We start from the raw sequence: 162,648 nt of genomic DNA, 5'->3' as shown, positions 1-162,648 counted from the left end.
CGACTCCAGAATGGCTGCTTTCTGATACAGAAGCAGCCATTGCTTAGATGGGGGGAATGACAGCTCTGGCCGAACTACTGACTCGACACCCTGCCTTCACGCAGGGTGTTTTCATTTTCGGGTAGTGGTAGAGCACGGAGAACTAGGACTTGACCACCCTCCTCCATCACAGGAAAAGGTAGCAGTAAGGAAGCGTTAGATTTTTGCGACCCGGTGACAAAAGAAGCGCAAATAGTGACAAAAACCCTGCAAATTAGCGGTGACAATAAAAGTGCAAACGAGTGCCAAAACTGCCGCAAAGTTACAGTGGCAAATAACTGCGCGAAAATGTGCAAATAAGGTCGCGACGCTACAAACTCGTGCTGAATTTATATTAGAAGTTCTTTTAATATCGCACGCTAGAAAACAAAAAAGCCATCCGTGTGTGGATGGCTTAAATGATTTATACCGCTAGTGTTCTTGTGGTCGGGGTGAGAAGATTCGAACTTCCGACCCCCTGCACCCCATGCAGGTGCGCTACCAGGCTGCGCTACACCCCGACTCAAGAGAAACGCATTGTAACCGTTTATTTACTATTTGCCAATACCTGAATCAAGCCAGTTCAAAATTGCTTCCAGCTCGGTCCGCACTTCCTGGGCGGTAATCGGGCGTTCCATTTCACCGCCGGCACCCAGCCGCTGGCGCGCGCCTTGAATGGTGAAACCATCGTCGTACAACAAGCCACGAATGCGGCGTACCAGCAGCACTTCGTGGTGCTGGTAATAGCGACGGTTGCCACGGCGCTTGACTAGACGCAGCTGGGAGAATTCCTGCTCCCAGTAGCGCAGCACATGCGGCTTAACTCCGGTCAGCTCGCTGACTTCGCTGATGGTGAAGTAGCGCTTGGACGGGATTGCCGGCAAATCAGCCTTGCTTGTTAGCATGGTATTGCTCAACCATTCCTTTGAGTTTCTGACTGGCGTGGAAGGTCACCACGCGGCGTGCCGTGATGGGAATTTCTTCCCCGGTCTTGGGATTACGGCCCGGACGTTGCGGCTTGTCACGCAGCTGGAAATTGCCAAATCCGGACAGTTTTACCGAATCGCCCGCTTCCAGTGCAATACGGATTTCCTCGAAAAACGTTTCTACCATGTCCTTGGCTTCACGCTTGTTCAGACCTACCTGGTCAAACAACAGGTCGGCCAACTCAGCCTTGGTCAAAGTCATGACTACCCCTTAACTTCTTGAATATACAGATGGAAGGCGGACATTATGCCACGCCTTCCGGCAATATTGGCTTACAGTCGCAGCTGGGCCGCGTGGCTGGCAGCAACGGCATCCAGCAGCTTCTGGATGGCTGGCTCGACATCTTCGTCAGTCAGGGTACGGGCATCATCCTGCAACACCACACGGAAAGCCAGGCTCTTCTTGCCCTCTTCCACACCCTTGCCACGATAGACATCAAACAAGGCCACTTCCTTCACCAGCGCGGATGCGTTCTGACGGAAAGTGTCCAGCATAGCAGCAACCGTTACCTGCTCGTCAACCACCAGCGCCAGATCGCGACGTACCGGCTGCAGCTTGCTGACCGGTTGAGCCTTGACGGCGGCACGTTGTTCGACAGCAGCCAAATCCAGTTCAAACAGCACCGGCGGCGTCGGCAGGCCATATTGCTGCGCCCACTTGGGATGCAGCTCACCCATTACGCCAATCATCTTGCCGTTCATGCTGATCTCGGCGCAACGGCCAGGATGGAAAGCCGGATGGCTGGCTTTGATAAAGCTGGCTTGCGCTGGCAGCAGCAGGGCTTCCACATCGGCTTTTACATCGTAAAAATCGATGCGTTCCGCCTTGGCACCCCATTGCTCGGCAACGCGCGGGCCCCATGCCAAACCAGCCACTTTTTCCGGCTGGGTGGTTTCGTCGGCCTTGCCCGCAGCATTCTTGCCAAACACGCGGGCTACTTCGAATACGCGCACGCGTGGCTGTTTGCGGTTGAGGTTGCCTTGCAGCACATTGACCAGGCCGCCAATCAGCGACGAGCGCATCACGCTCATTTGCGAGGCAATCGGGTTGATCAGGCGTACCGGGTCGGTATTACCGGCGAAGTCGCGCTCCCAGGCTTCTTCGACAAAGGCGTAGCTGACCACTTCCTGATAATCACGACCTGCCAGGAAATGGCGGATGTCTTCACGTGGGCGACGCTCTTCCGGCAGCGCCAGCATGCGCAGGCGGGCAGCCGGTGCTTCGTAGGGGATGGCATCGTAACCGTGTACGCGGGCCACTTCCTCGATCAGGTCTTCTTCGATCTCGATGTCGTAGCGGAAGGACGGTGCATGCACCAGGAAGCCATCTTCCAGCGTATCGAAAGCCAGGCCCAGACGCGCAAGAATGGTGGAAATCTGCTCGGCCGACAGGGTAATACCCAGCAGGCGGGCCACACGCGCGGTGCGAACTTTTACGCCATTGCGGGTTGGCAGCTCACCAAGCTGCTCATTCAGCGGACCGGCCTCGCCACCACAGATGGACAGCACCAGCTCGGTGGCGCGCTCCATGGCGGCACGTTGCAGTTCGAAATCCACGCCACGTTCGTAGCGGAAGGAAGAGTCGGAACCGAAGCCCCAGGCGCGGGCTTTACCGGCAATGGCTGCCGGAGCAAAGAAGGCACTTTCCAGCATGATGTCGGCGCTGGTGCTGGTGACACCGCTTTCTTCACCACCCATGATGCCGGCAATGGCCAACACCTTGGCGTCATCGGCAATCACCAGATTGTCTTCGGCCAGGGTGACGGTTTTCTCGTTCAGGCACAGCAGCTGATCGCCAGCCTTGGCCATGCGCACGGTGATACCACCGTTCAGCTTGGCCAGATCGAAGGCGTGCATCGGCTGACCTTGTTCCAGCAGCACATAATTGGTGACATCAACGATGGCAGAAATGGAACGCAGGCCGGAGCGCTCCAGACGGCGCTTCATCCAGTCCGGGGTCGGTGCGGCTGCATTCACACTGCGGATGACGCGGCCAATATAGCGACCACAGGCTTGCGGCGCAGTAATAGCCACCGGCACCACGTCGTCGATTTGCGGCGCGATAGCGGTGATGGCTTGCGGCTGCAGTGCAGCGCCAGTCAGCGCAGCGACTTCGCGGGCAATGCCCTTGATGGACAGACAGTCAGCACGGTTAGGAGTGATTTTCAGCGTAAACAGCTGATCGTCCAGACCCAGATAGTCGCGGATGTTCTGGCCCACCGGCGCATCAGCCGGCAGCAACATCAGGCCGTCCACATCTTCCGGTACGCCCAGCTCCTTGCCGGAACACAGCATGCCGCCGGACTCCACGCCGCGCATCTTGGTGGGCTTGATCTTGAAATCACCCGGCAATACCGCACCCGGCAGTGCAACCGGCACGCGCACACCGACGGCCACATTCGGTGCGCCACACACGATCTGCACCAGTTCGCCAGTACCAACGTCTACCTTGGTCACACGCAGGCGGTCAGCGTTTTCGTGCTTGACGCATTCCTTGACTTCGCCAATCACCACACCGCTAAACGCCGGTGCGGCGGCGGTGGTTTCTTCCACTTCCAGACCGGCCATGGTCAGCAGGTAGGACAGTTCCTCGCTGGAAAGGGAAGGATTAACCCAGTTTCTCAGCCATTGTTCGGAGAATTGCATTGTTTATCCCTGCCTGCGATTAATTGAACTGTTTGAGGAAGTTGAGATCGTTCTCAAAGAACAGTCGCAGGTCATTCACGCCATAACGCAGCATGGCGAAACGGTCCAGACCGATGCCGAAGGCAAAGCCGCTGTACTTTTCCGGATCGATATTCACATTGCGCAGCACATTGGGGTGCACCATGCCGCAGCCACCCACTTCCAGCCAGCCACGTTCGCCCAGCACGTCGATTTCGGCGGACGGCTCGGTGAAGGGGAAGAAGGACGGACGGAAGCGCACTTGCAGGTCGTCACGCTCGAAGAAGCGACGCAGGAAGTCGGTCACCACGGCCTTGAGGTCGGCAAAGGACACGCCCTCTTCCACCCACAGGCCTTCCATCTGGTGGAACATCGGCGAATGGGTGGCATCAGAGTCCACACGGTATACACGCCCCGGAGCCACAATCTTGATCGGCGGCTCGTTATTGAGCATGTAGCGCACCTGGATCGGGCTGGTATGGGTACGCAGCACATCACCACCTTCTACATAGAAGGTATCGGCCATGGCGCGGGCCGGGTGGTTTTCCGGAATGTTCAGTGCCTGGAAATTGTGGAAGTCGGTTTCGATTTCCGGGCCATCGGCCACCTGGAAACCCATGGAGCGGAACAGGGTGGCAATACGCTCCAGCGTCAGTGCCACCGGGTGCAGGCCACCGGTGGACAAGCCACGGCCCGGCAGGGTCACATCCAGCGACTCGGCCGCCAGCTGAGCTTCCAGCTTCTGGGCATTGATCAGGTCGCGGCGGGCATTGTGGGCGGTTTCGAAAGCCTGCTTGGCCACATTGATGGTGGCACCGGCGGCCTTGCGCTCCTCGGGAGGAAGCTTGCCCAATTGTTTGAGGAGTTCGGTCAGCTCGCCGCTCTTGCCGAGATAGCGCGCCTTGACCTGCTCCAGTTCGATGAGGTCGGACACTGCCTCGACGGCAGCCAGACCGGCTTGGAGAATCGCGTCAACGTTAGTCATTGGGTCTCACACCGTATGCGTCTTTCCGGCCTTTCGGCTAGCGATGTGGCACCCACTACACGACATCAGAGGTACCTTGCATCAACCGACAGACCGGAACAAAAAGGCTGACCACACTCATGGCAGTCTGGTCAACGCTCTTGCAACATCTTTACCACAGGCAAATGAAAAAAAAGGGAGGCATTAGCCTCCCCTTTTACAGTCTTGCTATCAAGCGAGGCTAGCTTTCGCCTTTTCAACGAGCTGAGCGAAAACCGGCTTGTCGAACACGGCCAGGTCGGCCAGGACCTTACGGTCGATTTCGATAGCAGCCTTCTTCAGACCGTTCATGAATTTGCTGTACGGCAGGCCGTTTTCACGCGCAGCGGCGTTGATACGGGCAATCCACAGCTGACGGAACTGACGCTTTTTCTGACGACGGTCGCGGTAGGCATATTGACCCGCCTTCATCACCGCCTGTTTGGCGATGCGATAGACGTTCTTGCGACGGCCGCGATAGCCTTTCGCCAGGGCAAGGATTTTCTTGTGACGAGCACGTGCGGTTACACCGCGTTTAACGCGTGGCATTATTCAGTCTCCTTATGCGTAGGGCAGCATGGCGCGAACAGAAGCCATGTTGGTAGCGTGTACCAGCGTGGTACCGCGCAACTGGCGCTTGTTCTTGGTGGTTTTCTTGGTCAGGATGTGACGCTTGAACGCATAAGAGCGTTTTACACCGCCATTGCCCAGCACGTTGAGACGCTTTTTCGCGCTCGACTTGGTCTTCATTTTCGGCATGGAAAACTCCTGCAGAATTTCTGAGTTAGATTAGACACAGGGTGACCCGAAGGTACTTGAAACCACTGCGTCACGCTTTTACGCAGGGCGTTACCGCCCCACAAAATCAACACGGCAGGGTAGACCCTGCCGTATCGAGGAAACGATTATACCCGATTATTTCTTTTTCGGGGCAATCATCATCACCATTTGACGACCTTCCAGCTTGGGAAACTGCTCCACTGTCGCAATTTCAGCCAAATCAGCCTCAACACGCTTGAGCAGTGCCAGACCGATGTCCTGGTGAGCCATTTCACGACCACGGAAACGCAGGGTGATTTTGGCTTTGTCGCCTTCATTGAGGAAACGGATCAGGTTACGCAGCTTGACGTTGTAGTCGCCATCATCAGTGCCCGGACGGAACTTGATTTCCTTGATCTGGACCTGTTTCTGCTTCTGCTTGGCTTCGTGACGCTTCTTCGACTGTTCGTACTTGAACTTGCCGTAGTCCATCAGCTTGCAGACCGGGGGCTGAGCGGTCGGGGAAATTTCCACCAGATCCACATCATTTTCCTCGGCCAGTGCCATTGCCTCACGCAGACTGACAACGCCAATCTGCTCACCTTCCATACCTACCAGACGAATCTCGCGAGCGGTAATCTCGCCGTTAATCCGTGCTTCGCGTTCCTGAGCTATAGCCAAATCTCCTATTAATCTATCAAATGCCTGCCGTTGCCGGATCAGGCCTCGGGCATCTCAGCCTTGAGGCGGGCAATGAATGCATCCAGCGTGAGCTGACCCAGGTCTTCACCACGGGCGCGCACGGCAACCAGTTCGCCTGCTTTTTCCTTGTCGCCCACGATGATCTGGTACGGCAGCTTTTGCAGACTGTGCTCGCGGATTTTATAGCCGATCTTCTCGTTTCTCAAGTCAAGATCAACGCGGAAGCCTTGTTTCTTCAATGTTTCCGCGATTTGTGCAGCATAATCCGCCTGCGCTTCGGTGATATTCATCACCACCATCTGTACCGGAGCCAGCCACAAGGGGAAAGCACCGGCGTGGTTTTCAATCAGAATACCCAGGAAGCGTTCCAGCGAACCGAGTGCTGCGCGGTGCAGCATGACCGGGCGCTTGCGGCTGTTGTCATCAGCCACATATTCGGCATCCAGACTTTCCGGCAGCATGAAGTCCAGCTGCAAAGTACCACACTGCCAGGAGCGACCCAGCGCATCCTTAACGTGATATTCAATCTTGGGGCCATAGAACGCGCCCTCGCCCGGCAACTCCTCCCAGGCAACACCGCAGGCTTGCAGCGCTTCACGCATGCCTTGCTCGGCCTTGTCCCAGGTTTCTTCAGCACCCAGACGTTTTTCCGGACGCAGCGCCAGCTTGATCGACACCTTGTCAAAACCAAAGCGCTCGTACACTTCCATCACCAGACGATGAAAGTCCTTGGCTTCCTGGTTGATCTGATCTTCAGTGCAGAAGATATGGCCATCATCCTGTACAAAACCGCGTACGCGCATGATGCCGTGCAGCGCACCACCCGGCTCGTTACGGTGACAGGAGCCAAACTCGGCATAACGCAGCGGCAGGTCACGGTAGGAACGCAGGCCGCTGTTGAAAATCTGGATATGACCCGGGCAGTTCATCGGCTTGACAGCGTAGTCGCGCTTTTCCGACTCGGTGATGAACATGTTTTCCTTGTAGTTTTGCCAGTGACCTGACTTCTTCCACAATTCCACATCCATCATCATCGGCGTACGAACTTCCTGATAGCCCTCTTTCACCAGCTTGCCGCGCATGTATTGCTCGACGTTCTGCCACAGCTGCCAGCCCTTAGGGTGCCAGAACACCATGCCCGGTGCTTCGTCCTGCAGGTGGAACAGGTCCAGCTGCACACCCAGCTTGCGGTGGTCGCGCTTTTCCGCCTCTTCCAGCATATAGAGGTAGGCTTCCAGGTCTTCTTTCTTGGCCCAGGCCGTACCGTAGATACGCTGCAGCATTTCGTTCTTGCTGTCGCCGCGCCAGTAAGCACCGGCCACCTTCATCAGCTTGAACACCTTGAGCTTGCCGGTGGACGGCACGTGCGGGCCACGACACAGGTCGGTGAATTCACCCTCGCGATACAGGCTCAGCACCTGATCCGCAGGAATGGACTCGATGATCTCGGCCTTGTAAGCCTCGCCAATGCTCTTGAAGTAAGCCACCGCCTCATCACGCGACAACTCGTAGCGCTCGACCGGAATGTCCTTCTTGGCCAGTTCGCTCATCTTCTTTTCGATGGCCGTCAGGTCTTCCGGGGTAAACGGGCGCTTGTAGGCAAAGTCGTAATAGAAACCGTTTTCGATTTCCGGCCCGATGGTGACCTGCGCCTCCGGGAACAACTCTTTCACGGCATAAGCCAGCAAGTGAGCGGTGGAGTGGCGAATGATGCCAAGGCCATCAGCATCCTTGTCGGTCACGATGGCCAGGTCGGCATTGCGGTCGATGCTGTACGAGGTATCCACCAGCACGCCATCAACGCGGCCTGCCAGCGCAGCGCGCGCCAGACCGGTACCGATGGACGCAGCCACTTCATGAACCGTTACCGGTTTGTCGAAGGATCGAACCGAGCCGTCAGGCAGGCGAATGTCAGGCATGTCAACTCCAAACAGGGCGTAATATCGTTGCGAAGAGTAAAAAAAAAAGAGCGGCCTGAGCCGCTCTTTTTTGCATGGTACAACCCGCAAGGCTCAGCTAACGTGAGAATGTCGGGTTGTGGTAGTTCGCCAGTGTTTCATCTGGGATAACTCCATGCTGTGTATTTGGTAGGCACGATTGGACTCGAACCAACGACCCCCACCATGTCAAGGTGGTGCTCTAACCAGCTGAGCTACGTGCCTGTCGTCGAGTTGGCAATACTAAATGCCCGACGACGAAAAAGCAAGCCCGGGCAAAGACAATCGGCAAAATGCGGCGCCACTGCGCATCGTCATCCCCAATGCAAGCCGACGCCATCAAATACGGCGCAGTAAACGGTTTTTCCCTGTCACCGTAGCAACAGCACGCCCTCCCACTGCTTGCTGTATACTAGCGCGCTGATTTTGCATAACAAATACACCCCATGCTGAAGTTTACCGTACACAAAACATCCGGCGGCGCGCGTCGCGGGACGCTGGAACTCAACCACGGCACCGTGGAAACCCCGGTTTTTCAGCCGGTAGGCACCTATGGCTCAGTCAAGGCCATGAGTCCGGTAGAGCTGAATGACATCGGCGCCCAGATCATTCTGGGCAACACCTTTCACCTGTGGCTGCGCCCAGGCCTGGAGGTGATCGAGCAGTTTGGCGGCCTGCACGAATTCATCGGCTGGGACAAACCCATTCTGACTGACTCGGGCGGCTTTCAGGTGTTCAGCCTGGCCGACATGCGCAAGCTGACCGAGGAAGGCTGCACCTTCCAAAGCCCGATCAACGGCAACAAGCTGTTCTTGAGCCCGGAAATCTCGATGAAAATCCAGACCGTGCTCAATTCAGACATCGTGATGCAGCTGGACGAATGCACGCCGGGCCAGGTGGATCATGCTACTGCGCAAAAATCACTGCAGATGAGCCTGCGCTGGGCGGAGCGCTCGCGCCGTGCCTTTGACGACCTGAAAAATCCCAATGCTCTGTTTGGCATCGTGCAAGGCAATCTGTATACCGACTTGCGCCAGGAATCGCTGGAGGGCTTGATGCAGGTGGGCTTTGATGGCTACGCCATCGGAGGCCTGTCGGTGGGCGAGCCAAAGCCGGAAATGTACCGCATGCTGAACGAGCTGAACGGCATGCTGCCGGCTGACAAGCCGCACTACCTGATGGGCGTGGGCACACCGGAAGACCTGGTGCACGGCGTGGCCAACGGTATCGACATGTTCGACTGCGTCATGCCCACCCGTAATGCCCGTAATGGCTGGATCTTTACCCAGTACGGCGACGTGAAGATCAAGAACGCGCGCTACAAGGATGACAAAAAACCGCTGGACGAAGAATGTGGCTGCTATGCCTGCCGCAACTTCAGCCGCGCCTATCTGCACCACCTGCACCGCGTGGGCGAAATCCTGGGCGCACGCCTGAACACCATTCATAACCTGTACTACTACCAGGAACTGATGCGCGAAATGCGCAAGGCAATCGAGGAAGACCGCTTTGCCGACTTCCGCCTGGAGTTTGCCGCCAAGCGCGCACGCGGCGTGGCATAAGTGCGGGAACCGCCTGCTTTGGCGGCGAGTCAGAGCCTGCGGGCATACCCAACGGTTGGAAAAGAAACGCAGCGTGGCTACAATGGCCCGTTTGTATTAACAACACTTAAATAACAAAGGGAGCAAACAATGCCCTTCATCGATAAAGCTTTCGCCGCTGGTGCTGCACCGGGTGGTTTTGACATCATGTCTTTTCTGCCCATGATCGTCATTTTCGTACTGTTCTGGTTTCTGATGGTTCGTCCGCAGCAGAAGAAAATGAAAGAACACCAGAAGATGCTGTCAGAAATCCAGAAGGGTGACGAAGTTATTACCCAGGGCGGCATACTGGGCCGCGTAGTAAAGTCCGGTGAGCAGTTTCTGACCCTGGAAATCGCCAATGGCGTGGAAATCAATGTGCAGCGCCCGGCCGTTACCGGCAAGGTGGAAAAGGGCACGCTGAAGTCCCTGTAATTCCCCAGCATGGCCGTCAGCCCGGAACCTCCGGATGACGGCCAGTTTCGTTTCCTAGCTCCGATATCACTCATGAACCGCTATCCTCTCTGGAAATACCTCGTCATTGCGGTAGCCCTGATCATTGCCACGATCTACACGCTACCCAACTTTTACGGCGAGACTCCCGCGGTACAGGTCTCCAGCACCCGCCAGTCCATTCCGGTGGACACCGCCCTGATGGGCCGCGTGGAAGAGGCTCTGAAAGCCCAGAACATCAGCCCGGACGGTCTTTACCTGGACGGCAGCAGCCTGAAGATCCGCTTCAAGGATGCCGACACCCAGATCAAGGCGCGCGATGCCATCCAGCACGCCCTGGGTGACAGCTACATCATCGCGCTTAACCTGCTGCCAGCATCCCCGCAGTGGCTGGCCGACCTGAAGGCCTACCCCATGTTCCTGGGTCTGGACTTGCGCGGTGGCGTGCATTTCCTGCTGCAGGTGGACATGCAGGCGGCCATCGATAAAACCATGGAACGCTACGCTGGCGACATCCGCCGCGAGCTGAAGAACAAGCAAGTGCGCTACGGCACCATCAAGCGCAATGGCAATGTGCTGGAAGTGCAGCTGCGTGACGCCGACACCCTGAAGGCTGCGCAGGCAGTGGTCAGCCGCACCCTGCCCACCCTGGTACTGAACAGTGACGATGCCGCTTACAAGCTGACTGCCACGCTGAAGCCTGAAGAGGTCATCAAGATTCAGGGCGATGCCGTCAAGCAGAACATCTCCACCCTGCACAACCGGGTAAACGAGCTGGGTACTTCTGAACCCATCATCCAGCAGGCTGGCCCCAACCGCATCGTGGTTGAGCTGCCGGGTATTCAGGATACCGCCCGCGCCAAGGACATCATCGGCCGTACCGCCACACTGGAAGTACGCATGGTGGAAGACGACCAGGGCAAGGTCAATGATGCACTGGCTGGCAACATTCCGGCGGGTTACGACCTGCTGGATGAAGCCACCTCGCATGGCGACAGCAAGATCCTGGTGAAGAAGGACGTGGAACTGACCGGCGACAACATCAACGACGCGCAAGCGGGCTTTGATGAAAACGGCGCCCCGGCGGTACACATCAATCTGGATTCCACCGGCGCTTCCATTTTCCGTCAGGTGACTGCCGAAAACATCGGCAAGCGCATGGCGATGATTCTGGTAGAAAAAGGCCGTGCCGAAGTGGTGACTGCCCCGGTGATCCGTTCGGAAATCGGTGGTGGCCGCGTGCAGATCTCCGGCAGCATGAACCCGGCTGAAGCCAATGACACCGCCCTCTTGCTGCGTGCCGGTTCGCTGGCCGCACCGATGAACATCATCGAAGAGCGCACCGTTGGCCCGAGCCTGGGCAAGGAAAACATTGATAAGGGCTTCCACTCCACCCTGTGGGGCTTTGCTGCCATCGCAGTGTTCATGGTGATCTACTACGGCGTGTTTGGCGTGTTCTCGGCCATCTCGCTGGCGGTCAACGTGTTCCTGCTGCTGGCCATCCTGTCTATCCTGCAGGCCACGCTCACCCTGCCCGGCATTGCCGCCATCGCGCTGGCGCTGGGTATGGCGATTGATGCCAACGTGCTGATCAACGAGCGTATCCGTGAAGAGCTGCGCAATGGCGTACCGCCGCACTCGGCCATCCAGGCCGGTTACGGTCACGCCTGGGCAACGATTCTGGACTCCAACGTCACCACCCTGATTGCCGGTCTGGCCTTGCTGATTTTCGGCACCGGCCCGGTGCGCGGTTTTGCCGTGGTGCACTGCATCGGTATTCTGACCTCCATGTTCTCCGCCGTGCTGGTTTCGCGCGGTCTGGTGAACCTGTGGTACGGCCGCCGTCGCAAACTGACCTCGCTGGCCATTGGCCAGGTGTGGAAACCTGAGAAATAAGGACAGGACAGACAATGGAGCTTTTCCGCATCAAACGGGACATCCCGTTCATGAGCTACGGCAAGCTGACCACGGCAATCTCGCTGGTCACCTTCATTCTTGCCGTGTTCTTCCTGGCCACACGCGGTCTTAACTACAGTGTCGAATTCACTGGCGGCACGGTACTGGAAGTGCAGTACCAGCAGTCGGCCGACCTTAATTTGATCCGCGATTCGGTCGACAGCCTGAAGCTGGGCGAAGCCACGGTGCAAAGCCTGGGCAGCAGCAGTGATGTGATGATCCGCCTGCCCAACAAGCCGGGCACCACCTCCGCCCAGCTATCGGACAAGGTGATGAGCCTGCTCAAGGCCAAGGACAGCACCGTGCAGCTGCGCAAGGTGGACTTTGTCGGCCCCAGCGTGGGTGAGGAGCTGGTGACCCACGGCCTGACTGCCGCCATTCTGGTGTGTCTGGGCATCATGGCCTACCTGGCGCTGCGCTTTGAATGGCGCTTTGCCGTGTCGGCCATCATCGCCAACATGCACGACGTGGTGATTATTCTTGGCTGCTTTGCCTTCTTCCGCTGGGAATTCTCGCTGACCGTACTGGCCGGTGTGCTGGCGGTACTGGGTTACTCGGTGAACGAATCGGTGGTGGTGTTTGACCGTATCCGGGAAAACTTCCGCAAACCCGGCCTGCGTGGCAAAACCACGGCCAGCATCATCGACAACGCCATTACCGCCACCATGAGCCGTACCATCATCACCCACTTTTCTACTGAGATGATGGTCGTGTCGATGCTGGTTTTCGGCGGCCCGGCGCTGCACGGTTTTGCCATGGCGCTGACCATCGGCATCATCTTCGGCATTTACTCCTCGGTGCTGGTGGCCAGCCCGATCGCACTGTGGCTGGGTGTCAGCCGCGAGCACATGATCAAGCCGACCAAACCGAAAGAAGAAGCAGTGGTCTGAGCCTGACCCTGCACTTGCTGTCACGACTGGCCGGCTTGTCCGGCCAGTTTTTCATCCCACCCAGATCAATACGGACCCCCATGGAAGCCATCACTTTTCTGCTCGACTTCATCCTGCATATCGATGTCCACCTTGCCCAATTGGTGGCCCAGTACGGGGTATGGATTTATGCCATCCTATTCCTGATCATTTTTTGCGAAACCGGCCTGGTGGTCACGCCCTTCCTGCCGGGCGACTCGCTGCTGTTCGTTGCCGGCGCACTCGCCGCCATGGGCAAGATGGATATACACATGCTGGTGCTGCTGCTAACCGTGGCCGGCATCCTGGGCAATACCACCAACTACACCATCGGCAAACTGCTGGGCGCACGGCTGTTACAACGTTTTCCACGGTTGATCAAACCGGAATACCTGGCCAAAACCCACGCCTTTTACGACCGTCACGGCGGCAAAACCATCATCTTCACCCGCTTTGTGCCCATCATCCGTACCTTTGCGCCCTTCGTGGCGGGCATTGGCAGCATGGGCTATCGCCAGTTCACCGTGTACAACGTCGCCGGGGCGGTATTGTGGGTGGCCGGTTTCTGCTACGCCGGTTACTTCTTTGGCAACCTGCCTTTCGTACGCAAAAACCTGGAACTGCTGATCTTCGGCATCATCATTGTGTCCTTCCTGCCCGCCATTATTGAATTCTGGCGGCACAAGCGCGCGGCACAGCGCCAGTAAGCCCTACCCGCTCCCGCCTGCAGCGGCGGGAGCATTGCCCTACCCTTCCTGCCCGTCCGGCATTATCATCCTTGGCCTATGAAACGCATTCACAAGCTCCCAGATCACCTGATCAACCAGATTGCCGCTGGCGAGGTGGTGGAACGCCCGGCTTCTGCGCTGAAGGAAATGCTGGAAAACAGCCTGGATGCCGGTGCCAGCAAGATCACCGTCGACTTGGCCCAGGGTGGCATCAAGCTAATCCGCGTCACTGATAACGGCGGCGGCATTGCGGCGGATGACTTGCCGCTGGCACTGGACCGCCACGCCACCAGCAAGATTGCCTCGCTGGATGAGCTGGAACAGGTAGGCACGCTGGGCTTTCGCGGTGAAGGGCTGGCCAGCGTCGCCTCCGTGTCGCGCCTCACCCTCACCAGTCGCCCGCACGCTGCCGAGCACGCCTACCAGATCATCGCCATCGACGGCGCACTGCACCCGGTAGAGCCCGCAGCGCACGCCCCCGGCACCAGCGTGGAAGTGGTGGACCTGTACTTCAACACCCCGGCGCGGCGCAAATTCCTAAAAAGTGAAAACACCGAATACGCCCACTGCGAGGCCACGTTCGAGCGCATTGCGCTGGCGCATCCGCAGGTGGAATTCATGCTGCGCCACAATGGCAAGGTAATCTGGCGCTTGCCTGCGCAGGACATGCAGGCACGGGCGGCAGTGCTGCTGGGCAAGGATTTCATTGCCGAAGCCATCACGGTGGAAACCGCCGCAGGCAGCATGACGCTGAGTGGCTTTGTCGGCTCGCCCACCTATTCCAAGGCCAGCCGCGACGCACAGTATTTTTATGTGAATGGCCGCTTTGTGCGTGATAAAACCGCCCAGCACGCGCTGCGTCAGGCTTACCGCGATGTACTGCATCACGACCGCCACCCGGTGTATGCGCTATTCCTGTCGATGGACCCGGCCGGGGTGGACGTCAATGTCCACCCCACCAAGATCGAGGTGCGCTTTCGCGAAAGCCAGGCCATTCACCAGTTTCTGTTTCACAGCATCAACAAGGCACTGGCAGCCACCACAGCGGGCAGCAGCAGCCCGGTACCGGCGCAGGGCGACATCAACACCAGCGCCAGTAGCACCGAGCCGCAAGCCGCCCTGTTTCCGCCGCGCAACCCGGCACCGGTATCTACTGGCAGCAGCCACACCCCGGCGCGGCCCTTCAGCTATCAGCAACAAAGCATCCCCTTGCATGTCGCCCGTGAAGCCATCGGCACTTACGACAAGATGTTTTCCGGCCTGCGCGAAGAAGAAAGCCGTCTTGCCGACAGCACCCCGCAGCAGCAGCCGGGCTTGCCCGCCATGCTGTCACCAACGCAGTTGCAGGCACTGCCGCAAGCCAGCGAGGGCATTCCGCCACTGGGCTTTGCGCTGGCCCAGTTGCACGGCGTGTATATCCTCAGCCAATGCGAGGACGGGCTGATTGTGGTGGACATGCACGCCGCCCACGAACGCATTGTCTACGAACGGCTGAAAACCGCACTGGAAGCCGACACCATCCCGATGCAGCCCTTGCTGCTGCCGGTATCGTTTGCCGCCGACCGCATGGAAGTGGCCACCGTGCACGAGCATGGCGAGCAGATGAAACAACTGGGGGTGGAGCTGGCACCCCTATCCCCCACCCAGATTGCGGTGCGCGGCGTACCAGTGTGGCTGCAGGACGGCAACCCGGTGGATCTGGCCCGCGCCGTACTGAAGGATGTGCGCGAGTTCGGCCTCAGCCAGGTGCTGACCGAGCGCCGCAATGAGCTGCTGGCCACCATGGCCTGCCACGGCGCAGTACGCGCCAACCGCCAGTTGACGCTGACCGAAATGAACGCGCTGCTGCGCGATATGGAAAACACCGAACGCTCCAACCAGTGCAATCATGGCCGCCCCACCTGGTCGCGGCTGAGCATGAAAGACCTGGACAATCTGTTCATGCGCGGGCGCTGAACCACACCAGACAACAAGACAGAACACGTATGGCCAAATTGTTTTTCCGCTATGCCGCCATTATTCATCCCTATTGAAGATACATAGTTCTATGGAGTATTGCCGTTCAGGCACAGATTGTAAGCGCTAGCCTCTGGCACACGAGCTGAAGCAATGCATTGTAAAATTCATTGCCATACCCTAATCTTACAAACAATGACACTTGAACTATTCGCTCAAGTGCGACAGTTTTGAGTTAAAGGAATGCCATGGCCCGTATGTTCTATAGGTACTCGGCGATGAACGCCGGTAAGAGCACATATCTTCTCCAAGTTGCACACAATTACAACGAGAACGGGAATGATGTTTTTCTGCTGACGTCTGCTTTGGATGGGCGGGATGGTTTTGGAGTAATAGCATCTCGAATCGGATTGCGCCGGGAAGCAGTGGCATACACCCCAGACACCAACTTCAATGAATTACTCAAGGATGTAACTGTTGCGTGCGTTCTGATTGATGAAGCTCAATTCCTCACTTTTGAGCAAGTTCGTCAGTTACACCAGTGGGTTCATACCCGGGGGATACCAGTGATGTGCTTCGGCATTCGCTCAGACTTTCAGGGAAATCCCTTTCCAGGTTCAGCTGCACTTCTGACACTTGCCGATGACCTCGAGGAAATTCGAACGGTGTGTGCATGCGGTAAGCGCGCTACTATGAACATTCGCACGACAGAAACCGGTGTGAGGATACGAGAAGGGGTGCAGGTACTGATTGGCGGGAACAATCGCTATCGCCAAGTATGTGCCAAGTGTTTCTATAATTGACTACCCTCATCCCAACGGGCTTCTAGCCGGTTGGGATTTCTAATGCCATGTTCGTATCAACTAAAGTTAAAGTCATCACTGACGAAACGGGAGCATATGTTGAGGTCCCGGGCTTGCTAACTCCCGTAGGAATCTTGACCCCATTGCTCGACTACATCCTTGCTCGACAGCATGCACGGAGCATTGCCTGGATGAGCAAGGTCGTACGGTCCGTCCAGATGTTCCTGGAATACCTACAGGCCAACCCTCAGCAACACGATACACCGCTGCTATTCAACAATTTTGCTCAACGCCTGTACAGCGGTACATTCGACCGGATAACAGGCCTAGACGGGAGTGGCCTCTGCTGGAGCCCCCGTTCAAATGCAGATGCGCGCAATATCATCTCAGACCTGACATTATTCTTTGATTGGATGGTAGAGAATAACCTGACAGCCACTGCTTTAAATCCGAAAGTGAAGGCAAATATTTATGACATGTATTGGCGTAGACTTGCTCAGCAATATAGAAGAGACAACGCCCTTCTAGGCCATCTGTGGTCAAACAATGACAGTATTCCACAAGCTCGTAAGGTTCCCTCACGCCACGCCCCATTGGTGTCCCGAGCGGAGCCACCCGCATTCCCTGATGACCGATTCTGGGACCTTGTTACAAAAGGCTTCAAGGTTGGCAATCGGATTGACTATCGCGCAATTTTGATTACGCTCCTGCTCCATGCTGCAGGTTTTCGGGAGTCGGAGCCTTTCCATCTGTTCATCGAAGACGTTATTCCAGACCCACGTAATCCGAAGACAGCTCTAGTTCGTATTCACCATCCATCAGAGGGGTTTGCACCTGACAGTTGGCGAGATGCATTAGGACGCTCTCGGCGCGGTAATCGTGCCACTTACCTGGCTGAGAAATTTGGCCTGACACCGCGCGATGCAATGCTGGATACGCGCCAAGCCGGCTGGAAAGGCGGGCTACACGATGGTAAATATTACAAGCAAGCTCACTGGTTTGAGCCGGAATATGGCGAGCTATTTCTTGCGGTCTGGCAAAAATATCTACATCAAGTTGCTAGCGTTGCCCGCACCCATCCGTTTGCACTCGTCAACCTCACGCGCGAACCGCTCGGTGGAATGTGCACCATCGCTCAGTATCGGAAGGCTCATGCCTTAGCCTGTAGGCGCATTGGCTTGAAAGTTGCCAAACACCTCGGAACAACACCTCATGGCCACCGCCACGCATATGGTCGTCGGCTAGCCAAGGCCGGGGTGGATAAAACTATGATTCGTCGCTTCATGCACCATTCTTCGATGGAAAGCCAGGAAGTGTACACACAGCCCTCGTCAACAGAAATCCAGCTCGCCCTTGAAAGTGCTGCAGACAAACTTGCACATATCGTAAATACACCTCCGGTGATATCTATGACTCAACTTCTTGGACTGGAGGTAGCAGGTGATTAAGGTACGACATCCAGATGCAGTTCTTGCAGCACTACTAGCTAGTAAGCCTGCTGTAGATATGCGTGTTAAATTGGAAGCCATTCATACTTTATGTAAATTGCGATTTGAGTCTAACGAGCGGGACTTCTCGCTCCCGGTTATCGGCCGACTGGTAACGGAAAAGGGTCTAATGAATGGCAGAACTCTAGAGAATAAAACCGCAGTACGCTATCGAGACCTAATTGGTGCATGGCAACAATATTCTGACCACCAATGGCTGGGTGATAAAACTACGCTACCTGACTCACATCCAGATGCTCTACTGATGGCGATTTTAGCCAAAAATGAATTTAAGTCTAATAGAAAAAAAACACTGCGCGCATTTCACGAAATGTGCAACCGTCACCATGCAACAGGCACTCTTGATTGGTCAATCAAGACCATCAGCCAACTATGTGAAGCGCAAGGCATCATGAGTCGGTCCTCCTTGGTTAACTCCGAATTCCAAGAATTTCGAAGTTTACTATCGGCATGGAATGATTACTCCCGGCCGTGGCTGCACAACCAACCGACACCCGAAGCGCCCACCCGAAGATTACAGAAAAGTCATGACCTAACTCTAGAATGGGTAAAACGAGACCTCCCAGAATTCGTTGAGTGGCGTGCATTGGCTGCAGAGTGGCTATCGAGTGCTGGAGCTGGCCTTAACCAACGTATCTCTGCTATCACTGCTTTTTTCAAACGCTACCTAGCTCATCCGGATGTACCTAAAACTCCTGCCACTTTACTTGCGAGAGGAGCCACATTTCCCGATTTTGTTACAACAGTAGGCATCAGCTCAAATTCTAGCATTGGCTACAACAATCAAATATTTTCATTCTTACAGTGGGTACTGGTTAGGGACTTCAGCGATACCACTGACGATGGCGAAAAGGTAATTTCACCTGCATTCAGAAACCCAGTGAAGTTCTTATCTAAAACTGGAAGTCCCACACCAGACGAAAGCGTTAGAGCGCCCTTACCTTACGGTTTTGTACATGAATTACGACATATTTTGGCTGAAGGACCCTCCTTCAAAGATTGGAAATTTGCTCAAACAGCACTTGGTGTGGCACCTGGCGAAAAGGGTGCACCGGGAAGGGATTGGTTCGAAGTTCCGCAAAGTACTATAGACCAGAATGACCCTGACTGCGTATGGCGCATACGCAAGAACAAAGAAGGTAAAACAGTCTACCAAATCTGGAGCCCTGTCCGATGGACCGCTGTTCTTATCAAATTGCTCTTGCCACTTCGTACCCTACAGGTTCGTATGCTGGACTCTGGCGAGTCAGATACTTGGATATGTAGTAATGGTATCTGGTCAGAAAATCACCATCCCTTGGCAGTAGCCAATCAAGGCAAGCTTTGGCAGCAGGGAGTTCTACATAGAAGCATTAATTCTAACGGAAACAACCTAGAATCTATCCTGTTGTACATCAATACAAACAAAACAGCAGACCAAGCCAAATCAGGGCCAAATAAGGGCTATATAATTCCATGGTTTGTAGCAAAGGATGATATCGAAAACGTCTTTTACTGGCTTGAGAAATTACGAAATTGGCAAGAAAAATATAATCCGATTACACAGAGAACAGCGTGGTCAGAATTGGATGGGAGGCATATCAACGCCAAGAGCGCTTCACAGTTAGCAAGCTACCCTGACGCGTGTTTTCTGTTTCGGATGGCTGAACTAGATGGGGATGACCGTCGGCTCCCGATATCCGATGGGGTTATAAGTTCTGCATGGGAGAATCTGCTCGAGGAATTAGATGCACGGCTGGCTGCGCGTAATGAAACTCATGCAGATGGAAGTCGTATTCGACTGGTGGAACGTGATGAACTTGGCAGATTGGTACCAGAATTCCCCTTACATAGCCTTCGTGTTTCATTGGTGACTGCGCTGGCCCTGGAAGGTGAAGTTCCATTTCCCATCCTGCAAAAGCTCGTTGGGCATAGCCGTCTTGTGATGACGCTCTACTACACCAAACCAGGTCACGAAAAGATTGAAGCCGTGCTCTCAGAGGCTGCGAAGCGCTTAGAAGCAGTCAAGGAACGCAGTATCCAAGAATTCTTGCTCAATACTGAGCACGAAAAACTCATCGAGCTAGCAATTTGCAACAGTACCAATAGCTTGACTGCCACCGTCCCGATGCACACATCCGCTAGAAATGCAGCAGGCTGGATGCTGATGCATCATGGACTGTGTCTGGTAGGAGGAAATACCAGCGAGCTGGAAGACAACCGTAAAATTGGTGGCTGCTATAACGGAGGCCCTGACATCGGCACTCCCGGCAGAACAATCCACGGCCCTGTACCTGGCGGCAGTCGAAACTGTACGAGGTGTCGATGGTTCGTCACAGAACCCCATTACCTTCCCGCACTAACTGCCCATTTCAATACATTGGCATACCATTTCGACGAGGCTCGTAACAGAGCGATGGATTCGGAACAAAAGCTGCAGGACTTGAAACGATTGAAAGCAAAAATAGAAGACGATACTGATACATCTCCTTTCCTTCAGCTCAAAGAATTGCGCCAAGCTGAACGTCTCTGGGAGTCTGCGATGAAGCACTTCAGTGACTTAGCCGAAGACCTTGTCTCTTGCTGGCGGCTCATAGAACGTTGTAAAACCGTGCTGGCCAAGGGGCCAGACGATGGGATGCAGCTTATTCTGCAAGGCTCTGCCGCGGACATACAGGTAGTATTCGAAGAAACTGAATCGGAGCTGTTGCAGCTCGCTGGCGTTTGCGAGTATCTCGAACTCTACCCAGATTTAGACTCGAGCAAAGCGGTAATTCGTCGCAGCCAATTATTAGACTCGGCCCTTTATAACGAGGGGCTACCTCCTGTATTTATGCGTCTTTCAGAGGAGCAGCAACTGCAAGTTGGTAATGCATTCATGGCTAAGCTAGCACAGGTTGCCAACCCTGGAAATCTGCACCTCGGAAAGCGTGCAGTAATCTCTGCTATCGATGCTGGTGAAAAGCTAAGCGTGCACCTTGGCATCGAGCCATCTGAGATTTTGTCTTTTTCTCCGCTGACTTCACCAACTAAAACCATCATTTTGAGCATATCTGAAAATGACAAAATCTGAGCACCCGGATACTATTCTGCGCCAGTTTCTTGAGAAAAATCCTCGCCCGCAAAAGGTGAGAAATCTCCAAGCTATTCACGAGATTTGCCGTACTAACTATGAAGCCGGCAACCATGACTTCTCTGTATCTGCGATAGGGAAGCAATGCGAAGAACACCGTCTATTGAAAGCTCGTGGGCTATACAACGCACCACTTGCTGATTATCGTGCACTGATTGAAGCCTGGTCAGCTTATGCAGGACCAGCCACTCCCAAGCCAAAACAACAGCTGGCTACAGAAGACTACGTTACTCGCATTGAGGACCCTGCCATCCGAATGTTAGTACAAGGTGTCATTGCAGAGCGAAATAAACTGAAAGCACAACTCAATACTCTGAAATCAGCAACCACCATTGTGGTAGACAGAAGACCCATGGAGACTGACAACAGTCGCACAAAGCCTAACTACGCCAAGGGGCTAACAGACTCAGAGCGCCAAGCGCTCATTAAAGCCGTATCTGCTGATTTTCTAACAGAGCAAGGCTGGCAAGAAACGGACCTCGGCGAGGTTATCAACACTAAAGGCCGAACTGTGTTTGACCCTGGTTTTACAACCGGATTAAGAAAGCTGTTGGGGCAATAAGGAACCGTAGTCCGGGCTGACCTAGCCATAGGTTAGCCCGGACTACGGTTCCGCCAATTGGCTATCCCCGATAGCGTTTACGAAACAATACGTTCAACGGTTCAAGAGTGGCCTGAGGAGCAAGGTCTATTCGTCCATCCTGTCATCCATGCCAAATGGCATGCACAGCGCCTTCGAGATGTTCGGAGATGGAGCAGCGGGTGGTGCCATTTCCTGAGATACAGCGCTTTCATACGTAATATGTTTGGCTGAGAAAGTAGATAGGGGAAGTCGTGGTCGGATTCGAAATGGTGCGCCCGCTCGACGGAATGTGGGCTCCGCTGCAAGTGCGCATTGAGCTGAGGCAGATGTTCGAGCGCTGGCTGTCACGCTCACAGCACTCGCGTCCCAACTTTGGGCAAAACGAAATAGTCGATGAGCTCACTCTTCTCGACCTTTGCCAATACTACCGATTGGAGTATCCGGGCGGTGACGATGATATTGCTAAGAATTGGGATGAGTCAGAGCAGCGCATTGCGGAGGGAGGCCCGACGTTTGACGAACTCGTGCATTTGGGCTGGCTATTCTTTGACGGCAGTCGCTGGAGTATGCAGCACCCACCTATTGGCACATTTTCACATATTACCTACCCAACCCCGAGCACAAAGACCTTTCTAACTAGCCTTGGCAAGGTCCAACTTGTTGCAAAGACTGATACGCCACCACCTAATGCAAAAACGCTTGCAGTCCGAATAGTGAGCGAGAACTGGCTTGAGCGGCATATTCCTACCAAAGACCCGGATTGGCTTGTAGGCCGGCTATGGGAACGACTCTGTCCAAAGCCCCAACTTAATATTACGGGCAATAGCAACAGTGTATTGCAGGTAGCAATTCCTGTCGAAAATGAGGTTAGTGGTTCTTCGGTATTGCCAGAAGTTGATGCCAAGACCGTTGATAGAGCTTTCTTGGAGTGGTCCGCATGGTGTGCCGCTCTAGGCGGGGCTTGCGGATGGGATATTAACTGGGACGCCACTGAGATGCGGTACTGCCGTGAGGCAGCTCAACGGGTATTGGAGCGCCAAACTATTTGGGGCGCCTGGGACAATGATGCCGCGCGCTACGTAGACGTTCTTGAAAAGACGTTTGGGATTCCGCAGGACCAGCTTCGGTATTGCCGGACGCAGAGGGTGGTGCCACCTCGGACACTGGTATCTCAGGTCGACTGGCTGAAATGGCCTGAGGTCGAACATCTTATGATGGGGCGCCTCAGCTTGAGTACGGTCAGCTTTGCATTTGGCCTGCTCTGTTCCGAGCTTGAGAACACCGACATTGGGCCGAACATCACGCCTACCATGACAACGGTCCTATCGTTTTCAGCCGACTATCCGATGGCATTGCAACAACTATTGTTCCGAGTTGATATCGTGCCAGCGCTGTTGGTAGATATGCTGATGCATCAGCGTACCGCATGCTTGGCTACCAAGTTGGTCATTGAATGGCGTTCGAGATTAGGACGGAATAACGACCGCAATGCCAGCCGAGAAGCACAGACTAAAGCGTTTGCAGTTCAAGATGCGCTGTCGCTCTTGGCTTACCATTTACACGAAAGCAGACTTGACCTCGAGGAATACGCATCTTTGATTACTTGGTGCTATGCGAGCAGTTCTGGTAGTGGAATGGTAGTTGCAGATTCGAGGAAACCCACTGGGCATCAGCTTCTTGGGATGGTCGCAAGAGAAAAGGAAGAATTTCAATCTGTAGTGCTGCAGTACCTCATATCCCAGATGGCCTATGAGAATAACGTACCCCGGGCATGCTTTACAGGAGTGCTCAACGGGCTGAACTGTCTCCTTGACGTGCCAGTTAAGTACTCGCATACAATTGTCGCTTTGTATTCAAAGTTTGCGCGGGACCTGAACTTGGATTGGACCGACGCTCCTCACTTGTCAGCAGAACTGGCTGCGCGCCTAGTCGCCACGGCATTCGCACAGGACTCCTCCGCCCGAGATGCGCTGTTGGTTCCATTCGATAGTACAACGTGGCTGCGAGAGACTTCAGACGATGACAGACCAACTCTAAGCTTTTCCATTGCCCGAACCTTAAGAGAACACGTACGGTTGCTCGCACGCGCCGTGGCAGGTTGGCCTGACGAAGCCGTACCAACGGAGCTTTGCGATGCATTGCAAACACTTATTTCGCGCAGCGCCGTTGAGCACGCGGAGAAAGGACGTATCGGCGCTCTCACGGACAGGTACGGCCCAAGCCGCCTTCTTGGGCGTGAGGACGGTACGCCAGCACAAGACCTTGCTGCTGCGTGGCGTCGACTAGATGGATGTCATCAGGACGCCATGCTGCAGTCGCTGGCTCAGTCTGACGACCCGGTACTACTTGCCGAACTCAGCCAGTACTTACCGGCCGCAGCGAAGCCCATCATTCAAGCGAGGTTACGGCAGTTGAAGCCAGGGGAGGCTTCAACACCTTGGACTTGGCCCGAGTTACAGCACCGCATCGAGTCCTTGTTGGCTGCTGGAGAATACGGGCTAGCCCGTGAGCACCTGGATAATATTAAGCAGCACTTAGCGCGTGCTCCACAGGAGTTCCGGCTTGGCTTTTTTGGCCTGAAGCTTAGGCTATTTCTGCAGGAAAAGAACTGGGTCGCACTTGATAGCACGGTCGTTCCGTCGACACTCGATGTGTTCACTACACGACAAGCACAAGAACAACTCAACTTTTACAGGGCGACCTCCCAATTGCTTCGTCCGAACGGCAATCTAGTAGAAGCACGAGCCATGCTGGAACATCTCGCAGCGTCCCCAGGTGCGGCCTCTGCATATAAAGAAAATGTCTTTGCGGTTGCCATTCAGCAGCTCCTAGGACCAAACATTCATCCGTTGACGGGCCCCAACAAAATTACCGGCGAGGGCCTACTCGCAGAAGTCAATGCTATGGTTGCAGTGAACGAACAACAAGCTAGCAGCAGCTTGCTTGCGAACCGTGCACTACTCTTGCTGGCATTAAAAAGACCAGAGGATGCACTTGAGAGTGTGGTTGCGTGTCGCAGGGAGACTTCAAGCCCAAGCCTCGAACTCATCGCAGTACTCGCAACTGCTGAAATGGGGCGCCGAGCGGAGGCGATGGCAATATTAGATGCGGCCATTATTGAGTTTGGTGATGACGACCGACTGATTACGCTTAAGAACGACCTTGAAGCTGGTATTACTGCTGCAAGTGTTACATCGCTATCGACTACCCTAGATACGATTTCATCTATACGGTCAGCTTTGCAGCAGTTGACCATGCTTCAGCCTTCTCAGGTTGGGAACCTTCTCGGCCCCCCGGATGGTGGACTACGAGGCTATCTCGTGCGAGAAGTCTCTCGTGCCGTTGCCGCGCTTCAACACATGGCGTCGATGCTGCGAGACCGGAAAAACTCACAGGATGAAGCAAGGTTCGAGGACGACCTGAATACTGCTGTGCGAGAAGTGCTGGGAGCAAGGCTCGCCGTAGTCAAGTGGGATGTGGCTGACCAGTCACTCGGAGGAGCAACTTTAAATGACAATCCTGGTAAGCGGGATGCCGTTATTCGGGTATCTGGTCAGGAAATCTCCATCTATGAGGCGTTAGTCTGCACCAGTATTGACCGAACTAAGCTCAGGGAGCATTTTGACAAGCTATTGTCGTACGGTGTCTGCGATATCTATTTCCACGTTACTTACTCGTACGTGAAGAAGCTCAAACCTCTATTCGACCATGTCAGAAGTATGCTCGAAAAGGAGGTTCCTTCTGGTCTCACACTCCTCTACTGCGAGCGTCTGGCACCTCCCGATTACGAGACAAGCGGATATCTAGCTACCTACCAAGCTGACTACAGGGAGGTCACTGTGGTGTTCTTGATTGTTGACCTTAAGGCCTAGAAGTCACACTGCCATTAAAAATCTTCAAGACACTCTTGCAAGTGAAGAAAGTTTTAAAAAATTCACAATGATAGTAAAATCACAGTCGGTATATTTTTTTAATCAATAGGTACACTATGCACCTACCTACATATCTTATTTTGATGGCCTCCGCAGTTATCTACGGGCTGTATAAAACAATAATTCTATGGCAAACCAATTGGCTGCTATTTGCTGCATCTATCGTCATTACCATAGCCACCGTGGCAGGCACCATATTGCAAGCATCCAATGTAGATAGTTTTGAATTTAAGTGGATGCTTTGGTACGTAGCCCCTCTGGGATTACTAACTCTAAGTAGCATTTTGCAAAACACTGAAATTTCAGACACAGCAATGAAGATGGCCGACTTAAACCCGCCAAATCATATAATCCCAGGCACAAGTCAAGACTACAGACATGCTGTCACAGGCCATTTCATCTCAATGATTTTTCCTAGCTTTGCATTGTTATTTTCCAAATCCGTCCAATTCATCATCGACAAATTTTGTAGAAGATAGGATACCCAACACATATAAAGCAGCACCTGCGAAGGCGCGTTCCTAACATTAGGTGCCAGACTTAACTCACCCCCCTAGCCTTGCCAATTTATAATTTCCTTCATTAATTAATGGAAACACCTACCTTACAAAAGGAACAAAGATGAATTCGTATGAGAAAACATTGAAATCCCTAAAAGAAGTGAAATCTATGTCATCTCATCTGACAGCGCTTGGAAAAATTAAGGCAGCATCAGAGGATGCTTCACTAAATCATGCTATTGACTCACTTGTTCGGGTACTGCAACATGCACATGCAACTAGCAGGACCAAATCTACTCCTGTTTCGCTAGAGAGCTCAACAGTCCACGAAGCCAAAGCACTACTTCGATATTGCACCATAGCCATTGGTAGCAAAAAACCGGAATGGCAGATTCTCGCTGAACGACATGGTTGGACCCCTCCCCAAAGCTAACCAGACAGTCTGCAGGTGCCGTGCGCAGCTATATCTACCAGGCCCACAACCTCTACATTACTAAATGCCCACTTTTCTAACTTATCAATTTCCGCCAGGATTGACTCTTTTCTTTATCAAATAAAAGCATTGAGTACTCTTCTGAAGCCCAGCTTTCCTGCCTAAATTTTACATTAGTGGGATTGCGTTAATAACGATTGTCACTTAAACATTATTGGAATGTAACATCAAAATGAGATTTCGGGTCATCGAAACAACCCTTTCTATTGCTGCACGCACGCTTCTTAAAGAGCTGCAAGGCAGAATGTTTCATGTCACTTCTCCCGAGGCTTTTGTTAAGATTTGTGCATCAGGTGGAATATTCAGCAACAAGGATAGCCAATTTAGATACAACTGGACTGATAAATATTATTTCAAAAAAAAGGGTTGCCTATCAGTTGTTGACTTGGTCAATAACACTCGCCCTCGAGTAACAAGACGAAAGTTATTGAGCGATTACAAAATATTCGAACAAGCTTTTCCAGTAGTTGTCTTTATGTTTTTATCCCCCAGCGTGCACGCGAGGGCGATTACTTGGCTCCAGTACAAAAAAGAGAAAGCATATGGACTGCAAATTGTTCCAGAGCTGGAGTCTGGTATTCCAGAAAAAGTTTCACTGAGCGAGATAGATGATGTGTGGTTTATCACCCTTAAAGATAGAGTTACACTGCATGAAAAAATGAATCACCCCAGCTCCTCTAGATACTCTTGAGCCCTTGGAAATATTGCTTCTCAAGCTCTACCTGCGATAGGCCGTTTGCGGAACCATGCCGGCGTTTCGGATTGTAGAACATCTCAATGTAATCGAAGATGTCCCGCCGGGCTTCTTCCCTGTCGGGATAGGTTTTTCGCTTGACTCGCTCCCGCTTCAATAACTGGAAGAAACTCTCAGCCACAGCATTGTCATAGCAATTGCCGCGCCGGCTCATGCTCGGTACCAAGCGATGGGCTTTCAAGAAGTCCTGCCAATCGTAGCTACTGAACTGACTTCCCTGGTCGGAATGCACCAGTACCTCCTGCTTGGGCTGACGTCGCCATACCGCCATCAACAGGGCATTCAGCACCAGCTCTCTATCAATACGTGACTGCATCGACCAGCCAATGACCTGCCGCGAGAACAGGTCGAGCACCACCACCAGGTACAACCACCCCTCATGCGTGCGGATGTACGTGATATCCGTCACCCAGGCCTTATTCGGCGCATCCACAGTAAACTGGCGCTGCAGGTGGTTCGGCGCCACCACCTCCGAACGGCCACGGTAATGCCCAGGGCGTCGGTGGTAGCCCGTCTGCGAACGCAGGCCCTCCTGCTTCATCAGCCGTGCCACACGATGTTTGCCGCAGCGCTCTCCCTGTGCCTGCAAGTCGTCATATACCTTGCGGTAGCCATAGACACCGCAACCCCCGAGCTAGGCCTGCTTGGTTTGCCCCAGCAAGTGCTGGTCTTCGCGCACACGAGGTGAATGCGGGGAGGCTCTCAAGGCGTAGTAGCCACTGGGGTGCACTACCATGACCCAACACAGTTGTCGAACTGGAAATTGCTGCGCGTGGGCCCGGATGAAGGCATACCTTACCCGGACTCCTTGGCAAAGTATGCGGCGGCCTTTTTTAGGATGTCGCGCTCCTCGGTGACCCGTTTGAGCTCTGCCTTGAGGCGTCGAATTTCGGCTTGCTGGTCTGCAGGTTCGGCCGGTTAGGCGCGCTTGGGGTCGTAGCGTTTCAGCCATTGATACAGGCTGTGGGCAGATACGCCGAGGCGGCTGGCGACTTCGGCCACAGGGTAACCACGCTCGGTTACCTGTTTGACTGCTTCAATCTTGAACTCTTCGGGGAAACGCGGTTTGCTCATGACACCTCCTTGTGGGGCCCGGTGTGAGGCTCGCGAGGTGTCTAGGAAAGAAGGCGCGATTCAAACTTCCCGGGCTCATTTTCAAAGTACGGCTTGCTCACCACCAGGCCCCAAGACCACCGTTGATGAGATTTCTATAGTTTGCTTAAATGAGCCACCAAAGCCCCGGTCGGTTTCATAGCAGACATAGGTAGCTTGGTTTCGTGCTTGCATCTTCTGCCCAATCCGGAAACAGGCAGATGCCGGGGCACCTACAAAGATGTGAATGCGCTCGACTTTCCATTGGTCCTGGAGTGTCCGGATAGCCTCATCAAGTTTGACACCGAAAAGCTCCAAGTCTTTCGGATGCCCGATGGCATCCGAGCCAAGCCGGTCTGCGGTGACCTTGAGGGTGGGCAACTGCAACTGACCACTATCAAAGCATTGTATAGCCAGTCTATCGAGAGCAATGTCGAAAGTCAGGGATACTAGCAGGCATGCTTCACTCCCTCCGGAGAAGTCCTTGAGGACCTCCAAGTGATACTTGTCGAGGTTTGGTTCTGCAACATTAGATGGCCAGGCCCACTGACCACCCTGGTTGCCCGCTACTTGGTCTCGGTGGAACTGAAAGACTGAAACACCTGCAGTATCACCTATAAGCCGACCACCCAACATCAAAACTGAGGTGCCATGTACCGGGAAGACAGCAAGGTGAGGTCGTGCATGACCTCGCGCAGAACCATTCAAAAGGGCTTTCAGCCGGGGGATGTCGGTGGAAAGCGATTCAAAGAGACAGCCCCAGTATGCCACCGAATGTGGGTTGTGCTGAATGTAGCTGTTGTAACAGAAATATTCTGGCAAATCTCTACTAGGGCGTAGGCCAGCATTAAGCATTGCATCTTCGACGTTCCGCTTCGAGTAGTGATGAGGTTGCCCTGTAACGTTACCTATGAGCATGATTGGCTCGGCCGGCGGATACTGAAGGCCGGAAAGTAGGCGCTTTACATCAGAGGTGTTTCGGGCACGCATTGCACGAAGCTTTTCCGTTGTATAAAAGGCCGGAGCCACTCGGTCAATCAGTCGATGGCACTTATCGCAGAGCAACATGATGTTCTCGGCATCATCAGCTAACAGTGGTGACTGGACTGCGTCGCCTCGTGGGCCATCTACGGAGGAAGCAACGATATGTGCGAGATAGCTGTAATTAGCGTGCTCCTCTGTCGCGAAGTGTGATGACAGGTCTTCACCACACCCATCGAACTGGCAGCGCCATGCTGATGCCATGAACACCTTCTGAGCAGTTTTTGACTTCACCTCACCAGTACGCCCCTTGTAGGTGGTGGCACCGAGCATAGCTGCCTGCCAAGTCTTAACCACGCTTTTTTTTGCGGTTGTGACCACTAAGGTCGAGAGGTCTGCATCCTTTGGGTCGGCTGCAGTAGTCACTGCCCATTTGACAACCCCACGCCTGAAGTACGTAACCATGGCATTCAAAGAGTCAACACCGAGGTCACCAATTCCCTCAAAGACCCACACATCGGCTGAAGCTACCCTTGAACGCACACAGCAGGTGAACTGATTGACAACCACAAGAGCTTCTTTCCCGGTCGCCAAGAGGTCCCGGAGCAAATACGCTAATTCATCATCAGTGAGTCCGATAGAGTGCAGGGAAGATGCTGAACTGCCCCCAGAAACTGACATGCAAGAACTCCTAAAAAAGCCAGACGGACCATATTGAGGCGACTCTAAGATTTGAGCAAATAGTATATCCACTTGGTATTAAATATAGTATCGTCATTGATGGGAACGCAACGAAACCATGACTGAATTATCTCTATCAATTGCGCCCACCTTCTCATAGGCCGACAGGCGCCATGTGTTCGATACCGACTGTCCCGCAAGAGAATAACCATCTGGGGTCATGCCAATGGCTACAGCGTCCTTCCCACTACTGGGCGACGCCCCCAATCTCAATTCGCTGAAGGAGCTCTTGGATGACCATGTCTAAAAACGCAGCACTCGTTGAGAGCGCTATTGAACGCCGTCGCCGTGCCACTTCCGTTCTATCAAAGTCGTTGACACCCTCAATGGAAGGACTAGACGCTGTTCTACTCGACAGCATCGAAGGTTTCGGAAAACGGGTACATAGGGGGAAGAAGCGTGAGCCCTATGCGCACGCCTTGAGCCTAGTCAACGACCACATTACCGTGAAGCAAGATGTAATTGATGAGGCATCTGCTGCCTACAAGGACATTGCCAATCTATTGGCCTCAAAGCTGAACTGGCCTCTTAGTGCTATCAAAATCTTTCCTCAAGGTTCCGCAAGCACCAAGACGCTGATTCGTACTATTGGGAATCGTAAATTTGACATTGACGCTGTCTGCGAGGTTGATATTTCGAAGATTGAGGCTCAAAACCCAATGACATTCTTTGATTCTTTCGGCACCGCCCTAGATGGTTTGGATGTGGAGCAGAAAAAGCGTTGCTGGAAAATAAATCTTTCCAATAGGGCGTTCTATCTCGAATTTACTCCCTCAGTTCCTTTGCGGAATGTTCCATTGACTAGTCGACAGGTCCACGGGTTAAAAAATCCCGAACTTGAGTTTGTATCTACTGCATTGGCTGTGGTCGACACCCCGACAGAGAAATGGAAGACTTCAAATCCGGCAGGTATCCGGAACTGGGTCAATCGCGTTTCGGAAAAAAGCATTGTCCTAGTTACTGCAATGGAAGCATATGATAGCTTGCGTGCAAGCATTGAGCCGGTTCCCAAGCAAAGTGTTGAGGTTGAAGAAACACTGCGCGTGGCAATTCGCCTCTTCAAACGACATCGCGACATTAGCGTTCATCGTCACTATCTCACGGAGGAAACACAGCCAATCTCCATTATCTTGGTGACGCTTCTGACCGCATGCTATGAAGGTCTCGCTGACTTGATTGAGAATGGTATGCGAACGCCTTTCACTCACGTCGTGGATGCTCTTATTGCCCTAGCCGAACTGTTGCCAGAAATGATTCCCTATTATCCAGGATTGGGCTACTACTTGGCCAACCCAACGGTGGTTGATGAAAACTTTGCAGAGCGCTGGAACACAGACGAAGGTGAACGTGCAATGGCATTCAAGACTTGGTGTAGGCTCTTGCAAGCAGACCTTGCCTCCATTGCGGCATTAGACGACCCCAAAGAAATGACGACAAAGACCCTTGAGGTCTTCGGTTGTGCTGCTGCAGGTAGCCCTAAGGGCAGCGACGATAACTCATGGCCACGCCTGACAACTCCGGCACCTCCGTCACCGGCTCCACGCACTTCGGGCCTCGCATGACAAAGAATCATGAGTGTAGAAATTAAGGCTCTTACCAATGCGCTCGTGGGGGTGCTGGCTGAGCCGGTCACCCACAGGCGTGATGGTTCAATCGCGTGCCACCTTAAGCTCCCGAAGCTTTCTGCCGGTTACTCAATTGCGTTCGCAGAACTCATCCTGCCGAAAGGATTCCCTGAGCAGGCCATCGCGCGCATCCACCTCCCTTCAGATGCAGTGCTCCGAGTGCCACATGTCGAACATAATGGACTTCTCTGCATAGATGGCGACCCTGGACCAGGCCGCGGACTGGATGGGATTCAGCGCGTGCAGACACTCGTCCAGCGATTTTACACGGAGTTCCTCGCCCCCTGGAGTAACGGCGAACTAGACGGGGACTTTGCCAAAGAACCTCAAAACTATTGGGCTGTCAACGTTGCTCGACTTCGAACAAATGACGACACTGCGCGCGTTGTTTGGACTGTAGATAATGTTCCGCAGAAGCCACAGGTTCGCGAAGGCCTCCTGCTGCTTCCAACACGGCTCATCTTGGTAGGTAGTGGTGATAATCAATTTGTTCAGCGTATAGTTGCATCGCTTGGACAGCACGCAAAACAGCGTATGCGAGTCATCATCGCCGACATTCCAATATCGTACTCGTTTGTGCCAGAAACATGGCCCCGAAATGTAGATGCTTTGCTGCGGATACTAAGAGCGCGACTCAGCCCTGCAGACTATCACCGTTTCCTTGAACAGGGTCTTCGGCAACGGCGATTGCGTGAACATCGGGTAGCCCTGTTCCGAAATTGCGAGGGAGGGTTCGCATTTGTTCTGCCCGGCGGCCCACCCGTTATTCATCAAGAAGTTGGCCACTACCGCGCGAGGTGTTCACGCCCGGCCATGCAGCCGCTATTGGTTGAACGCGTTGACCCAGATTGGGCAGTCGGTCGGGACCAGATTTCGCAGGTACCCGCTAGACAAAGGAAGCATGTAGTCGTATTCGGTGCAGGAGCCCTCGGTAGCCCGGTCGTTGAACAACTGGCAAAGGCGGGTATTGGTCATATCACGCTTGTTGATTCAGACACAATGGAGACCGCGAATTTAGGACGCCACCTACTCGGTATTCAGTATATCGGCTATGCAAAAGCCAAAGCTGTCGCTGATGACGTCAAACGGAACTACCCGTATTGTCTCATTAAACCCTTCATCGACAAGGCCGAGCGATGGCTACAGTCCAACTCACTGAAAGACATTGATGTAGTTTTGGATTTAACAGGGGAGCCTGAGGTGCGATGGCATCTAAATGAGGCGCGGCGAAAACAGCCATGTCCACTAATTATTGGTTGGATGGAGCCGTTCGTCGCGGCAGCGCATGTTTGCATGCTGACACCTGAAACGCTTTGGTACTCGGAACAGGCCTGCATGGAAGACAGGCTCAACTCGCTCGAAGCAGTCGATTGGCCAGAGGACGTTATTCGACAAGTTCCTGGGTGCAGCAGTCGCTTCCAGGCCTACACTTCAGCTAACGCAGCATATGCAGTGGCATTGGTCTCAGAAAATGCGCTTCGGGTGGTCGACGGTGAAGTGGATAACTCCAAAGTTCTGAGTTGGGTAAGGGGCCGACAATTTCTGGATAAGCATTGGCCTATGTTGACGTATAGGGACTGGGCTGCTGACGCTGCGCAACATGTCGGTGTAACGAAAGAGCGGCCGTTCATATGAGTTGTCGCACGTTCTTTTCACCCGACAGGGCACGCTATGTTTTATTTACCGAGAGTGTGCTTCAGCATATGTACGACTATGCGCAACGTACATGGAACCAAACTGAAGCAGGAGGCGAAATCTACTCACCGACGCCGTACTCCTCAAGTCTGCTAGTCGATGCCGTCACAGGACCCCATCCGGAAGACCATCGCCGCTGGCATTCGTACAATCCGGATGTTGAAGCCGCGACGCGAGCACGCAATACTGAATATGAACATGGTCGACACGCAATCGGCCTGTGGCACACGCATCCGGAGTCCCGGCCCAGCCCATCTAGGCAAGACAGGATGACAACGGAAGACTATCTTCGAGCCTTTGGCAAGGACCGCGAATTGTATCTTAATGTCATAATTGGTAATCGCGGCCAAACACCAGCGATTGCAGTCTGGTCTGCAGATAAATGTGGAAACTGGCAGTGTTGGGCTGAGTTCCATGGCCAGCCGGTCGAGTTGCCGATGAAATACTGTTGATTCGATAACCAGTCAGCTAGCTCGAAGAGGTGTTACCCCCATAATTGACACCTCTTTAGGATGCGGAAATTCTCCTTAGTCAAGCTAGCGAAGAAGCTACTTCACCAGATGCTCAGCATCTGAAAGCAATGTGGCCGCAGAAACTTCAAGTGCATCAGCAATTTGCCAAAGTGTATCGACGGACATCACAACATTACTTCGCTCAATACGTCCCATAGCATTCCTATGAAGCTTTGCAGCTTCTGCAAGCTTTTCTTGTGACATGTTACGTTGTAAACGGGTTCGTCTTATTACAGCTGCCAGTGCTTCTATTCGATTCATACCTGAGTCCCAGTTTTTGCCGAGTGTCAGGTGTTTTCATGCTAGAATCTACACACCATAGTGTTCCACACTATAGTGTTCATCCATCTTCTGACATACCATAATCAGTTACTGCGCTTAGGGGGCTGAATGGTAAGCAACAGTGAAGGCATGCTGTATGAGATTTCGCCCAAATAGGTTTCGCAAACATCTCAATGATGACTGGCATTCGCAGTTGCTTAACGCATTGCAATTAGCAAGAGAATCGACCGACTCTCAAGACCTTCTACAAAACATTTCCATTCTAGAACATAAGCTTACCGAAGAAGATGTGTGTAACCATACAGTCACCGCTTCCCTAGCTGCTTCTGAGCGCTACAGTGGAAAGTTTTTACTACCATTCGTTCAAAAGTGCTGTGATGTAGAACCTTCCACCGTCTGCCTACGGCAGGATGGCAGCATTGAAATTACAATTACAGCACGTGGTTCTCGGTATCACGTACAAAAAATGGCAGAAGCCATATTAGCTGCAGGCATTGCAGCTGCTCGCCGCCAGTTTCTGCTTGAAGATTTACTTAGAAATACTGAATCCACACTGACTCGAGGCGTCGAGAAGACTCAGATGAGTGACCGGTTGTAGCTGTGCCAATTGGTGGTTTGGTACTAGGAAGGGAGGGGCTTGCTCATGCCGTCATTCTACCTAACGGGCACAAGCTCTGATTTTATGCAACAAAGCCCCTGTCCACAACAACGTGGGCAGACAAGAGAGTGCAGATAGAACCATTGTCTCACTTCGAACTGCAAAAACGCGAAAGCTGCTGAGTAAAGCTGCTCGAACCGCCCGAGCCCCCTGCCCTTCCATCGGTGATAACCACTGAGGCCGACATCCAGCAGCTCACCCAGAGCTTGGCCCGGGCAATAGAGTTGGTTCCGCTAGATATACACACTTGAATAATGTAATGGCATACCAATATATGAAAAATATATCAACCTCATGGCGGCATGTGGATTCGCCAGCAACGAAAAAGCTCAACTTACTTACGCAGGGGAAATGGCGACTATTCGCACACGGCTGTATCCTGCTGCGGTAGCCATGGCGTTTCCCAGCTCACCCCTAACTGCAGACCACTTCCATCAGGCCGCTCAAGAACTACAGCCTTCGCCAGTAATGGCTAACTGATTCAATAACCGTTGACCGGAGTAGAACAATGAGCAAAAAACGAGAAGCCTTTATTTCGGTAGATATTGAGACGGCAGGCCCCATTGTTGGTGAGCACAGCATGCTCACCTTGGGTGCCTGCTTGGCATACAACCCCGAAATTGACTTCTCGGTCATGCTCAAACCGATTAACGACAAGGCGGTTGAAGCGGCCTTACAAGTGTCAGGTTTGACGCTAGAACAGGCTCAACGGGATGGCCTTGAGCCGGTAGCAGCTATGACGCAATTTAGTACATGGGTTGCTGAAAATGTCCCGTCTGGGTCAACTCCAGTTTTCGTCGGACTCAATGCTCCGTTTGACTGGTCATTCGTCAACTACTACTTCCTAAAGTATCTCAACGAGAATCCATTTGGCTTCACCGCACTGGATATCAAAGCATTATTCATGGGGGCGACAGGATGTAGTTGGTACGAAACAAAATCAAGTTCCATTGATAAGCATGTACATTCGTCACTCCAAGGTGACCATGATGCCTTACACGATGCCAAATATCAGGCCGAACTATTCCGACTTGTGTATGGACTGAGTCAGCAACGCTAATCACCCCATGAATCGCTCCGGCTTCTCTAGACACTCTTGAGCCGTTGGAAATATTGCTTCTCAAACTCTACCGGCGATAGCCCGTTTGCGGAACCATGCCGGCGTTTCGGGTTGTAGAACATCTCGATGTAATCGAAGATGTCCCGCCGGGCTTCCTCCCGGTCGTGATAGGTTTTTCGCTTGATACGCTCACGCTTCAGCAACTGGAAGAAACTCTCCGCCACAGCATTGTCGTGGCAGTTCCCGCGCCGACTCATGCTGGGTACCAAGCGATGTGCCTTCAAAAAATCTTGCCAGTCGTAACTGCTGAACTGACTTCCCTGTTCCGAATGCACCAGCACCTCCTGCTTGGGCTGACGACGCAATACCGCCATCAACAAGGCATTGCTGCACAGTAACCAGACAAGATGCAGTCAAGCAGCACCTGAATTATTGGGTCATATCTAGCCCAGTATCCCGGTTTGCGAGTCAAATATGGCACATTACTTGACGCCCCCCATTTGGGCCTAATATGACACACTAACAGCCATAGCGAGCCATATATGACCCAACATGCCAAGAGATTTTCTGAGCCAGTACCGAGCGAGGTTCGCACCCTCCTCGCAGGTCTCGGCCAGCGGGTGCGAACCGCACGTGTGCGACGCGGCTTGAGCACCGAGACTTTTGCGCAGGAGTGCGGCATTGGGCGGCGCTCGCTTTACCGCATTGAGACGGGGGACCCTGGTGTGGCACTTGGAACGTTCCTGGCTGTACTGTGGAAGCTCGGATTATTGGAGTCGGTACAGGGCGTAGCCAACCCGGATGATGATGAGCACGGCAAAATTCTCGAGGCGGCCCGCCGGCCGGAGCGCGTGCGAATTCCAGTAGCGCAATACAATGATTTCTGAGATGGAGTAAGCGATGCCACCAAAAGAACAGCTTTGTTATGCCTACGTACAGCTGCCGGGCACCTTCGAATGGGTACCATGCGCATCCTTGAGGATAAAGAAAGTCGCCACCCATCATCTTGATGCCGGTGCTATCCACCAATAGATGCAGACAACCTTGCTTCTTCTGCACCGGGATGCGCACCTGCAGGTCTTTCCGCCGGTGGGAAAGCGTGCTGAAGTCGGGAACGGCCCAGTCAAGTCCAGCCAGGTGCAACATGCTTTCGCCCATGCCTGTAGCTTGCCATCGCGCCAGACCAAAGAGGCATTTGATGGTGAGGCAGAACTGAATGGCGGCGGCGGAGAAAGTTGGCTGACGCCCCCGCTTGCCAGTAGCGGGGCCAGCCAATTCATGTCTTTGTCGAGCCAGAGGAGTAACTGCCCTTATTGCTTGAGGGCCTGGTTGTAGGCTTGCCAGTTGATGGTTTGGTACTTGGGAGGGAGGGGCTTGCTCATGCGGTCATTCTACCGGACGGGCTCAAGCCCTGATTTGTGCAACAAAGCCTATCGAAGAAGAAACTCCATATGCTCTGCTCGGACAAGGGGTATACATGGGGGTGTTCGATAATGTGGCCAAAAACCTAAATGGGAGCCGTGGCTTAAAACGCGCCCACAAACTAATCCAACATCGCCCAGCACCTGCATTCCTTACAGTTTTAAATCCCCAGATAAAAACCAAACGCCAGTACAGCTACTAACACACGACACGGCTTACATCTTCGATATGTATGGCGAATATGGTCGAAATAGGTTCTACTTCTGCATCAAGAAAGATACTCGGGGGAAAGGTTACCTATCCAAGCGAAGTCCACGAGGGAAGTGCTCATCAGAGCCTCTGTAAGGGATGAGTCGACATCTAGGTGCAAAACTAAAACCAGACTTTTACTCCTTGTCGCTCAATTAGTAGGCACATAACCTAGGTAATTTCACAGGTATGACAGACTATTCTGGGTTTTGAACTTATATTTCCCTATTAACAGCAACCACTTTCCAGTTAACAGACTATTACCGGTTTAAGCTGCGAAGGAAAAACAGCTCCAGATGAAAGCCCACAATTTAGTCTTTCGTGACACAATAAAGTCTGTTGAAGGGCTCTGATAGCTAGGTCACCAAGCTGGCTTGGCTATCTTGTGGCCCATACAAAAACTACACAGCACGGGGCAACGGATTCTCCTCCAACCACTGAGTCAGAGTACCGCAGGCTACTGCATCCCATTCCCAGCAAGTAAACGGGTATTCCTCACTGGCGTAGATAAATCGCTTTTCCTGCTTACGTTTCAGATAATCGGGAGTCACCATTCCATATACTTCAACGACTATGGGTTCAGGAGTATCGAGAAGCACAAAATCCGGATGCACCTGCATATCTCGGTCAGCCTGATACCTAAGCGGCTTCTTGAACCACCGGCTACGATGGACAAGCTCATGGGCGAAATCCCGCTCATACCTGGAGTCAAACGGCACATGCTCCGCTACGACCGGCATGAGTACAATTGAGCTGATTCTGGCGTAGCTCTTTGTGCCGTATGGTTGAGCGATACCAAGTGCGATAACATCGTGACCGTCAGCTTGTGAGTAAGCGAGCTCTTCGCTAAAGCTTAGCCTTATCGAGTCGAGTACAGGTTTGGCGCAGTTAGTAAAGAGCGACAAGTTAACCCCAAACATCGCCCTCATCGAATAGTCATTAGCTTCCGCTGCCATTAGAGCCGTTACATCCGCCGATTTAAGCCGAGTGATAAACAACACAAACCTGCTCTTCTTCCGAGCTTCGCTGAACTTTGCGAAATTTCGTGCATTCTGGTTTGGCGTTTCAGCGTGTAACGGCAGTAGTAGAAGGTCAGACAGGCCATACTCCAGGTTATTGAGCCCAGTCGGGCGGATACCATAGGCGGCTTGGCGGAGTTTCGTCCATAACGAATCCACTGGGAGGTCTGGATTGAAGATATGCAACCCAGCTCGCTCCCACAACAGGTGGAGTAATCCCAATTCCGTCATACGGTTTACAACCCTACGCGATGGCCCCCTTTTGAAGTGGAATGTTGACGCAGTAGGTACCACAGACTCGGCTGATTTCTTCAATGGTTTAGCCAACCTTACCAGTAATTCTTCATCGGCACTCTTGACCGCTTCCAAGGTGTAGCCCCAAGACGCTACATCAGTGGAAGTTAAGTCGTGGTGGCGACATAGCTTGTCATGGAGGCTGCCTGTACTCTTGTCTTTGGCTGGAAAGTAATTACTTCCACGCCGAGAAATATACATGGACGGTCGGCATGGATGGCAGAGACAGACCACTTCACCCGCTCTGCCTACCAAGGGGCTAAGTAAGTCATTAATAGCTTTATTCGATAAGGCGGAGAGGTCTACTACTTTTTTGGAAATTTCGTACTGAGCCATAGCTTGCCTGGTGAGAGTTATGAAAATTCAGTATAGGACCCTTAGCACGACGGACGATTTTAAGCCAGGCATCACCTCGCACACCTCCGACGTCTCCCCGGTAGGGAGTAGCACGCTATTTTAGCTGCATTTTAAGGAAGCATTGCAAAAAGGCCGCTAAAAAGCGGCCTTAAAGTTTGTTACTGGAGTGCAAGACCTTTTGAGCATCAGCGACATCATGGTGTTCAATCTGAGCAGAGTTGAGGACCCTTTCGAAGCCGGAACACATTATCTGGGTGACCTAGCCCCAGCAGAGGTGGGCTTCCTCATGAAGCTCATTGAAAAGTGAAATGTGTCTTTATCATGCATAAGTTCGCTATACGGTTATGTAGGAAACAACCGGAGAAAGACATGTCGCTCGTCAAAATATTCTGCAATTACAGTAGTTACACTTTCTTAAAGAAGCAATTCCGTAGGAATTGCCGTTTAGCTGTAGGAAAACTGACGTTACCTCCACTCCCAATTTATTGGGACCGATTGGAGAAAATAAAATGGAACCCTCTGGCTATAAAAAGAGGTGACTGGTCAACTTCTTGGCCAGTACAATCACTAGAGGACCTTGAGCTATTTTACGAGCTACGAGGAATGGCAGAAATTTCTGAAAAGCATTATCATTTATTTTACTTGCACCTAGAGCACCTATTTGGCAATGCCCCTAAGCCAGTTCGTCCAAACTGGCTGCGGGCCTGACTCAGACGACCACCTCTTGGTGGTCGTCATATTATTTCATTTTCAAACTAATGAGAATTACAAGGTATGATGACCCTGATAGTCAATTGGCTCAAATCATTTTTTATAATAAAAAAGGCCAAAAATAAGCTAACAACCCATGTCAAAAAAACAAAAATTCAATTAGTTACAAAAAAACCTGAAGCTGTCATGCCAATGGCAACAGCGTTGCTTTATCAAGGAAAAAACTCTATCACCATTAATGAAGAAGTAATTCAACTTTCACTGAAAATATTACACCACGAGAGAAATGGAAAGAAGATTGGCCCGAGCTCTAGCCAAGAAAAAATTATCTTCAATAAAAATATTGCAACTCTAGTCGGCGCTGGTGCCGGCTCAGGAAAATCAACAACCTTAGTTAGTCGCATTCTTTTCCTGCACAAATTCTGCAAAGTGCACCTAACTGAAATGTCCGTCTTTACTTTTACACGCAAGTCACGGGCAGACTTCATATCCAAGCTTTCTAAAGAGGCCACTCGTTGGGGAATAAATATTCCTGAGGAAAAAGCTAGAACAATCGTCAGGACATTCCACTCTAAAGTTTTAGAAGCTGCTCGAGACACATTAGACCCTAGAAGTAAAATATTTGAATTCCTTGATGAAAAATCTAATGCACCTGCCGAAGTTAATGAAGCAATTGAAAAGGCAAATACAATATCATCCCTCTTTAAATTTAAGCTTACAGCACCTCAAATTGACATCTTAAAAGAAGTATACAACGAGTGCTATAAATCAGATAACGCATTCAAAGACTCCATTAAAAATTTATTTATACATGCCTGCATTACTCAAACAGAAATCGAAGAAGAACAATTCAGGAAAAAGATAAAATTCATCAGCAGAGCAAGTAAATACGACAATTCCCTATGCCGCCACTTAGAAGAGAAATGGGCGGAAATGGGATGCTGGCCTATTCCCGGCATATTAACAAGAGATAAAAATGAGTTGCAATGTAAATTAGAATGCCTAGAGGAAATTTTCTATGCAAATGGTTACATCCCGGAATCTGATACGTATGTAATACTTGGGCAATATGACAAAATAAGTTCAAAAGAAATTATTGTAGATGAAAAGAAATTTTCACCACTATTTGCAGCAATAAACAAGCGTGACTATCTAATCATTCTTAACGACAAGCGTATCCGCTACATCAAAGACAAAGATGACTACGCTAGGCTATGCGAGCAATTATCCATAATAAAAACAGGAAAGGGCTACGATAGTCCAGTCCTTGAAATTATCACACCCGGCGAGCGCGATACAAGCCCAGCCTTTATTGCCCTCCACAAATTTGGAATATTTTCTGAAAATATAGGAATAAAGCCTGATGAACTTTACGATAGACTTGCATCCAAACTGAATAGTATTGAATTTGATTTCATTTATGCAACTTCAGTATTCTATAAAGCACTCTACAAGTTACTAGAAGAAAGAAAAATAGTAACTTTCAATCAGCTATTTCTACGTATAAGTGAAGATACGGAGATGCAAAAAAAGGTGGATTTAGGAACCTTATTTAGCATGAAACACCTTATGATTGATGAATTTCAGGACATCTCCCCAATAATTGTAAAATTTGTTATTGCCATGCATACCGAGTTAAAAAGGCGAACAAAAGATAGGGAGCAACCAACTCTACTTTGCGTGGGTGATGATTGGCAGTCAATCTATGGCTGGAGAGGTAGTTCGCCACACTTTTTTTTAGATTTCCCTAAGTTCTTTAAAGGTGCAGATGCTACCCCCCTTTATCTGAATGAAAACTATAGGTCATCTCAGCTTATAATTAATGCCGCCGAGAGATTTATACACCGAATATCTGAGGAAGATAGAAGCGTAAAAAATGGTCGCGCAGAAAATAGTGAAGTAAAAGAAATAAATCACCCACTACTTTGCATATCAAGCTACAAAAATAACGACATCGAAACGGCAATTGAACTACTACTCAACCTTGCAAAAAAGAATGAAAATGTCTATTTACTTTCTAGAAAAACAACAGACTGTCAAGCATATGAAAAAATAAAAGACAAAAGATTCTTAGCCACTACGATTCACCAAAGCAAAGGATTAGAGGCTGAATATGTAATAATTATTGGAGACTGTCAAAGCTTTGGCACCAACTCCCTTAAAAATATACTCTACCACGAGGCCGGCTTTAAGAGCTCATTCGATAAAATGCAAAATGATGAGATGCTACGCCTTGCTTATGTTGGCGTGACAAGAGCTAAGAAAATATGTATCTGGTTTGGAGAACCAAAACATCGTGGGGTTCTTAATAAAGCACCAGCAGATGGCACCAGTCGACACGACATTTCTAGTCAGGAACTAATCTCATACTTAGAAAAACTATCCACAGAACAAGAGCATGCTTAGTCTATATACATAAAATACCATTCCTTTATTAAGCCACCCAGCAGGCGTCTTATTCACTGAGACATTTCAATGAATAAGACGCCAAAAAGTCAGAAGTAGACTTTAACAGTGAGCCTATTTTTTCAAAAAGTTGACGTATTAAAAAAATACCATTCTTATGAGAACATAACGAAATGACAGACATACCCATACAACCTCTCATTAACTTTGCTGCGGTGGTTATAAGTCTACTCAGTGCTCTTATCCTCCCGCTATGGAAGTTTGTGCGTATTGACTTCAGGGCAAGCCTGCATTCTGACTACCAATTTGCGAAGCAGCTCATAGAAATAGACTCCCGCTCAGGCCAATCCCATTATGTGCGCAGGCTCGGCTATGCAGCACTGACCGCGGGTGCCGACATCACCAGCAAGGAGGCTGAGTATTTGCTTACGTTTGCGGAAAGCAGCCGGACTTTCACACAGTACGAGCATTGCAAGAAATACCTGGAAATTGTTGATTTTCCTTCTGGCTGCAATATGCAGTACAGGCCACATTGGAGAAGTAAGTTCAAACGCTGTGCAAGTAAAAAGACAGCAGCAGCCTTCTACTTTGTCTTTGCCACCATTGGTATGTGGCCAACCGTGGCACCGCTGACTGGCGTTTCACCAGCATTCACAGGCAACCTGACTTGGCCACAGCGGCTGTCCTGTCTTATCCCGTTCTTTACAATGGCCTTCTGGTGTCTTTCGTTATCTACAAAGCTCAGCGACGCTGAGAAACTGATAGAGCTACAAAATGCGACACCCCGTCAACGAAAGAAAGCGCGCAAGTGTTAAGCACTCCTCATACTGACCGCTTCAACCTAGAGTGGCCCGTTTTTTGGACACATGGAGTGAATCGGATAGCCGACGAACTTGTGCTCTGCAAGCCGTGACTAGTTCTCTGCTTGTGTAATTTCTCCCTGTACATGAAGAAAGTTTGTATTCCAATGTATGTATTGAAAAGACATGATTCGCCCAGAGAGCATTGTAAAAACTGGCTACTATCAGAATTTTGATAAAAAGTTGTATAATTAGGGATTAAGAGCCTCTATGAACAGCGGCAAGAGCACCCAGTTGCTGCAGATCGCCAACAACTACGAAACCATGGGCAAGCAGGTGGCACTGTATACCGCCGCTATCGACGACCGCTTTGGCGTGGGCATGATTTCCTCCCGGCTGGGCATCCAGCGTCAGGCGCACACCTTTGCCGGCGATACCGACTTCCTGTCACTGGATTGGGCCGGCATCAGCTGCATCCTGCTGGACGAAGCCCAGTTCCTGACGCCAGAACAGGTATGCCAACTGCACCGGCTGGCCCACACCCGCAATATCCCGGTCATCTGCTTTGGCCTGCGGGTGGACTTTCAGGGCCATCCCTTTCCCGGTTCCACCTGGCTGCTGACCCGCGCCGAAGAGATTGAAGAAATCAAGACCATCTGCGCCTGCGGCAAGAAAGCCACCATGCACATCCGCATCAATGCCGATGGCAGCCGGGTGATAGCAGGCCCGCAGGTGGAGATTGGCGGCGAGGCGCGTTACCGTGCCGTGTGCGGCCGCTGTTTCCACCAGAGCTGACCTGCCAGACCTTGCGCCGCCCGGCAGCCTTGCCGCAGACTGCCAGCCTCTGCCTCGTTCCACCGGGACAATACCGCCATGCATACCTTTTTCTGGCACGACTATGAAACCTTCGGTGCCGTGCCACGGCAGGACCGCCCCTCGCAATTTGCCGGGGTGCGCACCGATGCCGAGCTGAACGAAATCGGCGAGCCGCTGATGATTTACTGCCAGCCCGCCCCCGACTACCTGCCCGCGCCGGAGGCCTGCCTGCTCACCGGCATTACCCCGCAGCACTGCCTGCAACAAGGTGTGGCCGAGCATGAATTCGCCGCCGTGATCGAACGCGAACTGGCGGCTCCCGGCACCATCGGCGTGGGCTATAACTCGTTGCGCTTTGACGATGAAGTCAGCCGCGTTTTGTTCTGGCGCAACCTGATCGACCCCTATGCCCGCGAATGGCAAAACCAGTGTGGCCGCTGGGACATTCTGGACTTGGTCCGCGCCACTTATGCGCTGCGTCCGGAAGGCATTGAATGGCCACAGCACGAAGATGGCCGCCCCAGTTTCAAGCTGGAACACCTGTCTGCCGCCAACGGCCTGTTGCACGAAGCCGCTCATGACGCGCTGTCCGATGTGCGCGCCACCATCGCACTGGCGCGGCTGATCAAGCAAAAGCAGCCCAAACTGTTCGACTATTACCTCAGCCTGCGCAAGAAAGACGCGGTGAAGGCACAGCTGAACCTGCACAAACCGCAGCCGCTGTTGCACATCTCCGGCATGTATGGCGCCGAGCGCGGCAATCTGGCGATTGTCTGGCCGCTGGCCCAGCACCCCACCAATGGCAATGAAGTTATCGTGTGGGACCTGGCCTTCGACCCGGCCATGCTGCGCGGCCTGAGCGCGGATGACATCCGCCAGCGCATCTACACCCGTAGCGAAGACCTGCCCGAAGGCGTCACCCGGCTGCCGCTCAAGACCATCCACATCAACAAATCGCCGTTTGTCGTGGCCAACCTCAAGGTACTGAGCGCGGACCGGGCCGCCCACTGGGGCGTAGACATGGCTCAGATTCAGCAACATGCCGCCAACGCCGCCGCCCTGCCCGACCTCATCCACACCTGGCGGCAGGTTTATCGCCGCGAAGCGGGCGAGCCGCGCGATGTGGATGAAAACCTGTACGGCGGCTTTGTCAGCAATAACGACCGCAAGGTACTGAACAAGCTGCGGTTGAAATCTGCCGCCCAACTGACCGGCGAAATGGCCTTTTTTGAAGATGCCCAACTGGGTGAATTGCTGTTTCGCTACCGCGCGCGCAACTTCCCCACCAGCCTGTCTGGCGAGGAAAACCAGCGCTGGCGCGACTGGTGCCAGCACAAGCTGCAGGACGGCGTGGGCGGACGCAGCCTGGCGCAATTCCAGCAGGAAATGGCAGCCGTGCGCGAACGCGAGCTGACACCCGCCCAGCAAGCCATCCTGCAACAGCTGGACAGCTACGCCGCCAGCCTGCTGGCGCAACACCCGTAAAAGCAGGTTCCGGGGCGGATACAGCTGTGCGACAATCCCGCCCCAGACCCAGCCAGTACAAAGACCACACCATGTCACACACACCCGACGCCATCCTGTTGATGGGCCCCACCGCTTCCGGCAAAACCGGCCTGGCGCTGACGCTGGCCCGCCATTTTCCGGTGGAAATCATCAGCGTGGATTCGGCCCTGGTGTATCGCGGCATGGATATCGGCAGCGCCAAACCCACGCCTGATGAAATGGCCGCCTGTCCGCACCACCTGATTGACATCATCAGCCCGCTGGAGACGTATTCCGCCGCCCAGTTTCATGCCGATGCCAACCGCTTGATCACGGAAATCCGCACGCGCGGCAATATGCCGCTGCTGGTGGGCGGCACCATGCTGTACTACAAGGCGCTGCTGGAAGGCTTGTCCGACCTGCCACAAGCCGACCCGGCACTGCGCGCCGAACTGGACGCCGAAGCCAGCCGTATCGGCTGGCCCGCCATGCACGCCAGACTGGCGGTGCTGGACCCGGACACCGCTGCCCGTCTCAATCCCAATGACGCGCAGCGCATTCACCGCGCGCTGGAAATCTGCCTGCTCAGCGGCCAGACCATGTCCAGCCTGATTGCCCGGGGCAAGGCAGCCGCCGCCGACTTTAACTGCCTGCCGCTGGCACTGGTGCCGGAAGAGCGCAGCTGGCTGCACCAGCGTATTGCCCAGCGCTTTGATCTGATGCTGCAGCAGGATTTTCTGGGCGAGGTTCGCCGTCTGCGTCAGGAATACCCGACGCTCACACCTGATTTACCATCCATGCGCTGCGTGGGTTATCGCCAGGCCTGGGACTATCTGGACGGGCTATGCAGCGAGGCAGAATTCATCGAACGCGGCGTGGCCGCCACCCGCCAGTTGTGCAAGCGCCAGCTGACCTGGATGCGTAGCCTGCCGGTGCTGCCGGTCAGCGCGCAGCGCGCCGATCTGACCGACAGCGTGCTGCAAGCCTGTAGCGATTTCATCGCTGGCAAGCCGGTGGCGGACACGCTGCGCTACATGGGCAGTTTCTGAGCACAAGGCTCACACAAGAAAAAACCCGCCGTAGCGGGTTTTCTCTTCTCTAGCCAGTGATGGCTCAGCTGGCAGCCACCAGCTTGATTTCCACCTTCCATGCCGGGTTGGCCAGTTTGGCCTCCACGGTGGCGCGGGCCGGTACATTGCCAGCAGGCACCCAGGCATCCCAGGCGGCGTTCATGGCGTCGTAGTCGGCCAGGCTGGCCAGGAAAATGGTGACATCCAGAATCTTGCTCTTGTCCGAACCCAATTCCGCCAGCAGGGTGTCGATCTGGCCCAGCACATTGGCGGTTTGCGCCTGCGCGTCGGCATCGGTGTTTTCCGGCACCTGACCGGCCAGGAAAATCATGCCGTTGCATACGGCGGCTTCGGCCAGACGGGCGCCCTGCTTGTGACGATAGATGCTCATGCTGCTTCCTTTGCTGCAAGGTGGGAAAGCGCAGATTCTACCGCTAAAGCGGGTAGGGCACAGTGCTTATCCCGAGGCTGAACACGACGCGCAAACTTGGCCAAACCAGGCCGGGCGGTCGCAAAAAATGGCAAATCCGGCTGTTTCTGCAGGCGTGAGGAACTTTTTTGCTGCAATCGCAAAAAAAGCCGGCAGACGTGATTGACACCGGCAAAGACGGAAGACTAGAATCCGCGCATCTCAATTTCGGGCTTACTGTCTTGGACTGCTCCAGTCATCAACAACACTGTGATTTGCTGATCCACTAAGACCCGCGTCGTTTTCCTGCGCCGCCGTCTTGAGTGATCAAGCCGGGCGCGGGCCTCATCATTACCCTGCCCCCCATTCCAGTTGCTTCTGCATTGCTCCACCGCCTGCCATGGTCTCATGCCATGCCAGCAAGGTCGGTCGTGCATAAGCCTTGCGTTGCTGATTACGTGGCAAGCCAACGGCCAAGCCGTTTGCAAAAGGAAAAAGCCATGGACCCCTACCCCAGTAGCGCGGTCGCTCAGAGCATCAAGATGGCGAGCAGTATGATGAGGATGGCCTATCGGCATTGATATTCCTTCCCCACGCTCCCTCCCCCTCTGTGTGACCTCCCCCGCAGCACTGGCCCTTGCGGCCTGATTAAAAGTTTTGTTGCACCGACCTCGCCACGACAAACCAGCAGGATGCCTGGATATCTCGCGTTTCATGCCCGTAATGAGACCAGACATCCATACCCCCTGAAAGGCAGACCCGAGCCGTCGGACCGTGCAGCAATCCCTTTGCAGTAATCGTTTCAGGGAGTAACACATGTCCAAACAAGATAACCGCACCGCCGTGCTGGATAGCGCCCACATCGGTGATATCCGTGGCGCGCTGGGTACCATCCGCCACAACGATACCGATGCCCGCCACGGCTGGATGGCCAAATTCAAAACCCTGCTGGCCATTCTCGGCCCCGGCCTCATCGTGATGGTGGGGGATAACGACGCCGGTGCCTTCAGCACCTATGCCCAAGCCGGACAAAACTACGGCACCTCGCTGCTGTGGACGCTGGCGCTGCTGATTCCGGTCCTGTACGTGAATCAGGAAATGGTGCTGCGTCTGGGCGCGGTGACTGGCGTGGGCCATGCCCGGCTGATTCTGGAGCGCTTTGGCAAATTCTGGGGTGCCTTCAGCGCCATCGACCTGTTTTTGCTCAATGCGCTGACCATCGTCACCGAATTCATCGGCATCAGCCTGGGGATGGATTTTCTGGGCGTACCCAAAATCATCGGCGTGGGCCTGGCTGCGGTATTCATCATGCTGTCGGCCAGCACCGGCGACTTCCGCCGCTTCGAGCGCTTTTCGCTGATTCTGGTGGCTGGCAGCCTGCTGCTGGTGCCTATTCTGGTGATGGTGCACCCGCCGATGACCCAGGTGGCGCATGATTTCCTGGTGCCGCAAATGCCGGCTGGCGGTAAGCTGGCCGACGTGATGCTGCTGATCATCGGTATTGTCGGCACCACCGTGGCACCGTGGCAGCTGTTCTTCCAGCAAAGCTATCTGATCGACAAACGCATTACCCCGCGTTTCATCTCCTACGAACGTGCTGATTTGTGGCTGGGCATTGCGCTGGTGGTGATTGGCGCGGTGGCGATGATTGCCTTTACCGCCAAGGTGTTCATGGGTCATCCGGAATTCGGCAACTTCCAGGATGCCGGCGCGGTAGCCCATGGCCTGGCCAAATACTATGGCCGCCTGCCCGGCACGCTGTTTGCCATTGCCCTGATTGACGCCAGCATCATCGGTGCCATGGCGGTATCACTGTCCACCGCCTATGCGCTGGGCGATGTACTGAGCCTGAAACACTCGCTGCACCGCAAACCGGGCGACGCCAAGGGCTTTTATGCCATGTATTGCGGCCTGATCGTGCTGGCGGCCGCGCTGGTATTGATTCCGGGCGTGCCGCTGGGCCTGCTGACCAATGCAGTGCAAACCCTGGCCGGCGTACTGCTGCCCAGCGCCACCGTCTTCCTGCTATTGCTGTGCAATGACAAAGACGTACTAGGCCCGTGGGTGAATGGTCGCTTCTTCAATGTGCTGTCGGCCATCATCGTGGCGGTACTGGTGCTGTTGTCCATCATCCTGACTGCCGCCGTGGTGTTCCCCGACATGTCGGGCGAAACCATCAGCAATATCCTGATTGGTGGCAGCGTGATCGGCCTGATCATCGCCATCGTGGTGAACGTGCTGCATGCCCGCGAAGAAATGGAAAAGGGCCAGCTGCCGCATCACAAGGCGCGCAAAGTGGACTTGCATCACATGCATACCTGGCGCATGCCGGCTCTGGACCAGCTGCCCCCGCTGGTGCTGTCTCAGCGTAATAAGCTGTGGATGGCCGTGCTGCGCGGCTATCTGGTGGTGGCCATGGGCATGGTGATCTACAAGGTGGTGGCCTCCATGCTGTAACACCTGGGCAGGACGCCACGGTCCAGCCATCTCGTATGACAGCTGGCGGTTTCGTCAGATTGCAATCGCCAGCTGTTATACATACGCCTGCGCCAGACCATAACAACAGGAGGCTGCATGCACTTCGATTTTTCTGTCTTTACCCATTCCTTCATCGCACTGGTAACCGCTTTTCTGCTGGGCTCGGCCATCGGTTACGAGCGCCAGGTGCGCCAGCGTACTGCCGGCCTGCGCACCAATGCCCTGGTTGCCGTGGGCGCGGCCGCCTTTGTCGATCTGGCGGTACGCTTGGGCGGCAATGAAGGTGCCACCCATGTGGTGGCCTATGTGGTATCCGGCGTCGGTTTTCTGGGTGCCGGCACCATCATGAAGGAAGGCCTGAATGTACGCGGGCTGAATACTGCCGCCACCTTGTGGGGTTCGGCCGCTGCCGGTGCCTGCGCCGGAGCAGGCTTGCTGGATGCAGCCTTGCTGGATGCCATCTTCGTGCTGGCCGCCAACACCCTGCTGCGCCCGGTAGTGAACTCGATCAACCGTACACCGCTGGATGATGAGCACAGCGAAGTCACCTACCAGCTATGCGTGATCAGCGACGAAGAACAGCAAAAGCTGGCTTTTTCCATGATTGATGCGCTGCTGGAGCAGGCGCAATACCCGCTGGGCGACGTGAATATCGAGCCGTTTGGTGATGACGACGTGGAAATCACCGCTACCTTGCTGTCGACATCTGCCGATTCCGTGGTACTGGAACGCATTGCCGCCCAACTGACTGCCATGCCTTACATCAAGCAGGCGTACTGGAACCAGAGCATTACCGAATAGTCATTAGGCACCGCTCCATAAAAAAACCGCCGGTCAACCCGGCGGTTTTTCTCTGGCATGACTGACTCAGGCCACGGCGGTCATGCGCAGATTGAAAGCAAAACGCTCCAGCGCAGCAATGCCGGATTGCTCGGCCCGTGCGCACCAGTCCTGCAATTCGTGCAGCAGCTGCTCCCGCGTCAGCGAAGAGCGCTCCCACAAGCGGCACAACTCCTGACGCATGGTATACACCGTTGTCAGCGTAGGGCTGTGCTGCAACAACAGCTCCAGTTGCGCCTTGTCACACTCCGGCGTGTCTTTGGCATCCTGCTTCAGCCAGATCTTCATCTTGCGGGCCAGATCGTCCATATCGGGCAGGCTGACCTGTTCCAGCTCTTTGCGATACACCTCTTTCAACTCGCGGGCATAACGTGCGGCGATGGCGTAGCGATTGGAGATAATGGCCTGCAGGTGCTCCAGGTCCAGCTGCGGGCGGCTGGCATCCCGTGCCAAACGCGGGGCCACGCGGCGTACCTTGGCCAGATGGCAGATTTCCAGCATGCGGATGTACATCCAGCCAATATCAAACTCGTACCATTTGTACGACAGCTTGGCCGAGGTGCCGAAGGTGTGATGGTTGTTGTGCAGCTCTTCACCACCCACGATGATGCCCCAGGGAAAGATATTGGTAGAGGCATCTTCGTTTTCGAAATTGCGATAACCCCACCAGTGGCCCAGGCCATTGATTACCCCGGCGGCCCAAAACGGAATCCAAATCATCTGCACTGCCCAGATCGACAGCCCCGCCGGGCCAAACAGCAGCAAGTCGATGGCCAGCATCAGGATGATGCCCTTGCCATAGTGTGGCGTGTACAGCTTGTGCTCGATCCAGTCATCCGGCGTGCCGTGGCCAAACTTGTCCATGATGGACTGATCCTTGCAGGCGGCGCGGTAAAGCTCCACCCCTTCCCACAGCACTTTCTTGATACCGAGAATCTGCGGGCTGTGCGGGTCTTCGGGGGTTTCGCACTTGGCGTGATGCTTGCGGTGGATGGCAGCCCACTGCTTGGTGACCATGCCGGTGGTCAGCCACAGCCAGAAACGGAAGAAATGGCTGGGCAGCGGATGCAGGTCCAGCGCACGATGCGCCTGATGGCGGTGCAGAAAAATAGTGACCGAGGCAATGGTGATGTGCGTCAGAATCAGTGCCGCGACGATGTATCCCCACCACGGGATATCCAGCAAACCGTTAAGCCAATAATGCATGTGTACGGACAACCTTGAGCGAAATTTTGGGCAATCCTCCATTTTAACCAATTGATCCGGCAGTGTCAGACTGTTTTCTACGGTTCGACTTGTGGCGCGCATGGTGTACCATAGGGCCTCAATCCACACACCCTTCAGAAAAACGCTTGTGTTGCCAAAACGACGTCTGATTATTGCGGGAGCCACTCTGGGTGGCCTGTTGGTGTTCAACGGTGCGGCGGCCTTCTGGGCCGGCATGAAAGCCGAGGACACGCTGGAAGAACAGCACAAGATGCTAGCCAGCCTGCCGCTGTTCAAGGTGAAGTCCCACAGCTACGACCGTGGCTGGTTCTCCTCTACCGAGACCACCGAACTGGAATTCAATCGCCGCCTGTCCGGGCCGTATGAAAACATGCTGCCGGACAACTTCAAGCTGCTGCTGAACTCCACCATCAAGTTTACCCACCACATCAAGCATGGCCCCTTCCCTGGCCTGTCCAGCCTGGACTTCCGTCCTGCGCGCGCGCTGGTTACCACGGAATTTGCCATGAGTGATGCCACCCGCAAGACACTCAAAACCTTCTTTGGCGACAAGGACCCGATCACCGTCACCAACCGGCTGGGCTTTGGCGGCGGCGGCGAGCTAAACGTCAACGTGCCCTCCTTCGATTACGAAGAGGCCCTGTCCGGCGTGAAGATGAAATGGAAAGGCTTCGACCTGAAGCTGGACTACGCTTCCGGCTATAAGGAATACAAGACCGAGGCCAACTCGCCGGGCTTCCTGCTGGAAGCCTCCAGCAAGGGCAGCCTGGCCTTTGACGGCGTGCGCTACGTATCCGACATCCGCCCGGGCACAACGGGCATCAAGCTGGGCACCAGCGAGCTGACCGTAGGCAATGTGCAGCTCAACTGGAAGGACAGCGTTCCTTACAGTATCAAGCTGAACGAACTGGTTTACCTGATGACGCGCATGCGCGTGGGCGAATTCATCAACCCGTCCGGCGAATTCAAGCCCTCGGCAGTATCGCTGAAGAACTTCCGCTACCAGATTGTCAGCAGCGAACAGGATGAATTCATCAATACACGTGGCAAGCTGGATTTTGCCGAATTCAATTACAACGACCAACATTACGGCCCGATGCGGCTGGATGTGTCGGCTAACCACCTGCACGGCCCCACCCTGCTGAAGCTGGATCAGGCTATCAGCCAGATTCCATTTGAAGGCGTGGACCCGGCGGTATTGCGCAAGCAATATATCGACACCATCAAGCGCACCGGTATTCCGCTGCTCACCAACAACCCCAAGCTGGTGATCAACGACTTCTACCTGAAGATGCCCAGCGGCGAAACCACGCTGCAAGGCAGCCTGGGGCTCAACGGCTTGCAGGAAGCCGACCTGAACAACTCCAGCGCCTTCCTCAAGCGCTTTGAAGTGGAAGCAAAGCTAAGCTTGCCACGCAAAACACTGGAAAACCTGGTGGTGGCGCAGGCACGCACCCTGTTCATGGTGGACCAAAGCGCAGAAGTACAGCCCAATATGAGCGAAGTGGAAGATCTGGCGCGCAATCTGCTGGACAGCCAACTGACGCAGTGGCGGGATGAAAAGTACATCAACGAAGACAAAGGGCAGATTTCCACCCAGCTCAACTACAAAAACGGCAACCTGGCCATCAACAGCAAAAAGGTTGGCCTGCCGTGGGAAGAGCAGGAAGATCCGGCCCCGACCGCCTCGGCCCCTGCTGCCAAGGTGCAGGCCAGTGCCGGCAAGTAGGCAGCTCGCAGATACGACAAAGGGGGCCTTGGCCCCCTTTTTCTTTTCACCGCTTCTATGTACCGGACAAGTGCCACATTGCTGGCAGCTTGCTCAGGCGGCAGCGCGCCCCGGATGACACGCTTCCATCTGCTGCAGTGTTTCCTTGCGCAGCTGGTTGGCACAACAAGCACACTTGCCGCATTCAGATGCCACGCCCAGTTCCGCCCGCAAGTCACACATGCGCGTGGCACCGCCTTCCACCGCCTGACGGATCTGGCTGTCGGTTACCGCATTGCACAGGCAAACATACATGGCTAAAACCCTGAATGAGAATAATTCTCTATATAGTATTTTCAAATAATAACGATTGTCAATTACATTAAGGACTGGCAAATGCAATGGAAGCCAAATACCACAGTGGCCACTATCGTGGAGCAGGATGGCCGCTATCTGATGGTGGAAGAAGAAACCGAGCAAGGCTTGCGCTTTAACCAGCCTGCCGGTCATCTGGAATACGGCGAAACCCTGTTTGCTGCCGCCATCCGCGAAACCCGCGAGGAAACCGGCTGGGAGGTGGAATTACAACACCTGGTGGGCATCTATATGGTGGACAAACCGGGCAGTGACATTACCTGGCTGCGTTTTGCCTTTGCCGCCCGCGCCGTGCGCCATCATCCGGCAGAAAAACTGGATACAGGCATTGTCAGCGCACACTGGCTTACTTACGATGAGATCGCCGCCCGCCTGTCGCAACACCGCAGCCCGGTTGTCATGCAATGTCTGGATGACTACCGGCTGGGACAACGCTTTGCACTGGACCTGATTCACCATCAACCCTGAAGCTGGCGGCAAGGGAGGAAACCTTGCACCACCTTCTGCGCATGCTGTGTCGCCATTGCAGATGGCCGTTGCTATTGCTTGCCAGCGGAGCGCTGCATGCGGACCCCTTGCAGCTCTGTTATGATTACGGCTGCGCCAAACAGCTGGAAGTGGAAGTCTCCGAAGAGGCCCGCGACTGGCTGGCCCGGCTGTTTGACCATCCGCAGGATGCCAGCACCGAGCGCAGCCAGATCCAGCGTGCCGTCCAGGCCCTGTACTGGCTGTCGGCACAAGACAGCCCACTGTGGCATGACAAGGGCGGCGACCGCTTCGACAACGATGCCGATGGCCGCATGGACTGCATCGACCACAGCCACAACGATGCGGCTTTTTTGCAGTTTCTGGCCACACAAGGCTGGCTGCATTTCCACCGGGTGGACCCCATCGTGCGGCGCACCCGCTGGCTGGTGACCCAACACTTTGCCAGCCATATCACCGAGCAGGACACCGGCCAGGAATGGGTGGTGGACAGCTGGTTCAATTCATTCGGGGAACCACCCGTGGTGGTGCCCCTGGCTCTCTGGAAAGAAGGATTTTCCCCGTGACGGGTAAGAAACGTATTGTCGTCGGCATGTCCGGCGGTGTGGATTCGTCGGTAACCGCCTGGCTGCTGAAGCAACAGGGCCATGAAGTGATCGGCGTGTTCATGCAGAACTGGGAAGACGACAACGACGACGAATACTGCTCCATCAAGCAGGATGCACTGGATGCCATGAGTGTGGCCGACATCGTCGGCATCGACATGGAAATCGTCAACTTTGCCAAGGAATACAAGGACCGCGTGTTCTCGTACTTCCTCAAGGAATACTCGGCTGGCCGTACCCCCAACCCGGACGTGCTGTGCAATGCCGAAATCAAGTTCAAGGCCTTTCTGGACTACGCGCTGGAACTGGGTGCCGACTGCATCGCCACCGGTCACTACGCACGCAAGATGGAAAAGGACGGCCTGCATTACCTGATGAAAGCGGTGGACCACACCAAGGACCAAAGCTACTTCCTGTACCGTTTGCAGCAACACCAGCTGGCCAAGTCCATCTTTCCGCTGGGCGACATCCGCAAGACCGAAGTACGCAAACTGGCCGAAGAAGCCGGGCTGCCCACGGCTGCCAAAAAAGACTCCACCGGCATCTGTTTTATCGGCGAACGTCCGTTCCGCGAGTTTCTGCAACGCTATCTGCCCACCCAACCGGGTCAGATGATATTGCCGGATGGCAAGGTAGTGGGCGAGCACATGGGCCTGATGTATTACACGCTGGGCCAGCGCAAGGGGCTGACCATTGGCGGCAGCAAGGATGGCAATGGCGAACCATGGTTTGTTGCCGGCAAGGACATTCCGGGCAACAAGCTGATTGTGGTGCAGGGGCACGATCATCCGCTGCTGCTCAAGCCCACGCTGGCGATGAGCGATTTGTCCTGGACGCTGAACGGCGCGCCAGCCGCTGGCGAATACGCCGCCAAAAACCGCTACCGCATGGCTGATGCTGCCTGCTCACTGTCGCCAGTGGTAGATGGCCAGGCCACCCTCACCTTCCGCGAAAAACAGTGGGCGGTGACCCCCGGTCAGTCTGCCGTGCTGTATGACGGCGATATCTGCCTGGGTGGCGGCATCATCCAGTAAGCAAGCGTGTAATCCATCACACCATTGCCAAAGGCCTGCAATATGCGGGCCTTTTTTATGCCCGGCTGGCGCGCAGAAACACCGAAAACAGCTCGGATTGCGAATTGATACCCAGCTTGCTGTACAGATGTTTCTTGTGCACACGCACGGTTTCCACTGATATCTGCAAGCGCTGGGCTATCGCCTTGCTGGAATGACCGCCCAACATCAGCTGCGCCACCTCGTTCTCGCGCAGCGTCAGGCCCTGCCCTTCCAGCCCAACCGGGGCAACTGGCGGGGCTGCCACCGTGGGCTTGCTGGCCGCCAGTTGCTCGAAATGCAAACGCTGGCGCATCAGGGCCTGCACCCAGGGCTGCAACAGGCTCAGGGTGGCCATCTGCTCTGGCGAGAAACGCTGTCCGGCCCCCAGCGACAGACACAGGGTGCTGCCATCCTCACACGGCAGATTAAACTGCACCTCATCCTCGACAATATTCAGGCGGAAATAACGCTGGTAGTAGTCGGTAAAGGGGAAACGGTCCGGCGCTACCTCGTCCAGCCGCAGCAGCCCGGCATGACGGTACTCCAGGCTGGCGACATAAAACGGGTCCAACTGGTACAGGCCTTGCAGGTAATCCTGAAACAGCGTATCCACCCCGCCATCGGCCATGGCCGGTTCGGCCAATACCTGCGGTGGCGCTTCGGGGAAAAACAGCAGCACCACCCAGCTGTCAAACGCCACATAATCGGCCAGCACACCCAGCAAGGCTGGCCAGAATACCGGTTTATCCAGCTGATCAATCAAGCGCCCCACCGTGCGGTGCCAGGCGATATCCTGTATTTCCAAGGCCACGACTACCCCAATCTGGTTACTCATTTGATGTAATTTTCATACTTGAACCAGGGACCGATACTGAGCCCTGCGCTGACAGCCTATCAAGCTAGCACGCTTAGCCACTTGCCAACAGCAGTTCGCTCAGGATGAAACCGCTGTTGCGCTGTAGTGTGACAACAGTCCACCAAGGAGACAGCATGATTGTAGAACTGGCCCAACTGCCTGGTGTTGATGGCGACATCCCGGCCAACACCGCCAGCGCCCTGCAGGCCATCGCTCGCTGCAGCCCGGATACCCGTCTGCTGGTATTTCCGGAAACTTATCTGAGCGGCTTTCCCACCGCTGACAACATCGCCGCACTGGCACAGCCCATAGCCGGCCCGGCCATCAGCACCATCCAGCAAGCAGCACGTGACAGGAACATCAGCATCGCCATCGGCTTTGCCGAAGCGCATGAAGGCCGCTTTTACAACACCACGGCTCTGATTACCCCGCAAGGCGTAGCCATGGCCTACCGCAAAACGCATCTGTGGGCATCGGACCACGGCATTTTCACCCCTGGTGATGAACTGGTGAGCTGCGAATGGGAAGGCCTGCGCGTGGGCATCCTGATTTGTTACGACATCGAGTTTCCGGAAACCGCCCGCGCCCTGGCGCAGCAAGAGGTAGACCTGCTGATTGTCACCAACGGCAATATGGACCCGTACGGTCCGGTGCACCGCACGGCGATTACCGCTCGCGCCATGGAAAACCAGCTGTTTGCGGTGATGACCAATCGCTGCGGCAGTGGTGACGGCCTGCAATTTGCCGGGGAAAGCGCGGTGATCAACCCCTTTGGCCAAGTGGTGGCCAACTGTGGCCGCGACCCGCAACAACTGCGCGTGGCACTGGATCTGAACCAACTTGAGGCCAGCCGCCGCGACTACCGCTACCTGCACGACCGGCGCATTGCCCTGGCAGGTGAAGTCATCAACGGAGAAAACGGCCTGCGCAGCTTCCGCATCAAACACTAGGCAACGGGACGTGCCATCCCCCTGGGAAGCGCACCGTGCCACAAGGTGAAGTGACAACAAAAGAGACAGGCTCATGACAACAAACACAAACATGAGCCATAAAGGAGAAACAATGGAAACGAAACAACTGGAGCGCTCGCTGACGCTGGGCTCCGTGGTGCTGTTTGGCCTGGCCTACATGACGCCCATCATCGTGCTGGGGACATTCGGCATCCTGGCGCAAATGACCGATGGCATGGTGCCCGCCTCCTATCTGGTGGCGCTGGTGGCCATGCTGTTTACCGCCTATAGCTATGGCCGCATGGCCGCCGCCTTTCCGGTAGCCGGTTCGGCCTATACCTACACCCGTAAATCCATCCACGCCAAACTGGGCTTTCTGGTGGGCTGGGCGGTGCTGCTGGATTATCTGTTTTTGCCAATGGCCATCTGGCTGATCGGTGCGGCCTATCTGGCTTCAGCCTTCCCCAGCATTCCGATGGCGGTATGGGTGATTGCCTTTATCGTGTTCACCACGCTGATCAACATCGTCGGGCTGAAGATGGCCAATACCGTCAACTACCTGATGATGCTGCTGCAATTCCTGGTGCTGCTGGCCTTTGTCGCCCTATGCATCCACTACGTGTCTGGCGATGCCAGCAAGCCCTTGTGGAATCTGGCGCCCTTCTTCCGTGGCGACATGAAGCTGCCGATGATCATGGCCGGTGCCGCCGTGGCCTGTTATTCCTTTCTGGGTTTTGATGCGGTCAGCACCCTCACCGAGGAAACCCGTGATGCGCGTCGCACCATTCCGCGCGCCATCATGTGGATTACCATCATTGGCGGGCTGATTTTCGTGGTGGCATCCTACTTTGTGCAGTTGGCCCACCCGTCCAGCCAGTTCAAGAGCGTGGATGATGCGGCATTCGAGATTGCCAAGAATATTGGCGGCGACCTGTTTGCCAGCATCTTTCTGATCGGCCTGATCGTCGGCCAGTTTGCCTCTGGCCTGTCGGCACAGGCCAGCGCCTCGCGCCTGCTGTATGCCATGGGCCGCGACGCGGTACTGCCGCAGTCTGTCTTTGGCAAGCTGCATGCACGCTTTCGCACGCCGGTAAACAATCTGATTATCTGCGGCGTGGTGGCCTTGCTGGCGCTGAAGCTGGATGTCACCACCTCCACATCCTTCATCAATTTCGGCGCCTTCCTCGCCTTCAGCTTTGTCAATCTGTCGGTAATTGCCCACTACTACGTGCGCCAGCGTCGTCGTTCGCCGCGTGATTTCTTTCTGTTCCTGCTGTTTCCGCTGATTGGCATGCTGGCCGACCTGTGGCTACTGATCAGCCTGGATAGCCGCGCCATCATGCTGGGGCTGATCTGGCTGGCGCTGGGCATTGCCTATCTGGCCAAGCTCACCGGCTTTTTCCGCCGCGAGCCGCCGGAACTGGATTTTGTCGAGGCCGAAGGCTGAGTTCTGAGCAATACACGCAAAAAAGCCCTGATGATTCAGGGCTTTTTCTTTTGCATCAAACCTGCACGGCTTACACCGACAGATAAGACGACTGCTTCAGACCACGGCAGAACTCGGCAAAGAACACATTGCGCTCGTCGCTGGACAGGTCGGCGGCACGCGCCTTTTCTTCGTAGCGATTGAGGATTTCCTCCGGCGACAGGTGCACATAACGCAGCATGTCTTCGATGGTGTCGTGCTCCTCGACACCAGCAAATTCCAGCTGGCCGTTGTCGCGCACATAGACGTTGACCGAGTCGGTATCGCCAAACAGATTGTGCATGTCACCCAGGATTTCCTGGTAAGCACCCACCATGAATACGGCAATCAGGTATTCCTTGCCGGGTTCAACATCATGTACCGACATGCTGGATTCAATGCTCTGCTGGTCGACATACTGCTTCACCTTGCCGTCCGAATCGCAGGTCAAATCCTGCAGCACGGCGCGGCGGGTGGGCTGCTCGTCCAGCCGGTGTACCGGCATGATGGGCAGAATCTGGTCGATGGCCCAGGTATCCGGCAGGCTCTGGAACACCGAGAAATTGCAGAAATACTTGTCGGCCAGCTTGTCGGTCAGTTCGTCATACACCTGGCGCTGCGAGCGCTGGCTGGCTTGCAACTGGCGATGCAGGCGACGGCACAGGGTGGCGTGCACGTCTTCGGCCATGGCCTTTTCCTTCAGCGAAATGCGGCCAGCGGAGTACAGGTCGGACACGTCGGACGCGTAATGGCTGGCACGGTAATAGATTTCCGTCACCATTTCTTCGTCGGTCAGTTCCATCAGCTCGAACAGCTTGCGCACCGGCTTGGCCAGTACCGACAGGTCGTCCACTTCCGGCACGCTTTCCGGCAGGCGTTCCACGTCGGTCACGTTCATGATCAGCACCGCATGGTGGGCAGTCATGGCGCGGCCGGACTCAGACAGAATGCGCGGATGCGGAATGCCGTTTTCGTCGCAGAACTCGGCCAGCATCGACACGATGACCTGGGCGTATTCGTCCATGTCGTAGTTGATGGAGCTGGCATTGCGCGAATGGGTGCCGTCATAGTCCACGCCCAGACCACCGCCTACATCGACGTGGTCAATCGGCAGGCCCAGCGCACGCAGTTCGGCAAAGTAACGCACCGCTTCGCGGAAGCCAGCGCGGTAGTCGCCAATGTTGGCGATTTGCGAACCCATGTGGAAGTGCATCAGCCGCACGCAATCGGACATGCCAGCGGCTGCCAGCTTGTCGGTAGCGGAAATCAGCTGCGCGGCGGACAGGCCGAACTTGCCCTTGTCACCACCGGTATCCGCCCATTTGCTGCTGGCCAGCGAGGACAGGCGCACGCGCATGCCCAGCATCGGGCGCACGCCCAGCTTCTGGCTTTCTTCAATCGCCAGGTCTACTTCGGATTCTTTTTCGATGACGATGAACACCTGATGGCCCAGCTTCTGGCCAATCAGCGCCAGGCGCACGAATTCGCGGTCCTTGTAGCCATTGCAGATGATGGTGCCGCCCTTGGGGGCCAGCGCCAGCACGGCCATCAGTTCCGGCTTGGAGCCGGCTTCCAGGCCGATGGACACCTCGCGGGTGGCGATGATGCTTTTCACCACCGCTTCTTGCTGGTTCACCTTGATCGGGTAAATGGCGGTATAGCGATTGCCGTAGTTTTGCGTGGCAATGGCATTGTCAAAGGCGCGACACAGGCGTGTGACGCGATCTTGCAGGATGTCCGGAAAACGCACCAACAGCGGCAGATCCAACCCTTTTGCGCCCAGTTGACGGCTCAATTCGTGCAGATCGATACGTGTAGTTTGACGCACATTCGGCTGCACCTGGATGCATCCGTTGTCGCCCACGTCGAAATAGCCCGCCCCCCAATGCCGGATGCCGTACAGGCTCCGGCTATCAGCCACAGTCCAAGCCATGAGATTTTCCCTCAATGATTCGATGGATAACCCCGCTCCTTAGTGCGCGGCTTTCGGGCTACAAAGCTTTTATGTGGGCCTGGGATGTCGGAGCGAAACAATTGATTGTCAGTGTTTTGCATTGCAAAACGAGCGCGGATTTTAACAACATCACGCAGCTTGACAAGTAAAAATTTGATGACGTGGCCGCCAGAGCGCTTTTCGGAACCATCTCTCCTACCCGCATGTCCTGCACCGTGCAAAAAAAACGGCAAATATGCTGTCTGATCACGATTTTGACGGCATATCTTCCACTGCCCAGTCGCAATAAAAAAAATTAGCCGACCGCCAGTTTTTCTTTGCGCTCGCAGCAGCCAGGCAGCGTATTACAGAGCATCCATCATTCGATAATAGGCCATGCCCAGCACCAGCGCAGGCGTGCGCAGCCATTTTCCTCCCGGAAAATCACGATGCTGCAGACGGCCAAACAGGTCCAGCCGCCCGGCTGTTCCGGCAATGGCCTCGGCCACCACTTTGCCGGCAATGCCGGTGACGTTGACGCCATGTCCGGAGAAACCCTGCATGTAATAGACATTGCCTTCCAGCCGCCCCAGATCAGGTGCACGGTTGACGGTAATGTCGCAGAAACCGCCCCAGGCATAGTCCACCTTCACATCCGCCAACTGCGGAAACACCCGCAGCATATCCTGGCGCATGGCCGCCGCCAGATCACGCGGCTCCCTGCCGGAATAGCTGACCTTGCCGCCAAACAGCAGGCGATGGTCAGCCGACAGCCGATAGTAGTCCAGCACAAAGTTGGTATCACATACCGCCATATTGTTGGCAATCAGGCTGGCGGCCCGCTCCTTGCCCAAGGGCTCGGTCGCAATCACATAGGTGCCGGCCGGCATGATCTTGCGCTCCAGCTTGGGCAGCAGCTGGCCGATGTAGGCATTGCAGGCCAGGACTACATGCTCGCAGCGCACCAGCCCGTTTTCGCCATGTACCACGGGCCGCATGCCCTGCTCCAGCCGCAGCACCGGGGATTGCTCATAGATTGTCACCCCGGCTTCCTGTGCAGCACGCGCCAGACCCAGGGTGTAATTGAGGGGGTGCAAATGGCCGGAGCGAGGATCGAACAGGCCACCCAGATAGCGCTCGCTGCCCAGTTGCTGGCGCAAGCTTGCGCCATCCCACAGCGCCATGCCCGCATAGCCGTACACCAGTTCGGCCTCCTGCTGCCATACTTCCAGCTCCTGCATGTGGCGTGGCTTGATGGCGGCATTGCAGAAGCCGCGCGTCCAGTCGCAGTCAATGCCGTGTTTTCGTACCCGCTCGTCGATGATGTCCACCGCCTCCACCGACATATCCCACATCACACGTGACAGTGCGCTGCCCAGCTGTGCGCGCATGGTGTCGATACCACAGGCATAGCCGGCAATCACCTGGCCACCATTGCGCCCGGAGGCACCAAAACCGACAGTCGCCCCTTCAAGCAGAATCACCGAAAAACCACGCTCGGCAAGATTCAGCGCAGCAGACAAACCGGCCAGGCCGCCACCCACCACGCAGACATCGGCCGATTGCGCCCCCTGCAGCGGAGGACAATGCGCCCAGCGGCTGGCCGTTGCCTGGTAGTAGGAAGAAACAGGAGGCTGATGGGCAAAGCGCAGCATGGGAACCTCATTTTCAAGGACATGAATCAACAGGCAGGCCGACCAGTCCGTCACACTCCACGGCAAACAGTCCGGGTACCGGCGTAAAAAAAGCGGACACTCTGACGATGTATCCGCTTTTGACAACAGTGCTGCCAATTACATGGTCAGCACCACCGGCGCATCCGAACGCCAGCTCATGAATACCGGATCCCCCCAAGTGGGAGCGGTTTCATCTGCGTCGTACCAGCGCGAGGACGGCACCACGGTTTTGACGATCTTACCGCTGGCCAGCTTGATGTGAAAGATGGAATAACTACCCATGTAGGCGATATTTTCCACTACACCAGAAGCCATGTTCGGGCCGGCAGCCACCGGTTTGCGATCCAGACGGACATCTTCCGGACGCACACTGGCCCATACATGCATGCCCTTGGGACCGGTAATGCCATGGTCGATGCGCACCACACCACCCAGCTCTTGCGAGGTGATTTCCACACGGTCAGACTCATCCACCGTCACCGCGCCCTCGAACATATTGGTTTCACCGATAAATTCGGCGGTGAAACGACAGTTCGGGTAGTCGTAGATTTCAGTCGGGGTGCCAACTTGCAGCAGCTTGCCTTCGGACATGATGCCGATACGGTCGGCCATGGTCATGGCTTCTTCCTGGTCGTGGGTCACCATGATGCAGGTTACGCCAACCTTCTCGATGGTATTCACCAGTTCCAGCTGGGTTTGCTGACGCAGCTTTTTGTCCAGCGCGCCCAGCGGTTCGTCCAGCAACAGCAGTTTCGGGCGCTTGGCCAGGCTGCGCGCCAGGGCCACGCGTTGCTGCTGACCACCAGAAAGCTGGTGCGGCTTGCGGTTGGCGTACTTGCGCATTTGCACCAGGTCCAGCATCTCGTCAACGCGGGCGCTGATTTCAGCCTTGGGCAGCTTGTCCTGCTTCAGGCCAAAAGCAACGTTCTCGGCCACGGTCATGTGGGGGAACAGTGCATAGCTCTGGAACATCATGTTGACCGGGCGCTCGTAAGGCTCCAGGCCGATGATATCCTCGCCATCCAGAATGATTTTGCCCGCAGTCGGGGAATCCATGCCTGCCAGCATACGCAGCAAAGTGGATTTGCCGCAGCCGGAACTACCCAGCAAGGCAAAGATTTCGTGCTGTCTAATGTCCAGATCAACATGATCAACGGCAACGTTGTCACCAAATTTCTTTAATACCCCACTGATTCTCAGATAGGGCTTGTCATTGGCTTGCACGCTCTGAACCTGCTTGGCAGCCTGTGCACCAGCAACTGATTGAACCGGCTTATTGGCCGCTACAGCATCCGTCATGATTTTGCTCCCTCCTACTATTCCAGCCTTGGCGGCTGATTTCGCGTGTCTGCGACCTGATTATCGGGTCAGCTTCCAGGATGGGCAGACTGGCTGCCCCTTCCACTCGCACCTGATCCGCTTTCAAAACAATACCAGTCCCTACCACGAATGGGCAGTATCCGGCATAGAAAAAAGCGGGAAAAAAACGATTAAACCGGAAACGATAACACTGCGAGGAGGCTTGCTGAAACAGGTGTAGCCTGTCTTGCCGTTGTAGATGGCAATGTGTGCTGCGGCGTATTTCATGCTGGCTCCTCCCCTACTCTCCCAAACTACGTTCAGTCCCGGAGCCAGATCACAGACGAATCATTTCATCTCTGCGATCTAACCTCCCGTTGCTGCCCAGAGCAGTCTTTACTGCTGCTCTTTTCTGGAGTGAAGCCTAGCTTACGTTTAATAAATTTGACAAGCCTCAAATCGAAACTTGATCAAAAGTGACATGACAATGTGGCTTCCCAGCCTCACAGAGCGTGTTTTTTGGAAAATCAAAGCAGGAGTCAGAAAATATTTGATACAAAACAGACAAAACAAAAGTGCTTGTTTAATTCATCCAACATCCACAGATCCACTCTGCTCTGTGGCAGGCGATTGCTGGCGGCGCTCGACAAACAAGGCCGTACCGGCCTGCTTTTTGGCCTGCTTCTTCGCTTCAGCCGTTGCCGAACCCACTTCATAGTGACTGGGATACTGCCCCGGCCCCACCCTCACCACCCCCACGGAAAGGCTGGTCAGCGGGAAACGTACTTGCTCTCCACTGCGCCCGGTCATTTCAAAGCCGCCAGCCGCCAGATGCCCCGGATCAAAAAAACTACGCACGCTACGATCAAACTCCAGCAACATGCCTTCCAGCTTTTGCTGCCAGTCAGCAGACTGCAGCAACAGGGCAAAGTCATCGCCGCCTACATGGCCGACAAAATCACGATCCGGATCAGCACACTCCAGCAGCAAACGTCCAACCAGCTGGATCATCTCGTCACCGGCAGCATAGCCATACAAATCGTTGAAAGGCTTGAAATTATCCAGATCAGCGTAGGCCACGACAAAGGGCAGCTTAGCTTCCAGTAGACGATCAATGGCTTCGGACAAGGGGACATTGCCCGGCAAACCAGTCAGGGGATTGGCATAACGCGCAGCCGAAATCTGCAGCTCGGTCATTTTGCGCATCAATGCAAAGCCGGTTCCCATCCCCGCATAGCGCCCGTCTTCGGTAATGATGAAGCCATCCACCAGATAGCGCTGCTCGGACGCCACCACCAACGCCGACAGCTCGTGCACATTGATATCGGCACTGACAATCAGCGGTTGCTTGTCCATCATCACCGTGCAGGGTTTTTTACCGTACAGCTCGCGATTGAAGGGCTTGGCAAAGCTTTCCAGCAGGTGATGACGCCGCAGCAAGCCAATTGGCACGCCCTGCTCCACCACCGGAATGGCAAAGCGTGCCGGATCGTTGGCAAACAGGCGGTAAGCCGCTTCAGTGGGCACCTTCGCCTCCAGATAGGACACTTCCTGCAGCAGATCGCGTGCCGTTGCCGACATTTGCCAAGGCATGCGCGACCGCCCTCCCGACCAGGCCACGCCATTGACATGAATCTGCAAGTCCAGTGCTGGCACCGGGTTGGGCCGTGCCAGCAGATAGCCCTGGCCGTAACGCACACCCAGGCGCTGCAAGGTACGCAATTCGGCCACGGTTTCGATACCCTCGGCCACCAGCAAGGCACCGGACTGGCGGGCAATATCCACCATCGAACGGACAAACTGCTCTTTCAGTGGATCCAGGTGCAACTGCTGCACAAAGTGCTTGTCCAGTTTGACAAAATCGGGCCGAAGTTCCGACCATAGCCGTAGATTGGAAAATCCCTCACCCAAATCATCCAGCGCTATGCGAAAACCATTGTCGCGGTAGTGTTCGGTAGCGCGGCGCAAGGTGGAATAGCAGGCGCTTGGCGTGGTTTCGGTCACCTCGATGATGATGCGCTCCGCAGGCAGGCCGATCTTGGCGAGAAATGCCAGCGTCTCACCCTGGCGATGCTCCGGGGCCAGCAAGGTAGCCGGACAGATATTCAGGAACAGCAAGCCGGACAAGCCCAGCTCGACAAAACGTTCCATGGTGACCTGACGGCAGGTGCGATCCAGTTGTACCGTGAGATTGCAGCGTTCGGCCTGATCAAACAGATTGACCGGGGCATGCAGCAAGCTGTTGGAAGGACCGCGAATCAGGCCTTCATAGCCAAAAACACAGCCACTTTCGAGGTCGACAATCGGCTGGAACACCGGCTGCAGACGTCGTTCATTGATGATCAGCTCCAGCTCCTGGCAGCGTGAGCCCAACTGCTCCAGCCCGACCATTTCCCTCTCAGACATACGGTTCATATCCGGTTATCACATCATCCCGCCATTGCACATGCCCGCACTTTAAACCGGATTAATGACAATCTGTTTACCCGCCCCGGCTATCTTTCAGCAAAACCACAGCCTGGCTGGCCCTGCGGCAGCAATGCAGCCTAGAATGAGAACCGTACGGTGCCGTCATCCGGGAGCCTTCTCATGCCTCACATCACACTTAACGGTCATTCGCTGTTCTATGAAATCAGCGGACATGGTCAGCACACCCTGATGCTGTTCAACGGCATTACCATGTCGACTCCGGCCTGGTCACTGCTCACGCCAATGCTGGAAAGACAATACCGGGTACTGCGGCTGGACTTTCTTGGCCAGGGGCAGAGCGACAAACCGGTTGCCGAAAAATATGCATTAACCGAGCAGGCTGATCTGGCCGCTGCCCTGCTGGATGCCTTACAACTGGAGAAGGTGTTTCTGGTAGGTCTGTCCTACGGCGGCATGGTGGCTCAGCACTTTGCCCACCGGCATGGACAGCGGCTGCACAAGCTACTACTGGCATCCACACTGGCATGGTCGGATGAGGTAAACAACCGCATAAGCCAGAGCTGGATCGAGTGTAATCAGGCCGGCGGGCTGGACTTGCGCTATAGCGCCAGTGTGCCCTGGCTATTTTCCAGTCGCTTTCTGGCAGCCAATGCCACCATGCTGGATGACATGAAAGACATGGCCAGCATGGTGGACTGGGATGCCGTCATTCGCCTGATCAACGGCGTAAAGGAACATGATGCCCGCAACTGGCTGCAACAGATAAAACTGCCTTGCCACATCCTGCTGGGCAACGAAGACCGCCTGACCCCGCTCTACCAGGCGCAGCTATTACAGGAAGGAATCAGCGGGTCCACGCTGGAACTGATTCCCCACGCCGCCCACGTATTGCATATTGAAGCAGCAGAAGCCTTTACCCGCAGCATCTTCAGCTTCTGCCAGCCATAAAGCTGCATCCACAACAACAACAAGGAGAAACGCATGGAAGACGCCGTATTGCTGAAAGTCAGCCCGCAAGGCATCGCCACCATCAACCTGAACCGGGGCGAGCTGCACAATGCGCTGGATGACAAAATGGTGGATCTGCTAACCGCCACCTTGCAGACACTGGCCGAGGATGCCAGTGTGCGCGTGGTGGTACTCACCGGGGTCGGCATCAGTTTTTCCGCCGGGCATGACAGCGCCTGGCTGCGCAAGCTGACGGAATTTGATGAAAGCCAGCAACGCCGCGACGCCCAAAAGCTATCCACCCTGCTGGAAACGCTGGACCACCTGCCCAAGCCCACCATTGCCCGGGTACAAGGTTCTGCGTTTGGCATCGGAGCAGCACTGGTCGCCTGCTGCGATGTATCCATCAGCGTGTCCGAAGCGCTGTTCTGCTTCTCCGATGTCAAGCTGGGCATCATCCCGGCACTGGCTGCCCCCTATATCGTGCGCGCCATCGGTCCGCGTGCAGCGCGGCGCTACTTTGTCACCGCCGAGCGTATTAATGCCGGCAAGGCCCGCAGATTGGGCCTGATTCATCAGACCGTGGAAAACGACGAACTGGACGACGCTGTCGAACATATGTGCCGTCAGCTACTGCTGAACGGCCCGCAAGCCATGGTAGCGGCCAAGCAGTTGATCCGCGACATCGAACATCGCGATATCGCACCGGAAGTCATCGACCTTACCATCGAGCGCATGGTGGCCCTGCGGCGCAGCGAAGAAGGGCAAGAAGGCGTAAAAGCCTTTCTGGAAATGCGCAAGCCAGGCTGGATAGACTGAAGTTTGCCCAGAAACGGCATGCCCGTTCATCAGCGCGGCATGCCGGCTGCACACCAGACGGAAATGGTTACAATCAGCCATTCACATTGCGCATGGACTGCCGATGACCACTCCACCCTCCCGCTTCCTGCAACAAGTACTGCAAGCCACGCCCCTCGCCATGCAGGACTGGCACCTGGCCAGCGGCGTCCTGGCACGCTGGCATGCCGATAACGCGGTAGAACTACTGCCCGCCCTTGCCCATCCGGATGGCAGCCACATCCTGCTGTCCTGCGGCATACACGGTAACGAGACAGCACCCATCGAGGTGGTGGATAACATACTGGCCGATATCGCCAGTGGCCACCTGACGCTGCAGCACCGCCTGCTGGTGCTGTTTGGCAACCCGGCGGCCATGCGCCAGGGCGAGCGCTATCTGGATTACGATCTCAACCGCCTGTTTGCTGGCGCACATCGGCAGCACGCCGATACGCGTGAGGCAGGACGTGCAGCCCAGCTGGAACAACTGGCTGCGCTGTTTTTCTCCCGCGCACCGGCCGCTGCTACCCGTCTGCACTACGATCTACATACCGCCATTCGTGGCTCGGTGTATGAAAAATTTGCCATCTACCCTTTCCTGCAGCAGCGGGCATACGACGTGGCCCAACTGGCATGGCTCAGGCACTGCGGCATCCAGGCCGTGTTGCTGCACAGCAAACCGGCCAATACCTTCAGCTACTACACCAGCCACTACCATCAGGCGCATGCCTTCACGCTGGAGCTGGGCAAGGCCCGCCCGTTTGGCCAGAACGATCTGTCACGTTTTGCCGGTATCGATCAGGCGCTACGTCAGTTGCTGAGCGATACCACACCGCAGCTGGCCGCCTATCAGCCGGGTGACTATCCACTATTCCGCGCCAAGTACGACCTGATCAAGCACAGCGAGGCTTTCTGCCTGCACCTGGATGTCAATGTGGAAAACTTCACTGCCCTGCCCGACGGTTTTGTCATTGCAGAAGACGGTATGCAGCGTTATGTGGCCGAGGGTGGCACAGAACGCATCCTGTTTCCCAATCCCGGCGTCAAGCCCGGACTGCGCGCAGGTATCGTGGTGGAGCCAGCAACGCTGTAAAGCCACTCGCCAAAGCATGCAAAACGGCCACAATCCAGTGGCCGTTTTGTATTGCACCCAACACCTGCACAAATCAGGACATGTAATTGAACAACGACAGGTTGGTAACCTTGTTGTACACCAACTGGCTGTATTTCAGTGAGGTCTGGGTCTGGGTGAAGCTGGTGATGGCACTGGGCATGTCCAGATCCTGCAGGTCGCTGATACCGCTCTTGTACTGCAAGCCCAGCTGCGTACCCATATCCTGCACATTCTGGTTTTCCTGCCGGCGCGCACCAATAGACGCAATATTGGTTGACAGGTTTTTCTGGGCGGTATCCAGCGCAGAAACAATATTGCCCATGTCCGTGCTATAGGTGGCGGGCTTGGGGTTCTGTGCCAGCAGATCATTAAACGATTTGAGCGTATCAAATATCGCAGTTGGACTGCCTGCATTGCCAAAGACATTACTGCCGGCATCGGAAATCTGCATACTGCGCGAGGCACTGATCGGCACATTACGCTGGCCGGTGTCACCCTGATAGGTTGCGGCATACGTTGCATCCAGCACAAAAGGGGGCGTATCCACCTTGTTGCCACTGAACAGATAATTGCCCTTGCCATCGGTGGCATTGGCATAACCGGTCATTTCGGAAATACCTTCCTGCACCTGCTTCTGAATCATCAGCAACTGATCGGACGACAATACCGTGTTACCCGCCTGAATCGCTGATGCTTTCAAGCTGGTCAGCAAGTTGGAGGCATTGGTCAACTGCGATTCCGCCAGCGACAAATTGGACTCCACCGCCTTGGTATTGGTGATGTACTGCGAATTCATGCCGTCGGACTGGTTCAGCTGCAGGATACGTGCAGCCGCCACCGGATCATCCGCAGGGGTTACCACCCGCTTCTGGGTATCAAGCTGCGACTGCAGCGATTGCAACTGCGACTGCAGCGACTGCATGTCATAGGTGCCGGTCAAGTAGGAAGTTGCGGTACTGATTCTCATGATTCAACCCTCGCCTCAGCCACCCATTTGCAGGATTTGCTGGAATAGTGTCTGTGCAATCTGGAGAACCTTGCCAGACGCCTGGTATGCCTGTTGGTACTTGATCAGGTCGGCGGCCTCCTGATCCATATTCACCCCGCTGACGTTGGAGCGCGAGGTGGTAGCCTGCTGTAACAGGGTGGTTTGCGACGATGCCGCCAGCTTTACCGTATTGGTAGCATTACCCACATAGCTGACCGTGGTGGAATAGTAAGTCTGGAAAGACTGCAGGCCGCTATTGGTGCCGTTTTTGTTTTCATCCACGATTTTGCGCGTCTGCATGCCAATCATCTCACCCAGATTGTTACCGTTGCCGATCACGGCAGTACCGGTAGGTACGGGAGAAACACTGATGGCCATGCCGGCCTTCATCTGGCCGGACAACTGGAACTTGATCCCCAGGTCATTGGCAGGCGTGGCACTGTCCACCAGCTTGTAGCCATTGGAGACCGTAGGATCCGGCACAACATTGAATGTCTGACCATTATCCGGACCACCAGTCAGTGTTGCCGTAATACTGGTAGCGCTGGTGGCATTGATGGTCATGCCGGTAAGGCCGGTTACCGGATGCGTCGATACCGAAGGCGGTGTCGAAGTATTGGCCCAGCCATAGGTGCCAGGCATGCTGGCCCACACACCGGACAGGGTAACGCCAGAGCCCGCAGGGGTAATGCCGCCGGCCCCCAGCTGCAGGGAGGACGACGCCGCCAGCTTGGACGGATCAGCCAACAGCTGCTGCATATTGGCGATAGCATCCTGCGGATGAGAAGCGTAGCTGCTCATATCAGCAAAGATCAGCCCGCCCTGATTGCCCGACAAGTCCCGACCTAGCTGGTTCTGGTAGTTCATCGCCGTGGTGAAGTCGATGGCCAGCGTCCCCAGCTTCTGCTGGGTTGTCAGCAAGGCTCCGTCGCGGAAAGACAGATAACCAGCCAGTTGGCCGCCAGACAAGGCTGTGCTGGGTACAACCGTATTGCTGCCATTTGCGTTGGGATAGGTCACCTGCACATTCTGCGGGCTGGCCGGATCATTCTGGGTGCCCAGCTTGGCAGACTGATTACCCATCACCAGTGCCTGACCATTACCGATAAATACGCTGTACGTTCCGTCCGACTGTGGAACTGCCTTGGCGGTTACCAGCTTGTTCAACTGCTCCATGGCCTGATCGCGCTGGTCCATCAAGTCGTTCGGCTGTTGCTGGGTGTTGCCAGCGGCAGCAGCGGCAATCTGGCCATTCAGATCTGCAATATTCTGCGCCAGCGCATTAATGCTGTTTACCGTGCCGGTAATTTGCGAATTAACCCCGGCCTGCATCTGTGTCAGATTGTTGCCGATGGCAGTGAAATTGGACACCAACGCCTGCGACATATTGACCACGGTCTGTCGGCTTGGAATGGACGACGGGTCCTGCGACAGCGTCTGCAAACCGCTATAGAAACTCTGGAAAGAGTTGCTCAGGCCAACAGTCGGATCGGACAGCAGGTTGTTGATCTGGTTAAGCTGCGACAGTTGGCTGGAATAATAATTGCTGCCGGACTGCGCAGCCAGCACCTGGGAATCGAGGTAGCTGTCGTAGATACGGCTGACGCCGGTGATGTCCACACCCTGCCCCAGATAGCCAAAGCCTTCTTGCTGCGGCATACGCGCCGCCTGACTCAGTATCTGGCGGTTGTAGCCGGGAGTGTTGCCATTGGCAATGTTCTGGCCGACAACAGACAGCGCGGTTTGCGCTGCATTCAGGCCGCTAACGCCAATGGAAAAAATATTCGAGCCCATCATCACCTCTCTGCTGTCTTATCGACCGCCACTGCTGAAACTTTAATCAAGACCGGACCGCTTGCTGTGCCAGCGAAGCGGCCACGTCCACCAGTTTGCGGGCATAGCGCGGATCAGTGGCATAGCCACCGTTTTGCAGCCCTTGGGCAAACCCGGCGACATTGCGTCCCTGGTTGAGTGCTGCCTGATAACGCGGCGAGTCTTTCAGCATGCGCGCATAGTCACTGAAGGCATCAGCGTAGGAGTCGTAAGAGCGGAAAGTATCCACCTTCTTCTGTGGCACACCGTTGACGTATTCGGTCGTGGTGATGCTGGTGGACTTGCCTTGCCAATCCTTGCTCGCCTTGATACCAAACAAATTGTGCGAATTACTACCATCGGCATTGCGAATGGCACGCTTGCCCCAGCCACTTTCCAGCGCGGCATGTGCCACTACAAACTCCGGTGCCACGCCCAACTGGGCAGCCGCCGTACGCGCATGTGGCAACATGCCCTGCACAAAGCCCTTGCCATCGCTGCTGCTGGTGCTGCTGGTCGGCGTACTCGTGGCACTGCTGGCGGTTACCGCTTCGTTCTGTGCCGCCTGATAGGCCTTCAGGCCACTGGACTGGCTGAAACGGGCGGGCAATACCGGGCCGGATGCAGCCGGACGTAATGCCGACGCATCCGACCCCGGATCAAAACCGGCTTGCTTGGCAATCTGCTTGTACACCAGATTGGCAATACCCATGCCACCAGCGCGGCTGAGCGACTGCACCATCTGCTGGTCCAGCATGCCACGGTAGGTATCCATGTCTGAATCCTGCTCGTCGTCAAACTTGGTCTGGCGCATGGTTTTGAGCATGGTTCCCATCAGCAGGGCTTCAAACTGTGACGCAGCTTCCTTGGCAGCCCCTTGCGGGTCCTTGGCCATGCGCGAACGCAGACTGGACATCTGGGTAGGATCTACCGCCAGTTGCTGGTTCATGGCATCGGCTGCCGAATAGGTATTGGAAAACTGCGTCGTCATTTATCGCTCCTTGCCCCGCTACGTAGCAAAAAGCGGGCCAATACAAAAAGGCCCCGCTAGCGGGGCCTTTTCAACAATCAACACTAGCGGTCAGATAATCTGCAAATCCGCTCTCAGCGAACCGGCTGCCTTCATTGCCTGCAGGATGGAAATCAGATCCTGCGGGGTTGCCCCCAGCGCATTGAGTGCAGAGACAACCTGGTTGAGATTGGCGCTCTTAGCCACTTTCAGCACCTTACCGCCATCGCTGGTGACACTGACATTGGCCTGATTGGTGGCCACGGTCTGGCCGCCGGACAAGGCTGGCGGCTGGCTGACCTGCGGGTTGTTGCTGATGGTAACGGTAAGGTTGCCATGGGCAATGGCGCAGGGTTCCAGCTGTACAGCCTGGTTCATCACGATGGAGCCGGTTCTGGCATTGATGATAACCAGAGGGGAAACTTCTGCCGGGTCAACGGCAAGATTTTCCATTCGCGACAAAAATTGCACCCGCTGATTGGAGTCAAAAGGCGCACGCACTTCCACCATACCACCATCCACTGCACGCGCAGTGCCATTGCCAAAAGCCTTGTTGATGGCCTGCACCACGCGATTGGCCATGGTGAAGTTGGCTTCCTGTAATTCCAGATTGATGAACTCGCCGCTACCCAGCGCAGTGGGAACTTCGCGCTCCACCGTGGCACCACCGGCAATACGTCCCACACTTAATTGGTTGATCTGCGCCTTGCTGCCGCCAGCTGCCGCACCGGCACCACCAACCAATACATTACCCTGGGCCATGCCGTAAATCTGCCCATCCGCACCTTTTAGCGGCGACAGCAGCAAGGTGCCTCCACGCAGACTCTTGGCATCGCCTATCGACGATACCGTCACATCCAGCGCCTGGCCTTTGCGCGCAAACGGCGGCAAGGTGGCGGTCAGGCTGACCGCAGCCACGTTTTTAGGGTCAACCTTGGTGCCCGGCGGAATCTGCACCCCCAGCTGGGTCAGCATATTGGACAGGGACTGGCCGGTAAACGGCGAGGATGTCACCTTGTCACCACTGCCATCCAACCCCACCACCAGGCCGTAACCCAGCAATTGGTTGGAACGCACACCGGCGATATTGGTAATGTCTTTCAGCCGCTCGGCCGCCAGCACCTGCGCCCCCAACATCAGGCAAGTCAGTGCAAGCAGGAATTTTTTCATGATGTAATCCAGTCCGGGCTGTCAGATGGGAATGATGCTGAGGAAGAACTTGGCCAGCCAGCCCGGTTCGTTGTACAGGCGGTTATTGCCCTTGGTTTCCTGTTCGATACGGGCGTCAGCCACCTTGAGCGAGGACACCGAACGATCAGCCGCAATATCTCGCGGGTTCACCACACCGGACAGGCGAATGGACTCAGTATCACCATTGATGCGGACAACTTTTTCTCCGCTGATGATGAGATTGCCATTGGACAGCACTTCAATCACCGTCACGGTAATAGAGCTGACAAAGGTGGTGGCCACCTGATTGGTGCCCTTGCCGGTATTATTAGCCGAACCACTGCCATTGAAAGATGCGCCCAGGCCCTTGGTAAGGCTGCCGGGAATGAATGGCAGCTGCATGCCGCTGGAAATGCTGTCGGTCAGCGCAGAAGAGCGTGTGGCCGTGGTCTGTTCCGATTGCGAGGTCGAGGACTTTTCCTGGATGTTGATGGTGAGCGTATCGCCCACCAGCGAGGGCATCTTGTCCTCGAACATGGCACGATAACTGCCGGACTGGAAAATGGAACCATTGGCAGGCAAGGTGGTGGCCTGCGGCTGCGGCCTTGCCGTCATCGGCAGGGTAACCAGAGGGGGCTCTTGCGCTGCACAGCCGGCCAGCACGGCCACCAGGCCCAGCATTATCCATTTCAGCATGTTCATCTTGCCCCTCCTCCTAGCTCGCGTACCGGTTTGAAACGCGATTCTAGCCCTTAATTGCTCCCGGCAAAACTGCGGGACAATGCCGACAGGGCATTGCCGACACGGTTGCCGGGCATTATCTGCCTTACATCTGCGTCAGTTTTTGCAGCATCTGGTCGGCGGTGGTAATGGCCTTGGAATTCATTTCAAAAGACCGCTGTGCGGTAATCATGTTGACCAGTTCTTCGGTCACATTCACGTTAGAGCCTTCCAGAAAACCTTGCATCACCACGCCACGGCTGTCGGTGCCCGGGTCACCATCTTGCGGATCGCCAGAGGATGCGCTTTGCAGATAAAGGTTGTTACCCACACTCTCCAGACCTTGCGGGTTGATGAAGGTGGTGAGCTGGATGGTACCTGCCGTTTGCGGTGCCGGATTATTGGGCAGGAAGTACTGCACCACGCCGGCATTGGACACGGTGATCTGGGTTGCAGTGCCAGGGATATTGATATTGGGATTCAACTGATAGCCATCAGAGGTGACGATATCACCGCTGGAATTTCGTTTGAACTCACCATCGCGGGTATAGGCGGTGGTGCCATCCGGACGCTGGATGCGGAAGAAGCCATCACCGGTAATGGCCCAATCCAGCGGCTGGCTGCTTTGCGTCATATTGCCCTGGGTGAAGTTCTTGGCGGTTGCCACAGCGGTGGCACCGGTGCCCACTTGCAGGCCGGTCGGGGTGGTGCTGCCATCAGCCAGTTGGGCGCCAGGCTGGCGCAGGGTCTGGTAGTAGAGGTCTTCGAACACAGCACGCCCGCGCTTGAAACCGACGGTATTGACGTTGGCCAGGTTGTTGGAGATCACATCCAGATTGAACTGGCTGGAGTCCATCCCGGTTTTGGCAACATAAAGCGCACGCATCATGGCGGTGTTTCCTCAGTATTCTTGTTGGTATTCGGTTTGGCGTAATGCAGATCAGCCCATGGCCAGCAACTGGGTGGCTTTCTGGTCGTTCTGGTCAGCATTGGTCATCAGTTTGATGTTCATGTCGTACTGACGACCATGGGAAATCATCTGCACCAGGCTTTCCACCGCATTGACATTGCTGGCTTCCAGCGTTTCCGGCACCAGCTTGACATTGGTATCGGCGGTAGCCGTGTCGCCATTATTCATGCGAAACAAGCCGTCCGGGCCTTTGTAGACTTCCTTGTTACCCGGATTGACCAGCTTGATCTGCCCCAAGAGCTGCGGTGTGCGGTCCTTGCCGTTTTGCGGTACACCCACCACCGAGCCATCCTGACCCAGTTGCACCTGGTAGCCGGTAGGAATGGTAATGGGGCCGCCATCACCGGTGATGGGTAGGCCACTGCGCGTACGCATCATGCCATTGGCATCCAGCACATAGCCGCCATCGCGGGTATAGGCTTCGCTACCATCCGATGCCTGCACGGCAAAGAAACCGGGCGAACCCAGGGCAAAGTCGCTAGGGCTGCCGGTGTGCATCAGGCTACCCTGGCTCATGTCATGGCCGATGGTATTGTCGACCACATAGGTACGGGTTGGGGCACCCGGCCCGACTACCGGCAAGGCGCGAAAAGAGGCCAGATCAGCCTTGAAGGCATTGGTATTGGCATTGGACAGATTATTGGCCGTGGTGGCTTGCTGCAAATCGATATGCTTGGCGCCGGTCATGGCCAGGTACAGCATCTTATCCATTGTTTCCCCGCTTCTTCAGACTGTTATGGCTGTGATCAATTACAGATTGATGATGGTCTGCATCAAGGTGTCTTCGGTCTTGATGGTCTGGGCATTGGCCTGATAGAAGCGCTGTGCCGTAATCATGTTGACCAACTCAGCCGTCAGGTCGACGTTGGAATCCTCCAGTGCCTGTGACTGCACGGTACCGGAATTGCCCGAGCCCGGCGCATTGTAGGCCGGCACACCGGATGCCAGCGTCTGCTGCCAGCGGTTGCCGCCTTCATTCTGCAAGCCTTGCGAGTTGGTGAAGGTGGCCAGGGCCACCTGCCCGATGATTTTGTTCTGGCCATTGGAAAAGCTGGCCATGATGTTGCCGTGGGTGTCGATATTCATGCTGCTCAAAGTACCTGGCGCATAGCCATCAACCGTTTCGGTTGGGGTACCGGAAGCCTGGGCCACCTGGGTGGAGCCCGTGTAATCAATGCTCAGGGTAACCGGCGAGGAAGAACCGTTTACCGGAGTGGGGCTGAAAGTGACACTGAACGGCGTGGTGTTGGTCAAATTACCGGACGTATCGTAATTCATGGTGTAGGTATTGGGCGTGGTAGCCGGATTACCATCCACATAGGCCGTTACTGTCCACGGCGTGCCGGTGGTTGTTGCCGTTCCCTTGACGTAATACAGGGTCAGATTGTGCTGATTGCCCAGGCTGTCGTACACCTGCGCTGCATTGGACCAGTTAAAGGTATTGGTATTGGTCGGATTCAGCGGGGTGACAGTAGGCGTGGCCAGACGTGAATCGACGTTAACCCCCATGGTGACCTTGGTGGTGGCTGCCGGCGAAATCAGGTTGGTTTGCAGTTTCAGGTCGGTAACCGGGCCTTGGGTTACCACGCCGTTATTGGCCATCCAGCCTTGCAGGCGGTCATTGCCATTGACGATGTAACCATCCTTGTCCACCTGGAACTGGCCGTTACGAGTGTAAGCCAGCGAACCAGTGGTGGAGGTGGGGTTCTGCCGCATGATGAAAAAGCCGTTGTTGTTGATGGCCAGGTCCAGGCTGCGGCCAGTGGGCGTGATGTTGCCGGCACTGAAAGACTGGGTCACCGCATTCACTTGCGAGCCGATACCGGCACTGGTATTGGCCACACCGTAAAAGCTGGTGGAGAACAGATCGCTGAACTCGGTGCGCGAACTCTTGAAACCCACTGTGCTGGCATTGGACACGTTATTGCCAATGGTATCCAGCTGCGAGGATGCCGAATTCAGACCACTCAGACCTTGTTGAAAACCCATGTTGCTACTCCCCGAAACCTGATTGCACTAATGACCTGGATTTAAGACAACTGCGCCACATTGGCCAAGCCGACGCTGGTACCGTCCTTCATGATCAGCTGCGGCGAACCACTGGCCCAGCTGACTGCCGTCACCGCCTGGTTGGCGTAAGGTGTGGCGGTAACTGCCGTGGTACTGGCGCTGGTGGCCTTGGCGCTGAAGGTGTACTTACCACTGGGCAACGACTTGCCATCGGCATCCGTGCCATCCCAGTTGAAAGAGTTCAGGCCGCTGCTGGGGCTCTTTACCGTGAGGGTGTCCACCACGTTGCCATTGGCGTCGGCAATACTGACGGTGTAGTCGGTGGCTGCGCCGCTAAGGCTTACCGCACCCTGTACCGAGCTGCCGCTGGTCATATTGAGCGCATTGCCCGGCACCAGCGCCTGCTTGCCAATCATGGAAGCCGCCATCAGCGACTGATTGGCTGCCTGCGACTGCACCAGGCTCTGCATGGCAGTATTCAGGGTCTGCATGCCGGACACCTGGCTGATCTGCGCCATCTGGCTGGTGATCTGGCTGTTGTCCATCGGATTCATGGGGTCCTGTGCCTGCAGCTGGGTTACCAGCAGCTTCAGGAAGCGGTCTTGAATGCCCTGCGCACTGGTGTCGGTGTTGGCATTGGTCGAGCCGGTACCGCTGGAATTGCCATTCAATATTGCATACGGATTGGACGACGAGGAATTAACCGAGCTGGTCATGGCACTGGCCTTTCATCACTGGCCTAGCTGCAGGGTCTTCTGCAGCAGGCTCTTGGCGGTATTCATCATTTCCACGTTGGTCTGATACGAGCGCGAAGCGGAAATCATGTCGGACATTTCCTCGACCGGATTGACATTGGGCATGTTGACATAGCCCTTCTCGTCCGCCAGAGGATTACTGGGGTCATACTTCAGGCGCGGTGGCGTCTGGTCTTCCACGATGGAAGTCACGCGCACGCCAGCCACCTGCGGCTGCGATGCATTCACCGGCAATGCGGTAAACACCACATGGCGACCCTTATAGGGCTGACCGGTGGAGCTGGTGGCACTTTCCGCGTTGGCGATATTGCTGGCCACCACGTTAAGCCGCATGGATTGTGCCGTCAGCGCAGAACCGGAAATGGCGAAGATATTGGCTAGCGACATGCTTACTGACCTCCGGTGATGGCGCTGTTCAAGCTGGAAATGCGTTTGCTCAGAAAGGTCAGTGTGGACTGATACTGCAGCGCGTTATCGGCAAAGGCCGCACGCTCCACATCCATATCCACCGTGTTACCGTCCAGGCTTTGCTGCACGGCATTGCGATACTGCACCGAGGGTTTGCCGGCAGCGCCAGCAGCATCGCCCGGCAAATGACGGGCATCGGTTACATTCATCGCCAGCTTGCTCTGACCACCCTGTGCCGACTGCAATGCCTGCTTGAAATCAAAATCCACAGCCTTGTAATTGGGGGTGTCGGCGTTGGCGATATTGCTGGCAATGACTTCCTGGCGGTAAGCGCGCAAATTGAGCGCCCGCTGCTGAAAATCAAATTCCTTGCCAATCTTGTCCAACATGACCGTTTCTCCCTGAATGCGTCCCGATCTTTAGCAGGAATCATGCCAGCCATAGAAAAATCCGTAGATGCCTGATTTTATTGACTGGCACACACGCAAAGCGGCACCCATCACCAGGCCTGAACGTACAGAGCGGCAAGTTTTGCCGCTGAGCGCTACCGGCTGCCGCCACCGGCAAAAACAAGGCCGCCGACACCGGATGGCATCGGTGGCCTGGTCTGACCGTGAACAAAGGGCACACTACGTGCCCTGGCGCTGTCTCAGTTCCCACGCACCTCAAAATCGTGCGTGATATCGGCAGTCTTGCCCAGCATGATGGAAGCCGAGCAGTATTTTTCCGCCGACAGCTTGATGGCACGCTCCACCACCTCGGGCTTGAGATCACGCCCGGTTACCACAAAATGGAAATGAATCTTGGTGAACACCTTGGGTTCGGTATCAGCGCGTTCGGCTTCCATTTCCACCCAGCAGTCGGTCACGTGCTGGCGCGACTTTTTCAGGATGGAAATCACGTCATAGCTGGTACAACCTGCCGTGCCCAGCAGCAGCAGCTCCATCGGGCGCGGCCCCAGATTGCGGCCGCCGCCTTCCGGCGCACCATCCATCACCACGGCATGACCACTGCCGCTCTCGCCCATGAAACACACGCCATCCACCCATTTCAGCCTTGCTTTCACTGCCTGTCCCTTCCTGTTTTGTTGCGCGCCGATGCGCCAGATCGCCACAGACTATCATTCTCGATTTGGGCAGACAAAGATTAGCCGGTAAAATGGAAAGATTGCCCTGTTATAAAGCCATCATGCTGGTACTTGGAATCGAATCATCGTGCGACGAAACCGGCGTTGCACTGTACGACCTCACGGCGGGCCTTGTTGCCCACCAACTGCATACACAAATGGCCATGCACGCCGAATACGGTGGCGTAGTACCCGAATTGGCCAGCCGCGACCATATCCGCCGTGTCATTCCACTCACCGAAGCCTGTCTGGCCGATGCCGGCAAAACCCTGGCCGATGTGGATGCGATTGCCTTCACCCAGGGTCCTGGCCTTGGCGGCGCGCTGCTGGTGGGGGCCAGTGTGGCCAATGCGCTGGCTTTTGGGCTGAACATTCCGGTGATTGGCGTACATCACCTGGAAGGCCATCTACTGTCACCCTTGCTGGCCGATCCACGCCCGGAATTTCCCTTCATTGCCCTGCTGGTTTCCGGCGGCCACACCCAGCTGATGGCCGTGCGCGGCATCGGCCAGTATGAAGTGCTGGGCGAAACCCTGGATGACGCTGCTGGCGAGGCCTTCGACAAGACGGCAAAACTGCTGGGCCTGCCCTACCCCGGTGGCCCACTGCTGTCCCAACTGGCCGAGCAAGGCGACCCGACACGCTTCAACCTGCCACGCCCGATGCTGCATAGCGACAACCTGGACATGAGCTTCTCCGGCCTGAAGACTGCCGTGCTGACACTGAGCAAGCAGGTGGAAGCCGAACACGGCCAGATCGATGAACAGACGCGCAAAGACATCTGCCGCGCCTTTCAGGAGGCCATTGTTGACGTACTGGTCAGCAAATCGCTCAAGGCCCTCAAGCAGACCGGCATGAAAAAGCTGGTGGTAGCAGGCGGCGTGGGCGCCAACAAGCAGCTGCGTGCCGCGCTGGATCAGGCCGCCAGCCGCCGTAAGCTGGAGGTGTTCTACCCGCCATTGGCACTGTGTACTGACAACGGCGCGATGATTGCCTTTGCCGGTGCCATGCGCCTGCAACACGCCACCACACCAGGCAGCTACTCCATCAAACCGCGCTGGGATCTGTCCACCCTCCCCGCAGCCTAATCTTCCGTCGGCGCAGCCTGCTGCGTCGGCTCGACAACCCGATCATGATCCAACTGAAAAACCTCAGCCTGCGTCGCGGCCTGAAAGAATTGCTGGTCAACGCCAGCCTTACCCTGAATCCCGGTTACAAAACCGGCCTGGTCGGTGCCAATGGCGTAGGCAAATCCAGCCTGTTTGCCCTGCTCAAGGGAGAACTACATGCCGATGGCGGCGATGCCGACATTCCCAAGCAGTGGGTGATGGCGCACGTGGCACAGGAAACCCCGGCGCTGGACACCGCCGCCATCGACTATGTGCTGGATGGCGATCAGGAATTGCGCCAGCTGGAAGCCGAACTGGCCGCCGCCGAAGCGCGCGACGATGGCAGTGCCATTGGTCATCTGCATGGCGAACTGGCCCGTATCGAGGCGTATTCGGCCCCAGCCCGCGCGGCCAAGCTGCTGACCGGCCTGGGCTTTGCCGTGGAAGCGCACCGCAACCCGGTCAAGAGTTTCTCCGGTGGCTGGCGCATGCGGCTGAACCTGGCCCAGGCGCTGATGTGCCGCTCCGACCTGCTGTTGCTGGACGAGCCCACCAACCACCTGGATCTGGAAACCGTGCTTTGGCTGGAAGACTGGCTGCAAAGCTATCCGGGCACCTTGCTGATTATTTCGCATGACCGTGATTTCCTCGACAGCATTTGCAGCCACATCGCAGAGGTGGCCAACCAGACCCTGACGCTGTACACCGGCAATTACAGCCAGTTTGAAACCATGCGCGCGGAAAAGCTGGCCCGCCAGCAAGGCGAGTTTGACAAGCAGCAACGCCAGATCGCCCATCTGGAATCCTTCATCACCCGCTTCAAGGCCAAGGCCACCAAAGCCAAGCAGGCGCAAAGCCGGGTCAAGGCACTGGAAAAGCTGGAACGTATTGCCCCGGCCCACGTGGCCTCGCCGTTTGATTTTCACTTCGACAGCCCGGACAACCTGCCCAACCCGCTGCTGCGGCTGGACAAGGTGGACATTGGCTATGGCAGCAGCACTATCCTGCGCGGCCTGTCGCTGTCAGTGGAAGCCGGTAGCCGCATCGGCCTGCTGGGGGTAAACGGTGCCGGTAAATCCACGCTGGTGAAACTGCTGGCTGGCGACCTGCCGGCTCAGGCGGGAGAACTGATCAAGGCGCAAACGCTGAAGATTGGCTATTTCGCCCAGCACCAGCTGGAAACCCTGCGCGAGGACGAATCGCCCTTGCAGCACATGCAGCGACTGGCCCCCACCGCTCGCGAGCTGGAGCTACGCAGCTTTCTCGGTGGTTTCAATTTCCGTGGCGACAGCGCGACGGATCTGGTCGGCCCGATGTCCGGTGGCGAAAAAGCCCGCCTGGCGCTGGCGATGATCGTGTGGCAAAAGCCCAATCTCTTGCTGCTGGACGAACCCACCAACCATCTGGATCTGGAAATGCGCCATGCGCTGACGCTGGCGCTGCAGGACTTCTCCGGCGCGCTGATTGTGGTTTCGCACGACCGCAGCCTGCTGGAATCCACCACCGATCTGTTCTGGCTGGTAAGCGACGGCACGGTCAAGCCGTTTGATGGCGATCTGGAAGACTACCGCCAGTGGCGGCTGGCCCAATTGGCAGAAGGCAACAAACCGTCCAGCGGCGATGCCCAGGCAGTCAATCGCAAGGAGCAGAAGCGCCAGGAAGCTGAAGCCCGCCAGAAACTGGCCCAGTTGAAAAAGCCGCTGTTAAGCAAGCTGACCAAGCTGGAGAAGCAGCTGGAACAGCTAAGCAGCGAGAAGAACCAGCTGGATGCCTTCATGTCCGGTGAAGACGCTTACAGCGATGCCAACAAGAGCAAGCTGGCCGAAGCCGTCAAACGCCTTGGCGTGGTGAGCAGTGAGCTGGCACAGGTGGAAGAAGACTGGATGCTGTTGCAAGAAGAGCTGGAAGCGCTGGAGAGCAGCGCACAGGCCGACTGAAACCGTTGCCTGCCAAGGGTTGTGGCCAGTCGGCCATGGTCACGCCCTTGCAGCGGGCTGCAATTATCCACAGCAATCAGCGGATAACTCTGTGGATAAGTACTGAACAAATAAAAAAAGTCTTTTGCTGTGAGTTACTTGCTGCCACTGCCTAGAAAAAAGGCAAAATCGCGCAAAAGAGCCCGGCTTTCTTGACGAGTAGCATTCACTCAATTTTCCAGCGCAAGAAACATACACAACCAATTGTTTTTATTGATTTATATATAATTTTTATCAGTAATAAACGGGCGATATTTCGAATAAAAATACCATGAGAATATCCCGCTACTGCCATGCAATGACCAACGCCCACAAGCAAAACCATCAAGCCAGCACTTTGCCCGGATTCATGATGTCGTTTGGATCAAACACGGCCTTCACCCCGCGCATCAGCGCAATGTCTTCGACCGAGCGTGTCACCGCCAGATAATCGCGCTTGAGCAAACCCACGCCATGCTCGGCTGACATGCTTCCGGCAAACTCCGCCACCAGGGCAAATACCTGTTCATTCACCTGCTCGCAAGCGTGACGGAAATCCTCCAATGCCCAAGCTGCGGGTTTCAGCACATTGATATGCAGATTGCCATCGCCGATATGGCCATACCACAGCACCTCGAAATCCGGGTAATCCTCTGCCAGCAAGGCTTGCAGCCGGGACACAAAATCCGGCAGACGGCTGATGAGCACCGAGATATCGTTCTTGTACGGCGTATGCGGCGTGATGGCCGCACTGATGCCTTCACGCAAGCGCCATAGCGCCCTGGCCTGCTGTTGCGACTGAGCCATCACCCCGTCAGTCACCCAGCCCTGTTCCATACAGTGTGAAAACTGCTGCAACACCTGCTCTGCCTCATTCGGCCCTGGCGTTTCCAGTTCCAGCAACACATAGAAGGGCTGCCGCTCGGCCAGCGGCGGGCCGACTTTTTCCGCAGCCAGAACATGTGTCAAAGCCAGGTCGGACAAGAACTCGAAAGCCTGCAAGGTGAGTGCGCTGCGAAAGGCATGAAATACCGCCATGATGTCTGGCAAACGCGGTATGGCCAGCAGCATCACCGTTGTGGCGGGCGGCAGCTCCGTCAGCCGCACTGTGGCATCCACAATCAGTCCCAGCGTGCCTTCCGAACCGATGAACAGGTGGCGGAAGTCGTAGCCGCTATTGTTCTTGGCCAGGCCCAGATTGCACTCCAGCACGTCGCCGCTGCCGGTCACTACCGTGAGGCCGGCAATCCAGTCGCGCGTCATGCCATAACGCACCACGCGAATACCGCCGGCGTTGGTGGCGATATTGCCACCGATCTGGCTGGAGCCACTGGAAGCAAAGTCCACCGGGTAATACAGGCCCTGCTCATTGGCAAACTGCTGCAAGGCAGCAGTGACCACTCCGGCCTGACAGCGCACGGTGCGCGTCAGCGGGTCAAAACCGTCAATGCGGTTCATGCGCTCCAGCGACACCACCACCTCGCCTTGTGTGGCGACTGCACCACCAGACAGCCCGGTACGGCCACCAGAGGGGACAATGCCCACCCGCTGCGCATTGGCCCAACGCACCACGGCCTGCACCTCGTCGATACTGAGCGGAAAAACGATGGCAGCTGCCTGCGGTGTGGTGTAGCGCGTCCAGTCCTGGCCATAGCGCTTACAAGTGTCGGCATCAAGGTGAATACGCTCGGCGGGCAAGATGTCCTGCAAGCTGGTCAACTGGGAGGCGGTGAGCACGGTGCGGCTTTCTATCGTGGTGAGGGCAAGGCGTGTCGGCAGCCTAGCACAGCTGGCGGGCATGAAAAAAGCCGCTTCCAGAGGAAGCGGCTTGATCTTGGACGCTGATCGTTCAGGCGACAGCAGGCTGCTTTTGCAGCATGGCGACCAGTTCGGCAATCTTGCGCTTGAGTTCGCGTCGATCAACGATCATGTCGATAGCACCCTTTTCCAGCAGGAATTCCGAGCGCTGGAAGCCTTCCGGCAGGGTTTCACGCACGGTCTGCTCGATCACGCGCGGGCCGGCAAAGCCGATCAGCGCGCCCGGCTCGCCAATCACCACGTCGCCCAGGAAGGCAAACGAGGCAGAGACGCCACCCATGGTGGGGTCGGTCAGCACCGAGATGAAAGGCAGTTGATGATCGGTCAGCAGTTGCAGCGCGGCACTGGTCTTGGCCATCTGCATCAGCGAGTTCAAGCCTTCCTGCATACGCGCACCACCGGATGCCGCCACGCAGATGAACGGCGCCTTGGCTTCAATGGCGGCTTGTACGCCACGCACAAAACGCTCACCCACCACCGAGCCCATGGAACCGCCAATAAAGCGGAACTCAAAGGCCGCTACCACGGCTGGCATGGAATGGATGCTACCCTGCATCACCACCAGCGCGTCGTCTTCGCCGGTGCTGCTTTGCGCCGCAGCCAGGCGATCCGGATAGCGCTTGCCATCCTTGAACTTGAGAATGTCCACCGGTTTGACTTCGGCACCGATTTCGCGGCGGCCTTCGTCATCCAGCAACATATCCAGACGCTGACGTGCATTCAGCGCATGGTGATGATTACATTTCGGGCAAACCTGCAGATTGCTCTCCAGGTCGGTGTAATACAGTACGGCTTCACATGCCGGGCACTTGCTCCACAGCCCCTCCGGTACCGCTGAAGGCTTGTCAGCGCGAGAATCGCGCTTGATCTTCGGCGGCAGGAGCTTGTTCAACCAGCTCATGCTGACTCCTTGCTCAACACAACCCAGCCGGACAGGCCGGGTTGTCAGTAAAACGGGCTGTTGCCACCCCGTTTGCGTGTTCCTTAAAGAATGGCAGCTTTCAACTCCGCTACCAGACCGGTCAACCGCTCTTTGGCGGTTTGTTCTGTAGCCGCCTCGATTTCCTGCACCAGTCGGCTCCCCACCACCACGGCATCAGCCGTCACGGAGATGGCCTTGGCTGTGGCAGCATCGCGAATGCCGAAGCCGACGCCGATGGGAACCTGAATATGTGCTCTAAGGGCGGCAATTTTACGCGCTACATCGTCAATGTCCAGATTTCCTGCACCGGTGACGCCTTTGAGCGACACATAGTAGACATAACCACGGGCATGGCGAGCGATTTCACGCACCCGCGACTCGGGCGTGGTGGGGGCAATCAGAAACACCGGGTCCAGATCTGCCGCAATCAGCGCGGCCGACAAATCGGCCGCTTCTTCCGGCGGGCAATCCACCGTCAGCACGCCATCCACACCCGCTTCACGCGCCTGCGTGGCAAAGGCGGCATAGCCCATGACAAATACCGGGTTGAGATAACCCATCAGTACGACTGGTGTCGTAGTGTTGGTTTTGCGGAATTCGGCCACCATGGCCAGCACATCGCGCAGGCCTACCTTGTGCACCAGCGCGCGTTCCGATGCGCGCTGAATCACCGGGCCGTCGGCCATCGGGTCGGAAAACGGCACGCCCAGTTCGATGATGTCGGCACCACCATCCACCAGGCCGTGCATCAGTTCGACGGTGCGGGACGGATGCGGGTCGCCGGCGGTAATGAAGGGAATCAGCGCCTTCTTGCCTTGCAGACCGGCAAAACATGCAGCAATACGTGACATAAGCCTTCCTTAGCCTGTTAGAGCGTGATGCCGGCAAGACCGGCCACGGTATTGATGTCTTTGTCGCCACGGCCGGACAGATTCACCAGAATCACCTTGTCCTTGCCCATGGTGGGCGCAACCTTGGCCGCCCAGGCCAGTGCATGGCTGGACTCCAGCGCCGGGATGATGCCTTCCAGATGACAACAGTCATGGAAAGCCGCCAGCGCTTCCTTGTCGTCGATGGCAACATACTCGGCACGGCCAATATCTTTCAGATAGCTGTGCTCCGGGCCGACACCGGGGTAATCCAGACCAGCCGATACCGAATGGGTTTCCACCACCTGGCCGTTGGCATCCTGCATCAGATAGCTCTTGGCACCGTGCAGCACACCGACGCCGGCACCACCGGACAAGGGCGCGGCATGCATGCCGCTGGCAATGCCGTGACCACCGGCTTCCACGCCGACCATGCGCACACCGTCCACATTGATGTAGGGGTAGAACATGCCGATGGCGTTGGAACCGCCACCCACGCAAGCCACCACCACATCTGGCTGGCGGCCTGCCACTTCGGGCATTTGTTCCTTGGACTCTTCGCCAATTACCGACAGGAAGTCACGCACCATCATCGGATACGGGTGCGGACCAGCCGCTGTACCCAGAATGTAGAAGGTGCTGTCGACATTGGTTACCCAGTCGCGCATGGCTTCGTTCAGTGCGTCTTTCAGGGTTTTGGAGCCGGACTCCACCGGTACCACGGTGGCACCCAGCAGCTTCATGCGGAATACATTGGGCGACTGGCGCTTGATGTCCTCGGCACCCATGTAGACAAAGCATTCCATGCCATAACGCGCAGCCACGGTAGCGGTGGCCACGCCATGCTGACCGGCACCGGTTTCGGCAATCACACGCTTCTTGCCCATGCGGCGGGCCAGCAGGGCCTGACCAATGGCATTGCTGATTTTGTGCGCGCCGGTGTGGTTGAGATCTTCACGCTTGAGGAAGATCTGCGCTCCACCCAGTTGTTCCGACCAGCGCTTGGCATGGTAGATGGGGCTGGGGCGGCCCACATAGTGTTTCAGCTCGTGGCGAAACTCTTCCCAGAAAGTCGGATCGGCCTTGACGCGCTCGTATTCATTCTTGAGTTCGTCCAGCGCCGCCATCAAGGTTTCGGCAACGTAGACGCCACCATACGGGCCAAAATGGCCTTTTGCATCCGGAAGATCATACCGCTCCATGCCTTGCTCCTGATATGAACGCTGCCATCCTGGCAGCATCTTTGATTCCCTTGGCTGCTTCCACACCGCTGGAAACATCCACCGCCGCCGGCCGCACTGCGGCCACGGCTTGTTTGATATTTTGGTCGTCCAGCCCGCCGGACAAAATCAACGGCAGGGGCAGGTTTTCCGGCAGCAAGGTCCAGTCAAACGTGGTACCGGTGCCACCGTGCGCGCCTTCGACAAAGGCGTCGGTCAACAGGCCGCGTGCATCCGGGTACTGTGCTGCCGCTGCAGTCAGGTCGAGGCCAGGCTTCACCCGTACCGCCTTCAGATAGGGGCGATGGAAAGAGCGACAGAATTCCGCGCTTTCTTCGCCATGAAACTGCAGGATGTCGATGCTGCAGGCGCTCAATACCTCTTCCACCCAGGCGCGTTCGGGATTGACGAACAGCGCCACCACGCTGACAAAGGGCGGCAAGGCGGCAATCACCGCCTGCGCTTGCGCGATGCTGACATTGCGCGGGCTTTTCGGATAAAACACCAGCCCGATGGCATCTGTCCCCAGGCGGGCGGCTTCCACCCCGTCTTCGGGCCGGGTAATTCCACAAATCTTGATTCTGACTGTCACTTCATCTCCACAAAGCCAGGCGCGCCGGTTCTGCCCGCGCGGGCAGGTCAAACTCACCGGGATAGCCAACACCGGTCAGGTACAAACCATCCGGCATGAAGGTGGGCGGTGCCCGGGTACGATCGCGCGCGGCCAGCAAGGCTTGCAGATCTGCCACATCCAGGCTGCCCTTACCCACGTACAGCAATGCACCGACGATATTGCGCACCATGTGATGCAGGAAGGCATCTGCCATGAAATCAAAGCGGATCAAACCGCCCTCTTCGCGGATATCCAGCTGCTGCAGGTTTTTAAGCGGGCTTTTGGCCTGACATTCGGCAGCCCGGAAGCTGGAAAAATCATGCTGTCCCAGCAAGTACTGCGCCGCAGCGCGCATGGCGGCTACATCCAGCGTCTGGTGGTACCAGCCCACCTTGCCTGCCAGCAGGCAGGGGCGCACCGGGTGGGTCAGCAGGAAATAACTGTAGGAACGCGAAAATGCCGAGAAGCGCGCATGAAAGTCATCACTCACTTCCCGTGCCCATACCACGGCCACTTCCGGTGGCAGCAGCGCATTGACACCACGCACCCAGGCATTCAGCTGCCGTTCGGTTGTCGTATCAAAATGCACTACCTGCATGGCGGCGTGCACACCGGCATCGGTTCGACCGGCAGCCAGGGTTGTTATCTTTTGTCCGGCAATCTGGCTGATGGCCTGATTCAATCTGTCCTGGACGGTATTGCCATGCGGCTGAGTCTGCCAGCCGGAAAATGCCCGCCCGTCATACTCGATGCCGAGCGCTATTCTCATGCCCACACCTTGCTTGCAAAACTTCCCGCAGTCAGCGCACAGGCAACTGCCAGCGGGGCGATAAAGCATCAACTCTACCCTATCCTGCGGGGTTTACGCCATGCCGACATTCAAGAAGCCACGTCCAGCGGCCCGGTTGGCAGCAGCGTATAGCCGCATGAAAAACGGGGATGCATTGCATCCCCGTCGACATGGCATCAAAAGTCTAGGCTGTCTGCCCGGCTTCCTTCATCAGGGCTTCCGCCGTTTCCTTGTCGCCCATTTCGAGATAAAGCTTGGCCAGCTCCATCTTGTCATTGGCTTCGGACTGCGATGTGGAGGCCTGGGGCTGGGGCGACGTGGCCGGCGCTGGCTTGCTGACCGGAGGCTCAAGCTTTACCGACTCAGGCAGATCGGACAGGAAATCCATGTTAAGCATGGGCTCTGGTGCCTGATTCACCACGCTTTCGAGCTCCTGCTCCCCCAGCGAGGCAAAGGCATCCAGCCCGCTCAGTGCATTGCTCTGCTCGTTAGCCGGCGGCAGGGGTGCCGGACCTGCCGGTTCTTTCTCGATGAAATCCATCGCCAGCGGTTCTTCCGGCGGCGGTTCCAGTGCGCCCAGTTCAGCAGCCATATCCACCGGCATACTGGCAGGATTCTGCGCAGCAGCTGCCACAGGCACATCAGCGGCAGCCTGCACTCTGACCGGTTCAAGATCTAGCGGTGATACTGCTGCAGCCGGGCGCGCATCAAACAGCGGATGCTCTGGTGCCAGCGTTCGGCCCAGTTCGCACACCCTCATCCACAGCGTGCTGTCCTTGCCGAAGATGCCACGCGCCGTGGTAGCCTCGGCCACAAAGCCGTCCTTGTCCGACTGGATTGCCAGCACTTCCAGCAACTTGTACCGCAGATCCTGCCGCATCGGTTCGCGCACCAGGCCTTCCCGCAGGATTTCCAGTGCCTGATCGGTACGACCATAGGCCAGATACACCTCGGCTTCCGCGATCAGATCCACCGAAGCCAGATCAATCCCCTCGCCGCGCTTGATGCCACTCATCAGGGTGGTAAGCGGCCCCATGGTCAGCAAGGACGCGTTATCGGGTACTGGCTTTCCTTCAGGCTTGCTTTCCGGCGTAGCAATCTTGCGCTGGCGTCGGCGCTGAGCCAGCAGCAAGGCCGCCAGCGCAGCCACCGCAGCGCCGCCAGCAATCATGGTGCTGTTATTGCGCAGCCCCGTCAGCACATCATCAACCAGGAAGCCTGGCGCTGCCGCGCCCTCCGGGGGCTTGACTGCCACCGGTTTGGGCGCAGATGCCGGTGCGGCCTTACTGCTTGCCACTGCAGGTGCAGAAGCCTGTGCAGGCACGGCAGCCGGAGCAGCCACGGCAACGCTGGCAGGAGCCGCAATGGCCTTATCTACCGGCTGACTGGCAACCGCCTTGTTCTGGCTGGCAATGGCGGCGGCACTGGCTTCGGCGGCCTTGGCCAGCTGCAGATTGCGGATTCTCTGTTCCAGTTGCTGGGTTTGTTGCTGGGCCTGCTGCAGCGCCTGATCCTGCCGCTGCAGGATGTTCTTCAGCCTGGCCTCCTGGGCAGTCTCAACGGCCTTGCCCGGCGTGACCGCCTTGACTGCCGCAACCTGCGGAGCAGAAGCCACCGGCTTGGCTGCCGATGCCACCGCTTTAGCCTGTTCCACCGGCGGTTTCACCATGGGCTTGAGCGTAATGGCTTCGGGGCTGCCATGCGGCTTGGCCGGTGCGTCCACCTTGGTTGCAGCAGCCGGTGCCGCCACTTGAGGCTCAGTAGCCTTGACATGGGTGGCTGGTGCAACCGCGTTGGTCGCAGCAGCCGGTGCCGTCACTTGAGGCTCAGTAGCCTTGACATGGGTAGCTGGTGCAACCGCATTGGCCATGTGCCACGCAGCCGGATACTTCAGTGCGGTCCCGGCGCGCAGGCGATTGACATCACCGGCGATAAAAGCATCCGGATTGCCGCGATACAGCCGTCGGGCGGCTTCGGCTTGATTGCCAGCGCCCTTCATGCGGGCTGCGATCAGCGACAGGGTATCACCACGCAGCACCCGATACATCTTCAATGGCTGCGTTTTTCCGACGCTATGCACCGGCTTGTCGGTATCGCCACTATTCGCAGCGTGCTCTTCAACGGCATAACCGTTCGGGTCCAGCAGCAGGGTATAGCGTTTTTGCGCGTGCACATTGGCAGCGCCTACGTCCAGCCGAAAGGCAAGAAAAGGCTCGGTCAACGGCCGGGTACTGCGCAGCAGCAGTATGGATTTTCCAGCGGCAGACCGGGTCAACTGATGGGAGATGGAGGCCACCAGCTGCAGTTGCTCGGCACTGGGAGCACCTTGCAAGCTGTCAGCAGTCAAGGCCACGTGGACATTGTCGGTCTGCTTAACTGCGGTGCCAAACAATTCCAGTTCAGCCACCAGCGGTTCGCCCAGCTTGGACTTTACCTTTAGTTCACCCAACCCCAGGCTGCTCAGGCGCGGCATCTGGTCGGGCGATACTGCGGTTTTCTTCACCGTATCGTCATGACCAGGCTGCTTGTCCTTGCGTGGCGGACCATCCCTCAGATAGTCAACCTCGAACTCACGCACCAACCGTCCTGCCGGCCAGCTCATTTCCACGGCAAAACGCAGCAGGGATTCGTCGAAACGGCTAGGTCCCTTGACCAGAATTTTCTGGATACTGCCATCCGGTTTGCGGATAGCAGAGAACTTCAATACCGAAGCGGACTGACTGTAGGTGGAAACCAGAGGATATTTGTTGCGATCAGCCAGGCTGACCAGCACATTCCCTTGCGGATCCTCATCTACCACGGGAATTTCTGCCTCGAAAGGCTGACCTTCCGACGACAGTACGTGGATGGGCCCCAAGCCAGCCAGCGCCGATCCTGCAGAGCCCATGCCAGCCAACAGGATGGCCAGCAAGGTCATGCGATGTCTTGAAGCCATGATACGGACTTCCCTGATTCCTGCTTTGGCAGGTTTTATTGCTAATGAACTACCCGGCTCAAATGTGTGCCATGCAAAATAAAACCGGCAAAATCAGCAAGGCAGTGCTTGCGCACTGCCTGCTTCACAAGCTGAACCAGATCAACAAGCCAAGTTACCTCAGCTGCTGATTTTGGTCAGCAAAGCCTGGGCTTCTTCTTTCAAACTGCCTTGCGCCTCACCAACCAGGTCCTGCAATACTTCCCTTGCACCGTCACGATCACCCATGTCGAGATAAACCTTGGCCAGATCCAGCTTGGTGGACAACGGATCATCCAGCAGCGTCATGCCCTCAGCGGCAACCGGTGCATCAGGTACAGCAGGAGAAGGAGCAGGTGTCGGCGTAGCAGCCACCATGTCTTCGTACAACGATTCAAAACCATCACTTGCGGCTGCTGTCGCTGGCAATTCCAGCGTTGCCACCGCAGGCTCTTCCGTTTTGGCCGACTCAATATCACTAGCCAGCCCATCCAGATTGAAATCAAAATCCAGCAAATTGGTATCGGCTGCAGGCTCTGCTGCCGGTTTTTCCGGCTCGGCTGCGGGTGCCGGTGCCAGCGCGGCCAGCTCGGCATCCAGATCAAAATCCATCAGGTTGGATTCTGCCGCTGGTGCCGGCGCCACCACTTCTTCTTCGGCAAACAGAGCGGCACGCAGCGGATCATCGACAGCAACCGGTGCTGCAGCCTCAACCGGCTTGGCGGCAACCGGCTCGGGCACAGCCTCGCCAAACAGTTCCTGATCCAGATCGATCACGCCATTGGCAGCCGCCGCCGTACTTTCTGCTGGCAGATCATCGGCAGCAAGCTGGTACAGCGCATTGGCCGGATCGATAGCCAGCCCCATCGCAGCCACCTTGGCCCAGGCCTGGCCCTTACCATCCGTACTGACATGGAATTCACGTGCCAGCTTCTCAAAGTTGCCGGCATCCGGGCGAGCTGCATACAGCTCCAGCAGTTTCTGGCGCACTTCCTGGCGCGATGGATCCTTGGCCAGTGCATCCTTGAGGATTTCCTCGGCCTGCGCATCACGGCCATAGGCCATATACACTTCGGCCTCCGCTACCGGATCAACCTCAGCTGCATCAATCGCACCGGAGGACTGGGTGAAATTGGTCATGAAGGAGTGGCCGCCACTGACCGAGCTGGGGCCGCTACCCACAGCATTGCGACCCAATACCGCATTGTTGGCCTGGGCGGACAATTGCAGCGAAGAGCCGGCAGCAGCCTTGCGGCGACGGGAAATCATCACGCCAAGCGCACCGAGAAGGCCGACACCCGCCACGCCACCACCGATCAGCGGCAGCTTGTCCATCAGTCCATCCAGCCAGGAACGTTCCGGCGGCGGCGGCGGAGGGGCAACCGGCTTGGGTGCTACAACCGGCTTGGGTGCCGGCGCAGCGGCAACCGGCGCACTGGCCTGAACAACAGGCTCCACTGCCGGTACCGAGGCGGCTTGCACCACTGCATCTGGCTGCGATGCCAGCGGCTTGCCGCCTTGCATGGCCTTGAGTTGCTGCTCCAGCGCAGCAATACGCGCCTCAGCATCCTTCAGCGACTGCTCGCGTGCGTTTACTTGCTGCTCCAGCACAGAGAGCTTGGCATCCGGCTGAGCACCTGCGGCATCGGGCGGAACCAGCTTCAGTACATCAGCACCCTTGCCCTTGACCGCCGGTGCAGCCGGTGCGGTAGCCGGCGGCTGGGCCGGGGTCGCTGCAGGCGCAGTACCATCGGGGTGCAGAATGGTATTGACCTGATCAGCCGACAGCGCCTTGACCTTGCCAGCAGTTGGTACCTTCAGGGTAACGCCGGCTTTTAGCTTGTTGGGATTGCCATCGTTGAAGGCATGCGGGTTGTTCTGCACCAACGCTGCCATGGTTTGCTCTAACGATGCGCCAGCCGGCTTCACCCGTGCCGCCATCCCGCGCAGTGTAGAGCCGGATCGCGTCTGCACTACGCCCGGGATCACTGCATGCGCCGGTCTGGCTGGTTTGCCCACATAGCGGCTGGACAGATTGTCCTCGGCATACTGCGGCATGTCCTGCACGATGGATTTGGATTGCGGCGCATTGTATGTTGCCGGATCCAGCAACACCGTGTATTCACGCACCGAACGACCAGAACTGGTCTTGGCTTCGACCACAAAACGCAGATAAGGGTCGTTGATGGGGGTGGCTGAGCTCACCCGGATGACGGCACCACGTGCAGAGGGGACCACGTGGAAGCGCAATGCGGACATGCTGCCGCTGTAATCAACATTCAAGTCCCGAAAGGTATCCGGGCTGGCCAACCCGATGCGGGCGGTTTCCAGCTCGCTCGAGCGAACTCCGGTCAACTCGATATCTGCGTGAAAGGTCTCCCCCAGGAAGGATCGCACATTGATCCTGCCAAGACCGGCCCATACATTTGCCGAACACACCATGGCGACAGCCAGCACGCTCAGCTTGAATTTTGCCTGATTATTCACAGTCTACCTTCCGGCACTCATTTATCTTGATTTTATTTCGCCCGCTCTACCCGCACGGACACACAACTGGCAACTAGTGCCATATTAGGCCCTAGCAAAGCTTTTAGCTAGATAACATAACAAGAAAACCCCGGACTGGCCGGGGCTTTACAATTATTCAAACACACCAGCTTTATTCAGCGACTCGGCCAACAGAACACAATTGAGTGCGGCACCAACCCGGACATTGTCTGCACTCAACCAGAAACTGAGTGAATTTCCGGTTTTGCGCAGGCGGCTAATCCAGACACCGTCATTACCGGTTGCCTCCATCGGCGTAATGTAGCCACCATGCTGATCGGCAGAGATCAATTGCAATCCTGCCGCCAACAGACGATTACGTACTTGCAGCAGATCAATATCCCCATCCACTTCAAGGCTTACTGCCCAAGAATGGCCAAAGAATACCGGCACACGAACACAACTGGCCTCTACCAGCAGTGCCGGCTGCTGCAGTAGGCGGCGTAATTCATTAGCCAGGGAAAGCTCTTCAGCGGAAACACCATCCGCATCAACATCGCCAATCTGCGGCAGCACATTAAAGGCAATGCGCTTGGCAAAAACGGTATTTTCAGATTCTCGCTGCGAGAATAATGCCGTTGTTTGCTCAGCCAGCTCTTCCAGTGCCTTCTGCCCGGCACCGGATACCGACTGATAGGTGGCAACAGTCAGGCGGCGCGGTTGCAGCGGCAGCAAGGGACGCAAAGCCATGGCCAGCGGAGTAACCGTGCAGTTGGGTGCGGATACCAGGGCTCCGGCCTCCAAACCTTCCAGTTGATCCCCATTCACCGATGGCACCACCAACGGCACTTCGGCATCCAGTCGATAGGCATCGCTGAAATCAATCACGGTCACACCGGCAGCACGGGCTTGCGGTACATATTCACGCGCCACATCACTACCGGCCACAAAAATGGCCAGTGCTACATTCTCGAAACCAAACTCATCTAGCTGCCGAATATCCAGCTCCAGATTGCCATAGCTAACGGTAGACGCCTCATGCTCCGGGCCATCAACAGCAAACACCCGCTCTGCCGGGAACTGACGCTCGGCCAGCAGTTCGAGAACAGATTGGCCAACCAGGCCAGCGGCACCTACTACAGCAAGCTGCATCATCCGAATAAATCCTTACATTCCTGAAAAAGCTGATAGTAACTCAGCCAAAAGCAAAGGGCGCAAGAAGCGCCCTTTGCAGTGTAGTCGATCCCGGCGGTATGCCGGTTAAAAAAGCGTAGCGACCATTTTAACCCGAATCAGCGTTCGATGAGGATACGCAGCATGCGGCGCAGCGGTTCGGCCGCGCCCCACAGCAGTTGGTCGCCAATCACGAAGGCGGACAGGTATTCACCGCCCATGTTCAGCTTGCGTACACGGCCAACGCCCACTTCCAGCCCGCCGGTGATGGCAGCCGGGGTCAGTTCCTTGACGCTGATTTCGCGGTCGTTCGGCACCCATTTCACCCAGTCGTTGCCGGACTTGATGATGGCTTCGATTTCTTCCAGCGGCAGGTCTTTCTTCAGCTTCACGGTCAGTGCCAGGCTATGGCAGCGCATGGCGCCGATGCGCACGCACAGGCCGTCCACCGGAATGATGGCTTCGTTGCCCAGGATCTTGTTGACCTCGGCCTGGCCCTTCCACTCTTCCTTGGACTGGCCGTTGTCCAGCTGCTTGTCGATCCACGGGATCAGACCACCAGCCAGCGGTGCGCCGAAGAATTCGGTCGGCACGTCTTCGCGGATGGCAGCAGCCACCTTGCGGTCGATTTCCAGAATGGCGGACGACGGGGTAGCCAGTTCGTCAGCCACGGCTGCGTGTACCACGCCCATGCCCTTGATCAGTTCGCGCATGTGGTTGGCACCACCGCCGGACGCTGCCTGGTAGGTCATGGAGGAAACCCACTCCACCAGACCTTCACGGAACAGACCGCCCATGCCCATCAGCATGATGGAGTTGGTACAGTTGCCGCCGATGTAGTCTTTCACGCCCTTGGCCAGTGCGCTGTCAATCACGTTGCGGTTGACCGGGTCCAGCACAATCACGGCATCGTCAGCCATGCGCAGGGTGGAGGCCGCATCGATCCAGTAGCCGTTCCAGCCAGCTGCACGCAGTTTCGGGTAGATGTCGCTGGTGTAGTCGCCGCCCTGACAGGTGACAATGGCGTCCATTGCCTTCAGTTCGTCGATGTTCTTGGCGTCTTTCAGCGCCGGTACATCACGGCCGATGTCCGGGCCTTTGCCGCCGACATTGGAAGTGGTGAAGAACACCGGTTCGTTGATGACAGCGAAATCGTTCTCTTCACGCATACGTTGCATCAGCACGGAACCAACCATGCCACGCCAGCCTACAAAGCCTACTTTCACGGGTTTCTCCTGGGATCTGTCTCTAAAGTTGCGATTGGCCCGTCAACGCAAGCGTTAGCGGGCCAAGTATTTTTATTACCCCATTGTGCAGCGCGATAGCGCAGGAGGCAATGGGGTCAACCCTATCCGGGTGAAGTTTTTTTTACAGCGCCGCCACCACGGCGTCACCCATGCCGGAGCAGCTTACTTTCTGGCAGCCTGCCTCGAAGATGTCGCCGGTACGGTAGCCTTGGGCCAGTACCGTCTTGACCGCGTTTTCCACGCGCTGGGCGGCTTCTTCCTTGGCAAAGGTGTAGCGCAGCATCATGGCGGCAGACAGGATGGTGGCCAGCGGATTGGCCAGATTCTTGCCGGCGATGTCCGGAGCGGAACCGTGCGAAGGCTCGTACAGGCCCTTGTTGTTCTGATCCAGCGAGGCCGACGGCAGCATGCCGATGGAACCGGTGAGCATGGAGGCTTCGTCGGACAGGATGTCGCCAAAGATATTGCCAGTCACCATTACGTCGAACTGTTTGGGGTTGCGCACCAGCTGCATGGCGGCGTTGTCGACATACATATGGCTCAGCTCTACCTGCGGGTAGTCACGCGCCACGTCGATCATGATTTCTTTCCAGAATTCGGTGGTTTCCAGCACATTGGCCTTGTCTACCGAACACAGCTTCTTGTTGCGCTTCATGGCAATGCCAAAGGCAACATGCGCGATGCGACGCACTTCGCTTTCGCTGTAGCGCATGGTGTTGAAGGCTTCGCGCTCGCCCTGCTCGTTCACGCCCATGCCACGCGGCTGACCGAAGTAGATGTCACCGGTGAGTTCGCGCACGATCATGATGTCCAGCCCAGACACCACTTCCGGCTTCAGGGTGGAAGCATTGGCCAGTTCCGGGTACAGGATGGCCGGACGCAGGTTGGCAAACAGGTTCAGATCCTTGCGGATGGCCAGCAGGCCGCGCTCCGGGCGCAGCGGGCGATCCAGCGTGTCGTATTGCGGCCCGCCTACCGCGCCCAGCAATACGGCGTCGGCTGCACGGCACAGCTTCTGGGTGAATTCCGGATACGGCACGCCATAGGCATCGTAGCCAGCGCCACCCAGCGGGGCTTCTTCCAGCTCGATCGGTAAGCCGTCCTGACGCAGCACATCCAGCACACGACGTGCCTGGGCAATGATTTCCGGACCAATGCCGTCACCCGGCAATACGGCGATTTTCATGATTTATCCTTTGTTATCTCTGATTACTTGTATTTTGAAATCTTCACGCCGCCCACAACACGATGACGTCGACGGTAAAGCTGCCATCAGCCTCGATGGCGTAATAATCGCGCACTTCCTGCCCCACCGACTGCTGCAACAGGCGAATAGCTTCGCGCATGGTTTGCGGTGTGCGCATGCGCTCCACCCACACGCCAAATTCCAGCCGCAGCTTTTGCCGCGTTACCTGCTGTGCCTGCCAACCAGTCGTACTCAATGCAGCCAGCCATTCGGCCATGGCGTAGTTGTGGACATGACTGGTATCGCGCAGCACTTCCACCGCTTGCAGATAGGTATCCAGCAAGGGTTGGCCGGGCGACATCACATCGATGAAGGCAAGCTTGCCACCGGGCTTGAGTACCCGTCGCGCTTCACGCAGCGCCAGGCCAAGATCACCCCAGTGGTGGGCGGAATAACGGCTGAATACGAAGTCGAATTCGCCATCAGCAAACGGCAGCGACTCGGCCGCGCCTTGCTGCGTGGTGAGGGTGCTGAGGCCACGCGATGCTGCCTCCTCCGCCACCACTTGCAGCATGCTGGCGGACAAGTCGTAAGCCACTACGCTGGCAGCGTATTCGGCCACCTGGAAGCTGACATGGCCGGCACCGCAGCCCAGGTCCAGCACCCGCGCTGCGCCATGCTCACGCACGGCTTGCTGTAGCTGGGCAAACTCGGCCCCTTGGGCGTGTACCTGGCTGTGCAGGTAGGCCGCCGCCTGGGCACCAAATTGTTGCTGGACGTGTTCTGCGTGTGCGCTCTGGCTCATGTCATTCTCCGGTTCAGGCCTGATGGAACAACCAGGGCTGGCTCTGGCGGCGGGCCGCCTCGTAAGACTTGATTTCGTCCGCGTGTTGCAAGGTGAGGCCGATTTCATCCAGACCACCCAACAAGCAGTGCTTGCGGTGCTCGGTGATGTCAAAGGCAAACGACTGGCCGGACGGGGTGGTGATGGTCTGTGCTGCCAGATCCACCGTCAGGCGGTAGCCTTCGCTGGCTTCGCATTCGCGGAACAGCTGGTCCACCACTTCAGCCGGCTGCACGATGGGCAGCAGGCCGTTCTTGTAGCAGTTGTTGAAGAAGATGTCGGCAAAGCTGGGGGCGATCACCACGCGGAAGCCCTGGTCGTCCAGCGCCCACGGTGCGTGTTCGCGGCTGGAACCACAGCCGAAGTTTTCCCGTGCCAGCAGCACTTGCGCCCCGGCATAGCGCGGGAAGTTGAGCACAAAATCAGGATTCAGCGGACGTACGCTGTTGTCCATGCCCGGTTCGCCGTGGTCCAGATAGCGCCATTCGTCGAACAGGTTGGGGCCAAAGCCGGAGCGCTTGATCGACTTGAGAAACTGCTTGGGGATGATCGCGTCGGTATCGACATTGGCGCGATCAAGCGGGCACACCAGCCCGTCAAGTTTGTTGAATGCTTTCATGGGATTCTTTCCGAATCGGGCCGCCCTTACTGGGCAGCGTTTTCGATGGCCTGTCCGGCCTTCTGGATGCCATGGCCGACAGCCTGGCCACCTTGTTTGAGGTCTTCACCCGCGCCGTGTAAGGTATTGCAGGCAGACAGCAGGATGGTCACGAACAGGCTGAGTGCAATTTTTTTCATGGATGAATTCCTTTCGCAGAATTAAAGCTGACGGATGTCAACAAAATGGCCGGTCACCCCTGCCGCTGCCGCCATGGCCGGGCTGACCAGATGGGTACGTCCACCCTGCCCCTGACGGCCTTCGAAGTTGCGGTTGGAGGTGGAGGCACAACGCTCGCCCGGTTGCAGACGGTCGGCATTCATGGCCAGACACATGGAGCAACCCGGCTCGCGCCATTCAAAACCTGCCGCGATGAAAATCTTGTCCAGCCCTTCGGCTTCGGCCTGTGCCTTCACCAAACCAGAACCCGGCACCACCAGCACTTGCTTCACACTGGCCGCCTTGGTACGGCCACGTGCCACGGCAGCGGCTTCGCGCAGGTCTTCGATTCGGGAATTGGTACAGGAGCCGATAAACACGATGTCGACCGGAATGTCTTTCACCGGGGTATTGGCAGTCAGACCCATATAGGCCAGCGCGCGTTCAATACTGCCCTTTTTCACTGGGTCGGCTTCGGCAGCCGGGTCCGGCACGATGCCGTCGATATCGGTCACCATTTCCGGCGAGGTGCCCCAGGTCACTTGCGGCTTGATGTCGCTGGCTTCCAGTTCCACCACGGCGTCGAAATGCGCGCCCTCGTCGGAGTGCAGGGTGTTCCAGTAAGCCACGGCGGCATCCCAGTCCGCGCCACTCGGGGCAAACGGGCGACCCTTGACGTAGTCGATGGTTTTTTCGTCCACCGCCACCATGCCAGAACGGGCACCCGCTTCGATGGCCATATTGCACAAGGTCATGCGGCCTTCCATCGACAGGCTGCGGATGGCTTCGCCGCCAAACTCGATGGCATAGCCGGTGCCGCCGGCAGTGCCGATTTTGCCGATGATGGCCAGCGCCACGTCCTTGCCGGTAATGCCGGTAGGCAGCGGGCCATTCACCTTCACCAGCATATTCTTGGATTTCTTGGCTACCAGGCACTGGGTGGCCATCACGTGTTCCACTTCCGACGTGCCGATACCGTGGGCCAGTGCGCCAAACGCGCCATGGGTGGAAGTGTGACTGTCACCACAGACCACGGTCATGCCCGGCAAGGTGGCGCCTTGCTCCGGCCCCATCACGTGCACAATGCCCTGCCCCTTGTCCTTGAACGGGAAGTAGGCCAGCGCGCCGAAGGACTTGATATTGGCGTCCAGGGTTTCCACCTGCTGACGGGAAATCGGGTCCTTGATGCCTTCGTCCCAGTGGTCGGTCGGGGTGTTGTGGTCGGCGGTGGAAACCACCGAGTCCACGCGCCACAGGCCGCGCCCGGCCAGTTTCAGGCCTTCAAAGGCTTGCGGGCTGGTGACTTCATGCACCAGATGGCGGTCGATATAAAGAAGAACCGTGCCGTCGGCCTCTTCCCGCACTACATGGCTGGACCAGAGCTTGTCGTAAAGAGTTTGTGCTGTCATGGCTTCCTGCTCGTGAAATGGCGGTGATGAAACCGCCGGTTTGCCGGATATCAAGGCAGCCATTCTGTCACGCTGATCATTACCGCCACAAGGCTGTCCTGATCGCCTTGGCCGTGGTGCGCTACAGAAATCGGCTGTTGTTGGCACACATCATCGCGCAGCTTTTTTCCTAGTACAAGATAAGCATTTATACTAGTACTGACACTACTACGTTAAAGTGGAAACGCGATCAGGAATCAACATGAGCCAGAGCAAAACCACCAGCCCGCTGGGTGAATTCATCCGCGCCCATCGCGAACGGGTCAGCCCGCAACAGGCTGGCCTGCCCGCAGGCAGCCGACGCCGCGCCAAAGGCCTGCGGCGCGAGGAAGTGGCCGCCCTGTGCGGCATCAGCCCTACCTGGTTAACCTGGATTGAGCAGGGCCGCAGCCAGTCGGTATCAGCCCAGACTTTGTCCCGCTTGGCCGATGCGCTGCTGCTGACCCATGCCGAGCGTGATTACCTGTTCAAGCTGGCCGGGCTGAAAAACCCGCAGGAGCGGCAAACTGAGCGCAATCCACAATCGCGTCAGGCATTGAGTGCGGCGGTAGATGTGATTGCCGCTCCAGCTTATGTGCTGGATGCCAACTGGGATGCGCTGGCCTGGAATACGCTGGCGGCCGAGCTGTTCAGCGGCTGGCTGGACCAGCCACTGGCACGACACAACTTGCTGGATTTCATGTTTTTGCAAGCCGCTTCACGCCAGTTGGTGGAAGACTGGCCGATGCGCGCGCGCCGTATGGTAGCGGAGTTTCGCGCCGATGCCGGTGAGCGACTGGAAGAAAGCGCCATTCACCAGTGGGTGGACACCCTGCGTCAGGGCAGTGTGGAATTCGATACGCTGTGGCAGCAGCATGATGTGCAAGGCCGCGAGGGCGGCGAGCGCGCCTTCAACCATCCGCAACGCGGCCGTCTGATATATCAGCAGCTGACGCTGAACCTGGCTGCTGCGCCGGAGCTCAAGCTGATCATGCTGCTGTAGCCTTGGCGTACGGCTCTGGCCGCAACCAGCGCAGGCACACCAGCACGCCCAGCGCCGCAGCCAGTACCGACATGCCAAACGTCAGCAACATGCCGCCATGCGGCCACAACAAACCGCCGACCAGACCGCCGGAACTGCCGCCCACACCAAACGAGGCAATGATGTACAAACCCTGCGCCCGGCCCTGATGCTGCTGGGCAAACATCCGGTGAATCAGGCCCACCGAGGTAGCATGGTGCAAGCCGAAAGTCAGCGCATGCATGCTTTGCGCCAATACCGCTAGTACCGGCTGCTGCACCGCACAGGCAATCAGCACAAAGCGCAGCACAGCAGTCAAGAGTGAGGCCAGCATCAGCCGCTCCAGCGAAAACCGCCCCATGATGCGCGGCATTAGCAGGAATACCAGGATTTCACTAAGCACCCCCACCGACCACAACAAGCCGATGGCCCCCTTGTCATACCCGGCATGGCGCAAGCCGATGGAGTAAAAAGTGTAATAAGGCCCGTGGGCGTAAGCCATCAGGAAGCAACAGGCAAACAAGGCCATTACGCGCGGCTGGCACAGGGTCTGCCAGATTGGCTCTGCCACCTGGTGGTGACGCGGCCTGCTGACATCGGGCACGAACCAGCCAGCCAACACGATGAAGGTCAGCAGCAGCAGCAAGGCCCAGGGTAGATTGGCCAGATGGATCAGGTCCAGCACATAACCACCCACCATGGACAGGCAGACAAAACCGATGGAGCCCCACACCCTTACCCGGCTGTAGCGGCCTGGCTGGGCACGCGTGAGATAAGCCGTGCTGGCCTCAACCAGCGGCAAGGCCCCGGCCCAGAAAAAGTGCGATACCGCCAGGCTGGTGAAAATCCACCAGAAACCATTGCCCAGCCCCACCAGCGCAAACGCCAGCGCCGAACACAGCGAGGTACTGATGATGATGGCCCGTCGCCGCCCTTGCCGGTCCGCCAGCCAGCCCCAGAAGCCGGGTGCCACGATACGTGCCAGCGTGGACAGGGCCATCAGCACGGAAATCTGTAACGCAGAAAAGGACAAGGACTCCAGATACAAGCCCCAGAACGGACCAAACAGACCCTGGAAGGCGAAATAGGCAAAATAGAACACCGCGAACGGGCGCAGTGACGGGGTAGCCGTCGTGGGAACCGCAGATGAAGCAGACATCAATACACAATCAGAACAAGCTGCCGCAACCCTTGCCAGAGTGCGGCATGGTGATTACAGGGTGCCCTTGAAGCGGGAAATATCGCGCCGGGCTTTCTTGGTGGGTCGGCCTTCGCCATGCGGAAAGCTGGCATGCTCGGCCTTCAGCAACAACATGCGCTCTTCGCGCTCAGTCTTGCTCGCTTCGTCTTCCTGATACATCAACACCGCCTCCTTGGCCGGACGACGCTGGGTGGCCAGCTGCAACACGGTAATGCGGTATTCCAGCTGGTTGATGCGCAGCAATAGTTCATCCCCCTCGCGCGCGATGCGCGAAGCCTTAACCCGCTCGCCATTTACCAGCACCCGGCCCAGCTCCAAGGCCTCGTGCGCTAGCTGACGGGTCTTGTAAAAGCGGGCAGCCCACAGCCATTTGTCCAGCCGCACCTTGCCGTCGTCTTCGTCCTGCTCGCGCTGGCGACTCATGCCGCCACCGTCCAGTCGGCGCTTACCACACCGTCCAGTTGCAGGTGCAGCACATCCCCCGCATGCAGGGCTGCCACGCCTTGCGGTGTGCCGGTATAGATCAGATCGCCAGCTGTCAGGCCATAAACCTGCGACAGATAACTGATGAGGGTGGCCAGCGGATACAGCATCAGGCGGGTATCGCCTTGCTGCCGGGTTTCGCCATTTACCAGCAGGCTGAAGCTGAAGGGCTGACTGACATCCAGATGGGAAGTCGCCACAAAATCCGACACGCAGGCCGCATGGCGAAAGCCCTTGGCCTTGGTCCACGGCTTGCCGCCTTTCTTGGCTTCGCTTTGTACATCGCGCGCGGTCAGATCCAGGCCGATGCCCACCCCCGCAATGTGAGACAACGCATCTGCAGCGGCAATATCACTACCACCCTTGCCGATCAGCAGCACCAGTTCGCACTCGTGGTGCACGTCAGAAGAATAGGCCGGCAGCACAATGTCCTGCCCGCTCAGGGAGAGGGCCGAGGTAGGCTTGAGGAACACCAGCGGCTCCTCTTCCAGCTGATTACCCAATTCGGCCACATGTGCCGCGAAATTGCGGCCAATGCAAAAAATATTGCTGACTTGCTGCTCCACGCCATCCAGCATGACAACTGCCATGGTGCACTCCTTCCGGTTCAAGCGCCCGATTATCCCAGAAGTGCCATGCTTGCGGGAGCCAATTGATGATTATACGTATGTCATCGGAATGGTATTTCCTGCTACCATGCCGCCCACCACGACTGACCCGATCGCCTTTAAATGACAAGCCCGCCGGAACTGGCTGTGGTATTGGGTTAAGGACATGGACATGATTTGTGCATTGCCGCAACAGCCCTGCACCCACCGTGGATTTTTTCAGGCCGGCATACCGCCAGCCGGTGAAATTGTCATACAGTCCTGTTACAGTCAGCGAGTACCCCGGCGGCGGCAACACCGCCCGACCGCCCCGGACAGCACGTATCCACCCACCCCTACACGGCATGTTAAGGAGATGTACCTTGACTCAGGACACGACCGCTTCCCTGGAGAGCTTTTTCTCCAGCCTCTCCGAGGCCAACCAACAGTGGATGCAGCAGTTTGTCAATTCGATGACCGCCGGCATGCCACTGGACGCAGCTGCCAATCCCATTTCCGGTGCCTGGAACCAGATGGTGAGCAACACCAACCAGATGCTGGCCATGCAGACCAATCTCTACCAGCAGCAAATGAATATGTGGTTGCAATTCCTCGGCCAAAAGCCGGCCGAAGCTGCAGCACCGGCAGCCGGAACCGACCGTCGCTTTGCCGCACCGGAATGGAACGAGCACCCGTTCTACAGCTTCCTGAAACAAAGCTATCTGCAAACATCCAAGTGGATGACCGAGCTGGTCGATCAATCCCAGCTGGAAGATGAGTCCAAGGAAAAACTGGCCTTTGCCACCCGCCAGTACCTGGATGCCATGGCCCCCACCAACTTCATGCTGACCAACCCGGAAGTCATCAAGCGGGCACTGGAAACCAAGGGCGAAAGCCTGGTGGAAGGCATGAAGAACATGGCCGAAGACATCCAGAAGGGCCATATCTCGATGTCGGATGAAAGCAAGTTTGACATCGGCAAGAATATCGCCACCACACCGGGCGAAGTAATTTTCCGCAACGAGCTGATCGAACTGATCCAGTACACCCCCACCACCACCGAGGTGTACGAAAAACCGCTGCTCATCGTGCCGCCCTGCATCAACAAGTACTATCTGATGGATCTGCAGCCGGACAACTCCATGGTGCGCCACTTTGTGGCCCAGGGTTACAAGGTCTTCCTGATCAGCTGGCGTTCTGCCGTCCCGGAAATGAAGCATTTCACCTGGGAAAGCTATATCGAGAAGGGCGTGATCGCAGCGGCAGAAACCGTGAAAAAAATCACCAAGCAGCCCAGCATGAATGCACTGGGCTTCTGCGTGGGCGGCGTCATCCTCAATACCTCGCTGTGCGTGATGCAGGCCAAGGGCATCAAGCTGATCGACAGCGCCACCTTCATGACTTCGCTGGTCGACCATGAAGACCCGGGTGAGATCAAGGTGTTCATCGACGAAAAGCTGGTCGCCAGCCGCGAAGCCAAGCTGGCCAGCGGCGGCATCGTCAGCGGCAAGGAAATCGGCCGCACCTTTGCCAGCCTGCGCGCCAACGATCTGGTATGGAACTACGTGGTCAACAACTACCTGCTAGGCAAGACCCCGGCCCCGTTCGACCTGCTGTACTGGAACAACGACGCCGTCGACCTGCCGCTGCCGATGCATACTTTCTTCCTGCGCCAGTTCTACCTGAACAATGCGCTGGTGAAGAAAAATGCCATCACCCTGTGTGACGTGCCCATCGACATCAGCAAGCTGGATATCCCGCTGTACGTATTTGCCGCCCGCGAAGACCACATCGTGCCGTGGAAATCCGCCTTCTCGGGTATCAAGTACCTGACGGGCGCCCCGTCGCGCCGCTTCGTACTGGGTGCTTCCGGCCATATCGCCGGTTCCATCAACCCGGTTACCAAGGACAAGCGCAATTACTGGGTGAATGAAAATCTGGTAGACGACCCGGAAGTGTGGCTGGAAAGTGCCGAAAGCCGTCCGGGTAGCTGGTGGAAAGACTGGGACAGCTGGCTGGCCCCGCAGTCCGGCAAGAAGGTTGCCGCCCCCAAAACGGCCGGCAGCAAAGAGTTTCCGGCACTGGTGGCAGCCCCTGGCACTTATGTGCTGGCCAAGGCTATGCCCAGCACGGTAGCCAGCCTGCAATAATCATCCGATGCCCGGCACATGCATGCCGGGCACATGCTCCTGACAGGAGCCCCCACCGCAGAACCATAACGGAGAGTTAGCTATGCAAGAAATCGTGATTGTTGCCGCCCTGCGCACTGCCGTAGGCAGCTTTGGTGGTGCACTGTCCAAAGTTCCGGCCTCGGAACTGGGTGCCACCGTCATCAAGGGCCTGCTGGCTCAGACCGGCGTTAAACCGGAAGACGTCAGTGAAGTGATTCTGGGCCAGGTGCTGACTGCGGGTGTTGGTCAGAACCCGGCACGCCAGGCCGTGATCAAGGCAGGCCTGCCCATCACCACTCCCGCCTCCACCCTGAACGTGGTATGTGGCTCCGGCTTGCGAGCCGTACATCTGGCAGCACAGGCCATTGCCAATGGCGATGCCGACATCGTGATTGCCGGCGGCCAGGAAAACATGTCGCTGTCCCCGCACATTCTGCCGGGTTCGCGTGACGGCTTCCGCATGGGTAATGCCCAACTGGTGGATACCATGGTGGCTGACGGTCTGACCGACGTATACAACCAGTACCACATGGGCATTACTGCTGAGAACGTGGCCGAGAAATACGGCATCAGCCGCGAAGAACAGGACGCGCTGGCCCTGGCTTCGCAGAACCGTGCCGAAGCAGCCCAGAAAGCCGGTAAGTTCAAGGATGAAATCGTTCCGGTACTGGTGCCGCAGCGCAAGGGGGATCCGGTAGCCGTTGATGCCGACGAATACATCAAGGCAGGCACCACTGCCGAAACCCTGGCAAAACTGCGTCCGGCCTTCAAGAAAGACGGTACCGTGACCGCTGGCAATGCTTCCGGCATCAATGATGGCGCGGCTGCCGTCATGCTGATGACTGCTGCCAAGGCAGATCAGCTGGGCCTGAAGCCGCTGGCCGTGATCCGTGGGTACGCCCTCACCGGCTGCGCTCCGGAAATCATGGGTATTGGCCCGGTTGCCGCCACCCGCAAGGCCGTGGAAAAAGCCGGCTGGACTGTTGAGCAGCTGGATCTGGTAGAGGCCAACGAAGCCTTCGCCGCCCAGGCGTTGGGTGTTGCCCGTGAGCTGGGCTGGTCTGCCGACAAGGTGAACGTCAATGGTGGTGCCATTGCACTGGGTCACCCGATTGGTGCATCCGGCTGCCGCGTACTGGTTACCCTGTTGCATGAAATGCAGCGTCGTGATGCCAAGAAAGGCCTGGCAACCCTGTGCATTGGTGGTGGCATGGGTGTGGCGCTGGCCGTTGAGCGCCGCTGATCAATTCAGCTGAAGCCAAACAGAAAACCGGGCACATGCCCGGTTTTTTATTGCCACAAAAAAGCCCCGGCGTACTTGCCGGGGCAGTTTCGGTCAACCGCCCTGCTGGCTGACCGAGGTGGAGACATTACGCAAGACGGTAGGGTATTTATCCTACAGAACACAGCGTTTTTTCAGAATAGCGGCCAGCGCATCGATTCCCAGTAAAAATATCTAGCCTTTAGCCCAGTTGCAAACGCGGCAAACCATTTTGAGCCCGTGCACGATTACACGCTTCCTCATAAATGCCAATACTGGCGCGGGCACCAAATTCGCGACAAGGAGAAGGCCGCTCGCTGTAAATACCGCAACTGACCGATTCCCCCACCTTGCCCACCAAGGCAATGCAGCGCGGGCGGGCATAATCGGTTCCACGCATGCGCATGGTGGTGGCGGTTTCCTCATCAGCCAGCCGTGCCGGAACGCGGCCACCCGGCTCGGTATCCAGTTCGGAGTAATGAAAACTCACCCGAAAGGCAGCACAACAGGCACCACAACGTTGACAGATGTTTTGCTCGGCTTGGGACATACGGATAAACCAGAGATTCAAGTCGGCACAGTATGCCTGTAAGCTGGGTGAATTTCAGCCGTATTGCGAGTCTTCATGCCCTCCCCGCTCTCCGCACTCTGCCCTGGCAGCCATTGGCCCGATTACCGGGGTAGCAGTCTGCTCAATCTCATGGCCAGCCTGAGCCGTGAACTGGGTGGCCCGCATACTGGGCATGCCGGGCTGTACCAACCATGGCTGTCCGGTATTGCCCGGCACCAGCATGTAGTACTGATACTCGTCGACGGCTTAGGCGAGCAGCAACTGCGCACACTAGGCCCGGACAGCATGCTGTACCGCCATCAGCTAGCCACCCTGAGCAGTGTGTTTCCCGCAACGACGGCAGCAGCCATCACCACGTTGCTGACTGGCCATTCCCCCGCCAGCCACGGGCTGATTGGCTGGCATCTGCATTACCCGGCGGATGAGGCAAGACAAGAACGTATTGTGGCGCCCCTGCCCATGTCGGTACGGCATCCCGCCGCAAGCACGCTGACACCGGAGCAACTGGCATGCCAGTTGCTAGTTTGCCCGCCCTTGCTACCACAACTGGGGCGGAAGGCAGAGATATTGCAACCGCACTACATCGCTGGCTCGCCTTACAGCCTGCATCATGCAGGAAACATCAAGCGCACTGCCTATCGGGATATCGAGGATGCATTTGCCCAGTTGGCCGCCAGCCTGCAACAAGATCAGACACCGGGTTTTCACTATCTTTACCTGCCACAACTGGACAGCCTGATGCACCGACAGGGCTGTCACTCACACGCGGTACAAACCCTGTTTACCCAGTTGGATACGGCCTTTACCCAGTTAGCGGAGATTGCCGACCAAACTGACAGTGCCATCCTGCTTACCGCCGACCATGGCTTTATCGATACTCCGCGCGCACGACAGATCAGCCTGGATGAGGATTTTCCGGCACTGTACGCCATGCTGGCTTCTCCCCTGTCCGGCGAGCGCCGGGCCGTGTTCTGCCATATAAAGCCGGGCCTGCGCGAAGCATTCATCGACCTGGCCCGGCAACAGCTCGGCCATGCCTGCTGGGTGGTGGACAGCCGGCAGTTGCTGGAGGCCAGGGCCTTTGGGCCTGGCCAGCCACACCCGCAACTGGCAAGCCGCTGTGGCGATGTCACTCTGCTAGCGCGTGCTGACTGGAGCATCCGCGATACCCTAGCCCACGAGAAACCACTGTATCTGCCAGGCCAGCACGGCGGGGTGAGTGCGGCGGAAATGAATGTGCCACTGATTCTGCGCCTCCCCCAGAAGGAGTAGCCGTTCTGATGCCTGAGGCTAATACCGCCAGGCCTGCCATGCATCGCACAATGAGGCATGACATCTAATAAATTCCCTCTGGTCTACGCGTGTTCGGGCTGCTCCAGCGCAGCTCAGATGGCGAATGATCTTGCGCTGCGCCTGGATCGTGAAGGTCTGGCGGAAATGTCCTGTATTGCCGGCGTTGGCGGCGGCGTACCCGGACTGGTGAAACTGGCCCAATCCGGCCGCCCCATTCTGGCGCTGGATGGCTGCCGTCTTTCCTGTGTGCAGGCCTGCCTGCGCCAGGCGGGGGTGCAGGCCGACCATGCCTTGCTGCTGTCTGACCAGGGGGTGGTCAAATACAAGCATCAGGCTTATGCCATCAGCCAGGCAGAAGAAGTGTGGCCGCAGATCCGGGACAGTGCCGGTGCACTAGCCAACAAAAAAACCGAATCAGAATAAACCGCTCTGCAGCTGTTGCTGCTCCAGCGAGGCCAGCTCGTCAGCAAACTGCTGCTCCAGCTCTTGCAAATGCTGGCGCTGCACATGTACCGGCATCAGCACGCGGGAGATCGGCTGCAACTGTCCCAGTATCACCTGCTCGTAGCTGAGGGCAGTCACATCATCCGCATCCACCCTGTCATGCAGTACGCCCATGCGATTCAGGCAGATGGTTTGTGCTTCTACACGGAAAAAACCTTCCGGCTGCTCCAGCACCTCGCGTACGACCTCAAGAATGCCATCCAGCTCGGTCAGTCGTACCAACGGTTGCAACTGCTGCTGCACTTCAGCCTCGCGCTGACGTAGTGTCTGGGCGTCTGCCTGCTGCAGACTGGCCAGGGTGCCAGACCCTCCGGTGGCATCAATCACCACCCGCCCCTCCTGTCCAAAGGTAGCCAGCTTTAGCTGAAGCTGTTCCAGCTCGGTCTGTAAATCCAGCCGCATTTGTTGCAGTAACTTGATGCGACGGTCGATCACGGCAACCAAAACAGTAAGACCGTGGCGACGAGTACTCTGCTGCAGATCCTCGGGCGTGGCCGACGGGTCGATCAGACGATGCTGGTCGAAACTAACAACCTGCTGGGCAACATCGCTGCGGATTTCGCCATTGTGCTCCACCATGCCAAAGCGTACGGTTTCGCTGCGGCTCATGCTCATAATGGCCCAGGCTTCATCCCCCTGGCTGGCCGACAGAAAAAAAGACTGCAGTGGAGCGCTGCCCTTCAGGCACAGCAACAGGCTCAGCGGGCTGGAAAACAGCAGACCCAACCGGCGATCGGTGGCAAAGCTGCGCAGCGAGAGTTCCAGTGGCGCAATACGCTGCCAGGGCAGCCCGGCCAGATAGTCCAGCGTACGCCGTGTGCCGGGGAGCAGACGTTGCTGATAGCCCGGCAACAATCGCAGCCGGCCATCGCAGCCGTCAATCACGGTCTCGATGGCATGCAGCAAATCAGCCTTGTTTTGCCTTGAAGCCTCATCCAGCCCCAGTTTCTGCCACAGCCAATCCAGCATTGCTACCTCTCCCTCAGACAAAAGCAATAGTATGCCCGGTATACAGTACCCGGCAGTGGTCATGGATCAAGTCTGCGGCGCGGCCACCTGCAAAATATCTTGCAAGGCAGCCACAGTCTCTATGGCAGATACAACAGGCAGCACATGGGTTCCACCATCAATGGTGATCAGCGGTGCATCCAGCTGCAGGGCCAGGCGCTGGCCGATGTGCAAGGGGAAAATTTCATCCTGCGTCCCCCACACCACCGCAGCCGGCATAGTCAGCGGCTGTTTTAGGCGCTCGACATGCGCCTGCTGGCCGGTGGCCAGTTCCTGCATCAGCGCCCGCAACTGCGGTGCACGATCCCGGTAATAAAACTGCCAGACATCCCTGAGTACATACTGCGGTGCCCGTGCCAGCGGACTCCCCACCAGCGCCATCATGCGGGCAAGGGCTTGCGCATCGCCTGGCACAAACAGTTGTTCGGCAGTCTGTACTTGCGCCCGCGCCAGCAGATCTTGCTGGTCATCAGGCGTGTAGGCCATGCCCGGCGAAGCCATGATGACCAGGCGCGCGATCTTTTCCGGCATCCGTCGTGCCAGCTCCAGCGCCACGAAACCACCATAGGATAAACCCACCAGTTGTACCGTACCCGGTACGCGGGCGCGGATCAGCGCTTCCAGCGCGTCCGCTTGTGCCTGCAATGCAGGCGCAGTTGCAGCATGGCTGCGCCCAAACCAGAGCAAATCCGGAACCAGTACGTGGTGACGCTTGACGAGCGCGGCCATTACCCGCGCCCAACTGGTGGGACCGTCGCCACCAAAGCCGTGAATCAGCAATACGCTGTGGCCACGGCCACCTTCCAAATAAGCCAGCTCGCCATCCGGGAGAGACAGCCGGTGGCTGCGAAACCCCACCAGCCGCAGACTGCAACGCAACAGCCACTGCCCGGCAGCAGAGGGGAAACAACACAGCAGCAGCAAACTGGAAAGTACCAGCAGCAATATCGTCAGCATCAGGTTCATGGCCTTGATAATGTCATGCCCGCCCAACAAATCCAAGCCGGATATTGCAATGCAAAACGGCGACCACCGGTCGCCGTTGCTCAATGTCGGGCAAGCCCGGCCAGACGCGGGTCAGAACATCTCGTCATCACGCAGATAACGCCACTGTCCGGTGGGCAGATTACCCAGCTTGATGGTGCCGATGCGAATACGCTTGAGCCCTACCACCCGCAAGCCCACCAGCTCGCACATGCGGCGAATCTGGCGCTTCTTGCCTTCACGCAAGACAAAGCGCAGCTGGTCTTCGTTCTGCCAGGCAACTTCCGCCGGCTTCAGCGCCTCGCCATCCAGCGACAGGCCATGATTGAGCAAGGCAAGGCCACGTTCGCTCAGTTCACCGGTTACACGCACCAGGTATTCTTTTTCAACCGTCGAGTTTTCACCGATGATGCGCTTGGCCACCCGGCCATCCTGGGTCAGCACCAGCAGGCCCACCGAGTCGATGTCCAACCGACCGGCCGGAGCCAGCCCACGCAGGTGGCTCGGGATGAAGCGTTTCTTGCTGGGGTCTTCCGACCAGTGGTTTTCCGGCTTTACCAGCGTCACTGCTGGCAGATAGCCCTTTTCGGCCTGGCCAGAAACATAGCCAACGGGTTTGTTGAGCAAAATGGTCACGCGTGACGACTGGGCATCCTGTGCTTTTTTCAGCACTTCAATCGTGTTGTGTGGCAGCACTTTCTGGCCAAGCACGGCCACTTCGCCGTCTACCTTGACCCAGCCTTGTTCGATATAGCTATCCGCCTCGCGACGGGAGCAAATACCCAGTTCGGCCATCCGCTTGGAAAGGCGTACGGGTTCCATGTGAAGCATCCTGTAATAAAAAAAGCGGGTAGCACCGATGCCGCACTGCAAGCCGGATATACACCCGACAGCACGTCATCACCGGCACAGCCGCTGTTGATCTGCCGCTATTGTAGGGGATAGACCGCAGACTGACCATGATTACCACCATGCGCCAGGTGCTGACACGAGGCCACCACAGGGGGAAAACACTACCGGGAGCAAAAGACAGGCAAGAAAATGCCCGGTGAAACGGGGAGGAATCACCGGGCCGAGCTAAAGCCAATACTGAAGAGGAACAAAAGCCAGAGGTACTTCAACTACAAAGCAAAATTAAGGTTGGCAGGTACTGCAGGAGATCCAATAAGTACGGGCACTGCCAACAGACGTAACTTTAGTAGGAAGCTGTCTTTTTAACCATCCGTAGAAATCCGTAGTCAACACCGCATCAGTCGGCAGTTGATAGCGCCACGGCCACCTGCTGGTGGCTGCTGACAGCACGACGATTGAGCGAACCCAGCACAATGCCGGCAAAAATGGCCGCCAGACCGGCCACATGATACCAGTGCAACTCCTCCCCCAGCAGCATGATGGATTGCACCGCACCAAAAGCCGGCATCAGATAAAGAAAACCGGCAGCCTTGGCCGCCCCCACCTGGGCAATGGCGCGGTTATACATCAGAAAAGCCAGCACCGAAGGGAATATCCCCAGATACAACAAGGACACCCCGGCAGACAGGGACAGCAGGTGAAAACCGCCAGCCTGCCAGGTTTCCTGCACAAACGCCGGCAACAGCATGCACTCCCCCACCAGCAGCAGCACCATCATCATCACCCTTGCATCCAGCCCAGGCAGCAAGGTACGCAAGCCCAGGGTATATATCGCCCAGCACAAGCCGGCAGCCAGCACCAGCAAGTCGCCCCGGCTGAACTGCATCGCGCTCATGCCCAGCACATTACCCTTCAGCACAATCAACAGGGCACCGGCCATGGCCACCAGCATGCCGGCCCACTGCCGACGCGCCAGCTTTTGCCGGAAATACAGCGAGCCCAGCACCAACACCATCATTGGAGTGGCGCTATTGAGAATGACCGCGTTGGTGGCCGTAGTAGTCCGCACTGCGACATACACCAGCGTATTGGTTAAACCAATGCCAAACACCCCCAGCAGTAGCAATTTCTGCCATTGCTGCCGCAGCAGTGGCCAGGCGCGGCCAAGCCGTGGCAGACCGAAAGGCAGCAAGCAGAGCAAGGCAATGGCCCAACGCCCGAAAGCCAGGCCAAACGGGCCGATCTGGCCGTGGATGGCACGGGCGATGACAAAGTTGGTAGACCACAGCAGCATGGTCAGCACCAGCAGGATATAGGCAGAGCGAGGGGAAGAAGCGATACGCGTCATGATGATGAGCACAATGGAGAATGCGGTAGATTCTACCCAAGCGCTAAAACACATAAATTCAAACTTCTACAAAATTATATTAATTAATTTTTTTATTTTTAAAATATATGAAATAAAAAACCATAAATACAAAAAATAAAGCAACACTATAAAATTACAGCACCAACATAGCCAGGCAAAACCGATTATGCTGAACGAATTCAGTCAGCACCAGGAAGAAACCATGACATTTTTCCCGGAATACGAAGAGCACGACGGTCTGTCGCTGGCCAGCGGCCAGATCAGCCAGGCTGAGCTGCTACGCGCGGCGCGGGAAAGAATGGACGCCCGCAATCCGCCATTGAATGCAGTGACCCAGCGCCTGGACACCATGGCAGACCGCCAGCAGGTGCTCGCTGGCAGCAGCCCGCTGGCAGGCTTGCCCATCCTGCTCAAAGACCTGCTGGCCGATGTGGCCGGCACGCCCACCAGCAACGGCAGCCGCCTGTTTGCCGGGCATGTTCCGCAGCAGGATGCCGAACTGGTGCGCCGCTACCGGGCGGCCGGGCTGGTATTTGCCGGCAAGACGGCCACGCCGGAGTTCGGCCTCTATCCCTATACCGAATCCGCCCTCACCGGGGCCACACGCAACCCCTGGAATCTCGCCCTCAGCTGTGGCGGCTCCAGTGGTGGTTCGGCGGCTGCAGTGGCCGCCGGCATGGTACCCATTGCACATGGCGGCGATGGCGGTGGTTCCATCCGCATTCCGGCATCCAATTGCGGGCTGTTCGGCCTCAAGCCCAGTCGCGGGCGCTCGCCATGCGGCCCGAACCGCTCGGAAAGCTGGCAGGGTTTCACCAGCGAACACGTATTGACCCGCAGCGTACGCGATAGCGCAGCCATGCTCGACATCCTGTGCCAGGGCCACGACAGCAGTGATGCTTACCATTGCCCGCCACCAGCACAGCCGTTTCTGGCTGCTCTGACGCATCCGCCGGGCAAGCTGCGCATCGCGTTCACACGTCGCCCCTTCATGGGCGGGCAGTTGCATCCTGAGTGCGATGCCGCCCTCAGCCACAGCCTGCGCTTGCTGGAAAACCTGGGACACAGCGTGGAGGAAGCCCACCCGCCACTGGATGGTGCCGAAGAAATGTGCCGTGCCATGCTGGTGATGGTATGCGGTGAAATGGCCTGCCTGATGCGCAACAGCATGCGCCTGTGCGGGCGCAAGGCCAGCTTCCGGCTGGTGGAACCATCCAGTTGGACGCTGGCGCGCTACGGTGAAATGCTTTCCGCCGGTGAGTTTGCCTGGATGCGCGACTTCGCCTTGCGTCAGGGGCGCAGCATGCAGGCATTTCATCAACGCTACGACGTGCTGGTGACGCCGGTATTGAACCAGCTGCCGGCAGCCATTGGCAGCCTGGGAACCACCCGCCTTGAAGACGCGCTATCCACCTTGCTGCTGGGCCATCTGGGCTGGGACTGGACACTGAAACTGAGTCAACTGGTACCGGCGCACTCACGCAAGCTGATGGAATACATTGGCTGGACTATTCCCTTCAACATGAGTGGCCAGCCAGCCATGAGCGTGCCGCTGTACTGGACTGCCAGCAATATCCCGGTGGGTACCCAGTTTGTTGCGGGCACGGGGCAGGACAGCTTGCTGCTGCAACTGGCGGCGCAACTGGAAAATGCCCAGCCCTGGTTCCAGCGCCGCCCGTCTTCTGCTACGCGTTAGCGTACCGGATGCAACCAGTCAGCATGTGCCGCCAGCGCCGTGGCAATCTGCCGGCTCAAGTCATCCAGCAGCACCTGCTGTGCAGCTACCAGGCCAGCGCTGTCCAAGGTGCTGGCAGGGTGTTGCTGACTGAAATAGCCCTGTAGCAACACACCCCCTTGCCCCGGTCGCAGTACGCGCCATGCTGCGCTCAAGGTGGCCCCCTGCCCTTGCTGCAGGCGGAAGTCGCGCACATCCAACTGCAGAACCAGATCTGCTCGCGCCAGGCCCAGTTGCGGCGCGGCATACACGCTGGACAAGCCCAGTTGCGCAGCCAGATTGCCGGCTAAGGCCTGTGTCAGCAAACGGGGCAAGCTGGCTGTCCAATAATGCTGCTCCAGCAGCTGCGGGCGACCCTGCGCGTCGAGCAGCAGCAACTGGGGCCGATCACTGCCTGCAGGCAGGCTGACCTGTTCCACCAGCAATACCGCACCGGGCTGCAAGGCTTGCGCACCGGCCAGGCCAGCTTGCAGCTGATGGTAATGCACCGGTACCGAACTGCAGGCCGTCAATCCCGTCATCAGTAACATCGCAGCCAGGCGGCGGATCAGGGCGAATTGCTTGCTCATGGTTTGCTTTCCTGTTTGCCACGGATCAGCGCTTCCGGGTGACGATCCAGATAATCACTCAGCGCACGGAAGCTGCGCGCGGTTTCGGTTACTTCCTGCGCCGCCTTGCGCACATCCTGCTGCAAGGGTGAGTTCACCTGCAGTGTCTGATTGGCGTTATCCAGCGTCTGCTGCAATTGCTGCAGGGTTTGCAGCGTCTGCGGCACGACCTTGCCATCCAGGCTACTACCCAGCTGCCGAACCGTACCCAGCGTGGCGTGCAGTTCCTTGATGGTGGCATCCAGCTCCTGGCCTATGCTGTCAAACGGCACCTTGTCCAGCTTGCGGGCAATGCGCTGCAGCACGCCTTGCAGCTCTTCCAGATCACCCGGAATGGTGGGCAGCATATCCATGCCCTGACTACGGCCAAGACGCGCCGGTTTGGCATCGCGGAAGAAATCCAGCGCCACATACAACTGGCCGGTGAGCAAGCTGCCCGAACGCAGCTGCGCCCGCATGCCGTGCTCCACCATCTTGTCCAGTTTCAGTTGGTGCAGACGGGTTTCGTCCAGATTGCTGGACATGCTGATCAGTCGGCTGGGGAAGATGCGGATAGTCACCAGCATGTTGAAGTCCTTGCGCGGCGCATCGTATTCCATGCCGATGGCGGTGACTTCACCAATGATGATGCCTCGGAAATCCACCGGGGCCCCCACCGCAAGACCACGCACCGACTGCTGGAACTTCAGCTGCAGCGGCACCACTTCGTGGTCTGGCGACTGCATGGCCTGCTCGCGGGTATTGGACAGGGTGAACGCGCTACCAGCCGCAGCCTGCTTGCCGTCCTCGGGCGAAACCGGGGTTTCGAAGGCCACGCCGCCCAGCATGATGGCACTGAGCGACTGGGTATTCACTTTCAGGCCATTGGCCGATACCGACAGGTCGATACCGCTGGCATGCCAGAAGCGGCTGTCTGCCGTGACAAAACGGTCGTACGGCGCATTGACGAATACGGTGATGTCGACATTACGGCCATTACGGTCCAGCTGATAGGCCACCACCTGCCCCACCGGTACGCGGCGGAAATACACCGGTGCGCCAATATCCAGCGACCCCAGCTCCGAGGCTTTCAGCACAAACTGGCGGCCTGGCAGGTCGCCGGTAATGATGGGCGGGACATCCAGCCCGGTAAAGTGCTGGCTCATCTCACTGCTTTTACCGGCATCCATGCCGACATAGGCACCGGAAAGCAGCGTACCCAGGCCGGATACACTGCCACCGGCAATGCGCGGCCGTACGATCCAGAAGCGACTGTCGCGTGCCAGAAAGCGCTCGGCTTCCTTGCTCAGCTGGGCAGTGGCCTCGATATTCTTGCTGTCCGGGCTGATACGCACCGCCGTCACTTCGCCGATATCCACATCCTTGTATTTGATGCGGGTTTTGCCAGCCTCCAGCCCTTCGCCACTGCGGAAGGTAATGGTAATGGTGGGGCCGCGCGCCAGAATGGCCTGCACCGCCAGATAGCCGCCAATCAGCGCCGCCACCAGTGGAATCAGCCACACCAGCGAAGGCGACCAGCGGCCAGGCCGGGCAGGCCGGGCCACCGCCAGCGGCACGCCATCAGGGCTACGGGAATCATCAGCGCCGGTTGCGCTGTCATGCTCGTCAGTCGTTTGCGGCAGAGGCTTGTCGCTCATCATCATCCTCGAAGACATCCCAGATCAGTCTGGGATCAAAATGCATGGCGGAAAGCATGGTCAGCACCACCACGGCACCAAAGGCCACCGCCCCCGGGCCGGCCTTGATGGTAGCCAGTGATTGCAGCTGTACCAGCGCCACCAGCAAACCGACCACATAAATATCCAGCATGGACCACGGCCCCACCACTTCCAACAGGCGGTACAGCCGGGTGCGCTGCCGAGGTGCCCAGCGCGAACGCCAGTGCACGGTCAGCAGCAACAGCAACATGGACAGTATTTTCAGCAAGGGCACCAATACACTGGCAATGAACACCACCAGCGCCAGCGGCCAGGAACCATTGCGCCACAGATAGGCCACCCCGCTCATGATGGTATCGCGCTGGGTGCCGGACAGCATTTCCGTCAGCATGATGGGCATCAGGTTAGCCGGGATGTAGCACACCACGGCTGCCAGCAAAAAGGCCCAGGCGTATTGCAGGCTGTGCGGTTTGCGCCGGTGCAAGCCGGCACCGCAGCGCGGGCAGCAGGGTGCGCTGCCCGCCAGCGTGCTGCCGACACGACATAGCTGTCCGCAACCGTGGCAGGTCCACAGCCCTTGGCTGGCTGCACTGCTTACCTGGTAGCGCGGCATGCCTGATAGCGCTCCCAGAGCAAGCCCGGATCAAACCGGCTGGCATTACCTGCCAGCAAGATGATCAGGGCAAAAAACGACCACAGGCCGATGCCCGGATGAACCTCGGCCATATGGGCAAGTTTTACCAGCGACACCAGCACCCCCAATAGAAATACTTCCACCATTCCCCATGGATGCAGCACGCGTACCAGGCGCATCACGCGGGCAAAGCCGCGCGGTGCATGTCCCAGCGCCAGAGGAAGCAGCAGGTAGAGCAGGCAGAGCAGCTCCAGCCCCGGCGTCAGCACGCCGGTCAGCAATACCAGAAAGGCCACCGGCTCCATCTGCTGCTGCGATAGCTGCCAGGCCGTCCCCAGCAGGGTGGTGGCCGTCTTGACCCCATTGGCCTCCAGACCGACAACCGGAAACACATTAGCCAGCACAAACACCAGCAAGCCGGCCAGCACCAGGGCCAGCGAGGTGCTTGGACGATAAGCCGGCCCTGGCAGCAACTGGCAGCCACAGCGACAACACAATGCGCCCTGCTCCGTCTGCAGCGGGGCAGATTGCAGCAAATCGCATTCGTGACAGGCTAGCAGGCGTGTGCCGGTAGCCGGCGGGCGGGTTTGGTGACTCATGGCGCGCTATTGTACAGCCGGTGGCAGCAGGCTGACAGCTTGCCCGGCCTGCCACTGCTTGCGCCGAGGCGTAAAGTGCCACCAGGGTAGCGCCTGATCATGCTGCAAGTAATGGCAGACCGAAATGAAGACATCCAGCACACAGGGGTCCTGCCTGGTCCCGCTCAGGCTGCACAGCTGAAGGTAAAGCGCATGCGGATCAGCACCGGCCAGCGTCTGTGGCGTCTCGTGTCCGAGCAGGCGCAAGTCCGCCGCCATGGCCGGACCGACATTGGGAAGCTGCAGCAGACTATATGCCTGCGCGGCAGGAGGACAACGTTGCGGCTTCATCACAAGCTCCGGTTTTTGCTACAGGCTGACGGCAAGGGCGCTACCTGCAGTGCAATTGGCAAAGCTGAAATTCTTATCCTGACTCAAGGATAGGCAAGCCTGGCCTGCGACAAAATCCGGGCTTCACCACCCTCAAGCAGGAAGAACACCATGACTACGCTGTCCCCCCAGCTGCATACCAGCTATCTGTTCGATGCTCGCGGTATTGCCAAGCGCTTCCGCCATGCTGCTATTTTCGGCGCACTTGAATCGCTGCACGATGGCGAAGTGATGCGCTTTGTCAATGATCACGATCCGCTGCCCTTGCTGGAACAGGTCCGCCAGCGTTATGGCCATCAAATTACCTTCCGCTATGCCGAGCGCCAGCCGGAAATGATCGTGATCGAATTCCAGGTCAGCCTGGGCCAGCCCCAGGAAACCGCCCCGGCCAGCGGTGGCGGCTGCGGTGGTGGCGGCGGTTGCGGCTGCTCCGGTCAGTAAGCCCCGCCAGGCTGCGCAGTATTTCCCGCTGCAGCATGACAATGGCTGTTGCAGGGTCAGGTGATTTACCCGACCTGACTCTGTAACAGATTGTTATAAACCCAAGTTGGCAGCATGGAATAAAAACTTACTTAAAATCAGCATCTTGCCATTCATTCAGCGCAAGGCCATGCCATGGCCATTTCTTGCCAAACGCTTTTCAATACTTGCTAACAATTCACCACTTGTCCGATTTGCCCTGCCATTACTAGACTGCCGCCACTAACTTAGTGAAAGCAGCAAACCATGCAAATGAACAAGTGGATTTCGGTCATTGCCCTCAGCCTGGCAGCCACTGCCGCCCAGGCCGGTTCGACAACAGATGCGATTCTTGGTGGTGCAGTAGGTGGTGCAGCAGGTGCAGCAGTCGGTAATGCCGTGGGTGGCCGCAATGGCGCCATCATCGGCAGTGCGGTGGGAGGAGCCACCGGCGTGGCCATTACCACCAAGGATCAACGCCAGGACGGCCCGGCGCGTGATGAGGGACGCCGTTATCATCACCATCGTCATCACGACCATGGCCGTCACCGTGGCTGGGACAAGCACGACTGAGTCCTCAGCGGGCAACAAGACAAAAGACCACGCGATCCGGCGTGGTCTTTTTTCATTTAGCCATGCAGCCAGGGCTGCAACATGTCCCAGGCCAGTTTGCCAATCAGTACCGTGGTCAGCAGCAGGAACAACATCCGCACAAAGCCGGCACCCTTTTTCATCGCCACCCAGGAACCGGTCATCGCCCCCAGTACATTGAAGCCCGCCATGGGGATGGCGTACTGGAACAGCACATTGCCGGTAGGAATGAAAAACGCCAGCGCCGCCACATTGGTGGTGAGGTTAACCACCTTGGCCGCCGCCGATGCATGCAGGAAATCAAAGGCAAAAAAGCGGATGAACAGAAAAATCAGAAAGCTGCCGGTGCCCGGCCCAAACAAGCCATCATAAAACCCGATGGCCCCACCAATGGCCATCCCCACCACCATCTCGCGCCGCCCTATCGTCACCGGCTTGTGCAGCTTGCCAAAGTCCTTTTTCCACAAGGTGTACATGGCCATCAACACCAGCAATACCAGCACCAGCGGGCGAATCACCGACTTGGGAATAGCATTCACCGTGGCCGCACCAGCAAACGACATCACAAATGCGGTGATGGCCGCCGGAATCACCAGCTTCCACGGCAGGCGTACCCGCCGCAAATAAGAGCGGGTGGCCGACAGCGTGCCCACTGCCGAGGACATCTTGTTGGTGCCAAACAGCGTGGCTGCCGAGTACTGCGGCAAAAAATTGAACAGCGCCGGGGTCTGGATCAAGCCACCGCCACCAACGGCCGCATCAATCAAACCAGCCATAAAAGAGAAGAAACACAAGAATCCCAAGGTCAACAACATGACAGCCTCCTGATAATGCTTGCCATTGTAGGGCTTGCACCGGCCATGTTGTTGCAATACCGTATTGCAGATTCTGCAATCTGGTGAATATATGAAGCTGCTATGGGAACTGCAGGTATTTTGCGCCGTGGTGGAACGCAAAAGCTTTGTCTCGGCTGCACGTCAGCTGGGAACATCCCCCAGCACCGCCACCCGTGCGGTGCAAGCGCTGGAAGAAAGCCTGGGCAGCAGCCTGCTGGCGCGCTCGCAAAAACAGGTCAGCCTGACCATGGCCGGCGAAGCCTACTACGATACAGCGCGGCAGATGTTGCAATTACAGGAAGAAGTGGAAGACGACCTGGCCGCCCTGGGCAGCACACCACGCGGCTGGCTGCGTTTTTCTGCCCCAGAAGTAATGGCCAGCCATTTCCTGCCGCCCATTCTGCAGCAGCTGTCCAGCAGCAACCCGCAACTGCGGTTTGACATCCTGTACAGCGATACCGTTCTGGAGCCGATACGCGAAAAGCTGGACTTCAGCATCCGGGGGGCCTATCCCGCCTCCAGCGAACTGATTGGCTTCCCGCTCTGGCCTTATCAACGTCGGCTGTACGCCAGCCCGGCCTATGTCGCCAGCCGTGGCCTGCCGCTGCAGCCAGAAGAGCTGTCCGAGCACGCCATCCTGATTCATGCCGCGCCACGCATCCTGAAAGCCTGGAATTTCGTTTCGGACAGCCATCAGGTCAGCCTCAATCTGAATGCCAGCCATCGGGTGAGCTCCGGCAATGCCGTGCTGCAGGCCGCTTTGGCTGGCTGGGGCGTGGCACGCATGGGCGACTGGCTGGCCGAACCACTGGTGGCCAGCGGCCAGTTGCTACGCTTGTGCCCGGACTACCGCATCGTATCCAGCCGGGGGGAAGATGCGCAGATGCATGCGGTGTTTGCCAGTCGCCGCATCCCACGCAAGGCCAGACTGGTACTGGATGCCATCCGCAGCGCCGCCCATGCCGCCGGTTTTGCTAGCATCCATGTGCAATAAACCATGAAAAAGGGCCGGCAAAGCCGACCCTGTCGCGTGCAATCAGACTGGCTGCCGATTACATGGCTGCGCGATAGATGGCGCAGATTTCTTCATGCGTAGCCTGTACCGGATTGGTAAAGCCGCAAGCATCCTTCAGGGCATTGGTGGCCAGTACCGGGATATCCTCCTCTTTCACCCCCAATTGTGTCAGACCAGCCGGGATACCCACCTTGGCCGCCAACTGACGGATGGCTTCGATCGCATCGTCCGCACTGGCTTTCACGCCCAGCGCCACGCCAACATCAGCCAGACGTGCAGCCGCCACCTTGCTGTTGTACACCTGCACGTGCGGTAGCAATACCGCATTGCACACGCCGTGCGGCAGGTCGTAGAAGCCACCCAACTGGTGCGCCATGGCATGCACATAACCCAGCGAGGCATTGTTGAACGCCATGCCGGCCAGGAACTGGGCATAGGCCATTTGTTCGCGCGCTTCCATATCCTGGCCGTTTTCCACGGCACGCGGCAGGAAAGCCACGATCAGGCTCATGGCCTTAAGCGCGCAGGCATCGGTAATGGGTGTGGCGATGGTGGAAACATAGGCCTCGATAGCGTGGGTCAAGGCGTCCATGCCGGTGGCGGCAGTCAGCGACGGCGGCATGCCAGCCATGGTTTCCGGGTCGTTTACCGACAGAATCGGTGTGGTGTGCTTGTCCACAATAGCCATCTTGATGTGGCGCGATTCGTCGGTGATGATGCAGAAACGGGTCATTTCACTGGCGGTGCCAGCGGTGGTATTGATGGCCACCAGCGGCAATTGCGGCTTGGCCGACTTGTCTACACCTTCGTAATCCTGAATCTTGCCGCCATTCACCGCCACCAGCGCAATGCCCTTGGCACAGTCATGCGGCGAACCGCCGCCCAGCGAAATCACCACATCACATTGTTTTTCCTGCAGCAAGGCCAGACCGGCGTTTACATTGGCACTGGTCGGATTGGGGTGTACGCCATCGAATACCGCTGACTGGATACCCGCTGTGGTGAGCAAGCCACACACTTTTGCCGCCAGGCCAGTTTTGACCAGGCCGGCATCCGTCACGATCAGCGCACGCTTGAAGCCCTGGGCTTGCATGCTGTCAACGGCCTGCTGCAGACAGCCGGCACCCATCAGGTTGACGGAAGGAATGAAGAAAGCACTGGTAGCCATGATGATCTCCTTAGGGTGGGGTGGGTGCGGCCGGCTGCCTTGAAAAACAAGCCGGAAACAGCAGAGCCATTCAGCCCTGCCTGCCGCGCCAGTAAGGTTTGACTCCATCTTGGCACCGCAGTGGAATGGCATATTGCGTCAGATCAAATCCGGTTCTTTGTAGTTGCAGTACTACAAAGTCCAGTTGCCACAAGGCCTTGCCCGCCGACACAGCAGACAGCAGATGCGCACCCACGCACATGCGGCGATAATCGCGTTTTCACCTGTCCGAGCACGCCATGCACACCCTGCTTGCCCACGACTATCCGGCTACACCATGGAAAAACGGCGGCGGCACCACCCGCCAGATCCTGATCTCCCCGCCGGGTGCCACCCTGGATGATTTCGACTACCGCATCAGCATGGCCAGCGTGGCCAGCGACGGTCCGTTTTCCTATTTTGCCGGTGTAGATCGCCAGTTGCTGCTGCTGGATGGCAATGGCCTGTTGCTGGAACGTGGCGATGGCAGCCATAGCCAGCTGGATAAGCACAGCAGCGCGCTGGCCTTTGCCGGTGAAGAACCCATCAACAGTCGGCTGCAAGATGGCCCGGTGCTCGATTTCAATGTGATGACCCGCCGTGGCCGTTACCGGCAGCAGGTAGAAAGCTTCGAACTGCACGGCGTGCGCCGCGTGCAAAGCAGTGACGAAGTACTGCTGGTGATACTAGCCACAGGCAATGCACTGGCAGTCCGCCGGGAAGACGGCCGCAGCTGTAGCCTGGGTGCGCAAGATGCCTTGCTGCAGGAAATGGCGGTGGATCTGACCCTGTCCAGCGAAGAAACGGTGCGCATCATCGTCGTGCGGCTTAACCGGCAAAGCCCGGCATGAACTACCTGGCGCACCTGCATCTGGCACCCGACGATGCAGCCGCACGGGTGGGTAATCTGCTGGGTGACTTTCTCAAGCCATCCCATGCCGGACACCTGCCGCAGGCACTGCAACAAGGCATGGCCCTGCACCGGCAGATAGACAGCTATACCGACAGCCACCCGCTGGTGGCACGCAGCAAGCAGCGCATTGCGGCAGAACGACGACGCTATGCCGGCATTCTGGTGGATATTTTTTACGACCATTTTCTGGCGCAGCACTGGCCACGGTTTTCCAGCATGCCGTTGGCCGACTTCACCAGCCGCAGCTATGCCGAGCTGCAGGCCCATCGCCAGTGGCTGCCGCCGCGCCTGCTGGACATATTGCCGCGCATGCAGGCCGAGGACTGGTTGCTATCCTACGCAGAAGTGGACGGTATTGCCGCAGTGCTGCGCGGCTTTTCCCGCCACCGCATTCAGCGCGACAATCCCGTTGCCGATGGCATTGACGACCTGCTCCAGCACTACGCAGCGCTAGAACAGGATTTTCTGGATTTTTACCCGCAATTGCAGCAGGCACTGCCCATGCAGCACAGCTGAGCGACCCGGAATATTAGCGATGCAGCAGGTTGGCGTTGCTTTGGATCAGCTCGGAAAACAGCTGCTCCACCCCTTCCCACATGATCTGCACGCCCAGACACATCAGGATGAAGGCCGACAGGCGCAGGAACACCACCGAGCCAGTTTGCCCCAGATAACCCAACAACTTATCGGCATGGCGATAGCACATGTACACCAGCACAGCCAGCGACAGCACCGCTGCCAGACTGGCCATCGGCACCAGCATGTATTTCACCATCGGCTTGCCGGCAACCGACATCGACGCACCCAGGGTGATGGAAACCGAGATAGAACCTGGCCCCACCGTCAGCGGAAAGGTCAGCGGATAAAAGGCCCGCTGCTTGAGTTCGTCGCGATTTTCCTGGCGTACCGGCTCGCTGGAAGGCTGGGTACTTTCCGCCGGGTTGTCATTCAGCATGCGCCAGGCCGCCAGCGAAATCAGCAAGCCGCCAGACAGCTGCACCACCGGCAGCGACACACCAAAGAACTCCAACACAAAACTGCCCACATACATGCTGCCCAGCAGCAGCAAAAAGCAGTACATGGCAATACGCCGCGCGAGAAAGGCCCGTTGCTGCGTGGTATTGCGCGCGGTCATCGAAATGAAAATGGGCACCAATCCAGGAGGATTGATAATTGGCAGCAAGGCTGCCAGCACAAACAGATATTTGCTGAAAAAAAGTGACATCAGGGCCATATTATTGTTCTCCGGGCAGGCTTCGGCCTGCTTGGTGGGGGATAGTGCATCTCGTGATGCATCTTGTCATGCAGTGCATTGCGCGGCGATTGTAACGTGCGTATCACGCACCATACCGCGCAGCCGACAAAATATTTGTGCGCCAGACTAGCACATTCATGAAAAAGGCCCGGCAGAACCGGGCCTAGCTGGTGATGAGCGCAAAGACACTCAATCTGCAGCCTGCTCCGCCAGACGACCGGACGACTCGACCGACTCCAACTGGGCATGTGCCTCGGCCAGGGCAATCCGGTCCAGCGCAATCAGTTTACTGCCGTGCTTCCATTTGTAGCCCAGCCACAGCAGCAGGAACAGCGGAATACCGATATAGGTGGCGATGATGCCGTTCCAGTCAATCTTGGCACTGGTAAAAGCCGCATAGTTCTGCCCCAGCATGATCAGCATGCACAGCGCAAAGGCAAACAGCGGACCCAGCGGGAACCAGCGCGCCTTGTAGGGCAGATCGGCCAGATCATAGCCCTGCTTCACATAGGCACGACGGAAGCGGTAATGGCAGATGGCAATGCCCAGCCAGGCGATAAAGCCGGTCATGCCGGAGGAATTCAGCAGCCACAGGTAGACCGCGTTGCTCTCGAACAAGGAGGTGAGAAAGCACAGGCCAGCCACCAGCGTGGTGGCATACAGCGCATTGCGCGGCACGCCGCTGGCAGACAGTTTGCCAAACCAGGCCGGTGCCATCTTGTTCTGCGCCATTACATACAGCATGCGGGTGGAGGCATACATGCCGGAATTACCCGCTGACAGAATGGCCGACAGGATCACTGCATTCATCAAGCTGGCCGACAAGGCAAGGCCGGCACGGCTGAACACCAGGGTGAAGGGGCTGGCGCCCACGTCCTGCACATCGTTCTTCAGCAACATCGGGTCGTTATACGGCAGGATGAAACCGATGATCAGGATGGACAGCATGTAGAACATCAGGATGCGCCAGAAAATCTGCTTCACCGCACGCGGAATGGTTTTGGAAGGATGGCTGGATTCGCCCGCCGCCACGCCGATCAGCTCGGTGCCCTGGAAAGAAAAACCAACAATCATCGACACGCTGACAAAAGCCGCCATGCCACCGACAAAGGGGCCATCACCATGCATGAATACATTCAGGCCAGGCGAATAGCGGCTGCTGTCCGGATTGGTCATGATGCCCCAGATCATCATGAAACCCACGATGATAAAGGCAATGATGGTGACCACCTTGAGCATGGAACACCAGAATTCCGCCTCGCCAAAACCCTTTACCGAGAAATAGTTGAGGGCAAAGATAATGGCCAGAAATACGGCACTCCACACCACGCCAGGCACGTTTGGCAACCAATAATGCATCACGATGGAGGCTGCGGCCAATTCCACGGCAATGGTGACTGCCCAGTTATACCAATAGTTCCAGCCCTGGGCGAAGCCGAAGGAATGGTCAACAAAGCGCGAGCCATACACCTGAAATGAACCGGACACCGGCATGAAAGCCGCCATCTCGCCCAGGCTGGTCATCAGGAAATACACCATCAGCCCGATCAGGGCATATGACAGCAAAGCTCCGCCAGGGCCGGAAGTGGCTACCGTGGCCCCCGAAGCCAGAAACAGCCCGGTGCCGATGGAGCCGCCAATGGCGATCATGGACAGATGGCGCGCCTGCAGGCTGCGCCGAAGTCCTTCGCCTTCTCTATTGTTTTCCATAAGTCTGTCCTACTGCAGAGTTTACAACTGATAGCGTTTTGCTCCGCATGCAATATCAGCAAAACGTGATGATCAAAACACTACAGGATGTCAGCAAGAGAAAGATTTATCCAGTGCATTTTTGTATTGAATTGTAAGAATGTGAATTATGAATTTTCCTTTTGTGACATACATCAAGTATTCAGCACGCATCAGCACCGCCACTTAACCCATCGTCCTGCCCGGCGTTGCCAGCAACAGCCACCCGCTGGAGAGTTGGAAAACACACGCACAGCAAGCACCCGGCAGTGCACCAGACTGCGCTGCATGCAACAACATGCGGCTGCGCTAAGCCGTGGATGCATAAGTGTTTTTGCCGCCAGCAGGCCAAAGCCGACCGCAATGGATGAAGCCACTGTTCATTTGTACTGACAAATCAGCCATTTAGCCGTATAATGCGCGCTGCCTCCTTCCGGACCGTTCCCCAACCGGGGTTTCAATCCGTCTGCCTTGCCTTGGTAACGGCACATTTTTGCCATGTGCTGCCAGTCTTACCTGCTTGGTTATCGATAGAAGCAATCTGTTATCACAGATCGTGCGGCGCTCCGTGAGGGACTGCCGCATGGGCTATTGGCCCACCCGTTACACTGAAAGGAATCGTTAATGTCCAAAGAAGACATGATCGAACTGCAAGGCGTCGTTATTGAAATGCTGCCGGAATCGCGCTTTCGCGTGCGCCTGGACAACAATGTTGAAATCCTGGCCTATGGCTCGGGCAAAATGAAGATGCACCGCATCCGCGTACTGGTCGGTGACCGTGTGACCGTGGAGATGTCTCCGTACGACCTGACCAAGGGTCGCATCAATTTCCGCCATCCGACTGCTCCGGTCGGCGGCGCGGCACCGCATCACTTCAAGCGCCGCTAAGCAGCCACGCCTGTCTCGCGGCCACTCAGCCCACCTGTGGGTCGCGCAGCCTTCTTCTGCTCTATTGCCGGTAATCAGCCCGGCACGCATGCAGAATATGCTCCGTTATTGCCTTAAAGCTGGCCAGCCAAGTGCTGGCATCGGCAAGGTTGGCGGCTGCATTTCAATCGCGCTCTGCCACTTCTTTTCATCAAATACACACATAGCAGCCATGTCACCACCGGTTTCACTTACAAAATCGGCATTTTTCCGTTTTTTAACTGGAAAGATTGCATGACACCTGCTTAGATTGAGGAATACCCACTCCTCTTTCAGCGCGTCAGCCATGACCAGCAAACCACCCAGACAGATCCTGCTTGCCGAAGACAGCAGCAGTCAGCGCAAGCTGCTGAAAGCACTGTGCCAGCAGATTCCGAATGCCGTGGTGCATGAGGCAGCTGATGGCAGCTGGGCCTTCCAGCTCAGCCGCCAGATTCCAAAGCTGGATCTGGTGATCACCGACCTCAACATGCCGGGCATGGATGGTATCGAGCTGGTGGAACACCTGTCACGCCAGCCGCACATCCCATCGCTGATGCTCATCAGCGGCCACTCCCCGGAATTACTGGCCAACAGTGTGCGCGCCGCTCAGGAGCTGGGTTTTACCGGCATCGGCCATCTGGCCAAACCGATTGATGACGACTTGTTCCTCACCGAGATCACCCGCCTGCTGGATGTGCCGCAGGACATCATCGACAAAAAGAGCAGCCTGCCGCTGATCGACATCATTACCGGCCTGGCGCACAACCAGTTCTGCGCCTTTTATCAGCCGATTTATGATTTGCGTGCCGGCAAGGCCGTGCAGATTGAAGCCCTGGCGCGCTGGCGTCACCCCACCATGGGCATTCTGGGGCCCAACCAGTTCATCGGCATGCTGGAGCATGAAGGCTTCATTTCCCTGCTGACCAACCGCATCGTGCAAACCAGTCTGGATTTGCTGACTCGCGGGCCGGACACGCAGGACCTGCGTCTGTCCATCAACCTGTCGCGCCGCCTGCTGGATGACCGGGAATTTCTGGACTGGCTGGTGGATCAGGTTACCTCACGCGGGCTGGCTTTCGACCGCATCGTGCTGGAAATCACCGAAACCATGGCCTTTACCAATTTCGGCCATACCCTGGCCACGCTGCTGCGGCTACGCATGCGTGGTTTCGAATTGTCACTGGATGACTTTGGCACCGGCCACACCACGCTGGAACACATCAAGAACCTGCCACTGACCGAGCTGAAGTTCGACCGCATCCTGATCAAAGACATCCACCGCGATGCCCGCAGCCAGAGCATCATCGCTGGCATGGCCAATATCGCACGCGAACTGGGGCTACGCATGGTGGCTGAAGGCATAGACGATACCCAGGATCTGGATTATCTGTGTGCGCTCCACCCGGACATCGCACTGCAAGGCTTCCTGTTATGCAAGCCGGTGCCGGCGGAGGAACTGGGCAAGCACCTGTTTCCCAACTGCCAGGCCAGCCGCCGCGCCTGAAACTGCTCAGCCGCGTTCAGTCATCCACCCGGCCCCGCAAAGCCTTGATGCCGCTGCGCCGAGATTTTCCCTCCAGCCGGCGCTGACGCGAACCATAGGTGGGACGGGTGGCATGGCGTGTCTTCGGCTGCAGGGACACACCATCCACCATCGCCTGCAGCCGGGCCAGCGCATCATCGCGATTCAGCTCCTGTGTGCGGTGTTGTTGCGCCTTGATAATGATCACCCCGTCCTTGCTCAGCCGGGCATCCGCCAGCGTCAGCAAACGCTGCTTGATATGCTCGGGCAGGCCAGATGCCTTGACATCAAAGCGCAGATGGATAGCCGAGGAAACCTTGTTGACGTTCTGCCCCCCGGCGCCCTGCGCCCGGATGGCTGTCAGCTCGACTTGTTGCGGATCAACCGGATAACGGCTCACTGCCATCCTTCCCCGCCGCCAGGGCTTGCAAGACCTGGGCCGTACTACGCACCCGCCCAAGGCGCGGAAAGATATGCTTGACGGAAAACTGGTGGCATTCCAGCAACTGGCAGCTCATGGCGTCTTCAGCCAGCATCACGGCATAACCACGCTCCCAGGCTGCACGCGCGGTGGAATCCACGCCGATATGGGTGGAGATGCCCGCCAGCACGATGGTGCGGATGCCACGCCGACGCAGCTGCAAATCCAGCTCGGTACCGTAAAACGCATTCCACTGCCGTTTGATGATCTGGATGTCACTGGCAGCAACGTCCAGCTCGGCCGGTTGTTGCAGCCAGTTATCCGGCACTGGCGTGGCGGGCGGCACCAGATCGGTCGGCAGCTGCAATGCGTCGCCACCATCCGCCGACCAGCCAACCCGCACCAGCACCACCGGCGCACCGGCAGCGCGAAAGGCCTTGGCCAGCGCGGCGGAATGCTCCAGCACCTGCTCTGCGTCATAAGGCTGCTTGGCAAAACCCAGGATGCCCTGCTGCAAGTCAATCAGGATCAGGGCAGTGGTGGCGGGGTCCAGACGTTCCGGCATGGCATTCCTCAAGAGTGATTTTACAGACCAGACAATACTACCGGCCCCTGCGCCTAACAAGAAAAATGGCCCTTAATGGCCAAGAAAAAATGGCGAAGCGCCGCAGCACTTCGCCATTTATTGATCCGTCCAGCCAGACGGGCAATCAAGCCATTCAGTCCGGCAACGCTACCTTGCCATCCTTGCTGAACTGGTAGTCCTTGAACACGTGCTCGGCGCTGAGGATCTGGTAGCTGCCATCCTCGTTGCGACGGGTGGTGTCCTTCAGGCGGTAGGTGTACTGACCGCAAGTCCAGCAATCGAAATTGCGCATGTGGGTGCACAGACAGGTCTTGTCCATCACCTTGATGCGGCGCTCGCCCGGATGGGCCGCCACTTCGCGGTTGTAAGCCTGGATATAGGAACAGCTGCCATTGGCATCCAGCAGATAGCCGTAGGCCTCGCAATTGGGGCGAATGCCATCGCCGATGGCCGGGCAGGACTTGATCATGCGCATCGGGTAACCGGTCGGCGACAACTGGTTGACTTCGATATCGTCCTCGGTGGCCTTGAAGTATTCCTGCTGCACTTTTTCCGGCAGGCCGCATTCGTGGGTCACGGTGAAGCGGGTGGCCACTTGCACGGCACCGGCACCGTTTTCCAGGAAGCCGACTGCGTCGCTACCGGTGAAGATGCCACCGGCCGGAATCAGCGGGATATCCAGCTGCTCGGCCTGCATCCAGGCGCGGATTTCCGCCACGATGGTGGCCAGATCGTACTGCGCCCAGTCCATGCCGAAACCCAGATGGCCGCCAGCCAGCGGGCCTTCCACCACCACGTAGTCCGGCAGACGGCCGGTACGGGAGGATTTTTTCAAAAACAGCTGCAGCGCGCGCAAGGACGAAACAATGATGCCCAGCTTCACGTCGCGGAAACGCGGGTGATCTTCAATCAGCGAGAAAGAACCCAGATGCAGACCGGCTGCCAGGGTAATGCCGTCGATACCGGCATCCATGGCGGTTTGCATGCGAACGCGCAAGGTTTCCTTGGGCGCGTTCATGGTGAGCTTTTCCATGCAATTGATGAAAATCAGCCCATCGCCCTTTTTAGCATCCATGGCGGAGCCAACATGCAGCTTGGTGGCTTCAGCCAGAATGCCCAGATCGAACTTCACCACCGACTTGTCGGCGTTTTCGACGTTGAATTTGTACTGCTTGAGCTTGTCCTTGACGAACTTGGTGTTGAAGCGACGGTCCGTCACCGTGGGCACCATGGCATCGGAAATATGGCCGATGCCACCCAGACGGGCAGCCTCCAGCGACAGGGCGACGGTGGAGATGTCCACCCCCATGCCGCCCACCATGATCGGTACCAGTTCTTGCTTGCCCAGACGCAGGCGAAAATCGTCAACACACTTCATTTTGATGCACCTCAGTTTGGCTGGGCGGGATTATCCCCCATCCCTCGCCACAAAATCCACTTTTCTAGAGTTTTTGCTCACACCACAGGTAAGTGATGCGCAAGGGCCACTATCCAGAACCGCCATCCCCAGCATAACCCTGCATTATTACGCACAATACATGCGTTCAGCTTTCCTGCAGCGGCAACTGGTAGCGACTGTCCTTCAGGGTTTTCATCACGATATGCGAGCAGATATCGCGCATGCCCGGCACCTTGTTGAGCTTGTCCACGATAAAGTCGGAAAACGCCGCCAGATTACGGCAGCGCAGTTGCAGGATGTAATTGCACGGCCCGGTGACCACATATGCCGCTATCACCTCCTCGAACGCTTCGATCTGCTGCAAAAACTCGCCATGCCAATCTTCCCGGCTGCGATCCAGCGTCACCTGCACAATCGCCTCCAGCTCAAAGCCCAGCGCCAGGGCATCCAGCTCGGCACGATAGCCCCGAATCAAGCCGCCCTCCTCCAGCGCACGCACCCGGCGTAGACATGCCGACGGCGACAAAGCCACCTTGTCAGCCAGGTCCTGATTGCTTAACCGGCCATCACCCTGCAAGGCGCGCAAGATGCGCATATCGATTGCATCCAATTGCATTTGCACGTTTCTTTCGTTTTGAATTCACTAATTCGAATAATCTGCAAAACAGCGGCAAACAGCAAGCATAACTTGCAATTTTACACAGCAATCACAGTGCTACCATGATGTTCACCACCTACCAAGGAGAGAGCACCATGCTGACGCGTGAACACTGCCTGGCAGCCGATGCCAGCGACAAACTGGCCAGTCTGCGCCAGCAATTTTGCCTACCGCAACATGTCATTTATCTGGATGGCAACTCGCTGGGCGTGCTGCCCCAGGCTGCCGAAGCACGCAGCCTGCAAGTGCTGCGCGAGGAATGGGGTGAAGGGCTGATCCGCAGCTGGAATACTGCCGGCTGGTTCGAGCTGCCGCGCCGGCTGGGCAACAAGCTGGCCGGGCTGATTGGCGCCAGCACTGATGAAGTGGTGATTACCGATACCACCTCGCTCAACATCTTCAAGGCACTGGCTGCCGCCATCCGCATCCAGCAAAGTGCTGCACCACAGCGCAAGGTAATCGTGTCCGAGCGCGACAACTTCCCTACCGACCTGTACATGATCCAGGGCATGATCGATCTGCTGCAGCAAGGCTATGAAATGCGGCTGATCGACGACAGCCTGCCGCTGGGGCAGGCGCTGGGCGACGACGTGGCCGTATTGCTGCTGTCGCACGTCAATTACCGCACCGGAGCCATGTTCGACATGGCCGCCGTCACCGCGCAGGCGCATCAGCACGGCGCGCTCACCATCTGGGACCTGGCCCACGCCGCCGGTGCCGTGCCGGTGGATCTCAATGGCAGCGAGGCCGATTTTGCCGTGGGGTGTACTTATAAATACCTGAATGGCAGCCCAGGCGCTCCGGCTTTTATCTGGGTGGCAGCACGGCATCAGGACTGTTTCTGGCAACCGCTATCCGGCTGGTGGGGCCACTCGCGCCCGTTTGATATGGCGGTGGACTACCAGCCTGCCCAGGGCATACGGCGCTTTTTGTGCGGTACCCAGCCCATTCTGTCGATGTCACTGGTGGAGTGCGGGCTGGATGCCACGCTGCAAACCAGCATGACGGCACTGCGCGAAAAATCGCTGGCGTTGACCGACCTGTTCATCCAGCTGGTGGAACAGCGCTGCGGCCATCACCCGTTGACGCTGATCACCCCGCGCGAGCATGCCCGACGCGGCAGCCATGTCAGCTACCGTCATCCAGAGGGCTATGCGGTGATGCAGGCCCTGATCGAACGCGGCGTGATCGGCGACTACCGCGAACCGGAAGTACTACGCTTTGGCATCACCCCGCTCTATCTGAGCCATGCCGACATCTGGGATGCCGTGGAAACCTTGCGTGACATTCTGGACAACGCCAGCAGGGACCAGCCGCAGTTCCAGCAGCGCCATGCGGTGACCTGATTCCCTGCCCGCACCTACAAAAAAAAGCCATCCCTTGGGATGGCTTTTTGACTTGAACAGCAGAAAACCGCTCAGCCACGCAGGCGGCGCAGCACTTCGTCCTTGCCGATCAGCGCCAGCACGGCATCCACCGACGGGGTCTGGGTGGTGCCACACACCAGCACGCGCAGCGGCATGCCCAGTTGGCCCATCTTGATGCCTTCTTCGGCGCAGAAGGGTTTGAACAGTTCATGGATGCTCTCTGCAGTCCAGCTGTCCAGCGCTGCCAGTTTGTCGGCAAAACGGCCCATGCGTGCCACGGCATCGCCAGCCAGGTGCTTTTCCACGTCGGCAGCAGCGGCTTCGCGCTTCTTGTAGAAGTAATCCACTTCCACGGCCAGCGCGTTCAGGTCCTGGATGCGCTCTTTCACCAGTGCAATCACGTCCTCGATAGCCGGGCCGGTGCTGGTATCCACACCAGCGGTAGCCAGGCGCGGGGCAATCAGTGCAGCCAGACGGCTGTTATCAGCCGCCTTGATGTGCTGGGCGTTCAGCCACAGGAACTTTTCCTGATTGAAACGGCTGGCCGAGGCGCTGACCGCTTCCAGGCTGAACCACTCGACAAATTGCTCCATGGTGAAGAATTCGTCATCGCCATGGCCCCAGCCCAGACGGGCCAGGTAGTTGAGCAGCGCTTCGGGCAGGATGCCCTTGTCAGCGTAGTCCACCACGCTGACGGCGTCGCGGCGCTTGGACATCTTCTGGCCGTCCTCGTTGAGGATCATCGGCAGATGGCCATACACCGGCAGCGGCGCATTCAGCGCCTGCAGGATGTTGATCTGGCGCGGGGTATTGTTGACGTGGTCGTCACCACGGATCACGTGGGTGATCTGCATGTCCCAGTCGTCCACTACCACGCAGAAGTTATAGGTCGGGCTGCCATCCGGGCGGGCGATGATCAGGTCGTCCAGCTCGGTATTGGAGAATTCAATCCGCCCCTTCACCGCGTCATCCCAAGCCACGGTACCGTCCAGCGGGGTGCGGAAGCGGATTACCGGCTGCACATCAGCCGGAATGGCTGGCAGGGTTTTGCCCTGTTCCGGACGCCAGCGGCGGTCGTAACGCGGTTTTTCACCCTTGGCTTCCTGCTCGGCGCGCATGGCTTCCAGCTCTTCCTTGCTGCAGTAGCAGCGATAGGCATGGCCGGATTCCAGCAGTTGCTGGATGACTTCCTTGTAGCGGTCGAAACGCTGGGTCTGGTAGAACGGACCTTCGTCATAATCCAGGCCTACCCAGTGCATGCCGTCCATGATGGCCTTGACCGACTCCGGCGTGGAGCGTTCAAGGTCGGTGTCCTCGATGCGCAACACGAAAACGCCGTTGTTCTTGCGGGCATAAGCCCAGGAAAAGAGTGCGGTACGCACGCCACCAATGTGCAGATAGCCGGTGGGGCTGGGGGCAAAGCGGGTACGGATCATGATGGAATGAGGTCCAGCCGGATGAAGAAAGGCGCTATTGTACGCCGCCAACAAAACAGCCCGCAAATGCGGGCTGAGATTATTGGCCAAGCCCTCGCGCTTAGCAGATAAGGGAGGGGCTGGGGAACAGATCAGATCAGCGCGCCGACCACCGGCAACAGATGAGCAGGCAGCATCTGCGCCATCAGCCAGAACGCCGTACCGGCCAGCATGGCGGCCATGCCGCAGTTGAAGGCACGCAAGCGCCGTGGCGAAGCCAGCCAGCGGCGGATGGCCACGCCACTGCCCGCCCACAGCGCAATGCAGGGCAGGCCAACGGCAAAGGTGATGCCAGCAAACAGCGCACCGGCCAGCAGCGGGTCCATGTGACGCGGTAGAAACACCACCGCAATATTGAAGCCCATCAGCCACACCTTGGGGTTGAGCCAGTTGAACAGCAGGCCGCCAGCAAAACCCATGGGCTGGCCCTGATCATCCTGTTCGCCAGCCGCGCCAGCACGCGCCATGCCCCAGGACAGCCACAACAGGTAACTGCAACCCGCCAGTGCCAGGTATAGCTGCACGCTGCTGATCAACCCTGCCACCTGCCCCAGAAACACCGTCATCAGGCCGATTTGCACAGCCAGTCCCAGCGCCATGCCCAGCAAGGCCGGCAGGGTGCGGCTGAAACCGTAATTGACGCCGGACGAGGCCAGCACCAGGTTGTTGGGGCCGGGGGTAATGGACATCACCAACAGATAGGTGACCAGGGCAACAAGATTCATGACAACTCCAGAGCAGTGCTGGCGGTGGACAGGCTTGCCGTTATCCGGCTTGTGGCCCGACAGGCAAACCCTGCCACCGCACCATGTTTTTGATGCTGTCATGGTACGTAAAGTGACTGGACAATAACAGATTCAGAAAAATACAATTGAGACCATAACAGTTATGCAATCTCCAAACTGTTACGGTCCACTTTGCCGAAAACTGTGCCGGACAGCCATCCGCAGCCCAAGGAATGCACCATGAATCAGGAGCCGCTCTACCAGCAGCTGGTAAACGAATGGATCACATTGATCCAGAACGGCGTGATGCAGGCTGGCGAGCGCCTGCCTTCGGTGCGCAAGGCTTGCGACATCCATAAGGTCAGCCCATCCACCATTCTGCTGGCCTACCGCACGCTGGAAGACCGTGGCTTTATCGAGGCACGGCCGCAGTCCGGCTTTTATGTCAAAGCTGCCGCCAGCCTGCCGCTGCCACGCATGCGCCGCCAGAGCGAGGCCGCGCCCACCGGCGAGGTGGTGGACCATATCGAGGCGGTGATGCGGGTACAAACCTCGGCTGATTTCATCGACCTGTCGCTGGCCAGCCCGCGCGGCAGCGATTTCTACCCCACCACCCGCTTCAAGCACATCATGGGGCGGCTCTTGCGCCAGCAACCGGAACTGACCACCGATTACCCCTTCCCGCCCGGCTCGGCCCGTTTGCGCCGCCAGATTGCCCAGCGTGCAGTCAGCTGGGGCTGCGTGCTGGCACCGGACGACATCGTCATCACCAATGGCTGCTCCGAAGCGCTGCAGCTGGCTCTGCGCGCCGTGTGCAAGCCGGGTGATACGGTGGGGCTGGAATCACCCACCTATTTCTACCTGCTACCGCTGCTGAAAAGCCTGGGCCTATCCGTCATCGAGATTCCCACCCACCCCAATAGCGGGCTGTCGCTGGATGCGCTGGAATTACTGCTGTCGGAAAAACGGCTGCAAGCCATCGTGGCCATGCCCACCGTGCACAATCCGCTGGGCAGCACCATGCCGCCGGAAGCCAAGCGCCGGCTGGCGCAACTGGTCAACGACTACCGCATTCCGCTGATCGAGGACGCCCCGCACGCCGATCTACACTACGGCAGCCAGACGCCGGATGCGGTCAAGGCCTTCGACCGCGATGGCTGGGTGCTGCTGTGCTCCAGCTACAGCAAAACGCTGGCACCGGGCTTTCGCATTGGCTGGATTGCCGCCGGGCGCTTTGCCCGCGAGGTGTTGCAACTGAAATGCGCCAGTTCGCTAGGCCAGCCACGGCTGCTGGAAGAAACCCTGGCCGAATACCTGGAAAGCGGCGGTTACGACCACCACTTGCGGCTGATCCGCCGCCATTTCATGAGCCAGATGGAAAGGCTGCGCGGCACGGTGGCCAGCCGCTTTCCCCAAGGCACCCGCGCCACCCTGCCCTCCGGCGGCTGCCTGCTGTGGGTGGAACTGCCCGCCGGGGTGGACACGCTGGAGCTGTTCCACGCCGCGCTGGCCGAACGCATTACCGTGGTACCCGGGGTGATGTATTCGGCACGGGGGCGCTACCGCAACTGCCTGCGGCTGTCCTGCTGCTACCCCTGGAACGAAGCCTACGAGCGGGCGCTGATACGGGTGGGTGAACTGGCCTCCGGCATGGGGACCAGCTTGGGAGAAAACGGCCTGGTGACACTGGGAGACTGAACCCTCAGCAAGTCTGATCCTGATCAGAGCGTGTTGCCCGCAGCATGACTAAGCTGCCCGGCCCAGTGTCAGACAATTGTCGCTGCGGGATGAATCGACTATGCTCGGAACACCCCGGACGCCTTGGCAGCCTGGCCGACACCCCCAAACACCCCATAGCAGCGAGTGATGCCCCATGTGCCAGCTATTAGGCATGAATTGCAATACCCCCACCGACATTCTGTTTTCCTTTGAAGGCTTCCACCGCCGTGGCGGCCTCACCGACCACCATGCCGATGGCTGGGGCATTGCCTTCTTTGAGGGCAAAGGCTGCCGTATCTTTCTGGATGACAAACCGTCGGTGGAATCCGCCGTTGCCCATCTGGTACGCAATTACCCGATCAAGTCGCAAAACGTCATCGCCCATATCCGCAAGGCCACCCAGGGCGAAGTGAATCTGGCCAACACCCATCCCTTTATGCGCGAGATGTGGGGCCAGTACTGGATTTTCGCCCACAACGGCGATCTGAAAACCTTCCAACCCGCTACCGGCTGCCACTTCAACCCGGTGGGCAGCACCGACTCGGAACGCGCCTTCTGCTACCTGCTGGAGCAGTTGCGCAGCAAGTGGTGCAGCGCCCCGCAACTGGATGAGCTGTTTGCCGAAATCGACCGCTTGGCCGGTGAAATCCGTCAGCATGGCGTATTCAACTTCATGCTGAGCAATGGCGAAGTGCTGTTTGCCCACTGCGCTACCAATCTGCACTACATCATCCGCCAGGCCCCGTTCAACAAGGCCCACCTGGTGGACGACGATGTCACGGTGGATTTTTCCACCGTCACCACGCCGTACGACCGGGTAGCCGTGGTGGCCACCCAGCCGCTAACCGACAACGAAAACTGGATTCAACTACAACCGGGCCAGTTGCTGCTGTTCCGTGACGGAGCCCCACTGCAGGCTAGCGCCGCTTGATGTCCTGGCCGCCGGTTACCAAACAGCCGCCTCCTCCGGGAAGCGGCTTTTTCATTTTCTGCCCGGCACTTCCGCGTTATGCTGCAACAAAGACCGCTTTTATAAGATGGATAACAACAGCGCCACCGGAGACACCATGAGCCGTTTTGACTTCAGCCATCCGCCCTTCGATACCCTGACACCCGGCGAGCAGCAAACGCTGGAAAAACACGCCGATATCCAGTTTTTTGCCGACGAAGAATGCCTGCTTGGCCCCAGCGAACGGGTAGAGGCACTGTATGTAGTGCTCAAGGGCAGTGTGCGCGAAATGGCAGGCGATGAAGTCATCACCCTCTACCGGGAACGCGACACCTTTGACGCCCGTGCCATGGTGGCCGGTCAGACGCCACACCGCTTTGTGGTGCACGAAGAAGCCCTGCTCTACACCCTGCCGCGTGAGGTGGTGCTGGCACTGACCGAACAGAACCCGCGCTTTGGTGCCTATTTTTATGCCAGCGTATCGGAAAAGTTCGGCAGCATGGCGCAGCGGGCCGGCAACCGCGAGCTGCAAACCCTGCTCACCGCCACCGTGCGCGATGTCGGCAGCCGCACACCGGTATTTGTCGACGGCAGCACCAGCGTGCGCGACGCCGCACGGGTGATGAAGGACAACAAGGTCAAATCGGTGCTGGTACGCCATGAGGGCAAGCTGGGCATTTTCACCACCACCGATTTTCGCGACATTGTGCTGAACGAAGTCCCCGGCAGCACGGCACTTTCCAGCTTGTGCCGCTTTGAACTGCTCACTGTGGATGTGGGCGACTTCCTGTTCAACGCCCTGCTGATCATGACCCGGCGCAATATCCGCCGCCTGGTGGTCACCGATAACGGCGAAGCCATCGGCATCCTGTCACAGGTGGACATCCTGTCCTACTTCTCCAACCACTCCCACCTGATTGCCCAGCGGCTGGAGCGGGCCGACACGCTGGATGAACTGGCGGAAATCGCCGGGCAGATTACCCGCCTGGTACAAATCCTGTTCAGCCACGGCGTCAAGGCCCCGCAACTGGGCCGCCTGGTGCAAACGCTTAACGCCCGCCTGTTCTCCCGCACCTGGCAACTGCTGGCACCGGCAGAATTACAGGAAAACAGCTGCCTGCTGGTGATGGGGTCGGAAGGCCGGGGCGAACAAATCCTCAAGACTGACCAAGACAACGCCCTGATTCTGCGCAACGGCTTCAACCACCCCGAATTGCCAGTCATTTGCGAAGCGTTTTCCGCCGCACTGGCACGCTTTGGCTACCCACCCTGCCAGGGCCAGATCATGGTCAACAACGCCGCCTGGCGGTTAACCGAAAACCAGCTGCAACAGCAAATTCACCAATGGGTATACCAGCCCGACGGCACCGCACTGATGAACCTGGCCATCTATGTGGATGCAGAAGCCGTGGCCGGTGATGCCAGCCTGCTGCAACGCAGCCATGGCTATTTGCTGCAACAACTGCGCGATGACGCCAGTTTCTTCTCGCGCTTTGCCCGCGCCATCGAACAGTTTGATACCCCACTGGGGCTGTTTTCCCACCTGCTGACCAAAGAGCGCAATGGCAAGGCCATGCTGGACCTGAAAAAAGGCGGCATCTTCCCGCTGGTACACGGCGTGCGTTCGCTGGCACTGGAGCATGGCATGGCCCAGTGCAACACCTTCGACCGCCTCAACGCACTGGCCGAAGCCGGGCATCTGGACAAAGAACTGGCCAATGAAATTGCCGAATCGCTGTCCTTCCTGCTCACCCTCAAGCTGAGCCAGGGCTTGCAGCAGATTTCGCTGGGCAAGCTGCCAGGCAACCAGATCGAACCGGACCAGTTGTCCACGCTGGAACGCGACTTGCTGAAAGACGCCCTGGCTGTGGTGAAGAAATTCCGCGCCCAGCTACGTCACCATTTCCGCCTGGGGAGCTTCTGATGCTGGCCAAGCTCAAACGCAAATGGCAGCACCGTATGCTGAAGGATCCACGTTTTGCCATGCTGTTGGCTGACGACGAGACAGAAATCGTCAGCTTGGACTGCGAAACCACCAGTCTAAAAGTACAGGAAGCCGAGCTACTGTCCATCGGCGCGGTCAAGCTGCGCGGCAACCGCATCCTGTCCAGCACTGCTTTTTATGTATTGGTTAAGCCAACCCGAAAGCTGGAAAGCCGCAATATCAGTATCCACGGACTGCGACCCATGGACGTATCAGAAGGACTGGACGCCGACGAAGCCGTGCGACAGCTGCTGGACTTCATCGGCGGTCGCCCGCTGGTAGGCTATTACCTGGAATACGATGTGGCGGTACTCAACAAGTATGTACGCGGCATCACCGGCATCAGCCTGCCCAATCGGCAAATCGAAGTCTCCGGCCGCTACTACGACTACAAGTTCAAGCAGAACCCAGGAGCTTACATCGACCTGCGTCTGGCAGAACTGATCAGCGATTTAAACGTACCGGCCCTCCCGCGCCACGACGCACTGAATGATGCCATTACCGCCGGTATGCTTTATCTGGCGCTCCGGCAGCGCGGCTTTGGCTGATTATCTGCCTGCCGCCTGAAAATGCAAAAACCCGGCCATGGCCGGGTTTGTTCTGCATGCCTGCTGTCAACGCAGGTTCAATAGCCCATTTCCTCGTGCTGGGTTTCTACTTGCGAGCCAGCTCCCAGCGACATCATCAACAAAGCAACACGCTCGTGTACGATCACGGTATGGCTGTTGCCGGAAAACTGCATGAAACGACGCAGATCCTCGCGCACCTTACGGGAACCGGTCACGTCGATGATGATGTCCACCTGATCACCCTGCTCGGCAATCTCAATGAAATTGCTGGTTACTGGCACACCGCGCGCCTGCGCCAGCTGGATGCCGGGCAGACGCAAATCCAGATCGGCCACCCCAACCATTTCAACAAACGGGGCATCCAGCAGTTGCTGGAGCAGCGGGGTGCCAGTTACACCTGCGCCTATCATGCCGATTCGGTATTTTTCCATATCACCCTCAAAGCGTGCGGCAGATTATGCCTTTAGAATAAGAGCCGACACTCTAACAGCTGCGACAAGGCCCTGATTTGAGACAAATCAAACTGATTGCAGCCAAAGGAAGTGAAAAGGAGAACACACTAGTCTGACAGGCAAAAAAACCACAATACCCGTCCTGCGCAGCACTGCCGCAACAGGACGGGAGCCGCAGCCATGCTTGCTGCACCAAACCGGCAGACGCAGACGCAGTACCGCTAATGCAGGCTCTGCCGCGACAGAAAGCGCAGATAACCCACGCCCTCCAGCCAGAAGCCGCCATCAGCCAGCGGCGTGGCATCTTCCAGGTCACCCAGTGTCAACACCAAGTCCTGACCATCAACATGGGCTTCCAGCACGACATCATCTTCATCAGCAAACTCTTCCGACGCTCCGTGCTGATCCGGCTTGATAAACTGGTTGTTGACCTGAATGTAATCGGACTCATTCAGCAAGCGCAGGATGTTCATGGTAACCTCCGTGTGATGCAGTTGAGAGACAAGGTCACAGCCGACAGTTACCAGCCCAATGCGCCCGTCAGCTTGGGCAGCACTGTCAGGCCGCCCAGCATCGATCCGCATCTTCCATCATAAGCAGCCAAGCTCAGCCATCGACACCGCCTGGCTGCCGGTTACCACAAAGTGGTCCAGCAAACGACAATCCAGCAAGGCCAGCGTGGCACGCAGGCTTTCGGTGAGCGCCCGGTCAGCTGCCGAAGGTTCTGCCACCCCGGACGGATGATTGTGTGCCACGATCACGGCTGCCGCATTATGTTGCAAACAACGCCGCGCCACCTCGCGCGGGTAAACACGGGCCTCGGTGAGCGTTCCGCTAGCGACTTCCTCCACGGTAATCACCCGGTGCTGCGCCGTCAGAAACAGCACCACAAACACTTCAACATCACGCCGACCAATCACCCAGCGCAGGTAGTTCTTTACCGCATCCGGGCCATCCAGCGCATCACTCAGCTTCATTTCTTCGGCAAGCGCCCGGCGCGACAGTTCCTTGCATGCCATCAGCTGCGCATACTTGGCAGCCCCAAGACCGGGACAGCGTTCGAAATCATCAAGCCGACACCCCAGCAGCGCGGCCAGCGAACCAAACTGTGTCAGTAATTGCCGCGCCATGTCCACGGCGGTCATCCCCCGGATACCAGTACGCAGGAAGATGGCCAGCAATTCAGCATCCGACAGGGCCGCCGCGCCCTGGGCCAGCAATTTTTCACGAGGACGTTCGGCCAGCGGCCAATCGATGATGGACATGAATGATTTACCCTTACTCTGGCTATAGCCTGTTTGGAAGCAGTCGGCAAACATCATATCCATGCTCCGTCACCCTCCCCGCCCGGCCAAGGGACAGTTGCAAGCCGGCAGCGCGGCCATGCGGAAATTCCGGTAAACTTTCGGCTTTATTGCACAGTTCTCCGGAAAGCCCGATGACAGCCAGACGCATCCTGCTTGGCGTAAGCGGTGGTATTGCCGCTTACAAAGCTGCCGAACTGACCCGCCTGCTGGTCAAGGCCGGCCATCAGGTAGAAGTGGTGATGACCGAAGCGGCTACCCGCTTTGTTACTCCGGTCACCTTTCAGGCCCTGTCGGGCAATGCGGTCTACACTGATATCTGGGACCCGCGTCCAGACAATGCCATGGCGCACATCCAGCTGTCGCGCCGGGCAGATGCTTTTCTGATTGCCCCGGCCACCACCAATTTGCTGTACAAGCTGGCCCATGGTGTCAGTGATGATCTTGTTTCCACACTGGCGGCAGCCCGCACCTGCCCGCTCATCGTGGCCCCCGCCATGAACCGCCAGATGTGGCAGAACCCGCCCACCCAGCGCAATGTGGCCCAGCTCAAGGCTGATGGCGTAGCCGTCTGGGGGCCGGACTCGGGCGAGCAAGCCTGCGGAGAAGTCGGTGAAGGCCGCATGCTGGAGCCCGAAGCGCTGGCCGAGATGCTGGAAGGCTTTTTTGTAGCCAAAACCCTGGCAGGGAAAAAGGTGGTACTGACCGCAGGCCCCACTTTTGAAGCTATCGACACTGTGCGCGGCATCACCAATATCAGTTCCGGCAAGATGGGCTATGCGCTGGCACGCGCCTGCCGCGATGCCGGTGCCGAGGTGACGCTGATTTCCGGCCCCACCGGCATGCCCGCGCCGCTGGGCATGACCCGCATCAATGTAGAGAGTGCACGGCAAATGCACGATAGTGTGCTGCAGACTGTCGGCACTGCGGACATTTTCATCAGCGTGGCGGCGGTGGCCGATTACCGGGTAAAAAACCGCTCCGAACACAAGATCAAGAAAGGTGCCGGCCTGCCCGTGATCGAACTGGAAGAAAACCCGGACATCCTGGCTACCGTGGCCAGTCTGCCCGCCGCACCGTTCTGTGTCGGCTTTGCCGCTGAAAGCCAGAACCTGCTGGAATTTGCCGAGAGCAAACGCAAGAAAAAACGGCTGCCGCTGCTGGTGGCCAATCTGGCGCAACACGCCATGGGTGCGGACAGCAACCAGGTTGTGCTGCTGGACGATGCCGGAGCACATGCGCTGCCGGACATGCCCAAGCCCGCCGTGGCGCGGGCCATTGTCGAGCACCTGACCCGCCTGCTGCCGCGTTAAGTCGCAACCACAACCCGACCTTGCCCAACAAGGCAGGCCCATGCGGCCTGCCTGCCCATTTCATTTGCAGGAAAACCATCATGAAACCTGTTGTAGACGTCAAAGTGCTGGACCCGCGCCTGCACGACAACCTGCCTGATTACGCCACCCCCGGCTCTGCCGGCCTCGACCTGCGCGCTGCCATCGACAAGGACTTGCTGATTGCACCAGGTGAAACCCAACTGGTGCCCACCGGCATGGCCATTCACATTGCCGACCCCAAACTGGCGGCGATGATCCTGCCGCGCTCTGGCCTGGGTCACAAGCATGGCATCGTGCTGGGCAATCTGGTGGGGCTGATCGACTCTGACTACCAGGGCCAGCTGTTTGTCTCGGTATGGAACCGGGGCCACACGGCTTTCCGCCTGGCACCACTGGAACGTATTGCCCAGATGATCATCGTGCCGGTGGTACAGGTCGAATTCAATCTGGTGGATGACTTCAGCCAGTCAGAACGCGGTGAAGGCGGTTTCGGCAGCACCGGCCGCAGTTGATGGCTCTCGGCCGGCCAGCACATGGCCGGCCACCCGGTAGCATCCCTGTCATTGGCTGCCTATATTGGTGATGTCGTTTCTCATACAACAATATAGATGCAAGGGATGTGGCCTCAATGGAAATGCGCGGTACCTCTTCACACAACATGCCGTCCCCTTCCGCTCTGCCGGAAATCCTGGACAGCCTGGTTGAACTGACCGCCCAACGCGAACGCAGGACGCTGGAAATCAGCCTGCTGACCACGCTGCGCGAACTGATGAGTGACTGCACCATTGCGCTGTACAACTGTCGCTGGATAGATGGCCACCCCTGGTGGCGCATTCAGCTGGACAGCCTGGAAGATAACCCCACACAGAATCAACCCTGGACCCTGCCGGGCAGCAAGATGTTGCGCATCCTGTTGCAACAGGATGAACACCAGACGATACACCCTACCGATACCGGCCTGTGCGTACCGCTATACCAGACCAACCAGGTGGTTGCCGTCCTGATGGTGACACCGCCAGCCCAGGCGGTGGTGGACCACAAACTGCTGATTGCCCTGGCGCGCATTCATGAGAATTTTCTCAATCTGCTGCATGCCTCTGACAGTGACACCCTCACCGGTCTCTACAACCGGCGCAAATTTGATAGCCAACTGTTCTCGCTGGTGGGAGAGCCATCTGGTGACAAGCGCCACATACTGTTGCTGGCCCTGCTGGATATCGATCACTTCAAGCAAGTCAATGACAACTATGGACATATCATCGGCGATGAAGTCCTGCTGATGATGGCCCAGCGCATGCAACAGTATTTTGGCGAGGACGATGGTCTGTATCGCTACGGCGGGGAGGAATTTGCCATTGTGTTCCGCACCGTCAGCGAGGAAAAAGCCCAGGCCATTCTGGAAGGCTTCTGCACCCGCATTTCCAAGCACCCCTTTCCACAAGTGGGCCAGGTAACAGTCAGCATCGGCTTTACTCGGCTAGACCATGGCCTGTTACCAGCACAAATCATCGACCGGGCCGACAAGGCGCTGTACTACGTCAAAACCCATGGTCGCAATCACGTCTGCCAGTTTGAAACCCTGTTGCGCCAAGGTGTGGTGCAAGAGGTCGAAGTTGCCAGCGGCGACATCGACCTGTTCTGAAATCAATATAACGGGCAGCCGCCAGATCAGCGCAGGGAAAATGCCTCGTGGTGAAAACGCGGCGGCACGGAACGGCTGGCCAGTTGACGCTGCAGGTTTTGCCCCAAGCCCTCCGGCCCGCAGAACCATACATCTGCGGCTTCAGGCAGTGCCGCCACATCCAGCCGCTGACCATGATCGCTCTCCAGCAAGTGCAGGCGGATACCCAGCCGCTGGCAGGCACGGCGCACCTCATCCAGCCCGGCCGCCTCACTGGCCTTGCGCACACAATAGAAAAAATCCACCGGCATACCCGCCGGCCGCCAGGAAGACTGCAACCAGGCCAGGAAGGGCGTTACCCCCACCCCACCCGCCACCCACACCTGCGGCCCGGACAAGGGACGGCCATCCACCCCGCCGGTAAAACCACCATAAGGCCCCTCCAGCATCAGCTTGCTACCGGCTTGCACCCGGCCAGGCAAAGCAGCGGTGTAATCACCCAGCGCCTTAATGACAAAACGCAGTTCACCATGTCCCGGCCAGGCCGAGGCAATAGTAAACGGATGCGCGCCCTCGGCAGCATCCAGTCGCAGCAAGGCAAACTGCCCAGCCTGATGACCTGGCCAGCGCGGTACATCGCAACGGACTTCCAGCATATTGCCCGGCAAGATCTGCACCGCAGTAACCGTACCGGCATAACGCTGCAAGCTACCCACCTTACGCTGCATGGAGGCCAGTGCGGCATAAACACCAACCAGCAACAGCACGGCCAGCCCCCAGCCCAGCGGAGTCCACCAGAACGCTGTCGGCGTCAGGATGACGCTATGAAACACACCCATCAGGTAAACCGGGGCAAACAGCTTGTGCAATTTCCGCCAGAAGCCATACGGCACCATGCGCAGCAAGGCGATGATCACCAGGCCCAGAATCACCCAGGCCGACCACTCCCCCACCTGCTTGGCCAGAGCAGTCCAGGTAAATACATGCGGATGAAATGACCGTACCTTGGGCGCAATCAGACCAAGCTGGATCAACCAGCGCGGAGACAAATCCAGCAACCAGTGGCCAGCCAGCATCAGGCCGGCCGCAATACCCAGCCGACGGTGCAGGCGGTACATCTTGTCCAGCCCACCCCACAGTTTTTCCAACCACAGCGGGCGAATGCCCAACAGCATGCCCAGCGACATCAGCATGATCAGTTCCACACCGCTTAGCAGCATGAATTCACGACGCCAGGCAAAGTAATTGTCCGGCCAGGGAATGTACAACGCGTGACACAGCACGAAAGCCAGCGCGGTCAGCAGCATGGCACTGCTTAGCGGATAGGCAGTCCAGCGAAAAGTTTTCATGTCCAGAGTCCTGATTGGAAAGATTGAGGACATTGGACTACCGCCGCTTGTCCTGCCCTTTAAGCAGCAAGAGCGAGATGTTGCTTTGTAATAACGGGATGGCCGACCTTAACAATTATTCGCAAATCAGCACAAAACCGGTTACACCAGTAGCAGTGCTATTGACATCCACACCGGCGGCCCCATTTAATTGCCACTTTTAGCGCGCCGTACACTCTGCAGCGTCCACTTACTCTCCCCTTACAGGAAAATCTCATGGCCATTATCGTAAACGGCGTTGAAATCACTGAAGCCATGGTGCAGGCTGAACAGGAAAACCACGCAGACGCGCCCAACCCGCGCGACGCCACCATCCAGGAACTGGTGCTGCGTGAACTGCTGCTGCAAAAAGCCAAGGCCGAAGGCCTGGACGCTGCCAATCCGAATGCGGCCATTGGAGCTCTGCTGGAAAAGGAAATTCAGGTTGAGCCGGTAGACGAAGCCACTTGCCGCGCCTTTTACGATCAGTACCCGGAACGTTTCGCCGGTGGCGAATCTGCGGTAGCCAGCCACATCCTGTTCCCGCTGGGTGGCGGTGACGAACTGGGCAATATGCTGGCCAAATCCAAGGCCGAAGGCGTGCTGGCAGAAGTACAGGCCAATCCGTCGCGCTTTGGCGATCTGGCTCGCGAGCACTCCACCTGCCCGTCCGGCCAGCAAGGCGGCAACCTGGGCCAGTTTGGCCGTGGCCAGATGGTGCCGGAATTCGAACAAGCCGTATTCAGCACCGAAGCCGGTCAAATCACCCCCAACCTGGTGCAAACCCAGTTTGGCTACCACATCATTCAGGTCAACGAACGCAATCAGGGTGGTCAGATCAGCTTTGACGACGTCAAGGAACGCCTGCAGCAATACCTGACCCAGATGGCCGGCAACAAAGCCATGCACGAATACCTGGCCGGCCTGGTACAAGCCGCCAAGATCGAAGGCTACAGCATGCCTGCGCTGTAAGGCAGCCGCCGCGCACCTCGCTGCATGCAGACAAAGCCGGGCTTGCCCGGCTTTGTCTTACCGGCTAATTAAACAAAAGCAGAAAACTGTTTCAAACAAAAACCGGGAGCATTAACACCGCTCCGGTAACAGAAGGACACGGCCATGCACTTGTTCTGGTTCTTGATTGTCGGCATTGTCGCCGGCTGGTTGGCAGGTTTGCTGATCAAGGGAGAAGGCTTCGGACTGCTGGGCGACATGCTGATCGGCATCATCGGTGCCTATATCGGTGGCTACCTGTTTGGTGTGCTGGGCCTGAACGTCCACGGCATACTGGGCCACATCATCATGGCCACCGCCGGCGCCAGCGCACTGCTACTGGTGGTGCGCCTGATCAAGCGGATATAAAGTCTGTGGCGGGCAGCTGGCCGCAGGCCCGCCATGCAGCATCAGGCACGCGGCGGCTGGTTCAGCCCTGCTTGTACCGCCGGACGCGCCAGGAAGGTATCCAGCACACGCTGCACCTCGACAAAGTCGGCATAGCCCACCAGATCGCCCGCGCCATAAAACCCCACCAGATTGCGCACCCAGGGCAGGATGGCCATGTCGGCAATGGTGTATTCATCACCCATGATCCAGTGTCGCCCTTTCAGGCGGGCATCCAGCACGCCCAGCAGGCGGCGAGACTCGGCCACGTAGCGGTCGCGCGGGCGCTTGTCCTCGATATCCTTGCCAGCAAATTTGTGAAAGAAACCCAGTTGGCCAAACATCGGCCCTATTCCGCCCATCTGGAACATCAGCCACTGGATGGTTTCATAGCGCCCAGCCGGGTCTGCGGGCAGAAACTGCCCGGTTTTCTCGGCCAGATACAGCAGGATGGCACCGGATTCGAACAAGGCCAGCGGCTTGCCATCAGGCCCCTTGGGGTCGAGGATGGCCGGAATCTTGTTATTGGGATTGAGTGACAGGAATTCCGGGCTGAACTGGTCGTTGCTATCGAAACTCACCAGATGCGCCTCATACGGCAGGCCGCACTCCTCCAGCATGATGGACACCTTCACGCCATTGGGCGTGGGCAGGGAATACAGCTGCAGACGATCCGGATGCTGTGCAGGCCATTTGCCGGTGATAGGGAAGGAAGACAGATTGCTCATGAGGATGCCTTTGTAAGTGCCAGTCAGGCTGGCTGCGTGGGAGCGTAAGACGACAGTCGCACTTGCATAGTATGGGCAAAGAAGATACCAACAAGAACGATTTGCAGAACGCAGTGTTTTGCTGGCTGATCAGCAGGCCGTAGCAAGACAAGGTAAGTAAAATTGCCTTAATCATTTTGCGAAATCCTCCACTCACAATAAAATAGCCACCAATCATCAGGATTTGGATACGCGATATATCATGTACAGAGACCGTAAAATTGCCTTGGTTGTGCCTTGCTACAACGAAGAGGTTGCCATTCCCTTGGTCATCCGCGATTTTCGTCAGGCCCTGCCTGAAATGGACATTTACGTTTTCAACAATAACTCTGCGGACAAGACCAGAGAGGTATCACTAGGCTTGGGCGTGACAGTGATTGATGTCAACCTGCCAGGTAAGGGTAATGTAGTACGCCGCATGTTTGCCGATGTGGAGGCTGATATTTACGTCATGGTAGATGGTGATGCCACTTATGATGCGGCTTCGGTTCACAAGTTGATTGACAAAGTCATCGATGAAGGAGCCGATATGGTGGTCGGATGTCGGGAGGTCACCGAAGAGATCAGCCGTGCGGCTTATCGGAACGGTCATCAGCTTGGTAACAAAATGCTGACGGGCAGCGTACAGAAAATTTTTGGCGGCCAGTTCACTGACATGCTATCAGGCTATCGTGCCTTTTCACGCCGGTATGCCAAATCGTTCCCAGCCATTTCTCAAGGCTTTGAAATTGAAACCGAATTGACTGTACACGCACTGGAATTACGCATGCCTTATGCCGAGGTTGCTACGCCTTACGGCTCGCGTCCCGAAGGCTCCAGCAGCAAACTGTCAACTTACCGCGATGGTTGGCGCATTTTGAAGACCATCATCAAACTTTATGTACATGAGCGCCCAATGCAGTTCTACGGTTTTACCGCATTGTCCCTGTGCATACTATCGGTACTATTGGCCCTACCGCTCCTGCTGACTTTTATAGAGAGTGGACAGGTTCCGCGCTTCCCGACGGCCATTCTCAGCGCTTCCATCATGATTTGTGCGTTACTGTCCTGCGTAACCGGCTTGATTCTGGATAACGTCACCAAGGGTCGACACGAAAGCAAACGCCTCGCATATCTGGCGATTCCTAAAACATGATGACCAGCATGCGTTTCCTGCAGTTTGGTGTCGTGGGGGTTGCCGGCTTTCTGGCTGACTACGGCAGTTACTTGATATTCAGCTCCTTGTTGCCCTTCTATTTGGCTAGGCTGCTTTCATTCGCGGTAGCTGTCTGCACTACTTGGCTGCTTAATCGTTACTGGACCTTTCAGCAACATCCGTCCCGTCATGCATGGCCGATGGAATTGCTGATCTACTTTCTATCCATGTCATTGGGAGGGATGTGTAATCTGGGCACATCCTTACTGTTGCTCAATTTCATGCAACATGTAGCACATATTGCCTTGTACGCTCTTGCAGCTGGCAGTCTTACCGGACTCGGCTCCAATTATCTGCTGTCGAGCAAGTTAATATTCAACAACAGAGCCAAGGAGTTTTGATGCCCAGTCTTGCACTTCCTGTGGCGACATTCCTGTCACTGCTGCTTGCCGTCGTGCTTATAGGCTTGATGGTCAACCAGAAAATCCTGCAGCAAACACCATTGCAGTTTGGCAACCCCAGTCTGACTCTGTTTCTGGCAGCCACTAGCGGTTATGTTTTTCTCAGCCTGCTACTGTTTTTGCTAGGCTTGCTCAACGCCCTGACTCCATTTGGAGTAACAGCTAGTTTGATGGTTGCCTTTGCCTTGCTGTTTGACCGAAGCATGCTGCAATTGGGTAGCCTGATCCGACAATATGGCCGACTGGAGCTGGGGTTGATCCTGCTGGCACTGGTCTGCTTCCTGTTATTGCCAGCTCGTGTTTCTGGTCACAGTGATGACACTATGTACCACCTGCCGCTGGCACTTGGTTATGCCCAACATGCCGGGCTGTATATCAACCCTTACATCCGCTTTCCGCTCTTTCCACAATTTTCAGAACTACTGATGTCAACCGGCTTCATTTTTCTGAATAAGGAGCAAGGCACGCTGGTAGCCCAAAGCTGGATGGCCATGCCGGTCTTCATCATGTGGCTGGGAGTGAAAGGCTTGCTGGATAGCAAGGTATCCAGCAAGTGGCCTGGCTTTATCGCTCTCACCATGCTGGGTGTTCTGGCCCCGTTGAAACACACGCTGGGTTACGCCTATATCGATCAAGTACTGGCCTTGTATTGCTTTGCCATGTCGGCAGCTTTCATTTGCCTGTTCAATGTCCCACAGCTCAACAAACGCTGGTATCTTCTGGCCGCCCTTTATGCTGGAGCAGCGATCGGGACCAAGTACTTCGGTGTTGTTTACGTGGCAGGGGCCTATTTCGCGGTACTGCTGTTCGGGCGAGATCTACGCAGCGTATTGGCCAGCGGCATACTTTCACTGGTGGTTGGTGGTGGATGGTATCTACGCGCTTTCCTGGTGTCTGGAGATCCAATCCACCCAGCAGGTGGCAATATCTTTGGCTACTACCTGTGGAATGCGCAGGACCTGCTGGCTCAAAAAGCAGAACAAGCCACCTATGGTACTCACCACACCCTGCAATACATCCCCAGCGCCATCGTAAAGGCAGGGATGAAATCCATGCTGCTGATTCCCTGCACCCTCTATCGCTGGCCACGATTGAACAAGGGAGAACGTGCGGCATTGCTCAGCATTATCTTGTACTTCGCATTCTGGTTTTTTGTGACCCAAGTTGACCGCTATCTTGCCCCAATCAGCGGCATAGGTGTTTACTTACTGTGTCTCATGGCTGCGGATATTGCAGCAAGACTCAATCTGTTTCTAGAGAAAAAGTCAGGACATACCGTTCATAACTGGCAATGGATTGGGAAGATCCTGATGATTGCCGTTCTTATCAATCTCGTTCACAAGACCGCCCTGCAAGTTCGTGACCAATACTATGAATGGCAACAGATTCTGGACTCGCGCACGGGCCATGATCTGTTTATGTTTGCCAATTCACAACGAGATAAGTATGGAAACAGCTTGGTCAATATTAATCTTGAAACCTTAACCTTTTACTTCGATGGTATGGTTTATGGTCAGCTATTTGGCCCCGGCCGCTTTTCAGATCTACTCAAATGCAGTGGACGGCACTGTAGCCTGATACCGGCAGAACAAATGAAACAGTATTTGCTGGTACACAACAGCAAGTTACTTGTAACTCCGAACGGTATGATTGAGAACCAAGCAGATTATAATCGACTGTTCACTACACTCTACCAATCCAAGACGGGGAGTGTCCTTGCATTAAGATGAGCCAAAGAGCAAGCGCACAGAGAGGCTTTAGCCTTCTGACGTGACAACTCGACAAGCACCACCTGAAGCTTGCCGCCCGCATCTGGAGCTGCATCCCAACCGTTAACAACTCTACCCCATCAACTGCGCCAGCACCCAGGCCGCTGCGCGGCCGGGTTGGCGGGCTTGCGACCATACCAGATCCACCTGCACCGCCTTGGGCCAACCCGCCACTTTCAGCTCGGCCAGCTCATCCCCGCCAAAGTTGACCGCCAGCCAGCTGGGCAGTTCGGCCCAGCCAAAGCCCAGCCGCGTCATTTCCAGCAGTAACAGATAACTGGGAGCAGACCAGCAACGTGCGCTGAGCGTGGCGCTGGGCGGGCCGTAGTAGGTATTGAGCCGCAGCTCGCGCTCGGCGGCCAGTTGCTCGCGGCTGACACTGGACAGGCCTGCCAGCGGATGATTGCTGCTGACATACAGGCTGCTTTGGCTGGCGTCCGGCATCGGGTAATAACCGATATCTGCCGGGTAGCGTGCCAGCCCGGAGACAAAGCCCAGTTGCGCACGCCCGCTTTCCACCAAATCAATCACGTCTTCTTTTTCTGCCACCAGCGTTTCCAGCTCCAGTGCGGGAAATTGCTGCTCAAACAGCCGCAGCATCTGCTCCAGCGATTCGGACTGAAAGGTATCGGACAGCACAATGGTGAGCCGTGGCTCCAGCCCGCCCCCCAGCAGCCCGGCCACCCGGCTGAGGGCATCGCCAGCGTCCAGCAACTGGCGGGCATGGCTGAGTAACTGCTGCCCCGCCTGGGTAAGCACCGGCTGGCGACCACTGCGCTCAAACAGGCTGACTCCCAGATCGATCTCCAGATTGGCAATGGCTTCGCTGATGGTGGACTGGCTCTTGCCCAGACGCCGGGCGGCAGCAGAAAACGAACCCAGCTCGGCAGCCGTACTGAAGGCGGCAATGGCATCAAGCGACCAGGACATATCGGTTTCTCCGATGGATTTTATTTTTCTACTATCCGACAAACCAATCAGAATGTCATCCGAACCCAGCCTGCCACCCGCAGAAGAAAGGAAGCAAACATGCAAGCAGCAGACAACAAGCACCTTCACGAACGCATCTTGCATGCCGTGCTGTATGAAGTTTGCGCCATGGTGATGCTGGTGCCGCTGGCCGCCCTGCTAACCGGTAGCGGCATGGGCCAGATGGGGGTGCTGGCGCTGATGATGTCCTGCGTGGCCATGCTGTTCAACATGCTGTTCAACGCCCTGTTCGAGCGCGCGGAGCGGCACTGGGGCCTGCAGCGCACGCGATGGGTGCGCTGTGTACATGCCCTGCTGTTTGAGGGCGGGTTGGTGGTGATGCTGGTACCGCTGGCCGCCTGGTGGCTGCAGGTGTCGCTATGGCAGGCGCTGCTGCTGGATCTGGGCTTTTTCGCCTTTTTCCTGCCCTATACCTATGTCTTCAACCTGGCTTATGACCACTTGCGTCAGCGTGTCATGCAAGGCAGGCAAACTGTAGCCACACAAAGCAAATAAACAAAAGGAGACCGTGATGAACAACGCCTGGATTTTCCTGAGCATTGCCATTGTGGCTGAAGTAGTGGCCACCTCATCCATGAAGCTGACTGAAGGCTTTACCCGTCTTGGCCCCTCGCTGCTGACCGCCGCCGGTTACATGCTGTCGCTGTACATGCTGTCGCTGACACTGCGTCACGTGCCGGTGGGTGTGGTGTATGCCATTTGGTCTGGCGTGGGCATCGTGCTGGTATCTGTGGTGGCCTGGCAGCTGTATGGCCAGAAGCTGGACCTGCCCGCCATCATCGGCATGGCCATGATTATTGGTGGCGTGCTGGTGCTGAACCTGTTTTCCCGCTCAGCCGTGCACTAACACAGGTCGGCAGGCGCGCCTTTTCTCATCCGGGCTGGTTTAAAGCTGAGCTGGTTTAAAGCTAGGCCAGCGGCAGATCGCCACCCTGCAAAGCCAGCATACCGCCGCACACCTGATTGCGACCCTGGTGCTTGGCCTGATAAAGATAGTTATCCGCCTGCTTCAGCAGATTGCCGATATCGCTTTCTTCGGCGGCCGCCATGCCGATGCTGACGGTAAAGTGTAAATCTCCCAGCGGGGTGCTGATTTCCAGATTGGCCAGCGCGCGGCGCAGCTTGTCCAGTTGAGCCAGCATCACTGGTGCATGCACCTGCTGGCAGAGAATGACAAATTCTTCGCCACCAAAACGGGCAATGATGTCGTCCGGAAAAAACGACTCCAGCAGCCGTGCCATCTGGCTGATCACCCGGTCACCCATATCATGGCCATAGCCGTCGTTGATGCGTTTGAACAGATCGATATCCAGCACCGCCACACCGATATTGTGTCGCAGTCCGCTGATCTGTTCGAAAAAATGCCGCCGGTTGGACAGGCCGGACAGGTGATCCTTGTTGGCAGATTCCTTCAATGCCTGCAGGTTTTCCACAAACTCCACATTGCGGGTAACCCGGCAGAAGAACTCTTCGTAATTGAAGGGCTTTTGCAGATAATCATCGGCCCCGGCCTTGATGAAGCGGGCGGTCATGGTGGGGTCCTGGCTGCCAGAAATACCGATGATGGCCAGATGGGTGTGATCCAGAAAACGGCGCACGGTGCTGGTCATCCGCACCCCGTCCATGCCGGGCATGTCGTGATCGGTCAGCACCAGCTTGATGCCACGCTCCCGACGCAAGATGGCCAGTGCCTGTTCGGCATCTGCCGCCTCGATCACCTGATACAGATGCCGTTCCAGCTGGGTACGCAGAAACTGCCGCACGGCCTGGGAATCATCAACCACCAGCACTTTGATGCCGGGATTGACGCGGATACGCCGCAGCATCTTCATTACATACTCAAACGCCGACGGGCTTTCCTTGGGAATGTAGTCCACCACCGGCATGCCCAGCACCCGCTCACGCGTGGGCATGTCGTTATGTGCAGTCAGCACCACGGTGGGAATGCGGTTTTCCAGCAATAAGGGTAATACCTCGCCGCTGGGGGCATCCGGCAGGCAGTAATCCGCCACCGCCGCCATAAAGCGCGCGTCCTCCGCCAGCGCCTGGCGCACCTCGGCCAGGCTGGTTGCCGGCACAGCAACAAAGCCTTGCTTGTTGACCAGCCGACACAGGGGGCGAATCAGCATCAAGCTGTCTTCAATCACGAGAATGCGCGGTGCGTCCATGCGGATGGTGGATAGCTGTTCATCAAGAATAAGGACTGCATTATTGACGAAGCCCAGCTATCTGTCAGTAAAGCTTGTGTGACACCGGCGGCCGCCATCGCAGGCAGCCGGCTCGGAGAACACCGCGAAAACAGGTATAATCAACCCATTTTTTTCGTATAAAGAAGCGCCATTCATCATGGAACTTGCCAAGAGCTTTGAACCGGGCGATATCGAACGCCGCTGGTACCAACACTGGGAACAGGCTGGCTACTTCAAGCCGAGCATGGACACCACCAAACCGTCCTTCGCCATTCAGCTGCCGCCGCCCAATGTCACCGGCACCCTGCACATGGGCCACGCCTTCAACCAGACCATCATGGATGGCCTGACGCGCTACTACCGCATGAAGGGTGACAACACGGTGTGGATTCCCGGTACCGACCACGCCGGCATTGCCACCCAGATCGTGGTGGAACGCCAGCTGGCCGAACAAGGCATCAACCGCCACGACATGGGTCGCGAAGCCTTTACCGCCAAAGTGTGGGAATGGAAAGAAAAATCCGGCGGCACCATTACCAGCCAGATGCGCCGCGTAGGCTGCTCGGTGGACTGGAGCCGTGAATACTTCACCATGGACGACACCCGCGCCGAAGTGGTGACCGAAGTGTTCGTGCGCCTGTTCGAGCAGGGCCTGATCTACCGTGGCAAGCGCCTGTCCAACTGGGACCCGAAACTGGGCACCGCCATCTCCGACCTCGAAGTGGTTTCCGAGGAAGAAGACGGCCACATGTGGCACATCAAATACCCGGTAGTGGACAGCGACGAGTTTGTCACCGTTGCCACCACCCGCCCGGAAACCCTGCTGGGCGACGTGGCAGTGGCCATCAACCCCACTGATGAGCGCTACCAGCACCTGCTGGGCAAAGAGCTGCAACTGCCGCTGACCGGCCGCACCATCCCGGTAATCGCCGACGACTACGTGGATGCCGCTTTTGGCACCGGCTTCGTCAAGATCACCCCGGCGCACGACTTCAACGACTATCAGGTGGGCAAGCGCCACAGCACCCAGCTGATCAACGTGATGAGCCTGGAAGCCACCATGCTGGCCCGCGCCCAGGTGTTCGGCTTTGATGGCTCGGTACAAGGCACCATCGACCTGCCGGCCGCCTACGCCGGCCTTAGCACCAGCGCCGCCCGTAAAGCCATGCTGGCCGACCTGGAAGCCCAGGGTCTGCTGCTGGAAACCAAACCGCACAAACTGATGGTGCCGCGTGGCGACCGTACCGGCTCCGTCATCGAACCCTTGCTGACCGACCAGTGGTTTGTCGCCATGGACAAGGTAGCCGTGGACGCGAACGGCCAGCCCGACCCCACCGGCCAGTCCATCGCCGCCAAGGCCATCGACGCGGTACAGTCCGGCGAAGTGCGCTTCATCCCGGAAAACTGGGTCAACACCTACAACCAGTGGATGAACAACATCCAGGACTGGTGCATCAGCCGCCAACTGTGGTGGGGCCACCAGATTCCGGCCTGGTACGACGAAGACGGCAACATCATCGTCGCCCGCAGCGAAGCCGAAGCCCAGGCCAAAGCCCCGGGCAAAACGCTGCGCCGCGAACAGGACGTGCTGGACACCTGGTTCTCCTCCGCCCTGGTGCCCTTCTCCACCCTGGGCTGGCCGGAAGAAACCCCGGAACTGAACGCCTTTGTCACCTCCAATGTGCTGGTAACCGGTTATGAAATCATCTTCTTCTGGGTAGCCCGGATGATCATGATGACCAAGCACTTCACCGGCAAGGTGCCGTTCCGCGACGTGTACATCCACGGCATGGTGCGCGACCACGAAGGCAAGAAAATGTCCAAGTCCGAGGGCAATGTGATTGACCCGGTGGACCTGATCGACGGCATCAAGCTGGAACCGCTGGTGGAAAAACGCACTACCGGCCTGCGCCGTCCGGAAAAAGCCCCGCAGATTGCCAAGGCCACGGAAAAACTGTTCCCGGAAGGCATTCCGGCCTACGGGACTGACGCCCTGCGCTTCACCATGGCCAGCTACGCCACCCTGGGCCGCAGCGTCAACTTCGACTTCAAGCGCGCCGAAGGCTACCGCAACTTCTGCAACAAGCTGTGGAACGCCACCCGCTTTGTGATGATGAATGTGGAAGGCAAGGACTGCGGTCAGGATGAAAGCCTGCCGCTGGAATTCAGCTTTGTTGACCAATGGATCATCGGCCGCCTGCAACAAGCCGAAGCCGACGTCACCAACGCGCTGGAAACCTACCGCTTCGACCTGGCCGCCCAGGTGATCTACGAATTCATCTGGAACGAGTACTGCGACTGGTATGTGGAACTGGCCAAGGTACAGCTGCAAAACGGCAACGAAGCCCAGCAACGCGCCACCCGCCGCACCATCGTGCGCGTGCTGGAAGTCGCCCTGCGCCTGACCCACCCGCTGATGCCCTTCATCACCGAAGAGCTGTGGCAAACCGTCGCCCCGCTGGCCAATGCCAAGCACACCGACTCCATCATGCTGGCGCAATGGCCGGTGGCGGTGCAGGAGAAGATCAATGCCGAGGCCAACGCCCGCATGGATGCCTTCAAGGACATGGTGAACGCGGTGCGCAACCTGCGTGGTGAAATGGGCATTGGCCCGGCGGTCAAAGCCCCGCTGTTCATCGAAACCAGCGATGCCACGGTGGCGGATTACATCCCCTACCTGAAGCTGCTGGCCCGCCTGACCGAGGGCAGCATCGTCGCCACCCTGCCGGCAGACGACGCCCCGGTAGCCATGTCCGGCAACGCCCGCCTGATGCTGAAGGTGGAAGTGGACAAAGCCGCCGAAACCGCCCGCCTCACCAAGGAGCTGGGCAAGCTGGACGCCGAGCTGGCCAAGCTGACCGCCAAGCTGGAAAAACCGGGCTATGTAGACAAGGCCCCGGCGCACCTGGTGGAGCGCGACAAGGCCCAGCTGGCAGAGCTGAACGACAAGATGGACAAAGTGAAAGTGCAGCTGGCTAAGCTGGCCTGATCGACTTCATCCCGCATGCAGAGCCCACCGTTTGGTGGGCTTTTTTGCGTCTGGGGTCAAATAAAACCAAGGCAGTGGAGGTTCATGGCGAGTGCGAGAATGGCAGCTACCAGCCAGGAGCGGACACTGCCTAGATGCGAAATCAAAGACCTAAGTTCGGCCTAAGCGGTCTTTCTACGGCTTGCTAGACAACGGCTGGTTTACACAGAATGTCGGACATACTGCTTGTTGGGCTACAAAACCAAAAGCTATCACAGTCCTGTGATCGGGCCCGAGCAGCCTCTGGCCAGGCAGCCTTGCTAGCGGGCAACCTGAGCAGATACTAGCACCGCTACGGTAGTAGCCGCTTAATGGGGCCTAGTTGACATTTTTACTCCTAGAACATCTTGTCTGAATATGACTACCAGTCAGTTCTGGCCTTGTTCCGTATCTTTCCAGCAATTCAGTGCTTGAATCTGCTGGAACCATCGTCCAATTTGGCTAAATTGCATGAGTGGAAGCTTGGCACGATGCCAATCGCCAAGCGGTGCTGCAATAGCAAGGTCAGCAAGAGACAGTCGGCTGCCACAGATCCACTCCCGCCCGGCAAGATGTGTGTCGAGAACCTGGCAAGCATCGACAAACATGGCTTCAGCGCGCTCAACTTCAGTCTGGCTGGCTGGCCCTAAGCCTGCCATCCCCTTAATTGAATTTTCCCAGTTAAGGATGCTGATCGCCGGCATCAGATGTTGACCGCACCAGAACATCCAGCGACTCGCATCTGCACGTTGTTGTGCTGTTTCAGGATGCAGTGACTGATCCTGAGCCAACTCGGCCAGGTACTGCATGATGGCGTAAGACTCCCAGAGCACATATTCGTCGTCTTCAAGAACGGGAACCTGATGATTCGGGTTCAGCTTCAAGAAGGGTGGCGTATTTTGCTCGCCACGAAACAGATCAACCGAAATTAGCTCAAGCGGTATGCCAAGATGGCGTGCTACGAGAAGTACCCGGCGGCTACAAGAAGAAAGAGGATGGTAGTAAAGATGCATGGCTCACACTCCAGTGGTTGATCTAAAGTGATGCCATCGTATTCGCAACTACTGACAGTTTCTGTCAGTAGTCATGCTGCTGTTAATCTGGACCTAGTTGTTTTTGCCGATTTTGTTGCTGCTGGCCTGCTGGTAGGCATCACATGTCCGCCACTCTTTCAATAATTCTTGCTTCCGGCGCGGATAGTGATCTTGGGTAATGAGTAATGCCGAGATACGGTCTGTCCTGAAGTGTCGGAAATCCTGACGTACTTCACACCACCCGGCTAGCATGCGTACATGATCGAAATAGCCTAACGCCAGTGGCCAGATTGTTCGCTGCGTGGCATTGCCCTGCACATCACAGTAGTCGATACGCAGTTTGTGTTCACTCCGAATGGCCTGGCGGATTAGCGATAAGTCCACCCTATCAGTTTCCGCCTGCGAGGGTGTTCCCACCATAAGAGAACTGCTATTCAGGGTATGACGCAATTCTTGTGGCAGAACTGAAGAAATTTTGGCGAGTGCATTTTTTGCCGCACTACCCAGAGGCGTGTCTGTCCGTTTGGCTACCCATTTCGATCCAAGTACCAGTGCTTCAATTTCCTCTGCTGTGAACATCAAGGGTGGCAACATGAATCCAGGCCGCAAGACATATCCCAGCCCAGGCTCACCCTCAATATCGGCACCTTGTGCCTGCAAAGTGGCGATATCCCGATAAAGTGTTCGCAGACTGACCCCGAGCTCATCTGCGAGGCAGGCCCCGGTGACAGGGAAGCGGTGGTGCCGTAAGGCTTGAAGTAGGGTAAACAATCTTTCCGTACGAGACATGAACACTCTGCTAGGTGATCAGAATTAACCATTTTGTCATATTTGGTCAGGCACCAAGCATCCTTTCGTGGGTATAGCGGCATCCAAATAAGATCAGACTGGGTTTCGGCCAGAGCTGTCATTCCCCCCCATCTAAGCAATGGCTGCTTCTGTATCAGAAAGCAGCCATTCTGGAGTCG

The 162,648-nt window shown here is 56.8% G+C and carries 146 protein-coding genes, 2 tRNA genes and 3 pseudogenes; 66 read left to right on the top strand and 85 right to left on the bottom strand.

All coding sequences use genetic code 11. The features are described from left to right. Positions 1-462: 462 nt before the first annotated feature. The 10 genes from ACODR9_RS11170 to ACODR9_RS11125 form a co-directional block, all read right to left on the bottom strand. Positions 463-539 (bottom strand) — tRNA-Pro (locus tag ACODR9_RS11170). Between the two features lie 33 nt (positions 540-572). Continuing rightward, on the bottom strand, positions 573-923 hold the full coding sequence (locus ACODR9_RS11165; RefSeq protein ID WP_488809338.1) for a MerR family transcriptional regulator: 351 nt from the start codon (positions 921-923) through the stop codon (positions 573-575). Then, entirely contained in the window at positions 904-1,206 is a 303-nt protein-coding gene (locus ACODR9_RS11160) for an integration host factor subunit alpha (RefSeq protein WP_045845169.1), read from the bottom strand. The genes ACODR9_RS11165 and ACODR9_RS11160 overlap by 20 nt, the downstream gene beginning before the upstream one ends. 71 nt (positions 1,207-1,277) lie before the next feature. Further along, a complete protein-coding gene (gene pheT, locus ACODR9_RS11155; protein WP_488809337.1) occupies positions 1,278-3,650 on the bottom strand; it encodes a phenylalanine--tRNA ligase subunit beta in 2,373 nt (790 codons plus the stop codon). Between the two features lie 19 nt (positions 3,651-3,669). Then, positions 3,670-4,653 carry a phenylalanine--tRNA ligase subunit alpha gene (gene pheS / locus ACODR9_RS11150; protein ID WP_045845171.1) on the bottom strand — a complete coding sequence of 328 codons (984 nt, stop codon included), beginning with the start codon at positions 4,651-4,653 and terminating at the stop codon, positions 3,670-3,672. Positions 4,654-4,863: 210 nt separating this feature from the next. Then, on the bottom strand, positions 4,864-5,220 hold the full coding sequence (gene rplT, locus ACODR9_RS11145; protein ID WP_103525121.1) for a 50S ribosomal protein L20: 357 nt from the start codon (positions 5,218-5,220) through the stop codon (positions 4,864-4,866). Positions 5,221-5,232: 12 nt separating this feature from the next. Then, complete coding sequence (gene rpmI, locus ACODR9_RS11140) at positions 5,233-5,430, bottom strand: 50S ribosomal protein L35 (protein WP_159875682.1); 198 nt, start codon at positions 5,428-5,430, stop codon at positions 5,233-5,235. A gap of 156 nt (positions 5,431-5,586) precedes the next feature. After that, a complete protein-coding gene (gene infC / locus ACODR9_RS11135) occupies positions 5,587-6,111 on the bottom strand; it encodes a translation initiation factor IF-3 (RefSeq protein WP_488809335.1) in 525 nt (174 codons plus the stop codon). Positions 6,112-6,149: 38 nt separating this feature from the next. Beyond that, a complete protein-coding gene (thrS, locus tag ACODR9_RS11130; RefSeq protein ID WP_488809334.1) occupies positions 6,150-8,051 on the bottom strand; it encodes a threonine--tRNA ligase in 1,902 nt (633 codons plus the stop codon). A gap of 166 nt (positions 8,052-8,217) precedes the next feature. Beyond that, positions 8,218-8,294 (bottom strand) — tRNA-Val (locus ACODR9_RS11125). Between the two features lie 221 nt (positions 8,295-8,515). Between ACODR9_RS11125 and tgt the strand changes: the two genes are divergently transcribed. From tgt to ACODR9_RS11060, 13 genes are all read left to right on the top strand, one after another. Beyond that, positions 8,516-9,631, top strand: a complete 1,116-nt coding sequence (tgt, locus tag ACODR9_RS11120; protein ID WP_488809332.1) for a tRNA guanosine(34) transglycosylase Tgt — start codon at positions 8,516-8,518, stop codon at positions 9,629-9,631. Between the two features lie 129 nt (positions 9,632-9,760). Continuing rightward, positions 9,761-10,084, top strand: a complete 324-nt coding sequence (gene yajC / locus ACODR9_RS11115; protein ID WP_488809331.1) for a preprotein translocase subunit YajC — start codon at positions 9,761-9,763, stop codon at positions 10,082-10,084. 72 nt (positions 10,085-10,156) lie between these two features. Beyond that, entirely contained in the window at positions 10,157-11,998 is a 1,842-nt protein-coding gene (secD, locus tag ACODR9_RS11110) for a protein translocase subunit SecD (RefSeq protein ID WP_488809330.1), read from the top strand. A gap of 14 nt (positions 11,999-12,012) precedes the next feature. Continuing rightward, positions 12,013-12,948: a protein translocase subunit SecF gene (secF, locus tag ACODR9_RS11105; RefSeq protein ID WP_488809329.1), complete on the top strand. Its 936-nt coding sequence runs from the start codon at positions 12,013-12,015 to the stop codon at positions 12,946-12,948. 80 nt (positions 12,949-13,028) lie between these two features. Beyond that, entirely contained in the window at positions 13,029-13,673 is a 645-nt protein-coding gene (locus ACODR9_RS11100) for a DedA family protein (protein ID WP_488809328.1), read from the top strand. 78 nt (positions 13,674-13,751) lie between these two features. Next, on the top strand, positions 13,752-15,650 hold the full coding sequence (gene mutL / locus ACODR9_RS11095) for a DNA mismatch repair endonuclease MutL (RefSeq protein ID WP_488809327.1): 1,899 nt from the start codon (positions 13,752-13,754) through the stop codon (positions 15,648-15,650). A gap of 248 nt (positions 15,651-15,898) precedes the next feature. After that, the gene (locus tag ACODR9_RS11090) at positions 15,899-16,453 is read left to right on the top strand and encodes a thymidine kinase (RefSeq protein WP_488809326.1); all 555 of its coding nucleotides are present in this window, start codon (positions 15,899-15,901) and stop codon (positions 16,451-16,453) included. 47 nt (positions 16,454-16,500) lie between these two features. Then, entirely contained in the window at positions 16,501-17,901 is a 1,401-nt protein-coding gene (gmtY, locus tag ACODR9_RS11085; RefSeq protein ID WP_488809325.1) for a gamma-mobile-trio recombinase GmtY, read from the top strand. Further along, a complete protein-coding gene (gmtZ, locus tag ACODR9_RS11080) occupies positions 17,894-21,013 on the top strand; it encodes a gamma-mobile-trio integrase GmtZ (protein WP_488809324.1) in 3,120 nt (1,039 codons plus the stop codon). The genes gmtY and gmtZ overlap by 8 nt, the downstream gene beginning before the upstream one ends. After that, positions 21,000-21,635 carry a gamma-mobile-trio protein GmtX gene (gmtX, locus tag ACODR9_RS11075; protein WP_488809322.1) on the top strand — a complete coding sequence of 212 codons (636 nt, stop codon included), beginning with the start codon at positions 21,000-21,002 and terminating at the stop codon, positions 21,633-21,635. The genes gmtZ and gmtX overlap by 14 nt, the downstream gene beginning before the upstream one ends. 272 nt (positions 21,636-21,907) lie before the next feature. Continuing rightward, a complete protein-coding gene (locus tag ACODR9_RS11070) occupies positions 21,908-25,528 on the top strand; it encodes a hypothetical protein (protein WP_488809321.1) in 3,621 nt (1,206 codons plus the stop codon). A gap of 681 nt (positions 25,529-26,209) precedes the next feature. Next, positions 26,210-26,521 carry a hypothetical protein gene (locus ACODR9_RS11065; RefSeq protein WP_488809319.1) on the top strand — a complete coding sequence of 104 codons (312 nt, stop codon included), beginning with the start codon at positions 26,210-26,212 and terminating at the stop codon, positions 26,519-26,521. Positions 26,522-26,753: 232 nt separating this feature from the next. Next, positions 26,754-27,272, top strand: a complete 519-nt coding sequence (locus ACODR9_RS11060; protein WP_488809318.1) for a hypothetical protein — start codon at positions 26,754-26,756, stop codon at positions 27,270-27,272. Here the strand turns inward: ACODR9_RS11060 and ACODR9_RS11055 are convergent. Then, positions 27,259-28,409 (bottom strand): annotated as a pseudogene (locus ACODR9_RS11055) (IS3 family transposase). The gene ACODR9_RS11060 and the pseudogene ACODR9_RS11055 overlap by 14 nt on opposite strands. Positions 28,410-28,490: 81 nt before the next feature. Beyond that, positions 28,491-30,089, bottom strand: a complete 1,599-nt coding sequence (locus ACODR9_RS11050; protein WP_488809317.1) for an SAVED domain-containing protein — start codon at positions 30,087-30,089, stop codon at positions 28,491-28,493. Positions 30,090-30,382: 293 nt separating this feature from the next. On the opposite strand from ACODR9_RS11050, the gene ACODR9_RS11045 reads away from it, so the two are divergent. Genes ACODR9_RS11045 through ACODR9_RS11035 form a run of 3 tightly spaced genes read left to right on the top strand, consistent with a single transcriptional unit; the run spans position 30,383 to position 33,921 of the window. Continuing rightward, entirely contained in the window at positions 30,383-31,711 is a 1,329-nt protein-coding gene (locus tag ACODR9_RS11045; protein WP_488809316.1) for a nucleotidyltransferase domain-containing protein, read from the top strand. A gap of 9 nt (positions 31,712-31,720) precedes the next feature. Next, positions 31,721-33,409, top strand: a complete 1,689-nt coding sequence (locus ACODR9_RS11040) for a HesA/MoeB/ThiF family protein (RefSeq protein ID WP_488809314.1) — start codon at positions 31,721-31,723, stop codon at positions 33,407-33,409. Continuing rightward, the gene (locus tag ACODR9_RS11035) at positions 33,406-33,921 is read left to right on the top strand and encodes a Mov34/MPN/PAD-1 family protein (protein WP_488809313.1); all 516 of its coding nucleotides are present in this window, start codon (positions 33,406-33,408) and stop codon (positions 33,919-33,921) included. The genes ACODR9_RS11040 and ACODR9_RS11035 overlap by 4 nt, the downstream gene beginning before the upstream one ends. 96 nt (positions 33,922-34,017) lie before the next feature. On the opposite strand, the gene ACODR9_RS11030 is transcribed toward ACODR9_RS11035, so the two are convergent. Next, positions 34,018-34,242, bottom strand: a complete 225-nt coding sequence (locus tag ACODR9_RS11030) for a helix-turn-helix domain-containing protein (RefSeq protein ID WP_488809312.1) — start codon at positions 34,240-34,242, stop codon at positions 34,018-34,020. Between the two features lie 157 nt (positions 34,243-34,399). On the opposite strand from ACODR9_RS11030, the gene ACODR9_RS11025 reads away from it, so the two are divergent. Further along, complete coding sequence (locus ACODR9_RS11025; RefSeq protein WP_488809311.1) at positions 34,400-34,861, top strand: hypothetical protein; 462 nt, start codon at positions 34,400-34,402, stop codon at positions 34,859-34,861. A 568-nt stretch (positions 34,862-35,429) separates the two neighbouring features. After that, entirely contained in the window at positions 35,430-35,981 is a 552-nt protein-coding gene (locus ACODR9_RS11020; protein WP_488809310.1) for a 3'-5' exonuclease, read from the top strand. 26 nt (positions 35,982-36,007) lie between these two features. Here the strand turns inward: ACODR9_RS11020 and ACODR9_RS11015 are convergent. After that, a pseudogene (locus ACODR9_RS11015) lies at positions 36,008-36,376 on the bottom strand (IS3 family transposase); the annotation flags it as partial. 147 nt (positions 36,377-36,523) lie between these two features. Between ACODR9_RS11015 and ACODR9_RS11010 the strand changes: the two are divergent. Then, positions 36,524-36,868: a helix-turn-helix transcriptional regulator gene (locus tag ACODR9_RS11010; RefSeq protein ID WP_488809309.1), complete on the top strand. Its 345-nt coding sequence runs from the start codon at positions 36,524-36,526 to the stop codon at positions 36,866-36,868. A 109-nt stretch (positions 36,869-36,977) separates the two neighbouring features. Here ACODR9_RS11010 and ACODR9_RS11005 read toward each other — a convergent pair. After that, positions 36,978-37,363, bottom strand: a pseudogene (locus tag ACODR9_RS11005) (transposase); the annotation flags it as partial. A gap of 690 nt (positions 37,364-38,053) precedes the next feature. Next, positions 38,054-39,301, bottom strand: coding sequence for a DUF1173 family protein (locus tag ACODR9_RS11000; protein ID WP_488809308.1), 1,248 nt, complete (start codon positions 39,299-39,301; stop codon positions 38,054-38,056). Positions 39,302-40,096: 795 nt separating this feature from the next. Between ACODR9_RS11000 and ACODR9_RS10995 the strand changes: the two genes are divergently transcribed. From ACODR9_RS10995 to miaA, 5 genes are all read left to right on the top strand, one after another. Further along, a complete protein-coding gene (locus tag ACODR9_RS10995; protein WP_488809307.1) occupies positions 40,097-42,439 on the top strand; it encodes a UvrD-helicase domain-containing protein in 2,343 nt (780 codons plus the stop codon). Between the two features lie 173 nt (positions 42,440-42,612). Then, entirely contained in the window at positions 42,613-43,254 is a 642-nt protein-coding gene (locus ACODR9_RS10990) for a hypothetical protein (RefSeq protein ID WP_488809306.1), read from the top strand. A gap of 255 nt (positions 43,255-43,509) precedes the next feature. Further along, positions 43,510-44,034, top strand: coding sequence for a thymidine kinase (locus ACODR9_RS10985; protein ID WP_488809305.1), 525 nt, complete (start codon positions 43,510-43,512; stop codon positions 44,032-44,034). A gap of 78 nt (positions 44,035-44,112) precedes the next feature. After that, on the top strand, positions 44,113-45,540 hold the full coding sequence (gene sbcB, locus ACODR9_RS10980) for an exodeoxyribonuclease I (RefSeq protein ID WP_488809304.1): 1,428 nt from the start codon (positions 44,113-44,115) through the stop codon (positions 45,538-45,540). 71 nt (positions 45,541-45,611) lie between these two features. Further along, on the top strand, positions 45,612-46,589 hold the full coding sequence (gene miaA, locus ACODR9_RS10975; RefSeq protein ID WP_488809303.1) for a tRNA (adenosine(37)-N6)-dimethylallyltransferase MiaA: 978 nt from the start codon (positions 45,612-45,614) through the stop codon (positions 46,587-46,589). 64 nt (positions 46,590-46,653) lie between these two features. Here miaA and ACODR9_RS10970 read toward each other — a convergent pair whose 3' ends face one another. Further along, positions 46,654-47,001, bottom strand: a complete 348-nt coding sequence (locus tag ACODR9_RS10970; RefSeq protein ID WP_488809302.1) for a RidA family protein — start codon at positions 46,999-47,001, stop codon at positions 46,654-46,656. Between the two features lie 834 nt (positions 47,002-47,835). Here ACODR9_RS10970 and ACODR9_RS10965 point away from each other — a divergent pair. Both ACODR9_RS10965 and ACODR9_RS10960 read left to right on the top strand, forming a co-directional pair. Beyond that, complete coding sequence (locus ACODR9_RS10965) at positions 47,836-49,476, top strand: NRAMP family divalent metal transporter (RefSeq protein WP_488809301.1); 1,641 nt, start codon at positions 47,836-47,838, stop codon at positions 49,474-49,476. 117 nt (positions 49,477-49,593) lie between these two features. Then, the gene (locus tag ACODR9_RS10960) at positions 49,594-50,298 is read left to right on the top strand and encodes an MgtC/SapB family protein (protein ID WP_488809300.1); all 705 of its coding nucleotides are present in this window, start codon (positions 49,594-49,596) and stop codon (positions 50,296-50,298) included. Between the two features lie 66 nt (positions 50,299-50,364). On the opposite strand, the gene ACODR9_RS10955 is transcribed toward ACODR9_RS10960, so the two are convergent. Beyond that, the gene (locus tag ACODR9_RS10955) at positions 50,365-51,543 is read right to left on the bottom strand and encodes a DesA family fatty acid desaturase (RefSeq protein WP_488809299.1); all 1,179 of its coding nucleotides are present in this window, start codon (positions 51,541-51,543) and stop codon (positions 50,365-50,367) included. A gap of 148 nt (positions 51,544-51,691) precedes the next feature. Between ACODR9_RS10955 and ACODR9_RS10950 the strand changes: the two genes are divergently transcribed. After that, the gene (locus tag ACODR9_RS10950; protein WP_488809298.1) at positions 51,692-53,293 is read left to right on the top strand and encodes a YdgA family protein; all 1,602 of its coding nucleotides are present in this window, start codon (positions 51,692-51,694) and stop codon (positions 53,291-53,293) included. Between the two features lie 93 nt (positions 53,294-53,386). On the opposite strand, the gene ACODR9_RS10945 is transcribed toward ACODR9_RS10950, so the two are convergent. Beyond that, entirely contained in the window at positions 53,387-53,587 is a 201-nt protein-coding gene (locus ACODR9_RS10945; RefSeq protein ID WP_488809297.1) for a (2Fe-2S)-binding protein, read from the bottom strand. Positions 53,588-53,668: 81 nt separating this feature from the next. Between ACODR9_RS10945 and ACODR9_RS10940 the strand changes: the two genes are divergently transcribed. Genes ACODR9_RS10940 through mnmA form a run of 3 tightly spaced genes read left to right on the top strand, consistent with a single transcriptional unit; the run spans position 53,669 to position 55,772 of the window. Continuing rightward, positions 53,669-54,115: an NUDIX hydrolase gene (locus ACODR9_RS10940; protein WP_488809296.1), complete on the top strand. Its 447-nt coding sequence runs from the start codon at positions 53,669-53,671 to the stop codon at positions 54,113-54,115. Between the two features lie 23 nt (positions 54,116-54,138). Next, on the top strand, positions 54,139-54,699 hold the full coding sequence (locus ACODR9_RS10935) for a hypothetical protein (RefSeq protein ID WP_488809295.1): 561 nt from the start codon (positions 54,139-54,141) through the stop codon (positions 54,697-54,699). After that, positions 54,696-55,772 carry a tRNA 2-thiouridine(34) synthase MnmA gene (gene mnmA / locus ACODR9_RS10930; protein WP_488809294.1) on the top strand — a complete coding sequence of 359 codons (1,077 nt, stop codon included), beginning with the start codon at positions 54,696-54,698 and terminating at the stop codon, positions 55,770-55,772. The genes ACODR9_RS10935 and mnmA overlap by 4 nt, the downstream gene beginning before the upstream one ends. Positions 55,773-55,827: 55 nt before the next feature. On the opposite strand, the gene ACODR9_RS10925 is transcribed toward mnmA, so the two are convergent. After that, a complete protein-coding gene (locus ACODR9_RS10925; protein WP_488809292.1) occupies positions 55,828-56,628 on the bottom strand; it encodes a helix-turn-helix transcriptional regulator in 801 nt (266 codons plus the stop codon). A gap of 155 nt (positions 56,629-56,783) precedes the next feature. Here ACODR9_RS10925 and ACODR9_RS10920 point away from each other — a divergent pair, with 155 nt between their 5' ends. Both ACODR9_RS10920 and ACODR9_RS10915 read left to right on the top strand, forming a co-directional pair. After that, the gene (locus ACODR9_RS10920) at positions 56,784-57,599 is read left to right on the top strand and encodes a carbon-nitrogen hydrolase family protein (protein WP_488809291.1); all 816 of its coding nucleotides are present in this window, start codon (positions 56,784-56,786) and stop codon (positions 57,597-57,599) included. 112 nt (positions 57,600-57,711) lie between these two features. Next, positions 57,712-59,046, top strand: a complete 1,335-nt coding sequence (locus tag ACODR9_RS10915; RefSeq protein WP_488809289.1) for an APC family permease — start codon at positions 57,712-57,714, stop codon at positions 59,044-59,046. A gap of 70 nt (positions 59,047-59,116) precedes the next feature. Here ACODR9_RS10915 and speA read toward each other — a convergent pair whose 3' ends face one another. The 5 genes from speA to ACODR9_RS10890 all read right to left on the bottom strand — a co-directional run bounded on the left by speA (position 59,117) and on the right by ACODR9_RS10890 (position 66,378). Beyond that, positions 59,117-60,997 carry an arginine decarboxylase gene (speA, locus tag ACODR9_RS10910; protein ID WP_488809287.1) on the bottom strand — a complete coding sequence of 627 codons (1,881 nt, stop codon included), beginning with the start codon at positions 60,995-60,997 and terminating at the stop codon, positions 59,117-59,119. Between the two features lie 365 nt (positions 60,998-61,362). Then, positions 61,363-62,652 (bottom strand): NAD(P)/FAD-dependent oxidoreductase, encoded by a 1,290-nt coding sequence (locus ACODR9_RS10905; protein ID WP_488809285.1) that lies wholly within the window; start codon positions 62,650-62,652, stop codon positions 61,363-61,365. Between the two features lie 138 nt (positions 62,653-62,790). Then, positions 62,791-63,972 carry an ABC transporter ATP-binding protein gene (locus ACODR9_RS10900; RefSeq protein ID WP_488809283.1) on the bottom strand — a complete coding sequence of 394 codons (1,182 nt, stop codon included), beginning with the start codon at positions 63,970-63,972 and terminating at the stop codon, positions 62,791-62,793. A gap of 141 nt (positions 63,973-64,113) precedes the next feature. Beyond that, a complete protein-coding gene (locus tag ACODR9_RS10895; protein WP_488809281.1) occupies positions 64,114-64,260 on the bottom strand; it encodes a hypothetical protein in 147 nt (48 codons plus the stop codon). A 300-nt stretch (positions 64,261-64,560) separates the two neighbouring features. Next, a complete protein-coding gene (locus ACODR9_RS10890; protein WP_488809280.1) occupies positions 64,561-66,378 on the bottom strand; it encodes a GGDEF domain-containing protein in 1,818 nt (605 codons plus the stop codon). 183 nt (positions 66,379-66,561) lie between these two features. Here ACODR9_RS10890 and ACODR9_RS10885 point away from each other — a divergent pair, with 183 nt between their 5' ends. From ACODR9_RS10885 to astE, 3 genes are all read left to right on the top strand, one after another. Next, on the top strand, positions 66,562-67,350 hold the full coding sequence (locus ACODR9_RS10885) for an alpha/beta fold hydrolase (RefSeq protein ID WP_488809279.1): 789 nt from the start codon (positions 66,562-66,564) through the stop codon (positions 67,348-67,350). Between the two features lie 33 nt (positions 67,351-67,383). Next, the gene (locus ACODR9_RS10880; RefSeq protein ID WP_488809278.1) at positions 67,384-68,169 is read left to right on the top strand and encodes an enoyl-CoA hydratase-related protein; all 786 of its coding nucleotides are present in this window, start codon (positions 67,384-67,386) and stop codon (positions 68,167-68,169) included. A gap of 103 nt (positions 68,170-68,272) precedes the next feature. Beyond that, complete coding sequence (astE, locus tag ACODR9_RS10875) at positions 68,273-69,280, top strand: succinylglutamate desuccinylase (RefSeq protein WP_488809276.1); 1,008 nt, start codon at positions 68,273-68,275, stop codon at positions 69,278-69,280. Between the two features lie 73 nt (positions 69,281-69,353). On the opposite strand, the gene flgL is transcribed toward astE, so the two are convergent. From flgL to ACODR9_RS10815, 12 genes are all read right to left on the bottom strand, one after another. Then, the gene (gene flgL, locus ACODR9_RS10870; protein ID WP_488809275.1) at positions 69,354-70,268 is read right to left on the bottom strand and encodes a flagellar hook-associated protein FlgL; all 915 of its coding nucleotides are present in this window, start codon (positions 70,266-70,268) and stop codon (positions 69,354-69,356) included. 15 nt (positions 70,269-70,283) lie between these two features. Beyond that, the gene (gene flgK / locus ACODR9_RS10865; protein ID WP_488809273.1) at positions 70,284-72,086 is read right to left on the bottom strand and encodes a flagellar hook-associated protein FlgK; all 1,803 of its coding nucleotides are present in this window, start codon (positions 72,084-72,086) and stop codon (positions 70,284-70,286) included. A gap of 43 nt (positions 72,087-72,129) precedes the next feature. Further along, positions 72,130-73,092 (bottom strand): flagellar assembly peptidoglycan hydrolase FlgJ, encoded by a 963-nt coding sequence (gene flgJ / locus ACODR9_RS10860; protein WP_488809272.1) that lies wholly within the window; start codon positions 73,090-73,092, stop codon positions 72,130-72,132. Between the two features lie 90 nt (positions 73,093-73,182). Then, positions 73,183-74,280: a flagellar basal body P-ring protein FlgI gene (locus ACODR9_RS10855; protein ID WP_488809270.1), complete on the bottom strand. Its 1,098-nt coding sequence runs from the start codon at positions 74,278-74,280 to the stop codon at positions 73,183-73,185. Between the two features lie 21 nt (positions 74,281-74,301). Beyond that, on the bottom strand, positions 74,302-74,982 hold the full coding sequence (locus tag ACODR9_RS10850; protein ID WP_488809269.1) for a flagellar basal body L-ring protein FlgH: 681 nt from the start codon (positions 74,980-74,982) through the stop codon (positions 74,302-74,304). Positions 74,983-75,106: 124 nt separating this feature from the next. Further along, complete coding sequence (gene flgG, locus ACODR9_RS10845; protein WP_488809268.1) at positions 75,107-75,889, bottom strand: flagellar basal-body rod protein FlgG; 783 nt, start codon at positions 75,887-75,889, stop codon at positions 75,107-75,109. A gap of 51 nt (positions 75,890-75,940) precedes the next feature. Further along, complete coding sequence (locus ACODR9_RS10840) at positions 75,941-76,681, bottom strand: flagellar basal body rod protein FlgF (RefSeq protein WP_488809267.1); 741 nt, start codon at positions 76,679-76,681, stop codon at positions 75,941-75,943. A gap of 39 nt (positions 76,682-76,720) precedes the next feature. Then, the gene (gene flgE, locus ACODR9_RS10835) at positions 76,721-77,959 is read right to left on the bottom strand and encodes a flagellar hook protein FlgE (protein ID WP_488809266.1); all 1,239 of its coding nucleotides are present in this window, start codon (positions 77,957-77,959) and stop codon (positions 76,721-76,723) included. Positions 77,960-78,000: 41 nt separating this feature from the next. Further along, positions 78,001-78,696: a flagellar hook assembly protein FlgD gene (locus ACODR9_RS10830; protein WP_488809265.1), complete on the bottom strand. Its 696-nt coding sequence runs from the start codon at positions 78,694-78,696 to the stop codon at positions 78,001-78,003. Between the two features lie 15 nt (positions 78,697-78,711). Next, on the bottom strand, positions 78,712-79,122 hold the full coding sequence (flgC, locus tag ACODR9_RS10825; RefSeq protein ID WP_159875644.1) for a flagellar basal body rod protein FlgC: 411 nt from the start codon (positions 79,120-79,122) through the stop codon (positions 78,712-78,714). 2 nt (positions 79,123-79,124) lie between these two features. Beyond that, complete coding sequence (gene flgB, locus ACODR9_RS10820; protein ID WP_159875643.1) at positions 79,125-79,532, bottom strand: flagellar basal body rod protein FlgB; 408 nt, start codon at positions 79,530-79,532, stop codon at positions 79,125-79,127. Positions 79,533-79,792: 260 nt separating this feature from the next. After that, positions 79,793-80,209 carry an OsmC family protein gene (locus ACODR9_RS10815; protein ID WP_488809264.1) on the bottom strand — a complete coding sequence of 139 codons (417 nt, stop codon included), beginning with the start codon at positions 80,207-80,209 and terminating at the stop codon, positions 79,793-79,795. 122 nt (positions 80,210-80,331) lie between these two features. Here ACODR9_RS10815 and tsaD point away from each other — a divergent pair, with 122 nt between their 5' ends. Then, positions 80,332-81,357, top strand: a complete 1,026-nt coding sequence (tsaD, locus tag ACODR9_RS10810) for a tRNA (adenosine(37)-N6)-threonylcarbamoyltransferase complex transferase subunit TsaD (RefSeq protein WP_488809263.1) — start codon at positions 80,332-80,334, stop codon at positions 81,355-81,357. A gap of 44 nt (positions 81,358-81,401) precedes the next feature. Then, the gene (locus tag ACODR9_RS10805) at positions 81,402-83,315 is read left to right on the top strand and encodes an ATP-binding cassette domain-containing protein (RefSeq protein WP_488809262.1); all 1,914 of its coding nucleotides are present in this window, start codon (positions 81,402-81,404) and stop codon (positions 83,313-83,315) included. A gap of 363 nt (positions 83,316-83,678) precedes the next feature. Here ACODR9_RS10805 and ACODR9_RS10800 read toward each other — a convergent pair whose 3' ends face one another. The 15 genes from ACODR9_RS10800 to leuC all read right to left on the bottom strand — a co-directional run bounded on the left by ACODR9_RS10800 (position 83,679) and on the right by leuC (position 101,681). Continuing rightward, positions 83,679-85,133, bottom strand: a complete 1,455-nt coding sequence (locus ACODR9_RS10800) for an FAD-binding oxidoreductase (RefSeq protein WP_488809261.1) — start codon at positions 85,131-85,133, stop codon at positions 83,679-83,681. 49 nt (positions 85,134-85,182) lie between these two features. Continuing rightward, on the bottom strand, positions 85,183-86,052 hold the full coding sequence (gene accD, locus ACODR9_RS10795) for an acetyl-CoA carboxylase, carboxyltransferase subunit beta (protein ID WP_488809259.1): 870 nt from the start codon (positions 86,050-86,052) through the stop codon (positions 85,183-85,185). An 83-nt stretch (positions 86,053-86,135) separates the two neighbouring features. Continuing rightward, on the bottom strand, positions 86,136-86,924 hold the full coding sequence (gene trpA / locus ACODR9_RS10790) for a tryptophan synthase subunit alpha (protein ID WP_488809257.1): 789 nt from the start codon (positions 86,922-86,924) through the stop codon (positions 86,136-86,138). A 17-nt stretch (positions 86,925-86,941) separates the two neighbouring features. Then, positions 86,942-88,144 (bottom strand): tryptophan synthase subunit beta, encoded by a 1,203-nt coding sequence (trpB, locus tag ACODR9_RS10785; RefSeq protein WP_488809256.1) that lies wholly within the window; start codon positions 88,142-88,144, stop codon positions 86,942-86,944. After that, entirely contained in the window at positions 88,131-88,754 is a 624-nt protein-coding gene (locus ACODR9_RS10780) for a phosphoribosylanthranilate isomerase (RefSeq protein WP_488809255.1), read from the bottom strand. Before ACODR9_RS10780 ends, trpB begins: the two co-directional genes overlap by 14 nt. Before the next feature lies 1 nt (position 88,755). After that, positions 88,756-89,544, bottom strand: a complete 789-nt coding sequence (gene truA / locus ACODR9_RS10775) for a tRNA pseudouridine(38-40) synthase TruA (protein ID WP_488809254.1) — start codon at positions 89,542-89,544, stop codon at positions 88,756-88,758. A gap of 205 nt (positions 89,545-89,749) precedes the next feature. Next, on the bottom strand, positions 89,750-92,500 hold the full coding sequence (locus ACODR9_RS10770; RefSeq protein WP_488809253.1) for a type IV pilus assembly protein FimV: 2,751 nt from the start codon (positions 92,498-92,500) through the stop codon (positions 89,750-89,752). Positions 92,501-92,659: 159 nt separating this feature from the next. Next, on the bottom strand, positions 92,660-95,005 hold the full coding sequence (locus tag ACODR9_RS10765) for a motility hub landmark protein FimV (protein ID WP_488809252.1): 2,346 nt from the start codon (positions 95,003-95,005) through the stop codon (positions 92,660-92,662). Between the two features lie 153 nt (positions 95,006-95,158). Beyond that, positions 95,159-96,160, bottom strand: coding sequence for an aspartate-semialdehyde dehydrogenase (locus ACODR9_RS10760; RefSeq protein WP_488809250.1), 1,002 nt, complete (start codon positions 96,158-96,160; stop codon positions 95,159-95,161). Positions 96,161-96,297: 137 nt separating this feature from the next. Next, complete coding sequence (gene asd / locus ACODR9_RS10755) at positions 96,298-97,404, bottom strand: aspartate-semialdehyde dehydrogenase (protein WP_488809249.1); 1,107 nt, start codon at positions 97,402-97,404, stop codon at positions 96,298-96,300. A gap of 142 nt (positions 97,405-97,546) precedes the next feature. Beyond that, entirely contained in the window at positions 97,547-98,611 is a 1,065-nt protein-coding gene (gene leuB / locus ACODR9_RS10750) for a 3-isopropylmalate dehydrogenase (RefSeq protein WP_488809248.1), read from the bottom strand. 43 nt (positions 98,612-98,654) lie between these two features. Beyond that, positions 98,655-99,416 (bottom strand): class I SAM-dependent methyltransferase, encoded by a 762-nt coding sequence (locus ACODR9_RS10745; protein WP_488809246.1) that lies wholly within the window; start codon positions 99,414-99,416, stop codon positions 98,655-98,657. A gap of 13 nt (positions 99,417-99,429) precedes the next feature. After that, positions 99,430-100,074 carry a 3-isopropylmalate dehydratase small subunit gene (gene leuD / locus ACODR9_RS10740; RefSeq protein WP_488809245.1) on the bottom strand — a complete coding sequence of 215 codons (645 nt, stop codon included), beginning with the start codon at positions 100,072-100,074 and terminating at the stop codon, positions 99,430-99,432. Between the two features lie 26 nt (positions 100,075-100,100). After that, positions 100,101-100,253: an entericidin EcnAB gene (locus tag ACODR9_RS10735; protein ID WP_124643729.1), complete on the bottom strand. Its 153-nt coding sequence runs from the start codon at positions 100,251-100,253 to the stop codon at positions 100,101-100,103. A 21-nt stretch (positions 100,254-100,274) separates the two neighbouring features. Then, positions 100,275-101,681, bottom strand: coding sequence for a 3-isopropylmalate dehydratase large subunit (gene leuC, locus ACODR9_RS10730; protein ID WP_488809244.1), 1,407 nt, complete (start codon positions 101,679-101,681; stop codon positions 100,275-100,277). Positions 101,682-101,922: 241 nt separating this feature from the next. On the opposite strand from leuC, the gene ACODR9_RS10725 reads away from it, so the two are divergent. Continuing rightward, the gene (locus ACODR9_RS10725) at positions 101,923-102,702 is read left to right on the top strand and encodes a helix-turn-helix transcriptional regulator (RefSeq protein ID WP_488809243.1); all 780 of its coding nucleotides are present in this window, start codon (positions 101,923-101,925) and stop codon (positions 102,700-102,702) included. Here ACODR9_RS10725 and ACODR9_RS10720 read toward each other — a convergent pair. Genes ACODR9_RS10720 through ACODR9_RS10710 form a run of 3 tightly spaced genes read right to left on the bottom strand, consistent with a single transcriptional unit; the run spans position 102,689 to position 104,994 of the window. Then, a complete protein-coding gene (locus ACODR9_RS10720) occupies positions 102,689-103,879 on the bottom strand; it encodes an MFS transporter (protein WP_488809242.1) in 1,191 nt (396 codons plus the stop codon). The genes ACODR9_RS10725 and ACODR9_RS10720 overlap by 14 nt on opposite strands. A 54-nt stretch (positions 103,880-103,933) precedes the next feature. After that, positions 103,934-104,344 (bottom strand): RNA-binding S4 domain-containing protein, encoded by a 411-nt coding sequence (locus ACODR9_RS10715; protein WP_488809241.1) that lies wholly within the window; start codon positions 104,342-104,344, stop codon positions 103,934-103,936. Next, the gene (locus ACODR9_RS10710) at positions 104,341-104,994 is read right to left on the bottom strand and encodes a fumarylacetoacetate hydrolase family protein (protein ID WP_488809240.1); all 654 of its coding nucleotides are present in this window, start codon (positions 104,992-104,994) and stop codon (positions 104,341-104,343) included. The genes ACODR9_RS10715 and ACODR9_RS10710 overlap by 4 nt, the downstream gene beginning before the upstream one ends. A 449-nt stretch (positions 104,995-105,443) precedes the next feature. Between ACODR9_RS10710 and ACODR9_RS10705 the strand changes: the two genes are divergently transcribed. Together ACODR9_RS10705 and ACODR9_RS10700 are read left to right on the top strand one after the other, a co-directional pair. Continuing rightward, a complete protein-coding gene (locus ACODR9_RS10705) occupies positions 105,444-107,141 on the top strand; it encodes a PHA/PHB synthase family protein (protein WP_488809340.1) in 1,698 nt (565 codons plus the stop codon). Between the two features lie 82 nt (positions 107,142-107,223). Continuing rightward, positions 107,224-108,405: an acetyl-CoA C-acetyltransferase gene (locus tag ACODR9_RS10700; protein ID WP_488809239.1), complete on the top strand. Its 1,182-nt coding sequence runs from the start codon at positions 107,224-107,226 to the stop codon at positions 108,403-108,405. Positions 108,406-108,625: 220 nt separating this feature from the next. Here ACODR9_RS10700 and ACODR9_RS10695 read toward each other — a convergent pair whose 3' ends face one another. Beyond that, complete coding sequence (locus tag ACODR9_RS10695) at positions 108,626-108,973, bottom strand: YkgJ family cysteine cluster protein (RefSeq protein WP_488809238.1); 348 nt, start codon at positions 108,971-108,973, stop codon at positions 108,626-108,628. A gap of 75 nt (positions 108,974-109,048) precedes the next feature. Between ACODR9_RS10695 and ACODR9_RS10690 the strand changes: the two genes are divergently transcribed. Together ACODR9_RS10690 and ACODR9_RS10685 are read left to right on the top strand one after the other, a co-directional pair. Beyond that, the gene (locus ACODR9_RS10690; protein ID WP_488809236.1) at positions 109,049-110,266 is read left to right on the top strand and encodes an alkaline phosphatase family protein; all 1,218 of its coding nucleotides are present in this window, start codon (positions 109,049-109,051) and stop codon (positions 110,264-110,266) included. Positions 110,267-110,323: 57 nt separating this feature from the next. Next, complete coding sequence (locus ACODR9_RS10685; protein ID WP_488809235.1) at positions 110,324-110,710, top strand: putative zinc-binding protein; 387 nt, start codon at positions 110,324-110,326, stop codon at positions 110,708-110,710. Here the strand turns inward: ACODR9_RS10685 and ACODR9_RS10680 are convergent. The 4 genes from ACODR9_RS10680 to ACODR9_RS10665 form a co-directional block, all read right to left on the bottom strand. Then, positions 110,702-111,760, bottom strand: a complete 1,059-nt coding sequence (locus tag ACODR9_RS10680; protein WP_488809234.1) for a hypothetical protein — start codon at positions 111,758-111,760, stop codon at positions 110,702-110,704. The two genes, ACODR9_RS10685 and ACODR9_RS10680, sit on opposite strands and share 9 nt — an antisense overlap. A gap of 66 nt (positions 111,761-111,826) precedes the next feature. After that, the gene (locus ACODR9_RS10675; protein ID WP_488809233.1) at positions 111,827-112,765 is read right to left on the bottom strand and encodes an alpha/beta fold hydrolase; all 939 of its coding nucleotides are present in this window, start codon (positions 112,763-112,765) and stop codon (positions 111,827-111,829) included. Between the two features lie 111 nt (positions 112,766-112,876). Beyond that, positions 112,877-113,605, bottom strand: a complete 729-nt coding sequence (locus ACODR9_RS10670; RefSeq protein WP_488809232.1) for a pseudouridine synthase — start codon at positions 113,603-113,605, stop codon at positions 112,877-112,879. A gap of 427 nt (positions 113,606-114,032) precedes the next feature. Beyond that, positions 114,033-114,983: a DMT family transporter gene (locus ACODR9_RS10665; RefSeq protein ID WP_488809230.1), complete on the bottom strand. Its 951-nt coding sequence runs from the start codon at positions 114,981-114,983 to the stop codon at positions 114,033-114,035. Positions 114,984-115,170: 187 nt separating this feature from the next. On the opposite strand from ACODR9_RS10665, the gene ACODR9_RS10660 reads away from it, so the two are divergent. Further along, positions 115,171-116,700, top strand: a complete 1,530-nt coding sequence (locus ACODR9_RS10660; protein WP_488809229.1) for an amidase — start codon at positions 115,171-115,173, stop codon at positions 116,698-116,700. Here ACODR9_RS10660 and ACODR9_RS10655 read toward each other — a convergent pair. From ACODR9_RS10655 to ACODR9_RS10635, 5 genes are all read right to left on the bottom strand, one after another. Next, positions 116,697-117,158, bottom strand: a complete 462-nt coding sequence (locus ACODR9_RS10655; RefSeq protein WP_488809339.1) for a PqiC family protein — start codon at positions 117,156-117,158, stop codon at positions 116,697-116,699. The two genes, ACODR9_RS10660 and ACODR9_RS10655, sit on opposite strands and share 4 nt — an antisense overlap. 146 nt (positions 117,159-117,304) lie before the next feature. Next, complete coding sequence (locus ACODR9_RS10650) at positions 117,305-118,984, bottom strand: PqiB family protein (RefSeq protein WP_488809228.1); 1,680 nt, start codon at positions 118,982-118,984, stop codon at positions 117,305-117,307. Further along, the gene (locus ACODR9_RS10645) at positions 118,953-119,618 is read right to left on the bottom strand and encodes a paraquat-inducible protein A (protein ID WP_488809227.1); all 666 of its coding nucleotides are present in this window, start codon (positions 119,616-119,618) and stop codon (positions 118,953-118,955) included. The genes ACODR9_RS10650 and ACODR9_RS10645 overlap by 32 nt, the downstream gene beginning before the upstream one ends. Continuing rightward, on the bottom strand, positions 119,600-120,238 hold the full coding sequence (locus ACODR9_RS10640) for a paraquat-inducible protein A (RefSeq protein WP_488809226.1): 639 nt from the start codon (positions 120,236-120,238) through the stop codon (positions 119,600-119,602). Before ACODR9_RS10640 ends, ACODR9_RS10645 begins: the two co-directional genes overlap by 19 nt. Positions 120,239-120,244: 6 nt before the next feature. After that, positions 120,245-120,568, bottom strand: a complete 324-nt coding sequence (locus tag ACODR9_RS10635) for a helix-hairpin-helix domain-containing protein (protein ID WP_488809224.1) — start codon at positions 120,566-120,568, stop codon at positions 120,245-120,247. A gap of 150 nt (positions 120,569-120,718) precedes the next feature. Here ACODR9_RS10635 and ACODR9_RS10630 point away from each other — a divergent pair, with 150 nt between their 5' ends. Next, positions 120,719-121,048: a DUF2249 domain-containing protein gene (locus tag ACODR9_RS10630; protein ID WP_488809223.1), complete on the top strand. Its 330-nt coding sequence runs from the start codon at positions 120,719-120,721 to the stop codon at positions 121,046-121,048. A 291-nt stretch (positions 121,049-121,339) separates the two neighbouring features. Further along, positions 121,340-121,639 carry a YMGG-like glycine zipper-containing protein gene (locus tag ACODR9_RS10625; protein WP_488809222.1) on the top strand — a complete coding sequence of 100 codons (300 nt, stop codon included), beginning with the start codon at positions 121,340-121,342 and terminating at the stop codon, positions 121,637-121,639. Between the two features lie 56 nt (positions 121,640-121,695). Here the strand turns inward: ACODR9_RS10625 and ACODR9_RS10620 are convergent, their stop codons facing one another. Further along, positions 121,696-122,472: a sulfite exporter TauE/SafE family protein gene (locus ACODR9_RS10620; protein WP_488809221.1), complete on the bottom strand. Its 777-nt coding sequence runs from the start codon at positions 122,470-122,472 to the stop codon at positions 121,696-121,698. 91 nt (positions 122,473-122,563) lie between these two features. Between ACODR9_RS10620 and ACODR9_RS10615 the strand changes: the two genes are divergently transcribed. Then, entirely contained in the window at positions 122,564-123,487 is a 924-nt protein-coding gene (locus ACODR9_RS10615; protein WP_488809220.1) for a LysR family transcriptional regulator, read from the top strand. A 58-nt stretch (positions 123,488-123,545) separates the two neighbouring features. Here the strand turns inward: ACODR9_RS10615 and yiaY are convergent, their stop codons facing one another. Continuing rightward, a complete protein-coding gene (gene yiaY / locus ACODR9_RS10610) occupies positions 123,546-124,676 on the bottom strand; it encodes an L-threonine dehydrogenase (RefSeq protein ID WP_488809219.1) in 1,131 nt (376 codons plus the stop codon). A 278-nt stretch (positions 124,677-124,954) separates the two neighbouring features. Between yiaY and ACODR9_RS10605 the strand changes: the two genes are divergently transcribed. Both ACODR9_RS10605 and ACODR9_RS10600 read left to right on the top strand, forming a co-directional pair. Then, positions 124,955-125,545, top strand: coding sequence for a HutD/Ves family protein (locus tag ACODR9_RS10605; RefSeq protein ID WP_488809218.1), 591 nt, complete (start codon positions 124,955-124,957; stop codon positions 125,543-125,545). Beyond that, the gene (locus ACODR9_RS10600) at positions 125,542-126,123 is read left to right on the top strand and encodes an acyl carrier protein phosphodiesterase (protein ID WP_488809217.1); all 582 of its coding nucleotides are present in this window, start codon (positions 125,542-125,544) and stop codon (positions 126,121-126,123) included. The genes ACODR9_RS10605 and ACODR9_RS10600 overlap by 4 nt, the downstream gene beginning before the upstream one ends. Before the next feature lie 13 nt (positions 126,124-126,136). Here ACODR9_RS10600 and ACODR9_RS10595 read toward each other — a convergent pair whose 3' ends face one another. Continuing rightward, a complete protein-coding gene (locus tag ACODR9_RS10595) occupies positions 126,137-126,832 on the bottom strand; it encodes a MarC family protein (protein ID WP_488809216.1) in 696 nt (231 codons plus the stop codon). A gap of 219 nt (positions 126,833-127,051) precedes the next feature. Next, positions 127,052-128,572 carry an amino acid permease gene (locus ACODR9_RS10590; RefSeq protein WP_488809215.1) on the bottom strand — a complete coding sequence of 507 codons (1,521 nt, stop codon included), beginning with the start codon at positions 128,570-128,572 and terminating at the stop codon, positions 127,052-127,054. Between the two features lie 642 nt (positions 128,573-129,214). Here ACODR9_RS10590 and infA point away from each other — a divergent pair. Next, the gene (gene infA / locus ACODR9_RS10585; RefSeq protein ID WP_488809214.1) at positions 129,215-129,478 is read left to right on the top strand and encodes a translation initiation factor IF-1; all 264 of its coding nucleotides are present in this window, start codon (positions 129,215-129,217) and stop codon (positions 129,476-129,478) included. Positions 129,479-129,583: 105 nt separating this feature from the next. On the opposite strand, the gene ACODR9_RS10580 is transcribed toward infA, so the two are convergent. Then, positions 129,584-129,805: a hypothetical protein gene (locus tag ACODR9_RS10580; protein WP_488809213.1), complete on the bottom strand. Its 222-nt coding sequence runs from the start codon at positions 129,803-129,805 to the stop codon at positions 129,584-129,586. On the opposite strand from ACODR9_RS10580, the gene ACODR9_RS10575 reads away from it, so the two are divergent. Next, complete coding sequence (locus ACODR9_RS10575; RefSeq protein ID WP_488809212.1) at positions 129,804-131,003, top strand: EAL domain-containing response regulator; 1,200 nt, start codon at positions 129,804-129,806, stop codon at positions 131,001-131,003. The genes ACODR9_RS10580 and ACODR9_RS10575 overlap by 2 nt on opposite strands. A 16-nt stretch (positions 131,004-131,019) precedes the next feature. On the opposite strand, the gene arfB is transcribed toward ACODR9_RS10575, so the two are convergent. The 4 genes from arfB to ACODR9_RS10555 form a co-directional block, all read right to left on the bottom strand. Next, positions 131,020-131,427: an alternative ribosome rescue aminoacyl-tRNA hydrolase ArfB gene (arfB, locus tag ACODR9_RS10570; RefSeq protein WP_488809210.1), complete on the bottom strand. Its 408-nt coding sequence runs from the start codon at positions 131,425-131,427 to the stop codon at positions 131,020-131,022. Next, positions 131,402-132,007, bottom strand: coding sequence for a hydrolase (locus ACODR9_RS10565; RefSeq protein WP_488809209.1), 606 nt, complete (start codon positions 132,005-132,007; stop codon positions 131,402-131,404). The genes arfB and ACODR9_RS10565 overlap by 26 nt, the downstream gene beginning before the upstream one ends. Before the next feature lie 154 nt (positions 132,008-132,161). Beyond that, positions 132,162-133,406: a nitronate monooxygenase gene (locus ACODR9_RS10560; protein WP_488809208.1), complete on the bottom strand. Its 1,245-nt coding sequence runs from the start codon at positions 133,404-133,406 to the stop codon at positions 132,162-132,164. Positions 133,407-133,572: 166 nt separating this feature from the next. Next, positions 133,573-134,043, bottom strand: a complete 471-nt coding sequence (locus ACODR9_RS10555; protein WP_488809206.1) for an Lrp/AsnC family transcriptional regulator — start codon at positions 134,041-134,043, stop codon at positions 133,573-133,575. 137 nt (positions 134,044-134,180) lie between these two features. On the opposite strand from ACODR9_RS10555, the gene kynU reads away from it, so the two are divergent. Continuing rightward, the gene (gene kynU / locus ACODR9_RS10550; RefSeq protein WP_488809205.1) at positions 134,181-135,431 is read left to right on the top strand and encodes a kynureninase; all 1,251 of its coding nucleotides are present in this window, start codon (positions 134,181-134,183) and stop codon (positions 135,429-135,431) included. 71 nt (positions 135,432-135,502) lie between these two features. Here the strand turns inward: kynU and gltX are convergent, their stop codons facing one another. Together gltX and ACODR9_RS10540 are read right to left on the bottom strand one after the other, a co-directional pair. Continuing rightward, the gene (gene gltX, locus ACODR9_RS10545) at positions 135,503-136,888 is read right to left on the bottom strand and encodes a glutamate--tRNA ligase (RefSeq protein ID WP_488809204.1); all 1,386 of its coding nucleotides are present in this window, start codon (positions 136,886-136,888) and stop codon (positions 135,503-135,505) included. Between the two features lie 131 nt (positions 136,889-137,019). Continuing rightward, positions 137,020-137,652, bottom strand: coding sequence for a LysE family translocator (locus ACODR9_RS10540; RefSeq protein WP_488809203.1), 633 nt, complete (start codon positions 137,650-137,652; stop codon positions 137,020-137,022). Between the two features lie 240 nt (positions 137,653-137,892). Here ACODR9_RS10540 and ACODR9_RS10535 point away from each other — a divergent pair, with 240 nt between their 5' ends. The 4 genes from ACODR9_RS10535 to ACODR9_RS10520 all read left to right on the top strand — a co-directional run bounded on the left by ACODR9_RS10535 (position 137,893) and on the right by ACODR9_RS10520 (position 142,852). Beyond that, the gene (locus ACODR9_RS10535; protein WP_488809202.1) at positions 137,893-139,350 is read left to right on the top strand and encodes an aminotransferase-like domain-containing protein; all 1,458 of its coding nucleotides are present in this window, start codon (positions 137,893-137,895) and stop codon (positions 139,348-139,350) included. 175 nt (positions 139,351-139,525) lie between these two features. Then, a complete protein-coding gene (locus ACODR9_RS10530) occupies positions 139,526-140,302 on the top strand; it encodes a class II glutamine amidotransferase (protein ID WP_488809201.1) in 777 nt (258 codons plus the stop codon). 136 nt (positions 140,303-140,438) lie between these two features. Next, the gene (locus tag ACODR9_RS10525) at positions 140,439-142,244 is read left to right on the top strand and encodes a putative nucleotidyltransferase substrate binding domain-containing protein (RefSeq protein WP_488809200.1); all 1,806 of its coding nucleotides are present in this window, start codon (positions 140,439-140,441) and stop codon (positions 142,242-142,244) included. After that, the gene (locus ACODR9_RS10520) at positions 142,244-142,852 is read left to right on the top strand and encodes a 3'-5' exonuclease (protein WP_488809199.1); all 609 of its coding nucleotides are present in this window, start codon (positions 142,244-142,246) and stop codon (positions 142,850-142,852) included. The genes ACODR9_RS10525 and ACODR9_RS10520 overlap by 1 nt, the downstream gene beginning before the upstream one ends. A 77-nt stretch (positions 142,853-142,929) precedes the next feature. Here the strand turns inward: ACODR9_RS10520 and ACODR9_RS10515 are convergent, their stop codons facing one another. From ACODR9_RS10515 to radC, 3 genes are all read right to left on the bottom strand, one after another. After that, positions 142,930-143,304, bottom strand: a complete 375-nt coding sequence (locus ACODR9_RS10515) for an oxidoreductase (protein WP_488809197.1) — start codon at positions 143,302-143,304, stop codon at positions 142,930-142,932. Positions 143,305-143,546: 242 nt separating this feature from the next. Continuing rightward, complete coding sequence (locus ACODR9_RS10510) at positions 143,547-143,798, bottom strand: hypothetical protein (RefSeq protein ID WP_103526209.1); 252 nt, start codon at positions 143,796-143,798, stop codon at positions 143,547-143,549. Positions 143,799-143,915: 117 nt separating this feature from the next. Continuing rightward, complete coding sequence (radC, locus tag ACODR9_RS10505; protein WP_488809196.1) at positions 143,916-144,590, bottom strand: RadC family protein; 675 nt, start codon at positions 144,588-144,590, stop codon at positions 143,916-143,918. Positions 144,591-144,592: 2 nt separating this feature from the next. Between radC and coaBC the strand changes: the two genes are divergently transcribed. The 3 genes from coaBC (at position 144,593) to ACODR9_RS10490 (ending at position 147,605) form a co-directional block, all read left to right on the top strand. After that, positions 144,593-145,942 carry a bifunctional phosphopantothenoylcysteine decarboxylase/phosphopantothenate--cysteine ligase CoaBC gene (gene coaBC / locus ACODR9_RS10500; RefSeq protein WP_488809194.1) on the top strand — a complete coding sequence of 450 codons (1,350 nt, stop codon included), beginning with the start codon at positions 144,593-144,595 and terminating at the stop codon, positions 145,940-145,942. A gap of 80 nt (positions 145,943-146,022) precedes the next feature. Continuing rightward, the gene (dut, locus tag ACODR9_RS10495) at positions 146,023-146,475 is read left to right on the top strand and encodes a dUTP diphosphatase (RefSeq protein ID WP_159875587.1); all 453 of its coding nucleotides are present in this window, start codon (positions 146,023-146,025) and stop codon (positions 146,473-146,475) included. Between the two features lie 146 nt (positions 146,476-146,621). Then, positions 146,622-147,605, top strand: a complete 984-nt coding sequence (locus ACODR9_RS10490; RefSeq protein ID WP_488809193.1) for a GGDEF domain-containing protein — start codon at positions 146,622-146,624, stop codon at positions 147,603-147,605. A 26-nt stretch (positions 147,606-147,631) separates the two neighbouring features. Here the strand turns inward: ACODR9_RS10490 and ACODR9_RS10485 are convergent, their stop codons facing one another. Next, complete coding sequence (locus tag ACODR9_RS10485; RefSeq protein WP_488809192.1) at positions 147,632-148,933, bottom strand: ferredoxin reductase family protein; 1,302 nt, start codon at positions 148,931-148,933, stop codon at positions 147,632-147,634. Positions 148,934-149,188: 255 nt separating this feature from the next. Between ACODR9_RS10485 and ACODR9_RS10480 the strand changes: the two genes are divergently transcribed. Beyond that, positions 149,189-149,923 (top strand): peptidylprolyl isomerase, encoded by a 735-nt coding sequence (locus ACODR9_RS10480; RefSeq protein WP_488809191.1) that lies wholly within the window; start codon positions 149,189-149,191, stop codon positions 149,921-149,923. A 144-nt stretch (positions 149,924-150,067) separates the two neighbouring features. Beyond that, the gene (locus ACODR9_RS10475; RefSeq protein ID WP_488809190.1) at positions 150,068-150,310 is read left to right on the top strand and encodes a GlsB/YeaQ/YmgE family stress response membrane protein; all 243 of its coding nucleotides are present in this window, start codon (positions 150,068-150,070) and stop codon (positions 150,308-150,310) included. Between the two features lie 41 nt (positions 150,311-150,351). Here ACODR9_RS10475 and ACODR9_RS10470 read toward each other — a convergent pair whose 3' ends face one another. Beyond that, positions 150,352-151,056 carry a glutathione S-transferase N-terminal domain-containing protein gene (locus ACODR9_RS10470; RefSeq protein ID WP_488809189.1) on the bottom strand — a complete coding sequence of 235 codons (705 nt, stop codon included), beginning with the start codon at positions 151,054-151,056 and terminating at the stop codon, positions 150,352-150,354. Positions 151,057-151,297: 241 nt separating this feature from the next. Between ACODR9_RS10470 and ACODR9_RS10465 the strand changes: the two genes are divergently transcribed. The 3 genes from ACODR9_RS10465 to ACODR9_RS10455 are packed head-to-tail and all read left to right on the top strand — an operon-like array spanning position 151,298 to position 154,421. Beyond that, positions 151,298-152,230 (top strand): glycosyltransferase, encoded by a 933-nt coding sequence (locus ACODR9_RS10465; RefSeq protein ID WP_488809188.1) that lies wholly within the window; start codon positions 151,298-151,300, stop codon positions 152,228-152,230. After that, positions 152,227-152,631, top strand: coding sequence for a GtrA family protein (locus tag ACODR9_RS10460; RefSeq protein ID WP_488809186.1), 405 nt, complete (start codon positions 152,227-152,229; stop codon positions 152,629-152,631). The genes ACODR9_RS10465 and ACODR9_RS10460 overlap by 4 nt, the downstream gene beginning before the upstream one ends. After that, positions 152,631-154,421, top strand: coding sequence for a hypothetical protein (locus ACODR9_RS10455; RefSeq protein ID WP_488809184.1), 1,791 nt, complete (start codon positions 152,631-152,633; stop codon positions 154,419-154,421). Before ACODR9_RS10460 ends, ACODR9_RS10455 begins: the two co-directional genes overlap by 1 nt. A 111-nt stretch (positions 154,422-154,532) precedes the next feature. On the opposite strand, the gene ACODR9_RS10450 is transcribed toward ACODR9_RS10455, so the two are convergent. Next, a complete protein-coding gene (locus tag ACODR9_RS10450; protein WP_488809183.1) occupies positions 154,533-155,390 on the bottom strand; it encodes a LysR family transcriptional regulator in 858 nt (285 codons plus the stop codon). 99 nt (positions 155,391-155,489) lie between these two features. On the opposite strand from ACODR9_RS10450, the gene ACODR9_RS10445 reads away from it, so the two are divergent. Beyond that, positions 155,490-155,945 carry a multidrug/biocide efflux PACE transporter gene (locus ACODR9_RS10445; RefSeq protein ID WP_488809182.1) on the top strand — a complete coding sequence of 152 codons (456 nt, stop codon included), beginning with the start codon at positions 155,490-155,492 and terminating at the stop codon, positions 155,943-155,945. Between the two features lie 16 nt (positions 155,946-155,961). After that, on the top strand, positions 155,962-156,297 hold the full coding sequence (locus ACODR9_RS10440; protein WP_488809181.1) for a DMT family transporter: 336 nt from the start codon (positions 155,962-155,964) through the stop codon (positions 156,295-156,297). 61 nt (positions 156,298-156,358) lie between these two features. Here ACODR9_RS10440 and ACODR9_RS10435 read toward each other — a convergent pair whose 3' ends face one another. Next, positions 156,359-157,618 carry a diguanylate cyclase gene (locus tag ACODR9_RS10435; protein WP_488809180.1) on the bottom strand — a complete coding sequence of 420 codons (1,260 nt, stop codon included), beginning with the start codon at positions 157,616-157,618 and terminating at the stop codon, positions 156,359-156,361. Between the two features lie 178 nt (positions 157,619-157,796). On the opposite strand from ACODR9_RS10435, the gene ACODR9_RS10430 reads away from it, so the two are divergent. After that, positions 157,797-160,628, top strand: coding sequence for a valine--tRNA ligase (locus ACODR9_RS10430; protein ID WP_488809179.1), 2,832 nt, complete (start codon positions 157,797-157,799; stop codon positions 160,626-160,628). Positions 160,629-161,035: 407 nt separating this feature from the next. On the opposite strand, the gene ACODR9_RS10425 is transcribed toward ACODR9_RS10430, so the two are convergent. Together ACODR9_RS10425 and ACODR9_RS10420 are read right to left on the bottom strand one after the other, a co-directional pair. Continuing rightward, the gene (locus ACODR9_RS10425; RefSeq protein WP_488809178.1) at positions 161,036-161,659 is read right to left on the bottom strand and encodes a glutathione S-transferase family protein; all 624 of its coding nucleotides are present in this window, start codon (positions 161,657-161,659) and stop codon (positions 161,036-161,038) included. A 93-nt stretch (positions 161,660-161,752) separates the two neighbouring features. Then, positions 161,753-162,469, bottom strand: coding sequence for a helix-turn-helix transcriptional regulator (locus tag ACODR9_RS10420; RefSeq protein WP_488809177.1), 717 nt, complete (start codon positions 162,467-162,469; stop codon positions 161,753-161,755). Positions 162,470-162,648 lie beyond the last annotated feature (179 nt).

Source organism: Aquitalea sp. FG25, assembly GCF_057809375.1.
Note: the sequence above shows the minus strand (reverse complement) of the source record. Positions and strands in the feature narration are given on the sequence as shown.

What these genes read in the sequence shown, in the direction of transcription:
- thrS (WP_488809334.1), bottom strand. Translation starts at nt 8,051, where the DNA reads ATGCCTGACATTCGCCTGCCTGACGGCTCGGTTCGATCCTTCGACAAA.
- ACODR9_RS10770 (WP_488809253.1), bottom strand. Translation starts at nt 92,500, where the DNA reads ATGGCTTCAAGACATCGCATGACCTTGCTGGCCATCCTGTTGGCTGGC.
- ACODR9_RS10530 (WP_488809201.1), top strand. Translation starts at nt 139,526, where the DNA reads ATGTGCCAGCTATTAGGCATGAATTGCAATACCCCCACCGACATTCTG.
- ACODR9_RS10460 (WP_488809186.1), top strand. Translation starts at nt 152,227, where the DNA reads ATGATGACCAGCATGCGTTTCCTGCAGTTTGGTGTCGTGGGGGTTGCC.
- ACODR9_RS10565 (WP_488809209.1), bottom strand. Translation starts at nt 132,007, where the DNA reads ATGCCGGAACGTCTGGACCCCGCCACCACTGCCCTGATCCTGATTGAC.
- flgC (WP_159875644.1), bottom strand. Translation starts at nt 79,122, where the DNA reads ATGTCGCTAGCCAATATCTTCGCCATTTCCGGTTCTGCGCTGACGGCA.
- yajC (WP_488809331.1), top strand. Translation starts at nt 9,761, where the DNA reads ATGCCCTTCATCGATAAAGCTTTCGCCGCTGGTGCTGCACCGGGTGGT.
- ACODR9_RS10625 (WP_488809222.1), top strand. Translation starts at nt 121,340, where the DNA reads ATGAACAAGTGGATTTCGGTCATTGCCCTCAGCCTGGCAGCCACTGCC.
- ACODR9_RS11000 (WP_488809308.1), bottom strand. Translation starts at nt 39,301, where the DNA reads ATGGCTCAGTACGAAATTTCCAAAAAAGTAGTAGACCTCTCCGCCTTA.
- arfB (WP_488809210.1), bottom strand. Translation starts at nt 131,427, where the DNA reads ATGGCAGTGAGCCGTTATCCGGTTGATCCGCAACAAGTCGAGCTGACA.
- ACODR9_RS10480 (WP_488809191.1), top strand. Translation starts at nt 149,189, where the DNA reads ATGGCCATTATCGTAAACGGCGTTGAAATCACTGAAGCCATGGTGCAG.
- ACODR9_RS10895 (WP_488809281.1), bottom strand. Translation starts at nt 64,260, where the DNA reads ATGAAATACGCCGCAGCACACATTGCCATCTACAACGGCAAGACAGGC.
- ACODR9_RS10735 (WP_124643729.1), bottom strand. Translation starts at nt 100,253, where the DNA reads ATGAAAAAAATTGCACTCAGCCTGTTCGTGACCATCCTGCTGTCTGCC.
- tsaD (WP_488809263.1), top strand. Translation starts at nt 80,332, where the DNA reads ATGCTGGTACTTGGAATCGAATCATCGTGCGACGAAACCGGCGTTGCA.
- ACODR9_RS10665 (WP_488809230.1), bottom strand. Translation starts at nt 114,983, where the DNA reads ATGACGCGTATCGCTTCTTCCCCTCGCTCTGCCTATATCCTGCTGGTG.
- ACODR9_RS10725 (WP_488809243.1), top strand. Translation starts at nt 101,923, where the DNA reads ATGAGCCAGAGCAAAACCACCAGCCCGCTGGGTGAATTCATCCGCGCC.
- ACODR9_RS10680 (WP_488809234.1), bottom strand. Translation starts at nt 111,760, where the DNA reads ATGCTGGATTGGCTGTGGCAGAAACTGGGGCTGGATGAGGCTTCAAGG.
- ACODR9_RS10475 (WP_488809190.1), top strand. Translation starts at nt 150,068, where the DNA reads ATGCACTTGTTCTGGTTCTTGATTGTCGGCATTGTCGCCGGCTGGTTG.
- infA (WP_488809214.1), top strand. Translation starts at nt 129,215, where the DNA reads ATGTCCAAAGAAGACATGATCGAACTGCAAGGCGTCGTTATTGAAATG.
- ACODR9_RS10425 (WP_488809178.1), bottom strand. Translation starts at nt 161,659, where the DNA reads ATGCATCTTTACTACCATCCTCTTTCTTCTTGTAGCCGCCGGGTACTT.
- rplT (WP_103525121.1), bottom strand. Translation starts at nt 5,220, where the DNA reads ATGCCACGCGTTAAACGCGGTGTAACCGCACGTGCTCGTCACAAGAAA.
- ACODR9_RS11045 (WP_488809316.1), top strand. Translation starts at nt 30,383, where the DNA reads ATGACCATGTCTAAAAACGCAGCACTCGTTGAGAGCGCTATTGAACGC.
- ACODR9_RS10800 (WP_488809261.1), bottom strand. Translation starts at nt 85,133, where the DNA reads ATGCCCGCCAGCTGTGCTAGGCTGCCGACACGCCTTGCCCTCACCACG.
- yiaY (WP_488809219.1), bottom strand. Translation starts at nt 124,676, where the DNA reads ATGGCTACCAGTGCTTTCTTCATTCCTTCCGTCAACCTGATGGGTGCC.
- ACODR9_RS10970 (WP_488809302.1), bottom strand. Translation starts at nt 47,001, where the DNA reads ATGAGCATCTATCGTCACAAGCAGGGCGCCCGTCTGGCCGAAGCCGCC.
- ACODR9_RS10450 (WP_488809183.1), bottom strand. Translation starts at nt 155,390, where the DNA reads ATGTCCTGGTCGCTTGATGCCATTGCCGCCTTCAGTACGGCTGCCGAG.
- pheT (WP_488809337.1), bottom strand. Translation starts at nt 3,650, where the DNA reads ATGCAATTCTCCGAACAATGGCTGAGAAACTGGGTTAATCCTTCCCTT.
- ACODR9_RS10595 (WP_488809216.1), bottom strand. Translation starts at nt 126,832, where the DNA reads ATGTCACTTTTTTTCAGCAAATATCTGTTTGTGCTGGCAGCCTTGCTG.
- ACODR9_RS10720 (WP_488809242.1), bottom strand. Translation starts at nt 103,879, where the DNA reads ATGTCTGCTTCATCTGCGGTTCCCACGACGGCTACCCCGTCACTGCGC.
- ACODR9_RS10705 (WP_488809340.1), top strand. Translation starts at nt 105,444, where the DNA reads ATGCAGCAGTTTGTCAATTCGATGACCGCCGGCATGCCACTGGACGCA.
- ACODR9_RS10660 (WP_488809229.1), top strand. Translation starts at nt 115,171, where the DNA reads ATGCTGAACGAATTCAGTCAGCACCAGGAAGAAACCATGACATTTTTC.
- dut (WP_159875587.1), top strand. Translation starts at nt 146,023, where the DNA reads ATGAAACCTGTTGTAGACGTCAAAGTGCTGGACCCGCGCCTGCACGAC.
- ACODR9_RS10525 (WP_488809200.1), top strand. Translation starts at nt 140,439, where the DNA reads ATGAGCCGTTTTGACTTCAGCCATCCGCCCTTCGATACCCTGACACCC.
- trpA (WP_488809257.1), bottom strand. Translation starts at nt 86,924, where the DNA reads ATGTCACGTATTGCTGCATGTTTTGCCGGTCTGCAAGGCAAGAAGGCG.
- ACODR9_RS10440 (WP_488809181.1), top strand. Translation starts at nt 155,962, where the DNA reads ATGAACAACGCCTGGATTTTCCTGAGCATTGCCATTGTGGCTGAAGTA.
- ACODR9_RS11160 (WP_045845169.1), bottom strand. Translation starts at nt 1,206, where the DNA reads ATGACTTTGACCAAGGCTGAGTTGGCCGACCTGTTGTTTGACCAGGTA.
- ACODR9_RS10710 (WP_488809240.1), bottom strand. Translation starts at nt 104,994, where the DNA reads ATGGCAGTTGTCATGCTGGATGGCGTGGAGCAGCAAGTCAGCAATATT.
- ACODR9_RS10670 (WP_488809232.1), bottom strand. Translation starts at nt 113,605, where the DNA reads ATGGAACCCGTACGCCTTTCCAAGCGGATGGCCGAACTGGGTATTTGC.
- ACODR9_RS10745 (WP_488809246.1), bottom strand. Translation starts at nt 99,416, where the DNA reads ATGAGCCAGAGCGCACACGCAGAACACGTCCAGCAACAATTTGGTGCC.
- ACODR9_RS11165 (WP_488809338.1), bottom strand. Translation starts at nt 923, where the DNA reads ATGCTAACAAGCAAGGCTGATTTGCCGGCAATCCCGTCCAAGCGCTAC.
- ACODR9_RS10430 (WP_488809179.1), top strand. Translation starts at nt 157,797, where the DNA reads ATGGAACTTGCCAAGAGCTTTGAACCGGGCGATATCGAACGCCGCTGG.
- ACODR9_RS10435 (WP_488809180.1), bottom strand. Translation starts at nt 157,618, where the DNA reads ATGGACGCACCGCGCATTCTCGTGATTGAAGACAGCTTGATGCTGATT.
- ACODR9_RS10455 (WP_488809184.1), top strand. Translation starts at nt 152,631, where the DNA reads ATGCCCAGTCTTGCACTTCCTGTGGCGACATTCCTGTCACTGCTGCTT.
- ACODR9_RS10620 (WP_488809221.1), bottom strand. Translation starts at nt 122,472, where the DNA reads ATGTTGTTGACCTTGGGATTCTTGTGTTTCTTCTCTTTTATGGCTGGT.
- pheS (WP_045845171.1), bottom strand. Translation starts at nt 4,653, where the DNA reads ATGACTAACGTTGACGCGATTCTCCAAGCCGGTCTGGCTGCCGTCGAG.
- ACODR9_RS10695 (WP_488809238.1), bottom strand. Translation starts at nt 108,973, where the DNA reads ATGTCCCAAGCCGAGCAAAACATCTGTCAACGTTGTGGTGCCTGTTGT.
- ACODR9_RS10420 (WP_488809177.1), bottom strand. Translation starts at nt 162,469, where the DNA reads ATGTCTCGTACGGAAAGATTGTTTACCCTACTTCAAGCCTTACGGCAC.
- ACODR9_RS10850 (WP_488809269.1), bottom strand. Translation starts at nt 74,982, where the DNA reads ATGAACATGCTGAAATGGATAATGCTGGGCCTGGTGGCCGTGCTGGCC.
- flgJ (WP_488809272.1), bottom strand. Translation starts at nt 73,092, where the DNA reads ATGACGACGCAGTTTTCCAATACCTATTCGGCAGCCGATGCCATGAAC.
- ACODR9_RS10900 (WP_488809283.1), bottom strand. Translation starts at nt 63,972, where the DNA reads ATGACGGATGCTGTAGCGGCCAATAAGCCGGTTCAATCAGTTGCTGGT.
- ACODR9_RS10515 (WP_488809197.1), bottom strand. Translation starts at nt 143,304, where the DNA reads ATGGAAAAATACCGAATCGGCATGATAGGCGCAGGTGTAACTGGCACC.
- ACODR9_RS10690 (WP_488809236.1), top strand. Translation starts at nt 109,049, where the DNA reads ATGCCCTCCCCGCTCTCCGCACTCTGCCCTGGCAGCCATTGGCCCGAT.
- tgt (WP_488809332.1), top strand. Translation starts at nt 8,516, where the DNA reads ATGCTGAAGTTTACCGTACACAAAACATCCGGCGGCGCGCGTCGCGGG.
- radC (WP_488809196.1), bottom strand. Translation starts at nt 144,590, where the DNA reads ATGTCCATCATCGATTGGCCGCTGGCCGAACGTCCTCGTGAAAAATTG.
- sbcB (WP_488809304.1), top strand. Translation starts at nt 44,113, where the DNA reads ATGCATACCTTTTTCTGGCACGACTATGAAACCTTCGGTGCCGTGCCA.
- ACODR9_RS10855 (WP_488809270.1), bottom strand. Translation starts at nt 74,280, where the DNA reads ATGAAAAAATTCCTGCTTGCACTGACTTGCCTGATGTTGGGGGCGCAG.
- gltX (WP_488809204.1), bottom strand. Translation starts at nt 136,888, where the DNA reads ATGATCCGTACCCGCTTTGCCCCCAGCCCCACCGGCTATCTGCACATT.
- ACODR9_RS10685 (WP_488809235.1), top strand. Translation starts at nt 110,324, where the DNA reads ATGACATCTAATAAATTCCCTCTGGTCTACGCGTGTTCGGGCTGCTCC.
- gmtY (WP_488809325.1), top strand. Translation starts at nt 16,501, where the DNA reads ATGTTCGTATCAACTAAAGTTAAAGTCATCACTGACGAAACGGGAGCA.
- ACODR9_RS10830 (WP_488809265.1), bottom strand. Translation starts at nt 78,696, where the DNA reads ATGACCAGCTCGGTTAATTCCTCGTCGTCCAATCCGTATGCAATATTG.
- ACODR9_RS11040 (WP_488809314.1), top strand. Translation starts at nt 31,721, where the DNA reads ATGAGTGTAGAAATTAAGGCTCTTACCAATGCGCTCGTGGGGGTGCTG.
- ACODR9_RS11060 (WP_488809318.1), top strand. Translation starts at nt 26,754, where the DNA reads ATGAGATTTCGGGTCATCGAAACAACCCTTTCTATTGCTGCACGCACG.
- ACODR9_RS10960 (WP_488809300.1), top strand. Translation starts at nt 49,594, where the DNA reads ATGCACTTCGATTTTTCTGTCTTTACCCATTCCTTCATCGCACTGGTA.
- ACODR9_RS11065 (WP_488809319.1), top strand. Translation starts at nt 26,210, where the DNA reads ATGAATTCGTATGAGAAAACATTGAAATCCCTAAAAGAAGTGAAATCT.
- ACODR9_RS10905 (WP_488809285.1), bottom strand. Translation starts at nt 62,652, where the DNA reads ATGCTGCGCTTTGCCCATCAGCCTCCTGTTTCTTCCTACTACCAGGCA.
- flgK (WP_488809273.1), bottom strand. Translation starts at nt 72,086, where the DNA reads ATGATGGGCTCGAATATTTTTTCCATTGGCGTTAGCGGCCTGAATGCA.
- ACODR9_RS10555 (WP_488809206.1), bottom strand. Translation starts at nt 134,043, where the DNA reads ATGCAATTGGATGCAATCGATATGCGCATCTTGCGCGCCTTGCAGGGT.
- astE (WP_488809276.1), top strand. Translation starts at nt 68,273, where the DNA reads ATGACCACTCCACCCTCCCGCTTCCTGCAACAAGTACTGCAAGCCACG.
- ACODR9_RS10675 (WP_488809233.1), bottom strand. Translation starts at nt 112,765, where the DNA reads ATGAACCTGATGCTGACGATATTGCTGCTGGTACTTTCCAGTTTGCTG.
- ACODR9_RS10485 (WP_488809192.1), bottom strand. Translation starts at nt 148,933, where the DNA reads ATGAAAACTTTTCGCTGGACTGCCTATCCGCTAAGCAGTGCCATGCTG.
- rpmI (WP_159875682.1), bottom strand. Translation starts at nt 5,430, where the DNA reads ATGCCGAAAATGAAGACCAAGTCGAGCGCGAAAAAGCGTCTCAACGTG.
- ACODR9_RS10880 (WP_488809278.1), top strand. Translation starts at nt 67,384, where the DNA reads ATGGAAGACGCCGTATTGCTGAAAGTCAGCCCGCAAGGCATCGCCACC.
- ACODR9_RS10535 (WP_488809202.1), top strand. Translation starts at nt 137,893, where the DNA reads ATGAATCAGGAGCCGCTCTACCAGCAGCTGGTAAACGAATGGATCACA.
- ACODR9_RS10915 (WP_488809289.1), top strand. Translation starts at nt 57,712, where the DNA reads ATGGAAACGAAACAACTGGAGCGCTCGCTGACGCTGGGCTCCGTGGTG.
- leuD (WP_488809245.1), bottom strand. Translation starts at nt 100,074, where the DNA reads ATGAAAGCATTCAACAAACTTGACGGGCTGGTGTGCCCGCTTGATCGC.
- ACODR9_RS10700 (WP_488809239.1), top strand. Translation starts at nt 107,224, where the DNA reads ATGCAAGAAATCGTGATTGTTGCCGCCCTGCGCACTGCCGTAGGCAGC.
- truA (WP_488809254.1), bottom strand. Translation starts at nt 89,544, where the DNA reads ATGAGAATAGCGCTCGGCATCGAGTATGACGGGCGGGCATTTTCCGGC.
- ACODR9_RS11025 (WP_488809311.1), top strand. Translation starts at nt 34,400, where the DNA reads ATGAGATTTCGCCCAAATAGGTTTCGCAAACATCTCAATGATGACTGG.
- ACODR9_RS11035 (WP_488809313.1), top strand. Translation starts at nt 33,406, where the DNA reads ATGAGTTGTCGCACGTTCTTTTCACCCGACAGGGCACGCTATGTTTTA.
- ACODR9_RS10615 (WP_488809220.1), top strand. Translation starts at nt 122,564, where the DNA reads ATGAAGCTGCTATGGGAACTGCAGGTATTTTGCGCCGTGGTGGAACGC.
- flgG (WP_488809268.1), bottom strand. Translation starts at nt 75,889, where the DNA reads ATGATGCGTGCGCTTTATGTTGCCAAAACCGGGATGGACTCCAGCCAG.
- leuB (WP_488809248.1), bottom strand. Translation starts at nt 98,611, where the DNA reads ATGAAAATCGCCGTATTGCCGGGTGACGGCATTGGTCCGGAAATCATT.
- ACODR9_RS10985 (WP_488809305.1), top strand. Translation starts at nt 43,510, where the DNA reads ATGAACAGCGGCAAGAGCACCCAGTTGCTGCAGATCGCCAACAACTAC.
- ACODR9_RS10510 (WP_103526209.1), bottom strand. Translation starts at nt 143,798, where the DNA reads ATGAACATCCTGCGCTTGCTGAATGAGTCCGATTACATTCAGGTCAAC.
- ACODR9_RS10490 (WP_488809193.1), top strand. Translation starts at nt 146,622, where the DNA reads ATGCCGTCCCCTTCCGCTCTGCCGGAAATCCTGGACAGCCTGGTTGAA.
- ACODR9_RS11030 (WP_488809312.1), bottom strand. Translation starts at nt 34,242, where the DNA reads ATGAATCGAATAGAAGCACTGGCAGCTGTAATAAGACGAACCCGTTTA.
- ACODR9_RS10965 (WP_488809301.1), top strand. Translation starts at nt 47,836, where the DNA reads ATGTCCAAACAAGATAACCGCACCGCCGTGCTGGATAGCGCCCACATC.
- ACODR9_RS10605 (WP_488809218.1), top strand. Translation starts at nt 124,955, where the DNA reads ATGCACACCCTGCTTGCCCACGACTATCCGGCTACACCATGGAAAAAC.
- accD (WP_488809259.1), bottom strand. Translation starts at nt 86,052, where the DNA reads ATGAGCTGGTTGAACAAGCTCCTGCCGCCGAAGATCAAGCGCGATTCT.
- ACODR9_RS10445 (WP_488809182.1), top strand. Translation starts at nt 155,490, where the DNA reads ATGCAAGCAGCAGACAACAAGCACCTTCACGAACGCATCTTGCATGCC.
- ACODR9_RS10630 (WP_488809223.1), top strand. Translation starts at nt 120,719, where the DNA reads ATGACTACGCTGTCCCCCCAGCTGCATACCAGCTATCTGTTCGATGCT.
- ACODR9_RS10470 (WP_488809189.1), bottom strand. Translation starts at nt 151,056, where the DNA reads ATGAGCAATCTGTCTTCCTTCCCTATCACCGGCAAATGGCCTGCACAG.
- ACODR9_RS10805 (WP_488809262.1), top strand. Translation starts at nt 81,402, where the DNA reads ATGATCCAACTGAAAAACCTCAGCCTGCGTCGCGGCCTGAAAGAATTG.
- secF (WP_488809329.1), top strand. Translation starts at nt 12,013, where the DNA reads ATGGAGCTTTTCCGCATCAAACGGGACATCCCGTTCATGAGCTACGGC.
- ACODR9_RS10590 (WP_488809215.1), bottom strand. Translation starts at nt 128,572, where the DNA reads ATGGAAAACAATAGAGAAGGCGAAGGACTTCGGCGCAGCCTGCAGGCG.
- ACODR9_RS11050 (WP_488809317.1), bottom strand. Translation starts at nt 30,089, where the DNA reads ATGTCAGTTTCTGGGGGCAGTTCAGCATCTTCCCTGCACTCTATCGGA.
- ACODR9_RS10465 (WP_488809188.1), top strand. Translation starts at nt 151,298, where the DNA reads ATGTACAGAGACCGTAAAATTGCCTTGGTTGTGCCTTGCTACAACGAA.
- ACODR9_RS10925 (WP_488809292.1), bottom strand. Translation starts at nt 56,628, where the DNA reads ATGAGTAACCAGATTGGGGTAGTCGTGGCCTTGGAAATACAGGATATC.
- ACODR9_RS11100 (WP_488809328.1), top strand. Translation starts at nt 13,029, where the DNA reads ATGGAAGCCATCACTTTTCTGCTCGACTTCATCCTGCATATCGATGTC.
- flgB (WP_159875643.1), bottom strand. Translation starts at nt 79,532, where the DNA reads ATGTTGGACAAGATTGGCAAGGAATTTGATTTTCAGCAGCGGGCGCTC.
- trpB (WP_488809256.1), bottom strand. Translation starts at nt 88,144, where the DNA reads ATGGAGCGGTATGATCTTCCGGATGCAAAAGGCCATTTTGGCCCGTAT.
- gmtX (WP_488809322.1), top strand. Translation starts at nt 21,000, where the DNA reads ATGACAAAATCTGAGCACCCGGATACTATTCTGCGCCAGTTTCTTGAG.
- flgL (WP_488809275.1), bottom strand. Translation starts at nt 70,268, where the DNA reads ATGAGAATCAGTACCGCAACTTCCTACTTGACCGGCACCTATGACATG.
- ACODR9_RS10955 (WP_488809299.1), bottom strand. Translation starts at nt 51,543, where the DNA reads ATGCATTATTGGCTTAACGGTTTGCTGGATATCCCGTGGTGGGGATAC.
- ACODR9_RS10540 (WP_488809203.1), bottom strand. Translation starts at nt 137,652, where the DNA reads ATGAATCTTGTTGCCCTGGTCACCTATCTGTTGGTGATGTCCATTACC.
- ACODR9_RS10885 (WP_488809279.1), top strand. Translation starts at nt 66,562, where the DNA reads ATGCCTCACATCACACTTAACGGTCATTCGCTGTTCTATGAAATCAGC.
- leuC (WP_488809244.1), bottom strand. Translation starts at nt 101,681, where the DNA reads ATGACAGCACAAACTCTTTACGACAAGCTCTGGTCCAGCCATGTAGTG.
- ACODR9_RS10520 (WP_488809199.1), top strand. Translation starts at nt 142,244, where the DNA reads ATGCTGGCCAAGCTCAAACGCAAATGGCAGCACCGTATGCTGAAGGAT.
- ACODR9_RS10715 (WP_488809241.1), bottom strand. Translation starts at nt 104,344, where the DNA reads ATGAGTCGCCAGCGCGAGCAGGACGAAGACGACGGCAAGGTGCGGCTG.
- ACODR9_RS10760 (WP_488809250.1), bottom strand. Translation starts at nt 96,160, where the DNA reads ATGATGCAGCTTGCTGTAGTAGGTGCCGCTGGCCTGGTTGGCCAATCT.
- ACODR9_RS10560 (WP_488809208.1), bottom strand. Translation starts at nt 133,406, where the DNA reads ATGAAGTGTGTTGACGATTTTCGCCTGCGTCTGGGCAAGCAAGAACTG.
- ACODR9_RS10940 (WP_488809296.1), top strand. Translation starts at nt 53,669, where the DNA reads ATGCAATGGAAGCCAAATACCACAGTGGCCACTATCGTGGAGCAGGAT.
- ACODR9_RS10640 (WP_488809226.1), bottom strand. Translation starts at nt 120,238, where the DNA reads ATGAGTCACCAAACCCGCCCGCCGGCTACCGGCACACGCCTGCTAGCC.
- ACODR9_RS10920 (WP_488809291.1), top strand. Translation starts at nt 56,784, where the DNA reads ATGATTGTAGAACTGGCCCAACTGCCTGGTGTTGATGGCGACATCCCG.
- secD (WP_488809330.1), top strand. Translation starts at nt 10,157, where the DNA reads ATGAACCGCTATCCTCTCTGGAAATACCTCGTCATTGCGGTAGCCCTG.
- ACODR9_RS10575 (WP_488809212.1), top strand. Translation starts at nt 129,804, where the DNA reads ATGACCAGCAAACCACCCAGACAGATCCTGCTTGCCGAAGACAGCAGC.
- ACODR9_RS10650 (WP_488809228.1), bottom strand. Translation starts at nt 118,984, where the DNA reads ATGAGCGACAAGCCTCTGCCGCAAACGACTGACGAGCATGACAGCGCA.
- mutL (WP_488809327.1), top strand. Translation starts at nt 13,752, where the DNA reads ATGAAACGCATTCACAAGCTCCCAGATCACCTGATCAACCAGATTGCC.
- ACODR9_RS10580 (WP_488809213.1), bottom strand. Translation starts at nt 129,805, where the DNA reads ATGGCTGACGCGCTGAAAGAGGAGTGGGTATTCCTCAATCTAAGCAGG.
- ACODR9_RS10600 (WP_488809217.1), top strand. Translation starts at nt 125,542, where the DNA reads ATGAACTACCTGGCGCACCTGCATCTGGCACCCGACGATGCAGCCGCA.
- ACODR9_RS10995 (WP_488809307.1), top strand. Translation starts at nt 40,097, where the DNA reads ATGATGACCCTGATAGTCAATTGGCTCAAATCATTTTTTATAATAAAA.
- ACODR9_RS10840 (WP_488809267.1), bottom strand. Translation starts at nt 76,681, where the DNA reads ATGGATAAGATGCTGTACCTGGCCATGACCGGCGCCAAGCATATCGAT.
- ACODR9_RS10945 (WP_488809297.1), bottom strand. Translation starts at nt 53,587, where the DNA reads ATGTATGTTTGCCTGTGCAATGCGGTAACCGACAGCCAGATCCGTCAG.
- coaBC (WP_488809194.1), top strand. Translation starts at nt 144,593, where the DNA reads ATGATTTACCCTTACTCTGGCTATAGCCTGTTTGGAAGCAGTCGGCAA.
- ACODR9_RS10990 (WP_488809306.1), top strand. Translation starts at nt 42,613, where the DNA reads ATGACAGACATACCCATACAACCTCTCATTAACTTTGCTGCGGTGGTT.
- kynU (WP_488809205.1), top strand. Translation starts at nt 134,181, where the DNA reads ATGCTGACGCGTGAACACTGCCTGGCAGCCGATGCCAGCGACAAACTG.
- ACODR9_RS11010 (WP_488809309.1), top strand. Translation starts at nt 36,524, where the DNA reads ATGACCCAACATGCCAAGAGATTTTCTGAGCCAGTACCGAGCGAGGTT.
- ACODR9_RS11020 (WP_488809310.1), top strand. Translation starts at nt 35,430, where the DNA reads ATGAGCAAAAAACGAGAAGCCTTTATTTCGGTAGATATTGAGACGGCA.
- ACODR9_RS10635 (WP_488809224.1), bottom strand. Translation starts at nt 120,568, where the DNA reads ATGAAGCCGCAACGTTGTCCTCCTGCCGCGCAGGCATATAGTCTGCTG.
- miaA (WP_488809303.1), top strand. Translation starts at nt 45,612, where the DNA reads ATGTCACACACACCCGACGCCATCCTGTTGATGGGCCCCACCGCTTCC.
- flgE (WP_488809266.1), bottom strand. Translation starts at nt 77,959, where the DNA reads ATGGGTTTTCAACAAGGTCTGAGTGGTCTGAATTCGGCATCCTCGCAG.
- speA (WP_488809287.1), bottom strand. Translation starts at nt 60,997, where the DNA reads ATGGCTTGGACTGTGGCTGATAGCCGGAGCCTGTACGGCATCCGGCAT.
- ACODR9_RS10645 (WP_488809227.1), bottom strand. Translation starts at nt 119,618, where the DNA reads ATGCCGCGCTACCAGGTAAGCAGTGCAGCCAGCCAAGGGCTGTGGACC.
- ACODR9_RS11090 (WP_488809326.1), top strand. Translation starts at nt 15,899, where the DNA reads ATGGCCCGTATGTTCTATAGGTACTCGGCGATGAACGCCGGTAAGAGC.
- ACODR9_RS10890 (WP_488809280.1), bottom strand. Translation starts at nt 66,378, where the DNA reads ATGTCTGAGAGGGAAATGGTCGGGCTGGAGCAGTTGGGCTCACGCTGC.